Source organism: Granulicella sp. L60 (assembly GCF_009765825.1).
GTDB lineage: Bacteria > Acidobacteriota > Terriglobia > Terriglobales > Acidobacteriaceae > Edaphobacter.
The window spans coordinates 372,135-573,793 of record NZ_LMUR01000018.1 but is presented as its reverse complement, the minus strand read 5'-3'; the positions used below and the strand labels follow the sequence as shown (position 1 = coordinate 573,793).

Here is a 201,659-nt window from a genome sequence, read left to right as displayed (position 1 = left end):
CCTCTTCCTCGACACCGGCTACCACTTCGCCGAGACCTACACCTACCGCGACCGCATCGCCACCGACTGGCACCTCAACCTCATCAACCTCCTCCCCACGCACACCGTCGCCGAGCAGGAAGCCGAACACGGCCTCCTCCACCAGTCCGCCCCCGATCGCTGTTGCGCCCTCCGCAAGGTCGAACCCCTCTTCGCCGCCGTCGCCAACTACAAGCTCTGGCTCACCGGCCTCCGCCGCGAGCAAGCCCGCAGCCGCGCCACCCTCGAAGAGGTCGCCGACTTCACCCTCCCCAGCGGCATCACCGTACGCAAGCTCAGCCCCTTCGCCGACTGGACCACACGCGACATCTGGCAGTCCTGCGCCGCCTACGCAATCCCGCTGCTCCCCCTCTACGACCTCGGCTACTCCAGCATCGGCTGCGAGCCCTGCACCTCCATCCCCACCGACCCCAACGATCCCCGCTCCGGACGCTGGGCCGGTCGCAAGGTCGAGTGCGGCATCCACATCCAGACCGCCCCCACCACCTAGCTCCGCGAATCGAGACCCATGGAATACGCCATCGGATTCATCATCGCCGTCTTCATCGCCCTCACCGGCGTCGGCGCGGGCACCATCACCACACCGCTGCTCATCCTCTTCCTCGGCATCCCCGCGCCCATGGCCGTCGCCACCGGCCTCATGTTCTCCGCCGCCGTCAAACTCGTCCTCGTCCCCTCGCAGATCGCACGCAAACAAGTCTCCTGGCGCGTCCTCGGCTTCATGCTCCTCGGCGGACTCCCCGGCGTCCTTATCGGATCACTCCTCCTGCGCCGCCTCGACATCCACGGCCCCCAGCTCCTGCTCAACGGCCTCCTCGGCGCCGTCCTCGTCTTCACTGCGCTCTGGCAGATCACCTTCTCCTTCCGCCCCGCACGCTCCGAGACCCCGCAGAAAGACCGCAGCCACCTGCTCCCGTACCTCATGCTTCCCGTCGGTGCCGAAGTCGGCTTCTCCTCCGCCGGTGCCGGAGCACTCGGCTCTGCTGCCCTCCTAAGCCTCACCCCCCTCACCCCCGCTCAGGTCGTTGGCACCGACATCGTCTTCGGCTTCATCATCTCGCTCATCGGCAGTGGAGCCCACGGCTTCTTCCACGGCACCAGCTCTCTCCTCCTGCAACACCTCATCATCGGCGGCTTAGGCGGTGTTGTCCTCGGCACAGTCACAGCCAAATGGATCCCCAAGCGCCCCCTGCGCTTCGCCCTCTGGATCTGGCTCCTCATCATCGGCTCTCAGTTCATCTACACCAACGCCTTCGCCGCCTCGCATCGCTACGGCAACCACCCGGAAGTCAACGCTGCGGCAAAGAACTAGAGAAAGATATGTCCTGCCGGACAGGCCTCCTGCACGGAGGGTGGGCGTTCACACGCCTCTTTAAACCTTCGGGCGGCCCTCCCGTTGGTCGGCACAATCATGATTCCGACCAACGGGAGGACCAACCGAAGGGGTATACAAGTCACGAAGTGACCTCCCGCCGAGCAGGCGGCCCGTCCGGCAGGACATGCCTCTACGCCATCACCGGCGCAGCCGGATAAGTCTTCCCCTGCGGAATATACTGCGCCGCCATCCCCCGAAACGCCGTCACCTGCGCCGCCTCCCAGCCTGCATCCCGCCCAAGCTCCTTCGCCAACAGCGCAGCCACAGCGGGAGCAATCTCCACGGCCGCCCGCGCATTCAACAACAACGCCCTTGTCCGTCTCGCCAGCGCATCATCCAGCGTCCGCGACATCTCATGCCGCACCGCCCACACCACCTCCGCCCCAATCACCGGCAACTCCGGATGCAACAACTTCCCCAACTCCGGATGTTCCCCCGCAATCGCCATCACCCCTCCCGCATCCGACCCATACACCCCCAGCGCCCCCAGCTCCTTCGGGTGCTCATAGTACCCATGGATATGCGAGCTCGCCGTCACACAAGCCCGCTCCTCCAACCCACCCAGCGTCGTCGCATGATCCACGCAGTCCTGCGCCATATGCCGATACGTCGTCCACTTCCCTCCCACAATCGTCAGCAGCCCAGAGTGATCGATATGAATCGTATAGTCCCTTGAGATCGTCGACGTCTTCCCCTCCGCCGCACCCGCTGCCTTCACCAGCGGACGAATCCCCACATACACACTCAAAATATCCTCCCGCGTCGGCTTCCTGCTCAGATACCGCCCCGCCGTCTCCAGTACAAACTCAATCTCCTCCTCAAACGGCAACGGCTCATACGACACATCCTTGATCGGCGTATCCGTCGTTCCCACCAGCGTCCTGTCATGCCACGGCACCGCAAACAACACCCGCCCATCATCCGTATGCGGCACCAGCAACGCCGTCTCTCCCACCAGAAACGACCGCTCCAATACCAGATGGATTCCCTGGCTCGGCACCATCATGCCCTCCACCTTCGGGTCCGCCATCCGCCGCGTCTCATCCGTAAAGATCCCCGTAGCATTCACCACCGAACGCGCCGCAATCGTAAACCGCTCCCCACTCTCCCCATCGACGGCCTCTACACCCTTCACAAACCCGTCGTCATCCTTCATCAGCCCCACCACCCCCGCATAGTTCAACACCGTCGCCCCATGCTCCGCCGCCGTCGTCATCAGATTGATCAGCAGCCGCGCATCATCGAACTGTCCATCGTGGTAAGAAACCCCGCCACGCAGCCCATCCTGCCGAATCGTCGGCAGCAGATCCAGCGTCTCCTCCGTCGAGAGCACCTTCGACTTCCCGAAGCTGTACTTCCCCGCCAGAAAGTCATACACCTTCATCCCCACGCCATAGAACGGAGCCTCCCACCACGAGTAGTTCGGCACAATGAACCGCAGGTCATGCACAATATGCGGCGCATTCCTCCGCAGAATCCCCCGCTCCTTCAGCGCCTCCATCACCAGCGAAACATTCCCCTGCTCCAGGTACCGCACACCCCCATGCACCAGCTTCGTCGCCCTGCTCGAAGTGCCCTTCCCAAAGTCCTCCCGCTCCAGCAGCAGCACATCATACCCACGCGTCGCCGCATCCACCGCAATCCCCGCGCCCGTAGCCCCGCCGCCAATCACAACGATGTCCCATGGCTCCGTCCTCGTCTTCACCCGCGCCAACATCTCATCACGATTCATCTGCTCTCCTTATTCCATCCACGCGACCGCTCCACAGCCTCGCGCCAGTTCACCTGCAACTTTTCCATCTGCCCTTGATCAGCCTTCGGCGTAAACACCGTATCCTCCGCCCGATGCTTCTCCAACTCGTCCACCCCACTCCAAAATCCGACCGCCAAACCCGCCAGATAAGCCGCTCCCAGAGCCGTCGTCTCCAGCACCGCCGGACGATGCACCGGCACCCCCAGCAGATCCGCCTGAAACTGCATCAACCCATCGTTAGCCGCCGCGCCGCCATCTACCCGCAGCTCGCGAAACGGATTCTTCGTCTCCGCATCCATCGCCCGCAAAACATCCGCCACCTGAAACGCGATACTCTCAATCGCCGCCCGCGCAATATGCCCAATCTGCGTCCCACGCTGCAGCCCGATTATCAATCCTCTCGCCTCCGCATCCCAATAAGGCGCTCCCAATCCACTAAACGCCGGCACAAACACCACCCCATCCGAGTCCACTACCGACGCCGCAATCCCCTCCACCTCGCTCGACCGCCGAAAGAACTTCATATTATCCCGCAGCCACTGCACCACCGCTCCACCAATAAAGATGCTCCCCTCCAGCGCATACGTCTTCTTCCGCTCCACACTGCAAGCCAGCGTCGTAATCAGCCTCTTCTCCGACAGCGCAAACTCCCCGCCGATGTTCTGCAGCAAAAAACATCCCGTCCCATACGTATTCTTCGCATCCCCCGGCGACACGCAAAGCTGCCCAAACAGCGCCGCCTGCTGATCCCCCGCGATCCCCGCAATCTCCACCTCACCCAGCCCCAGCGAAGTCGTCACCTGCCCCATCTTCTCGCTCGACCACACCACCTCCGGCAACATACTCGCCGGAATATTAAACAACTTCAACAGCTCCCCATCCCAGTTATCGTCCACAATGTTGTACAGCAGCGTCCGCGAAGCATTCGTCCGATCCGTAATATGCCTTCGCCCGCTCGTCAGATTCCACACCAGCCAGCTATCCACCGTGCCAAACGCCAGCTTCCCCGCCTCCGCACGCGTCCTCGCTCCATCCACGTTATCCAGAATCCACGCAACCTTACCCGCCGAAAAATAAGGACTCAGCAGCAGCCCCGTCTTCCTCCGAACCATCTCCTCCGCACCCTCATCCACCAGCGCCTTCATCCGCGCCGCAGTCCGGCTGTCCTGCCACACAATCGCGTTATGTACCGGCCGTCCTGTCTCGCGGTCCCACACAATCGTCGTCTCTCGCTGATTCGTGATCCCCAGCCCCACCAGGTCCCTCGGCCGCGCCCCCGCCTTGCCCATCACCTCCACCGCCGCACTCAGTTGCGACGTCAGTATGTCGAACGCGTCATGCTCCACCCATCCGCTATTCGGAAAGATCTGCCGAAACTCATTCGCCGCCGTCCCCACAATCTTCCCATCATGGTCGAACAGAATCGCACGCGAACTCGTCGTCCCCTGGTCCAGCGAAAGCACATACTTCATATCGTCTCCTCGTTCGATGCACCAACGCTCATCCTTGATCTTCCAAACCAGCCCTACCGAATCCAATCACCCTTCCCCATCAGCGCCCGCTCCCGCGCCGGCAGAAACGGCAGTATCAACATCTGGTAAGCCCCTCCCCCAATCACCCCACCCACCAGCGGCGCCGCAATCGGAATCCACCAATAGCTATCCGGCGAAGGCAGCGCCGACCCACCCCATCCCGCAAAAAAACAAAACAACCTCGGCCCAAAGTCCCTCGCCGGATTCAGCGCCCAAGCCTCCAGATAACCCATCGACGCTCCAATCAGCGCCACCAGCAGCCCAATCATCAACGCCCCGCCATTGGCCCCCGGAGCCATCTCGTTGTACTGCTCCGTAATCGCAAAGATCCCGAAGATTAGAAACGCCGTCAGAATCACCTCATCCCCAAACGCATGCATCGGCGTAATCGCCATCCCCGCATGCGTAAAGAACACTCCCGCCGCCCCACCGGCCTCCCGCGTCAGATGATTCACCGCATTAAAGTGATCGATCACCGGCCCGAACAAAAAATACACGCACCCCGCACCCAGAAACGCCCCCACCACCTGCGCCACACAGTACGGCACCACCTTCTTCCATGCAAATCCCCGATACACCGCCAGCGCCAGCGTCACCGCCGGATTCCCATGGCACCCACTCACCGACCCCGTCGTATAGATCGCCAGCGTCACCGCCAGCCCCCACGCAATACAAACTCCCCAGTACGTCTGCTGATACGGACTCGGGCTATACAGCGTATACATCGCCGCCACCGAGTCGCCAAACGCGATGATCATAAACATCGCCACCACTTCCGATATCAACTGGCCTGCAAACAACCTGCTCATCAATCGCATCTCCTGCCGTCCAGAGATAACATCTCACGCTCTGAAGCTGACCCTATTCCTCCCTGCTCTGTCCAGTCGATTTGTATAAATATCTTCGAAGATAGGTCCTGCCGGACGGGCCGCTTCCTCAGCGGGAGGTCACTTCGTGACGCGTATACCTGGCCGTGGCGCCCCACGCACCATACTCTCCCTCTGGTCGGCACAAAGATCATCCCGACCAACGGGAGGACCAACCGAAGGGATACACATGTCACGAAGTGACCTCCCCACGAGCAGTGGGGCCGTCCGGCAGGACATCCCGCATAATAAGGAGATGGGTCTACTCCGCAGCGAGCCGAAACAACACCACTCCGAGCTCCGCCCCCAATCCCCTCTCACACTCTTCCTCGCCGGCTTCCTCCTCCGCGTCCTCTACATCACCCTCGCCCACACCTACCGCATCCGCCTCGGCGAAGACCACCTCCAGTTCGGTTGGGAGATGGGACGCATCGCCCGAGCCCTCGCCACCGGCTACGGATACGCCGACCCCTTCACCGGCCACTCCGGCCCCACCGCCTGGGTCCCACCCCTCTACCCTCTGCTCCTCGCCGCCGTCTTCAAGATCTTCGGCGTCTACACCGCAGCCTCCGCCTGGGTCATCCTCACCATCAACAGCGTCTTCTCCGCCGCCACCGCGCTCGTCATCTACGAGATCGCCGCCCGCTGCTTCCAGTCCACCGGCCGCGCCCGCAGCATCGCCCTCTGGTCCGCCTGGATCTGGGCGCTCTACCCCGCAGCCCTCCAGTACGCCGTCCACTGGATCTGGGACATGGCCCTCACGGCCCTCGTCTTCTCCACCATCCTCCTCATCGCCCTCCGCGTGCGAGCCATCGGCGAGCAAGAGTCAGAGCAAGACTCCAACTACAATCCCCAAACCACCCGCCGCTGGGCTCTCTTCGGCATCCTCTGGGGCATGATCGCCCTCCTCAACTCCACCATCCTTCTCTTCCTGCCCGTCTGCGGCATCTGGATGTTGCTGGGCGCAAAGAAACGCAAAGCCCTCACTCCAGGCATCGGCAAAGCTGTCCTCGCCGGCCTCATCTTCTTCGCCTGCCTCGCCCCCTGGATGTACCGCAACTGGACCGTCTTCCATGCCTTCATCCCCATCCGCGGCAACCTCGGCGCCGAGCTGCACGACTCCATCCTCGACTCCTACAACGGCTTCACCGTCGGCACCCGCGTCCCCGTCTGCGACGTCTGCCCTACGTACATCCAGTACAAGCAGATGGGCGAGTACGCCTTCGTCCAACGCGAGGGCAAGATCGCCCGCGAACTCATCCGCACCCACAAGACCCGCTTCTTCCAACTCGCCCTCAAACGCTTCTACTTCTACTGGGTCAGCGTCCCCAAACCCATCGAACACGGCTACCTCAATGAGGCCTTCCGCGTCCTCAACTACAGCTTCGTCAGCCTCGCCGGACTCCTTGGCCTCGCCCTCGCGCTCAAACAACGCATCCCCGGAGCCGTCCTCTTCGCCTGGGCATTTCTCCTCCTGCCGATGACCTACTACTTCGTCACCGTTCAGGCCCGCTTCCGCCACCCGCTCGAACCCATCATGACCATCCTCGCGGTCTTCCTCTTCCAGTCCGCCACCCGCCCCGGAAGCCGCTCAACACCCAAACCCACAACCTAGAACCGTACCACTACTCTGTAGCGCACCGAGTCGACTGGTTAAAGCTAAAGCGTCGTCATTAGAACTAAAGAACTAAAGAAGTGTCATTAAAGCTAAAGGATTGACATTCTGAGCAAAGCGAACAACCCCCGTATTTTGCTCTTGCCTTTACCTTTACCTTCGCTCTACCAAAAACGAACTACCAAGCCACACCCAATCACCCCACCCGCAGCGGATCCCTCTTGCGCGTCATCTGCCAGGCCTTGCCATACTTCCAGCTGATATAGGCCGAGTGGTACAGATGCAGCAGCAGCCCCTCGCGCCCATCCATCCAGCCCAGCCGAAAGCCGTAGTTCCACAGAAACGTCAGCACCGGAACCAGCACCACATTCCAGCAGAACGCTACCACCGACCGGCTCCCCTTACCCTTCCCCGCAATAATCTGCGCCCCCAGCGTGCTGTACCGGTTCATGTGCTCCAGGTAGATATCCAAATCCGGATACCCATGATGCAGAAAGTCATGCTGCATCGTCTCCACCCGACCCGCCACCGTCACCGACTCATGCACCACCCGCTCGCTGAAGCGCTGCTCCACCCCAGCCGCTGTCATCCGTCGAAACAGCCGCAGCTTGAAGTCCGGATAGTACCCTCCCCGCCGCATCCATCGCCCCAGAAACACATGCCTTAGCCGCAGCCGATACCCATCCACCGGTGACCCGCTCCCATCCTCCGCCGCCAGCATTGCGCTGATCTCCCGCTGCAGCTCCGCCGTCAACTCCTCGTCCCCATCCAGCGACAGCACCCACGTCCCCGTGCATCGGTCGATCGCCGAGTTCTTCTGCCCCGCAAACCCCTTCCACGGCTCAACGAAGACCTTTGCTCCAAACGACTTAGCAATCGCCACCGTCCCATCAGACGATCCCGAGTCCACCACCACAATCTCATCGGCAAACAGTACACTAGCCAGCGTCCGCGACAGGTTCTCCGCCTCGTTCAGCGTAATGATGGCAACAGAAAGGGTTGATCGCGGCATGCCTCACTTATTCTATGGCCCCCGCCAGATCCCATCCAGATCCACACCCCGCAAAACCACCTCAACACCCTCAGCCGCATCCAATTCCCACATCCGGTTTAGACCTTGCAAAATATTGCACATATAACCCTAAAAGCCACCCCTGTAGCACTTAGGTGGTATAGGATACATCCAATCGGCCACCTAAAGTTAAGAGATGGCCGGCTTCTACCGGATCATCAGCACCAGTTGATGACCGCTCTGACTTGCGGTTGCACGAGGCATCCAATGTCGGAATCGATCCAACGCTACCGGCCCATCGGCCAGTCCATCATCGCAAAATCGGCGGTAGGCGCCGCCCTGATCGGCTGCTTCGTCCTACTCGCAGACTCCGGCCTGCCAATCGCCAGCCTGCACGTCATGGCGCCCTCCGCCATCCTCGCCTTCGAGACACTCGCCGAGGCCGCCCGCCTCGCCCTCGCCTTCTCAGCCGCCATCCTCGTCTACCACTGCCGCAAAGATGCCTCCATCAGCTGGGTCGCCGGCTCCTTCCTCGTGCTCGTCGTCACCCATCTCATCCACCAGGAGTTCACCTTCCACTTTCAGACCGCCTATCCCGCGGTCGACAACCTCCTCAACGCCACAGGAGCCATCGGCGCCCTTAGCTTCATCGCCGGCCTGCCCTTCCTCATTCGCCGCGTCGCCGCCATCCTGAAGGAGGCCGAACTCGCCCGAAAAAATGAGATGCGCCTCCTCGCCGCCGCAGAGTCCAGCACCGACGCCGTCTTCATGTACGACTCCGTCCGCGACGCCAACGGCGAGATCCAGGACTTCAAGTTCACCTTCCTCAACCGCAACGCAGAGCGGATGATCGGCATGAGCCGCCTCCAGGCCATCGGAGAGAATCTCTTCAACATCTTCCCCTCCATGCGCCACGCCGGCCACTTCGAGAAGCACAAACAGGTCGTCGAGACCGGCGAGCCCGCCTGCATCGAGTTCACCAGCGCCAACTTCCCCTCCGAAGGCGGTCCCGGCCGCTACCGCATTCAGGTCGTCAAGCTCGACGACGGCCTCACCACCACCATCACCGACATCACCCTCTTCACCCGCCGCAAGGAAGAGCTCGAACGCGCCCTCAGCTTCAACAAATCCGTCATCGCCAGCTCTCCCTTCAGCATCATCGTCACCGACAAAGAAGGCCGCATCACCTCGATCAACCCCGCCGCCGAGAGAATGCTCTGGTATCCGGAGCGCGAGCTCCTCGGCCGCAACAGCACCGACCTCCACGACCCCAAAGAGATCGCAGCACGAGCCGAAGAGCTCTCCACCCGCTTCGACGTCGTCGTCACCCCTGACCATCAGGTCTTTCGCCTCTCCCCGGAGAGAGGCATCATCGACGAAAAAGAGTGGAGCTACATCCGCAAAGACGGCTCCCGCGTCCCCGTCCAGATCGTCGTCAACGCCCTCAGAGACAGCGAAGACAACATCACCGGCTTCCTCAGCATCTCCTACGACCTCACCGAGCGCAAACGCGCCGACGAGTACATCTACCACATCGCACACCACGATCCCCTCACCGGCCTCCCCACCCGCACTCTCCTTCGCGACCGCCTCGGCGTCGCCATCGAACACGCCATCCGCTCCAGCGACCAGCTCGCCGTCCTCATGGTCGATCTCGACAACTTCAAGCGCGTCAACGACTCCCTCGGACACCACGCCGGCGACACCGTCCTCTGCGAGATCTCCCGCCGCCTCAAAGCCTGCGTCCGCCGATCCGACACCGTAGCCCGCATGGGTGGCGACGAGTTCATCGTCCTCCTCTCCAACCTCCGCTCCAGCTCCGATGCACGCGACGTCTGCGCCAAGCTCCTCCAATCCATCGCCCAGCCCATCCACATCGGACGCCACGAGATCATCGTCACCGCAAGCATCGGCATCGGCCTCTACCCCGACGCCGACGACGTCGACTCCCTCTTCAAAGACGCCGACGTCGCCATGTACCGCGTCAAGGCAAGCGGCCGCAACGGCTTCCAGGTCTACGCCCAAGGAATCGAGATGGAGGGCCTCAAGCAGCTCGAGATGGAGTCAGCACTTCGCAACGCCCTCGACTCCAACCAGTTCGAGATCCTCTATCAGCCCCAGATCTCCTTCCTCGACGGCCGCATGCTCGGCGTCGAAGCCCTCCTCCGCTGGCACAGCCCCGACTTCGGCATCGTCCCCCCCACCGTCTTCATTCCCCTCGCGGAGGAGACCAGCCTCATCGTCCCCATCGGCGAATGGGTTCTCGTTCAAGCCTGCAAAGAGATCGCCGACCTCCAGCAACGCCTCGGCTTCGAGTGCTCCGTCGCCGTCAACATCTCCCCCCGCCAGTTCCAGCAGCACAACTTCCCCTCCACCGTCGCCCACGCCCTGCGCACCAGCGGCCTCAAGCCTCACCAGCTCGAGCTCGAGATCACCGAAAATCTCCTCATGGTCGACTCCGAAGAGTCCCTCGAGATCATGGAGCGCGTCCGCAAACTCGGCGTCCGCTTCGCCATCGACGACTTCGGCACCGGCTTCTCCAACATGGGCTACATCACCCGCTTCGCCGTCGACCGCATCAAGATCGACCGCTCCTTCATCTCACGCTGCGACGTCGACGAGACCAGCCAGGCCGTCACCGCCGCCATCATCGCCCTCGCCCACAGTCTCAAGATCGAAGTCGTCGCCGAAGGCGTCGAGACCGCGCAGCACGTCAACATCCTCCACCAGATGGCCTGCGACCAGGCTCAGGGCTACTTCTACTCCCGCCCCGTCAAACTCGAGAACCTCCCCGACTTCGTCCTCCGCCCCAGCTCCCGCATCGCGAACGACACCAACAACCTCTATCAGATCCCATCCGCCAACCTCCCTAGCGCCCCCTCCAGCATCCGCTCCATGGCCGAGGTCTAGCGAGTGTCCGACGATCCGCACATCAGCTTCCGGACACCCCAAAGCCTTGGCATCTGGGTACCCCAAGGCTTTAGCCTTGGGTCTCTCAGTCCCGCCAAAAATCGGGGCTTTAGCCCCTGGGGTATGCCTTCTTATCCACTGCCAACGAACCCAAAGCATGGCAAACTGCTTCGTCAGATACTACTTAGTCCGCGAGATCCAGAGCTCCCTAACGAAATATCCTTAAAGCCAGCATCATGAAGGAAGAGTCCATGCATCCGCACACCGCAGAACCCGGCACATGCGTCGTACTTCTTCCCTCCAGCCCCCACTTCGCCCGCCTCTTCGAAGAAGTCCTCTCCCCCGCCATCGCCGGCTCCGGCCTGACGCCCCTTCGCATCTCCCAGGAGAACCCATCCCCGCTGCCCACCGGCCTTCTCGTTCACTACATCCAAAGCGCAACCGCCCTCTTCGCCGATCTATCCGATAACCACCCCGAGCTCTGGTTCGCCGTAGGCTGCGCCATCGCCCTCGAAAAACCCCTCTGCCTCATCTCCTCCACCCCCCGCTCCTTCGCCTCGCTCACCTTCGAGCAGCCTCACATCATCCACTACCCCACCCCCGCCTTCCCCAGCGACTTCGCCCAGCTCCAGCACCACATCGCCAGCCGCTTCGCCGCCATCGTCCCCGAACCCGCCGCCTTCAACCCCATCCCCCCGCCCGCACCCCGCGCAATCAGCGACTCCACGCCCATCACCATCCCAATCTCCGAAGACCTGGCCTCGTACGAGATCCTCGCCCTCAGCATCATCGACCAGCAAGCCTCCGAAGACGGCCTCAGCCCACGCAACCTCGGCCTCGAGATGCGAGAGCGCGACAGCGCCCACCTCACCAGTCACGCCATCAACGCCCTCAAGCGCAGAGGACTCATCGCAAGAAGATCCATCCAACCCGACGACGACGGCCCCGAGTCCCCGCTCTCCGAAAACCTCTTCCTCACCCGCGAGGGCAAAGACTGGCTGCACCGCCATCACCGGAGAAGCAGCTCCCGCCCCCACTCTTCCACCAGCAACACATTCCTCACCCGGCGCTAGTCGTAGCGACGTATAGCCTGAGCGTCTGCGATGGATTGGTATAGAAAGTGTCATCCTGAGCGGAGCCTCTCGCAGTTTTATCGCGAGGGGCGCAGTCGAAGGACCTGCGTCACGCTCAACGAGCCAATACTTTCTCCCGATCTCGCACCACATCCGGGACAGTTCCTTACGTGCTACAGGTCCATACCACCTAGCCGCCACACCCACACCTACCAGGGCGGCTGGCCCACCGACACATGCCGATACCGCGGCTCATATCCAAGCTCCCGCGCATAGTCCAAAATCTTCTCAAAGTCCAAACTAATCGTCGCCCCCGCCTTCTGCGTCACCTCATCTTCAATCGGCAGATCAAAATCGTCCGCCCCATAGTTCAACCCCTCCAGCGCCTGCTGATTCTGCGTCAGCACCGATGTCCGAATCCGCGGAACATTATCCAGATAGATCCTGCACAGCGCCAGATGCCGCAGATACTCCGCCGTCGTTATCTCGATCCCGCCGATCTGCGTGAAGTAAGGCTTATACGTCCAGCACAAAAAGCTAGCCAGCCCACCCGTCTCGTCCTGAAAGTGCCGCGTCCGCTCCAGATGCTCCAGCCGCTCCTCCAGGCTCTCGTCAAACCCGATCACCATCGTAGCCGTCGTCTTCAGCCCTGCCTCCACAATCGCCCGCTGCGCCTCAAAGTACTCCGCCACCGTGTACTTGAACTTCGAGTGCCGCGCCCGGAACTCCTCCGTCAAAATCTCCGAGCCACCCCCGGTGATCCACCGGACACCCGCCTCTTTGAACCGCTCCGCCGCCTCCGCATAGCTCAACTTCGCATGGTCCGCCAGATACATGAACTCCGCAATCGTCAGCGCATAAAACTCAATCTTGTCTCCATACCGAGCCCGGATCGCCGCAAACAACTCGCAGTAATAACTCAACGGAAGATGCGGATTGAAACCACCATTAAAAGCCGCCAGATCACCACCAAGCACCAGCAACTCGTCCAGCTTGGCGAACACCTCATCCTGGCTCATCACGTACCCGCCGTCCTGGCTCGGCAGCTTGTAGAACGCGCAGTAGTCGCACTGTGCCACGCAAACGTTCGTATAGTTGATGATCCGCATCACCATATAAGAACAAGTCCAAGCAGCGTGGAACCGGCCACGCACACCTGCCGCCAGCGCCCGCATCTCTTCGTCGGAGACGTTGTTCCAAAGCCAGCGCGCCTCATCCCGTCCAATGCGCAGACCCTGGCGGACCTTCTCGGCGATCTCGGTGTACGTCATGTCGAGCGAAGCAGCAGACTGGCTCATCTACTTAGTGTAGAGGCGTAGTAACAATATGTCCTGCCGGACGGGCCGCCTACTCGGCGGGAGGTCACTTCGTGACGCGTATACCTTGCCGTGGCGCCACAGGCACCCTACTCCTCCCGCTGGTCGGAATCCAAAGCCGACCAACGGGAGGCCCACCCGAAGGGGTATACAAGTCACGAAGTGACCTCCCCACGAGCAGTGGGCCCGGCCGGCAGGCCGAGCATTTGTCTGTCAAGCCCCCAAGCAACGAAAACCCGCGCCAGTCGCGGAGATTCGCGTTGCGTACTAGTTACACTCCACCCGTTAGAATAGAACTAGAGAACAAAAAGAGAGGCCCGGCGCACAAGCCGGGCCTTATCTCCTTTAGAAACAAATTTTTACCCGTAACCCATCTCGAATGAATATTTTACAAGGAATCAAATTCGCAAATACATGCAAATAAACAACTTAGCAAGGGGTACCCCCCAGGGGGTGGGGTACCCATCATCCCCGCGAAGGGCTACGCCCTAGCAGCTCCCGCGCAATCACCATCCGTTGGATCTCGCTCGTCCCCTCACCGATCGGGCACAGCCGAACATCCCGGTAGAACTTCTCCGCCGGATAGTCTTTGATAAATCCATAGCCCCCATGAATCTGCACGCCCTCATCGCAGATCCTGCAAGCCGCCTCGCTCGCATACAGCTTCGCCATCGCAGACTCCAGCGTCACCTTCTGCCCCGCATCCTTCATCTGCGCCGCCCGCATCGTCAGCAGCCACGCCGCATCCAGCTCCGTCGCCATATCCGCCAGCTTGAACTGGATCGCCTGGAACTCGCTGATCGCCTTCCCAAACTGCCTCCGCTCCTGCGCATACTTCATCGCCGCATCCAGCGCCCCACGCGCCATCCCCAGGCTCAGCGCGGCAATCGAGATCCTGCCGCCATCCAGCACACGCATCGCGTCCTTGAACCCATCGCCCTCCTTCCCCACCAGGTTCTCCTCAGGAACCTCGCAGTCCTCGAAGATCAGCTCAGCCGTATCGCTCGCCCGCAGCCCCAGCTTGTTCTCCTTCCGACCCGAACGAAAACCCTTCGTCCCGCGCTCCACCACAAACGCCGAGATCCCGCCACGCGTCCCCTTCTCCTTATCCGTCACCGCCAGCACAACCGCGCAGCTCGCATAGCTTCCGTTGGTGATGAACGTCTTGCTCCCGTTCAACACCCACTTGTCACCCTGCTTCACCGCCGTCGTCCGCGCACCACCCGCATCCGAACCCGAACCCGGCTCCGTCAAACCCCACGCGCCCAGCCACTCGCCGCTCGCCAGCTTCGGAATCCACCGCTTCCTCTGCGCATCGTTACCGCCCAGCATAATGTGGTTCGTACACAGCGAGTTATGCGCCGCCACAATGATCCCCACGCTGCCATCCACCCGCGACAGCTCCTCGATCGCCAGCACATACTCCACATACCCCATGCCCGCGCCGCCCAGCTCCTCGGGGAAGATCACCCCCAGCAGCCCCATCTCACCCAGCTTCTTCACCACCTCATGCGGAAACTCGCTCTTCTCGTCCCACTCGCTCACATGCGGAGCGATCTCACCCTGCGCAAACGCCCGTACGGCACTCTGCAACTGCCTCTGCTCCTCGGTCAATCCAAACATGTCCGCCTCCGCACATCATAACCAGCGCTTATACATGTATCACAACCAAGCATACTCTGGCACGTGCGAACCCCGAGCAACGCGAGGACCCAAAAAGATCACATCACCAAAGCAAGGTATACGAGTCACGAAGTGACCTCCCGCCGAGCAGGCGGCCCGTCCGACAGGACCAGTCTTTAGATCCGATCCAAAGCCTGATCCAGATCCGCTACAATATCCTCGACATCCTCGATCCCCACGCTCACCCGAATCAGCCCATCCGTGATCCCCAGCCTCGCCCGTCCCTCCGCTCCCACCGCAGCATGCGTCATGCTCGCCGGATGACAAATCAGCGTCTCCACTCCACCAAGCGACTCCGCCAGCAACCCCAGCCTAAGAGACTTCGCAAACGCATTCGCATTCGCAAGCGATCCCGTCTCCAACGAGATCATCGACCCAAACCCCGACTGCTGCCTCGCCGCCAGCGCATGATGCGGATGCTCCGCCAGCCCCGGATAAAACACCTTCTTCACCTTCGCATGACCACGCAGAAAATCGGCAACGACGCGTCCATTCGCATCGTGCTGCTTCATCCGCACCGCCAGCGTCTTCACCCCGCGCAGCAGTAGATAGCTCTCAAACGGCGACAGTATCCCGCCCGTACACTTCTGCACATACTTGAACGTCGCATCATGCTCCGGCTTAGTACAGATCAGAACGCCACCCAGCCCGTCGCTATGCCCATTCAAAAACTTCGTCGTCGAATGCATCACAATATCCGCACCAAGCGCAATCGGCTGCTGCAGATAAGGCGACAGAAACGTGTTATCGACGCTCAACTCCACTCCGCGCGCATGGCAGATATCCGCAACCGCACGAATATCCGTCACCGACATCATAGGATTCGTAGGCGTCTCGACATGCACCAGCTTCGTCGCCGACGTAATCGCCGCAGCCACATTCGCCGCCACGCTCGTATCGACATACGTAAAGCTCAGCCCAAACTTCGCCATCACGTTGTCGAACATCCGCGCAGTTCCGCCATACACATTATCCGAACAGACCACATGGTCGCCCGACTTCATCATCGTGCACAACGCCGTAATCGCCGCCATTCCGCTGCCAAACACATGCGCGCTCGTCCCACCCTCCAGCGAGCACAGACTCTCCTCCAGCGCATCCCGCGTCGGGTTCGTCAGCCGAGCGTACTCATGCCCCTTGTTCTTCCCAATCTCCTCCTGCTGATACGTCGACGTCAGATAGATCGGCACATTCACCGCGCCCGTCAGCTCATCCGGAGCCTGACCATCATGAATCGCCCGCGTCGCAAACCCAAGTCTCTTCTTCGCTTCCATATTTGTAACCTCAACCATCGCAATCTCTAACGTGCCGAACCTAACCCAACAAACCCTTGCTCAAATACCGCTCTGCCGAATCCGGAATCACCGTAACCACTCTCTTCCCCGCGCCCAGCTCCTTCGCCACATCCACCGCCGCGCACAACATCGCCCCTGCGCTCGACCCGGCAAACACACCCTCCTCCGCCGCCAACCGCTTCACCATCGCAAACGCCGGCTCATCCATCACCTTCATTACGCGGTCGCACACGCTGCGGTCAAACGTAGCCGGAATAAACGACACCCCAATCCCCTCCACCTTGTGCGGCCCCGACTCTCCACCCTCCAGCACACTACCCTGCGGCTCCACCGCCACCGTCAAAATCCCTTCAGACTTCTTCTTCAAAAATCGCGAGACCCCAGAGAACGTCCCCGCCGAACCAACGCCCGACAGCCACGCATCCACCCTTCCCTCCATTTGCTCCCATATCTCCACCGCCGTCGTCTCTTCATGAAAGTCCGGATTCGCCGGATTCTCAAACTGCAGCGCCGCAAACGCGCCCGGCGTCTCCCGCTCAAACTGCAACGCCCGCCGAATCGCCCCAGCCATTCCCTCCGCCTCGGGAGTTCTGACCACCGTCGCACCCAGCCCGCGCATCAACTTGCACTTCTCTTCGGCAAACTGCTCCGGCACATACAGCATCACTTTGTACCCGCGATTCGCCCCAATCAGCGCCAACCCCACGCCCGTGTTTCCCGCCGTCGCCTCTACAATCGTGCCGCCCGACCGCAACACCCCGCGACGCTCCGCATCCAGCACAATTCCCAACGCAGCCCGATCTTTGATACTCCCGCCCGGATTCAGATACTCCAGCTTGACCCAGATCTCCGCGCAGGCTACCCCACTCGCCTGCTCCAACCGCCGCAGACGCACCAGAGGCGTCTGCCCCACCAGGTCCAATATGTTCTCCACCACCCGCATCACAACTTCACCCTCTGCCTCGCCGTCATCAGGGCTTCTTCCCGGACTTGTTGAATCCAGGATCGCCGTTCTGATCGCTCGCACTATTGACCTTCGGATAGTACCCCGTCCGCGTCCGCACCGAAAGTTTGCTGCCAAAGGTCTTCGACTTCGCCTCCACATGCACCTCGCGATATCCGCCCAGCGCAGGCGACTTCGTCGAGCGGTACGCGATCGTATACTGCGTCCGGATATCCTGCGCCACCTCCGCCGCAATCGAGTCCACATCCTTCAGCGACTTCGGAAAATAAGCCGCCCCGCCCGTCTGTTCAGCCAGCGTCTCCAACACCCGCCGCGCATGTCGCGACTCCCGCTTATCCGTATCATCTCCAAACAACAATCCAACGCAGTAGATCACCGGGCCATCCAGATCCTGAATCCTGCGGATCGTCTGCTCCAACGTCGCGCTCGAAGCATTATCCTCGCCGTCCGTAATCACCAGCAGCACCTGCTTGGGATGCTTCGCGTTCTTGGTCAGATAGTCCGCCGAAGCCACCAGCGCATCGTACAACGCCGTTCCGCCACTCGACTTGATATACCCCAGCCCCTGCTGCAGCTTATCGATATTGTTCGTAAAGTCCTGATCGATGAACGCCTCCCACGAGAAGTCCACCAGAAACGCCTCATCCTCCTGGTTCGAGAGCTTCACAAAGTCCAGCGAAGCCTTATCCACCGCCGCGCGCTTGTCATACATCGACCCCGAGCTATCGATCAAGATCCCCAGCGACACCGGCAGATCCTCATGCCGGAACGAAGCAATCGTCTGCGGCACCCCGTCCTCATAGACGTGGAAGGCATCTTTATCCAGCGTCTGCACCGACCGGCCACTGCTATCGAGCACCGTCGCATTCAGCCGCACCTCATATGCATCTTCGCGCAGCGTGTACTTCCCGTTCTCGCGCGCGATATCCGACTGTCCAACACCCTGCGGCGCACCCGTCTGGCTCTGTGCCGGCGGGTCCACATCCGGCGACGCCACCGGGTCGCGATCCACTGTCAACGGCGGCTGCGTCACCGGCTGTTGCTTCCCGGCAGACTGCTGCGGCGCCGGCTGCTGAGCACGCCCGCCCAGCGCGCCAGTCATCATCACCAACCATCCCACCGCGGCTACCCGCAAACAAAAACGTTTACTGCGAAGGTGCATAATACCCCTGGCGATTGTGTACCGTCAGCGTCGGCAATCCCGGCGGCGGAACCAGTCGTATCTTCAATTTACGCCAGTTCCCATCCTGCTTCACCTCCGAAGGCCGGTAACCAATCACATACTCGTTCCGAAGCTCCGCGCTGATCCGTTCCGCGATATCCCCAAGATCCCCAACATCCGCCACCCGGAACATCCTGCCGCCCGTCATATCGCATATATCCGTCAAAAGAATAGGCCCCAGCTGCTCCTCGGTCGTCGGCGCATACTGGTCGAAGATCCCGATCGAATAGATCTGCACATCGCTCTCCCGCACCACCCGCCGCAGCTCCCCCTCCGTATACCGGCTCCGATTATCCCCGCCATCCGACACGATCAGCAACGCCTTCCGCTCATACTTCGCCTGCTTCAGCTTATCCACGCCCAGATAGATCGCATCGATCAGCGCCGTCCGATTCTCCGGCTTCAACATCACCATTCGCGCCTCGACATCATCCACATCCGACGTGTAGTCCACAATCACAGCAGGCCGGTCATTGAAGCCCACCACAAAAAACTCATCCTGAGGATTGGACGTCCTCAAAAACTCACTCAACGCCTTCCGCGCCCGCATGAACTTCGACGACATACTCCCGCTCAGATCGAAGATGATCCCAATCGTCACCGGCGCATCCTGCGTCGAAAAACTCTTGATCACCTGCCCGATGTTGTTGTCGTAGACCTCGAAGTTCTCCTTCTCCAGTCCCGTCACCAGCCGATTCATCGGATCGGTCACCGTCGCGGGCACAAGCACAAGGTTCACATCCACGCGGATCCGTGCATCCCGCCTCGACGTCGCCAGCCTCGCCGCATTATCCGCCCCCTCGATCACCGGCTTCCCCGCTTCCGGATTCTTCGGCGGCGGCGGTGGTGGCTGCGTATGCACCTCACCCAGCGGATTCTCCTGCGCCTCCGAGACTCCCACCCCCAAACCACCCCAAATCACCACGCAGACCATCAGCATCGTAAGACGCGAGATCACCCCTCGCATAGCCTTACGACGCCCCCGACCAAAGTCCCCGCTTTGCCCGCCGCTCTCCATCATGGCACCTATGCAACATCTGCGATCCGCCATCATCGCATACTCGGCGAATCTCTCCTGCAACAATCGTCGGGTCCGTTGTTACGTTCGCAAACTACGCAGGCGCATCTCTTCAGATGTTTTGCCCATCAGGATAATAGACCTGTCGCCGACGTTATTTGTCATCGATTTGTCACATCGAAAACACTACGTCTGCCTTTCTTTTACGTATACAAAATCCATTCAGATTCACCACACCGGTCGGACCACCATCGCTACCAGACAACCCGTCATCCAGCCGCAGCTACGAACCGCAGTACGAATTGCAGATACGAATGTAGACAGCGTACGGTTCACTTCGCCCGCGGATGCGTCTCGTCGTACACCCTCTGCACCTGCCCCACCGTCAACTGCGTATACCGCTGCGTCGTCGACAGCCGCTCATGCCCCAGCATCTCCTGGATCGCCCGCAGATCCGCCCCCTCCTCCAGCATGTGCGTCCCAAACGCATGCCGCAGCGTATGCGGATGGACATCCGCCGCCAACCCCCGGCTCAACGCAATCGCCTTCACAATCCTTCCCACACTCCTCGTCGTCAGCCTGCAATCCCCGCGCATCCGCAGATTCATCATCAGCGGCCCCTCATGCACCAGAACCCCCTTACCTGCAGCCATAAGCTTCGCCTCCCGCAGCGGCAGATAAGCCCTCAGCGCAGCCGCAGCCTCATCCCCCAGCGGCACCAGCCGCTCCTTCCTGCCTTTGCCCCGCACCAGCACCGCGTCATCCCGCCACTTCACACTACCCATATCCAGCCCCACCAGCTCCGAGTTGCGAATCCCGCACCCGTACAACATCTCGAAGATCACCCGATCCCTCTCCGGCCACGCCGAAGCATCTCCCTCATCCGCGCCGCCACTCCCATCCGGCTTGCTCATCCCCCGTGCACCATGCGAAGGACGGGAGACCGTGCCATCTACCTCACCGACCCTCTTCCCAGTCGAACCGTCCAGCGAATCCAGCACCCGATTCACCTCTTCCATACTCGGCACCCTCGGCAGATGCAGTGGCCGCTTCGGCGTACTCACCAGCAGCGCCGGATTCTGCACCACCTTCCCCTCCTTCGCCAGCCACTTGAACCAGCTCCGAATCGCCGCCAACGCCCTCGCCGTACTCGCCTTCGTCAGCCCGCGCTCATACAGCAGACCCATATACGCGCGAATATGCAGATGCTCCACCGCCACCACACTCGCACCCTTCCCCAAAGTCTCAATCAAATACCCCGCAAAGCTCCGTACCTCCCGCGCATACGCCCGCACCGTATGCTCCGACGAACCACGCTCATTCGCGAGCATCGCCAGAAACCCCTCCGCCAATCCCTCGACCTCGCCGACCTTATCCCGCATCCCGTTCACGCACTAACCCGCCGTCTACCCCGTGGATGATGCTCCCGATGCACCTTCTTCAAATGTCCCAGCGCCACATGCGTATAAACCTGCGTAGTGGCTATATCGGCGTGCCCAAGCAAAGTCTGCACACTCCTCAAGTCCGCCCCATGCTCCACCATGTGCGTCGCACAACTATGCCGCAGCATATGCGGACTAGCCTTCCCCCCCGCCACCGAAGCCGACCGCACCATCTCCCAAATCCACTGCCGCGTCAGCGGCCTCCCGCGCACACTCAAAAACAGCGCCCGCTGCACGGTTGAAGTCCGCTGCACCATCGCCCCGCCCCGCGCCCCAGCCAACACCAGCCCCGGCCGTCCCACCGCCAGATACCGCTCCACCGCCTCCAGCGCCGACCGCCCCAGCGGCACAATCCGCTCCTTATCTCCTTTACCCCTCACCTGCGCCCGCCCCTGATCGAGATGCACATCCTCCACCCGCAGCGCCACAATCTCCCCCACCCTCAGCCCGCCCGCATACAACATCTCCAGAATCGCGTGGTCCCGCAGCGCCAACCCATCCGCATCCGCACTCCTCGCCGCCGACCCCGTCTTCTCCAACATCTCCGCCACCTCGCCCTCCGCCAGCGACTTCGGCAGCACCTTCCAACTCGACGGCGTCTCCACATTCACCGTCGGATCATGCGCAATCCGCTTATCCATCAACAGCCAGCGGTAAAAACCGCGCAAACAACTCAGCTTCCGCGCAATCGACCGCGACTCCACCCCATGCCCCCGCAGCCCCTCCATAAATCCCCGCACATCCTCCTGCACCGCCGTTACCAGCAGCCCATCCCGCCCCTCCACCTGTTCGGCAAACTGCTCCAGATCCCGCTGATACGCCTCGCACGTCGCCGGCCGCATCCCCTTCTCCACCCGCAGGTACGCCACAAACTCCCGCACCACCCGCACGTTACCCGAACCCTGGCCCAGTTCTTGCATAGACCTCGATTATCCGCGCCCTCACCGCCCAAATTCACCCCATCTAACCCACGGTATCCATCTAGCCAGCACCATCCTCGTCACTTGCAAACCGCCCCGCCAACCCTCACGCGCGAGCTTTTCCCCAATCCACCCCATCCCTCCCACCCACGCCCGCGCTGATAAACTACCTACAGTCATGTTTGAAAACCTAAGCGACAAGCTCCAGCGATCCTTCAAGAACCTCCGCGGCCAGGGCACCATCTCCGAGGAAAACGTCTCCGACGCCCTCCGCGAGATCCGCCTCGCCCTCCTCGAGTCCGACGTCAACCTCAACGTCGTCACCGAACTCATGGAGCACATCCGCGCCCGCGCCATCGGCGAAAAGGTCGCCACCGCCCTCAGCCCCTCCGAGCAGATCGTCAAGATCGTCCACGACGAACTCGCCAATCTCCTCGGCCGCGACACCGCCCGCTTCCAGAAGTCCTCCCAGCCCCCGTCGGTCATCCTCATGGCCGGCCTGCAAGGCTCCGGTAAAACCACCACCAGCGGCAAATTAGCCCAGTGGCTCAAAAAAGCCGGCCACCGCCCCATGCTCGTCTCCGTCGACGTCTACCGTCCCGCCGCCCGCGAACAGCTAGCCGTCGTAGCTCGCTCCATCAACGCCCAGCTCTACGAGGGCAAGATCACCGAAGAAAAACCCGGCACCGAAGCCGTCCTCCGCCTCGCCAAAGAGGCCAAGCGCGAAGCCGCCAACTTCGGCTGCGACATGCTCATCGTCGACACCGCCGGACGCAACCAGATCGACGCCGCGCTGATGGACGAGATGGCGCAGCTCAAAAAGCTCCTCAACCCATCCGAGATCCTCTTCGTCGCCGACGCCATGACCGGCCAGGACGCCGTCAACTCCGCCAAGGCATTCAACGATCTCCTCTCCATCACCGGCGCCATCCTCACCAAGATGGACGGCGACGCCCGCGGCGGCGCAGCTCTCTCCATCCGCCACGTCACCGGCGCACCCATCAAGTTCCTCGGCACCGGCGAAAAGCCCGACGCCTTCGAACCCTTCCACCCCGACCGCATCGTCTCCCGCATCATGGGCCACGGCGACATCGCCACCCTCCTCGAACGCGCCGAATCCACCCTCGACCGCGGCAAAGCCGAACAGTTCGCCAAGAAAGCCCTCTCCGGCGACGGCTTCACCCTCGAAGACTTCCGCGACCAACTCCGTCAGATCAAAAAGATGGGCAGCATGAAGTCGATCCTCAAGATGCTCCCCTCCGTCGGCCCCTTCGCCGGCATGCAGCAGGCCGTCGAAAACGTAGACGAGGGCCAGTTCAACCGCGTCGAATCCATCATCAACTCGATGACCAACAAAGAGCGCCTCGACCACGAGATCATCAACGGCAACCGCCGCAAACGCATCGCCAAAGGCTCAGGCACATCCGTTCAGGACGTCAACAACCTCCTCCGCCAATACGCCCAGATGCGCAAGATGTTCAAGACCATGGGCGGCGGCGGCATCAAAGCCCAGCAACGCATGATGAGCCAAATGCAAGGCAAACAAAAATTCGGCAGATAGCGAATCGAACTCTCGATCAGCTAGGAACGTCAGCAGCCTGCTTGCATCGGAGCGACTCGAGCCTGTGGGCCAGCGTCTCCCATTCAACTGGAGACGCCACCGGGTCCAGCTGCCGTTTGCTCCATCCCGCAAGGCAAGCCCTCCGATAGGCGACCCCAAATGTGCTCAACACCCATCGCTCATAGTTCGCGATAGCGCGGATCGCCTCCCCCAGCAAAACAGTGTCGGCCGCCAAGGCAAGCTCCGTGAACTCGCCCACGCCATGCCATCGCTCACCATCGCAGATAGCAACTCGCGGCAAGAATTCAAACCGATTCAGATAGATCCCACTCCCCTGAATCTCTCCAAAATACAACCCATATCCCCAGAGCCGCAAACACATCCCTGCTCTTACTTCCAGCGTATATTGGCTCGAAGCCAGACTTCCATCCTCAGCCCTTCGCCGCACAAAGCCGGACTCCAGCAGAAGATTTCCCTCCGCCCGCCGAACATCCTGGCCCCACACCCAGCACTGCTGATTCAGATGCAGACTTCCCTGCCGCCTCAGCCGTGCCGGAATGTAGACGGCCACTCTCCCCGGCTCCCCCACTAAGCCTTCGCCTCGCGATACAACACATGCTTACGCGCCACCGGATCGTACTTCCGCAACTGCAGCTTCTCACTCTTCAACTTCGGATTCTTGGTCGTCGTATAAAAGTGCCCGGTCCCCGCAGTCGATTGCAGCTTAATAATCGTTCGCATCCTTAAACTCCCCTCTTCTTCGCCGACTTCGCAACCGCCGCCTCATACCCAATCTTGCCAATCGTTCGCAGCGACCGCATGCTGATCCGCATCCGCACAAATCGCCCCTCCGAAGCCACCCAGATCTTCTTCCGCTGCAAGTTCACCTCCCACTTTCGACGACTCTTGTTATTCGCATGAGACCTCTTATTTCCACTCATCGAGCCTCTGCCTGACAACTCACACACTTTCGCCATGAAATCTCCTCTCGTAAAAATCCAACAACCTCTAAACTCCGACCGCCTGCTCCCGCTCCGTAAACATCGCCGCAAACGGATTGTCGAACAGCCTCCACGCCTCCGCTCCGCCCACCATCTCGTCCTCGGTCAGCAGCGCCGCATCCAGCCGAGCCTCCAGGACCTCCCTGTCCATCTCCACCCCAATAAACACCAGCTCCTGCCGCCGATCCCCCGTCACTGGATCCCACACCTTGCCCACATACTCCGCCAGCTCCGGATCATCCACATCCTCACCCGACCCCGCCGCCGCCAGCCACAACCCCGAAGGCTCCACCGTCAACGTGCTTCCCGCCACCGAAAACATAATCGTCTCATCGCTGTTCGACGCCAGCCACATGAAGCCCTTCGCCCGCAGCACCGAAGGAAATCCCTCATCCGTCAACGTCTCCAACCTGCCCGGATGAAACGGACGCCGCGCCCTGTACACAAAGCTGCTGATCCCGTACTCCTCCGTCTCCGGAATGTGCTCGCCGTTCAACTCCTTCACCCAGCCCGGCGCCGTCTCCGCAAGCTCCATATCAAACAGACCAGTGTTGAGCACCTCCTCCAACGCCACCCGCCCACGCACGCTCGTTAGAATTCGCGCATCGCCGTTCAAGCGTCCAAGAATGCCCTTCAGCCGAGCCAACTGCTCCGCGCTCACCAGGTCCGCCTTATTCAGCACAATCACATTCGCAAACTCCACCTGATCGATCAACAAGTCACCGATCGTCCGTTCATCCTCTTCGTTCAATGCGATCCTGCGCTCACGCAGATCCTCTAACGAACGGCAGTCCTCCAGAAACTTCACCGCATCCACCACCGTCACCATCGTGTCCAGATCCGCAACCTCCGACAGTGAGCTGCCCGTCTCATCGATAAACGTAAACGTCGCCGCTACCGGCATCGGTTCGGAGATCCCGGTGGACTCGATCAACAGGTAATCGAACCTGTTCTCTCGCGCCAGCCGCGACACCTCCTGCAGCAGGTCCGCGCGCAGCGTGCAGCAGATGCACCCATTGGTCATCTCGACCAGCTTCTCCTCCGTCCGGCTCAGCCCAGCCCCACTCTGCTCCACCAGACGCGAGTCGATATTAATCTCACTCATGTCATTCACAATGACGGCCACCCTCAGGCCCTCACGGTTATTCAAAACATGGTTGAGCAGCGTAGTCTTCCCCGCTCCCAGAAATCCGGAGAGCACAGTCGTTGGAAGTTTCTTGTTCATGGAAATCCCTCTCGCACTATCTAACACTAATGCGAAATTGAAATCAATAACTAAATGATATTCAACTCTCATTAGTCAGTCGGCACAAAATTATCCCCGGCACACACAATACCCGAGCCCGGCTGGCCCATGCATCAGGGGTCCCGGTCAGGACATCAATACACATTCAAGTCGCAGATTCCACCTATCCGGCTACCTGACTCACGACCTAAACCGCGAGCCTCCTTCACTTGAATCATTTTCACAAAATCCATCTCTCCAGCTCCTGCGTAACAGTCTCAAGTCTCTTTCGACGAAGGAGGCACGATATGTCAATCCTCTCCTGTCCGGAGGGTGCGCGGCTCCTGAACAACCTCGCGGAAGCGATGCGCCTCCAGTGTGAGCTCCCCGCCCAAACCAAGTCATCCTACGAAATCGCCCTCGAGATGGATACCGCCGAGGCCGTCCAGTACGCAACCCGGTACGCAACTGACCACCTCATGCGCTGTCCCATCTGTCGCACCCACTGAAGCGGAAGCTGATCGTGAAACTAATATTCAAAAAGGGGAAAAACTTGACACAGAACCACAAAAATTAAGTCCCCTGCAGGCACCGCAGCACGTTCAGAGATGAACCTCGAAAGTCCAAAGCTAAACATTTTCTTTCGAATACTTTAGCCCAAATAGAGGAGATGGGGGATACCACCTTTCTTCAGCGTCAACGACCGCACTTACGGCGCTACGAAAAGTGCAACCCGATTTGTTTCATGACGCTGAGATGAAAATCTGCATCACACCTCCATCTGGCGAAATTTCGCCGAACGGAGAAAGATAAATGCTTATCCTTTTGCTCATCCTGATTCTGGTGTTCGGCTTTGGCGGCTATCGTATGGGACCTGGTATGGGCTACTACGGCGGCGGCGGCATCAGCCTTATTCTTCTTATCGTCCTCATCCTGCTTCTAATGAAGGTCATCTAGCTGCCAATGGCCCACTCCTCGCCTCGAAGAGTGGGCCTGCTCAGCCCAGCAACGCGACTGAGCCCAGATTGCATTTGAGAGTCCTCTCGCAATACGCTACGATAGGCCTGTCCATGACCACTTCTATCCAGACCCGCAACACCCGGCAGAAGGACGCCATTCGCGCCGCCTTCCTCGAAGCTAATCGGCCCCTGTCTCCAGACGAAGCCCTCACCCTCGCCCAGAAAGAGGTCGACGCGCTCAGCATCGCCACCGTATACCGCAACATCGGCAGCCTCGTCGAGGACAAGTGGCTCACCCCAGTCGACGTCCCCGGCAACTCCACCCGCTACGAGATCTCCGGCAAAGCCCATCACCATCACTTCCAGTGCAATAGCTGTGGCACCGTCCACGAGCTCGAAGGCTGCGAGATTCAGGCCAAGCCCAAGCTTCCCCGAGGCTTCAAGTACACCAGCCACGAGTTCTTCGTCTACGGCACCTGCTCCTCCTGCGCGAAGTAACTCCGAACCGCGCAGGAGGAGCTACCTCTTCGATCCACCCAGCAAAGATCCCAACACTCCCCGAATCAACTGCCGCCCCACCGTACTTCCCATCGTCCGCGCCGCGCTCTTCACCATCGCCTGCACCACCGTATCTCCACGCCGCGAACTCCCCTGCCCCAGCACTCCACCAAGCGCAGTCCCCGCCGCCTCCAGCCCACCCAGCCAACCTGATCCCGCACCCACAGTCGCGCCTCCAGCATCCGGTGCCGCATCCGAAGCCGCTACCTTCCCCTTCAGCCGTTCATAAGCCGACTCACGATCCACCACCGTCTCATACACCCCCGCTACCACCGAGCCTTTGATAATCTCCGTCCTCTGCTCCGGCGTAATCGGTCCAATCTGACTATGCGGCGGACAGATCATCGCCCTCTCCACCATCCCCGGAATCCCCTTCTCATCCAGAAACGACACCAGCGCCTCTCCCACACCCACCTCCGTAATTACCGCCTCCACATTCACCTTCGGATTCGCCCGGAACGTCTGCGCCGCCGCCTTCACCGCCTTCTGGTCGCGCGGCGAAAACGCTCGCAGAGCATGTTGCACCCGATTTCCCAACTGACTCAGCACCGTATCCGGCACATCGATCGGATTCTGCGTGACAAAGAACGCCCCCACCCCCTTCGACCGTATCAACCTCACCACCTGCTCAATCCTGTTCTGCAACACCGAAGGAAGATCCTTGAACAAAAGATGAGCCTCATCAAAAAAGAACACCAGCTTCGGCTTCTCGAGATCGCCCACCTCCGGCAGCTTCTCAAACAACTCGCTCATCAGCCAAAGCAGAAACGTCGCATACAACTGCGGCGACTGCAGCAGCTGGTCCGCCGCCAGAATATTCACCACTCCCTGCCCCTTCGCATCCACCTGAAGCAGGTCTTCAATATTCAGCGCCGGCTCGCCAAAAAACAGATCCCCACCCTGCTGCTCCAGCGCCACCAACCCACGTTGAATCGCTCCTATACTCGCAGCCGAGATATTTCCGTACTGCGTCTGATACTCCTTCGCATTCGCGCCCACATGCTGCAGCATCGCCTGCATATCTTTCATATCCAACAGCAGCAGCCCGTTGTCATCGGCGATCTTGAACACCAGCGTCAGCACGCCCGACTGCGTATCGTTCAAGTTCAAAATCCTGCTCAGCAACAGCGGACCCATCTCGCTTATCGTCGCCCGCACCGGATGGCCCTGCTTTCCAAACACATCCCAGAACACCACCGGACACGCTGCAAAACTCCACTCCCCCAGCCCCAGCGCCTTCACCCGCGCATCGAGCTTCGGCGAACTCTTCCCCGCCTGCGAGATCCCCGAAAGATCTCCCTTCACATCGGCCGCAAACACCGGCACGCCGATCGAGCTCAGCGCCTCCGCCATCACCTGCAGCGTAACCGTCTTCCCTGTGCCTGTCGCGCCTGCCACCAGCCCATGCCGATTCGTCATGCCCGCCAGCAAATACAGCTCATCCGCACCCTTCGCGATCATCGGCATCTCAACCATCATTCCCGCCCTCCGTTCTCAGAAGACTACACGCACAACGTCCATCAAATCTTTGCAACTTGCATCTCACCCCTTCACCCACTACATTGGCTTCGATCACTATCTCCTGTGGAGAACGCATCTCAACCATGAAAATCACTCGACGCCAGGCCATCGCCCTCCTCGCATCCGCAGCCCCCGCGCTCAGGTCAGCGTACTCCCAGCAGACTCCGCTCCCAATCACATCTGGCCCCTTCACCGGCACGCCCGCCTCGCTCCAGGCCTATCGCTTCCCCGCCTGGTTTGCCGACGCCAAGTTCGGCATCTGGGCTCACTGGGGTCCGCAGTCCAGCATCGAGTACGGCGACTGGTACGCGCGCAACATGTACGTCCAGGGCACCGCCCAGTACAACTACCACGTCGAAACCTACGGCCATCCCTCCAAAGTCGGCTACAAAGATCTCGTGCCCCAGTTCAAAGCCGCAGCCTGGGATCCAGAGCACCTCATGGATCTCTACGCCAAAGCCGGCGCAAAGTACTTCTTCTCCATGGGCGTCCACCACGACAACTTCGACATGTGGAACTCCAAGTACCAGCCCCGCTGGAACGCCGTCGCCTCCGGCCCGCACCGCGACATCGTCGGCACCTGGGCCACCGCCGCCCGCAAACGTGGCCTCCGCTTCGGCGTCAGCGAACACCTCTCCAACTCCTACGACTGGTTCGCGCCCTCACACCTCAGCGATACCACCGGCCCACTCGCCGGCGTTCCCTACGACGGCACCAACCCCGCCTTCGCCGACCTCTACCACGACTACACCGGCCAACCCGCGAACTTCGCAAGCACCGCCAAAGACATGGGCCGCGTCGCCCCCGACCGATGGAAGCAGGAGTACTTCCGTCGCATCAAAGACCTCATCGACAACTACCAGCCCGACCTCCTCTACACCGACGGCGGCATCCCCTTCGACCAGTACGGCTACTCCACCGTCGCCGAGCTATATAACGTAAGCGCCGCCCACCACAACGACAAAGTCGAAGCCGTCTACTTCAGCAAGCAAGCCGACCAGTGCACCATCGGCACCTGCGCCCTCGACCGCGAACGCGGCGTCCTCGACGCCATCTCCCCCACTCCGTGGCAGACAGACACCTGCATCGGCGACTGGCACTACAAACGCGGCGTCGCCTACAAATCACCAAAAAAAGTCATCGACCTTCTCGTCGATATCGTAAGCAAAAACGGCAACCTGCTCTTGAACTTCCCACTGCCCAACAGCGGCGAACTCGACTTCGCGGAGCGCGAGATCCTCGCCGGCATCACCGCCTGGATGGCCGTCAACAGCGAAGGCATCTACGCCACCCGCCCTTGGAAGATCTTCGGCGAAGGCCCCTCCACCAAGGTCGTCATCGCTCACAACGGCAAAGAGTTCGATCCCAACGAAGGCAAGAAGCCCGACCTCAACTCTTCGGACATTCGCTTCACCACCAAAGGCCCCGTGATCTACGCCTTCGTCCAGGGCTGGCCCGAAGGCGCCGCCGTCATCCCATCCCTCGGCACCACCAGCCCACAAAATCCCGCTAAGATCACCAGCGTCATGATGCTCGGCCACAACGAGCCACTCAAATTCACCCAGGACGCCACCGCCCTCAACGTCACCCTCCCCAGTAACCGCCCACCCACCGCCGACATCGGCATCACCCTCAAACTCACCACCACCTAGCCGCAAAAACTCATCGAGGATGGTGTTCCTTCACCATCCTCACCACCCCTATCGTCTCTCCACCGCCCACCGGCACCTCAATCCGCGCCACCTCCCGATATCCCTTCAACATATATAGCGCCACCCCGGTCAACGTACTCCCCATCTCAAATCGCGTAAATCCCTGCTCCACCGCGGCACTCTCCGCAGCCTCCAGAATCAAGCTCCCCAGGCCCTGCCGCGCAAACTGCGGATGCACAAAGATCGCCCTCACCTTCGCCGCATCCACCTTCGGGTCCAGCCTCTCCGGCGCAATCTTCTCCACTTGGTGGTCCCCACCATAAAGCGTCTTCCGATAGCTCCACCCGCCACATCCCGCCAGTTCTCCACCCTCAGCCACCGCCACAAAGTAGGTCCCATCCGCAATCAACTGACTATCCACCGTAAACACAGTAGCCAGCGCTCCCTCCCTCTGCGCCGCCGAATAGTCTCCCGCCTGCAACTCAAGCACCGACGCCCGAATGAGCGCACGAATCCCAGCCACATCCTCACCCGTCGCTACTCGCAACTGAAAGCCTGCCATAAGCCAAGTATAAAATTCCGCGCCGACGCGTTCCAAACATCTCACCCGCTCTCTCCGCATCGATCCACCATCAATACCATCGCGCATGCTTGCAGCATCTTCCCTCATCCAACTAAACTCACCGCATGACGATCACCACTCCCCGAGCTCTCAAGCTCTTCGCTGCAGCCCTGCTCCTGCCCTTCGCCACCCTCTCACTGCACGCGCAGGACTGGGCCAAAGCCCGCCTCGACGCCTCCCCTCGCCACCACGAGTACGTTCCCCTCAAGCACGGCGACCGCACCGTCCAGGCCTTCGTCGTCTATCCCGAAGTCAAAACCAAAGCCCCCGTCGTCGTCCTCATCCACGAGATCTTCGGCCTCAGCGACTGGGCTAAAGAGATGGCCGACGAACTCGCCGCACAAGGCTTCATCGTCATCGCCCCCGACCTCCTCACCGGCTTCGGCCCCAACGGCGGCGGCTCCAGCGCCTTCCCCGATCAGGACGCAACCGTCAAAGCCGTCTCCGCCCTCGATCCCGCCGTCGTCACCGCAGACCTCGACGCCGCCGCCGACTACGCCAAGACCATCCCCTCCTCCAATGGAAAGATCGCCGTTGCAGGCTTCTGCTGGGGCGGCGGAAAGTCCTTCGCCTTCGCGACCCACCGCCACGACCTCTCGGCCGCCTTCGTCTTCTACGGCCCCGGCCCATCCGACGTCACCAACATCACCGCCCCCGTCTTCGGTTTCTACGCCGGCAACGACGCCCGCATCGGCGCCACCGTGCCCGCCACCATCGCTGCCATGAAGGCCGCCGGCAAAAAATATGAGCCCGTCACCTACGACAACGCAGGCCACGGCTTCATGCGCGCCGGCGAAGACCCAACCAACAACGTCCCCGGCAACAAGACCGCACGCGAACAAGCCTTCACTCGCCTCGTCACGCTCCTCAAAGAGATGAAGAGCGCCTCGATAGCCAGCAACGCGACCCACAACAAAACTGTAGCCTCCAAAAAACTCACCGGCCCTGCGATCCAGTGCCACGATCCAGCCATGCAAACGGCCGCCTCCATGTAGCGAGCGAAAAGTAAGCCCCAAGAACCTTGGCTTCACCCACAGCTTGCCCTGATCGGACGGGGTCAAAACCTTGACACGTCCGATATAATTGAATCAGCCACAACAGTCCGGCGTAAGCCGGACTGCAACGTTTAACCCAGCAGTTTTTTAGCCGAAGTCCAAAGCTAAAGTCTCTACTTCGAAGACTTTGACACACTTTAGGGGGGAGGGGGGACATGTCTGCCGCAGCGAAAGAACCACTCCAGGACCAGCTCGACCGCATCACCCAGAACACCCGCGCCCTCGTCCAGCCCGAGCGTCTCGCCGTCTCCGAAAAAGCGACCGAAGATCTCTTCAACACCGGCATCGAACACCGGACTCTAAAGGTTGGCGCGCAAGCTCCGTCCTTCACCCTCGAAGACGCCCTGACCCACAAGCCCGTTAGCTCCGCCGATCTCCTCGCCCTGGGCACACTCGTCGTCAGCTTCTTCCGCGGCCGCTGGGACCCCTACTGCGTCACCGAGCTCGAAGCCTGGCGCGATCTCCACGCCGACCTCCGCAGACGCGGCGCCCTCTTCGTCGCCATCGCCCCCCAGACCACCCGCCAGAACAACTTCACTCTCGAGCAGCACAGGCTTCCCTACCCACTCTTGTCGGATCCCGCCGCCGCCGTCGCCGAAATGTTCGGCATCGCTCACACCATTCCTGAAGAGCTCCGCCGCTACTACCAGTCCATCCTCATCAACATCCCCTTCAACAACGCAGGCCTCAGCTACCACAACGCCACCGAAGCAAGCTGGCGCCTCCCCCTCCCCGCCGTCTTCGTCATCGACGGCACCAACACCATCCTCTTCGCCGAAGCCCACGCAGACTTCCGCGTCCGCCCCGAGCCAGCCGACGTCCTCCACGCCCTGGACCGGGCCCGCCAAGCTTGACAAACTCCTCGCCCAGAATCGAATAAACCCCGCCAAGCACCTCAAGGCACCCTCCGCAACCGAGCCACATGCCGTCCGAACCAACGTCGACAGCCGAAACCTTGCGGCGACACCGTATGTGCGTTTATCGTATCTGTAGTCCGTCTATCGAACATCCTCCTTCGATGACGCCACGGAAAGGGTCCCGTATGAGCATCACTCCCCGCCAACCCCTCCCCCCCCCACCCCCACTCACCCCCGTCACACCCAAGCCCACTCCCGCCTCCTCGCTCGACATTTATACTGGCGATCCGAATTTCATGACCTCCCTCGCCCGCGGTCTCATCGTCATTCAGGCCTTCACCCAGCAGTCCCCGCAGATGACCATCTCTCAACTCAGCGTCAAGACTGGCCTGTCACGCGCCGCCGTCCGCCGCTGCCTCTACACCCTGACCAAGCTTGGCTTTGCCGGCGCAGAGGACGGTTCCCGGTACTCTCTCCGCCCACGCATGCTTACCCTCTCCCACACGTACACCACATCCAACACCCTCTCCACCGCTGCCCAGCCTATCCTTGAACGGATGTCTGCCACCCTACGCGAGTCCTTCTCCGTCGCTACCCTCGACGGCGAAGACATCGTCTACATCGCCCGCACACAGGTCAGCCGCGTCATGGCCGTCGATCTCCACATCGGCAGCCGTCTCCCTGCCTACTGCACCAGTATGGGCCGCGTCCTACTCGCCTACCTGCCTACTGAACAGCTGGAAAACTACCTCGCGAAGGTCGTCCTCACTCCCCACACCACTCGCACCATCACCTCGATCGAAAAGCTTCGTCTCGCCCTGCGAAACGTCCGCCGCAGCGGCTATGCTCTCGTCGATCAGGAGTACGAGGTCGGGTTACGATCGCTCGCCGTCCCTGTCTATGCCGCATCGGGCCGCGTCGTCGCCACGCTGAACCTCAGCGGAAACGCCCCACGCCTCTCCGTCATCGAGATGCAGAGCCGCTATCTCACCCATCTCCGCAACGCCGCCAATGAGCTAGGCGTCTTTCTCAACTAGGAAACTCTCAGGCTATTAATCGCGCACGTTCAAGGTTTGTCTTGGCGAAACTCCTGCACGATGTCGAGATACTTTCGGGCGACCTCAGTTACGAGCCTAGGGTGTTCGGATAGCGCCTTGATGTTCACAAGATCGGAGCCTACTCCAAGGGCAAACGCTCCGGCATCCAAAAACTCTTTCGCAGTCGCGAGCGAGACGCCACCGGTGGGAATCATCTTGATATGCGGGAGCGGCCCTTTCAGCGCTGTGAGATACTTCGCTCCGCCCATAGCACTGGCTGGAAAGACCTTCACGACGTCGGCGCCGGCCTGCCAAGCGTTAACGATCTCGGTAGGGGTAAGGGCACCGGGCAGCACAGCGATCGAGTAACGGTGGCACATCTCGATCGTCTTGAAGTTAAGGGCAGGGCTAACGACGAACTTTGCGCCCTCGAGAATGCAGATGCGGGCCGTCTCGGGATCGAGGACGGTGCCTGCGCCGATGAGAATATCCGGCCGCTGCTCCGCCAGTATGCGCATGACTTGAAGAGCGCCGGGAACAGTCATTGTTACTTCAAAGACAGTCACGCCACCGCTGGCGATCACGTCCGCAAACTCCAGCGCCTGCTGGACGGAGTCTGCGCGCAACACGGGAACAAGCCCGACCCTCTGTAGCTCTGCCAGTACCGCGGCCTTTTCCATGGCTTTCTTCTCCCTGTCGTAACCCTTATGCTTCCAGTATCAGATCAAATCTGCTTCGACATTTTTATTACCGTATCTTCTTATCTCTGAACAGCAGCGGATCCGCCCGTCATCAAGCGTTCTACTTCGCTTAGCGAAGCCATAGAACTATCTCCGGGAGTTGTCATGGCGAGTGCTCCGTGGGCGACGCCGCAGTCGAGCGCCCACTGCATTCCTTTAGCTTCCATAAGGCCGTAGATGAGACCTGCGGCGAAGGAGTCGCCACCGCCTACGCGGTCAAGGATCTCGAGGTCTTCGAACAAGATGCTCTGAAAGGTTTCACCTCCTGCATAGCCGAAGGCTGCCCAGTCGTTGCGATTGGCGGTCTTCGGACGACGAGTAGTGGTGGCGATGACCTTAATGTTGGCAAACTCCCGGCAGACTCGCGCTGCCATATCGTTATAGCTCTGGTAGCTATGCCAGGGCGGACCGTGTGAGGCGTCACAGAGTACGGCGGAGAGATCGCCCTCGTGTCCGAAGATCACATCGACGAACGGGGCCAGCATCCGGTTGACATCGCACGCCCCCTGACGGCCACCTGCGTTCTTCCAGAGCGAGGGCCGATAGTTGCAGTCGTAGGAAACGGTCACACCGTTTCGCTTCGCCGAGATCATGGCCTCACGAGCCACGGCAGGTGCGTCTTGTGAGAGCGCGCACATGACCCCGCCGGTGTGGAACCAGCGCACCCCTTCGTCAGCAAAGATGGCATCCCAGTCCACCTGACCGATTTCGATCTGCGAGATCGCGGTGTGTCCCCGATCCATCATGCCCATCGCGCCGCGAACGCCGAAGCCGCGCTCGAGGAAGTAAATTCCGTTGCGCGCCTCTCGTCCGATGCCGTCGTAGTCGACCCAGCGCAGGTGCGAAAGATCGACACCACCTTGAAGCATCAGGTCTTCGATTAGGCGCCCCACAGGGTTGTCGGCGAGTGCGGTTACGATAGAGGTGCGCTGCTGAAAGCATCGTCGCAGGCCACGGGCTACGTTGTACTCTCCGCCGCCCTCCCAGACGCGAAAAGTGCGAGTAAAAGCGATTCGTTGTTCGCCGGGGTCGAAGCGGAGCATGACCTCGCCGAGACTTATCAGGTCCCAGCGGCATTCGTCCTTGGGTCGAATCTTGAGGCCCGCCGAACCTTCACTCATCGCAGATCCGCAATCGTTACGGGGTCCATGTCGTCGTAAGCCTGATTCTCGCCGCCCATGCCCCAGCAGAAGGCATAGTTCTTGGTGCCGACGCCCGCGTGGATCGACCAGCCAGGAGAGACGACGATCTCCTTGTCTGCAACAACAAGGTGACTTGTCGCGTCGGGTGGTCCCATGAGATGGAGGACCCGATGAGCGGGATCGACATCGAAGTAGAAATAGACCTCGCTGCGACGCATATGGGTATGGGGTGGCATCGTGTTCCAGTTACTGCCGGATTCAAGGAGCGTAAATCCCATGACGAGCTGGCAGCTCCTGATTCCGTCTTTGTAGATTGCCTTATAGATGGTGCGTTTGTTGCAGGTCTCTGCTGCGCCGAGTTGCAGCCCTTGAAGGTCCGAGAACTTCACCATCGCAGTGGGATGCTCCGCGTGAGCGGGATAGCTGAGCAGATAGAAGAAGGCAGGGTTGTTTCGATCTTCGCTGGAGAATGTAACGGAGCGGTTGCCTCGGCCTACATAGAGGCAGTCGAGTTTGTCGAGCTCAAAGCTCTTTCCATCGACGAGGACAAAACCAGCCCCGCCGACGTTGAGGACGCCTAGCTCACGCCGTTCGAGGAAGTAGTCTGCTCGGAGCTCTGGCTCGGCCTCGAGGGCTAATTCTTCATCTACGGGCACCGCAGATCCGATGACTGTACGGTCTAGATCGACGTACGCGAACTCGATCTCGCCTGGTTCAAACATACCCTCGAGAAGAAAAGTCTCTCGCAGCTCTTCGGTGTTCATCAGTCCGTAGCGTATTGCATCAGCCATCTGGTAAAGCCGCATCCTACCCCCTCAATCTATTGATACAAGTATAGCTGCGTAGAAGCTAGACATCGCAGAGCTGCTCTCCACCAGTTTCAAATGGCTTTTCGTTGCTTATCCAATCATTACTGCTTCGGAGCGGCGACTTTGATGACGTAGTAGGAGAAGGTTTTGCCAGGTGCGAGGATGATCTGGTGCGGCGTGTTGGGGGAGATGTGGATGACGTCGCCTTTACGCATTGGAGTGGATGTGCCGCCTTCTACACGAGTACCGCGCGTCTCTCCGGCTGCGGACTGGGTGGGGTCAACGATGGTGCCTCCGGTAATCTCGGTGGCCTCGCCGTCAAGGACGTAGAAGATGTCACTCCATTCTGCATGCATCTCTGCGCCTCCGCTTTTCGTGCGCACGGTCAGCATAGTGTAGTGGCCGGGATATTTTTCTAGTGTTGCAGAGGCAATTCCGCCGGAGCTGGTGCGGGCGTCGCCCAGCATGCTCTTTACCTGGGCTGCGATTGACTCTGCAGAGCGGCGATCGATGCCTAAGCCTGCTTTCTCGGGGGTTGGTTCGGCCGTCGTTTGGGTAAGTGCTACTGTTGTCATCACTGCCATCATAATCATCGCCGCACCGCACATCGTTATCCGCCGCATTTCATGTCTCCTCACAAGATATCCAACCATACAAAACGCACAACGTAGCGTCAATTGAACTTGGACATCAGACAGTTGCTCCAACGATAACGAACGACGTACATTGACCTGACAATGCTAGATACGCAAGGCACTATCTTCGACAGCTTTCGACTCGACAACAAGGTAGCGCTGGTGACTGGCTCGGCGAGCGGTCTGGGAGCTGCAATCGCGATTGCGCTCTCACAGGCAGGGGCTAAGGTTGCATGCCACGGGAACCGCAGGGCCGCAAACGAGACGGCGGCCGAGATTGGAGAGCATGCGGCGGCATTCCGTGCTGATCTCTCCTCGACCTCAGGCGCTGAGGATCTGTTTGCGCAGGTGAAGCAGAGGTTTGGCCGGGTCGATATCCTGATAAACAATGCGGGAACGATTCTGCGTGCGGCTGCCGAAGAGGTAACGCTTGAAGATTGGCAGCAGGTGTTACAGGTAAACCTGACGAGCGTCTTTCAGCTCTCCCAACTGGCGGCTCGCGACATGATGAGCCGCAGCGGTGGTGCTAGTTTGAGCGTGGGAAAGATCGTGAATATTGCTTCGTTGCTTAGCTTTCAAGGCGGCATACGTGTGCCGGCATATGCCGCGAGCAAGGGCGGCGTGGCGCAGCTAACCAAAGCGCTGGCGAATGAGTGGGCGGCTAAGGGTATCCAGGTAAATGCGATTGCGCCGGGATACTTTGCCACGGCGAACACAGAGGCGCTACGGGCTGACGAGACGCGGAGCCGACAGATTCTTGAACGCATTCCGGCTGGGCGATGGGGAAAGTCGCAGGATCTTGCTGGGGCGGCGCTTTATCTGAGTTCGCCTGCCAGCGACTATGTGACGGGGACGATTTTGACGGTGGACGGAGGATGGATGGGCCGATAGGTCGGATCTTGCATCTAACTTTTTGTCCTAATAACTGTTGATTGAGGAGAACGAGATGCCACAGAGTCCACACGACCGCGCCGCCGAGTATCACAATAAAGCAGCTCATGCCCATGAGGCTGCAGCTACTGCTCACGGTAAGGGCGACCACCTGACCGCTCATGAGTTGTCAAAGCAGGCGCATGAGCACTCCACTACGGCGTTTGAACATGCGAAGCGTGCGCTCGCAGAGGGTGGAGTCGCAAAGCAGTAAGTGTTCTGAATTAGCAGCTGTGAGGAATATTCAGATCGCGCCGCCGTGCGGTTGGCGTTGCCCTACAATCTAATCCATGGAGCTGAATCTCAAATCCGAGAAGCTGCAGATCGAGCTGCGAACGCTTGGGAGTGCTTTGGTAGCGTATTCTGGCGGAACTGACTCTGCTTATCTTGCTTACGCTGCGTATCATGCGCTAAAGGATCGGATGCTTGCAATAATTGCAGATTCTCCGTCGCTTCCAAGGGCAGAGTTGGCGGCGGCGCTGGCGTTTGCTGCGGCACATAATATTCCTACGCAGATTCTTCAGACAAATGAGTTAGAGAGCCTTTCATATCAGCGCAACGACGCGCAACGATGCTTTCACTGTAAGGATGAGCTTTTCACACGAATGGAGAAGGCGCGGGCGGAGCGCGGGTTTAAGCACATCGCGTACGGGATGAACCTGGATGATCGTGGTGAGTTTCGCCCCGGGCAACTGGCAGCGCAGCAGCATCACGCAGTAGCTCCGCTGGTTTCGGCTGGACTGAATAAGGCTGAGATTCGCGCGCTCGCACGGAGGGCGGGGTTAGAGCTTTGGGACAAGCCTGCAAGTGCTTGCCTGGCTTCACGCATCGAATATGGCAGAACGGTGACACGGGAAAACCTTTCGCAGGTGGAGCAAGCGGAGGTGGCTTTACATAATCTTGGCTTTCGGCAGGTTCGAGTTAGACATCATGGAGAACTGGCGCGGATTGAGGTCTCTCGGGTTGAACTTCCTCTCGCACTAAACTTGGATACCTTGGATCGCATAACGGCAGCGTTGCGTCCGCTTGGCTTTCTCTATGTGACGCTGGATACAGCGGGGTATCGCTCCGGTAGCATGAATGACGTACTTCCGGCCAGCGCAATAGCGGCTGCGCCTGATGACGTGAAAGTTAAGGATTAGTTGATGCGCATTGCTTATATTGACTGCTTCGCCGGCATTAGTGGCGATATGTTTCTTGGCGCCTTGGTCGATGCCGGAGTGGATCCACAAGTGCTGCATGACGCGGTTGCAAGCTTGAAACTAGATGCCTCTTTGCGTATTGAAAAGGTCGATCGCAGTGGGGTCTCCTCGACGAAAGTTCATGTCTTCGAGGGACCGACTCTGGCAGAAGACAAAAAGGAAAAGACAGGTGGGCACGATCACCCTCATGTTGATGACCGTAATGAGAATGAGCAGCAGGAGCATGTTCATCAGCATCATCCGAAGACACAGCATCAGCACAAGGTTGGCCATTCACATACGCATGACGATGATCATGGCCACACACTCTCTCACGGGCGCTCGCTGAACGTGATTCGTGCATTGATCGCATCGGCGAATCTTTCGTCAGCAGTAAAGCAGACTGCGATCCAGGCATTTGAGCTGCTTGGCATGTCGGAGGCGAAGATTCACAATGTGCCAGTGGAAAAGATTCACTTCCACGAGGTGGGGGCGGTGGATGCGATTGTAGACATTGTGGCGACGTCCGCAGCGATTCATGCGCTGGGCGTGAACAGATGGTTCTGCTCCCCACTGAATGTGGGCGGCGGCATGGTGGATTGTGCTCATGGACGGTTCCCTGTTCCGGCGCCGGCAACGGCTGATTTGCTGCGCGGCCTACCAACGTACTCTGCACACGTCGAAGAAGAGCTGGTAACGCCGACTGGGGCCGCACTACTTTGCGCGCTTGCGCCTACTTTCGGCAAACAGCCTGCCATGCGGGTGCAACAGATTGGGTACGGTGCAGGAACAAGGAACCCGAAGGACTTTCCTAACGTGCTTCGCCTGCGTATCGGCGAGGAGGAAGATCAGGCAGTTTTTCTCGGGTCTCCGGCGGTCCGCTCCCAAGATAAAGAAAGTCATGGACACCACGGCGCCGATACGGTGACTGTGCTGGAGACGGCGCTCGATGACCTCTCGCCGCAGGTGCTGGCCTATGTTGCGGAGAGAGCTTTGACCGCTGGCGCGCTGGACGTAATGCTGACGCCGGTATTGATGAAGAAGGGTCGCCCGGGAACACTGCTTACTGTGCTTTGCAATCCATCCGAACAGCGTGCGCTGGAGGAGCTTATACTGAGAGAGACCAGCACCCTTGGTATCCGGGTTCGTCATGATAGCCGTGTGTGCATGGAGCGCCATCATTCCAGCGTGGAGACGCCTTACGGTACGATTCGCGTGAAGATTGGCACGGTGGGTGGAGAAGAGCGGAATATAGCCCCAGAGTTTGAAGACTGTCGGGCGGCGGCACTTCAATATGATGTGCCGTTGAAGCAGGTACAGCAGGCAGCCATCGCTGCATATCTTCGCTAATCTTCTAGATTTTCTCTTGGACTGCGAACTGCATCCAACAAATACGGCAAGTAGGATTTTCATAAACAGTCATCTTGGGGACCAACATGGAGCGAAGAGACTTTTTAAAGAGTGCGACAGCGGTGGGAGTGAGCGCGGCAATTTCGGCATCAGCATCTGCACAGGCAGGTACGGTCTCTGGTAATGTGATCAAGCGTCCTGAGTCCCCTGAGATGGTCTATCGCGAGCTTGGGACCACGGGCGAGCGCGTGTCGGCGATCGGCATGGGCGGATATCATCTTGGAAAACAGAAGGACCCAAACGAGAGCATCCAACTATTGCATGCGGGTGTAGATCACGGCATTACTTTTCTGGATAATTGCTGGGACTACAACGATGGAATCTCCGAGGTCCGCATGGGGCAGGCGTTGCGGAACGGCTATCGGCAGAAGGTCTTTTTAATGACCAAGATCGATGGCCGTACGTCTGAGGAATACAACAAACAACTTGAGCAGTCGCTTGGACGTCTGCAGACCGATGTAATTGACCTCGTACAGTTTCACGAGGTGATCCGCATGGAAGACCCTGACCGTATCTTTGCCGTCGGCGGAGCTATCGAAGCGGCGGTGGCAGCGCGACAGGCGGGGAAGATCCGTTACATCGGATTTACTGGCCATAAAGATCCTGCGGTCCATCTACGCATGTTGGAGACGGCGCAGAAGCATAACTTCCACTTCGACACGGTTCAGATGCCGATCAATGTGATGGATGCGCACTTCCGGTCGTTTACGCGCGAGGTGATGCCCGTCGCAATCAAGCAAGGCATCGGTGTACTTGCGATGAAGACATTCGGAGACCACTTCATTTTGACCAGCAATACAGTGAAGCCGATTGAGGCTCTTCACTATGGGCTTACTCAGCCGGTATCGGTAGTTATCACTGGAATCGACAGCACGCAGATTCTGGATCAGGCACTTGAGGCAGCGCGCACATTTAAACCGATGAACGACGCTCAGGTAAAGGCGCTGCTTGATCGTACTGCGGTCGCTGCGAGCGAGGGCAAGTACGAACTGTTCAAAACGACGTCGCACTTCGACGGTACCGCGGCAAATCCCAAGTGGCTGGGATAACATCCACAGAGAGTACTTGTCCTTGCCATGAATAAAGTTTCACTTCTTGAACTCCTTGCCTCCGTCGAGTCCGGCGCTGTCTCCCCTGCTGCTGCCGTCGATCGCCTTGCGAACCTTCCCTTTGAAGATATCGGCCATGCGCGGATCGATCATCACCGCAGCCTGCGTACCGGTCTGCCGGAGGTGATCTACGCTCAGGGGAAAGTGCCGGCGCAGACTGCCGAGATCTTTGCCCGTATGGCGGCTTCAGGCATCGACGTTCTTGCTACCAGGGCGGATGACGCCACCGTCATTGCGGTTCTGGCTTCCACGCCAGCAGCTGTCCACCATCCGAAGGCACGCGCCATTACCCTGCGGCAGTCTGCAGGGACCGAGGCGAAGGGACATATCGCGGTTCTCTCCGCAGGCACAAGCGACCAGCCTGTCGCCGAAGAAGCTGCGGTTACCGCTGAGCTATTTAATACAAAGGTGACGCGGCTGTACGATGTCGGTGTGGCAGGATTGCATCGACTGCTTGCCGTGAGGGAGCAACTGGCCGATGCCGACGCTGTGATCGTCTGTGCGGGAATGGAGGGGGCGCTGCCGAGCGTGGTCGGCGGGTTAGTGGGCGTTCCGGTTATAGCAGTTCCGACCTCAGTTGGATATGGAGCCAGTTTTTCCGGCGCTACCGCCCTTTTGGGAATGCTTAACTCATGTTCGCCCAACGTCAGCGTGGTTAATATAGACAACGGCTTCGGCGCGGCCTACACTGCCGTACTGATAACGCACGCGTCCCAACGCCGCATCTAACCAGGTGTCGTTGACTACGCGGTTTTCAAAGCGCGCGCGACGAAAGGCGGTCCAAGATGCTTCCGAACGATGACAAGCCCTGGGCAAAATCTCTTGCACGCATCGTCATCTGTCTTACCCTGATAGCCCTGGCCGGTCTGGCCTACTATCTGGAAGCCCATAAGTCACTGCACATCCCGGAGATGGTAGGGATCTTCCTGCTCTTTCTTACGATCGTCCCGCCTAATCTTGCCGTGCTCTATCCATCGTTGCTACCACCTAAGCACACACCCGCAGGTGGGCGGGTGACCAAGTCTACGATTCGCTGATGCGCTGTAGGTCCATTAGTGGCCGCTGGTTGTTTCAGAGTTTTGAGATCTATTGTTTGAGCACGAAGAAGCCCCAGTCATGGCTGGGGCTTTTCATTTTGGGTGAGCACTTAGATAAGTGCAATGCTCAAACGATTATTGATTTACGCCGCTGGCCAGGAATCCACCGTCAACGACTAAGATCTCGCCCGTGATGAAGGCAGAGGCGTCGCTGGCCAGGAAGATCGCGGATCCGACGAGTTCTTCGGTCTTTCCGAAGCGGCCCATTGGAGTTCGCATCCGCAGTTCCTTGCCGCGCTCGCTCTCGTCGAGCAGCTTCTGATTCAAAGCCGTACGAAAGACTCCGGGAGCGATTGCGTTTACAGTCACGCCTTGAGCGCTCCACTCGACGGCGAGCGATTTGGTGAGTGCGCCGACCGCGGCTTTGCTGGCAGCGTAGGCGGCGACCTCGCGCAGGCTGACAAAGGTGTTCAGCGAGGCGATGTTAATGATTCGACCATAGCCACGCTCGAGCATATGTCGACCGAAGATCTGGCAGGCCCGCAGCGTGCCGGTAACGTTGGTATCCATGATGTCGTTCCAAGTGTCTTCAGTGACAGTCAGGGTGGGCTCGCGTTTGATCTTCCCGGCTGAGTTGATAAGGATATCGACCTTACCAAACTCCTTCACGGTAGTACTGAGGAGAGCCTGGAGGGTGGCGCGATCGGCTACATCGGAGGTAAGACGCAGGGAGCGGCGTCCGCGAGCCTCGATCGCGGTTGCGGCCTCGTCAACCTGCTCGGGGCGGCGTGAGCTTGCAACCACATCTGCACCCGCTTCGGCGAGGCCGATGGCCATGGCCAGACCGATACCGGAGGTTCCACCAACGACGACGGCTGATTTGCCAATTAGATCAAACAACGGATGCCCCATGGAAAACGCCCTCTTTCTTACTTCTTGATCTGATTCTCGGTCAGGTTCTGCTCTGGGAAGATCTTTGCAAGAATTTCACGCACGACCTCTTCTGGCTCACGATCGTTCAATATACGCAGCGCGTCAGCGGGTGGCTCAAGGGTCTTCAACTGGCTATCGAGAAGATCCGGGTTCATGAACTCGTGGTGTCGCTCAGACAGGCGCTCGGCGAGAATCTGCTTCGGCAGATCGAGCCAGATGAACTTCAACGCCTCAGAGGTAATGCCGGTGGAGAGCGTGTTTCGGTACTTCGCCTTCAGGGCGGAGCAGGCCAGAACGCCTCCTTTACCTGCCTTAAACCAGGTCAACATGAGTTGGTTTAGAGTCTCGAGCCACGGTTCACGGTCTTCGTCGTTCAGCGGATGTCCGGCTGCCATCTTCTGCTTGTTCGCCAGGGGATGATAATCGTCCGCGTCAGCGAAGGTAGTGCCCGTCTGCTCGGCAAGCAGTTTGCCGATGGTGGTCTTTCCTGAGCCGGAGACTCCCATGAGAACGAAGATCATGCTGGTTTATCGCCTCTCCTGAAGACCGAGAAAGACTGGTTTGATATGTCGTTCGAAGAGGTTGACGGTCACGTTGCGGGCCACGATGTCTTCGTTCGCCTCGAGCGCATTAATATATCGGTCTCCCATCTTTGCCGCTACCTTGAAGCCTACATGGAGGAGCTGACGGAGGCCAGGGTCGTAGGTCGGATTGCTCTGATCGTGGCGTAGCGCTGAAGTGTATTGCTTGCTGGTCCAGCGGTTGACGACTTCTGGTAGAGGAAGTCTGCTGGGGTCTATGTCGATTACGGTGGCGTAGGGAGCACAGAGTTCTTCCCGGTGAGCGTAGGCTTCGGCATAGATCTCTTTGGCGAGTTCCAGAGGTGGGCCTCCTGCTTCTGCGAGGCCTATGAGCTCCTCGAGCCAGGTGGTGCCGGCGGTCTTCAGATGTACGCCAGCGTCGAACTTTTTCACTGCTTCATGGATTGACTTGTAGATGGAGAACTTGTCGGAGCCGGAGTGCACGCTGAGTTTGAGGTTCTTCGGCAGTCCGTAGGTGTCGATGGCGAAGGCAATTGCGGCTAGGTCCTCGTTGAACTCCTTCGTGAATTGGGTGATATCGCCTACGTAATCAACACCTTTATTGAATCGGCCGGTGAACTTCGGGGCTATGGTCTGGATCGCGATCTTCTCGTCGGCTATGGCGGCCAGGATGATGAGGAGTTCGACTGGCGTCTGGGGAGAGTCGGTCTCGTCCATCGAGATCTCAGCGATGAACCTTCCGGCACCTTTATTTTCAAGCAGGTAGCGATAGATCGAGCCTGCATGCTGGACTGCGGCCAGAAACTTGTTGGCCACGGCCTCGACGAACGCCTGATCTGTTTGGAATGGCTTTGCAATGTGTGGGATGGTGACGGAGCCGATGAGTTCTGGATGCCGCTGGACGAATGCGGCGACGTTCCCTGGATCTGCCGGCTGGCCTATGAGATCCGCGACATCAAGGGTGAAAAAGTCGCAAGGGGCCAGAAATCTGGGGACGGTCTTCAGATTGATGTGGTCTGCGTCGAGAAAGTACGGCTTGGCCCACGCCAGCTCGCGGACGGCTGCATCGGCTGCGACGCGGGTCTGGTCCGGTTCGGAGCCAATGATGGCGTGTTCGCGGTTGGATTTGTTCCAGACCGGCACGACCTCGACTCCTGCATCGGCGGCGAGCACGCAGGCGGCGAGCTGAGCCTTTGCCTGATGTGCGAAGCGGTCTCCCACGCCAATGGAAAACTTCGGGAGCTTGAGATCCTGCATGGAAACCCTTCCTATTCTGCAACTTGAGTCGGCGCGATTGGTCTAACCAGTTTTCGGCTCGTTCCAGAGTACTGAGGAATGGGGTCGGGGAGCAAGTTGGCTGAAGGAACTAGTCTTTGAATCTGCCTTCGTAGGCCCAGAGGCCGAGGCCGGGGTTGGAGATGTAGAAGATTTCTTCGCCGTCTACGGTGTTCCAGCCGTCTGCGAGCTTGTCCGGGTTGTATTTGGTGGTCATCTGGGCGAGATCGCCGTACTCGAAGTGGACTCCTTCGATTTCCTGTCGGGTGAGGTGGCCGGGGCAGTAGCGGATGGTGAAGCGGCCTTCGCTGGAGCCGTGGATGAGGTGGGCGGCGGCGCTGAGGTTTCCGGCTAGCTGTGGGTCCTCCTTGACGGCCTCGAGGGTCCTGGGGGTACCGCAGTAGCCGTACTTGCGGATGAGGACGTCGATGGCAGCGTCTTCGCCGAACTCGTGGACGCCGGGGGCGAGGACGATAAGTTCAGCGTTATCAGCGAGGGCCATGCGGGTGCGATAGATGCTTTTGTTGCCGAGCCAGGTGCTTTTGAACTCGTGGGGATCGAGGAAGACGACGGCTTTTTTGATCTCGCGGTCCATCATCTTGAAGTTGACCTTGAGGCTTAGGGCGGCGGCGAGCTCGAAGCACTCTGCATCGTCGCCGATGTAGAGGCCTCGAATCACCAACTTACCTACGGCGTTTTTGCCGACTACGGTCTGGACGTAGACGATGGGAAGGTTCTGGGCGAAGTGCTCGCTGGCGTAGTTGAGGACGCGGCGGACGGGGGTGTCGGCGCGGCCCATCATGCGTTCCATGCCGTAGACGGCGCCGAGAAAGTGGCTGCGGTGGATGCCGATGGAGCCACCGGTGCCGACGAAGATGTTCTTGTTGTAGTTGGCCATGCCAACTACTTCATGGGGAACGACTTGGCCGATGGAGAGGATGAGGTCGTGGCCGCCGTCGCGGAGGAGTTTGTTGACCTGGGCGGGCCAGGCGTAGTCGAGCTTGCCTTCGCTGACCTCGTGCATGAAGCTGCCGGGTACTTCTCCGAGGGTGACGACGTCGTTGCGCCAGTCGTGGTTGCGGAAGAGAGCACGCGGGGTGCGTCCGTACATGGTTGCTATCTCTTTGTCGGACATGGGCTTGTGAGTACCCAGGGCGGGCAGGACGTCGGTGAGGCGGTCGCCGTAGTACTCCCAGGCCATCTCGGTGAGGAGGCCGCTTTGGGAGTGCATTCGGGTGAAGTCGGGGGGGACGGCGAGGACTTTGTTGCGGGGGCCGAGGCGGTCGAGGGCTTGGAAGAGGTTGGAGCGGGCTTCGCTGGGGGTGATCTCAGTGGTGGGGCTGCCGGCGGCGAAAAAAAGGCTCATGTTTTTCGATCTTACTCCGGTGGTTTTGCGCAAAAAAGTTGGGCGTGGTGGAGGTGGGATTTTTGGTGGATTTGTTGGGCTTTTTGATGGGGGTCTTGGGAGATGTGTGTTTTTTGCGTGGTAGTTTGCTGGTGAGTTAGCGGTGGTTGTGTGGTGGATGCTGGTGGGAGACTGCGTATAAAAGCGGGATGGAAAGTACGACAGGTATTTTGACTTTATTTTTGGATGGGTCACTTGGGCTTGTTGAGGAGTTGACTCTCTCGTGGCACCAGACGAGAAGGCATACCCCAGGCGCTAAAGCCCCGCTCTTTTGCGGGGCGGGGAGGCCCAAGGCTAAAGCCTGGGGTTACCTCAGAAGCAAAGCGCTGGGTATTTGGAAACTGAGGCATTGGTGCTTAGAGCTAGGGCGTGGGTGCTTGGAGGCTGAGGCGTAGATGCCGAGGTGAAGCGGGATGGCTTCGTATTTATCGTATCTATCGTGAGGCGTGGCTCGTAAGAGTGATTGGTTGGGGTCAAGTATTCTTCTATAAAGGGACAGGCAGTGGGTTGTGGTCTTCGATGGCTCGGCTCATGGTGTCTGGCTTTTGTCAGAGGCGTCTTTGGGCCTCTTCTCTCACTGGTGATGGAGCACGGGGCTATGCGGTTGGGACAGATCAGGAAGTTCGGGGTCGTCGCACTTTTTACGGTTGCAACCGCTTCGCTGCAGGCGCTCTCTGCGAATGATTCTCCGTTGCCATCTTCCGCGATGGCTGACAGGGTCGTTGTGCTGAAGGGTGAGAGAAAGCTTCTGTTGATCAAGGGCGACGTGGTGCTGAAGACGTACACGGTGTCGCTGGGGGCCAATCCGGTGGGGTTGAAGAGGATGCAAGGTGATCGCAAGACGCCTGAAGGCAACTACATTCTCGATCGGCATAATGCGCATAGCCAGTATCACAAGTCGATTCACATCTCCTACCCGAACGCTGATGATGTGGCGCGCGTTAGTCGGCTGGGTTTTCCGACTGGTGGGGATGTGTTTATTCATGGGCTGCCGAATGACTATGCGGGGCCGGGTAAGGATTTGGGCGATTGGACTAATGGGTGCATCGCGGTGACGAATGCGGAGATTGATGAGATTTGGCGGGCGGTTGCGGATGGTACGCCGATTGAGATTCGGCCTTAGCGTTTTTATCTTGGCGTAGAGCGGGAACAACAGCAAAGACAAATACAGGGGTTCTTCGCTGCGCTCAGAATGACGACCTTAAATTAGAGTGGCTACCCTTTTAAGATCTGAGTGGCGACTAGCCTGATGAAGAATAGGCAAAGGCAGAAGCAGATCCCTGCGGGATGACAACAAAGGGACAAGCAACAACAACAGCAACTGCAAGAGCAAACGCAGATCCACTACGGGGATGACAAACGAAAAGACCGACAAGGGACCGGTTTATTTGGGGTAGGGGTAGCCCTGGGCTAGCTCCAGGCGGAGGGTTCGGTCGTGGTCGTAGATGTCGTGGAAGAAGTGGACGTCACCGTTCTCTTCGGCGACGACGGTCATGTAGAAGATCACCACGGGGACGGGTGGGACTAGGTTGACCTGGGAGTTGTCGCGGCCGTCATGCATGGCCTTTGTGACGCGGTCGAGGTCCCAACCGGAGGTGTTGCGGAGGAGCCAGGCGGCGAACTTGTCAGGATACTGGAGATGGATGCAGCCGTGGCTTGCGACGCGTTTGAGTTCGCCCTCTTCGCCTTCGGTTGCCTCGGAGAACATGTCGAGGCTGGCCGGCGTGTCGTGGATGTAGACGTCGTGCTGGTTGGGGAAGATGAACTTGACCAGACCCATTCCGTTCTCGGGGCCGGGTGGCTGTCTGACAGTCAGCCTTCCTGAACGCACCTGCTGCAGCATCGCGGGAGTGATGTCTCCGGAGCTGATGACCTTTCCGTTTGAGCTGACGAGTTCCAGATTGAGGTCGGCGAGGGAGGGATCCTTCTCCATGTCGGGGATGATCTCTTTGCGCAGGATGTTTGGCGTGGGGTTCCAGTAGGGGCGAAAGACGAGGTACTGGATGTTGCCTTCGAACATGGGGGTTTGGTGGTTGTAGTCTTCGCCAACGTTGACGCGCATCGTGAGACCGACCTGGCCGTCATCCTTGAAGGCGTAGAGGCGGAACTCCGGAACGTTGATGACGACGGGTGGCTGCTTGAAGTGGTAGGGCAGCCAGCGATATCGCTCTAGGCCTAGCTGCATCTGTTCGATTCGATTGCTGAGGGGCACGTTTAGTTCGACGACGGTTTTGTAGTCGAGTGTGCCGGTGGGTTGCATACCGACGCGCTCCTGGAAGTGTTTGACTGCGTCGACGAGGGGGCCTTCGTAGACGGTGGAGTCGGGCGCGATGGTGGCGCTGTCGGGCAGATCGCCTAAGAGGCGCAGGCGGTTTGCGAGTCCGGTTACACCGGTGTACTGGCCACCGGGAGAGACGCCGCCGACGTCGAGTACTTTTTCGCCGTCGCCCTTCTTCTCAAGGTCCATGTAGTGGAGCAGGGCAGTGCTGAGGCGCTGGTAGCTGGGGAAGGGCGGCTCGATGCCGACGAGTTGAGCGCGTAGGTCGGTCCCGGCGACGAGTTGCTGGCGGACGAAGTGGGGCAGGTCGAGCTTCTTGTTGGAGACGTCGAACTCGAAGCCGAGGTTCTGCGGGTTGACTCGGCCGATGTGCACGTCGGAGACGTAACGCATGATGCAGACGGTGAGGGCGGCGTCGAAGCGGGCTTCGTGAGGGTTCTTGAGGAGGGCGAGGCGGTCGGGCCAACGCGAGGCGTCGTAGTCTTCGGCGTGAAGGCCTTCTCGGTCGGCGTCCTGGAGGATGTTGATTAGTTCGATGGCTTGCGGGGTGGGCTGGCCGTTGCTGGGCGCGCCGCTGATCCAGGCGAGCTTGTATCCGGTGGGGCGGTAGAAGTTGGTGAGGTGCGTTTTGTAGTCGGAGAAGTCGGGCCAGCGAAGGTCGGCTAGATTGCCGGAGGCGACGATTGCGCTTAGCTGGGCGGATGCACCGTCGAGTTTTTGTGTGGCGGCGGCTGCGGGTGGAGTTGTTTTTTTCTGTCCGCTTAATTGTAGAGGGGCGACGAGAAGCAGAGTGATGATTGCAAGACGTCGTGAGTGCACTGGATGCTCCTCCGGACACCGCGATTTTTCCTTTGTTAATGAGGGATTAACAGGTCTTCGCGCGTGTGCAGGGTCATCATAGCAAGTGCCTTGGCGACGCAGGATTATGTGGTTCGGTTTTCGATCCGTGCGAGTGTTTGCGTTGGGGTTAGAGCTTGTAGGCCTTTCTGACGAGGTTCACGGTGAGGTCTTCGGCGACCTGGAAGGCTTCGTCTTCGTCGAGGCGGTGCTGGGCTACGAGACGGCCGAGGAAGGCGCAGTCGATGCGGCGGGCGACGTCGTGGCGCGCGGGGATGGAGAGGAAGGCGCGGGTGTCGTCGTTGAAGCCGGCGGTGTTGTAGAAGCCTGCGGTCTCGGTGGCCTGCTCGCGGAAGCGCATCATGCCTTCGGGAGAGTCCTGGAACCACCAGGGCGGGCCGAGCTTGAGCGCGGGATAGTGTCCGGCGAGGGGGGCGAGTTCGCGGGAGTAGGAGGTCTCGTCGAGGGTGAAGAGGATGAAGGTGAGGCGGGGGTCGTTGCCGAAGCGGTTGAGCAGGGGGCGGAGGGCGCGAACGTACTCGGTGGGGGATGGGATGTCGGCTCCCATGTCGCGACCGAAGCGCTGGTAGAGCTGGGTGTTGTGGTTGCGGATGGAGCCGGGGTGGAGCTGCATGATGAGGCCGTCTTCGACGGACATGCCGGCCATCTCGGTGAGCATCTGGGCGCGGAAGATCTCCTGCTCTTCGGGAACGGAGCGGCCGGAGAGGATGCGTGCGTAGAGCGAGGCGGCGGTGCTGGGGTCGAGGTCGGCGGTGGCGGCGGTGAGGTGGCCGTGGTCGGTGGCGGTGGCGCCCATGGATTTGAAGAAGGCGCGGCGGCTGCGGAGGGCGTTGAGGTAGCCGGGCCAGGTGCTGATGTCTTCGCCGGTGATGTGGCCGAGCTTTTCGATGTTGGCGAGGAAGCCGGTGTGGTCGGCGTCGATGACGGCGTCGGGACGGAAGGTGGGGATGACTCTTCCCTTCCATCCGGATTCGCGGATGGCTTTATGGTGTTCGAGGGTGTCGAGGGGTGAGTCGGTGGTGGCGAGGACTTCGATGTGGAAGGCTTCGAAGAGGGTGCGGGGGAGGAACTCGGGGGTTTGGAGTTTCTTGTCGATGAGGTCGTAGTACTCGTCGGCGTTGTCGGGGGTGAGGCGCTGCTTGAGGCCGAACTGGTTTTGGAGGGCGTAGTCGAACCAGAGACGGGTGGGGGTGCCGCGGAAGAGGAAGTAGTGCTTCGCGAAGATGCGCCAGATCTCGCGGGGGTCGGCGTTCGAGGTGCCGCCGAGGGGTGCGATGCCGAGGGATTCGAGTGGGACGCCCTGCGAGTAGAGCATGCGGAAGATGTAGTGGTCGGGCTGGATGAAGAGTGCGGAGGGGTTGGGGAAGGGCTGGTTCTGGGCGAACCATCGCGGATCGGTGTGTCCGTGGGGAGAGATGATCGGGAGGTTGCGCACGGCTTCGTAGAGCTTGGCGGCTACGGAGCGGGCCTCGGGATCCGCGGGGAAGAGCCTGTTCTCGTCCAGCATTGTGTTCGTTACCTTTCGCAGCGCGTGAGAGTTGAAGACTTCGGCACTTTGAAGCGTATCAAAGATTTCTCCGTACCACGAACAAATGGTTAGGAGGCGAAGGGGATGGGGTCGGTCATGTTGCAGTTGGGAATGGGTTTCGGCGGGTAGGTTTGCGGCGAAGTAATTAGCGCAGGTTTCTTGAATGCGCTATTTTGCTGGTGATTGGGACGTTTTACCAGATTGGAGGGGTTTGGGTGTATTGTCATTGAAATTATGCGAATTCACACTTCTCTTCCCTACTCTCTTCGCTACTCTAAGACGCTCTCGTTTGCCATTTTGATTGGCGTGGCCTCTACTCTCTCTGCACAGCAGGCGGCTAAGCCGAAGCCTGAGGAGACGGAGGTGTGGGAGCCTGTGCCTCCGATCGTGACACCGGGTGCCAGTTACGGAGTGCCTTCTTCGGACGCTATCGTTCTGTTCGATGGTAAGGGGCTCGATCAGTGGGTGACGGTGAAGGACAAGTCGCCGGCGCAGTGGACGGTGGCCGATGGAATGATGACGGTCAACAAGGCTGCGAACGCAGGAAGCATCGAGACGAAGCGAATGTTCAAGAACTACCAGCTCCATGTTGAGTGGAGGATTCCTGAGAACATTACCGGTAGCGGCCAGGCGCGTGGGAACAGCGGCGTGTTTCTGGCATCGACGGGACTGGGCGATGCTGGGTATGAGTTGCAGGTTCTCGACTCGTACAACAACAAGACGTATGTGAACGGGCAGGTCGGGGCGATCTATAAGCAGGGTATTCCGCTGGCGAATCCGGCGCGCAAGCCTGGGGAGTGGCAGAGCTATGACGTGGTGTGGACCGCGCCGACGTTCAACGACGACGGCTCGCTGAAGAGTCCGGCGTATGTCACGGCTTTACTGAACGGCGTGCTGGTGCAGAATCACTTTGAGTTGAAGGGTGAGACTTTGTATATCGGCAAGCCGTTCTATAAGAAGTTCGACGGCGCGCCGATCAAGCTGCAGGCGCATGGGGATCATAGCGAGCCGATCAGCTTCAGGAATATCTGGGTTCGGGAGATTGAGTAGCTAATCTACGAAGCTTGTATGGAACAACAAAAAGGACACCCCGAGGGGTGTCCTTTTTTGCACAGCGGTTAGTTACGGGAGGTAGTAACGGAGGCTGGTGAAGACCATGTTGTTGGTGGCCTTCGGTCCGCCGTAGGTGGTGGTTGCAGCGCCGGCAGCGCTGGTTACACCGTCCCACGCCTCACGCGAGATATAGCTGTACTGCATGGCGTACTGAAAACGGCCATACTTGGGGTTGTTGTAGAAGCGGTAGACGAACTCTGCGGTTGCTTCCGATACCATCCTGGTTGCGCCGAGGCAGTTTGCCGGCGTACCTGGGTTGTAGGGAGCAGCGCCAGCCAGACCGTTTCCAGTGGAGGTTGGGAGCGTCTCTGTGTTGCAACCAGCGTTGGAGCTGGTGATGGGAGCGTAGCCGATCAGCTTGCCAGCGGAGGAGCCGAGCGTGCTGAGGTAGGTGGTGCGCTGCGCGTACTCATCACCGTAGTACAGATCGAGATCAAGCTTCTTGATCGGGTGGAGTTCGACGGAGGCCAAGCCCTGGTAGTTCTTGATGGGGGCGAGGGTTCCGTCGGGGTGCACGGTGACGTCAGGTAGCTGTGAGGTGCCGTAACGGCCTACACCGGTACCACCGAGGAAGTGAACGCCGATGTCAGCATACTTGGTGGCAGAGAAGCGTGCGTTGCCGTAGACACCGCCGCCGACCTTGGTGTTGTTGGTGCCGCCCGCAGCAGACGGGGTGGCGAGAGTTTCGTTGGGGTAGTAGCGGTCGCGGAACCAGCGTCCGAGTCCGCCGACTTCGAAGTGAGCGATGTGCGGCATATCGTAGGCAACCTTGACGATGACGTCAGGCGCTACGTTGTTGGAGTAGTTGGTGGAGACGTTGTAGAGTCCGCCGCCGGTTCCAAGGTTGCCGATGAAGAAGTTGGCGTTGGCGTTGGTTGCGGAGTAGACGATCTCAGCCTGTTCCACAGCAACTGCTCCGGTGAAGTTTCCAAGCTTCTGCTGGAAACGAACGCCGGGCTGGCGCTCCCAGCTGAAGCCGACCTGGTATTGAGCGTCGATCGTAGCTGGAAGATTCTCTGTGCGGTTGTCTGTACCGACTTTGGTCTCGGTAACGAGCGACCACATCTGACCGCCGGTGACAGTGAAGCCGCTGTTGGTGGCTGCCTGACCGAAGATCTGGCGCTGACGGAGGACGTAGCTGTTGCTCTGGTTGTCGTTGCTGGTGATGCCGGTGCCGAGGAAGTCAGCTTCGACGTAGGCTGCGAAGTGGAACGGCCCGGGGTTGCTCTGGAAGAGCGCGCCGATTCTGCTCTGACGGCCGGAGAGGTTGAACTCGCTGGTGTTAGCCTGGGCTGCACCCGGGTACGGGGTGGAGTTGAAGGGGGTGTTGACGTCGGAGTTGAGCGAGCGCTGACGGTAGACGGATTCACCCGCGAAGAAGCCAACCGGCGTGATCTCTACACCCTTGTAGTGCAGGGTGAGGGGAGACTCGAGCTGATCGGTGATGGTCTTCTTGGTGTCGCTGATGGTCTGGGCCATACCGACGGTGGTGGAGCGGAGGTCGGTGACGGAGCTGTTGAGATTCGAGACGGCTTCGGTGTTCGCGGAGAGGCCAGAGCTGAGGCTGTCAGCCTTGGCGGAGGCGCTGGCTGCTGCGGCCTCTGCACCCTGGGCAGACTGCTGAGCGGCCGCGAGTCTCGCGTCCTTGTCAGCGTTCTGCTGCTTGAGAGCATCGATCTGGGCCTGTTGGTTCAACATCTGCTCGCGCAGCTCCCGGATCTCGCGCTCTGTCGCACTCTCGACCGGCGCCTTTTTCCGAACGACTTTCTTCGTCGTCGTTTTCGGTGTCGTGGTGGTCGTCTGCGCTTGTAGCGATATTGAACTGATGACCAATATCGCTGCCATAGTCGCTCGTAGTTGCTTCGTCATGGAACCTCGCAAGAATTGAAAAGGCATAAGGACAACAAGAAACCGGGCGAGGTTTGAGCCTGCCAACTTTCTCCTTTGCTCTTTGTTCCATGGTCTGGAAGTTGTGTGAATAGAAGAATAATTTTCCGAGTATTCATAGTGAAAACATGTGATTTGACCGTGTTACGACAAGGTGTTTCGAATTTTGCGCGAGGCGGATGGAAGGCTGCTTGAGGTTCATCACTGGACATTGGGGCGGAGTCGTTTACCGTTGTGGCATGCACACTTACCGTATTGGCGCGCTTCTGCTGGCCGTGACGACGACGCTTGCTTCCGCGCAGACCTCCCTGAAGCTGATACCGATTCCACGCGAGGTGCGGGTGGTGGGCGAGACGGCGCTGACGCATGGCGTTCGTGTGGTGTGTGCGGCACCGTGCGCTGCGGAGGACCAGTTTGCCACGGATGACCTGACGGCTGCGCTGGAGGCTCGCGGAGTTGCGGCGGAGGCGGCGGGCGGATTTCGGATTGAGCTGGTGCGGCTGGCGGCGCATGCGGAGCCGAGGTTCACCGAGGAGATGCGGGCGGAGGGATATGTTGTAACCGCGAACGCGGATGGGCTGACGGTGGTGGGGGCTACGGCGGAGGGGATCTTCTACGGCGCGCAGACGGTGAAGCAGATGGTGGACGGGAATGGGGCGCGGGCGGTGGTGCATCGGGCGGAGATTCGGGACTGGCCGGCGATGCGGTATCGGGGGTTGGACGATGACCTGTCGCGTGGGCCGATTACGACGCTGGAGTTTCAGAAGAAGCTGATACGGACGCTGGCGGCTTATAAGGTGAACATTTATTCGCCCTACTTCGAACATACGCAGCAGTATGGGTCGAATCCGCTGATGGCTCCGCCGGGGAGCGTGACGGCTGCGGAGGCGTCGGAGCTGGTGGCGTATGCGGGGCAGTATCACATCACGGTGATTCCAGAGCAGGAGGCGTTTGGGCATCTGCACCACAACCTGACGTGGGAGATGTATCAGCCGCTGGCGGAGACGCCGCATGGAGCGGTGCTGGCGCCGGGGCAGGCGGGTTCGGTGGCGCTGATCACGCAGATGTTTACGGAGTTGGCGGCGATCTATCCGGGGCCGTTTCTGCATATCGGCGCGGATGAGACGGTGGACCTGGGGCTGGGGCAGACGAAGGCGGATGTGGATGCGCGCGGGCTGGCTCCGGTGTATTTGGATTTTCTGCAGAAGATTACAACGGCTTTGAAGCCGCTTAACCGGAAGCTGCTGTGGTGGGGCGATGTGGCGCAGGACTCGCCGGATTTGTTGAAGACGCTGCCGCAGTCGTTCAAGGACGCGACGATTGCGGTGGCGTGGGAGTACAACCCGCAGGCGCGCGGGTATGACAAGTTTTTGACTCCGTTTACGAAGGCGGGATTCGAGACGTGGGTGGCGCCGAGTGTGAATAACTTTCGCAAGGTGTATCCGAACAACAATCTTGCGCTGAGTAATATTCAGCACTTCACGGCGGATGGGCAGAGGTTGGGATCGACCGGGCAGTTGAATACGATTTGGAATGACGATGGCGAGGGGCTGATCAATCAGGACTGGTATGGGATCTTGTTTGGGGCGGCGGCGGCCTGGCAGAAGGGTGAGTCATCGGTGCCGGCGTTCGAGGATTCGTATGGGCAGGTGTTTCATGGGGATGCCACGGGGGCTTTGGACGAGGCGCAGAAGGAGATGATGCTGGCGCACTCGGTGCTGAAGGACCAGGCGAAGGAGGGAGATGGAACGAACAGCATCTTCTGGCTGGATCCGATGTCGGCGGATGGGTTGAAGATTGGGGCGCAGGTGATTCCGTATGCGCGTGATCTTCGAGTGCATGCGGAGCGGGCGCTGGTGCTGATTGCGCAGGCCAGGGCGGCGGCGCCTGCTGCGGCTCCGGCACGCTTGGGTGCTGCGGTGTACGATCCGGCGGAGTCGTATCCTAGTGCTCCGACGACGCTGAGGGAGACGGCGGCGATCGATGCGCTGGAGCTGGGGGCGAGGCGAATGGACTTCATCGGGCTGAAGTTTCAGCTGGCGAAGGAGATCTCTGAGGGATACCAGCGCGCGTACAACATGCAGCACACGACGGATAAGAAGCAGCGGATGGATGTGGCGAGGGAGCTTTCGGACATCAACGGGGTGAACGGGCGGCTGCATGACATCATCGACACCTACTCCCTGCTGCGCGATCTGTATGAGCAGGCGTGGTATCGGTCGAATCGGGCGTACGCGCTGCGGCCTGTGCTGGAGCACTACGACTACACGGTGGGGTTGTGGCTGGCACGGAGCGACAAGCTGAGGAGTGCGCAGAGGCAGTGGTCGGATAGTCATACGCTGCCTGCGGCGAGCGATCTGGGACTGCCGCTTCCGTCGGCTTATACGCAGCCTTAGGTTTCTGGTGTGTGATGCTGAAGTTTTTTGCGTATGAGGCTCCACGGAGCGCTCGAAATCTGGCAATCTAAAAGACCATGCTTTCGACACGCTCCATCGGCCCCTATCTCGGAATTGACTTCGGTACGACGAATAGTTCTATTGCGCTTGCCCATGCGGATGGCAGGGTGGAGATGGTCGCGTTCCCTTCGGCGGCGGGCGCTACGGAGTCGTTTCGGTCGGTGCTGTATCTGGAGCAGCATAGGCAGGTGGGGCGCAACCAGATCAAAGGGTTTACGGGACCGGCGGCGATTGAGCACTATCTGGACGCGGAGCATAAGGGGCGGCTGATTCAGTCGTTGAAGTCGTACCTGACGAGCCGCACGCTGACTGGGACGGAGGTGTTTGGGCGGCGGTACACGATTGAAGATCTGATCTCGCGCATACTGACGGATCTGCGGCTGGCGGCGGAGCGGCAGTTTGGGCAGCCGGTTCGACGGGCGACGGTGGGGCGGCCGGTTCGGTTTGTGGGCGCTGAGAGCGCGGAGGACGATGCGTTTGCGGTGGAGCGTCTGACGAAGGCGTTTGTGCATGCGGGGTTCGAGTCGGTTGAGTTTGAGATGGAGCCGATTGGGGCGGCGTATGCGTATGAGTCGACGCTGGATCGGGATGAGCTGATTCTGATTGGGGACTTTGGCGGAGGAACGAGCGATTTTTCGCTGCTGCATGTGGGGCCTGGGGTTCGTGCGCGTGGACGGACGGCGAAGGATCTGCTGGGAAATAGTGGGCTGGGACTGGCGGGCGATAGCTTCGATGCGCGGATTGTGCGGAAGCTGGTGTCACCTGCGCTGGGATCGGATAGCTTTGAGCGGTCGTATGCGCAGGCGGTGGATCGTCCGGCGAGTATCATTCCGGCGGTGCCTGCGTGGATCTATGCGAATCTGGAGCGTTGGCACTATCTATCGTTTTTGAAGACGCGGAATGTGGCGGAGATTCTGAAGAGTGCGCGGGCGAGGGCGCAGGAGCCGGAGAAGATTGAGGGGCTGATCAATCTGGTTGAGGAGGATCTTGGGTATCAGCTGCACCAGGCGGTACAGCGGTTGAAGATCGATCTTTCGCGGCATGAGCTGGCGGAGTTCCGGTTTCGCGATGGCAGTATGGATATCGTCGCCGAGGTGAGGCGGGCGGATTTTGAGACTTGGATTGCGGACGATCTGAGATCGATTGAGATGTGCGTGGATGGGCTGCTGGATACGAGTGGGGTTGCGGCGGCTAAAGTGGATCGTGTGTTTTTGACGGGTGGGACGAGCTTTGTTCCGGCAGTGCGGAGGATCTTTGAGGCGCGGTTTGGGGCGAAGCGGGTGCGTACGGGGAATGAGTTTACTTCGGTGGCGCGGGGGTTGGCGCTTCGGGCTTTGGAGACGACACTCTAGTGCTTTTCGAGATGAGGGATGTGGCCTGACGGCCGGTCGCCCTGCGCGGGCGGCGGTCACTTCGTGACTTGCGTACCCCTTCGGGTGCTGCTCCCGTTGGTCGCTTTGAGAGATTTGCTGCTTTACTTAATCCGAGTTCACGTACTTGATGAGCAGGACTTCGTTGCCGATCTCGCTGTAGATCAACTCGTCTACGGTGCCGCCTGCCATAAGGAGGCCGTATCCGCCGGCGCGTATTCCTTCTTCTTCGCGCTGAATAATGTGGTTTGCGGGATCGTCGGAGAGATCGGCTATGGCTGCGTGACTGAGGGATTCGCGGCGGAAGCCTGAGCCGGGGTCGCGGACGTAAAAGACCATTGCTCTTGCGGTGCGAACTGCGGTCACTTCGATGACTTGTTCGGCGTTGAACGCTGCGCCGTGCTCCATCGCGTTCAGAAGAATCTCTCGCAAGGCCTGCATCGTCTCCTGGCGCGTGTCTTCAGGGAGTCGCGTGCTGAGCTCTTTGGCAAAGGTCAAGAGACGTTCGGCGGTGATAAGGCGGCAGTTTACGCGGACCGAGACCCAGCCGGCCCGGGCTGAGAGGATTTGTATGTCGTCTCGCCATTGACTGTCGGAGGCGGCTTTGCTGGCGAGGTTCGCTACGTCGTAGGCCTCGAATGGAGGGGTGAAACAGGCGAAGACACGGGCGCGCATGGCGGCGATGACGTCGTCTGGAGTGCTGCTGTGCGCGAGGACGATGCACTTGACTCCGGGGCGGATGACGCGGATCTCTTCGAGTAGAGCAAGGTCTTCGTCGATGGCGCTGTCTGGGCTGGTGATGACGACGCCGAAGGAACGTATGCGCAGCCGCTGTAGGGCGTCAGCGTTTCCGGCGGCGTACTCCATCGGGAGAGACGCGGCGGAGAGTGCGCCGCCGATCTCCCGGCTCATTTGGGAATGACTTCCAATAACCAGGACGCGGCTCATGTTGTGCTCCCGAGGAGATGAACTGAATCATTCTAGATGATCGCTTACGGGGCCCAGTGATTCTTATGGAGTTGCGGCGGGGACGTTTCGTGCGCGCCAGAGTGCACCTTCGAGGGCATCGACTGCGCCTATCCGGACTGTGACGTTGGGGGCGGAGACTTTCAAAGCGGCGATCATGGACGAGCGGGTTTGGGTGATGTGTTCGAGAACGCCGCCGATGTAGGCGACGTCGATGGCGGATTGTGGGCCGGACTCTTCCATCTTGAGAGCGACGAGGGCGATGAGTTCGGAGAGTTCGGCGCCGGCGCGCTCGAGGACGGCGGCGGCGATCTCGTCGCCAGCTTCGGCGCATTGGACGACTACGGGTGTGAGGGCGGGAAAGTCGGGGCCGGGGCGGGCGTTGGCCATCTCGACGATCTCGCCGATGGTGTTGAGCTTCCAGAAGGCGCCGATGGCGGTGAGGAGCGTGGTGGGGATGCCACGGTCGCGGGCCCAGAAGCCGGCGCGGAGGGCCTCCTGCGCGATCCAGAAGCCGGAGCCTTCGTCGCCGAGGACGGGGCCCCAGCCGCCGGCGGTGTAGATGGCTCCGTCGGAGGCGCGACCCATGATGTTGTTGCCGGTGCCGGCGACGACGAGAATACCGGGGCCTCCGCGGAAGGCGCCGTCGAAGGCGATCTCTTCGTCGCCGGAGAGGAGGATGGAGCCGCCGACGGATTTGGCGATCTGGCTGGTGGCCCATTCGCGGACGGCTTCGATGGTGTAGCCGGCGAGGCCGATGCAGGTGTGGGTGACGTCGGCGAGGTTGACGCTGGCACTGCGGGCGACTTCGACGAGCATGGCCTGAAGGCGGGCGGAGGCTTCGGGTTCGCCGACGCGCATGATCTTGACGCTGCCGGTGATGGCGCGGCCTAAAATTCGTTCGTCATCGGCGAGTACACAACGTGTCTTTGTGCCACCGGCATCGATTGCAAGAAACAGACCCATAAGCTGACATGATATGTCACGGTCGCGAGGCCGCACCATCTTTGGTGAGGCGTAATTACAGTGTGCTGGATGGGGTACGCGCGGCTGCGAGACGGGTGGGTATCGCTATACACTTGCACGAATGCTAGCCGCCGCTGTGCCAACACGCCTTCACCCTTTCGATCTTGCGCTGATCGTGGTCTACCTGATCGGCATTACGCTATTTGGGCTGCGCTTTCGAGGGAAGAAAGACGGCGATTCGCGTTCGCTGCGGAGCTACTTTCTTGCGGACAAGACGATTCCCTGGTGGGCGATCTCGCTGTCGATTGTTTCGGCGGAGACGAGCACGCTGACGATTATCAGCATTCCGGGCGTGGCGTTCGCGGGGGACTTTGGATTTTTGCAGATTGTGATTGGGTACATGATTGGCCGGGTGATGGTGGCGCTGATCTTTCTGCCGAAGTACTTTCGCGGCGAGATGCTGACGGCGTATCAACTGATCGATCAGAGGTTTGGACATACGCTGCACAAGGTGACAGCGGGGCTGTTTCTACTGACGCGGGCTGCGGCTGAGGGCGTAAGGGTGTTTGCGGTGAGCATTGTGGTGGGGATTGCGATTGGGACGAAGGATGTGTTGTCGATTGGAATCATCTCGGCGCTGACGCTGCTGTACACGTTTGAGGGCGGGATGGCGGCGGTGATATGGACGGATGTGGTGCAGATGGCGATCTACATCGGCGGGACGATGGTGGCGATTGCGACGCTGGGCACGCATGTTCCGGGGGGTTGGGGGCACATTCATGAGGTGGCCGCGAGAGCGGGGAAGTTTAAGCTGTTTCACTTTGCATTCAACCTGACGCAGAGTTATACGTTCTGGGCGGGTGTGCTGGGCGGGACGTTTTTGACGATGGCCTCGCATGGGACGGATCAGTTGATGGTGCAGCGGATGCTGGCGGCGAGGAATCTGCGAGAGTCGAGACTGGCGCTGCTGTCGAGTGGTGTGGTGATCTTTGTGCAGTTCACGTTGTTTCTGTTTATCGGTGCGGGGCTTTATGTTTTTTATGGACTGCATCCGATGGCGTTTGCTTCGGCGGATCGGATCTTTCCGACGTTCATTGTGCGGGAGATGCCGATTGGGATTGCGGGGCTGCTGGTGGCGGCGATTCTGGCGGCGGCGATGTCGAACTTGAGCGCGGCGTTGAATTCGCTTTCTTCGACGACGGTAGTGGATTTCTATATGCACTGGAGGCCGGAGGCGGATGGCCGGGAGCGAATGATGATCTCGCGTGCGAGCACGGTGATGTGGGCACTGGTGCTGTTTGCGGTGGCGGTGTACAGCATCTTTGCGGGCGGGAAGGGGCATGTAGTGGAGGTGGGTCTGTCGATCGCTTCGGTGGCGTATGGGGCGTTGCTTGGAGTGTTTCTGCTGGGAACGCTGACGCGGTATGCGACGCAGGCGGGGGCGATTGTGGGGATGGTGTGCGGGTTTGCGTTGAACCTCTTCATGTGGCTTAGTCCTGGAGTGATTCGGGTGGGGCCGGTGACGGTGCCGCATATCGCATTCACCTGGTATGTGCTGATTGGGGCGGTGGTGACGTTCGCGATTGGGACGTTGGCGAGCTTTGTGCTGCCGGGTGATCGAAGCGGAAGGAAGGTTGCGGCGGGAGTGGTTGCGGTGGTTGCGCTTGCGGTTCCGTTGCTGGCGCCAGCGCGGTGTGAGGCGGCTTCGCCTGCTGCGGGTGCGAGGGTGCAGGCTGAGGGTCAAAGGGAGGGGGATTTTAGTGGGGTTGCGACGCTGGTGAACCAGGCGATTGCGACGAAGAAGCTGCCGGGTGCGGTGGTGCTGGTTGGGCATGGTGGGAAGACGGTGTTTGAGCAGGCGTTTGGTAGCCGCGCGCTCGAGCCGGTGGTCGAACCGATGACCGAGGATACGGTGTTCGATATGGCTTCGCTGTCGAAGTGCCTGGTGACGGCGGTGGCGGTGATGCAGTTGTATGAGCAGCACAAGATTGGGTTCGATGATCCGGTGGCGAAGTATCTGCCTGAGTTTGGTGTGAATGGTAAGGGGAGCGTGACGATTCGGGAGCTGCTGACGCATTACTCGGGGTTGCCGCCGGATGTGGATCTGAAGGATGCGTGGGGGCTGGCTGCTCCGGATAGGGACGAGGGGATTCGGCGGGCGATGAGTGCGGGTCTGGATTCGACGCCGGGGACGCACTTTGTCTATTCGGACATCAACTTCATCACGCTGGGGGCTCTGGTGGAGAAGGTCAGCGGATTCCGGCTTGAGGAGTATGCGCAGCGGTTTATCTTTCAGCCTCTTGGCATGAACTCGACTCGCTATCTGAAGTTGTATGACTGCCGGAACAAGGATGGTGTGGACTCGCATGATCGGAACCGGCTGTGTGACGGAGGGTTCACCACGTGGACTGATTGGGTCGAAAACATTGCGCCGACGGAGTACGACGATCAGGGAACAAAGGAGACGAATCCGGACTTCGGGCGAATGCTGCGGGGGACGGTGCATGATCCTACGACGCGGCGGATGGGTGGAGTGGCGGGGCATGCGGGGGTGTTTTCTACGGCGGCCGATGTTGCTTTGTTTGCTCAGGCGCTGCTGGATCGGTTGGCGGGTCGGCCTAGTGACTTTCCGCTGACGCAGGCTACCTTGAAGCTGATGACGGAACCGCAGCAGCCTACTACGGCGGTGACGGATGCGACGGTGTTGACGCCGGACGGCAAGGTAACGAAGGGCGTTGCGACGCGGGGTTTTGGGTGGGATATCAACACGGCGTACTCGCGGCCTCGGGGCGAGGTGTTTCCGATTGGAAGCTTTGGGCATACGGGCTTTACGGGGACTTCTCTGTGGATGGATCCGGGGAGCGATACGTTTGTGGTGTTGCTGGCGAATGCGGTTCATCCGCGCGGTGGGGCTCCGATCTCGATGCTGCGTGGGCAGGTGGCTACGGCTGCGGCGCGAGCGCTTCATCTGGAACAGCAGGGTTCGGTGGCTGCCGGGGGCTCTGCGACGACTTTGACGGGGATTGATGTGCTGGAGGCGACGCACTTCGACGCTCTAGCGCTGGCGGCGAAGCGGCATGATGGACGGCTGCGGGTGGGTGTGCTGACGAATCAGAACGGGGTGGATCGCGAGGGACACCGCACGATCGACGTACTGATGCATAGTCTTCCTGAGGTGCAGGTGAAGACGCTGTTTACGCCGGAGCACGGCCTGTATGGGACGAAGGATACGACGAAGATCGGGAGTGAGGTGGATACGGCGACGCATCTGCCGGTCGTGAGTTTGTATGGGACGAAGGAGGAGCAGCGGCATCCGAGTGTTGAGTCGCTGAAAGATCTGGATGCGGTGGTGATCGATCTGCAGGATGCTGGGGTTCGGTTCTATACGTATGAGGCGGTGGTGGGGTATTTTCTGGAGACTGCTGCGAAGGCGCGCATCGAGATTATTGTGCTGGATCGTCCGAATCCGATTGGAGGAGTGACGGTGCAGGGGCCAGTGTCGGATGTTGGGGTAGAGTCGTACACGGACTATATGCCGCTGCCGGTGCGGCAGGGGATGACGTTGGGGGAGCTTGCGCGCTACTTCAACAAGGAGCGGCTGGTGCAGGCGGGTAGTTCGCCGAATGCGCGGGCGCCGATTCAGGCGCAGCTTACGGTGGTGCCGATGCAGGGCTGGGAGCGGAGTCAGTACTTCGGCGAGACGGGGCTGACGTGGATCAATCCGAGTCCGAATCTGCGCAGTGCAAGGGCGGCGGTTCTCTATCCGGGAATTGGGTTGGCGGAGATGACGAATATCTCGGTGGGGCGCGGGACGGAGACGCCGTTTGAGCAGATTGGGGCCGCTTATATCAATGGGCCTGAGTTGGCGGCGTACCTGACGGCGAGGAAGATTCCGGGGGTGACGGTTGCAGCTACGAGTTTTTTGGTCGCGGACGACGCGAATCATTATCCGTTTCATGGGAAGACGATTCCGGGGGTAACGTTTACGGTGACGGATCGGAGTGTGCTGGACGCGCCGGAGATGGGGATTGAGTTGATCAGCGCGTTGCACCATCTGTATCCGGAGTTTCAGTTGGCGAAGGCGAGCCTTCTGGTTGCGAATGTGGATACGATGCAGGCGCTGGCGAACGCCGACGATCCGCGAAAGATTGCGAAGGCATGGGAGGCGGATCTGACGAGCTTTAAGGCGCGGAGGGAGCGTTATCTGCTTTACCGATAGCGGATGTTGATACCACGAAGGATGTACTCCTCTCGCACCCTGGGGCGAAGATATTTATAGTTCGTTTACCTTCTTTACGTCACAATAGTGCATTGGTCTTTACGAGGGACCCGCCCCATGCCACGCATTAATTTTCAACAACAACTGGTTGCGCTCAAGGACAAGCTGCTTGCGATGGCGGCGTTGTCGCAGCAGGCGCTCTCGCTTTCGCTGGAGGCGTACCTGACGGGCGACCTGGGGCTATGCGATCACGTGAAAGAGATTGAAGCGGCGATCAATACGGCCGAACGTGATGTGGACGAGATGGCGTACGACCTGCTGGCGAAAGAGCAGCCGATGGCGATCGACCTGCGTTTTATTCTCTCGGTGATTAAGATCAACGGGGACCTGGAGAGGATTGGCGACCAGGCGACCAATATCGCCTCGCGGACGCAGTTTTTGTATGACTCGCCGAAGATCTCTCTGCCGATCGACATTCCCGATATGGGAGAGAAGGTGGGCGTGATGATCCGGCGGGCGATCCAGTCTCTGCTGGAGGCGGATGCGAAGCTGGCGGAGTCGGTGCTGGCGATGGACGACGAGATCGACGATATGAACCGCGATGTGCAGGCGGAGCTGGTGGAGGTGATGCAGCAGCATCCTGTGGTGAGCGGGCAGGCGCTGAATGCGATCATCATCTCGCGAAACCTGGAGCGTGCGGCAGACCACGCCACGAATATCGCGGAGGACGTGATCTTTTGGGTGCGGGGCTCGGATGTGCGGCACAAGCTTTCGCTAGTTGAGGCGGAGTAGCGTCTCGCTTAATGGGTTTGCGTGGCTGACGTCATGGAGTACGGACGGGCGGATGGCTCTGTTCCCCAGGTGACGTTGGGTTTTGATCCCATGATGAAGTGGAGTTCTCCTCCCTGCATGATCTCTTCGTGCCGCAGATAGCTGCGGTCGAGCGGCTTGCCGTTGAGAGTGATGCTGGAGACATAGGGGTTTTGTGGGGTCATGTGCTCGGCGGTGATGCGGAAGTGTCTGCCGTTGGGGAGGTTCAGCGTTGCCTCTTCTACGAATGGGCGGCCGATGACGTACTCGTTTGAGGCTGGAGCTACGGGGTAGAAACCGAGTGAGGTGAAGAGGAGCCATGCGGACATCTGGCCGAGGTCGTCGTTGCCTACGAGGCCGTCTGGGGCGGGACGGTACTGGGAGTCGACGATCTGCTGGAGCCGCTTCTGGGTGCGCCAGGGCTGGCCGGCGTAGTTGTAGAGATAGGCGAGATGGTGGCTGGGCTCGTTGCCGTGGATGTACTGGCCGATGAGGCCTCCGATGTCTTCGACGTCGGCGTATTGTCTGGGATCGACTTTGGCGTCGAACATAGCGTCGAGTTTTGCGACAAGTTGCTGGTCGCCTCTGAGGAGATGGATGAGGCCGGCTTCGTCCTGCGGCTGGTACCAGGAGTACTGCCAGGAGTTGCCTTCGGTGAAGCCGCTGTCGGCTCCTGCGCGGGCGGGATCGAAGGGTTCGCGGAAGGTACCGTCGGCTAGTTTGGGCTGGACGAAGCCGGTCTGCGGATTGAAGACGTTGCGCCAGTTTTCGGCTCGTTTGGCGAAGGTGGCGGCGATGTCTTTTTGGCCCATGCTGGCGGCCATTCGGGAGATGGTCCAGTCGTCGAAGGCGTACTCCATGGTCTTGGAGGCGGCTTCGCCGTCGTGATCTACGGGGACGTAGCCGAGCTTCATGTACTCGCCGAGATTGCCGTAGGGGGCGTAGGTGGCGCTGGCGACCATGGCGTCGAGAGCTTGTTTGGCGTCGAAACCGTGGATGCCCTTCATGTAGGCGTCGGCGATCTCGGGGACGGCGTGGTAGCCGATCATGCACCAGGTTTCGATGCCCTGGAACTGCCAGATGGGGAGGATGCCGAAGGGGCTTTCTTTTTGCGATTCGATGAGGGAGCGGACTACGTCGACGGTGCGGCTCTCGGGTTCGATAAGGGTCATGAGGGGCTGCTCGGCGCGGTAGGTGTCCCAGAGGGAGAAGCTGGAGACGAAGTGGAAGCCGTCGGCTTTGTGGACCTGGTTGTCGGGACCGCGATAGCTGCCGTCCACGTCCATAGAGATGCTGGGGGCGAGGAGGGTGTGGTAGAGCGCGGTGTAGAGGTTCTTCCGCATGTCGGGTGTGGCGTGGATGTCGATAGCGGCGAGGGCGCGTTCCCAGGAGGCGCGGGCAGCGGCGTGGATCTGGTCGAAGTCGAAGGTGGGGGCTTCGGCGTCCATGTTGGCGATGGCGTTGTCTTCGCTGGTGGGCGAGAGGGCTACTTTGACGATGAGAGGCTGGCTGGTGGTTGCGAAGTCGAAGACGGCGACGAGGCCTCGGCCTTCGATGGACTGTTTGTCCTGCGAGCCGGTGCCGGGCGTGGCGAAGCCGTGATATTCGACGGGAGGCTCGCGGTCGTAGAGGGAGTGGCTGGCGAGCGGCTGGGAGAAGCGCATGGCGAAGTAAAGCTGACGTCCGGGTGCCCAGCCTCGGGTTTCGCGCATGCCGGTGATGGTGCCGTCGGGACGGATGCGGATGCGCGACCAGAGGACTTTGCCCTCGTAGTTGTAGATGGAGGAGCGGAGGTCCATGAGGACGTGTTCGAGCTGGCCGGTGGGGAAGGTGTAGCGGTGGACGCCGACGCGTGGGGTGGCAGTGAGTTCGGCACGGATGTTGTAGTCGTCGAGAGTCACGGCATAGTAGCCGGGATGGGCTGTTTCAGTCTTGTGGGTGAAGCGCGAGCGGTAGCCGGAGTTGGGGTGATCGATGTCGCCGGGGTCGAGACGGACCTCTCCGGAGATGGGCTGGAGGAGCATGTCGCCGAGGTCGGAGTGGCCTGCGCCGGAGAAGTGGGTGTGGGAGAAGCCGAGGATGGTGGTGTCTTCGTAGCGGTAGCCTGCGGCCCACTTGTAGCTCTGCTTGAAGTGGCGGATCTGGGTGTCGGGACTGAGCTGGACCATTCCGAAGGGAACGGTTGCGCCGGGGAAGGTGTGGCCGTCGGGACCGGTCCCGATGAGTGGGTCGACAGCTTCGTAGGGGGTGGAGGCTTTGTCGGTCTGGCTATTTGTCTGGTTATTCGCTTGGGCGTAGGTTGGCGAGCAGATGGAGAGTGCTGTGGTGAGCAGAGTGGCCGCGATGCAGAGGGGCAGGGGTAGTTGTTTCCGGTTGTTTGGGAGATGCTTCGACAAGATACTTTCCATCTGCGGGCGTTATCCTCTATCACTCTCGATTCGCTATAGCGACGATAAATCAGATTCGATGAGTTGAGAGCACGCTCTTCCGAGGGTCACAGGCAAGTGGAGGCGTGAGGCCACCTTGACGGCTGTGGCCAGCGGAACTAACCTTGAGGTATGGCGTTTGGGATTACGGACTTTGCCGCTTGTTGTACGTGTCGTCGTGACTGTGCGCGCCGTTGTCTTTGCCTGGGTAACAGACCCATTGAGTAAGTTGTAAGTCTCAAGCAAAGCAATCAGCGCCCACTTACCGAGTGGGCTTTTCTGTCTCCGCCGTAATCAGATCGGTTACCTCACCATCGAAGGACAATCAGCATGAGCACTCCCGCCGTACCTGTAGTGAAAGAGACCAAAGCACAGAAGGCCGAGCGCTTGAAGCTGGCGAAGAATCCGTGGGAGGCTTGGGATGAGGTCCGCCAGTTCGCCAAAGAGGGCCGGGAGTCGGTGCTGCCGGAGTGGGCGGGGATGTACTTCAAGTGGTGGGGCGTCTACACGCAGGGCGATGGGATTGGCGCGACCGGCGGAGTGGGCGGCGAGGGTAAGGCCACAGAGTACTTCATGATGCGTATCGGGCTGCCGAACGGCATTCTGACGAGCGCCCAGCTTCGCGTGATCGGAGAGCTGACGAAGAAGTATGCGCGGAATCTTGCAGACATTACGACGCGGCAGAACATCCAGCTGCACTGGCTGACGATCCAGGCTCTGCCGGAGGTGGTGGATGCGCTGACCGCAGTGGGCTTGAGCCCGAAGGGAGCCTGCGGCGATGTGGTTCGCAATGTGACGGGATGCCCGCTGGCGGGACTCGATGGACATGAGCTTATCGACGCGTCGCCACTGGCGGTGGAGATCGCTCACAAGCTGACCGCGAATCCTGAGTTTTATAATCTGCCGCGAAAGTTCAAGATTTCAGTAACGGGATGCCCGTTGTGGTGCTCGTACCCGGAGATCAACGATGTGGCGCTCACTGCGATCAAGCGTACAGTCGCCGGAGGAGAAGAGATTGGTTATACGCTGCGGGTTGGGGGCGGGCTTTCGACGGAGCCTCATCTGGCAGTGCGGATTCCTGCGTTCATCAAGCAGGATGAGGCGTATGCGGTCGTCCATGCGACGGCGGAGATATTCCGTGAGCAGCAGGAGCTTCGCGAGAACCGCACGCGGGCGCGCATCAAGTACTTGTTTATGAGGCATGGCTGGACGGCGGAGTCGTTCCTGGAAGCATTAGAGGTCAAGCTTGGTTACAAATTGGATCCTAGCCCGAGTTCGGAAGATGTTGTTCCCGATGACGTCTATCGCGATCACATTGGAGTGACGCCGCAGCGTCAGCCTGGGCTGTCTTCGGTGGGTGCGAGTGTGCTTCGCGGGAGGCTCTCCGGCGATCAGCTTGTGCAACTGGCGGAGCTTGCCGAGAAGTATGGCAATGGCGAGTTGCGCACGACGATCATGCAGAACATCATTATCGTCAATGTGCCGAATCGAGAGACGGCGGCGCTTGAGCTTGAGTTGAATAGCATGGAGCTGAGGGTTGAGGTTTCGACGTTCTGGCGTGGCGCTATCGCATGCACGGGAACCGAGTTCTGCAAGCTGGCGATCGCCGAGACGAAGGCCTTCTCGAAGTGGCTGGTGAGTGAGATGGAGGAGCGTCTGCCTGGCTTCGATCAGCAGATCAAGCTGCATGTGACGGGATGCACGAATAGCTGCGGACAACACTGGATCGCCGATATCGGACTTGAGGGCAAGAAGATCAAGAAGGACGGGCAGTCGGTGGATGCGTTTTATTTTTGCGTTGGCGGAGCGGTGGGCAAGTTTGCCCGGACGGCACGACCGTTAGGCTTTCGTGCGGCTGCGGATGAGGTTCCAGATGCAATTGAACGCTTGCTGCGCGGCTATATTGCGGTGCGGCAGCCTGATGAGGATCTTCGTGCGTACTTTGCGCGTACGGACGACGACAGCCTGCGGGCTCAGCTTGCGGGTACGGTTGTGGACCCGGTGGAACGCGATGCTCCGCCGGTCGGCGCGGGCCGGCATGCGCCGGGAGAGTAGTTTTATCTGATGGATCTGTTTCCTATTTTTTTGAAGATCGCTGCACGGCCATGCGTAGTGATTGGTGGCGGCAATCTTGCCGAGTCGAAGATCGAAGCGCTGCAGGCGGCTCACGCACGGGTGACGGTAATTGCGCCCGAGGCGCGGCCTCGTATTGTCGAGCTGGTTGAGGCTGGCGAGATTGAGTGGAAGCGACGCGTGTACGCCGAGGGTGATCTGACGGGAAACTTTCTGGTCGTCGCCGCAACGGATGATCCCACTGTAAACCGTGCGGTGTTTCAGGAGGCGGCGGAGAAGAACATCATCTGCAATGCTGTCGACGATCCACCGTTCTGCGACTTCTACTTCCCTTCCGTGGTGAGGCGTGGCGATCTGCAGATTGCGATCTCGACCTCCGGGGCAAGTCCGGCACTGGCACAGAGGCTGCGCAAGGAGATCAACGCTCAGCTTCCGCTCGATCTGGGAGACTGGTTGACGGACCTGGGGAATCTTCGACGCGAGGTGACGCAGATGGAGCCGTTGAACGAGGAGCGGAAGTGGCTGCTCCACGAGCTTGCACAGCGTGAGGTCTGCGGATATGACGGCTGTCCTTCGCGCGTGCTAGCGCGGCAGCACGCCCTGACGAATCCTCTGCCTGTGAAGATAAGTCCTTTGCGCGAGGAGACAGATCCAGCGCGTGGGAAGAAGTCATGAGGGCCGGGGCACAACCTGGCGTGGTGTATCTGGCGGGAGCAGGACCGGGCGATCCCGAGCTGCTTACGCTTCGCGTGCTGCGTCTGCTTGAGACCGCGGACGTGATTCTGCCGGACGATCTGGTTTCGGAAGAGATTCTTGCGATGGCGAATGCGAAGGCGGAGATTACGCCAGTGGGCAAACGCTGCGGGCAGCCGCGTATTACGCAGGCTGAGATTCATGTGTTGATGATCGAAGCAGCACACGCGGGCAAGTCGGTGCTTCGATTAAAGTCGGGCGATCCGCTTATCTTCGGCAGGGCCGGGGAGGAGATCGCTGCGCTGCGGGCGGAGAGTATTCCATTTGAGATTGTTCCTGGGATCACGACGGCGTTCGCTGCGGCTGCTCTGCTGAAGACACCGCTGACGGATCGTGCTTCGGCTTCGAAGCTGGTTCTGGCTACTGCGCATCATGCGGCGGGAAAGCTGGAGATGACTCCGAAGTGGGCTGGAGCACTGCCTGAGGACGCGACCCTTGTGATTTATATGCCGGGTCGCAATTTTCGCGCGCTGGCGAACGATCTGATCGCCTCTGGTGTCTCGTCGACTACGCCGTGCGTGGCGGTGAGTAAGGCTACGACACGAGAGGAGCACGTGCATGCCAGCACGCTGGGAGAGCTCGACGATACTGCGATTGGACCGGCTCCGGTGATCCTTCTGATCGGCCACGCGATTCAGGTAGCGAGTTAGATCGATAGGGCCGAGGGCGGCTATGCCTTGAAGGCGTACCTTCCCCTGGCTGCTATTCCTGCAAGACCGGTCAACATGAAGACGAAGCTGCTGGGCTCTGGAACCACGGGTGGTGGCGGAGGAGGCGGGGGTGGTGGCGGAAAGGCGCCGCCGCCGATGTTGCCGAAGCCTGGGGCGTAGACGGGAGCTCCGATGTTGGACGAGCCGGTGTTGCCGGTGAAGGGCATGGGAGGAGGAGTGTCCTCGGCGATGAGGTCTCCGATGGGCGCGGGCAGAAGATCCACGCCGTCGTTCGGATGATCGCCTGGAGCCTCTTCGGCGATGACTGGTGCATCCGCTACGCTCTCGGGCAGAACGCCACAGGCGAGTTCGACGCGACGCAAGGTTTCATGGCGTGTCATAGCGGGACCGCGCTTGACAGGGACGAGTCTGGGCTGTGCGGGCTTGGTGTAGGCGATGAGCCTTTGCTTGGCGCGACGCTTTGCGGCTGCGATGCGCTGGAGGCTGCGCGTGTGAGCGAGCTCGCTTCGATAGGCTACGAACCATCGTTCGCAGTCGGTGGAGGCGCTGACGCACGTAACCGATGCACTAACAAAGATCGTGAGTATGAGTAGATACATCAAGCGACGCATTCGTTCCCCTTCGTAAAACTCGTCTGCACGGACGAATGCAACTGACAATGCAATTACGGAGCCAAACGGAAATCACAACAGACTGCGAAATATTGCAGTATTTGGCAGAATGGTTTCACAGTTGGTACTAATTTATCCCTCAGTAGGAAAAAATTTCGTACTTTTCAAGCTGGTGTCTCTGGATCATAAAGCCTCCTGAGCGCGTTTTACCAGCGTTTCTTATGAATTTTGCTTTTCGAATGTGCAAGGTAGGATGGAAAACCCATCACCGAAAGATCTTGCGACGTCGCAAGATTTGGCATATTTGCGGTGTCCGGGCTGCGCCCCTGATCTACGACACGTCTGATGAGTGCAGGCGACCACAACATTTCCGTGAAGATCGCGTTGAATAGATCAGGGTTCGGTTGCATCCAATGGATAGGAACCCGGCACAGCCACTGACGCCAGACGGCGTACTGGGCTTCTGCACAGGAGACGGAAATGCGCTTTCTACGATATCTCGCACTGCTAAGTATTCTGATTCTTCCAGCCGCTGCCTACTCCCATGCCCAGGTATCGGTTGGGATCGGGGTTGGTGGTCCGGGCTATGACGGCTATGCCTATGGTCCTCCAGCTTGCTCTTACGGCTACTACAACTACTATCCTTACGCCTGCGCTCCTTATGGGTACTACGGACCTTCCTGGTTCAATGGCGGCTTCTTCATCGGAGCTGGCCCGTGGTTCCGTGGCGGCTATGGCTACGGCTACCGCGGAGTCTATGGATACCGGGGCGGCTACGGCTATCGTGGCGGCTACGGCGGTGGATATAGAGGCGGCTACGGTGGCGGATATCGTGGTGGCTACGGTGGTCGCGCGGTTGGTGGTGGAGGATACCGCGGTGGTGGCGGCGGCGGCGGATTCCACGGCGGCGGCGGTGGTGGTGGCTTCCACGGCGGTGGCGGCGGTCACGGCGGCGGCGGTGGCGGACACCGGTAATACTTCCGGCGTTTGATTCAAAGAGCGGCTGTGGGCATGGTGCCCGCAGCCGCTCTTTTTTGTGTAACGAAGTAACTTGTTTGCCTGCTTTTTTGTCTTCCTTGTCTTTCTTGTCTTCTAGGATAAGCGGCTCTCGGCTTCCTTGGTGGCCTCGTAGATCTGGTCGAAAGATTCGACGGCGTAGAGGACGGACTGCATCTCGCTGGTCTGGAACTCCTGGTCGAGGACGGCATCGAGGTTGAAGTCTTTGATCTCGCAGCCTCCGGCGAGGACGCGGGTACACTCTCCGTGGGAGGAGACGAGGCCGCTGCCGTAGACCTTGATGCCGCCGTCCTGACGGATGAGGCCGAACTCGACGGTGAACCAGAAGAGGCGGCCCATGCGCTCGAGGGCTTCGGGGTCGGTGAGGCGGGCGCAGATCTTGCCGTAGTTTTCGAGGAAGTCGGCGAAGACGGGGTGGGCGTGCATGGGAACGTGGCCGAAGACGTCGTGGAAGATGTCAGGTTCGGGGGTGTATTCCATGGAGTCGCGGGAGCGGAGCCAGGTGGTGGTGGGGAACATGCGGGCGGCGAGCATCTCGAAGAAGGCGTCGGCGGGGAGGAAGCCGCTGACCGGAGTGGACTGCCAGCCGGTGCGGGGCTGGAGGAGTGCGCTGACTTCGATGAGGTTCGGGAGCTTGTCTTCGCGGAGGCCGATCTGGTGGAAGCCGTCGAGGTAGGCCTGGCAGGCGTGTTCGCGGAGCTGGGGCATGCGGCGGCTGACGAGTTCAGCCCAGATGGCGTGCTGTTCGGGGGTGTAGTTGGCCCAGGTTTGTTCGATCAAATATGGTGCGGCGACTTGCAGTTTACCCTGTGCCAAATTCAGCGTTGATGCTGCGATTCCCATTGTTCCCCCGCTGGCTTGTGAGCCTGCAAAAGCATACATCCTTGACGGTACCGTTGTGTACGAGTTCGGGGTACCCCCCTCACCCCGCTGCACTTCTTATGTTGGTTATTTTGTTGCACTTACGAAGACCAATCTTTGTAAAATCGTCATTCTGCGTGGGTTAGAAGCAAATTCGTCTTATCAAAGGGTATATGGGTCGTGGTCGTTTTTGATGTTGTGAAAGTCCTCCTATTTAAAGCATAGCGGCTGGGTGGGGGTGGTACGTCACGGGTATGTTGTTGTTGAGTATGGGTTTAGATGGGTTGGGGCTTGACATACTTTGCTTGGGTTTGACAGATGGCAACAGCAGATTCCTCCGCTGCGCTGCGGAATGACAAATGAGAGGGTAACGGCTGGACAACGACTGGTGAGTGACAGCCAGCCGGAACAATGACAACAGCAAGGACAACGGCTGGCGGGGAAGAGGTGTACTTTCCCACCTTAGCGACGATGAGGCCGTCGCGAAGATGGGGCACCCTTTGATTTGTGGTGGGGATGGGAGAACGATTTACGGTCGGAATGGAAGACGATTTGTGGCGGGGATGGAAGGACGATTTTGTGGTGCGGATGGGGGCGATTTTATGGTGGATGGAGGTTGATTAGGCGGGCTGGGCGGATTACATCTTGGCGCGGAGGGGTTGGGAGGGTTCGGTGGGCGGGGTCTGAGGCGTCGGGGGGGCGGTGGGATCGTCTACGAGGTACTTCTTCAGTAGCTCATGGTGGAGGCAGTAGAGCGCGAGTTCGAGACGGTCGGAGACGCCGAGTTTGTCGTAGACCTTGCGGAGGTAGTTCTTGATGACCTGTTCGGTGGTGCCGATCTGGTAGGCGATCTCTTTGTTGCGCATGCCGCGGGTGATGCAGCTGATGATGGCCAGCTCTTTTTTTGAGAGCTTGGGCTGGACCTTGGGGTCAGTGAGGCTGGTGGCCTGGGAGCGGTAGGCGTCGATGACCCAGCTGATGGACTGGTTGTCGATCCAGGTCTCGCCTTCGGCGATCTTGCGGACGCACTTGACCAGAAGGTCGGGCGAGATGGAACGGGGCACAACGCCGCGAACGCCACGGCGGTATAGCTCGACGGTGTTGGACTCGTCGGTCTCGGTGACCTGAACGATGAGTTTGGCGTTGGGGGCCTGGCGGACGAGCTCGGGGATGGCGTCGATGGTGCCGGAGATGAGCTGGCCTTCGAGGAGGACGACGTCGGTGGGGTAGCGCTGGAGTGCGGCGTAGAGGTTGGTAAGGGTCTCGACCTGGGCGATGACGCGAATGTCGTCTTCGAGGGCGAAGACCTTCTTCATGCCTACGCGATAGATGGCTTGCGAGTCGGCGAGGATGACACGAATGCCTGGCCCTGCCTGTTCTTCTGGAGCGTCTTCGTTCACCCGGGTTGGATCAATATTTACAACCGTCATAAATCATGCCTTTAGAAAATATTCGTCGATCACGGCAGCGGCTTTCTTTTCGCCATTTACCAGATAGTGGCGGACAACACGGCCGATACAGTGGATGGTCACGTCGGAGGGAGCTCCCATCACCGCTGCCGGCATAGCGATGGTGAATTCGATCCTTGCATCCACATCGGGGAGACTATCACTGATGAAGAGGAGCCCGTTGGCTGATATGTTTTCTGTAACTGCCTGAATTTCACCGTCTTCCGTTTGAACCTTAATAGCAAGTCTCATAGGAAAACGTACGGCAGTACGAACTGGATTCTCTCCAGTCGGCTTTTGCCACTGACCCACAAGTCCTTCTTTGGATTGCTGTTTTTCAAACATAGTCGGCGACGCTCCGTAACATACAGGAGTCTACCGCACTGTGAGGAGTTGCGAATATTTTTCTGGAGGGGATGTCAGGCAGGTGACATAAGGGCTGCGGAGCTTCCAACCCACTGCTGGTCGCGGTTATGATCGACACCCATCATAAGGCCTCGGCCAAGGCGGACGAGGGCGATGGCGGGTTGGAGGGTGCCGCCGTCGGGCCAGAGATACATGATGCGGATCTCGGCCTGGGTGGGGCCGTGGGGAGTTTCGATGACGGGGGCGAAGGAGACGCGCTGCTGGAGGAGGTAGAGGTGGCGGTCGGCGGCGGGGATGGCGGCGAGGTCGGCGTCGGTGGGGGCGAAGTGGATGCCCTTGCCGGCGAAGGAGTAGAGGGGTTTGAGCAGGAGCTGGCTGCGGTCTTCGGGGAGGCCGGCGAGGTTTCGTTTGGCGAACCAGTCGTCGAGGAAGACGGCTTTGGGGACGGAGGGGTGATTGAGATAGGGGAGGGAGAACTTGCTGATGCGGAAGTACCAGTTGGGATGGCCGGCCCACTCGACTTCGAGCGGATCGCGGTAGTCGAAGGGGAACTGGATGTTTTTGCGCTGGAGCTCGTCGACGATGGTGCGGTTGTAGATGCGATAGATAGGGACTTCGCGACCGTTACGGAGGTAGAAGAGGCGGTTGCCGCGTTTGATGAGCTGGGTGATGTCAACGGTGGCGATGCCGAGCTTGTCTTCGTAGATGTGGAAGTCGGGGAGGGTCTTCTGGTGGGTGGGGTCGATCTCGAGGAGAACTACGTTTTCGGGAGCGTGGTGGTTGAGGACGACTTTGGCGAGGAGCTGCCAGTAGGTTTCTTCCGTGAGGCCGCCGAGATGCCAGGTGAGCGCGGGATCGAGGTTGAAGGAGGCGATGTACTGGCGGGCGAGGATGTCCTGGTAGCCGAAGACGGTGGGGAAGGCCTGGAGTTCGACGAGCTTTGGGCTGAGCGAGCCGTCGGGGTTGCGGACGAGGCCGAAGTCTACGGTCATGAAGTTGGGCTGGGGATTTTCGTTGGCGGCGTTGAACTGCGGAGGGAGGGTTCGGTTGGAGTCTTCGAGGTAGGCGGGGTTGTCGAGGAGTTGGTGGGTGAGGGCGGTGCCGGTGTCGCTGAGTTCTTTGAGGAGGGATGGGGGGAAGAAGCAGGGGGTTTCGGCTACGCGGATGTCCACGGTGGTGCGGGTGAGGGTGTTGAGGCGGGCGAGGAGGTCGGCGTAAGCGGCGGGGGTGAAGCGGGCGTTGAAGTCGCTGCGGAAGGGTTGGAGCATGCGAGCTAGTTTAGCTGGTGGTGTCTCCGGGCGTGCTGGGATTTCTGCGCTTATATTTGTTGGTTGCCCATGCCCCTTGGCGGGGCATGGGTGTGGGTTGGGTTATGGGGCTGGGTGGGCTTCGAGGAAAACGTTGATCTCGGCGTACTCGGCGTCGGTGAGGCGGAAGGTGATGGCTGGGATGACGCCTTCGACCTGCTTGGCGTTGCGTCCGCCTACGATGGCTGCGGTGATGGCTGGGTTGTGGAGCGTCCAGGCGATGGCTACCACTCCGGCGTTGACGTTGTGGCGGGTGCCGATCTCTTTGAGGTGGTCGGCTATGGCGAGGTTGCGGGAGAGGTAAGGCTCTTGATAGTTCTTGGCGCGGCTGCGGAAGTCGTTCGCGGGGAAGGCGGCGACGCGCTCTTTGGACATGGCTCCGGTGAGCAGGCCGGAGTGCATGGGGGCGTAGTTGATGGTGCCGATGTTGTGCTTGAGGGTGAAGGGGAGGATCTCGGCTTCGACGGCGCGGTTGAGCATGGAGTAGGGCGGCTGGTTGGAGGTGATGGGAGCGATCTTGATGGCGCGCTCCATCTGTGCGGGGCTGAAGTTGGAGACGCCGATGTAGCGGACCTTGCCCTGCTTCTGCAGGTCGGCCATGACGGTCCAGGCCTCTTCGAGCTCTTCGTCGGGCTTGGGCCAGTGGACTTGATAGAGGTCGATGGTTTCGACCTGGAGGCGGCGGAGGCTGTCTTCGACTTCGCGGCGAATCTGCTTGAGGGAGTTGGTGATATCGCGCTTGCCTTCGGCGTCTCTTTCGCCCCAGACCATGCCGCACTTGGTGAAGATGTAGGGTTTGTGCGAGGTGGTTTTGAGGGCACGGGCTACGACCTCTTCGGAGTGGCCGAGGCCGTAGACAGCAGCAGTGTCGATCCAGTTGATGCCGAGGTCGAGGGCTTTGTGGATGGCGGCGATGGAGTCGTTGTCGTCCTGGTCGCCCCAGGCGAAGGCCCAGTCGCCGCCGCCGATGGCCCATGCGCCGAAGCCGATGGGGGATAGATGTAAGTCTGAGTTGCCTAACTGTTTCTTATTCATAGTTTGATTAGACGTTGGATGTTGGGTTGAGGCCGCAATGGGAGATTAAAGTTGCGGCGGTGCTTGGGGAAGGCGAACAGCGGATTCCCTTCGCTGCGCTGCGGAATGACAAACAAAAGAGCGGGCAACAACAGAGGCAAGAACGGACAACGACGAGAGCAAGAACAGGCAACAACAAAGGCAAAGACGAAATACGGGGGTTCTTCGCTGCGCTCAGAATGACGACTTTTTCTGCTCAACTTCTTTGCTCAACTTCTGTGCTCAACCTTGGTGCTCAACTTCTGCACTCAGCCTCGGCACTCAACCTCAGCAATCATTTTCGGCGCTCATCTCTGCGGCGCATATTCTGCGGTAGGGGCGTCGAAAACGCTCTCGGCTAGGCGTCGATGAGGAAGTCGCCGTCCTGCATGATCTGTTCTTCGTGGCCTTCGGCGTTGCCGAGCCAGATGCTGAACTCGAGGCCGACGACGTCGATGTGGGTGGAGGACTTCCAGGGGGCTCCGGTGTGGGCGCCGTAGGGGTCTCCGAAGGCGATGTGGATGCCGGGGAACTTTTCGTCTTGAAGGATGTTGCCGATGACGTGATCGACGCCGATGTTGGTGCCGATGGCGAACTCGCCGACGCGGTCGGAGTTTTCGTCGGTGTGGGTGTAGGCCCAGAAGTCTTTTTCGAGTTCCTTGTTTGAAGACGACACGCGGGTGATGCGATTGGCTTCGATGTTGATGGTGAGGGGGGTGTCGCGGAGGATGCCGTAGCGGGCGCAGAGGTAATCGCCGACGACGCCGTCGACGACGAAGACGCCGTTGACTTCGCCGGGCGCGGTGAAGCACTCGCCGCCGGGGAGGTTGCCCCACTTTTCGGTGGAGATGATGCCGGAGGTTTTGAACCAGCGGTAGTCGGGGTTGAGCTGGGCGTAGATGTCGGTGCCGGCGGGGGTGGTGGCGCGGACGTAGGTGGCGGCGCGGACCTTGTCGAGGACGGCCTGGGAGAGGCGGTCGATGGCGAGGAAGTCGGCGCGCATTCCCTGGGTCATGATCTCGGGGGTGATGTTGACCATGTGGGCGTGGCGCATGCGACGGCGGTTGACGACGTCGGTCATCTGCATGCGGGAGTGCAGTTCGTTGGGCTGGACTTCTACGGCGAAGATGCTGACCTGCGAGGACTCCATGTCGGCGAGGATGGCGGCGGGAAGATCGACGAGCGGGCGCGGGGCGAGGGACTCCAAGACGAAGGCGTTCCAGGTGCAGCCGATCTGCTGGAGCTGGGCGGCGAGCGAGGCGGCGATGGTGAGGCAGCGCTCGTCGGTGATGAGGGTGACTTTTTCGTCGGGCTGGATGCGCAGGCAGGTGGTGACGGCGTTGCGTGCGCCGGGGATGAACTCGGCGGGGAACGTGACCGTTGCGAGGTCGACTGATGCGGGTGTTATCTGATCGAGCATGTATTCCAGCCTTCCGGGTGTTGCCTGAAACCTAGGATAGCGTGTTACGGGTAAGTTACAGAGAGGGATTTGAAGGTGCCTCCCCTTCCCTATCTATTTTTGCTAAAGTCTTCCATCGATGTGGCTTAAGTCTGGACTTCGAGATTTTCGCAGGTGCAACGTATTCAAAACACAGGAGGAACCTGAGAGTATGCGAGATAAAGGCAATAAAACCTTGGCTAACTCAAGGCTTTAGCCTGGGTCATGGGGCATTCGTATGCTCTTCCTTATAGCTTGCCTAGGCTCGGCGCCAGCTTGGTTTCGTGAGTCTTCTCTAATAGCTTTGCGAAATCTCAATATCGATCGATATCCCTTATTGGAGAACTTGCGGAGCGCTCCATACTTGATACTTTGTTTGGCGATTGTGCTCTGAAGTCGCTCTAGTAGCGCATCCCTCGGCTCACCCCGCTCGTTATAGTCCGCAGTAGACTCGGCCAGCTTCTCCATATCAGGATTGCTGATCATTAAATACACGCTATTAGCGGATAGAAACTGATCTAAAGCGAGTACCGCCGTCCGCTTGTTTCCATTCTGGAAGATGTGGGATGTGGCGATATGAAAGAAGAGATAAGCGGCTTTGGCCTCAAGAGTAGGGTAATACTCGATCCCAAAGCCGCCCTCATATGGTGAACTCGCTGCAGAAGCAAGCAAATTCAGGTCTCTGCACGTTAATCTTTAATCTTTCGACTGGTTCAAGTCCGGGCCATGTCTGTGAAAGCCCTATATCGTGTAGAGCTTCGATGTACGCGGCAGAGAGCCTGAAAACCCTTTTACTTGCTGGCAAGCTTCTTCAGCGCAGGATGATATTTCGCCGCAGAACCAGCAAACGGCTCTTTCTTGCTGTCCTTATCCTTTGGGGTATACCTGTCTGTGATCCGAGACAGTTGCTCGAATTTCTTTATGGTCGCCTGAGTCATTTTCTTCTCTCTCGTTGGGCTGGTGCAGTTACTTCAGCAACATCATCGGCACCATTACGATCATGTTGAATTATGCCATCAGATGTACCCTCTACGTACACGCCGATATATATATTTTAGATTATGACTGATCGGATAAGTTGCATTATCCAATCAGGGAATGAGTTTTTGGCCCTTTGGGTTAGCCAAGCTATTTATTGTCGAGGTAAAGTCATCATTCTGTTGGTGTTTCTCCTTTGAAACAGGAAAGCCCCGGCTGTTGGGCCGAGGCTTTCTTCTGTCTCTATAACTATTATACCGCGTGGGATGGGGGTTCTACGCCACGCGATTCCCCTTTGTTGATGCGGGTTTTGTGGTGGATGGGGCTTGACAGGATTTGTGCGTGATATGTCCTGCCGGACGGGCCCACTCCTCGTGGAGAGGTCACTTCGTGACTTTTGTACCTTGTTGGGGGGCGATGAGTCTCTTTGGTCCTCCCGTTGGTCGGAATCGGCGATCTTTTTGTTTATCTGCGCTCGGTGTATTTGGGTTAGAGGCCGGAGCGGGTTTCGGCGGCCATGTAGTCGACGACGGCTTTGAGGCTGCCGGTCTCGCGGAAGACTTTGAGCTGGCGGTCGGCGCCGGAGCCTTCGCGGAGCATGGTGTGGATGTAAGCTATCTCGCTGCGGCTGCCGAGTTCGTCGAGGACGTCGTCGATGAAGGCGAGGTACTCGAGGATGAGTTCGCGGACGGGGACTTCGGTCTGTTTGCCGAAGTCGATCATCTTGCCGTCGATGCCGTAGCGGACGGCGCGAAATTTGTTCTCCATCAAAAGGGCGCGTGAGTACTGGCGATAGTCGACGTTGCGGGAGTGGAGGTGCCAGAGCTTGCAGGCGGTGGCCTGGATGAGGGCGGCGATGGCGATGGACTCCTGGGCGCGGAGGGGGATGTCGCAGATGCGGACTTCGACGGTGTCGAAGAAGGGATGGGGGCGGACGTCCCACCAGATTTTTTTGGCGTTGTCGATGGAGTTGGTCTTGATGAGGAGATTGACGTAGCTCTCGAACTCGGAGTAGCTGGCGAAGCTGTCGGGGAGGTTGGTGCGGGGGAAGTTTTCGAAGACCTTGGCGCGGTAGGATTTGTAGCCGGTCTCCATGCCTAGCCAGAAGGGGGAGTTGGTGGAGAGGGCGAGAATGTGGGGGAGGAAGTAGCGGATGGAGTTCATGATCCGAATGGCGGCTTCGCGGTCTTCGATGCCGACGTGGACGTGGAGGCCGAAGATGAGGTTGGCGCGGGCGACGAGCTGGAGGTCTTCGACGACCTGGGCGTAGCGGGGGTCGGGGTAGATCTCCTGGACGCGCCAGTCGGCGAAGGGATGGGTGGCGCCGGCGACGAGGAGGAGGTTGTGCTCTTCGGCGAGGGAGATCATGTTGCGGCGGAGGTCGAAGAGGTCCTGCTGGGCGACCTGGATGTTGCTGCAGATGCGGGTGCCGACCTCGATGACGGATTGATGCATCTCGGCTTTGACGCGCTCTTCGAGGCGGAGCTTGCCTTTGGCGAGCATCTCGGTCGCGATGTGCGAGCGGAGATCGCGGGTTTCGGGGTCGACGGTCTGGTACTCCTCTTCGATGCCTAGCGTGAAGGATGGCCGCATGTTCTCTCCGCAGATTGCGCCGTGCGAGATCAGCGTACCACCGGCGGCAGAATAGGCTTGCTTGGTTTTTAGCGCCTGTGGCATGGGAGTGCACCTGTGGCCGGTTTCTTGCTAGACTTGCGGGACACTGGGCCAAGTGCAAGCTATCCCAAGAAGGCTGGCAAACTATGCCCGATACAAAACTGACTACTTATATCTTCCAGTGTTATGTGACTTATCCGTATGAGAACACCGTGCCGAGGCTTGTCGTTTATCCAAATGGCGAGCCGAACGATGATCGTGCAGTGAGAGCGATTCCAGCGACGCTGACGATTACCCAAACCGAGCCTTCCGAGAAGCGTAAGGCTTATAACTACTCCGTAAAAGAGTTTGTCGCGAGAACGGCCTTCCTTTACCTTGATCAGGCAAAGGGGCAGGCGTTGAAACAGTTCATCATTGACTGCTGGCGAGCACGGGCGGACGGGAGTACGAAGCCGGTGATCCTGGAGGGTCAGGAAGAAGCTCCTTCGGGCGTTGAGGATTCGTCGGGCAAAGCGGTCAAAGGATCGAGTGTCTGCTAGGAAGGCTTAGGCTTGGGAGCTTTTTTCTTCGGGGCGGATGGGGTCTTCTTTGCGGCTTTCTTCGCTGGAGTCTTCTGCGCGGCCTTTTTGGGAGCTGCCTTCTTTGCAGGCGCTGGGGCGGATGAGAGAAAGCCTGCCCAGTTCATCTGGGGGGCTACTTTGTCAGACGATTGGGCTTTCTTTACGGCTAGATTTGCGACGGCGTTGACGATCCAGTCGAAGCTGTCTTTGCCGACGGAGTGGAGGTCGGCGTCGGGGGCGGGGTTCATGAAGTCGATGGCGTAGGGGATGCCGTCTTCTACGGCGAACTCGACGGTGTTGAGATCGTAGCCGAGGGCCTTGCAGAGGGTAAAGGCGTCCTTCTCTACGCGGGCGAGGAGCTTCTTATCGTAGGCGGGTGGGTCGAGAACGTAGCGGTGCTCGTGGGGGCGGCGCGGGTCGTAGGGCATGATGCGGACTTCAGACTGGCCGACGACGTAGCAGCGGAAGTACTCCTGGAAGTTGACGGCGGCCTGGAGGGTCATGCAGAGGTCGCGGGTCTGGTCGTAGGCGTGGAAGAACTCGTGGGGGTTGTGGACGTGGAAGACGTCGCGCCATCCGCCGCCGTCGTGGGGCTTGAGGAATGCGGGGAAGCCGACGTAGTGGAAGATGGCATCCCAGTCGAGCGGGTACTGGAGGTTGCGGAGGGAGCGGGCGTTGATCTGGGGTGGGTAGCACTTGTGCGGGAGGAGGACGGTTTTGGGTACGGCTACGCCGAGTTTGGTGGCGAGGGCGTAGTTGAAGAACTTGTCGTCAGCGGACCACCAGAAGGGATTGTTGATGACCTGGGTTCCGGTGAGGGTCGCATTTTTGAGAAACGCGCGGTAGAAGGGCATGTCGTGCGAGATGCGATCGACGATGACGGAGTAGCCGGAGGGTTCGGCCATGGTGACGCCGCCGAGGTGAACGAACTCCGCGGTGATGCCTTCAAGGTCCATGGCGTTGATCTTGTCGACAAGTGCGCCGGGGAAGGTATTTTCCATTCCGAACAGAACGCCAATCTTCTTCACTGATTCCTCCATGCGGGTTTGGGTTTGGTTGTTCCTGCGGTGTGTCCTGCCGGACGGGCTCCCTACGCGGGAGGCGGTCACTTCGTGACTTGTGTACCGGTCTTGGTTGGTGGAGTGCCTGGGTCCTCCCGTTGGTCGGGTAAGGGGTTGGTTTTAGATATAGGTTTGAAGCATTCTCTGCCAGTAGGGCCAGTCGTGTCCGGTGTCGTCGCCCCAGACGTCGAGGCGGCAGGGGATGTCTTTGGCGCGGAAGATCTGGGCCATGCGCTCGTTGTCGTTCCAGCACTGGTCGTGGGTGCCGGTGGCGAGGACGTAGGTGTTGCGGCGGTAGTGGTCGAGGTACCAGGGGTCGCCGATGTTGGCGAGGTAGTGTGGGGGGATGTTGAAGTAACAGTCGTCGTCGTAGTAGCCGGAGAGAAAGCCGGCGGTGTCGAAGCATCCGCTCATGGAGAGGACGGCGGAGAAGACGTCGGGATGGCGGAGGGCGATGTTGAACGCGTGAAAGCCTCCGAAACTGCAGCCGGTGGCGGCGAGATGGCAGGGGCGGTTGTCGTAGCGCATGAGGGGAAGGACTTCCTGCATGAGGTACTGCTCGTACTGCATGTGTCGGGCGATGCGCCAGCGGGGTGGAACGGAGCGGTTGTACCAGCTCTCTTGATCGACGGAGTCTACGCAGAAGAGCTGGACGTGGCCGTGTTCGAGCTTGTCGTGAACGGAGGCGACCATGCCGCGATCTTCAAACTCAAAGAAGCGTCCGCAGGAGGTGGGAAAGACGAGGGTGGGCAGACCGGCGTGGCCGAAGGTGAGCATCTCCATGTCGCGGCCGAGGGATGGGGAGAACCACTTTTTGTACTCGCGCTTCATCGGATGCCACCTCTGCTAGTCTGATGCAATCGTAGTTTACTGGAGCCGCAACCATCGCATTGGAACTGTTTCCGCCATCTTCTTCGGATGCCGCGTTCGAGTCGTTCGAGCGTGAGTCGGAGTCTGCGACTCCGGGGGATGGGGATGCGGATGGGCTGAGGTCGAATCCGCGGTACCGGGTACATGCGTTTCACTCGGAGATACTGCCGGACGACCGTGCGGTTTCGGTCTATCTGCCGCCGCAGTATGAGGAGCAGGAGGAGCGACGCTTCCCTGTCTTCTATCTACATGATGGGCAGAATCTTTTTGATGGGCACACCTCGTATATTGCTGGTCGGACGTGGAATGCGCATACGACCGCGGACCGGCTGACGCTTGAGGGGGAGATGGAGCCGGTGATTCTGGTGGGCGTGGCCAATACAGGGCTGCGGAGGATGGCCGAGTACACGCCGACGCGTGACTTCAAGATGGGTGGAGGCGAGGGTGCGAAGTATGGGCGGCTGCTGATCGAGGAGTTGAAGCCGATGATTGACGGTCTATACAGGACGATGCCGGGTGCGGGTGGGACGGCGCTGGGAGGGTCTTCGCTGGGTGGGCTGATCTCGCTTTATCTGGGATTTGAGCGTCCGGATGTGTTTGGGCGGCTGGCGGTGATGTCTCCTTCGCTGTGGTGGGATCATCGGAGCATCTTCGGTTTGGTTGAGCGGAGGGAGCCGAGGCCGGAGCTGAAGATCTGGCTGGATATTGGGACGGCGGAGGGCGGGCGGCACGTGCGGGATGCGGAGACGCTGGAGAAGATGCTGATTCGACGGGGCTGGCGGAGCGAGGTGGATCTGGCGTTCGTGGAGGCGGAGGGTGCGGTGCACGATGAGAGCGCCTGGTCGGCACGGTTTGGGGATGTGCTGCGGTTTCTGTTTCCGGCGAATTGACGTGGGCGAAACATTTGTTGTTGTCCGGTTTTGTGGCTCGGGGTGAGGCCTTTTTGACCCACGAAAACAGCTTTTTGAGCTAATTTGATTGCAGAAACGGCGATTTTCCGCCATACTTAGTTGTTGGGTTCTGTATCTCGCCCTCTGTCCGGATTGGAACCTGCCGGCGGTGCCGTTGATAGCCCACTAAAAAACATGTTTTGAAAGGTATTGCCCGTGTTGATGATTCGTTTGGCGCGCGTTGGAGCGCGTAAGCAGCCCCACTATCGCATCGTTGTTATTGAGAAGGATCGCGCCCGTAATGGTCGTTCGATCGAAGTGGTGGGAACCTACAATCCGCGCACGAACCCGGCGACCTTCGATCTGAAGCGCGACCGGATCGACTACTGGACCAGCAATGGCGCCCAGTTGTCGGAACGAGTTGGGAAGTTGATGGCACAGAAGCCGGCTGAGATCGAAGCGGCCGCCTAAGAAGTTACCTCCTCTCGCACTTTGGGAACGTCTTTTTCGGTTCCCAAAGATAGCTGGCATTGTTGGTTCTTCCTGGATGGCCCGGGCAAAGTTTCACGTAGACTTCTTGGTATTGCATCTCGTCTTGCATCGAACTGCAAAGTGGAAGACCGGGTTTCGATCCGGAGCCCTACGACCGGCGTGTCGCTCGTTTCAGCACTACCTAGAAGATCCCGCATCGACGGGACGAAGGGGAGAGGCTTGAGCGGCGCATCGCGATTTCAAACCGAGAAGGTGTGTGATGACTCAGGCCATTCAGTCGCAAACAGGGAACAGCCCTGTGCAGAACATGACAGACCTTATTACTGAGATTGCCCGTGCCCTGGTGGATTATCCGGACCAGGTTTCTGTCGAGGCCATTGAAGACCGAGACGGAACCGTGATCCGGCTACGCGTATCACATGGCGATGTCGGCAAGGTGATTGGGAAACAGGGGCGCACAGCACGGTCGGTGCGAACCATTCTCAGCGCAGCCAGCATGAAGCTGAAGCATCGCTTCTCGCTTGATATTGTGGAAGAGCCGGAAACGTCGACGCAACAACCGGATGTAGCGCAGTCGGATCTGTAGATTTTATCGATCTGTAGACTGCGTATAGGTTGGCTAACGGCGGACTGACCGGTTGTCGCATGGTTCTTTCGCCGGTCGCCTCCCTTCCGTCGTCCGCTTCTCTCTCTTCCTTATGACACAAAGTGCTCCCGCATGGATCGTATTGGCACATCTGCTTCGGCCCCAGGGCCGGAAGGGTGAGGTGCTTGCAGAGCTGTTTACTGACTTCCCGGAACGCTTCGACGAACAGAAGCGAGTGTTTCTGGCTAAGCCCGGCTTCGATGGGGAGGAAGCCGCGGCGCGCTCGGCGGAGGTGATTGCGTTCTGGCTGCCGGTGGGAAAGAACGATGGGCGGATCGTGCTGCAGTTTGCTGGCGTGGAGACGATCTCGGATGCGGAGACACTGGCGGGGCTGGAGGTGATCGTGCCTCGCGAGGAGCGGCTGCCACTGGACGAAGAGGCGGTCTACATCAGCGAGCTGGTGGGTTGCACGGTGTATGACGGCGGCGTGTTGGTGGGGGTGGTGGACGATGTGCAGTTTGCGATGACGCCGGATGGGGGGAGGCGGCTGGAAGATGCGGCTCCTCTGCTGGAGGTAATCTCGCCGAACGGGGATGAGATTTTGATTCCGTTTGTGAAGACGTTTCTGGTGCAGATGGACACGGAGGCGAAGCGGATCGACATGGCGCTGCCGGAGGGCCTGGTGGAGGTCAATCGTGCGGGTGGGGACGAGAGAAACGGAAGCGGGAAGAGTTAGAAGCGGTAGGCGAAGCCCAACGAGGCGATGGGGTAGACGGGAAAACTTTTGAGATCGTTGTTGAGGCTGGTGATCTCGGCCTTGAGGCTGGACTGTGCTTCGGAGTTGGATGCGAAGCTGACACAGCCCTGATCGGTGCAGGCGGTTCCGGTAAGGTTGACGACGATCTGGGGAGCGCCTGTGAAGGCGAGGCCAAAGTCGAGCGGCAACGAGATATGCCTGCCGAGAAAAGGGACGATGTTTCTGAAGCCGAAGGTCAACATGGGTGCGAACTCGTGATGATAGACGGTGGACATGGTGCCGTTGACGGGGTCGTCGACGCTGTTGATGAAGGGCTGGCTGCCTAGCTCAAAGTTCTGACCGAGGCCGACGGAGGCGACGGCATTGGCGGAGTTTTTGAAGTACAGGATGCCGGGGCTGACGCGAAATCCACCGTGTTTTGGATACCAGTCGAGAGTGGTGGCGTCGGATTTGAAGTGGAAGTCGGAGGCATAGTTGACGCCGTGGATGGTGAATGGCAGGGCGAAGGTGAGGACGTTGACGCTGGAGCGGAGTTTGAAGTTGAACGCGACGGGTGTCGCGAATTCGATGCCGGCTCCGAGGGTGCTGGCCGCAAGACCGATGGTGATGGAGTGGAAGGGGATGCTCTCTTCCTGCTCCAGCGCTGCGAGTGGCCCTGGGACGCTGCGTACATAGTGATGGCCGCTGGAGGAGTTGGGCGCGGGTTCGTCGAGGGTGAAGGGCGATGCGGGGTCGAGCTTTGCGTAGAGGGTGGGCTGTGGCTGGGGCGATGCGGGAAGATTTGATGATGATGCGATCTGCTGCGCGGGAGCGATGCCGCAGAGCAGAATCAACGCAAGAAGATGGGCCGCTGCGAGTTTTACCGGAAGCATTCTGTTTACCTTTTCACTCGCGTTGCGGGGTCGGAACATCGTGATTTAAGGGTAGAGCATCGCACTGATCTTTTTTGTGGAATATAGGTGCAGTGCTCTACAACTTCTAAGTGATATCGTGCAGTCTGCGGCGTTGAAAGAGCTGACTGACCTTACCTATGCACTTCGATATTCTTACGATCTTTCCTGATTTTTTCGCTGGACCTTTTGACTACGGCATTCTGAAACGCGCGCGCGTTGCGGGGCTGGTGGAGATTGCGACGCACGATCTGCGCAGCTTCACGCACGACCGCCATCGCACGGTGGACGATCGGCCGTTTGGCGGCGGCGAGGGGATGGTGCTGAAGGCGCAGCCGATCTACGATGCGGTGCAGACGCTGAACATCGCTGCGAAGGGTGACCGGCAACGGACGAAGGAGACGGTGATTCTGCTGTCGGCGCAGGGGCAGCCGTTCAGTCAGGCGGTGGCGCAGGAGCTGGCGGAGACAGAGCGGGTGGTGATTATCTGCGGGCGTTATGAGGGTGTGGATGAGCGCGTGAACGAGTTGATGTGCGACCGCGAGATTTCGATTGGAGACTATGTGCTCTCGGGTGGGGAGCTGGCGGCTGCGGTGATTGTGGATGCGGTGGTGCGTCTGCTGCCGGGAGCGCTAGGGAATCCGGACTCATCGCGGTTTGAGAGCTTTGGTGCGGAGGACGGCGGCGCGGAGGATGGCGTGGGGGATGGGCCGCCGCGTTCGACGTATGGATCGGGAGGGCTGCTGGACTATCCGCACTACACGCGGCCTGCGGATTTTATGGGGGTGATGATTCCGGAGGCCCTGGCGGGGGGAAATCATGAGGTGATTCGGCGATGGCGGAGGAGGATGGCGTTGAAGAAGACGCTGGAGAATCGTCCGGACTTGCTGGAGAAGATGGAGATCAGTGAGGAGGATCGGGAGATTCTGGCGGAGCTGCGTGGGTATCAGGAGTAGTTTCGCGCAGGGACGAATGGTTCGCTGAGCTAGAGGGGTTTTTCGAGGACGACGAAGTGGAGGTCGTCGCGTAGAGGTTTGCCGAAGCGCTCGTCTCCGTAGGGAAAGGGGGCGGTCTCGCCGGTTAGAGCGTATCCGCGCCGTTGGTACCAGGCGATGAGTGTGTCACGAACGTTGACGACGGTCATGCGGATGCGCTGGGCACCCGCTTGCTTTGCGAAAGACTCTGCGTCGGCGAGAAGGGTGCGGCCGAGTTGCCGGTTCTGCTGATCGGGACGGATGGTGAGGAGGCCGAGGTACCAAGTGTGGTCGTCCCTGGGTTCGAGCCAGACGGATCCGAGGAGGGGTTGGCCGGGGGCGTCACGTTGGAGGAGGAGTTGGGCGTGGGGCTTTGCGGTGAGGTCTTCTCTGAGCAGAGGCTCGGTGAGGCGTTGGCCGGTGATGAAGTCTGCTTCGGTGTTCCAGCTTGCGGACGGGCCTGTGCCGCGAAAGGCGATGTTGGCGAGTTCCACGACTTCGGGATAGTCGGCTTCGACGGCGGGTTTGAGGAGCATTGGCAGTAGTTTATGGGAAGATGATAGCTGGTGTCGTCTGCGTGGGCTGGCGGTTGGCCGTTGGCGTCTGGAGATGGTGCGGCATCGATTTACGTGCTCTGAAATGGTGTTTTGGTGTACACTGAAAGACGAGTCCAACATAGGAAAGTTGTGTCATGTCCATTCATCCGATTATGCAGAAGCTGGCCGCGAAGTTCGAGCGGACCGATTTACCCGCGTTCGCCCCTGGCGATACAGTTCGTGTGCAAGTAAAGATTCGTGAAGGCGAGAAAGAGCGTCTGCAGGCGTTTGAGGGTATGGTTATCGCATGCCGCAAGGGCGCACAGGGCTCGTTCACGGTTCGCAAGATGAGCTTCGGCCAGGGCGTCGAGCGCATCTTCCCTTACAACTCCAAGGTCGTCGATAAGGTCGAGAAGGTTCGCTCGTACCAGGTTCGCCGTTCGAAGCTGTTTTACCTGCGCGGTCTGCGCGGTAAGGCCGCTCGTCTGCGCGAGGTTGAGCGCGCCACCAAGTAAGCCTTCGCTTCCCTGCTTTCATTCTTTTATTCGTTCCACGTTTTCCACGAAGCCACGACTCCGGTCGTGGCTTCGTTCTGCGCGCCGGGTTTACACTCGACTGGAAGAGCAATGGCTTCGACTCCCTACCCACGCGCTGCGCGAACCGTGACCGCAAACACCGCCAAGCAGCGCATGCTGAGGCAGCTTGTGTGCAGCGATGCGCCGGAGCAGGCGTTGCGGTACTACGGATTTCAGCGTATTGCTGGTGTGGATGAGGTGGGGCGTGGGGCGCTGTTTGGGCCGGTGGTGGCGGCAGCGGTGATTCTGCCGGAGTACATGGACGAACTTGCGGGCGCGGGGTTGAAGGACTCCAAACAACTGACGCGCGAGGAGCGGGAGTCGCTTGACCTGCAGATACGCGGGATGGCGATTGCGATCTGCGTGGCAGAGGTGGATGCGGAGACGATCGATCGGGTGAATATCTACCAGGCGACGCGCATTGCGATGCTGCAGGCGGTGTGTGGGCTGCTGGTGGAGCCGGACCATCTGCTGATCGATGCGATGAGGTTGGATCATCCTTGCAAACAGACGAAGCTGATCTATGGGGATTCGCTTAGCCTTTCGATTGCAGCGGCTTCGGTGGTGGCGAAGGTACATCGGGACGCGTTGATGCGGGAGCTGGATGAGGTGCATCCGGGGTACGGACTGGCATCGCACAAGGGATATGGCACGCCGGAACATCGCAGGGCGCTGGCGGAGATGGGGCCGTGTGCGCTGCATCGCAGGAGCTTCGCGCCGGTGCGCGGGGTCGATCCGGATGCGGTGATGGAAGAGGTGGTCTCGGCTGAGCTGCTGTTTGATGAGGCTGATCTTGAGGGGGCAGAGTGGGCTTGAGGTTGATGTGTGTGGTCGCTCATCCGGATGATGAGTGTTTTGGGTTTGGCGGAGCGCTGGCGCTGGCTGCGGATCGTGGGATCGAGACGTATGTGGTCTGCCTGACAGATGGGCAAGCGGCGACCAATCGTGGGGATGCGGCTTCGGGCGAGGCGCTGGGGGCGATGCGCCGCGAGGAGTTTCGCGCGTCGTGCGAGGTGCTGGGCGTGACCGAGTATGAGCTGTTGGACTATCAGGATGCTCAGCTAGAGTTTGCCGAGTTCTCGGTTGCGGTGGGCAGGCTGGTGGAGCGGATGCAGCGGTTTCGTCCGGATGTGGTGATTACGTTTGGCGGCGATGGCGGACAGAACTCGCATCCTGACCACATGATGGCTTCGATGCTGACGACGGCGGCGTTTCACTGGGCGGGACAGGCGAAGCGCTATCCGGATGCGACGAAGCTGCACAAGGCTAAGCGGCTTTATTACCTGAGTGCTGATTTTTCGATTCCGGGCAGGCCACCGGCGATGAGGATTCCGTGGACGGTCGTTTTAGATATTCGATCGGCGAAGGAGCGCAAGCTGAAGGCGTTTCTGATGCATGTCTCACAGGCTCCGCTGATGGAGAAGGTGAAGATGGTCTTCGAAGAACATGGAGACGACGAGCGCTATGCGTTGGTGGCGGCGATGGAGCCGCAGGCGGCGCGGATGGGTACGGATCTGTTTGAAGGACTGGACGGGTAGTTCTCGACAGACATTTCGCTGTTCTTCCTTTGAATTAGCCCTTCGAAGAGGAACGGTTCTATCTTTTCGTTCGTTCCTCTTCAAGAGTCTCAGAGAAGATCAGGAGCTTTTTCGGGGAAGATGCAGGCGGCGTCTGGCTCCGCGCTTGTCTTCCAGACCGGGTTGGTGAGGAAGTCCGAGGGAAGATTTTTTGGGCGGTAGTTGAGGTCGGTAGAGATCTTCTTCCAGACGCTCTCGTGAAAGACTGAGTCGGGCGGGATGGTTCTTGGGGCTCCCCTCGGGATGCGCCATCGCTTCCTCTTCTCGACCGAGTCGAAGTACGAGTGGGGAAAGATTTCGAGGATCCACCAAGCGCCCTTGAGGGAGTTGTGCTCGGGCTGCGCGGGATTGGGAGCGACGATGGCGGGGGAGGGACCTCTGCCGAGAACCTGATTGGCGCGTTGGGGGTCGACGAGGAGACCGAGCGAGACGGCTTCGCACAGCATCCATTGCAGGGCGATCTGCGAGAGGCCGGCTTCGGTGGCGGCGTAGGAGCCTCCGATGTCGGAGTGGACCCCGGTGAACCACACCTGCTTGATGTCCTGGCCGGGGAATGGCGCGCCCCAGAGGTTGTTGCGGAAGGAGCAGCGGCGCTCGTCGATGGAGATGGCGTGGCGGCCGTGGGCCATGTCGGGGTTGCGTGCGGTGTAGGGGAGTTTGAGTGGATCCCAGATCCATCCGACGGAGCTGACGGTGTCCCACACTCCGACGAGGTGGAGCGGGCAGGGGCGGCAGAATGTGCTCTTGAATCCCGAGGCGACCTCGAATGTTTTGGTCATGCCGTCGGCTTCGCGGGACCGCTTGGCGTACATCCTGACGATGTAGGAGATGAGGCCGTCGTTGCCGGGGCAGAGCAGCCCGAACATCTGCAGGACTCCGGCGAGGGCGCGGACGGTGTAGGCTCCCCTGCTGAAGCCGAAGAGGTAGACCTTATCGCCCTCTTCGTAGACGTTCATCAGATAGCGGTAGGCGTCGGAGATGTAGAGCAGGATGCCTTCTCCAAAGGCGAGGCCGGCGACGACGGAGAGGACTTCGCTGAGCTTGTTGGAGGCGGTGGGAGAGCCTTCTGTGCCGAGGCCCGGATGGTAGTAGGCGACCTGTCGTTTGCCGTCGACGATGATGGCTTTGTAGAGCTGCACGACGTTGGAGTTGTGATCGCAGTACTCGTTGCCGGTGCCGTCACAGCAGATGACGATGTTCTTCGCCATGAAGATCTCCCTTTAGCTCTCGGTCGTCGAATCATAGATGGTGATGAGACGGGAAGGAAGGGATTTCTTTTTCAGCCGGGCTTCGCGCCTGTTGGCTGTTTTGCGTCTATAGACTTAGACGAATCAGACGAATGGGAGATGTTGGTTATGGATGGGACCGAAGCTGAGGCTGCCGTTGAACCGATGGCGTTGTTCGATACGTGGATGAAAGAGGCTGTAGTAAGTGAGGTGAACGATCCGAATGCGGTGGCGCTGGCGACTGCTACGGCGGATGGTATGCCGAGTGTGCGTATGGTACTGATGAAGCGGGCAGACGCGCGGGGGTTCGCGTTCTATACGAATGCCGAGAGCCAGAAGGGGTTGGAGCTGGCTGAAAATCCGAGAGCGGCGATGTGCTTTCATTGGAAGTCGCTGCGTCGGCAGGTACGGATCTCCGGGCTCGTGAGGGAGCTGCCGGGGGAAGACGCGGAGGCTTACTTTCACAGCCGGTCGAGAGCGAGCCAGCTTGGAGCGGTGGCATCGCAACAGAGCCGCGTGCTGGCTGGGCGCGAGGTGCTGGAGGCTCGCGTGAGGAAGTTGGAGGAGGAGTTTCCCTGTGAGATTCCGCGGCCTGCGTACTGGCGGGGTTATGTGCTGTTGCCGGAGCGGATCGAGTTCTGGATGGATGGAGATGCGCGGTTGCACGACAGATTTGTGTTTGAGCGACGGGGAGATGCGTGGAGCAAGGAGCGACTCTACCCGTGATGCGGGGATCTGTGTCCACCAACGTTTGCAATGAGCGGCTGTCGTGAATAGCATTTAAGTGAAGTGTAGGCTTCGATAATCTTCGAGGCTCAAACCGTGAAGAAACGGGCGCTGAGGTGCTAGTAGATTTAGCACGGACTTGCAAAGAGTTATACGAAGGAAGTATTTTGTTTGGACCAAGAATGAAATGGATTTCGGCGCTGCGAAGCACAGGAGATGACAATGAGTGAAGATACGATTGGACGGCGGGCGTTTCTTAAGAGCGCGGCGGGCGGAGTGCTTGGTTCAGCCGGTATGCTGACGGGACTCTCCAGCGCGGCGCTGGGGATGGAGCCGGGAGACCCACGCGTGACGTATGAGTCAGCGCAGCCGAATCAAGATGCGGAGACGGCGCCTAAGTATACGGTGAAGTTTGCGGTGTGCGGCATGGCGCACGACCATATCTACGGGATGATCGGAGCGATGCAGCGCGGCGGCGGCGTGATGGTCGCGGCGTATGGAGCGGAGCCGGACAAGATTGCCGCGTTCAAGAAGCGGTATCCGGATGTGAAGATGGTGGGGAGTGAGGATGAGATTCTCAACGATGCTTCGATCCAGTTGGTGCTGAGTTCGGCGATTGCGAATCAGCGGGCGCCGCTGGGTGTGCGCGTGATGAAGCATGGCAAGGATTATCTGAGCGACAAGCCGGGGATTACGACGCTGGAACAGCTGGCGGCGGTGCGCAAGACGATTGCAGAGACGCATAGAATCTACGGCATTATGTACAGCGAGCGGCTGGAGGTGAAGGCTGCAGTGAAGGCTGGGGAGCTTGTGCATGCGGGTGCGATTGGAAGGGTGATTCAGACGATCAACATCGCGCCGCACCAGATTACGCAAGGGCATGGCGATGCGGGCGGAGGAACCGGGCGGCCGGAGTGGTTCTGGGATCCGGAGCTTTATGGGGGGATTCTGTGCGACATCGGATCGCATCAGGTGGACCAGTTTCTGTATTACACGAACTCGACCGAGGCGCAGGTGGTGGCTTCGCAGATTGCAAATGTGGCGCATCCGCAGCGGCCGAAGTTTCAAGACTTCGGCGACATGATGCTGCGCGGAGATCGCGGGTTCGGTTATGTTCGGCTGGACTGGTTTACTCCGGATGGCCTGGGGACGTGGGGTGACGGGCGGTTGTTCATTCTTGGGACTGAGGGTTACATCGAGGTCAGGAAGTACACGGACGTCGCGGTGAAGAAGCAGGGGAACAATCTGTTTATTGTGGACGGCAAGCAGGCTCGGTATATCGACTGCAATAACCTAACGCTTCCGTTTGGGCAGCAGTTCATTGCGGATATCGTGAACAGGACGCACGTTGCGCAGGACCAGGCGCAGTGTCTACTGGCGGCGGAGCTGGTGATCAAGGCTCAGATGCACGCTACGCATGTGACGCTGAAGGCTTAGTTTGCTGACGGCGTTGTAGCTTTTGCGAACGATACTTTTGTGAACGCTGCTTACGCTTAGTCGCGCGTGAGCAGCGTAACCTTTTCGGCGAACTCTGGCCATGCAGAGCATAACTCCGTGCGCTGGCCGGACTCGTAGTCTTCAAACTCGAAGCCTGGGTTAACCGTGCAGCCGAGGAGAGCCCATTGGCCGCCATCGGCCAGTCTGGAGCCTTGCCAGATGTTGCGCGGCACCACGATCTGCGGCCTTTGACCACGCAGCAGGTTGTTGCCGATGATCACGGTTGCTCCTTTTCCATCTGGAAACAGTTGCAGCATCTCTACTGCGTCGCCTGCGTAGAAGTGGAAGACCTCGTCGCTTTTTAGGCGATGCATCTCACTGAAGGTTCCGGGTTCGAGCAGGTAGTAGATTGCGGTTCCGGTGCGTCGCGGGCCTTCGTACCGGCTATCGCTGAAGGCCTTGGGTGATACTGTTTCCGCAGACTCGTAGGTTCGCACGTACCATCCGCCTTCGCGCGGGTGCGGCTGCAGCCCTAATAATTTCTTCACATCCTCGGCAGTCATTCCGTTCCTCTCAGGCTATGCTGTAGCTACTCCACCCATTTTAGTTTCCGCGCTGAACAGGAGCCCGACCTGACACCCATTCGCATACGCCTGGAACAGTACTTCGGCTTCTCCGCACACGACACGAACTGGCGTACCGAGATCCTTGCCGGCCTCACTACGTTTATCACGATGGCGTACATCATCTTCGTGAATCCGGCGATTCTGTCGGAGACGGGTATGCCGCTTGCGGCGGTGACCGCTGCTACGTGCCTGTGCGCAGCGTTCGGCAGCATCCTGATGGGAGCGGCTGCGAACTATCCGCTGGCGCTGGCTCCCGGCATGGGGCTCAACGCGTACTTCACCTATACCGTCGTGAAGGGGATGGGTGTGCCGTGGCAGACTGCGCTGGGCGCTGTCTTTCTGTCTGGAGTTATTTTTCTTGCGCTCACCTTTTCGGGGATTCGGCAGCGGCTAGTGGCTGCGATTCCGCATCAGCTTCATGCTGCGGTTGGAGGAGGCATTGGACTATTCATCGCCTTTATCGGTTTCCGAAATGCTGGCATCATCGTACCTAGTGTCGCGACCACGGTAACGCTGGGAAACCTTCGTGCTCCGCAGACTGCGCTTGCGATCTTTGGGCTGCTGCTCATCGCGGTGCTGCAGGTATTGCGTATCCGGGCTTCGATGTTGATCGGAGTGCTGGCGACTACTTTTCTTGGGGTGCTGTGCCACCAGGTTCACTGGCAGCCTGAGCCGTACCATCTTTCTGCAATCAAGGCGACGGCCTTTCATCTTGATATACCCGGAGCGCTGCGCATTGGCGGGTTCGAGATTATCTTCGTCTTTCTGTTTGTCGATCTCTTCGACAATATCGGCACGCTGGTTGCTGTTACGCAGCGCGCTGGTTTGATTGCGCCGGATCATACGATCCCCCGGCTCAACCGCATCTTCTTTGCGGATGCTACTGCGACTATCCTGGGCTCGCTGACCGGAACGAGTACGGTGACCAGCTATATCGAATCATCCGCGGGTGTGGCTGCGGGAGGGCGCACGGGCGTGACTGCAATCGTCACAGGCCTTCTTTTTTTCTGCGCTCTCTTTGTAGCTCCACTGGTGGGACCTATCCCTACATTCGCCACTGCGCCCGCGCTGATTCTGGTTGGCGGACTTATGCTCACTGGACTTGGCACGATCGAGTGGGATGACCCGCAGATCGGCATTCCGGCGTTTCTGACGGTTGCAACGATTCCGCTTACGTGGTCGATCGCCGACGGTCTCAGCTTTGGGCTCACCAGCTATGCACTGTTGCAGGTGATTACGGGGAGGGCGCAACGCAAGGACTGGATGCTCTATCTTCTTGCTACGCTCTTTCTGTTGCGCTTCATCTACATCGCTAAGCACTAAGCGTTATTGTCTGATTCCGCTTTGAGCGACAGGCGATGCAGCATGATCCTGCGGGATTCGACGAAGCCCATCCTGCTGTAGAGCCTGATGGCGCGTTCGTTGGGTGAGGCTACATGCAGCCAGGAGACGAGGTCGTTGCGTCGATGGGCACGCGCGATGTGCCAGATGATTGCTTCTGCGTATCCTTTTCCGCGATGTTCAGGATGGGTGCAGATGCCGCTGATCTCCGGGTAGCCATCGAGCATGAGACGCTCGCCCCCCATTGCGATCAGCTCTCCGCCGGATCGGATTCCGTAGTAGGAACCCATCTCGCAGGTGCGGATGCGGAAGAAACCGGGGAATGCGGCGTCGGTGAGGGCGACCATCGCCGGGGCGTCACTGTTGGACAGGGGAACGATGTCGATGGATGGTGCTGGAAGATTCATGTCCTCGGGTAAGACCATCTGCAGGCATTCGAGTTTTGTCTTGAAGCGAAGGCTCGGTACTTCGGGAAGGCTTTCAGCGACGACCCAGACCGACTCTTCCGGCACGAGGAGCGAGGCAAGCTGCTCGAGCGCGGCGGCGCCTGGCGTGGCGACTGCGGCGAAGGGTGAAACATCGGCGGGATAGCGAGAGGCTTCTCCGGACGAGATGGCAAAGCGGCGGTGCACGCTGTGAAGGGCGCTCCAAACCGGATTTGCGAAGAGACTCTCGGGCAGGTCTGTCATCTTTAAAACCATATCCCAGCGAGAGCTCTTATCTACGAATGAGCTACCTGGGTTGTTGTGGCTTGAGCCTGATTCTTTGTTGCTTAAGATTGCGGATTTGAGGGTGATTCAGGGGGAATGGTGTGAGAGATTAGAGGTTAATGACGATTATGCGGAGTTTTACGGGCCTGGGTGCGGTTACGGCAGTGGCGCTTGCAATGTCGGGCGGGGCTGTGGGTGGGCAGAAGCTGCAGGATCCGGCGAACCTGGCCGGAGAGCAGGTTCGGGCTGCGGTTGGGGTGCGGGAGATCGCGGCGAACGAGGGAGCTACGGCGCTCTGGCAGAGTTTGGTGAAGTTGCGGACGCGCGCGAGTCTGATGATGATTGTGGCGCATCCTGACGATGAGGACGGCGGCATGTTGACGTATGAAGCGCGAGGCCAGGGCGCGCATGTTGCGATGATGACGCTGACCCGGGGCGAGGGTGGGCAGAATCTGATGTCGGGAGACTTCGACGACGCGCTGGGGCTGGTGAGGACGCAGGAGCTGTTGGCCGCTGGGCGGTATATGGGGATCGACCAGATGTGGGGGACGCAGCTGGACTTCGGGTTTTCGAAGACGAAGGAGGAGAGCTTCGATAGCTGGGGTCACGATCGCGTGTTGTACGACGCGGTGCGGGCGGTGAGGCTGTATCGGCCGCTGGTGGTGACGGCAGTGTTTATCGGTGGGATTACAGACGGGCATGGGCAGCACCAGGTCTCGGGTGAGATGGCGCAGGAGGTGTTTGAGGCGGCGGGTGATCCGAAGGTCTTTCCGGATCAGATTGCGCAGGGGCTGATGCCGTGGAGTCCGCTGAAGGTGTATGGGCGCGTGCCGTTCTTCTCTGTATCGGAGAAGGGCATGTACGACTATGCGACGGGGAAGTATGCGCCGGCACGGTTTTATAACTACGTGACGAAGGTGTGGACGACGGAGTCTCCGAAGGCGAATGTGACGGTGCCGGAGGGTGACTATAGCCCGGTGCTGGGGATGAGCTATCTGCAGTTTGGGCGGCTGGGGCTGGGGCAGCAGAAGACGCAGAATGGTGGGATGGGGATTCCGGCGGCGGGGGAGTTCGATGTGCCGTATCACCGGTATGGGTCTAGAGTTTCTTCGGGTGAGCAGGAGAAGAGTTTCTTCGATGGCGTGGATGTTTCGCTGACGGGAGTTGCTTCGCTTGCTCCGGATGAGACGAGATTTTTGAAGCAAGACCTGGCGAAGATCGATGGGTTGGTGCAGCAGGCGATGGCGAGTTACAAGATTGCTGCGCCGGAGAAGACTGCTCCGTTTCTGAGTGATGGGTTGAAGGCTACGGATGCGTTGATTGCGAAGGTAGAGGCGAGCGGACTGGCAGCTCAAGAGAAGTTCGACGTGCTGCATGAGCTTAGGGTGAAGCGGGTGCAGTTCAATGATGCGCTGGTGGAGGCGTTGGGATTGAGTCTGCGGGCGCAGGTGGCGGGGAAGGCGGAGACGGGGCCATTTGCTCGGATCGGCGACGGCAACGATACCTTTGTGACTGCCGTGCCGGGGCAGACGTTCGCGGTACAGGTGCGTGTTGTAAATGGAAGCAATGTGCCGGTAAAGGTGACGGCTTCGGGGCTGGAGTCGAGCGCGGGTGCGACCTCTGCTAGAGCCGACGCAAGAGCTGGAGACGTCACGATAGCGGGTGATAAGGCTGATGATGTGCGTTTCACGGTGAAGCTGCCTGTGGATGCGAAGGCGACACGGCCTCCTTTTTCGCGGCCGGGGATCGAGCAGGCTTACTATGATGTGGCTGATCCGGCGATGCGGAATGCCTCGCTTCCCTTGCCTCCTTTGACGGCGTGGGTGACGGTTGATTATGACGGCGTAGGGGTGCGGCTGGGGCAGGTGGTGCAGACGCTGCATCGCGTGACGGGACAGGGTACGGTGTATGAGCCGCTGGTGGTTGCTCCGGCGATCTCGGTGCAGGTGTCGCCGGCGGCTGGGGTGGTTCCGCTTACCGAGAAGACGCTGATGATGACGGCGCAGGTGAAGAGCAATGTGAAGGGACCGGCAGCTGGAACGGTAAAGCTGGAACTGCCACCGGGTTGGACGGCTTCACCGGAGCGGGGAGAGTTCTCGCTGGCGAAGGACGGAGATTCGGTTGAGGTGCCGTTTGTGGTGACACCGGAGAAGATCTCGGAGACTGCTTATACGATGACGGCGGTGGCTACCTATGCGGGTAAGGACTATCGCGAGGGGTACGAGACGGTTGGGTACGCGGGGGTGTTGCCGGCGAATCTTTACAGACCGGCCACCTATAAGGCGCGAGGCGTGGATGTGAAAGTCGCGCCGGGATTGAAGGTGGGATATCTGCCAGGGACGGGGGACGAGGTGCAGGCCTCGCTTGAAAACCTTGGGGTGCATGCGACGACGCTGACGATGGATGATGTGGCCGGTGGCAAGCTGTCGGGATATGACGTGGTGGTGCTTGGAGTGCGGGCGTATGCGGCGCATCCTGGACTGGCGGCGGCGAATGGGCAGTTGCTGAAGTATGCGAGAAACGGCGGCGTGGTGATTGTTCAGTACAACCGCGGGACGTTCGACTATGGACCTTATCCGTACTCGCTGGGGGAAGAAGAGAAGGTGGTGAACGAGGCCGCGCCGGTGAAACTGCTGATGCCGGAGAGTCCGGCGCTGAGCTGGCCGAACAGGATTACGGAGCGGGACTTTGATGGGTGGGTGGAAGAACGTGGACACAGCTTCATGGAGAGTTGGGATCCGCAGTATCAGGCGCTGCTGGAGACGCATGATCCGGGACAGGACCCGCAAAAGGGCGGCCTGCTGGTGGCGAAGACGGGCAAGGGTGTTTATGTGTATGTGGCCTTTGCTCTCTATCGTGAGCTGCCGGAGGGTGTGCCGGGAGCCTATCGGTTGTTTGCGAATCTGTTGAGTTTGGGAAAGAGCAGGGACTTGAAGTAGCGCTCGACTGGGAGACAGAAGCGGTCGGGTTGAGAGACACTGGAAACATGATGACTGGAGCCAGAGAACAACAGCTAACGGACGCGGCGGACCTGCTGCTCGATGCACGGCGGACAGGGACACCGATTGCAGATCTACCTGCGGAGTTGCGGCCGGAGAGTTTAGAGGAAGCCTATTTCCTGCAGGATCGTATCGCCGCGGCCTATGGCGATATCGGCGGATGGAAGGTGGGTGCTCCCACAGCTGAGGCGACACCGATGTTTGCGCCGATGCCACTGGCGTGGATCGCGGCGAGTGAGGTGACGATGGAAGGCGTTCGGCGGCTGCGTGGTCTGGAGTCGGAGATTGCGTTTCGGATGGGGGAGGATCTGCCGCCACGAGCTACTCCTTACACGATGGAGGAAGTCGTGAAGGCGATTGCAAGTTGTCATCCAGCGATCGAGGTGCTTGAGAGTGGCTTCGAAACGCCTCTTACGATAGAACGGCTATCCATGATCGGCGATCTGCAGATGCATGGTGGATTTGTCTATGGTCCGGCGGTCGATGACTGGAAGAAGATCGACTTCAAAACCGAACATGTCGTGATCGCCGTGGATGGTGTGGTTAGGGTGGAGCGGACGGGGTCGAATACGTCAGGCGACCTGATGCGGCTGCTGCCGTGGCTCGCCAATGAGGGGGCTGCACGAACTGGGGGACTGCAGGCTGGGCAGTGGGTGACAACAGGGAGCTGGACCGGTGCGACGATGGCAAATTCGGGATCTACCGCGAAGGTTACGTTTTCGACTGCAGGTAATGTTTATCTGAGATTTCAGTAGACGATTTCAGTAGACGGATGAGCGGAACGTTTCTATGCGCGGCGGAGTTGGTACGCGCACTGGCCCGATGTTCGATTCTGCGTGAACATCGGGCCAGTGTGTTTTAGGCGCTGAGCGTGCTGGGTGGTGGGCTCAGCTTCATGACGAGGCACTTGGCTGCGCCGCCGGCCTTGAGGAACTCGCTGAGGGCGACCTGGACGACATGGAAGCCTTTGGACTCGAGCTGGGCGCTTAGTTCCCTGCTGACCTGGTTGAGGATGATCGTGCGGTCGACGTTGATTGCATTGCAGGCGAAACATACGGCATCGGCTTCGCTGACGATAATTCGTTTTTCTGCTGGGTAGAAGTCTTCGATCTTCTCGAGCGAGGCTTGGTCGAAGGCCTTTGGAAAGTACATGGCATAGCCGCCTTCGAGCGGGGCGAAGCAGGTGTCGAGGTGGTAGAAGCGGGGATCGATGAGGTGGAGCGAGGCGACCTCGATGTTCCAGATCTTTCGTAGGGGCTGATGGCTGGAGGGTGTGGTACGGGGGCCGTAGCCGACCCAGAGACGGGTGCCGTCGGTGCTGAAGAGGGCGTCGCCTTCGCCCTCGAAGGGCGTTGAGCGCGGGGTGTCGATGACGAGGTAGCCGGCGTTGTGGAACCACTGGCGGAAGTGTGGCTCTTCGCCCTGGCGCTCGGGGTGGAAGAAGCTGCTGATGGCGACGATGCCGCTGCGTTCGAGACCGGCGTTGGCGGTGAAGACCATGTCGGGCGAGCCGGGTTGTGGGTCGATGAGTTGGACTTCGGCTACTTCGCTGACGGCCTGGTAGAGGTGCTCCCACTGCTCGGCTGCGCGTTCGCGCGAGGAGGCGTGGACGTTGCCGGCCATCCAGGGGTTGATGACGTAGTTGACGTCGTAGAGCCGGGGAGGACACATCAGGAAGCTTGCGGGAGTGGAAGATGCGGTGGAGAGGATCGCCGGGTTAGTGATCTCGATTGGCTGCGTGCTCATATGGAGAGCATGGATGAGCGCAAAAGCCGCGTCAACACTAATGATTATTCATTTGTAACGGATATTTATACATTTAGAAGATCGGTCCTGCCGGACGGGTCCACTGCTCGTGGGGAGGTCACTTCGTGACTTTTTTACCGGTCGTGGGGATGCCAGATTCTTGGGGCCTCCCGCTGGTCGGCTTGGGTTTCGGCCAGCGGGAGATGGTTAGAGGTTGCCGCGGAGCTCTTGTTCGCGCTCGATGGCTTCGAAGAGGGCTTTGAAGTTTCCTTTGCCGAAGCTGCGGCTGCCTTTGCGCTGGATGATCTCGTAGAAGACGGTGGGGCGGTCTTCGACGGGCTTGGTGAAGATCTGGAGCATGTAGCCTTCGTTGTCTCGGTCGACGAGAATACCGAGTTTTTCCAGCTCGTGGATGGGCTCGTCGATCTTGCCGATGCGATCCTGCAGCTCGGTGTAGTAGGAGTGGGGGACGGTGAGGAAGTCGACGCCCTGGTGCTTCATGGCGGCTACGGTGGCGAGGATGTCGTTGGTGGCAAGGGCCATGTGCTGGACTCCGGGACCGCCGTAGAAGTCGAGGTACTCCTCGATCTGGGACTTGCGGCGGCCTTCGGCGGGCTCGTTGATGGGGAACTTGACGTATCCGTTGCCGTTGGCCATGACCTTGGACATGAGGGCGGAGTACTCGGTGGAGATGTCGTTGTCGTCGAAGTGCTGGTAGAGGCCGAAGCCCATGACGTCGCGGTAGAAGTCGACCCACTGGTTCATGGAGTTCCAGCCGACGTTGCCTACGATGTGATCGATGTGAAGCAGGCCGACGGGGCGGGCGATGGGGTCGTGGGGGATGGCTTTGTAGTTGGGGAAGAAGGCGCCTTTGTAGTCGGTGCGTTCGACGAAGGTGTGGATGGTGTCGCCGTAGGCGGCGATGCTGGAGGTGGTGACGCGGCCGTGGGTGTCGGAGACTTCGGTGGGTGGCTGAACGCTGGTGGCACCGCGGCTGGTGGTCTCTTTCCAGGCTTGGGTGGCGTCGTCGACCCAGAGGGCGATGGCGTGGACGCCGTCACCGTGCTTTTCGACGTGGCGGGAGATTTCAGAGTCGGAGCGGAGGGCGGTGGTGAGGACGAAGCGCACCTTGCCCTGCTGGAGGACGTAGCTGGCACGGTCGCGCTGACCGGTCTCGGGGCCGGCGTAGGCGACGAGGGACATGCCGAAGGCTGCGCGATAGAAGTAGGCGGACTGGCGGGCGTTGCCGACGTAGAACTCGACGTGGTCGGTTCCCTTGAGCGGGAGGAAGTCTTCGGTCGTCGTTGGTGCGTTGTGAGCGAGAGTCGATGTAGCCATGGCAAGTTTCTCCAGTTCAGTTCGATGCAGGGATGAGGATATGCCGATGGCATGGAGTTGGCTAGGCCCACCCCTCCCCCACTCCCCCTGATTTGGCGCAAAGTCTTCGATTCAGATACTTTAGGTCTGGACTTCTACTTGCACGTTGACTGTTACGGCGAACAACTTTCGACTGCTATGGGTCCCTCGAGTTCCTGAACTATTTGATCTCTATAACCAGTTTAACGGTTTGGGCATAACTGATCGGCAACGTGGATGCGGTTTAGTTTGATGGACTTAGGTGAGTTTGCCGCTTGACATGCTGATTTTGCCCGGTTTCTGAGGCATGCTCGATACTTTATTTGAAGATTTAGCCGACGCCGTTCGGCGATGTCGTGAATTTACGACGCGTGCTTTGATTCAATTTTGATCTATATGGCTTAGAGAGATGAGCGGGCGGGGAGGATGGTGGCGCGGCATTCGCCGAGGCCGATGCGGGGGTGGCCGGGGGCGTCGCAGTGGGCGCGGAGGATGATCTCGTCACCGTCGAGGAGGAAGGTTCGGGATTCGCCGGTGGGGAGGGTGATGGGGACGGAGCCGTTGCGGGTGAGTTCGAGGAGGCAGCCGGCTGAGGCGTCAGAGGGGCCGGAGATGGTTCCGGTGGCGAGGATGTCTCCGATCTGGAGGTTACAGCCGTTGCTTGTGTGATGGGTGACCAGTTGGGCTGGGGTCCAGTAGAGATCTTTGGGGTTGGACTGGCTGAGCTGGAATGGTGGCAGCTTGTTGTCGCGCATGGTTTGGGTTGAAAGAAATACTTCAAGTTTTAAATTCAAGGCGCCGTGGGTCTGGTCGGCTTTGGAGTGGAGGTATGGGAGGAGTTTTGGGTCGTCGGATGGGCGGGGTGTGGCGGAGGCACGGAAGGGTTCGAGGGCGGCGAGGGGGGTGATCCAGGGGGAGATAGTGGTGGCGAAGTTTTTGGCGAGGAAGGGGCCGAGGGGTTGGTACTCCCAGGACTGAAGGTCGCGGGCTGACCAGTCGTTGAGGAGGCTGATGCCGAAGATGTAGTGGGGGGCCTGTTCGATGGGGATGGGTGTGCCCTGGGGATTGGATTGGCCGATGTAGAGTGCTAGTTCGAGTTCGTAGTCCAGGGCGTTGGTGGGTATGAAGGATGGTTGGTCCGATGGAGTTGACGGGCGGGTCTGGCCGGTGGGGCGAATGACTGGGGTTCCGCTGACGGCGATGGAGGAGGCGCGGCCGTGATAGCCGATGGGGATGTGTTTGTAGTTGGGGAGCAGGGGCTGGTCGGGGCGGAAGAGAAGGCCGACGCGGGTGGCGTGGTGGATGGAGGCGTAGAAGTCGGTGTAGTTGGGGATGTCGATGGGTTTGAGGAGGGTGGCTCCGGCGATGGAGTGAAGGGCGGCTTCGGTGAGGGTGCGGTGGGGTGCATCGGCTGCGAGGAGGGTGGTGAGGGTCTGGCGGAGGTGGGTCCAGGCTTGATGGCCCTGGGTGAGGAGGGCGTTGAGGGTTGGGGATTGGCAGGCGGGATGGAGATGGGTGGGGAGGAGATTGGCTTCGGCGAGGGCGTAGAGGTCGAGGAGGTGGGTGCCGATGGCTACGCAGAGATGCTGCTGGCCGTGGACTTCGACGGCTCCGTAGGGGAGGTGGGTCAGGGGGAAGTCTGCGGTGGGGAGGTTGGCTTCGGGAAGCCAGCTTTGGGGTGCCATGGGGAATGATAGCTTGGCGGCGGATTAGCGTAAGTGGGATTCGAGGACAGCAGATTCCTCCGCTTCGCTGCGGAGTGACAAACAAAGGGGCAGGCAACGGTAGAGGATTGAGGGATGACGGACGAGAAAAACCGGCGATAGCGGTGAACTGCTATCGCCGGTTGGTTGAATGAGGTTTAGTGTGCGGCCTCGGGCGGGAGGGTCTTCTCGATCGGACGGGACGGGGCTGCGACTCCTCCGGAGAAGCGTACGAGGATGGTCTTCAGGATCACGTAGAGGACAGGGATGAAGAAGAGGTTGAGGGCGGTGGAGAGAACCATGCCGCCGATGATGGCGGTTCCGACGGAGTGGCGTCCGTAGGCTCCGGCGCCGGTGGCGAAGTAGAGAGGCCCGACGCCGAGGATGAAGGCGATCGAGGTCATGAGGATGGGACGGAGACGAAGCTCGGCAGCCTCGATGGCGGAGTCGATGATGGACTTGCCCTGGCCGATGAGCTGCTCGGCGAACTCAACGATAAGGATGGAGTTTTTGGCGGAGAGGCCGATGAGCATGACCAGACCGATTTGAACGTAGACGTCGTCGTCGAGGCCGCGGAGGGCGACGAGCGAGAGGGCTCCGAGGACGGCGGTGGGGACGGCGAGCAGGATGATGAACGGAAGCGCGAAGCTTTCGTACTGGGCCGAGAGGGTGAGATACACGACGAGAAGGCCGAGGCCGAAGATGATGATGGCTTTGCCGGCGGACTCGACTTCTTCGAGTGCGAGACCGGTCCAGGAGTAGGTCATGCCCTGGAGCTTGTTCTTCTCGAAGAGCTTGACCATGGCGTCGAGGCCCTGACCGGAGCTGAGGCCGGGTGCGGGCGAGCCGTCGATCTCAGCCGAGCGGAAGAGGTTGTAGTGGTTGATGACCTGGGGGCCGGAGGTCTCGGTGATGCTGACGAGGTTGTCGAGCGGGATCATCTGGCCGGTGGTGGAGGCGACGTAGTACTGACGCAGGTCCTGCGCGTTGCGGCGGAAGGGTGCGTCGGCCTGGACGTAGACGCGGTAGGAGCGATTGTTGAAGTCGAAGTCGTTGACGTAACTGGAACCCATGAAGGTGCCGAGGGCGGCAGAGATCTGGGTGAAGGGGACGCCCATGGTCTTTGCCTTCTCGCGGTTGATGGTGACGAGAAGCTGAGGATCGTTGGCGGTGAAGGTGGTGTTCATGCCGGTGAGTCCGGAGCCGGGGGCGCGGGACTGGCCGACGATGGTGTGGGCGATGCGGTCGATGTCGGAGAAGGTGTTGCGTCCGCCGTCCTGGAGGATGAACTGGAAGCCGCCGACGGTGCCGATGCCGGCGATGGCGGGGGGCTCGGCGGCGAAGGCGATGCCTCCGGGGATGCCGAAGAGCTTGGGACCGACGTCGGCGACGATGGCCTTGGCGCTGAAGTTGGCGCCCATCTTGGTGCGCTCATCGATGGGTTTGAGCGGGGCGAAGATGAGGCCGGAGTTTGGCGAGCTACCGCCGGAGAGCGAGAAGCCCATGACGGAGAAGGTGCCGAAGACGCCGTCATTTTTTCGGACGAAGGCGGAGACCTTGTCGGCGAAGTCGGAGGTGTAGCTGAGCGAGGCGCCGGGCGGGGTCTGAATGATGATGAGGAAGTAAGACTGGTCTTCCTGCGGGATGAAGGCCGTGGGGACGTGGTTGTACATGTACGCCGTGGCGGCGAGAGAGCCGGCGAAGAACAGCAGGACGACGTAGCGAATGCGGACGACGAAGGTGACCATGCGGGCGTAGATGCGGATGATCCATTGGATGAAGGTCTCAATGGGGTTGAGGATCATGCCGAGCAGGCCGGTGTGTTTGGTCTCGGTGCGAAGGAGGATGGCGGCGAGAGCGGGAGACAGGGTGAGGGCGTTGAAGGCGGAGATCGCGATGGAGAAGGCGATGGTGAGCGAGAACTGTTTGTAGAGGATGCCGGTGGTGCCGGGGAAGAAGCTGACCGGGATAAATACGGAGATGAGAACGAGCGAGGTCGCGATGACGGCGGAGGTGACCTCGGCCATGGCGACGCTGGTGGCGGTGTGGGGGTCGGAGGTGACGGCCTCCATCTCGGTGCCCGCGCCTTTGGTGGTGGAGACGGCGTGGTCGCTCTTGGAGGAGCTGCCTTCCGGCAGGAGTGCATGGCCGGAGAGGTGGCGCTGGACGTTTTCGATGACGACGATGGCGTCGTCCACGACGAGTCCTGTGGCGAGGGTGATGCCGAAGAGGGTGAGCGAGTTAATGGAGAAGCCGAAGATCTTGATGAAGGCGAAGGTTCCGATGAGGGAGACCGGGATGGTTACGGCGGGGATGATGGTGGCGCGCCAGTCCTGCAGGAAGAGGAAGATGACGATGATGACGATGATGATGGCTTCGCCGATGGTCTGAACGACCTCTTTGACGGACTCGCCGATGACGAGGGTGGTGTCGACGGCGATGATGCCTTTGAGTCCGGGCGGGTAATTCTTTTCGAGCTCGGCGAGGACGGCGCGGCAGCGTTTGTCGACGTCGAGGGCGTTGGCGTTGGAGAGCTGCTGGACACCAACGCCGACGGCCTCTCCACCGGCGAAGTCGGTTCCCTGGAACTTCAGGTCGGTGTCGTAGCTTTCGGCACCGAGTTCGGCGCGGCCGATATCTTTGAGGAGAACGAGTCCGCCAGCGGTACTGCTGTTTTTGATGACGATGTTTTCAAACTGCTTGGGGTCGTTGAAGCGGCCAACGACGCGCACGGCCATCTGGAAGGTCTGGCTGCGATCGGCGGGCTGCTGACCGAGCTGTCCGGCGGGGACTTCGACGTTCTGTTCGGCGAGGGCGTTGGTGACGTCGAGGGCGGTGAGGCCGCGGGCGGCGAGGCGGTTGGGATCGAGCCAGAGACGCATGGCGTACTTGCGTTCGCCGAAGATGACGACGGCACCGACGCCGGGTACGCGTTTGAGCGCGTCGCTGATGTAGACGTCGATGTAGTTGGAGATGAAGTCCTGCGAGAGGGATTTGTCGGGAGAGATAAAGCCGGCGGCGAGGACGAAGTTGGAGTTGGCCTTGGTGATGCTGATGCCGGTGTTGTTGACGGTGGCGGGGAGACGGCCCTGGACGGAGGCGACGCGGTTCTGCACGTCGACGGCGGCGATGTTGAGGTCGTAGCCGGTGTCAAAGGTGACGGTGATGGCCGAGGTGCCGTCGTTGGAGCTGGTCGAGCTCATGTAACGCATACCCTCGACGCCGTTGATGGACTGTTCGAGGATGATGGTGACGGCGGACTCAACGTCCTTGGAGTTGGCGCCGATGTAGTTGCTGGTGACGACGACCTGCGGAGGGGCGAGCTGCGGATAGAGCGAGATGGGCAGCGTGGGAATGCAGACGGCACCGGCAAGCACGATAAGCAGGGCGCATACGGTTGCGAAGATCGGGCGACGGATAAAAAAATCTACAAACAAGGGCTACCTCTGGCCGGACCGTAGGCCCGGGGGTGGAGCGAATAAGAGTGCGAACCTGAGGCCGGCTTCGCAGTAAGACGAACATCTGTTGCTTAGCCGAGTGGCTTGACGGGCGCACCTTCCTGCAGAAACTGCAGGCCGGAGAGGATGACTTTGTCGCCGGGCTTGAGACCGCCAAGGACCGGGTAGTTGTTGCCTACGGTCTCGCCGAGATTGACCGCGACCTGATGGGCGACGTATCCGTCTCCCTTGGGTGTGGCGACGTAGACGAAGGACTGGCCGCCGATGAGGCTGACGGCAAGGACCGGAACGGTGGGCGCAGGTGAGGTGCTCCAGGTGATGCGAGCCTTGACGAGCTGCTGGTTACGCAGGCGTTCGGTGGCGTGTGGAATATCCGCCTTGGCGAGGATGCTCTGCAGACCGTTGTCTACCTGCGGGGAGAGGAAGTTGACGGTGGACTTGGCGAGGACGTTTCCTGCGGTGTCGACGATCTCCACGGGAAGGCCGGTGCGGATCTGGGAGGCGCGCTCGGTGGGGACGTAGATGTAGGCCTGGAGGTCGGCGTTTTCGTCGACGGTGGTGAGGACGGTGGTGGGAGAGACGTAGTCGCCGAGGTGAACGGGGATATCGCCGACGACGCCGGCGAAGGGAGCGCGGATGTCGTAGTAGGCGAGCTGCTGCTTCTGGGTGTCGGTGAGGGCGACGTTGGACTCGTAGTCGCCCTTGGCGTTCTGGTAGGCCTGGGTGGCCTGATCGTAGGCATCACGCGAGACGACACCGGCCTCAAAGAGCTTGCGCTGGCGCTCCTCTTCGATCCTGGAGTAGTCGTAGACAGCCTTCTTCTGTGCCTGAGTTCCCTGCTGGGAGACGACCGTGGCGACCTGCTTGAGCGGATCGATGCGCATGAGCACCTCTCCTGCTTTGACCGCCTGACCGGCGTGGGCGTAGATCTTGACGATATTTCCGTCGACCTGCGGCTGCATGGTGGAGGAGCGGCGGCTCTTGATGGTGGCGACGTAGGTGTCGGCGTTGGCGACGGGCGAGAGCGTGATGGAGGAGACCTGCACAGGCATCGCCTGCGGGGGAGGCTGCGGAGGAGGGGCGGATTTGCAACCTGAGACAGCGCAGGCGACCGCGACGACAAGTGAGGAGAGAGTGCGGCGTGTTTTTACGATCTCGGACAAAGTGCTTCTCCTTCAAAACTACAGATAGTGCTTCAACGCTTCTGCCGGGTGAAAACTGACAGTCGCGGACGAGCACAAGACTCTCCGCAGGAATGTGTTACGAGGATACGGCTTAGATTTCCATTTTAGATGAAGCAGTTAGACGTAAGGGTTCGTAAATTCAGGTGAAAGAAAACCAGATCGGTCATCCGGTTCATTAATGTACGCCCTGCCGGGGACGCTGGTTCCGATTTTCTGGCCGGATCAGGCGTCGAGGCTGTTTTTTGAGGCAAAGGAGAAGGGGTTGAAGCTCTCGTGGCGGTCGAAGGCGTCGGCGTTCTCGGCTTGTTTGAGCCAGTGGATAACCAGATAGGTGAGGGGGGTGGCGAGGACCTCGTAGCCGACCTTGAGGGCGTATCCGGTGAGGATGATGTTGACCAGGGTACGGACGGGGTAGATGCCGCCGAAGGTGAGGGTGATGACCAGGACGGTGTCGACGGCCTGACCGACGACGGTGGAGCCGATGGTTCGCGTCCAGAGCTTGCGGCCGTTGGTGAGGAGCTTGAGGCGAGCCATGGTGTAGGAGTTGGCGAACTCGCCTGCCCAGAAGGCGATGAGACTGGCGGTGAGGATGCGGGGGATGAAGCCGAAGACGGTGGCGAAGGCCTGCTGGTTGCGCCAGCCGGGGGCGGATGGGAGCGCGATGACGATGGATGCGATGACATAGAGGAGCGACGTGCCGAAGAAGCCGAGCCAGATGGCTCGACGGGAGGCGGCGAAGCCATAGACCTCGGTGAAGACGTCTCCAAAGATGTAGGTGACGGGAAAGAGCAGTACGGCTCCACTGACCGCGAAGGGGCCGAGGGACCAGCGACCGGTGCCGAAGGGGCCGATGAGGCAGACCTTCTGGGCGATGAGGTTGGAGACGAGAAGGATGACGACGAAGGCAGTGGTGAGTGCGTCGAGATATTTGAAGCTGCGGTTGGTTGCGGTCATGGGCGGGTGCGGGGTGGGACTCGGTTGTTACCAGTATGCCGTGAGCGGAGGTGGTGTGGCGACTGGACCGGCGACTTTTGGCGGGGTGGGCCTCTATGGTAGCGTTGGAATGGGTGAGGGCGCCGTCGTTGGTAGCCGTCATCGCTGGAGCGTCCCTGTCGTCTAGCCAGGCCCAGGACACCGCCGTCTCATGGCGAAGACACAAGTTCGAATCTTGTCGGGGACGCCAATCCATACAGACAGTCGTTGCGATTACTGAGACCGTGTGGATGTCAGGGGTTGACGGCTTGGATCGCTTTATCGGTACCAGTGAAGGACGACGCCGGCTCCGAACAATAGATTGTTCTGGCGGTTGTCTGCGGAGTTGGCGAAGGTGGTCATATAGTAGTCGCCCTGGATGAGTCGGATGGCGAGGCCTTCGTTGATTGGCAGATCGATGCCGCCACCGATGCGACCGGCGAAGGCGGATGTTCCGTCGGCGACTCCGGCCATTCCGCCGCCAGCGTGTGCGCCGCCGACGATGATCTGGGCAAAGGGGCGGAGGGCGTGTTCGCCGTGCATCCAGGGCCGTGGGAGGCGATAGCGCGCTCCGGCCATGTACGAGGTTAGTGTCAGGGATTTGGTGGAGGAGAGTGCGTTGCCGGTGTGGTCGACACTGATCTCCGCGACTGCGGTGAGCTGGGAGTCGAAGCTCCAGGAGGCGGAGAGGCCTACGCCGTTCAGGGGAAAGCAGCCGCAGCCGCCGTCCGGAGGAGCGTTGGTGTGGACCCAGTGGTAGGCCAACGCTGCGTCTCCGCTATGTGAGATACCGGAGGTGGCTTGAGCCTTAGCGACGGTGGCCACTCCGAGTAGCAGAACACATGTCAGTACGACTGATCGCATTACTCTATGTCTCCTCATGCGCGGTGGACTAGTTGGATGGTGCAGAGACGGTGGCTGAGAGGTTGCTGATGATGGCAAGCTCGTACTCCGATCCGGTAGAGGCGGTGAAGTAGAGGTAGGCCACGGGAGGAACGGAGACGCTGCCGGAGAAGACCTGGGTGCCGTCCATGGTTACGGTCATCATTCCCTGCACGATGGATACGACGTAGTCGTGCGAGACGGTAGAGCCTGTCGTCGCAAGGGCGGGGATGTTGGTGTTGACGTTGGAGTATGGATTCTTCCAGAGAGGAATTTCTCCTCTGGTGACGCCGAGGTATGGAATCGGTGGATCGCCTGGATTTTCGAAGTCGTCGAATGCGAGGACGAATCCGGGGATTCCTTCGGCACCGAGCCCCTCACCGGTGAGGCCGGTGCTGGTGGGGGTTGCTCCGAGCGATGGATCGCCGAGCACGAGAGCGAAGCCGTCGGCTGGGGGAACGCTTGCTTCGCTGGTGGTAATGGTGAAGCTGAGCTGGATGTCGCCGGTGGAGATGAGGGTCGGCCAGATGATGCTGCCTTCCTGATTTTTTGTGGCGGCGGAGAGTTGCACGGAACAGGTGGGGTCTGGGGCGAGAGCGTCTCCGAGCGATGTCCAACCTTCGCAGAGGTTGCCGATGCCCGATAGAGCTCCGACGAAGAGGGCTGCCGAAGTGCTGGTGACCGGAGATGTCGTTCCGTTGGTGACGACGACGTAGTAGACCGAGCCCGACTCTGCTGTGGTCGTGGAGGGTTGTGTGTAGGTTGCGGAGGTGGCTCCTGGGACGACCTCGAAGCTGGAGCTGCCGGGGGCGGCTACGAACCACTGGTACGTCAAGGTAAGAGCGGAGACTGCGGTTACGGAGAATGTCGCTGGAGATCCCGCGTTGACGTACTGATTTGTCGGCTGCTGCGTGATCAGGATTCCGCTGCCTACGGCCAGAGTGGCTTTGATGGAGGTGGCCTGGCCGTAGCTGTTGGTGACGATGACGTAGTAGGCGTCTTGATCGTTAGTGATGGTGGTTGCGGTGTCCGGCACGGTGTAGCTAGCCGAGGTGGCGCCGGTGATTGCATTACTCGTCGTCGTTCCGGCGGGGACTTGATACCACTGATAGAGGAGCGTGGGAGTTCCTGCCGCTACCACAGTAAAGGTTGCTGTGCCGCCTACCGCGACGGTCTGGCTGATCGGTTGGGTGATGATCGTTGGCGGGTCCTGGCCATCGTTGACGATCAGGGTCGCAGAGTCGCTGGTGATGGCGCTGCCTCCGCATGCGTCGGTCACCTTGGCAAAGTACTGGGCGCCGTTCGAGTTCGTTGTTGCGACCTGGGTGGTGTAGGTGCTCGACGTTGCTCCGGCGATGGCGACTGCTGCCGGAGCGCCGGGAGCGATGACGTACCACTGATAGCTGAAGGGGGCTTCGCCGGTGGCTGCGACGGAGAAGGTGGCTGTCTGATTGATGAGGATGGAAAGACTGACAGGGTTCGAGGTGATGGTCGATCCTACGACGACCTTGGCAACGTTTGATGTGACGCTACCTGCTCCGTTGGTTACGGTGACGGTGTAGTTTCCGCTGTCCATGGAAGCGGCGCTGGGGATGTAGTAGCTGGAGCTTGTGGCGCCTTGAATGGGTGTTCCGTTGAGGTTCCACTGAAAGCTGGTGGCGTATCTGGCGACGACGGAGAGTTTGATCGTGGAGTTGGTGCAGACGTTCTCGCTGGATGGCTGGGTAGTGATCACCGGAAGGCTAATGGTCATGGTGGTGCTGGCGGAGACGGAGGGTTCGTCTACGCTGGTGGCCGTGATGGTGTAGGTGCCGACGGTGTTTGGCGAGGTCCATACATTGCCGGCGAAGGTTCCACCGGATGCCGTCCAGGTGAGGGCGTCGGTTGCGCCGCCGGAGACGGTTGCGGTGAAGTTCTGGGTTACGGGAGCTACTGTCTCGTCGCCGGGAACGATTTTGGAGATGGTGACGCCCAGCGGTACGACAGTGCATGTGGTGAAGGCGACTGCGCCTCCTGTACCTGTGACGGAGAGTGTGTAGGTTTTGGCTGCGGTTATCAGCAGTGTTGCGTAGGAGCCGCCGCTGACGGCTGAGGCGGTGATGTCGAGAGTTCCGACTCCCGTGGACCCGATGACGGCGGTGCCACCGGAGAAGGTGGGGATCAGGGTTGCGGAGGAGTTATAGGGCGGCGTGATTGGACTGCAGGCCAGGAACGAGGCCACGGGGATCGAGTTCTTTACCGTCAACGTGGCTGGGCCGCCGTTGGCTGATCCGGCGACGTTGGTGACCGTGACGGTGTACTGCGAGCCGTTGTCGCTGCTTACGGTTGCGGGTGTTGTGTAGGTGCTGGACGTGGCTCCGGCGATCAAGGTTCCGTCTTTGTACCACTGGTACGTGAGAGGCGCGGTGCCGGTGGCGGCGACGTTGAAGGTTGCTGTCTGGCCCGCAGTTACGGTCTGGTTTGCGGGTGGCGTGGTGATGACGGGAGCGGTGTTCACCGTGAGTGTTGCAGGGCCACTGGTGGCTGAACCAGCGATGTTTGTCACGGTGACGGTGAAGATGGTGCCGATGTCGCTACTTACTGTTGCTGGGGTTGTGTAACTGCTCGATGTTGCTCCGCCTATCGCAACTCCGCCTCGGTACCACTGGTAGCTTAAGGGGCCTGTTCCGCTGGCAGTTACGTTGAAGGTCGCGGTTTGGCCTGCCGTTACGGTCTGGTTTGCGGGTGAGGTGACGACGATCGGAACGGTGTTCACGGTCAACGTGGCGGGTGTGCTGGTGACGGTGCCACCTGGGCTCGTCACAACGACGGTGTAGATAGAGCCGCTGTTGGTGCCCGTGGTTGCCGGAGTGGTGTAGGTACTGGAGGTGGCTCCGCCGATTGCTACTCCGCCCTGGTACCACTGGTACGTAAGAGGACCGGTGCCGGTGGCGGTGACGCTGAAGGTCGCCGTCTGTCCAGCCGTTACTGCCTGGTTTATCGGTTCACCGGTGATTGAGGGAGGCGTGGGGGCTGGGGTGATGACCGTCAATGTAGCCGGGTTGCTGGTGACGGTTCCCAGAGAGTTTGCCACGGTTACGGTGAAGGTTGAGCCGCTATCGGCGCTTGTTGTGGCAGGAGTGGTGTAGGTGTTCGAATTTGCGCCCGCGATTGCGACGCCGCCTTTGTACCACTGATAGGTAAAGGGTGCGGCTCCGGTGGCCGTGACGGTGAAGGTGGCGATTTGGCCGGCCTGCACGGTCTGGTTTGCCGGTTGCGTGATGATGAGCGGTGCGTTGGGATCGACCGTTGCAGAGCCGATAGCTACGGTAAGGGTGGCGGGTGTGCTGGTGACGCTGCCTGCGACGTTGGTCACAGTGACGGTGAAGACGGCACCGTTATCGGCGCTGGTGGTTGCCGGAGTGGTGTAGGTGCTGGAGGTGGCTCCGCTGATGGCCGTTCCATTCAGAGACCACTGGTAGGTCATCGGGGTTGCACTGGTGGCAGTCACGGCGAAGGTTGCGGTCTGGCCTACGGGTACAGCCTGGTTCGCGGGTTGACCGGTGATGACTGGCGGCTGGCCGCCGTTGCTGCTCCATCCTCCGCCGCATCCGATGACCGTCAGTAAGACGGCGATCGCGGCCAAGGCTCGAATGAAACCCATCCGAGTTCTCATGGCGGGAAGCACACTTCTGCTTGCGCTGAGGCCAGGCGATGGTGAAGAGGAACGCGGTGAGACACCGTCGAGAAGGAGGTCTCGAAGATCGCCGCGTATGAGAAATAAGGCGGCGGCTGAAAGACTCAGGAACTCGGCTACTTCCATCATCAAAAGGCTCCGTGTACAGAGACGCGAGGTGGAATCAGCTGGTGCCTAATCTTTCGTATCTTGTCCTAACGGACGCGGACAGAGGTACGGCTAGAGCTTGGTTTGCAACGACCGCTAAGTGATAGTCTCCGAACCATAACCCAAAGGTAACCGCACTTCTGTACCCCTTTTGGGGTACGTTTTATGATTCTTTCTTCTCATAACATTTTTGGATCACGGACTTGGCATGCGAAGTAGGTTTGATACCTAAGGCTTCAGTTCGAGTCGCAGGGATGAGAAGGATTTGCGAGTAGAGGTGGAATCTTAGGGGACAACAGGCATAGATAAAACACTGCCTCAATGTCGTCAGAAGTCACGACGACGCGGTCTGAGGAAGGAATCGCATCGGGTGCAGTCGATTATCTTGAGGGCGCCATCCACCGGCAGATTGTTGGTCCGCACAGGTAGAAACAGCGGCAGACGCAAATAAGGGCACCCCTGGTTGGGTGCCCTGCCCTTCCGCTCGATTACCAGAGGGGTACTGGAGCTATCTTAGGGCTAGCGTGGAGTTAGGGGAACCCTTTGAACTTGAATAGTCGGTAAAAAATATAAGACATTCGATCTGGAGTAGATCCGAGATTTCGCTTAGTGCGTGTTCCGTGACAGCCACCGAAGCCAGCGTGGCGCGCTCTGGTACTGCACTCTGTAAGAGGCTATGGTGGCTGTTGGGTGTCGAGGATCGATTGAGCATCTACGAGTGTGCGCTCTCCATTTCTTTTGAACGAGAGCGGGGACTTTACAGGATCGGTACAGCTTAAATCCATACGGTAGAACGCTGGAGAGTCCACGCTACTATAGCTGCATGTTGGTAGACGCGACTCTTCTGATCCAGGACATACAGCTGCTTTGCTTCGCCATCATCTTTGGCGTGCTGGCGCTGCAGCGCTGGAGCGACGCGACCCGACGCTGGCTTTGGTACAGCTTTCTGGCGAATGCGACAGGCGCTATCTTCGATCTTCTTGCAAACTATCTGCCGAGCTGGATCAGTCATGGGATCAACCTCGAGATGATTCCGCTCTCCTACGCATTCACTACTGTAGCCATCGTGTACTTTGAGGGCCGTTATAAAAAGGCGGTGTGGATCTCCGGCGCGATTCTGCTGGCGACGCTGCCTTTGTTTCTGGCATGGCGCAACGATCCCGCGCAGGTTCGCAGCTTTGCCCTGGCGGACCTGGCGATCGCTCTGGAGGTTCTCGTCGCGGCGGTGATTCTGTGCACCGGGACGGAACGGTCGACACGAGCGCCTCGCTTGCTGATGGGAGGATTTCTTTTCGTGTTCGCCATGGTTGAGCTTGCTCGCGTGGGTGTCGCCTTTCTGCTTCATGCGGATCCGGATGCCTTTTCGAGGAAGCTTGAGGTTACGAGCGCAGTAGCGTACATCGTGAACACCTCCGTGCTTCCGTTGGCTTTTATCTGGATGATGAATGCGCGGCTGGAGGCGAACCTGATACAGCAGAGCATCCTGGACCCTCTGACACAGGTGCTCAATCGTCGCGGCCTGGAGCAGGCGCTCGAACGAGAACTTGCACGCTATACCCGCTATAAATACAGTCTTACGGTTGCCATGGTGGATCTCGATCATTTCAAGCGGCTCAACGACACGCATGGCCATGCCACAGGCGATGCTGTACTTGTCGGAGTCGCTGCGCTGCTGAAGCAGACGTTGCGAGAGACCGATGTGTTGGGTCGCGTGGGTGGAGAAGAGTTCGTATTGCTTCTGCCGCATACGAATGCGGAAGAGTCATACGCGATTCTGGAGCGTCTTCGCATGGCTGTGGAGCAGGACGGCGGCACAGTGCCACTTGCGACGATCCACACGACTGCAAGTTTTGGCGCGACTTCCACGCATGGGCGCGAATCGATTACAGGCGCGGAGCTACTGCAAGAAGCAGATGTCGCGCTCTACACTGCGAAGAAGAGCGGACGCAATCAGGTTCGTTTTATTAGCCCTTCCAGTGAAGATGCTGGACCTTTGCATCTCTCCTCCAATCCTGCGAAGAGCTGACGACAAAGGCTCTCGTGAAGCTCATACTGAGATCGCGCAGGTTCGCTGCTGGGGATCGTTTACGTAAACGTGACAAAAGAGTGACAAAGCACCGACAACTTCACTTTGCGCTCAGCCTAGGATCGTCATCAGTAAGAACGCTCTTAGCGAGCTTGAGTTGCCGATGCCCATCCAGAAAACCCGCTCTAAGAAAATCGTCTTCTTTTTTCCTTCCTTCGCGAGTTCGGAGGCTACTGCTCCGCTAGGTATTCTCGCGGTGGCGACGCCCTTGATTCGAGCCGGCTACGAAGTGGTGCTGATCGATTCGACCATAACTCCGGACTTCAAGAAACGTGTTCTGCTGGAGGTCCAGGATGCACTTTGTCTTGGCGTCTCGCTGGTCACGGGGCCGATGATTCGCGAGACCGTGGAGATGGCGCAGAGCATCAAGGATTGGAATCCTGACTTTCCTATCATCCTTGGAGGCTGGCACCCATCACTGCTTCCGGATCAGACGCTGAAGGCGACCTGCCTGGACTACATCGTGCGCGGCCAAGGCGAAGATGCGATGCTGGAGTTGATTCAGCATCTTGAAAGCGGCTCGGCACCGGACCTCATTCCTGGGATCGGATTCAAACGCGACGGCAAGCTGATTCTGACTCCTGAACGTGCGCTGAGGCCGCTGGTGGATATGCCGCCCAAGGCGTATCAGATCGCGGATTTCGATGCGTATGAGCGTGGCTGCGGACGACGCTGGGCGATGTATACCTCGAGCCTGGCCTGTCCGTTCGACTGCGCGTACTGCACCAATGGCGGCGTCTACGGACGCAAGTGGAATGCGCTAGGTGCTGAACAGTTTGCAGAAGAGACGGTCGATCTTACCCGCCGGTACAAGCTTGAACTGCTATGGGTCGTCGACGACAACTTCCTGGTGGACCTGGACCGGGCACGTGAGATCGCCGAGAGATTGGTTCGCGCAAACTCGCAGTACAGGTGGAGCATACAGGCGACCACAAACTTGACCTCGCGGTTAACGACTGAAGATCTGAAACTACTGCGCCGCGCAGGACTGCAGCAGATATGCCAGGGTGTGGATTCTGGCTCACCGAAGATTCTGCAGCTGATGAACAAGACCTTCCAGGACTTTGACCAGATCTACGAGAGTGCGGCGCGGTGCATTGCAGCCGATATTCGCCCCTCGTTCAACATCATCTTCGCGTACCCCGGGGAGGGCCGCAAGGAGCGCAGGGAGACCATCGACTTCATGATGGACGTCTGCCGCCGCTTCCCCGGAGCTGAGTTCTGGACCAACATCTTTACTCCCTATCCTGGCTCGCCGATTATGAAACGCGCCGCCGAGATTGGTATCGAACCACCGGATTCGCTTGAAGGATGGGCTGACTTCTTTCCGCGTTATACCAAGCTTCCGTGGCTGAAGGGCAAGGATCACCAGCGTCTGCAGAATACGCGTGACTATCTACGAATCGCATTCGACCGCATCCCTATCGGCTCGGACACCAGGGACCCGATTACGAGGCTGGCGCAGAAGTCGATCTCGATTCCGGCACGCTGGCGGCTCGATCATGACGTCTACGGCATGCCTGTCGAGCTATGGCTCAATAGCAAGCTGAAGAAGCGGACGGCAACATTGAAGCCCGCGGTGGATGCGAAGCGGCTCTCCCGCACACGGGCGGAGGCTGCGTGCTAAGCGGGAAGACGGACGGCTCTTTTAGGCTGTCCCGCCGCGAGGCTTCTCTTGAATCGTCACTGTGTGGGCTGAAAGCTGCGGGGGTATCGGAACGATCCGTGAGGTTTACGGGATCCATGAAAGGAGGGCTTGCGTGAGCACTGTATTACTGACACATTCGAATCACCTTCGGTTCGACGCAAAGCAGATGCGCAAGATGCAGCCCTATCCTCCGCTGGGCACCCTGTATGCAGCATCCGCTCTGCGCTCAGCGGGGATCTCGGTTGCGGTATTCGACGTCATGCTTGCTGAGGATCCCTTTGGCGGCTTTGCGCGTGCGCTTGAACAGCATCGGCCGGAGATTGTGGTGATCTATGAGGACGACTTCAATTTCGTCACCAAGATGTGTCTGGACCACATGCGAACGACTGCGCATCGGCTTGCGGAACTGGCACATGCGCAGGGAGCGACGGTCGTCGCTCACGGGTCCGACGCTACCGATCATGCTTCAGAGTATCTACGTAACAACGTCGATTACGTTCTCAATGGCGAGGCGGAACGGGCGTTGATTGATGTCTGCGCGGAGCTTCTTCAATCGAAGAAGCCACTCAACGTTGCCGGTGTTGTCTCGTTCGACTGTGACGGAAAGCTGAGGCAAAGCGCAGAGTCCACTGCGAAGAATCCAAGCTGGACAGAGCTGCCGCCACCGGCGCGTGATCTGATCGACATGGAGCCCTACCGTGCGGCGTGGACTGAGGCGCATGGTTACTTCTCCACGAACGTCGTCTCCAGCCGTGGGTGCCCCTATCAATGCAACTGGTGTGCAAAACCTATCTCCGGCAACAAATTTCGGGTTCGTCAACCGGCTGCCGTGGCAGCGGAGATTCACACCCTCAAGGTAGTCCATCAAGTCGATCACATCTGGTTTGGAGACGATATCTTTGCGCTCGATCATCGGTGGATCGAAGAGTTTGCCAAAGAGATGGAGCTACAGGGCGCGGTGTTGCCCTTCAAGATTCAGTCCCGCGCGGACCTGATGTCCGAGTCGACGGTGGCTGCACTGAAACGAGCTGGTTGCGCTGAGATATGGATGGGTGTGGAGTCCGGATCGCAGAAGATATTGGACGCCATGGACAAGAACCTATCACTCACCGATGTCTATATCGCGCGTGAGCGTCTGCGCAAAGCTAATATTCGCGCATGCTATTTTATTCAGTTCGGCTATCCCGGCGAAGGATGGGCGGAGATCGTCGAAACAGCCGAGGTGATACGCCAGACACGTCCGGATGACATCGGTGTCTCGCTAAGCTATCCGCTGCCGGGCACCCGCTTTTACGAACGTGTGCAGGCGCAGCTTGGAAGCAAACGAAACTGGATGAACAGCGATGACCTCTGCATCATGTTCACCGCGCCGTACACGGATGAGTTCTATCGGGTGCTGCGCGACGCCATGCATGCGGAGGTTGCAACGTGGAGCAGTGCTACCGCGCCGACCTCTCATGAATCAGCACAACAGCTCTGGCAACGCCTCGTTGAGATGGAACGCTACGGCCGGAATCCAGATGCGCTAACGCTTTCGGACGATATGGGCGAGCAACCTCGGTTCTCCTCAACCGGTGCGCCGCTCGTGCAGCTCCTCGCGGGGACAACGGAGTCCTAATGCCCGATCTATTGCTTACGCATGGATATTTTCTTTACGAAGATCCTAAAGAGCTGAAGGTCATGAAGCCCTATGCGCCGCTGGGCATTCTTTACCTTTGTTCTCATCTGCGTTCCAAAGGATTTTCTGTCGATGTGTTCGACACGACCTTCTCCAGTCGTGATGCGTTGATTCAGCACCTGCAGTCCGAGAAGCCATCCGTACTTGGTATCTATGCGAACCTGATGACAAGAAGCAATGTCGTCGAGATTGCTGGCATTGCACGTAGCGCGGGCTGGACGGTTGTTGTAGGTGGGCCGGAGCCGGGTGCATACGCTCTTGAATATCTACAGGAGGGCGCGGATTTTGTAGTGTCGGGTGAAGGCGAGCATTCGCTGGAAGAGCTACTTACTGCGTTACGAGTGGCCAAGACCCCTACAGATGCAAAGCGGTCCGACATCTCAGGCATCGCTTATCTGGATGCAGAAGGCCACTTCCACCAGAATCCGGCACGAACACAGATAGCGGATCTCGACGCGCAACCATGGCCGGCGCGCAAAGCAATAGACATTCAACGCTATGTCGAAACGTGGCGCACACACCATGGCAAGGGCTCTGTAAATTTCATTACGGCACGCGGCTGTCCGTTCCGCTGCCAGTGGTGCAGCCATCAGGTGTATGGGCAGACGCACCGGCGCCGCAATCCGATCAAAGTTGTCGATGAGGTGGAGTGGCTGGTGAAGGAGTACTCGCCCGATATGCTGTGGGTCTCCGATGACGTCTTTACGATCAACCACACGTGGCTGCGTGAGTATGCGAAAGAGATGCGGCAGCGCGGTCTCCGTATGCCATTTGAGTGCATTTCGCGTGCTGATCGTCTGAACGATGAGATGTTCGACCTGCTGCAGGAGCTTGGGTGCTTCCGCATATGGATCGGTTCGGAGAGCGGCTCGCAGCGGCTGCTGGATTCCATGGATCGCGGCGTGAAGATTGAACAGGTGCAGCGTGCGATCGAGATGAGCCGCCAGCGAAAAATTCAGAGTGGCATGTTCTTGATGTGGGGGTACGAGGGTGAAGAGATGCAGGATATCGAAGCTACGATCCAGCATGTCAGCAAATCGAAGCCTGACATCTTCTTCACCACGGTCTCCTATCCAATCAAGGGCACACCTTACTATCGTCAGATAGAAGATAAACTGGTACAGCTCAAGCCCTGGGGACAGAGCTCCGACCGCGAGATTAAGATCAAGGGACGCCACTCACTGCGCTACTACGCCTATGCGGATAAGCTGCTGCGGGATGAGGTCGAACTCTCTCGTCTAAAGGACAATGCGGCCTCAGATATTGCACTGCTCAACCAGCTACAAACAGACATCCAAGTCTCACGTGCAGGGCTGCTTGCAACCCAGGCCGAGGTGGATGCATAAATGTCAGCATCCTCGTTTAGCACAAACACGCCACCGGCAGGGCTTGCATTCGACCTTGCTGCGTCGAGTTACGACGAAACATTTACGTCTTCCCTGATCGGACGCACACAGCGGAACTCCGTGTGGAGCGTTCTGCAAAATACGTTTCGGGCTGGCGATACGGTGCTTGAACTGAACTGCGGCACGGGAGAAGATGCTCTTCAACTTGCCCGCATGGGAGTTACGGTACTCGCATGCGATGCGTCTTCAGAGATGGTCGATATCGCTCGCAGACGAGCAGGTTTTCTGCAGCCGCAGTCGTCGATCGGCGTTATCCATCTGCCTACAGAGCGTGTTCACGAGTTGGAAGCGGGCATGTTCGATGGAGTCTTCTCTAACTTTTCCGGACTCAACTGCATCGAGGATCTGCCCGCTACGGCGGCCGCTCTTTCACGACTGGTAAAGCCGGAGTCTCAACTCTTACTCTGCTTCTCCACTCGTTTCTGCATCACCGAGATACTTTACTTCCTATCGATCGGACGGTGGCGCAAGGCGTTCCGACGCTGCTCTGGCCGTACGGTTGCGATTATTAATCAGCATACTTTTGCTGTCTACTATCCAACGCTTCGCCAACTCAAGGCTGCGTTTCATCCTTATTTCAAGCTGCGTTTATGTGTCGGAATAGGTGTAACGGTTCCACCGTCTTATTTGGAAGGCTGGGCTCGCAGACATCCTCGTGTCTTCGAGGTGTTGTGCCGATTAGAGAGCTTCGTGGCTTCTCTGCCGGGAGTTCGTAACTTCGGAGACCACATTCTGCTGCGCTTCGAGAGGGTGAGCCATGTCGAAGCCTGACCTTGAGGGGTCCGTGCGAACTTCGTCAGTATCAGAGATGGCGATCTTGCTACGCTGTCCTCGATGCGTCGTCCCGCTGCAAGTCTCGCATGAAGATGCAGACGGAGATATCTCTGCGACCTGCCCTATCTGTAAGAGCGTCTTCCCGTGCGTGGATGGAATCTGGCGCTGCCTGACGTCGGATCGCATTGAGCACTTCGCTCTTTTTATCGCAGACTATGAGACGATACGCGCCGCCGAAGGCCGTGGAAGCAGCGATGCGGCTTATTATCTTGCCCTGCCGTGGAAGGATCGGTCAGGTGCAAATCAACAGCAATGGTCGATTCGTGCAAAGACTTACCAATATATAGAACGCAACATACTTTCCACGATGGCTGCACGTCAGGGCGAACCTCTTCGAGTGCTGGACCTTGGCGCTGGCAACGGCTGGCTTAGCTATCGGCTGGCCAGGATGGGACACGCTCCGGTGGCTGTTGACCTTCTGACGAATGATCGCGATGGTCTGGGTGCGGCGAGTCACTATGCAGGCAGCATCTCACCGCTCTTCCACCGTGTACAGGCTGAAGTGGATCACCTACCCTTTGCAGATGCCAGCTTCAACCTAGTCATCTTCAACTCGTCCTTCCACTACTCTACGGACTACATCCGAACACTCCGTGAAGCGTTGCGCTGCACCGCGCCTGGAGGGGCTGTGCTGATCGCAGATACGCCGTGGTATCTCCACGAGAGCAGCGGTCGCGAGATGGTGGAAGAGCGGAAGACCTACTTCAAGCGGCGTTTTGGATTTGCCTCAGACTCCGTTCCAAGTCTCGAGTTTCTTACTGATGAACGCATTAATAATCTGAGATCGGCTCTCAAGCTTGACCTTACGGTGCATCGTCCTTTTTATGGTGTCCGTTGGGCTCTGCGTCCATTCCTCGCAAAGCTACGGCGACGAAGGTCTCCCTCACGTTTTTATATTTATAAGGCACAGGTGGCACGATGATCGTACTCTTCCATCCAAGAGCCACTCGACCGCGCAATCGCCGTCTACCTCTTGCAGTTTTGGCGCTTGCGGCAGTGCTGGAAGGCCGCGAGGAATATGAGATTGTCGACGGCAATCTGGAAGATGATCCCACTGCCGTTATTCTCGGCCTGATCGATCGGCATAACGTGGAGCTTCTTGGCGTATCGACCATGCCAGGGCCACAGATGGTTGCAGCTATGGAAACCTCTCGCGAGATTCGCCGACTGCGCCCTGACGTCAAGATCTGCTGGGGCGGCTACTTCCCTTCTATCTATCCTGAATCTGCACTGAATGCGCGTTATGTCGACTTCATCGTGCGCGGACAGGGAGAAGATACACTGCTGGAACTGATGGACGCGCTGCGCGGAAGACGCAGCTTCGAGTCGATCCTTGGACTTTCGTACAAGGATCAGTTTGGCTTGCAGCGCAGTAATGCAGAACGTCCGATGAAAGGTCCGGATGAGTTTCCCTGGTCTCCTTTTCATCGTCTGCCGACCGAGACATATCTGCGTCCTTCATTCTTTGGTAAACGGACAGCGGTCCACCATGCGAGTATAGGCTGCCCTTTCAACTGCTCCTTTTGCGGCGTTCATGCGGCCTATGGAAATAAGGAAAAGATGGAGTCGCCGGAGCGCACGGTCGCGATTCTTACGCACCTTGTGGAACGGTATGGCGCGGACTCGGTGCAGTTCTACGACATGAATTTTTTTCTTCGCGAGGACCACGCGCGGGAGCTTTGCGACAGGATGGCTCACCTCAACCTTCGCTGGTGGTGCGAGGCGCGTGTGGATATTATGTCTCGCTACTCGGATGAGACCTTCGCCGCGATCAAGCGAGCCGGCTGCACCATGATCTTCTTCGGCGCGGAGTCCGGCTCGGATTGGGTGCTTGACGAGATGCAGAAAGGAATTACGACCGCGCAGACGCTTGAGATCGCTAAAAGAACGTATCAGTTTGGCATCATCCCAGAGTTTTCCTTCGTCATCGGCAACCCGAATGATCCTGAGCGAGACACGCGGGAGACTCTTCGCTTTATCCGCAAGATCAAGCGGATCAATCCTGACTCCGAAATCATTATTCAGCACTACACGCCTACGCCCCAGACTCATAAGGCCGGTGGCGAGATGTATGGCAACATCGACGCGAAGATCAATTTTCCGGACACGCCCGCAGAGTGGGCCACTAAAGAGTGGATGGACTTCACACTTCGCATCGACACGCATGCACCGTGGCTCAAGATGAAGACCAAACGTCTCATCGATAACTTTGAGATCGTTGTCGGCTCGCGGTGGCCTACGGTTCAGGATATTCGTGCTCCACAGTGGAGTCGCAGGCTGTTGAAGATGCTGAGCGCGTGGCGATATGCACTTCACATCTATAGTTTTCCTGTGGAGCTCCATCTGGCCAACCATTTGATTGCGCTTCGTAAACCTAAGCGCGAAAGCTTATGAGTGTCACCGCAAACTCGAGTCCTTCGCCGCTGACGGAATTCGATATCTGGGCGTCTATCTACGACGAACAGAATAATCCTATGTTTACGCTGGAGGAACGTCATCTCGAAGCGCTGTTGCCGACGCTCGGAGGGAAATGCGTCTTCGAAGCAGGCTGCGGTACCGGACGCTGGCTTGGCAAACTCGCTGCGCTTGGGCCAGCATCGTTGAGCGGTATCGACGCTTCTTCAGCCATGCTTGATCATGCTAAGAGCAAGCTTGACGATACGGCGCAGCTTCATCTCGGGGACTGCTCCTCGCTGCCTGTAAGCGACGGCTCCGTGGATGTACTTCTTTCCTCTTTTGTCCTCAGCTATCTCCCGGATCTGGATAATTTCGCGCGCGAGTGCAGCCGAGTGCTGCGTCCCGGCGGAACACTGCTCCTCTCTGATTTGAATCCCGACACAGCATCTTCTCGCGGGTGGAGTCGAAGCTTTCGGTGTGGCGGTGAGTATTTTGAAGTTCCGTGGTTTGACCGTTCTCTGGCGCTGGTTGTAGCCGCATTCCAAAAGTCGGGATTCAGCCTGCAACATGCGATAACGCCCGCTTTCGACGAACCGGAACGTTTCATCTTTGAACGATCCGGAAAACTAGAGGAGTACGACAGACTTACGGATGTGCCGGCAATCTACATCCTCAAGCTACAGAAGAACCGCACATCTTCTGATCTTCAGGCGCCTCACGAGCTACTGCTGACGAATGCGTCGATTTCGTCCGGGCCGGCCACAGTCAACGGAACTACGGTGAATATAGCGAAGGGGCGCATCGCGTCGGCTATCGTTGCCGCAACTGTTGCTTCGAGATCTGTTCTTGACCTCTCTGGTCTTCTGGTTCTCCCCGGCCTTATCAACGCGCACGACCATTTAGAGTTTGCTCTCTTCCCAAACCTTGGACGGAACTCTGAAGAGGATCCGTACCTAAATGCAACGGAGTGGTCCAGGGAGATTCACTCGCGTCATGCAGAGACCATCGCTCGACATCGACAGGTTCCTAAATCGACTCGTCTATGGTGGGGAACTATACGCAACCTGCTGTGCGGTGTGACGACCGTTTGCCACCATAATCCCGCACATCCTGACTTTGCGCATACAGAGTTTCCGGTGCGGGTCGTCTCACATCTTCGATGGTCTCACTCTCTTGCCCTCGCCCCGGAGATCACACATACGTTTTGCGATACTCCACACGATGCTCCGTTCATTGTTCACGCAGCGGAAGGAGTGGACGTAGAGGCCTGCGGTGAGATTACGCGGCTTGAAGAGATGTCTCTTCTAGATGATCGGACAGTACTTGTTCATGGACTTGGTCTCTCTAAAGAAGATGTCGAGCTGATCAATAGTCGCAATGCAGCGGTAATCGCATGCCCTAGCTCCAATCAGTTTCTGTTCCATCAATCGCCGTCACTTGAGAGGCTCAACTCGGTTCGCAGGATCGCTTTAGGGAGCGACTCTCCTCTTACCGGTGCAGGTGACCTTCTCGACGAGATTCATTACGCGCATGAGCAGACAGGAATCTCATCCACCATGGCGTATGAGATGGTGACACGCGGAGCTGCCGCCATTCTTCGTCTGCGCGATGGCGAAGGCGAGATTATCGACGGGGGAGTTGCGGACTTGATCGCTGTTCGTACGCCTCATGTCGAACCAGCTCTGGCGGTCGCGCATTTGAGATTCGATCAGATCGAACTCGTCATGATCTCCGGCAACGTTCAGATGGCTTCCGCTGAAATCTACGAATGCACGCCGCAACAAGCACGGGTGGGGATGCAACTACTCGAGGTGGAAGGACACATGCGATGGGTGCGTGCTCCCCTAGATTTTCTTTTTGCCTCTGCAGAAGAGGTTCTCGGTAAAGGCGAATTACGTCTGGGCGGTAAGGCGGTGCGCCATGTCGCAGCTCTATAGTATCCATCCTATTGAGGCGCCACCAGATGAGATGTCTCGCGTACAACAGCTCCCTATCCTTCTTCTGAACGTGCATAGCAACTGCAACTGCCGCTGCGTGATGTGCGACATCTGGAGACGAAAAGAACACGACGAATTACAGCATGAGGATCTCGAGCGTCATCGCGATTCCCTGAAGAGGCTCGGCGTGCAACACGTTGTTCTTACCGGGGGCGAGCCTCTTCTGCACACTCGACTCGAAAGCCTGTGCGATTTCTTCCGTCAACTCGATATCCGGCTTACTTTACTAACCACTGGCCTGCTGCTCTACAAACACGCCGCAGTCGTCGCGGAATATTTTACGGATGTCATCATATCCATCGATGGGCCAGCTCCCGTTCACGACCATATTCGTCGTGTGCGGAACGCACTTGCGCTCATCGAGCGAGGCATGGCAGAGGTGCGCCGCCTGCGCCCTACGATCGTGATCAACTGCCGAACGACGATTCAGAAGTTTAACCATACTCATCTGCGCGAGACGGTTGCCGCAGTAAAACGCATGAACTTCGACAGCATCTCGTTTCTCGCGGCGGATCTGTCGTCCCAGGCTTTCAATCGCGATCGCCCGTGGGAGCCTGAGCGTCAGAGCGAGGTGGCACTTACCGCCTTAGAACTCGCAGCGCTTGATCGCGAGATGATTTCAATGATCGAAGAGCGCGCGGATGATATTGATAGTGGATTTATCGTCGAGAGCCCGGCGAAGCTGAGGCTGATTGTGGAACGGTTCCGCGCGCACCTTGGCTTGTCGCGCCCTGCTGCTCCGCTGTGTAACGCACCGTGGGTCTCCGCGGTGGTAGAGATCGACGGCAGCGTGCGGCCGTGCTTCTTTCATGGATCAGTGGGAAATATCAAACACCAGACGCTCTATCAGGCCATCAACAGTCCGGCAGCACTGTCATTTCGCAGCTCACTGGATATCGCGACGAATCCTACATGCCAGCGCTGCGTCTGTTCTCTGAACTATCGGCCCGCGTAAGAGCATGTGGCTATTTTCACGCTCGACGACGGCGACCTATCTCTTAGATGAGATCTGGGTGAGACCGCCGGGATAGCGGTCACCCAAACCTTAGAGATCAGGACTTGATAAATGCAAGCAGATCAGCGTTGATTTCATCAGCGTGTATCTGGCACATGCCGTGGGGGTAGCCGGGGTAGACCTTGAGTTTGGCGTTCTTCACAATCTTGGCAGACATGCGGCCAGCCGCGTCGATGGGCACAATCTGGTCGTCGTCACCGTGCAGGACGAGCACGGGAATGTCGATCTTCTTGAGATCCTCGGTGAAGTCGGTCTCGGAGAAGGCCTTGATACAGTCGTACTCTCCCTTGTGCCCACCCTGCATACCCTGGAACCAGAAGTTGTCGCGGACGCCCTGGGAGATTTTGGCTCCGGCCCGGTTGTATCCATAAAAGGGCAGGCTGAGGTCGATGAAGAACTGCGAACGGTCGGCAGCAGTGCCGGCGCGGATGCCGTCGAATACCTCGATGGGCAGGCCACCGGGGTTCTTCTCCGTCTTGAGCATAAGCGGTGGAACCGCGCTGATGAGGACGGCTTTAGCAACACGTTTGCTGCCGTGACGACCAAGATAACGAGCGACCTCGCCGCCTCCAGTAGAGTGGCCAACCATGACGACGTCCTTCAGATCGAGCGTTTCGAAGAGGGTGGCAAGATCGTCGGCGTAGGTATCCATCTCGTTGCCGTCCCAGGTCTGGCCGGAGCGACCGTGGCTGCGGCGGTCGTGCGCAATAACGCGATAACCGTGATCGCCGAGGAAGAGCATCTGGGCATCCCAAGCGTCCGCATTCAGCGGCCAGCCATGAGAGAACACGATGGGCTGTCCTTTGCCCCAATCTTTGTAATAGATCGATGTGCCGTCTTTCGTCGTGATGGTCTTCATTTTATCGTCTCCTTGTTCGTTCGGCAGTGATTGGTTCGGATGATCTCGCGGTACTTGCAGATTGGTTTTAGTGCTTTGATTCTGCGCTTCGAAGGCAATCGGTGAAACCCCTTATCGCGTTAGCTCCGACCACCACTATCGTGTAGTTTATTCGACAAAGCACTGGATCGTTCACCATGCGCTATGTGAATGGGATTAAGAGGCTGGTTGCTGGTCGTACTTTCCACGTCTGGCACGAAAGGGTTACAGTGCTGGTATGAATTTTCCTTCAATTAGAAGACTCCTGCGCATGGTAGTGATGATCGGAATCAGTGGGATATCCTTTAGCGCTTTTGCCGCACCTCATTATCCACTTCAGATTTACTTCATCGATGTGGAAGGCGGACAATCGTCCCTCTTCGTCACTCCGTACGGGCACTCTTTGCTGATCGATACCGGCTGGCCAGAAAATGAAGGGCGCGATGCGAACCGGATCGCTGCCGCGGCCAAAGCGGCAGGAATCAGCCGCATCGACTATGTATTGCTTACTCACTATCACGTGGACCATACGGGTGGGGTGCCGCAGTTGGTGGAGAAGATCCCTGTAGGCACCTTTATCGACCATGGGCCGAACCGCGAGACCAGCGACGCTACGACCTCTCAGGTATATGCGGCCTACCAGAAGGTCCTGGCGGATGGTCACTATGGACATATCGTGGCAAAGCCCGGCGACATGCTGCCTATCCCTGAACTGAAGACAGAGGTGATCAGCGCGGATGGCAACTTTCTGCCACGATCGCTTCCTGGCGCTGGAGACGCCAACTCCTTCTGTGCCGTTTCGGCGAAACGTCCGACCGATCAGACGGAGAATGCACGCTCCTTGGGCGTGATTCTGACCTTCGGTAAGCTAAGGATTTTGGACCTCGGCGATCTGACCTGGGACAAGGAGATGGAATTTATGTGCCCAACCAATAAACTTGGGCATATCGATCTGCTCGTCGTCTCGCATCATGGATGGTCGCAGAGCAGCAGTCCGGCGTTGGTGGATGCGATCAGTCCGCGGGTTGCGATTATGGATAACGGCGCTACGAAAGGTGGATCGCCGCCGGTATGGGATGTCGTCACCAAGGCGCCAGGACTAGAAGACCTGTGGCAGTTGCACTACTCCGAAGAGGGCGGGTCGGCACACAATGTGGTTGAGCGCCGTATCGCCAATCTGCACGGGACGGATTCGGGGCATTATCTGAAAGTGACGGCGCTTGAAGACGGACGCTTCGAAGTTTACAACTCAAGAAATGGCGCGACGAAAGCCTATCCTGCGAAGTAATGTTCCCAAGCTCAATTCATGCTAAACAGGCAATATTGTAAGGAAAACCAATAGTCTTCCACCTTCATTCGATAAACACCGGGGCATAGGCCGCGGCTCAGCGCCGGTGCGACCGATCTTAGCCTTTATCATCCAATGAGTTGTGCGCGATGTGACGTGCCGCGTTGAAAGGCTAAGATGAATGCAATATCGATCGATCCGGTCTGTGGAATGAAGGTGTCCATTGACACAGCGAAGTGGTCGAGTGAACACGGCGGCAAGAGATGGTATTTCTGCTCACAGTCCTGCCTGAAGAAGTTTGAAGCAAACCCCGCTGCCTATGACGGCTCTCGGCGTACGGTTTCAACTGTCGTGACTGGTCCTATCGTTGCGACTTCTTCCGCGTTGGCTGCGCCAAAAGATGGGTTCACCTGCCCAATGCATCCTGAGGTGCACGAGAGCACACAAAAGCCCTGCCCGAAGTGCGGGATGGCTCTTGATGCGATCAATCCATTCGCAGCGTCCGTGCGCACGGAATATACCTGCCCTATGCACCCCGAGATCGTGCGGGATGGTCCGGGTAGCTGTCCCATCTGCGGCATGGCTCTTGAGCCTCGGACCATATCATTAGAGGATGCTCCGAACCCGGAGCTGGTCAGCATGACGCGGCGCCTATGGATAGGCACAGCTCTTACGCTTCCTCTGCTCGCGATCATGGTCTCCGATCTGCTGCCGGGGCATCCTGTGCAGCATGTCCTCGCCGGCGCGATGCTCGGCTGGTTTGAGTTTGCACTGGCTACTGTGGTCGTTCTGTGGGCAGGCTGGCCTTTTTTTGAGCGCGGCTGGTCTTCCATCATTCACCGCAGCCTGAATATGTTCACCCTGATTGCGATTGGCTCCGGAGCTGCTTATCTCTATAGCGTGGTGGCGGTGGTTGCGCCTGGCATCTTTCCTCCCTCTTTTCGAGATGCCTCCGGAGGCGCCGGTCTTTATTTTGAGGCTGCGTCGGTCATCATTGTTCTCGTGCTGTTGGGACAGGTGCTGGAGCTGCGCGCACGCAGTCAAACCGGAAGTGCTATCAAGGCTTTGCTCGGCTTTGCACCGAAGACTGCGAGGCGTATCTCGAGCACCGGAACAGAGGCTGACGTGCCGCTCGCTGATGTGCAGGTTGGCGACCGCCTCCGAGTACGTCCTGGCGAGAAGATTCCTACCGACGGTTCGGTTGTAGAGGGCCGCAGTGCTGTGGACGAATCCATGGTCACGGGCGAGTCGATTCCCGTCGAGAAATCGGTTGGTGAAAAGCTGGTAGGTGGCACACTGAACGGTACGGGCAGCCTGATCATGCTGGCTGAGCGCGTCGGCGCCGATACGCTGCTCTCGCAGATCGTCAAAATGGTCAGCGAAGCTCAGCGCACGCGCGCTCCCATTCAACGCCTCGCCGACAAGATCGCCTCGTGGTTCGTCCCTGCCGTGCTTGCGGCTGCGGCAGTTACTGCAATCCTTTGGGCGGTTCTGGGACCTGAACCGCGTTATGCTCACGCCCTTGTTAACGCAGTTGCGGTACTGATCATTGCATGCCCGTGTGCACTTGGACTTGCCACTCCGATGTCTATTATGGTCGGCACCGGCCGCGGCGCAACCGAAGGAGTTCTGATTCGCGACGCGGAGACTCTTGAGACCTTCGAAAAAGTTGACGTCTTGGTCGTCGACAAGACCGGCACGCTTACCGAAGGCAAGCCTCGACTTACTTCGATCGTCACAATCGACGGCTTCGAGGAGACGCAGCTTCTTCAGTCTGTCGCAAGCCTCGAACGCGGCAGTGAACATCCTCTCGCTGCGGCCATTCTTGCTTCCGCGAGAGAAAAGGAAATCGAACTACAGTCAGCTACGGAGTTCCGTTCCATCACTGGAAGAGGTGTAACCGGCACTGTCAATAGCCGGCATATCGCCGTAGGCAATGAGTCGCTCATGCGGGAGCTGCGCATCGTTCCTGATCCATTACAAGGGCAAGCCAAAGAGATGCGACAGGATGGCCAGACGGTCATGTTTCTTGCCAGCGGCGGAAGGCTCGCTGGACTTGTGGCTGTTACAGATCCGATTAAGCCATCCTCTGTCGAAGCAATCAAAGAGTTGAAAGACGCCGGTCTCAGAGTCATCATGGTCACGGGTGACAATCGCACTACCGCCGCGGCTGTTGCCTCCAGACTGGGAATTGAATTCGAGGCGGATGTTCTGCCCGGAAGAAAGGCAGATGTCATCAAAGCGCTGCAGTCTCAAGGCAAGATCGTTGCGATGGTAGGCGATGGCGTCAACGATGCGCCTGCTCTGGCACAGGCGAACGTGGGGATTGCGATGGGCACTGGAACAGATGTGGCGATTGCCGCGGGAGGCATCACGCTGATCAGCGGCGATCTCCGCGGCATCCTCAAGGCTCGACGGCTTAGCCAACGCACCATGGGCAATATTCGGCAGAATCTCTTCTTTGCGTTCATCTACAACGCCATGGGTGTGCCGGTTGCAGCTGGCCTCTTGTACCCGATCTTCGGTCTGCTATTGAGCCCGATGATCGCAGCAGCGGCTATGAGCTTCAGCTCTGTATCGGTTATCGCTAACTCGTTGCGCTTACGCAGCGCAAAGCTCTAACCTATGTCTCGTTCAACCAGTCGTTCGAGTGGCGCTCCACAGCGATCCTTACCAGCTGGCTTCTGGTGCGCACGCCCGTTCGCGCAAAGAGCTGTTGCAGGGCTGCTTTCACGGAGCCTTCGGAGATGCTGAGCTGTTGCCCAATCTCCTTGTTGCTCAAGCCTTCAAAGACACAGCGGAGAACACTTCGTTCACGTGCACTCAGCATCCCCTGGCTGGTCTCGACGCTGCGCTGACGAGAGCTTGCGACCAGCCCCTTCACGAGGCCGGAGTCGATCCACATCTCACCTTGAAAAACGCGGCGAATCGCCTGGATCAGTTCCGCCAATGGACTGCTCTTCAAAAAAACTCCGGACGCGCCCTGATCGAGCGCACGCAGCATGAACGCCTCGCTCATTCCGCCAGTTACCATCAGCACCTGTCCCACGAAGCCCCGCGACCTGCTCTCCGGCAGAAACTGCAATCCCTGTTCGAAGCCGAGATCGTAGTCCAGCAGCACTAGATCGATCGTCTCCCTTGCAATCACCTTCAGCGCTTCTTCTACAGACGCACATGTCCCGCGTATCTCGCAGTCCATATCGGCCTCAAGCAACCTGCTCAGGCTCTCGCGAAAGAGCGTGTGGTCATCGACGATCAGAACGCGTATATGCTGATCCATCAATCATGCCCTCCTTCGTCCCAAGCAGAGAGCTCAACGACAAAGCATGCGCCTTGAGATGTCGGCTCAAAACGCAGGTCGCCCTGAAACGAACGCATGAACGCTCGCGACAGGTAAAGTCCGAGTCCAGTAGACTCTGCCCGTTGTTGAAATGGTTTGAACAAGTCCTCAGGATTTTTCACTCCGCAGCCGCTATCGACGAAGCTCGCCAACACACGCGTTCCAGATATCTCTACTCTGATGTCTAACATCTTCACCGGCTGCCGCTGCAGCGCTCTTTCGCTGTTCTTGATCAGGTTGAGAAACACCTGCATTAAGCTGGGTCTGTCGGCCAGTACCTCGAGCATCTCCGGCGCGCTCGCAATATGGAATTGGATTCCATCTTCCTCCAGCGTTGGCCCAACAACGATCCGCAGTTCATCGAAGAGCGCCTGAAGATTCACGCTCGTTGCGCGGTTCGATTTATCTTGCAGATCCATTGCCGCGATCTTCTCCAGCGACTGAATCAATGTTCCGAACGCCTCGAAGTCCTTATCATTCTCGAGCGAACGACTGCGTCTCATGTTTTGATGAACCACCGCAATCGCCGCGCAGACGTTTCGAATCTCATGCGAGACAGCCGCTACCAGAATGCGTGAGCCGCTTAGAAGCTGATGCAGACTGGACTCTTCGTGCGTCCTCAGGTCTTCGGATATGTCAACGACCATTGCGGCCAGACGCGCGCCTACGCTTGTCTGGTAGGTCGAGAACCAGATATCCGCAAGAAAGACCTCGCCGTTCTGACGCGTGCCATGGCACTGCATGACAGTGCGGAAGGTGCGTCCCTCTTGGCGCGCGAACGGCAGATTGAGTAGTGACGGTAGATAGCGATGAATCGACGTGCCCGCCAGACTCGCAGGTGCAACGGCGAACAGTTTGTGCGCGGCCTCGTTCGCCAGCAGAAAATGTCCGGACGCATCGGTGGTAAAGATCGCCGCCGGGCTGCTCTCGATCAGCACCTTCATCTGCTCCTCGGCGTCCTGCCGCGCTGTGATCTCGCTTTCTATCTGGAGCGTGTATTCGCTTGCCGTCTGTCGATTGCGGACCACGCTATACACAAACAGGCCAATCCCCGCGAATGCCGCAAAGGTAAGGATGTCGCGTGGCAGCCCCACGGCAGGCGTCCACGACAATCCGTTGAAGGCCTCGGTCAGACAGGTGCATGCGATCGCGGTTGCGCAGATCTGCCATCGGTTCAGCACTCTTCCCACAAGCAGCATCGGCAGCAGATAGAGAAACCCGAGCGGAATCTCGGCGTCAATACGCCAGTCGGCAATCGCGATCAGCGCCACCAGCAAGCCGGCGCGCAGTAGAAGCGATTTCCTGGTCTCTCGGAATAGACGGAAGGTCATAGATTTTATACGGCGCTACAGGAGATCGTCACATGCCTGAGGCAGATCTCTCGAGTTGGTGCGCACGCATGGAAGCGATACATCAAATGTAAAAGAATTTATGCGTCTTCCAGCGTGGCCCATCCGTCATGACAGTCTACGCGGTTAGCCGAAACATCACCGCAGCTAGCCAAAAGATAGGCGCACGGATGGTTTGCAAACGGTAGAATTTACCTATGGCACTTTCTTCGAACAAAGGGCTAAGTCTTTCGAATTGCGCTTTTACGGCGGGTCTCTCAACGACCCACCTTGGATCGCGTAGGTCGGATAATCTCTAAGATGGAAGCAGTACTGGCTTGATCCTATGGGAGATAACGAGTTTACGCGATGAGTGCACTGAGTCTTCGGCAACCTGCCACGATCCTGTTTTGTTTCGGCGCCTGGTTTTTTACAGGTTGCAACGGTAAGCCCGCTGATCCTAAAAGCGAAGCTCCTCCTCCGGCGGTCGTCCAACCCGATGCAGATGTGAATCTAGTTCACGTCGATCATCCCGATCAGTTCACCGTCGTCCCAGCGACAAGCTATCAGGCGACCTCGACTCTGCAGGTCACCGGCACGGTCAACCCCGACATCTCCCGCACGATTCCCGTCATCTCGATTGCCTCTGGCCGTGTTCTCGAGGTGCATGCTCGCATTGGGGACTACGTTAAAAAGGGTCAGCTTCTGATGGATGTCCAGAGCACCGACGTCTCCGGAGCCTTCAGTCAGTACCTCAAGGCTGTCAACGACGAACGCCTCACCCAGGTGCAGTTGGACCGCGCAAAACTCCTCAATGAAAAAGGAGCGATTCCCAACAGCCAGGTCGAGATCGCGCAGAACGCCGAAGATGATGCAAAGGCAGCACTAGCCGCGTCCGAGGAGCAGCTTCGCGTTCTCGGCGTAGACAAGAACCACCCAGCCGCGATCGTAAAGGTCTACGCCCCCGCCTCCGGCTACATCATTGCGCAAAACGTTACGAACGCAGGCGCCGCGGGCGTCACTTACTCCGGTTCGTCCAATGCTTTCACGATCGCCGATCTATCGCACGTGTGGATCATCTGCGATGTCTACGAGAACGATCTTCCTGACGTTCATCTCGGACAGAAGGCTGACATCCGCCTTACCGCCTATCCTGACCGCGTCCTCACCGGTGTCATCAGCGATATCGGCGCGGTGCTCGACCCACAGATACGCACTGCCAAGGTACGCATCCAGGTCGAAAACCCGAACACCCTGATGCGTGTCGGCATGTTCGCCACAGCAACGATTCACGGCAAGACTCTGCAGACGCGCGCGCAGGTTCCGGCATCCGCAGTCCTGCATCTGCACGATCGCGACTGGGTCTATGTGCCTGCCGGAGACGGCAAGTTCCGTCGCATTCCTGTGCAAGGGGGAAGCATGTTGCCGGGCAATATGCAGGAGATTCTCTCTGGCATCAACGCGGGCCAGCAGGTCGTATCCAACGCCCTCGCCCTGCAGAATACGGCGGATCAGTAATGATTCGTAAGCTCGTCGATTTTTCACTGAACAATCGCTGGATGGTGCTCGGCCTTGCGGTTATGCTCTTCGCCTGGGGCATCGTCTCCTTCCACAATCTCCCCGTGGAAGCCTATCCGGACGTCGCGAATAACTACGTTCAGGTCATCACCCAGTGGCCGGGCCGCGCCGCCGAAGAGATCGAGCAGCAGGTTACAATTCCGCTCGAGATTCAGATGGCCGGCATTCCGCACATGACCCACCTGCGGTCCACCTCGCTCGCCGGCATCTCGAGCCTCAGCATCATCTTCGACGACGACTCGGTGAACGACTGGAACCGCGAAAAGGTTCTGGAGCGCCTCTCGCAGGTCACGCTGCCTGCGGGGCTGCAGCCGCAGATCGGCACCGACTGGAGCCCCGTCGGCCAGATCTACTGGTACACGCTGCGCAGTACCAACCCCCTCTACGACAACATGGACCTCAAGTCGCTTGAGGACTGGACGATCGAGAAGCAGTTGAAGTCCGTTCCCGGAGTGGTCGACGTCTCCAGCTTCGGCGGCATGACGCGCGAGTACCAGGTCCGCGTCGATCCCGACAAGCTTGTCGCCTACGGTCTCAGCATCGGACAGGTCGAGCAGCAGCTCGCCAACAACAACACCAACGCCGGCGGCAGCTTTATCGAGCAGGGCCAGCAGCAGATCAACATCCGCGAGGTCGGGCTCTACCGGACCGTCAAGGATATCGAAGAGACTGTCCTCAAGACACAGTCCGGCACCGCGCTCCGCGTCAGGGATATCGCCACCGTCGTTCAAGGTCCAAAGATTCGCCTCGGCCAGATCGGCAAGGCCTGCCGATTCGGAGGCACTTCAGCGCCCGAGCCACCGAACTCCTCCAGTGCAAGCGACCCCTGCATCGACCGTTCGGGAAAAAAGGCGAACTCGGATGTTATCCACCGCGAAGACGGCAAGATCATCGACGACGGTGATGTAGTAGAAGGCATCGTCGCTCTGCAGAAAGGAGACGATTCAGAGTTTGCTCTGGCGGGCATTCATCAGAAGGTGGACGAGCTCAACGATCACGTCCTGCCGCCCGGAGTAAAGATCGTCCCCTTCCTTGACCGCAGCGACCTGCTTCACTATACGACCCATACGGTGCTGCACAACCTCACCGAAGGCATCATCCTCGTTGTCATCATCCTCTTCCTCTTCCTGGGTAACGTTCGCGGCGCTCTCATCGTCTCGCTCACCATTCCCTTCGCACTCCTCTTCGCCTCCATCTGTCTCGATCTCCGGCACATTCCTGCGAATCTTCTCTCCCTTGGCGCACTCGACTTCGGCATGGTCGTCGACGGTGCCGTCGTCATGGTGGAGAACATCGTTCGCCATCTCAGCCATCAGCGCAAAGATTCGCTCTCGCCCGCAGAACAGATTCGCGAAGCTGCACACGAAGTACAACGTCCTGTCTTCTACGCCATCGGCATCATCATCACCGCTTACCTACCTATCTTTACTCTGCAGGCAGTGGAAGGCCGTCTCTTCCGTCCTATGGCCTGGACCGTCGCCTTCGCTCTCCTTGGCGCGCTGGTCTTCTCTATCGTCATCGCACCTGTTCTCGCGAGCCTGCTCTTCCCCAAGGGCACAACGGAGTGGCAGAACCCTGTCATGGCATGGCTCACGGATCGCTATCGCCATGCTGTGCGTTGGGCCATCGAGCATCGCTGGGCCACCATAGGCGGAGCAGGATTCGCGCTTGCTCTCGCTCTGTTTCTTGGACTCAGCGGCGTCATCGGCTCTGAGTTTCTTCCACACCTTGATGAGGGCGCCATCTGGGTGCGTGGCACGCTTGCGCCTAGCACCGGCCCCACGGAGAGCCTGCGCATCATGAACCAGGCGCGTATCGTGCTCTCCTCTTTTCCGGAGGTAACAAAGGTCGTCAGTCAGACCGGACGTCCCGACGACGGCACCGACGTCACAGGCTTCTTCAACACGGAGTACTTCGTCGATCTCAAGCCAAAATCCGAGTGGCGTCATGTCTTCCGTCAGAACAAAGACGAGCTTATCGGTGCCATGGACCGCGAGCTTGAAAAAACGCCCGGCGTCATCTGGAACTTTTCGCAGCCGATCTCTGACAACGTCGAAGAGGCTGTGAGCGGCGTGAAGGGTGAACTGGCTGTAAAAATCTACGGCGACGATCTTAAGACGCTCGAACAAAAGGGCGATGAGATCATATCTATCATGAGCAGGATCAGGGGGGTCAGCGATCTTGGTCTCTTCCGCGTGATCGGCCAGCCGAATCTCAACTACACCGTCGATCGCCAGGCGGCGGCTCGCTTCGGCATCAATGTAGCGGACGTCCAGGACGCCATCCAGACTGCGGTTGGCGGGAATGCCGTCAGCCAGGTGCTCCAGGGTGAAGCGCGTTACGACCTCGTCGTACGATACCTGCCGCAGTACCGCAGCACCCAGGAGGCAATCGACAACATTCGCCTGCTCTCGCCATCCGGAGAACGTGTCTCGTTGGCGCAGCTCACCACCGTCAAGATGGAGGACGGCGCCGAGACGATCTCACGTGAGGGCGGCCAGCGCTTTGTCGCCATCAAGTACAGCGTGCGAGATCGCGACCTCGGCAGCACCGTTGAAGAGGCGATCAGCAAGGTCAACAGCCAGGTAAAGCTGCCTTCCGGCTATAAGATCGATTGGGCAGGTGAGTACGAGAGCCAGAAGCGCTCCTCCCGCAGGCTCATGCTCGTCCTTCCCGTTACCATCCTCATCATCTTCATCATCCTTTACTCGATGTTCCACTCTGGCAAGTGGGCTGGCCTCATCCTGATCAATGTATCGATGGCGCCCGTCGGCGGCCTGCTCGCTCTCCTCCTCACTCACACCAACTTCAGCGTCTCCTCCGGCGTTGGTTTTCTCGCGCTCTTTGGCGTCTCCGTGCAGACCGGCGTCATCATGCTGGAGTACATCAACCAGATGCGCGTTCGCGGTCACTCTATCGAAGAGTCCGCCATCGAAGGCGCCGTCCTCCGCCTCCGTCCCATCATGATGACGATGCTCGTCGCAACTCTTGGTCTACTTCCGGCTGCGACCTCGCACGGCATCGGCTCGGATTCGCAACGGCCCTTCGCCATGGTCATCGTCGGAGGCCTTATTGGCGCACTCTGTATCAGCGTCTTCCTCCTGCCCACCTTGTACGTCTGGATCGCAAGACCAGACGATGTCCTTCCCACACCGGAGACGGAGTTCGAGAACTAATGCTGTTCAACCGCGCAGGCCAATCAACGACTCTTATGCAAACCCCAGAAGGTTCCATGACTCATAAAAAATACCGGAGCCTTCTGGCTGCAGCCTGCATTTTGCTTCTGCCCTGCGCCGCACTCTCTCAGACGCCGCAGCCCACCGCACCGCCCGGCGCTCTCAGCATGCAGCAGGCAGTCGATCTCGCCATGCTCAAAAATCCTGCACTGCTCTCCGCGCAGCAGAATCTGCTCTCGGTCAAAGCGCAGGAGGTTCAGGCTGGCGTCCGCGCAAATCCTTATCTCACTGTCACCGGCTCCAACGTCACACTCGGCGCCGACAGCAACAATCCCTACCAGTACGGCGTAGGCGTAGGACGACTCTTTGAACGGGGAGAAAAGCGCCGCTGGCGTCTCGATATCGCCACCTCCACCACCGCCCAGACCGACGCTCAGTACCACCTGCAGCAGCAGCAGACCATCCTCGCCGTCCGCACCGCCTTTACAAACTTCGTCCTGGCCAAGGCCGCAAAAAAACTGGCCGACGATAACCTGGCCGACTTCAAACATGAGCTCGACATCAGCCGCGAGCGTTACAAGGCCGGCGACATCGCCAAGCTCGACTTCGAGCGCCTCGACCTCCAGCTTGCCCAGTTCGAATCCGACGAGTCCAACGCCATCACCAGCGCTCAACAGGCCAGCATCCAGCTTCAGACTCTCCTCGGCTACGACAAGCCGCACCCGGACTTCGATGTCCTCGGCGACATTGTTCCCCCGCCCGTCGCCGACACCATGGAGAGTCTCGAGCAGAAGGCTCTCGCCGCGCGACCCGACTATCACGCAGCCCACCTCGGCGTAGCCGTCGCCGACGCCAACGTCAAGCTCGCCTACGCCAACGGAACTGCCGATCCTACCCTCGAGGCCGACTACGATCGCGCCGGCACTGACAACTCCGTAAACTTCTCCATCAACGTTCCCTTGCGTATCTTCGACCGCAACCAGGGCAACAAGGAGACCGCGAAGTATACCGCCCAGGCCAGCCGTTTCACCGAACTGGCAACCCGCAATCAGGTCGTCTCCGACGTCGACCAAGCCTGGTCCGGCTACGCCAACGCCAAAATTCTCTCCGACCGCTACAACGGCCACTACCTCGACGAAGCGAAAGATGTTCTCGACATATCAAAGTTCAGCTATGAGCACGGCGGCCTGGCCCTCATCGACTATCTCGACGCCCTGCGGGAATCTCGCTCCGTGACTTCGGACGCCCTCAACGCCTATGCCCAGACCTGGCTCGCCATCCACCAACTGAGCTTTGCGACTGCCACTGACATCGTTCCGTAAGCTTTATATAGCCAATGAACAGCTACAAGGCATCCCCTTTGAATCCACCGTCAGCGTCTTCGAACTTTTAGGATTCGCCGTGAAACGACTGCAATCGATTTGCTTACTCATCGTTGCTGCATTCTTATTCCTCGCATTCGCCCCCTCGCTGATAGCGCAGACCCCATCGCACCCTTTTAGGGTCATAGCTATCGCGGAACATGGTGGAATCCATAAGCCGTTCGTCGATGCAGCAAAGGTCTGGCTCGCTCATGAAGCAAAAATGGGTAACTTCACCGTCGATTACATCGAGGACACCAAGCCGATCGACGATGCATTTCTAGCTCATTATCAACTCTTCATCCAGCTAAACTATCCACCCTACAACTGGACACCAGCCGCCGCTGCAGCCTTCACCAAGGCGATCGAGCAAGGCTCCATCGGCTGGATCGGACTCCATCACGCGACCCTGCTCGGCGAGTTCGACGGCTTCCCCATGTGGCCGTGGTTCTCCCGTTTCATGGGAGATATCCGCTTCACCCAGTACATCCCCACCTTCGTCACGGGCACGGTCAACGTAGAGGCTCCTTCGCATCCGGTCATGAAGAACGTCCCCAGCAGCTTCACCATCGAAGACGAAGAGTGGTACACCTACAACAGATCGCCGCGGCCAAACGTGCGCGTTCTCGCGAGTGTGAATGAAAACACTTACACTCCGAATACGCCTATCAAGATGGGTGATCATCCGGTCGTTTGGACCAACGAACACGTCAAGGCAAAGAACATCTACATCTTCATGGGTCATCATCCAGAATTGTTTCAAAACACCGCCTTCACCACCCTGCTTCACAACTCAATCGTATGGGCGGCCCATCCATAGTCAATCAAGGATGAGGAAGACTGACGGCATAGAGGTACCAGGCTGCATGGGGCAACCACTCCTCGGTCCAACGCCAGTCTTCGTCCTTACCGGTAACGGCAAAGCCCTCATTGAACGCGATGCCATCCTCGTTATCCGAGGCCGCCGTCACACCGTTGATGATCGCCCCGGGAGCAGTCGTGTATTTGTAGGAGTGGAAGAACATGTACGGCGCCTGCCCATGTCCGCTGCCGCCCAGCATGCTCGCGTCGAAGGGATTCCGCCCTAAGATCCAGTGAAGCTGATTCCATGCGTATGTCTCCAGCCGGTTTTGAAATGCAGCATCCTCGCTGAAGAACGGAGCCGCAAGCCGCGCAGCCGCAGCGAGAGAGGCGAGCCGCGCATCTTCTCCCTGCCACCATGGAGCAGCTTCCGTATCGTGAGGAAAGAAGAAGGCCGTTCGCATCTGTCCATTGCCCATCCTCACCAGCTGTCTGGCGTAGCCGAAGGGATTGTTGACCTCGGCGGTAACATCCAGTTCAAAACTCAGCGACCGCTTCACACCCTCCAACACTTTTGCACGATCCTCCGGCGCTGCGATCTCCGCATAATGCAACAGGCTGACGACCGGTAGACCAGCGTCAGATGGATGGAAGAAGGGACGCATCAAGTCATCCGCTCGCCAGTAGTCACGCTGGCCCTGCGCCGTCGTCAGGCGAGCAAGCAGACTACTTGCCCCGTGCGCCGCTGCACTGCGATACGCATCATCTTTGGTCGCGCGATAGAGCTCCGTCGCAGCAAGCAGCGCACAATAGTCGTCAAGAATGTTTTCCTTACCATCGTTGAGCAGTTCGCGATTGTGAGCCTCGAGAAACGCAAATGCCTCCCTCGCCGTTTTGCGGTAGGTCTCACGCGTAAAGTCCCCATCCACAGGCATCGTACTGGCCAACGCAAGTGCCGCGATTGCCACTCCTCCGCCTGCACGAAAGCTGGCCTCATAAGCATGGGGGCTGTCTGCAGCACCAATCTGCTCTGTCGAATCGGACGCATTCTTCTTTATCTGCGTGCGCCAGTTCGGGTTGCCGATCTGGCGATCCTGAGGGAGCTTCTCGCGCCCGGGGGAGTTGATGCTCTCATAGAACGAGCCATCGCGCCGTTTGATGCGCACCAGAAAATCCGCTCCGAAAAGACCTTCATCGAGCATGCGGCGCTCATACTCTGAGAAATTATCGTCGTTGCGTGCGACCAATGTCTTATAGCTCTGAAGCATGGTCCAGACAACCAGAGGCACCTGTTGCGGATTGAAGTACGAGGTAGGATTCTGATGCGACAGATGAATGCCGTAATCCCCGGTTGCGTCGTACCATCCGCCACGTGCATCCAGAAATCCCTTCTGCCCAGGAGGCAAAGGGAGATGACTATCGGCTCGATCGATGAGCCCGCTCGAACGCTGTCCCTTGAAATAAAAGATAACGTCAGAGAGCGTGCTTCGCTCCAGCAGATCGTCCGCGATAGCGAAAGGACACGAGGTCACCTCTCCCGCTTCGGTGCTTGTCCGAATCAGGTAGCGCCCTGGCTTGTTCCAGGAAGAGAACTCCGCGTTCCAGAACATCCGGTCGCCCCAGTTATTCACCTGTCCCGCCGGTGTAAGGTTCGCTGTGAGTACGGTCTTGTTCGTCTCAGAGTCAACCAATGCGAACTGCGTGGGATGGTCGTGCGCCGATCCAAGCACCAGTGCCTGCTTCGGAGCGCGTGTGTCGTATCCAACATGATCGACGAGCACCGTTACCTGCCCCATGCCCTGTGCGGAGAGATATAGTCCACATCCAACTACTAAAACTTGCTTCCATTTACTTGTAATCTTTATATCCTCGCGCAGCAGCATTTTGAGACAGGGTTGCTATTTGTGATCGCACAATCCGATCGCTTCGGTATCTCGCCTGTCCTTAAGATCCTTGAGCAGTCCCTCGTCACTTAGATCGAGCGGGCACGAGTTCTCCCAATCGTGATGCACGATCTTCTGCAGACGCTCAATCACATGCGGATCGCTAACCTCGATGGCCAGTTCGCGCCTGCTGTCGAAGCTGCCCGGAGTCAGGTTGATCGAACCGATGATGGCCCTTGCGCCATCCGCAAGCAACATCTTAGCGTGCAGCTTCAGATGTTTGAGCCTGTGAATCTTGATCCCAACGTCGTCCATAATCCGCAGACCGCCGACACCCTCCACCAGCTTCTCTTCCTTCAGCGTATGCGGCGGCTTGGCCATCACATGGATCTTCACCCCACGCATCTTCGCTCGCACCAGATGTTCAATGATGATCGGGTCCTGAAAACGCTCATTCTGTACAAACAGCGTATGCTTCGCTCCGTCGATAAGCTGCGCAATCCGATTGCGCGCATTCCCCTTGCACCACACCAGATGTGCTTGATCTCCAAGATCAATGTGCTTCCGATTCCAGTCCGCATCGAAACAGGCTTTGATCTCGTCTACCTCATGCGCATGATCGGTCACGATCGCATAGTCCCGCGACTCTTGCAGATTCTTCGTCTCCCAATTCAGCGAATAGACAAACGCAGTCTTGTCATCGACGATCATCGATTTTTCGTGGGTGAGATCGAACTCTGGATTACTGTCCATCACCTCAACATTGCCCGCGCTCAGAATCTTTCGCGACTCTTCGTTCTCCGTCTCGCCACTACGGCGTGCAGGATTCAACATCACCCGCACCTTGACGCCACGGTGTTGCGCCGCAACCACAGCCTTCAGCAGCTCTGGGTCCGAGAAGACGAACATCTTGATGTGAAGCGACTTCACCGCTGCATGGATGGCGTCGAGAATGGGTTGAGCTGAATCATCGGGAAGAATCAGCAAGGAACGGGACATAAGGCCTCCGAATCATAACTACCTCTTAACATCTGACGACGCTTCGAGGTAACAAATGCACTAAAACAAAATTCTGACTACTTCGTAAGCAACAGAGCAGAGACGATTACCGAATGAGCCAGCCGGCTTAGTCTAATACAGGGCAGCCTCCGCCTTATTCAGGTTCGTGATAACAGGATCGGTGCGTGTCGAGATTCCCGCTGCCGGAGCAAGCTGGATCATATAAAGATCGGAGTAGATCCCCTTGCGATTCAGCAGTTCCTGGTGCGTCCCCTGCTCGGCGACCACTCCACCCTTCAGCACGATGATACTGTCCGCATCCCGAATCGTGCTTAGACGATGCGCAATCGTAATAACGGTTCGGCCCTTCATCAATCGCTCCAGTGCCTCGATCACAAGCCTCTCCGACTCAGTATCTAGAGCCGCCGTAGGCTCGTCAAGGATCAGGATCGGGCTATTGCGTACGATCGCGCGAGCGATGCCGATCCGCTGCCTCTGACCTCCTGAAAGCGCAAGTCCGCGCTCTCCCACAAGGGTCTCGTAACCGTTCGGCATGCGTTCAATAAACTCGTTCGCATTGGCCATCTTCGCCGCGTCTTCAATCTCCTGCTGCGTCGCATGTGGCCTCCCGTAGGCGATGTTCTCCCGGATCGTCCCCTGGAAGAGCACCGTATCCTGCAGGACGAATCCAATCTGATCGCGCAGGCTGCGCAGCTTGTATCGCCGAATATCCACACCATCCAGAGTGACCGCTCCCGAGGTCGGATCGTAGAAGCGCGCGATCAGACTCACCACCGTGGACTTGCCGCCTCCGGTTGGACCGACAATTCCAATCAGTTGACCCGGCTCGATCCTGAAGTTGACGTCGCGGAGTATGAGATCTTCTTTATCGTATCCAAAGGCAACGTGCTCGAAGACGATCTCGCCGCGAATCGGCAGAGGCTCCTGCGCCTCCGAATGCTCGGGAATGATCATATCCGCGTCGAGAATCGCCTGAACTCGTTCCACTCCGACAGCAGCCTGCGCCATCGTATTCGTCATCTTCGCCAGATCCTGTAGCGGCTTGAAGAACTTCGTCAGGTAAGCAAGAAAGACGACGAGCGCGCCGGCCGTCATCGTTCCTCTAAGAATAAGAGAGGCGCCTCGCCAGAGTACAACCGCGGTGCACAGCGCTACCGTCACATTGACGATAGGGGCAAGCAGAGCCTTCACCTGCCGTGCCTTAAGCGCCGCATTGACTGTGGCCAGACTTACTTGACCCAGCTTCTCCTGTTCCAGATTTTCCTGGCCGAAGGCCTTCACGACCCTCACCGACTCCAGCCCCTCCTGGACCACTGTAACGATGTCGGCCTGACGCAGGCGAACGCTGCGCGTGGCCGTTTTAACCGCGCCCCTGAAGCGCGACATGAAATAAAGAAGAAAGGGAGTGATACCCATCGCGATAAGGGCGAAGTCCCAATTCAGCCAGAACATCAGTCCGAGCATCTCGATAATGGTCACGAGATCGACGACGATACCGAGCGTGGAAGAGGAGGCGAAGCTCTCAATCGTCTGAATGTCGCTTGTGATCGTGCTGAGAAGAGCGCCCGTCCGATGAACGTCGTAATAGGAAAGAGACAGACGCTGGAGGTGTTCGTAGGTCCTCATGCGCAGATCGTGCGCGACCCGCTGCCCCACACTCTCCGTAAAGTAGTTATCGATATAAGAGGCGAATGAACCGATAACAGCGATCAAAACCACGGCCACACCCGCCAACGCGGCGATCTCCAGCTTTCCATGACCAAGCGATAGAGCTGCATGCGAGGCAAGCAATTTATCGAGAAACTTCGGCAGATGATGGTTTGCGACGACGTTGTCCAGGATCACCTTGACCGGCCATGGCGCCGCGAGGCCCATCAGGCTCTCCACCAGCATGGCGAACAGAATGACGATCAACGTCCCGCGATATGGGCGGATGAGCTCTCGTATCAGCCGCAACATGTGTCACTATCTCCCATTTGACATCCCGAAGATGTCAAATTTATTACGAGCGTGTCCTTTGAACGGCGTGAACGCCAGCCTCAAAAGGCTAAGCAGGAACGCTGGAAACACAATACTATTTTCAGTGATTCCAAGGGTAACTAAATCCAGTGCGTCTTAGCAATCGTTCGGGAGTGGAACTCCGGGCCTACTCGAATACTTCCGTCGAATCACGGCTCCCGCTCGCACTGCGCAAGGCACATCCGCTGCTGCGAACCGTCCACAGACGTCCGTTGAAGCGCAGATCGGTCAAAGACAAAGGCGGTATATCGATGCGCCAGAACGCCTGAGTCGGAGAACCGAGCGCGTAGACAAGAGCGCCGCGAATTACAGCAGGATGAGTCACCGCGATCGTATGCCCCGCACCCCGCTGCTCCTCCATCCAGCTCCCAATGCGACCGATCAGCCTCACAATGGACTCCCCCCCGTGGGGAGCGGCCTCGGTCTCGGTAAGCCACGTACCCAACCCCGCCGGATCGCGAGCCTGAATCGCATCAAGTTCTAGTCCGCTCCAACTCCCGTAGTCGCACTCCCGCAGCGACGGAGACACCTTCGCCTCCAGCCCCAGTGCCTGCGCAGTCTCGAGAGCACGCAACTCCGGTCCAACTAGGATCTGCTGGGCCCGCGGAGACATCCATCCCAGCGCCTCGATCCTCCCACATTCGGACGGCTCCAGGGGCTCGTCAAGCGGGAACGCCGCTCTTCGCTGTGCTTTCGTAACACCGTGGCACACCAGGGTCAATCGAGTTGCAGGCAGATAGGAATCCATAGGCGACCGGCTCCTGTTCATGGTAACCGGTCTACGAACTGGCCCCGGCACCTTCGGAATCCCGAACCGACCCTGTTCCAGCGCAGATTTCGGGACGCAGAGGACATCCATTCTGGCCGGCATCCCCCAAATCCAACATCTGACCGTATTAGCGCATCAATAGAGATACAGTATCTACTGTACGCACCTCCATTATCTCTCTTAGCCGTCTCGTCATAGGAGTACTTTGAAAGACCATGTAGATGCCGAGAGTCCGTGGCGCGACAGGCTACGTGCACTTCGAAATATGCCGCCGGTTCTCCGCATCCTCTGGGACTCCGGCCCCGCCGTCGTCTCCTGGGGACTCGCGCTGCGCATCTTCGTCGCCGCACTCCCCTTTGGCGTCGTCAAAGTTGCAGCGGCCATCATCAACGACATCTCGATCGTGCTGCGACACCAACCGCTCCCCACCAACTTCTGGATATTGGTGGCAGTAGAAGTTGGCCTCAACGTCCTGTTAGGGCTTTTGACCCGCGCCGTCGACTACTCCGACTCGCTGCTCGCCAACCGATATACCCAGCACGTCAGCGTCCGCGTCATGGAAAAGGCCGCGCAGCTCGACCTCACCACGTACGAGAATCCTGTCTTCTATGACCGCCTCGAACGCGCTCGCGTCCAGGCAACCGACCGTCTGGCCATGATCCAGCTCATGGGTCGTCTCTTCCAGCAGGTCATCACCACACTCATATTTTCAGTGGCGCTCGTCGCGGCCTCCCCGTGGCTCCTGCTGCTCATGGCACTCGGTGTGCTTCCCTCCTTCATTGGAGAGACCCACTACGCCTTCCTCGGCTACGCCAAAAACTTCCGTCAAACGCCGGCCAAGCGCCAGATGGACTATCTGCGGCAGGTCGCGGGCAGCCGCGAAGGTGCGAAAGAGGTCAAGCTCTTCGGCCTCCACCACTTCTTCACTAATCGCTTCCAGGCCCTGGCAAACCAGATCTATAAGGAAGACGTCACTCTCTCGCGGTCGAAGCTCATCGTTGGCGGCCTGCTCGGCGTTCTCGGCACGCTCGGCTACTACGGAGCCTATGTTTACGTCATCTGGCGTACGCTCGGAGGCGCCTACGATCTAGGCCAGTTCTCTTTCCTCACCGCTTCCATCCAGCAGGCCAGCTCCAACCTCCAGCAGGTCTTCTCGACGGCCTCGGGCATCGCCGACCAGGCCCTCTTCCTCACCGACCTCATTGCCTTCTTCGACATGGAGTCGACCGTCGACGCCAATCCCAACGGCCTTCCCGCTCCTCGGCCTATCCAGCGTGGCTTCGAGTTTCGCAACGTCTCCTTCACCTACCCCGGTACCGACCGCACGGTGCTCAAAAACTTCAGCCTCACCCTCTCACCGGGCGAACGCATCGCGCTCATCGGCGAAAACGGCCAGGGCAAGACCACCATCGTCAAACTAATTACCCGCCTGTACGACCCCACCGAGGGTCAGATCTTGCTCGACGGCGTCGACCTCCGCGAGTACTCCCTCGAAGACATCCACCGCCAGATCGGCGTCATCTTTCAGGACTTCATGCGTTACGAGATGACCGCCCGTGAGAACATCGCTGTAGGCCGCATCGACCATCTCGAACAGCAGTCCGACATAGAATCGGCCGCACACAAGAGTCTCGCGGACGATGTCGTCGCCAAGCTGGGCGAGGGCTACGACCAGATCCTAGGCCGCCGCTTCGAGGGAGGAGTCGAACTCTCCGGCGGCGAATGGCAGAAGATCGCACTCGCCCGTGCTTATCTTCGAGACGCCCAGCTGCTCATCCTCGACGAGCCGACCGCCGCCCTCGACGCCCGCAGTGAGCTTGAAGTCTTCGAACGCTTCGCAGAACTGACCCAGGGCAAGATGGCTCTCCTCATCTCGCATCGCTTCTCGACTGTACGCATGGCGGACCGCATCGTCGTCCTCTCCGGTGGCCGCCTCATCGAGGAGGGAAATCATAAACAGCTGATGGCCACCGGCGGCGTCTATGCGAGCATGTTTGAGATGCAGGCCGCAAGCTACAGGTAGGCTTGACTTAGCATCTTACTCATCGACGAAGGCAGTCTTAGGCTAAGACTTCACTCCCCAGCGCAACGGGCGAACCGCATCGGGAAAGGCACCATGGCATCATTTTCAGAGGATCCAATCACGACAGAACACGCACTACCCCCAACCGCGCCCGCGTTGGAGATGCCCACTGCTGGCCTGCCGGAAAAGCCTGCCGTGTCCGACGCGGAGTTGAAGGAGCGCGCCACCGCCCTAAGCAGCCAGTGGGAGATGGTCGAGGAGAATACAAAGGCCACGGGATTCTCGGCCCGCCTCACCAGCCTCAAAGACCGGCTCGACGAAGTACTGCGCACCAGCAAAAAAACAGCATCGACCAAAGAGCTGACGCCGGAGCTTGAGCTTCTGGAGAGCACGCGCATGTTGGAGTCCGCGCTGATTGCGGGAGACAACACCAGTGCAACATTCGCTGGCCTGCCCCACGTCCGCGTCAATCAGGACGACGAACTGCCACGAGCGATCAATCTGGCGGAAGGATATCTCTTCGCAGCCCACGGCATCTGGTCGCCCGAGTCGCTCACAATCTACGTCCAGCAGGCGCAGCAACGCGACGCACTCCTGCTCGAAGAGATCACCGTTCTGCCGCAGGCGCTCAAGCTCGCACAGCTGGAGTTCATTCTGGACCGCGCCGAAGAGGCCTTTGCCGCCGGCCCGCTTCCTCCCATCGAGCAGTCGCCGTTCTCTGCGATCCTCCACAGCATGAGACGCCTGAACCAATTTGAATGGCGCACCGTACTCGAGCCCATGATCGCGTTCGACCACATACTCCGCGAAGACCCTGCCGGCGTCTTCGGAGAGATGGAAGACGAGACCCGCCATGCCTATCACATGCGCATCGCTGACCTCGCTCGCGACGCGGATGCCAGCGAAGTCCAGACCGCGCAGGCAGCCCTCAACCTCGCACGTGAAGCCGCCCAGGTCACCGACCCCGATCCCAGGCATGCATGGCGCATCACTCACATCGGCTACTACCTCTTCGCCGAAGGACTTCCCACGCTCTGCCAGCGCATCGGATATCACGCTCCTCCCATCGAGCGTCTGCGAACCTTCCTGCGCAAGTGGAAAGAGGACTTCTACATCCTCGGCATCTTCACGCTCTCCGTCCTGCTGATCGTCGCCATCATCGCGCCCCTGGTCCCTCACCACGCCTTCTGGCCCGTCATAGGAGCGCTTCTTCTCGCTCTGCTCCCAGCCACGCAGGGCGGCGTGGATCTGGTAAACAACACCGTCACCGCGTTGATGCAGGCCCAGTCGCTTCCCAAGCTCGACTTCTCCAAAGGCGTTCCTGCAAATGCCTCCACCTTCGTCGTCGTCCCAACGCTCCTGCTCAACGCAGCACAGGTTCAAGAGCTATTTGACGAGCTCGAGGCTCGCTATCTCTCCAACCAGGACCCTCACATTCACTTCGGCCTTCTCACCGATCTGCCCGACACTAAGGCCCGCCCCCTCGACGAAGATTCGAACGCCCTGGCAACTCTGGCCGCAAAGTGCGTGAATGATTTAAACGAAAAATACCCACGCGAAAAAGGCGGATCCTTTTTCCTCCTCCATCGTCATCGCGTCTTCAACTCACGCCAGGGAGTATGGATGGGATGGGAGCGCAAGCGTGGCAAGCTGCTCGACCTCAACAAATTTCTGCTTCACGAATATGACAGCTTTCCATTGAAGGTCGGTCCCCTCGAAGCGCTGGACCATATCCGCTACGTGATCACATTGGACTCCGACACCCAGCTGCCACGCGGGACCGCAGCCCGCATGGTCGGCACCATGGCACACCCACTGAATCAGGCGATCGTCAACCCACGCCTCCGAATCGTCACCGAAGGATACGGCATCCTCCAGCCCCGCGTTGGCGTCAGCGTCTCATCGGCATCGCGTTCACGGATGGCCGCGCTCTACTCCGGCGAGACCGGCTTCGACATCTACACCCGTGCCGTCTCCGACGTCTATCAGGACCTCTTCGGCGAAGGCATCTTCGCTGGCAAGGGCATCTACGAAGTCAGCATCCTGCACCAGGTCTTAGACCGCCGCTTTCCACGCAACGCCCTGCTCTCCCACGACCTCATCGAAGGCTCCTACGCACGCGCCGGTCTCGTCACCGACATCGAGATCATCGACGACTATCCCTCGCATTACTCCGCCCACACTCGCCGCAAACATCGTTGGGTACGCGGCGACTGGCAGATCGTCCAATGGCTCTTCGCCAAAGTACCCGACGAGGCCGGCCGCTCCGTCGCAAATCCCATCAGCACCATCTCGCAGTGGAAGATCCTCGACAATCTGCGGCGCAGCCTCGTAGAGCCCGTCACCTTCCTCTTATTCCTCCTTGGGTGGTTCGCCCTTCCCGGCGGCGCACTCTACTGGACCATCGCCGGTCTCGTCCTCCTCCTTCTACCCGTCCTCGTTCAACTTGCCTTCAACCTCGGCCGCGCTTTGGTCAAGCTCAGCTTCGTCGGAGCACGCGAAGGCATCAAGACCTTCTCGGCCTCGTTTGGCTTCACGCTGCTGAACCTCACCTTCCTCCCCCATCACACCCTGCTCGCTCTCGACGCCATCGGGCGATCTCTCAACCGAAGCTACTTCTCAGGCAAGCATCTGCTCGAATGGGAGACCGCAGCGCAGGCCGAAGCGGGACCATCCAGAACGTCGCTCGACGTTTACCTGCAGCTATCGCCTGTTCTAGCAATCGTCATCGCCGCGGCACTTGCCTTCACCAATCTCAAGTCGCTCTTCGCCGCCGCTCCCATCCTGCTGCTTTGGGTCATCGCCCCTGCCGTCGTGGTCTGGCTCAACTCGCCATCCCTCAAAGAGCCTGGCCCGCTCACACAGGAAGACAGTCTCTTTTTGCAAGAGCAGGCGCTTCAGATCTGGCGATACTTCCTTGAGTTCGGCGACGAGAAAAATCATTGGCTCATTCCAGACAACGTCGAAGAGAAAGACACGCTCCAGGTGCGGAAGCTATCTCCCACAAACCTGGGAATGCTATTCAACGCACGTCAGGCCGCGCACGAGTTTGGCTTTTTGACTCTGCCGGAGTTCGTCAAAGCCACGCTTGGAACTCTGAAGACCTACGACGGCCTCGAGAAGCATCGCGGCCACATCTACAACTGGTACGACATCGAAACACTCAAAGCGATCCTTCCCCTCACAGTCTCAGCCGTAGACAGCGGCAATCTGGCAGCCTCTCTCTACACCTTGCACACAGGAGCATCCGATCTATTGAAGCGTCCGCTCCTCGACGCTCGTTCCTTCTCGACCCTGCATCAGAGTCTGCAGAACTCATCGAAGGCCCCCTCCAGTCCATACGACCTCAACGCAGAAGCATGCGACCTATCCTCACTACGGCAACGTATCAACCTTCTCTTCGAGGACATCGACACCGCACCCGTCAACGCATCTCCCGATTCGAGCAACAACGATTGGGCATCGACCGAACGCGCACGCCGTCGCATAGCCCTGTCAAACTTTGTCGAGTCTTACACCCCCTGGCTGCTACCTCAGTTCGAGCCCCTCTTCGCCCTTCCACAATTCTGCACAGCCGAAGATCAAAAGACACCAACCCTCGCCACAGCCGCTGAGTATCTCGAAACCCTCATCGCAAAGCTTGCATCCGTAGTTCCATCTCTTCCCAGTGCTTCAGCAACTTCCATTGCCGCGAAGTCCCTCCAGTCGATGCTGCCCGCAGCCGCACAACAACTTGCCCAACTGAAGGCCGACGTCATCACCATCGCCCTTGAAGCCGAGCGTCACGCCGATGCCATGGAGTACGGCTTCCTACTGGTGGAGTCACGCCAGCTCCTCTCCATCGGCTACGACGGCACCACCCACGAACTACACTCTGCATGCTACGACCTGCTCGCCTCCGAAGCCCGCATCGCATCCTTCATCGCCGTCGCCAAAGGCGATATTCCACAGCAGTCCTGGTTCCGGCTCGACCGCTCCCACGTCCTCGTCGATGGAAACGCCGCTCTCCTCTCGTGGACAGGAACCATGTTCGAGTACATGATGCCCGCCCTCTGGATGCGCAACTTTCCCAACACCCTCATCACCCGCTCACTCGAGTCCGCCGTTCGCATCCAGCAGAATCACGTCCGCGACATCCCATGGGGAATCTCGGAGTCCGGCTTCGCCAAGATCGACTCCTCTGGAAGATATGGCTACCAGGCCTGGGGCATCCCCTCACTCGCGCTTAAGTACGGCGCCGAAGATGGACCTGTCATCTCGCCCTACTCCACCTTCCTCACTCTCTCCGTCGTGCGTAAAGAGGCCATCGCAAACCTTCGACGCATGGCGCGCATGGACTGGACCGGCGCATACGGATTCTACGAAGCCGCCGACTACACCCAGGGAAAACAACCGCAGCTGGTAAGGTCTTGGATGGCTCACCATCAGGGAATGTGCCTGCTCGCAATCACGAACCTGCTGCGAAACAACATCATTCAGGACTGGTTCCACCGCACCCCTCGCGTGCGCGCAGCAGAACTTCTCCTGCACGAAAAGGCACTGAGCAAAGAGACGTTGAAGCAGCTCTCAAAGCAGCCCAAGCTACAGCCTGAGTAACCATCTATTTCGATAGCTCATCAAAAAAAGGAAGGCGACAGGAGCTCCTGTCGCCTTCCTTTTTCCTGCAATGTAGCGCAGTACTAAAAGTGAAATCCAACCTCAGCCGTCAGAGCGCGCGGTGTAACGTAGTGCGTTCCACTGAAGGTAGAAAGAAAGTTATACAGCGCATATTTGTTGGTGATGTTTACGCCAGTGAGCCGCAGACTCCATTTGTACTTGTCACCGTTGAAGAGATTATCCTCACCGAGCGATGCGTCAAATAGGCTTCGTTCCTGGATACGAGGCGGGTTCTTGTCGTCGTTCTCCGTACCCGGAGCAGGAATCGACACCAGCTTCGAGGTGAGTTGCGAGGCAAGACACTGTCCTCCCGGAATACCGACGAACGGAGTCGCCTTGATACCGTTACAGCTAAGGCCAGCTTCGAACTGCTCATCCGGAGTCAATCCACTCAGATTGATTCCCGGCTGACCGTTGATGGTGATCGACGGGCCGCCGTTGATTGGATTGCATACGCTGTTCGGGTCCGTCACGTTGAAGCACGGTACGGAATCCGCAGTCAGACCGCTGTCAAAGCGCCAGTTGAAACCTACCCATGGAGCATGCTTCAGAGGAACCTGGTACTGCAGATGTGTCGTCTGGTTGTACCGTTCGTCATGATCGATGCGGAATGGGAATCCACTTCCACCAACCGTAGCGCCTGCGCCCGCGCTCTGCGGCGGAAAGAAGCGTGCCGCAACCGAAGACATGACCACGAAGGCCGAGAGGTTGTGGAAGTTAGGAACATCCGCACGAAGCGCGAAGCCCGGAATCTTCGAGTTGTGCCAGTCGATCGGAAACGTAATCGGAGTATTGCCGAGCACGCTGAAGTCGAAGGCATTGTGAGTGTACTTCCAGATATAGTCGCCGCTGATCACAAGATTCTTGCCAAAGGCCTGCTGTAGTCCGGCATGAAACTCATTGCGGAAACCCGGCTGCAGGTTCCCCGATACGCCGGGGGTGCAAAGCAGCAGCGGAGCAAGTACATCATTCCCGCATCCCTGGCTCGACAGCACAAGGTTTTCATTGAAAGGCGACTCCAGCGTCCGCGCATACGAGATGCGAAGAACAGTGTTTGTAGGTTTGATGCTGTAAGCAACGCCCAACCGCGGCTCCGCCTGACGAGCAACCGTCAAACCGTTGTACAGATCACCACGAATGCCGAGATTGAAGAGCCAGTTCCCTGCCTTGATTTGGTCTTCCGCATACAGAGCAAGTTCCTTCACGTCGGTATGTCCGATGAAGTTGAACTGTCCTCCACCACGAGTCAAATCGAAAGGCAGCAGAACAGGGTTGAAAGGAGTAGTGCCCGAGCCCAGAGCAGTCGCCAGTACACCATCATTCGGAAAGAGTCCTGCAGCCGCGCACTGCGATGGATCGTTGAATCCTGCCACAGGAGTCGCAGTGCCATCGGTGCAAGGTGAGTTGAAGACATTCGAGACGAGGCCAAGAGTATCGCTCTCTCGAAGAAACGTCTGCGAGTAGTTCGCGCCAACCTTGATGTTGTTGTGCCCCTTCACATACGAGAGATCGGTGTGAAGACCGGCATTCGTAAGCGAACGAATCTGCGAGATGGTCTGGTTCTGCAGATTCGGAGCCCCAAGATCAGCCAGCGGATTGCCGCTCGGATAGTAGTTATACGCATCTTTCCGAATGTAGACCCCGAAGTTGAACAGTGAGTTCTCCCCAAGCGTCCGTGTATAGCTCGGAGAGATATCGAACGTTCCGATCTTCGAACGCTGATCGGCATTGCCAACATTACCGAAAATCGGATTCAACCCTGCGCCACCGCTAACGACATTCGACACGTTCAAGTTGTCATACGAGTTCGGCGTCTGGAACCACGAGCGGCTGTAGTTCAAATTCAGGTGGACCGAATCGACAGCCGTAATCTGGCGATCGATGCGATCGAAGACGTTGAACTCATTTCCCTTGTCATGAAATACAACGAACTCCGGAGGATCGAGAAAACGTCCCGTATTCAGGCCGTCAATCTCGATAAAATTTCCCCAGTTCTTGCCGCCATAGCTAAGATCCACAGCGCCTGTCGCAGACCCGAAGGTTCCATAAGAGGTCGAAATGCTTCCAGTCGGCTTCGTAACACCCTGCCCCGACCTCGTCGTCACCTGGATCACAAGGCTCGTCTTACCGCCAAACTCAGCCGGTGGCGCACCCGAGATTACCTCAATCGACTGAATCGAGTTCGAAGGAATCTGGTTCGAAAAAACCTTGCTCTGCTGATCGGTAATGGGCTGGCCATCGATCGAAAAAGAGTTCGACGCGTGATCGCCAAGACCATGGAAAAGTCCATTCGAGTCTGCCGCAACGCCCGGCGAAGACAACGTCACCAGCGAACTCAGCGAAGAAGACTGACTCTCCAGCGGAAGCTTGTTGAACAGGCCGCGATCGACGTCCGTGTGAAACGTCGAATCGTTCTCCACAAGATCGCTGCCCGTAACATTGACGACGGTCGAAGCAGTACCCACCGCCAGGCTGCTCTTTACCGTCATCGGCACAAACGAACGCACCTGAACATCCTCGTTCAAGGATGCAAATCCCGTCACCGAAATATGAAGATGGTACGGATTGAGCGGCAGGTTCGTGAACTGATAGTGCCCCTCTCCATCCGACGTCGTAATCCTGTTATAGCCGCTCACCGGATTCTCGATCGACACAGTCGCGCCCGGCACAATAGCGCCCGTCGCATCCGTAACTACACCGTTGATTGTTCCTGAATTGCCAGCCGTCTGGGCCCACACGCCTGGAGTTCCAAGCGAAAAGAAAATGACAAATATTGCGAATGCAAAGATGACGCGTCGTGTTGACGTGTGCATGCACTACCCCCTTGATTTTAAGCCTGAATTTTGACGAAAGTTCTAGCGAAGAACAGGGTCAGCAGGCGGCGGTCGGGTGAAGAGTGCAAACGTACTGAAAGTTCCGGCCCTCGTGCAGGGACGGTACGTCTCGACGGCAGCTATGATCGGCGCGACAAACAACATCACCGTCGGCACAGCCACCTGTGCTGCTAAGTGCGCAGTAACGCAAAGCGAGCAGTCAGCGTGGGAGATATCCCCATCGGGGTGAACGTGAACAGCCTGGATCGTTCCGCAGGCAACCACCAGAATCAAGCACAGAAAGGCGAGTAAGAGTCTCCACTGACTCGTCTGACTCGGCTTGGCTCCTGGATTGAACACGATAAATCTAATATATCTCAGGAAATTAATAGACGTGCGCGGAGAATACGAATCACCGCCAATAAAATGACTTCGTCAAGGGCGCAACCGTCAACCATCTCAAAATAAAAAAATCAGCGTAACGAGACTCCCGTTCATTCCAGGAGCCTTGGCTCGATAACTCTTTACACCAACTGCACTTCGATCTTCCTCGCATCAGCATCGAGCACCGTAATACGAAAGCTCCGAATCTGCCCTGCGCGCAAAGCCTCGACCTTCGACTCCGTGGCCGCGGCACCGTTCTTCCACCGCGCCGCCAGCATCGAGCCCAGCGACGAAAAATCCATCGCTCCCGTCTGCGTCTGTACCGGCTCAACCGCCTCCACCACCAGCCTTGCCTTCGCGCGAATCCCCTCGCCCAACTCCACCGTCCCCTGCTCACCGGCAACGTCGATCAGCCGTCCCGTCACCACATCGCCCTCTTTGTGCTCAGCAAGGTACTCATCCAGACCAGTCGGCACTAACTGCTTCATACTCAGCCGCATCTGCCTCTTGTCTTTATCGATCTCGATCACCTTCGCCTTGATCGTCTCGCCTGCGCGCAGCAGATCCTGGGGCCGTTCCACCCGCTTCTCCGCGCTGATCTCGCTCACGTGAACCATCCCCTCCACGCCCTCAACGATCTGCACAAACGCGCCGAACTTCGTAAAGCTCGTCACCGTCCCCTCCACCTGCGACCCCACCGGAAACCGCTCCGCAACCTCAACCCACGGATCCCCAAGCGTCTGCTTAAGCCCCAGCGACATCCGCCGCTCCGAAACACTCACGCCAAGGATCATCACCTCAACAACATCCCCAACCTTCAACATATCGCCGGGCTTCCTCACCTTCTTCACCCACGACATCTCCGAGACGTGAATCATCCCCTCCACACCCGGCTCCAGCTCGACGAACGCCCCGAAGTCAGTCACCCGCGTCACCGTCCCACGCACCCGCTCCCCAGCAACATGTTTTCCTTCCACAGCGTCCCACGGGTGCGGCTGCAACTGCTTCAGCCCCAGCGAAATCCTCTTACCCGAAGCATCGACCTTCAGCACCTTCGCTTCGATCTCCTGCCCCACCGTCAAAATATCCGCCGGCTTCTCTACCCGTCCCCAGGCAATATCGCTGATGTGCAGCAGCCCATCCACTCCGCCGATATCCACAAACGCGCCATAGTCCGCCAAACTGCGCACCGTACCGGAGACCACATCGCCCTCCTGGATCTCGGCATACCGTCGCTCCTTCGACGAACGATCCTCTTCCTCCGCAACCGCACGCCGATCGACGACCACATCCTCCTCGGCCGCATCCAGCTTGATGACCCGGCAGCGAATCTCCTGCCCCACCAGCTTCTCCATCTCGGCGGCATCACGCGCTCCACTGCGAGAGCCCGGCATAAACGCACGCACCCCCACATCCACCGTCAGGCCGCCCTTCACCACCGCCGTCACCGTGCCCGAGACGATCGCCTTATCCTCAAACGCCTTCTCCAGCGCCGTCCAGTCCTTCGGCTGCTCCACCCGCAGACGCGAAAGCTCGTAGTAGCCCTCCTCGTTCCTGCCCTTCACCGACACCAGCAGCTTGCTTCCCGGCTCAACCTTCTCGCCTGCGCTCTCAAACACGCTCAGCGGCAGCACGCCCTCAGTCTTGTAGCCGATATCGACATACACCGAGTCCACCGAAACCGTAACCACCGTACCGGAGATCTGCCTGCGATCCTCACTCGACCTTCGCTGGTTGCTCTGCTCAAACTGCGCAAGAATTTGGTCGAAGGACTCGATTGTCTCGATGGTCTCGGATGGCTGATCGTTCTCTGGCGTGTTGGGGATAGACATGAAGAGTGGAAGCCTCGTTATTCCTTTTATTTCGCCTAGAATATCACCGCGCCGCACCCACCCGCATCTGCGCAGCACAGCTCAAAAAATCAGCAAGCGATTTACTTCATCGCGAATCTTCTTTCTGCCATACACTTCTATCTCCATGCCTCTCACCCCGCTCAGAACATTCCTGCTCCTCTCCACCCTCGCTGCAACAGTCACCCTCCCCATACCAAGCGCACATTGCAGTCAAACAGCAGACACCGCAGAAACCGCCACGCTCGTCACCACTCCCTCACGCCTATCCAACGGATCGCCCTGCCTCCTCACCATCCACCTTCGATCCGCGGCCACCACAGTCACAGCCAAATGGCAGAGCCATCCCGTCCTCTTCTTCGCATCGCCAGACCGCAGCACCTGGTACGCCATCGCCGGCGTCGACGTCGCCGCAACCCCCGGCAACTATCCAATCACCATCGAAGCCCATTTGCAGGACGGAACCCACCAGACCCTGCACCGCGACATCGCCGTAACCGCCGCGCCCTACGCCAAAGTCACCCTCACCGTTCCCGATAAGTTCGTTCAACCCGACGCCGAATCCCAAAAGATCATCGCCGCAGATCAGCTCATCAAAGACAAAGCCTTCGCCAGCTCCGCGCCCAAGCCCGAGTGGACCGGAGACTTCCTCCCACCCCTCAAGCAAGCGCCCCGTTCAGATTCCTTCGGCACCCAGCGCATCTTCAACGGAACCCTCGCCAGCGTCCACCGCGGCCTCGACTACCGTGCAGCCCCCGGCACCCCAGTCGCCGCCATCAACTCCGGCCGCGTCATCCTCGCTCAGCCTCTCTTCTTCGAAGGCGGTTGCGTCGTCATCGACCACGGACTAGGTCTCATGAGCGTCTACATGCATCTGTCGAAGATCGACGTCACCGTCGGCGAAACCGTCTCCCGAGGCCACATCATCGCACGCAGCGGAGCCACCGGACGCGCCACCGGCCCGCATCTTCACCTCGGCGTACGCTGGCAGGGCAGCTATCTCGATCCCGCAAAACTCTTCGAGCTCTCCCTGCCTCAACCCCGCTAGACCCGCTGCAATCGCACTCTCACCCAAGCGACGAAAACTCTAAGCAAGAGGCTCGACCGAAGCCCGTTTCTCTTTCTCATCCGTGCCGAAGAATCGCCTTAGCGGCTTCTGTATCGCACGCAGCAGCGCCCGAGCCGCAATCGCCGCTCCACCCAGCAGAATCAGCGCAAACGAAGCCGCGATCACCGGATGGTGCGTCGCAAACCACGTCAGTCCAACCGCCGCCACATCCTCCGTAGAACTCAACGCAATATTTGAGATCGGCTCCGGGCTCGGAGTCACCGCAGCGCGCAAAGCCGTCTTCGATCCATGAGCCGCCAGCGCAACCGCAGCCCCAATCGCCGTCGCCAGCACCTGCATCTGCGGCGTCAGTTGCGAGCTCGCATGATAGGCCACCAGCGCCGCAATCGGCACACGCACGATCGTATGCAGCGCATTCCAGATCATGTCGAACCCGGGAATCTTATCCGCCACAAACTCAATCGCAAACATGATGCCGCACACCACCAGCACCCACGTATGGCCAAGCGAATCCAGCCCCGGAGGCAGACTCACCCACTGCGTCCGCGCAAGAATTCCAAGCGTAAACACCGTCGCATAGATATTCAGACCAGCCGCAAAGCTGGCAGCAATCACAAGCGCCGTAATGTTTGCTGGGCTAAAGCTCATTTGGCTGGAATTCTACAGCGTTTCCAGCATCACCGTGATCTTTATTTCCTGCTCGCCCGCTTGCTCTGCGCCTAACGCACAGCCCGTTTGATCTGAGCATATTGCAGCAAAATAAAACTATCGGTCATCCCCGCAATGTAGTCTGCCACCACCCGCGCCAGCCCCTCATCTTCAACCTCGTCGAAGTAGCTCTGCGGCAGCTCCTCCGGATCGTTGATCCAGTAATCGAAAAGCGCCGTCACTACCTCCTCGGCCTTGTCATGCTCATTCTCCAGCGCCTCGCACGTGTACAGCGTGTCGTACAGATACCGCTTCTCCTGCAGGCGCTGCGCCTCCACCTCCGGCGAAAACAACGCCAGCCGCGTAGGATATCGCCGGACATCGGCAAGACTCTCCGCGCCGATCGCCCTCGCATTGCGCCCCGTCGTCTCAATCAGATCGTCGATCAACGTATTCTGCATCAACTGCAGCGCCTCATTGAACAGATACTTCTCATCCACTCCCGCGTGCTGTTGCTCCACCGTCTTGTAGCACTGCGCCACCACGTCGACATACTCGCACACATGCCCGATCTCAAGCAGCCCCGACTCCACACCGTCATCCAGATCCGCCGTAAGATAAGCAATCTCATCCGCGAGATCGATCAACTGCGCCTCAAGCGGCGGCCGCTCATCCAGCAGATACTCCTTCAGCTCAAGGTGCTCCGCCGCACTATAGTCCTTCGAGTGTTTGATGATGCCCTCGCGAACCCCAAGCGTAAGATTCAACCCACGATGAGCCGCATACCGCTGTTCAAAGTGCTCCACAATCCGCAGCGCATGCAAATTGTGGTCGAAGCTCCGTCCATGACGCCGAAGACAGCGATCCAAGGCCCGCTCCCCCGCATGGCCAAAGGGAGGATGCCCAATATCATGCACCAGCGCCAGCGTCTCCGATAGATCCTCATTCAAACCAAGCGCAGCCGCAGCCGCCCTTGCAATCTGCGCGACCTCAATCGTATGCGTCAGCCGGCTGCGAAAGTGGTCCGAAGCGCGGCTCGTAAACACCTGCGTCTTCCCCGCCAGCCGTCGAAAGGCACGCGCCTGCACGATGCGCTCACGATCCCGCTCGAACGGACTCCGAGAAGGACGAAAGGGTGCAGGATAAACGCGCGTCAGCAGAAGATCCTCGGGATCTCCGGCGACCGCACATCGATGAAGGTCGATTGCCATACTCAACTTCAAGTGTAACGGGAAAGACCTTCGTCGTTATTGTTTCCCTGGAGTCGGAGCCGCCTTGGCCAGCTTCACCCGGGCATTCTCCAGCTTGTGCTGCACCTTCGACACATCCGCCGGATCGGCATCCGCAGGCAGAGAGCGCGAATACTCCGTCATCGACCGCTCCCACTGCGCCACCGCCATCTTCAGGTTGCCCGTCTTCTCATACACCTCGCCGAGATGATCGTGAACCGTCGGATCCGTATTAATGCGCTCATTCGCCTTGCGCAGATTCTCCTCTGCCAGTGTGTACTGACCGGACTTGAAGTAAGCCCACCCCAGCGAGTCCAGAAACGCGCCATTCTGCGGATCCAACTCAACCGCCTTACGGATCATCGTCAGCGCCTCAGGCAGCCGAACGCCACGATCTGCCAGCATATAGCCAAGGTAGTTCAATATCGTTGCGTTCTGCGGATCGATGGCGAGAGCCTTATGAAACTCAGCCTCTGCCTCGTCGTATCGCTTCTGCCGGTCGTACATCGTCCCGCGAAGAAAATACTGATACAGCTTCTCGTCCGGCTTGCTTGCAAGCGCATCCGCGCTGTTCAACTCCGCCGAAGCATCATCCCACCGCTTCAGTCGGATATAAATCTGCGCCAGCGCCATCCGTGCATCGCGCTCATCCGGAGTGCCCTTCGTCGTGGCAACCACCTGCTTCGCCAGCGCCACACCCTGATCCACCTGGCCGGTATCCGCAAGCTGCCCTGCATACATCGACTGAATCCCATGGTCGTTCGGCATCGCCTTCGCAATCTCTGCGGCAGCGGCAGTCGCCTCCTTCCACTGATGCGCGTCGCGATACGCATCGATCTCGCCCTGGTATCCGGTCTTTACATACTCACCGCCAAGCGCAATCTGCTGCTTGTACGTCGCCACGGCCTCGGCAAACTTGTCCTCTTCCCGATAGATAATCGCCAGGCGATCCAGGAAGATCGAACGGTTCGCCTTCTCCCCGTCCGTATACTTTCCGTCCGCATGCGCCGAGTCCGCCACCAGCTTGTTCAGCACTCCGATCGCATCGTCATAGCGGCCCAGCGAGTCATAGATCAGCGCCTCGTTGTACGTCAGCTCCAGCGAGTCCGGTGCCAGCGGCTTCGCCTTCTCCAGCGTCTTCAACGCCGCATCGTAGTTACCCTGCCGCCGCTCAATCTCCGAGATGTGAATCTGCGACTGCGCATCCTGAGGCTCCGCCGCCACAATCACGTTCAACACCTTCAGCGCCTCATCCAGCTGCCCATCCCCCAGCAGCGCATTGGCCAGCCCGCGCTCCGTGTCCAGGTTGTCCGGCTCCATATCGAGCGCGCGATGATACGCAGCAATCGCATCCTTATTCTTCTTCAACTGCTCATAGCTCGCGCCCAGCGCAAACTCGATCCGTGGCGAACGATCCTCCACCGGAATCGCATTCAACACCTCGGCCGCCCGCTTCGGATCGCCCTGCTCGCTGTAAAGCCGCGCCATGTTCAGCGCAACCTCCTCCGAGTTCGCATCGATCTTCTGGGCCGCCTTGAACTCCGCCTCCGCCTTGGCCGAATCATGGTTCAACCCATACAACTGGCCCAGCAAAAGGTGTGTCTCCACATCCTTCGGCTTCAACTGCGCAAGCTTCTCGTACTCCGCAATCGCCAACTGCAGCATCTGTCCCGACTGCGGCGTCTGCATATCTCCCAGCGAACGCAGATACACCTTACCCAGCAGCGTATGCGCCTCCACATCGTCAGGATTCTTCGTCACCTGATCCTGCGCCGCCGTCACCGCCTCGCGGATCCGCCCAATCTTGAAGTACAGATCCGCCAGCCCATCCTGCAACAATCGCGAACTCGGATCCGCATCCAGCGCCAGCTTGTACTGCTCCACCGCCTGCGTCGCATAGTCCGACCGCCCCGCATTCACCGCCATATCCTCATACAGCCTCGCCAGGCCGTAGTGATAGTACGAAGAGGCGCGATCCACCGCAGCCGCTGGCATTGGAGTCGCCGAAGCAGCCGGAGCCTGCGCAACCATCGTGTGCGCCGCAAAGATCAACCCGGCAATCGGAATCAGACGGAGACGGCGAAAAGAGGAGGCACGTAAAAGAAGAGTCATATATTTAATTTCCTGTGCCGAAGGAATCGAAGCCAGAAGTCCAGTACAGACAGTCATTCGTTAGACGGTGCCATCCGCGGATTGGATGCAGTCGTCTCAGACAGGCCATTTGCACGGCTGGCGGTGATTATATCCGTCATTCGCACAAAAACAGAGCCTTATCCATGACGAAAGTGCCTGACCCCGGTAAATGCCATCGCCACGCCCAGCCGGTCAGCCGCCTCAATCACCTCAGCGTCCCGAACCGACCCGCCCGGCTGAATCACCGCCGTCGCGCCCGCATTCGCCACCGTCTCCAGCCCGTCGGGGAACGGGAAAAATGCGTCCGAAGCCGCCACCGTACCCGCCAGCGGCAGCACCGCCTTCATCGCCCCAAACCGCGCCGCATCCACCCGGCTCATCTGCCCCGCACCAACCCCAACCGTCTGCCCATGCCCATCCATAAAGCGCGCATACACAATCGCGTTCGACTTCACATGCTTGCACACCGTCCACGCAAACAGCAGCGCACGCATCTCCTCCGCCGTCGGCCCGCGCTTGGTCACAATCTTCAGCTCCGCCTCGCTCACCCGTAGCCGGTCGGCATCCTGCACCAGCAGCCCACCCGACACCTGCTTCAGCACCCGCCGCGTCTCCGCTGGCACAATCTCAATCAGCCGCAGATTCTTCTTCGCCGCAAACCGCTCCAGTGCCTCCGCCGTAAACGACGGCGCAACAATCGCCTCCACAAACAGCTTCGCAATCTCCTCCGCCGCCGCAGCATCCACCACGCGATTGATCCCGATCACCCCACCAAACGCCGACACCGGATCAGCCTCCAGCGCCCGCCGGTACGCCTCCACCACCGTCGCGCCCGTCGAAGCCCCGCAAGGATTCGTGTGCTTGATAATCACCACCGCAGGCTCTTCAAACTCGCTCACCAACTCCCAGCAAGCATCCAGATCCACCAGGTTGTTGTAGCTCAGCTCCTTGCCCTGCAACTGCTTCGCATTCGCCACGCCCTTGCCGCTGCCATCCGTGTACAGCGCCGCCTTCTGGTGCGGATTCTCCCCATACCGCAGCGCCTTCTCCAGCGGATCGATCACCCGTATCGTCCCCGGCAGCTCCTCCTGCAAGAACACCGCCTTGCCGCTCGGAGCCTCAATACTCTCCAGCGCCGTCGCAATCCCGGCATCATACGCAGCCGTCACCGCAAACGCCTCCTTCGCCAGCCGCCAGCGCGTCGCCCGGCTCAAAGCTCCCGCATTAGCCGCCATCTCCTCCGCCAGCGCCGCATAGTCCGCCACCGACGTCACCACCGCTACATCGGAAAAATTCTTCGCCGCCGAACGCACCATCGACGGCCCACCGATATCGATATTCTCAATCACATCTGCAAACGCAACCCCAGGCTTCTGCGACGTCTTTTCAAACGCATACAGATTCACCACCACCATATCGATCGGCTCAATCGCATGCTCGCCCACCGAAGCCATATGCTCCGCGTTATCGCGAATATGCAGGATCCCGCCATGAACCTTTGGATGCAGCGTCTTCACTCGTCCATCCAGCATCTCCGGAAACCCCGTCAGATCGCTGATATCCCGCACCGGCAAACCTGCCTCGCGCAGCGCTTTTGCCGTGCCACCGGTCGAAACCAGGTCAACATGAAACGAAGCCAGCGCACGGGCAAACTCAACCAGGCCAGTCTTATCGGTAACGGAGAGAAGTGCGCGGCGGACAGGACGAAGATCGGTCATAGGAGTAGCGGAAGCAGTACTGTTTTCAATCATCACCCATTCATTCTAAGCGGTCTGGAAGATCATGTCCTGCCGGACGGGCCGCTTACTCAGCGGGAGGTCACTTCGTGACGCGTATACCTTGCCGTGGCGCCACCAGCACCCTGGTCCTCCCGCTGGTCGGAATCTAAAGCCGACCAACGGGAGGACCACCCGAAGGGGTATACAAGTCACGAAGTGACCTCCCCACGAGCAGTGGGCCCGGCCGGCAGGCCAAGCATTCAAAGCAGCGCCGCCCCCGTAAGAGCTCTCACCTCAGCCACTTCATGCGCCGCACACCAGCGCTTCAGCCCATTCGCAATATTCTCCACCGCCCGCGGATCCGCATAACTCGCCGTCCCCACCTGCACCGCCGTCGCCCCCGCCATCATGAACTCCACCGCATCCTCCGCCCGCACCACCCCGCCCATCCCCACTACCGGTATCTTCACCGCCTTCGACACCTCATGCACCATCCGCATCGCAATCGGCTTGATCGCCGGTCCCGACAACCCCCCGGTAATATTCGCAATCCTCGGCCTTCGCGTCTCCACGTCAATCGCCAGCGAAACAAACGTATTCACCAGCGAAACCGCATCCGCCCCACCATCCGCCGCCACCTGCGCCATCAACCCGATATTGGTCACATTCGGCGAAAGCTTCACCATCAACGGCCTCTTCGAAGCCCCCTTGCACCGCGCTACCAGCTCCCACAACTGCGGCGGATCCGTCCCAAAGACCATCCCCCCATGGCTCGTATTCGGGCAGCTCGCATTCAACTCATACATCGCAATGCCCGGCGCATCGTTCAGCGCCTGAATCACCTCCAGGCAATCCTCAATCGTGAACCCAAACACATTCGCAATCACTACCGTATCGCTGATTTGTTTTAGCTTCGGCAGCTTCTCCGCAATAAACGCCTTCACCCCCATATTCTGCAGCCCAATCGCGTTCATCATGCCCGCCGCCGTCTCGATAATCCGCGGCGCCGGATTCCCCGCCATCGGCTCTCGCGACAGCCCCTTCGTCACGAACCCGCCAATCTTATCCAGCGAGATAATCTCCTCGAACTCCACCCCATAGCCGAACGTCCCGCTCGCCGCAATCACCGGCGAACGAAACTCCACCCCCGCGACCGTAACCCGCATATCCGGCCCCTTACTCTTGGGCGTCGTGCCCTTCGACGCCGTGCTGTCCTGCGGAGTCGCGCTCACTGCCCCACCTTCTTCCGGGCAATCGGGGCAACGCGAGCCGCACCCGCACCAGCCTCTGGCTTTATCGCCTGCGTCAAAACATGCCCCACACTCGCCGAAGGCTGATTCACCCGCAGCAGCGAAGCGAACGTCGCCGCAATATCCACCGGAGCCACCCGGTCATAGTACGTCCCCGGCACAAACGCCGACCCATAGAACCCCAGCGGCACATGCCTGTCATACGAGTACGGCGTAAAGTGATTCGTCCCCTTCACCATCCCCAGCTCATACATCCCCGGCGCAAACATCACATACCATCCGCCGTTGGCAGAGTAGCTATGCAACACCAGCCTGCCCTCCTCCGTATTCGGAACCTGCCCCGCCGCCATCTGCACCCGCGTATAGCTCCGTCGAACCGTAGGCCTCGGCGGCAGCCTCGTCTGGCTCACACCCTCCGGAACAGGCGGCAGCGTAGCCTCCAGCGCCTCCGGCAGCATCTCCGCCACAGCACCCTCCGCATCCGCCTCGCTCACCTTCTCCTTCACAAACGGCCTCGGGTCCAGCGTCAGATACGGCAACTCGCTCTTCAGCATGTAATCCGTCTTCTTACCCGGCGAAAACCGCTCGTTCAACCGAGCATTCAACTCACCCACCAGCTTCTTCACATCGAAGCTAGCCGCCGGCATCCCCAGCTTCTCCGCCACCGCCGACACCGGAGCGATCCCATGATCCCCCGTCAGCGACACCCACACATTCGCCATTCCCCCATCGACATGCTTATCCAGCCACGTAAAGAACCCATCCAGATCCACATCCACCGCATCGATCATCGCCCTCTGCTCCGGCGCATCCGGCCCCACCACATGCCCCAGAATATCCGTCGAAGAGATGCTGATCGTCAGCACATCCGTCACATCGTGCCTGCCCATCTGCTCCCCCACCACCAGCGACTTCGCAAAGTCCAGCAGGTACGACACCGACGCCGGCGACTTGCCCACGTCCTCATAAAAACTCCCCGGCTTCGCTCCAGCCTCCCGCAGCGCCTCATCCGCCCGCCCACTCGCGTTGAACGCCTGCGCCCACGCCGGCAGCTGCGTCTCCCAGTACGTCGAAGTCACAAACTTGCCGCTCGCATGATCCAGCCAGAACGCCCCATTCGACGCATGGCCCGACGTCAAAATCGCCGCCCGGTCCTTCAGCGAAATCCCAAACAGCTTCGCCCTCCCCTGCGTCGCCAACACCACCTCGTCCCCCAGCGTCGAAGCCAGCTCATTCCGCGGCGAAGCCCCCACCTCCGTCGACCCCGGATCGCCCACAATCGCATACCGCTCGTCCTCTACCGACGTCACCGTATGCGTCGTCGACCGCTTGAAGTCCCACCAGTCGTTCAGCGCGATCCCGTGCCCATCGCTGTACGCCCCCGTCCCAATCGTCGAGTGCCCCGGCGCGGTCATCGTATTCGCATAATCGTAGTAGCAGTCCGTAAAGTAAGCGCCGCGCTTCAAAAACAGGTTGAACCCGTTCGCCGTCTTGAAGTCATCCCGATACCGCTCCAAATAGTCCCCGCGAAACTGATCGATCACCAGCACCACCACCAGCTTCGGCCTCGCGTGATAAGCGTCCGCCCGCCCCGGCACCACCCCGCACACAGAGAACCAGACACACAACAAAACCGCAGCGCCACACTTTCGCATGCCCCTAGGATAACTCCAGGCAGTATCGACATCTAGCTTGAGCGGATGCGATGGGTTGAGCGGATGCGATGGGTTGAGCGTGAGGGACAGCCTGAGCGTAAGTGCTGGATGGAGCATTTGTGATGGATGAATATAGAAATTGTCATCCTGAGCGGAGCCTCTCGCAGTTTCATCGCGAGAGGCGCAGTCGAAGGACCTGCCACACCCTCAATGTGCCAATACTCTCTCCATATCTCGCACCGCATCCGGCACAGTTCCGCATCGTTCTATGCCGAACTAGGAAAATCTAGCCCCATCCCAATCCGCGAACATTTCCCCGCTCGCTCCCCTTTTCAAATGAAGCAGCTAAAATGTTTGTTGATGATAGATCTTGCATTTGTCCGGGCCAACCTCGCCCTTGTCGAAGAAAAACTCCGCACCCGTGGCATGGACCCCGCCGCCGCCCTTGGCAACTTCGCCGCCGTCGACCGCGAGCGCCGCGACGCCATCACCCAGCTCGAAACCCTCAAAGCCCAGCGCAACAAACTCACCGAAGAGATCGCAACCCTCCGCCGCGCCAAGGCCGACGCCACTGCCCAGACCGAACAAACCCGCATCCTCAAGACCGAAGTCGAAACCCTCGAAGCCGCCGCCGCCACCACCGACGAACGCCTCCGCGAGATCATGCAGACCCTGCCCAATCTCCCCGGCGACACCGTCCCCATCGGCAAATCCGAACACGACAATCGCGAAGAAAAACTCTGGGGCGACATCCCCAAATTCGACTTCCCCGCCAAGCCCCACTGGGAGCTCGGCGAAGCCCTCGGCATCCTAGACTTTAACCGCGCCGCCAAGATCTCCGGCTCCCGCTTCGTCGTCCATTTCGGCCAGGGAGCCCGCCTCGAGCGCGCCCTCGCCAACTTCATGCTCGACCTCCACATCGCCGAGCACGGCTACACCGAAGTCCTCCCCCCCTACATGGTCAACTCGAAGTCCCTCTTCGGCACCGGCCAGCTTCCCAAGTTCGCCGAAGACCTCTTCCACTGCGACGACAAAGGCCCCTACGAGCCCGGCAAGCTCCAGGACTCCGACCACTGGCTCATCCCCACCGCCGAAGTCCCCGTCACCAACCTCTTCCGCGACGAGACCCTCGACGAGTCCGAACTCCCCATCTCCTTCTGCGCCTACACCCCCTGCTTCCGCTCCGAGGCCGGCTCCTACGGCAAAGACGTTCGCGGCATGATCCGCCAGCACCAGTTCCAGAAGGTCGAGCTGGTCAAGTTCGTCCGCCCCGAAGACTCCGAAGCCCAGCACGAGCTCCTCACCCGCCACGCCGAGACCGTCCTCGAGCGCCTCGGCCTTCCCTACCGCCGCATGCTCCTCTGCACCGGCGACATGGGCTTCGCCTCCGCCAAGACCTACGACCTCGAAGTCTGGCTCCCCGGACAGAATCTCTATCGCGAGATCTCCTCCTGCTCCAACTTCGAATCCTTCCAGGCCCGCCGCGCCAATGTCCGCTATCGCCCCGCCGGCGCCAAAAAGTCCGAGTTCCTACACACCCTCAACGGCAGCGGCCTCGCCGTCGGCCGCACCTACCTCGCCATCCTCGAAAACTACCAGCAGGCCGACGGCACCATTCGCATCCCCGAAGTCCTCATCCCCTACATGAACGGCGAAACCGTCATCCGCAAACACCCAGGCAGGAGCTAACCCCTTGTTCAAACTCATCCGCAACTACATCTTCTGGGCCTACGAGCGTGGCAGCTTCCACTACGACGTCATGGTCACCGCCATCCTCATCTTCATGTTCGCCTCCCCCCACTTCATCGACTTCAAAGACCGCCCCGTCGAAACCGTCGCCCTCCACGCCAGCGAGGTCCTCGTCAAAGAAGCCGGCACCTCCGGCAGCAGCAGCCGCTTCCTCTACCAGATCCGCTCCGACGACATGAACGGCGCCTCCACCGACGCCGAGCGCCGCGCCGCCATCCTCCGCGTCATCGAACCCATCTCCGGCGAGGTCTCCCTCCAGCACTACGAAGCCGTCCACGACGCCCAGGGCAAGACCATCGCCTACAACGCCTGGGTCCTCCGCTAGCGCCAGCCCCACACCCGGCATCTAACTCCCCTGAAGCACCGGCAGCACCCGTACCACCGAAATCCGGAGCACCCGATCTATGACTTCCATCCGCCGCATCGCCGCATCGCTCCTCTTCTCCACCAGCGTTCTCTGCCTCACCGTCCCCGCCATCGCCCAGCAGAAACCCGGCCACCTCGACGAGGTCCTCCGCCAGATGGACGCCGCCAGCGCCAAATTCCAATCCGTCGAAGCTAACTTCGAGTGGGACCTCTACGAAAAGGTCGTCAAACAGGTCACCACCCAGCAGTCCGGCACCATCTACTTCCGCAAAGAGTCCGGCAAGACCGTCATGGGCGCAAAGATGGTCTCCCCCTCAGTCAAACTCATCGAGTACCGCTCCGGCCTCCTGCGCCTCTACGACGTCCCCACCAACCACCTCACCACCGTCCGCTCCAAAGGCGACCAGATCGAAAGCTTCCTCACCCTCGGCTTCGGCGGAAGCGGCTCCGAACTCATGAAGGCATGGACCATCTCCGACCTCGGCCCCGAGACCATCAACGGCGTCGAAACCGCCAAGATGGACCTCGTCCCCAAAGACCCCGAGATCCGCAAAAACTGCACCCACATCACCATCTGGGTCGATCCCGTCCGCGGCGTCTCCCTCAAGCAGGTCTTCTACATGCCCTCCGACGACTACCGCACCGCCACCTACACCAACATCCGCTACAACCAGCGAGTCGACGAGAAGCCCTACCAGATCAACACCAACAACAAAACCACCAAAGACGAACACTAGAGAGTATCGACATCTAGCCTAAGCGGAAGTGATGGATGGCTATAGAAAGCGTCATCCTGAGCGAAGCCTCTCGCAGTTTCATCGCGAGAGGCGCAGTCGAAGGACCTGCCATACGCTCAACGTGCCAATACTTTCACCTCATCTCGCACCACACCCGAACGGTTCCGCATCGTGCTATAGGTCGATACCACCCGGACACGAGTGAATGGATGCCAACATAAGATCCCTTGTGGGACCCATGAGTTAGCCGGTGTGCGAGTCTTCTGAATGCGCACTGGCACCACCGCAACCGCCCCCAAAAGCTAAGCAGGAACGTACGTCAACCGAATCACGTCGTCGGCAATGTGATCGCTGGCAACAAAGCGGAGCCGCGGCCGAGGGCCGGTGAAGTATGGCTTGCCGCGGCCAAGCACGACAGGGTGGAGGTAGAGTCGATACTCATCAATAAGACCAAGGTTGGTCAGGCTTCCTGCCAGGTCTGGTCCGGCAACTTCGATCTCCCCGACTTGCTGCGCCTTCAGCCCACGTATCGCCGCCTCGTGGTCATCCTCAACAAGTGTGGCGTTGGGTCCGACCGACTTCAACGTGTGCGACACGACCCACTTCGGCTTGCTTCGCCACGCCGCCGCAAATTCGTGGTCCTCCGTGTCCCATTCCGGAAGGTCGTCGTCCCAATAACGCATGATCTCGTACATGCGGCGACCGTACACCATGCCCGTCAGGTCGCGCACATGCTCTATAAAGTGACTAAAGACTGCCGGGCCGGGCCTACCAATTGCCAGATGGTCGACGTAGCCATCCAGGGACTGGTTCAATTCGTAAACGATCTTTGCCATGATCCAAAACCTCCGCCCCAGGCTCTTCAAAATAGATGGAAGAGACAATACGCGACAGTGAGATTAGGTGTAAACCGCCCTCCGCTTCGTCCCTTTTGCTTATCATCCCGCAGGGATCTGCCCTTGCCCTTGCTTTTGCCCTTGCTTTTGCTTTTGCTTTTGCCCTTGCTTTTGCTTTTGCCCTTGCTTTTGCTTTTGCCCTTGCTTTTGCTTTTGCTTTTGCCCTTGCCGTTGTTTGCCTTTTTGTTTGTCATCCCGTAGGGATCTGCTGTTGTCGTTGCCTTTGTAGTCGCTATTGTAGTTGCTGTTGAGGTAGAGCGAGGCTTTAGCCTCGCGTCTAAGACCCGCCGCGAAGCGGCCTCCACTCTGCCGAAGGCCGGAGCGAAAGGCGAAGCCGAAGCGACAAAATATTGCCTTTGCCGTTGCCTGTCCTCCCCAACCCGCCCCAAACCCTGTCAACCCCAAAACCCACCAAAACCCGCGCCAGACAAGGGAAATCACGTGGCGTAGTAGTTTCCCTCCAACCTCTATACTGGATATAGAGACTTAAACGAGCCCTCAAAAGCGCCTCCGCAGCCTAACCCCTTTAGAAACAAATTTTTACCTCTAACCCATCTGTAATGAATATTTTGCAGCCTGTGGAAATCGCAAAATGCAGAAAAGGAACAACTTAGCCACCCCTACCCCCCAGGGGGAGGGGTACCCCACGACCGAAGCCCAAGCAAGCAGAACCCAACCAGACATGGACCCGGCGGGTGCCAAAACGAAACTCTCCGCACCGAAGCAATCTCAGTGCGGAGAGCAGATAAAAAGTAAATTCAGGAACGAGAGACTACTTCTTCAAAGCAGGAGGATTCGCAATACCGACCGCCGGCCCTGTCGCACCCGTGCTCACGCCGTCCAGAGTCGCCTGGAACGAGATCACGTTCTTCAGCGTCTCGTAAGGAATGCCAGCCAGAGGCAGCACATGCCCGTTCACCGCGATCATCGGAGTCTGGTCCACGCCCACATCCTTGGCCAGCTTGATCGACGCATTCACCTGGTCCTTGATCGCCGGTGTCGCCGCACAAGCATCGATCGCCGCGGGATCCAGACCGGCCTTGGTCACGGCATCCTTCAGCGTCTGGTCTCCGGTCTCCGGAGTCAGAGCAGCCTGGTTATCGAACACCGCCGCCGCGTAGACGAAGTACGCGTCGTTCTTCTGCTTCTGCACGCAGTAGCCGTAGGCCGAAGCCTTGAACGCAAGCGGATGCAGATCCACCAGCGGAAAGCTCTGGTAGACCACGCGCGCGTTCGGGAAGTCCTTCACCAGCTGCTCCATCGTGCTCTGCGCATCCTTGCAGTGCGGGCACTGGAGGTCGGCGAACTCAACCAGCATGAAGTCCTTGCTGGTCGCACCGCGCGTCGCGCCATCGGCATGATCCTGCAGCGTCTTGCGGATCTCCGCAAACGGCGTAGCGCCAAACGGAATTACCGCATCGCCCGCAATCGCATGCTTCCCGTCCGGCGTCACGAAGAACGCAGTCGGCTGCACCTTGGCGTTCGGCGAACGGTCGGAGACGAACACCACCACCTTGCTCACGCTCGGAGCCGGGGTCGTCTGGATCGCCTCGACCCGCCAGATGCGGTTCGAGTCATAGCCCCAGAGCGACTTCAGGAACGCGTTGACCGTATCCACCGAAGGCGAAGTCGCCGTAAAGTACTTCTGATTCACCGGAGGAAACGGATCGGCCTTGGTCGTCTGTCCAAGGTTCTGGAGCTGCAGGGCCTGAGGCTGCTGCTGTGCCCCGCCAGCCGGAGCCTGCTGAGCCGCTCCCGTACCCGCGGCACCTGCCGCCGTTCCCGCACCCGCCTGCGCTCCCGCCACGGCGGTAACACTCAGAGCAGCCGCCAATCCCGTCAACATCAAAAGTGAACTCTTCAAAGAAACCATCCCTCCGCCGCCGCTATCCGCGCACAGCACCTCTATTACACCTGAACCTTGACCGCAATGGGAAATCGCCGGCCCATGCCAAATGATTTTTTGGTAACTTTCAACACCGGAGCAGCTTGCTGACGCTTATATTCGCTCCGCTCCACCAGCTTCAGCACCGATCGCACCAACCCAACATCAACACCTTGTTCCTCGGCAATCTCCTCCGCCGAGCAGTACCGCTCCACATACGCCTCAAGGATCGGATCCAGCACCTCATACGGCGGCAGCGAGTCCGTATCCAACTGCTCCGGCCGCAACTCCGCCGAAGGAGGCTTCTCGATCGTCGCCCACGGAATCGTCTCCTTCACCCGATTCACATACCGGCTCAGCGCATACACCTTCAGCTTCATCACATCGCCGATCACCGCCAGCGCCCCGACCATATCGCCATACAGAGTGCAGTACCCGGTCGACATCTCGCTCTTGTTGCCAGTCGTCAGCACCAACGCTCCAAACTTGTTCGACAACGCCATCAGCAGCGTTCCACGAATCCTCGGCTGCAGATTCTCCTCCGCCAGTCCAAACGACGTCCCCGCGAACAAAGGCTTCAAGACCTGCTGAAACTGTGCGAACACATCGTGGATCGGCAGCAACTCGAACCGAATTCCAAGGTTCTTCGCCAGCTTTCGCGCATCGTCGATCGACCCCAGCGACGAGTACTCCGTCGGCATTCCCACGCCAACGACGTTCTCCGCCCCTAAAGCCTCCACCGCAATCGCCGCCACCAGAGCCGAGTCGATCCCGCCGCTCAGCCCCACCAACGCCTTACTGAACCCGCACTTCCGCACATAATCCCGAGTCCCCAGCACGAGCGCGCCCCACATCTCTGCGACCTCGTCCTTCGCCTCAGCGTCGTTCTGACTCTCGCCCTTCGCGCCGCCACCATCCGTATCAAAGACCACCAGATCCTCGGCGAACGAAGCCGCCCGCACCTTCACCTCGCCATCCGGTCCAATCCCCAGCGAAGATCCATCAAACACCAGACTGTCATTTCCCCCCACCTGGTTCACCATCGCGACATACGCCCCATGCCGCTTCGCCAGCGCCGCCAGCATCTTCTGCCGTACCTGCGGCTTTCCCTGCCAGTAAGGTGATGCCGAGATGTTCAGGATAATCCGAGGTTTTCCCGCAAGCTCCTGCGGCTGCTTCTCCCACTCTTCCATCAGCCGTTCCACCGGGTCGACCGTATACATCTGGCGTGGCCAGAAGCCCTTATCGTTCCACGCGTCTTCGCAGATCGTGATCGCCAGCGGCTCTCCATCGACACATGTCAGCGTCTGCTCCGCAGCCGGCTCAAAGTACCTCTGTTCATCGAACACATCGTAGAAAGGAAGCAGCATCTTCTGCTGCACAAAGCTAATCTTGCCCCCGCTCAGCAACACGGCGACGTTCTTCACCTGCTTACCCTCATCTGCGCTTCTCGGCATCACCGTCCCACATAGAATCGCCGGTCTACCCGCACCAATGGTCCACTCCGCGATCTCATCGGCGACCTGCCCAGCACGTTCAACAAACGCCGCCTTCTCCAGCAGATCAGCCGGCGGATACCCACACACGGCAAGCTCTGGAAAGACTACCAGCGCCACACCCAGCTCCTGTGCACGGGACGCATATTCAAGAATCTTCCTGGCATTCCCGGCAAAGTCCCCTACCGTCGGGTTGATCTGGGCAAGTGCTATCTTCACCATTCAAGTCTAACGCTTACGAACCCGTCCCGCTCAACACAACACCCACGGTACGAGCCAGAATCCTCAGATCCATCATCAAATTCCAGTTCTCCACATAGGCTGTATCCAGAGAGATATAGCTATCAAATGAAGGATCCTGCCTGGCCTCCACCTGCCACAGGCCCGTAATGCCAGGCAGTACATCTAGCCGCCGCAGATGAGCCAGATCATACTGCTCCACCTCGGACGCCATTGGGGGCCGTGGACCCACCAGACTCATGTCCCCTTTCAGAACGTTATAGAACTGCGGCAACTCGTCCAGCGAGTACTTCCGCAACACTCTTCCCACGCGTGTAATACGCGGGTCTTTGGCGATCTTGAAGAGCACGCTGTCGCGCTCATTCATATGTTCCAGGTCCGCCTTTAGCTTGTCCGCGTTCTCAACCATGGTGCGGAACTTGAAGCAGGAGAAGGTCCGCCCCTTGCGTCCGATCCGCTGCGCCCGATAAAAGATCGCACCCTTTGAGTCCATCCGGATCGCAAGCGCGATTGCAAGCATCATCGGTGCAGCCACCAGCAGCCCGATCGACGCAATCGTGGTATCCAGCGTTCGCTTCACCAGAAACGCGCCAATAGGAAAGTCCCGTCGATGCAGCGGAATCGTCGGAAACTGTCCGACATACTCGACCCTAGCGTTCCAGGCTAGACCGTCGTACATATCCGGCACCACACGGACATCGATCCCTGCTACGCGCGCCTCTTCCACCATCCCGATCACGAGCTTCCTCTCCGCTGGCACCGAAAAGAAGATCTCGTCCACAAACAGCGAACGTGCCAGCGATAGACAGTTCCGCACGTCGCCGATCACATCCGCATCGCCAGACTCGGCCTCGCGCTCCGTCAAGGCAACAAATCCCTTGAACCGAAATCCCAGATGCTGCAGGGTATCGATATGATTTCGCAGCGCATGGCCGACACGTCCCGCACCTATAATCAGCACGTTACGCGTCTCGATCCCAGCCCGAAACTTTCGATAGACCATCCGTCGCCAGAGTGCGCGCCGGAGGCAGAGCAGCGTCATCGTAAACACAACCATCAGGGCGATCACGATGCGGGAGATGGCCTCCCCATTCGACAGATACAGCGTGCCGCACAGAAGAAGCCCGGAGGTCAGTGTCGCCTGCATCGTCATTCTCTGCTCGTGCAGCCCGCTGAAGAGTTGGATCGATCCATACAGTCCATACGAGCGTGTGAAAAATATTAAGCACACGCCAAACCAGACGACATAAAAGATTAGAAGCTTTGGAGACGAATGGATGAGATGGGGAACAATATGCAACGTAGAGACCGTAGATGGCGTATCCACACGGAAGCGTAAGGCTAGTATTGCCGCTACCGCCACAGTCAGCATATCCAGCGTAGCCCAGACTGTACTGGTCACCGAGGGACGGCGGAACAAACCAGTGTTCGCTCTCGAGCCCCGCTTGCCTCTCCCTACGTGTTTTCTACCCGAAACGATTACCTGCTGCAGGTAGTCCGGTGTCGCCATGGCGAACGCCTTTCAACTGGATCACTCTTTAATTCACAGTAATCGGTAAGATGCCCGATAAAGCTCACGAAACGCCACCGATTGAAATTAAACTAATACAGTGGAAACACGATCAAAACAATGTTTTCGCAAACCTTCATCTCTGGTTGAACAAGGCCCCACGAATCAGAAATACACCCGCACCATATGAAGCATACGTCGCCAACTCCACCTTGGCAATATGGTGCAAAGGTTTGCAGTCCAGGCTCACAACACCCCAACGCCAGACACAACAGTCTTTGGACACCTCACGCATCGCCGCCTAAACCGGCGTCACAAGCTCATCGAGACTGAGAAATTCCTGCAACACGGGATCCTGGCTCTTCTCCATCTCCTCCATCGTTCCAAAGAAGATTGCCTTGCCGGCGCTTAGAAACACCACCCGGTCAGCCAGCTTCTTCGCCAACCGCATATCATGCGTCACCACGATGCTGGTCAGATGCAACTGCTGCTTCAGACGCTGGATCAGGTCTCCAAGCAGATGCGCCATCAGCGGGTCCACCATCGTCGTCGGCTCGTCGTACAGCACCGCCTCCGGCTGCGACGCCAACGCCCTCGCAATTGCCACCGAGCGTTTCATTCCCGTCGAAAGGTCCGATGGCAACAACCCCTCCATCCCGGCGACCCCCACCATCTCCAACAGCCCCTTCACTACTTGGAGAATTTGGTCCTCCGCCATCTCGCCACGCTCGCGCATTGGAAACGCGACGTTCTCGCCCACCGAGATCGAATCGAATAGCGCGCCATTCTGGAAGACCATCGTCACCTTCCGCCGAATCGCCTGCAACTCGCTCTCGCTGAAGCCACAGATATTCTCTCCAGCCACCTGGATCGTTCCCTTGTCAGGCTTCAAAAATCCCATCAACATTTGCAGGGAGACCGACTTGCCCACGCCGCTTCGTCCCAGGATGCAAAGTGTTTCCCCGGGCAAGACCCAGAAACTTACGTCTTCCAGCACAACGAAGTCGCCGAAGGCCTTATATACATGCTCGAACGCGATATAGGGCCCGGGCTTGTTCTTGACATCCAGCACAGCATCGGCCGCAGCCTCATTCTGCTGGGCTGCCTGCTCCATAAACTCGCCAACCATCGGAGACACGTCTTCCGATATCCCCTCGATCAAGGGAGTGTCGGCGTCGGTAGCAGTCGTTTGTTCCTCTGTCTTGTTATCCGGCTCAGCCATAGCAGCAACTCCCGCAATCAACGAATGATCATCTGACAATGCACCTTAAGCGTACCCCATCGACCTTTCTAAGTATCCAATGCATCCAGATGCAGCCCCGCATCGGCAAACTCCTCCGGCGTATTCAGGTTAGAAAACCACCGATGCACCGCTGCTCGTTGTGCCTCTGAGATTGCTCTCCACGGCTCAATCCCGTTGGCTCCAACACTACCCAACTCTTCGACGCTCTCCTCCCAAATCGTATTGAGAAAAGCCTTATCGGGAGCCACTCCTTGGCGCGCTGCTAGATCCAACGCCGCTCCCTGCAGTACAGGAAACACCTTATATTGCCCGCCGTGCATCGCACCAAGTACAGACGGCCCGACCTGCCGGTGCAAGAGACAAAACAGAGGCTGTGCCACCCCTCCTACCGTAAACAGCGCCACACGTGTCCCCCGCTCCTTACTTCCGACCACGCCTCGCACCCACCGCTCCAGAAATGCAGATGGCAGAAATGGCGCATCCACGGGCATAAATAAATTCCACTCATGCTGCGAATGCGCGAACGCCGCCTCCAGCCCCCCCATCGGCCCACAGCCCTCATGCAGATCGCGCACAATCGGAGCATATTCTGTCAGCTCCTCCCGGCTGCTCAGGATATTCACCTCCGCACAGATCCTTCGCAGCTTTGTGACTGCGTGCGCCACCAGCGGCCTGCCGCCGAGCTCCAACAGAGCCTTATCGCGTCCCATGCGCGTGCTCTTTCCGCCAGCCAGCACATATCCGCCAACGTCCAGCGTAGCCATCAGGCACCTACGCCGCTCAGAAACCGCACAATCGACTCGATCCCACGATGAAAGTTCACCAGATGAAACTTCTCATTCGGGGCATGTAGGTTGTCGTCCGGTAGTCCGAACCCCATCAGCACAGTAGGAATCTTCAGCTCGCGCACAAAGTCCCCCACAATCGGAATCGAGCCACCTCCACGCACAAATACGGTCTCCTTCCCAAAGACCTCGCGCATCGCCTCCGTCGCGGCCTTCACATACTCGTTATCCGTGCTCACGATGATCGGGTCACCGGAATGAATCAACCGCACCTCCAGAGAGACTCCCTTCGGCGTCAGCGACTCCACGTAGCTCTTGTACTTGGCAAAACTCTCCGCCGGCGTCATATCCGGCACCAGGCGCATGCTCACCTTCGCCACCGCCTTCGCTGGAATTACCGTCTTCGCACCAGCACCAATAAATCCACCCGGCATCCCATGCACCTCAAGCGTAGGCCGCGCCCACGTACGCTCCTGTACACTCAGCCCCGGCTCACCTGTCAACGCAATCGACCCCACCTCGCTCTCGCGATAGTGATCTTCATCAAACGGCAGCGCCCTCCAGGCCTTCAACTCATCCGCGCTCGGCTTTTGCACGTCATCATAGAACCCCGGAATGAGAATCCGTCCATCTTCATCCTTCAGCTTCGCGATCACCTGCGCCAGCGCGACAAACGGATTCGGAGCCGACCCGCCATAGATCCCAGAGTGCAGATCCGTCCGCGCACCGTGAACCTCGATCTCCGTATAAATCATCCCCCGAAGTCCTACGCACAACGTCGGCAGCTCCGGAGCAAACATCTCAGTGTCGGAGACTAGCGCAACATCGGCCTTTAGCTGTTCGCCGTGCTCGCGCACAAACGCAGCGATACCCTCACCTCCAACCTCTTCCTCGCCCTCGACGATCACACGCACATTCACGGGCAGCGTCCCTGCACCCGCCGCCATCAGCGACTCCAGCGCCTTCACATGCATCCACATCTGCCCCTTATCATCCACAGCTCCGCGCGCGTAAAGATTCCCATCTCGCTCCGTAGGCTCGAACGGCGGCGACTTCCACTCGTCCAAAGGCTCTGCCGGCTGCACATCATAGTGTCCGTAACAAAGCACCGTCGGCTTCCCTGCCGCGTGCAGCCAATCCGCGTATACCAGCGGATGCCCTCTGCGCGCAGGCACCATCCGCGCCTGGCCGGCGTCATCCACAATCACCTCTTCCGGCGTACTCGTCTCGATCAGCCGAACATTCTCCATCCCAATCCGTGTCAGCTCTGCCGCAACAAACTCCGCCGCTCGCCGCACATCTCCTGCATGCTCAGGCGTCGTTGACACAGAAGGTATCCGCAATAGAGCCTTCAACTCTCCTACAAAACGCCCCTGATTCTCTTGCGCAAATGCAACCGCCGCCGTCGTCGTCACTGTTCCACTCCTTCACCATCTTTCGTCCCGCGGCCACAACGCCAGGCGGTCGAAGCATAAGTATAAGTAAAAGCCTCCATCCCCGCCGCGACACAAGGAGCATCTAGCCTCCGCACCACTCTCCTCGTCCCAAACTTCCGGCTTATCCTCTCTTTACAATTTCTTATCTTCCTCGCGGACCTCGCTCTCACAGGCGACAATCGATTCATGGATACGATTCCCCCACGCGACACCACAACTGGCCAGACCTGGAACACCGAAGCCTACGCCGCAAATGGACGCTTCGTCGCTACCCTTGCCTCCAGCGTCGTCGCTCTGCTCGCGCCACAGCCCGGCGAACATATCCTTGATCTCGGCTGCGGTGACGGCGCGCTCACCGAGCAACTCGCCGCAACCGGAGCCGTCCTCCTCGGTGTCGACGCGTCATCTACCATGATCTCCGCCGCTCGCCAGCGCAACCTCAACGTTGAGCAGCACGACGCTACCGCGCTTCCTTTCCATCAACAGTTTGATGCTGTCTTCTCCAACGCCGCCCTCCACTGGATCACCAACCAGCAGGCCGTCCTCACCGGTGTCCATCGTGCCTTGCGTTCCGGCGGCCGTTTCGTCGCAGAGATGGGCGGCCAGGGCAACATCGCTGCCATTCGCACCGCGCTTCAGGCGGTCCTCGCCCCATACCATGTCGATGCGGAAGCAACCGCCGCCAGCTTCTTTCCATCTCCCGCCACCTACCGCCACCTCCTCGAATCCGTCGGCTTCACCGTCCAGTCCATCGACCTCATCCCGCGTCCCACCCCGCTGCCAAACGGCATGGACTCCTGGCTAAATACCTTCCGCAACGGCGTCCTTGACCACCTCAACCCAGCCGCCCGTGCCACAGCTCTTGCCGCTACTATTGCTCTTCTCAAACCTGTCCTCTGCGACGCCGACGGCAACTGGACTGCAGACTATGTTCGCCTCCGCTTCCACGCAACCCGGTCGTAGCCGCGCCAGCAGAAACCTCTCTTCGCGCCGATAATCTGGCAATACACGCAAAACACTGACGAATGAATCATCGTTAGCTATCCGGGCATCTCATTTCTGAGTCAAACTAAGACAATGAGATATTCCATGACACCAAAGACAGTGCCCTACCCCGGCCCCGCCAATATGCTCCTTTTGCTGTTTCTTTTTTGCGCCGGTGCACACGCCCAAAACACATTGATTGCGAATGCCTCCACCGTATCCGGGACGAGCACAGAGACCAGCTCAGCCTCTTTGGAAAGCTCCTCGTCCATCGACAACCCAAATCTTCCCGATGCTCCCCAGACAACGACGCCCGCATCTAGCAGTTCAGATCAAGGACAGCAGACAAAGCGCATCCTCGGCATCTTCCCCAACTTTCGAGCCGTCAGCGCCAACGTTCATCTTCCCCCACAGACCGTCAAAGAGAAGTTCATCACCGCATCGCAGGATAGCTTCGACTACTCCTCGATCCTGCTTCCGGCGGCAGTCGCAGGCTACGACCAAGCCACCAACGACACGCCCGAGTTTCGCCAGGGAGCAGCCGGATACGGCCGTTACTTCTGGCACACCTACGTCGACCAGACCAGCGAAAATTATTTTGTAGAGTTCATCGTTCCCGTTATCACCCACGAAGACACGCGTTACTACACCTTGGGAAGCGGAGGCTTCTTCAAACGCGCAGGCTACTCACTTAGCCGTGCCGTCATCACCCGCAACGACGACGGCCACGACACCTTCAATATCAGCGAAGTCGTCGGCGCAGGCGCTGCCGCAGGCATCTCCAATCTCTACTACCCAAGCCGCGAGCGAACCTTCAGTAACACGGCAGACAAATGGGGGGAGAACGTCGGCATCGATGCCGCGACCTTCCTCTTCCATGAGTTCTGGCCCGACGTCAATCACGCTCTCTTCCACGGCAAAAAATCAAACTAATCGCACGCTGGCGTCACATCCACTGACGCCGGCGCTCCCTTTATTTACAGAGATGCAGCCCCGAACAAGCATCCAGCCTAGCGACTTCAGACTAAGGCTCCAGATTTGCCAGACACTGCTCCAGTACCGCATTTAAAGCGTCGACTGAACTATCCGGGACTCCCCGCCACAGCCGTGCCTCGATCACCCTCGCCGCCTTCTCTGCAGTCAGCAACAGACTCTCCCCCTCAGCCGTCAAAATCACCGTAAGGATCCTGTCATTCGCACGGTCCTTGCTGCGGACGATCCACCCTCCTTTTTCCAGTCCCTTAAGCAGTGCCTGCGCTGACTGCGGCGTAACGTGGCAAGACCGCGCCAGTTGTGCACCCGACATGCCAGGCCCCTGATGAATCGCCTTCATCAGAAGAAGCTGCGCCGTCGTTACCCCCTGGGGACGTAGCTTCTCATCCATCCGACCCCGCAGATGGATCAGGATCCGCTTCATCCTCTGCGCGGCGAGCCTTCTATCGGCGTGTGCCTCTTTCGTGTTTTTTATATCTACACCCATATCAGTCTCCTGATATCATATCAGGAGACTGATATGGCTACTATGACCGCAAACCCGCCAGCGATCGCCCGTCCCCAAGCGACGGTGTCCGCGCCCGAGGCATGGAAGCCGCACCACAACCCCTGGGTCGTCGCGCTTACCGTCACCCTTGCGACCTTCATGGAGGTTCTCGACACCTCCATCGCCAACGTAGCCCTGCCTCACATCGCCGGCTCGCTCGGTGCCAGCTCCGAAGAAGCCACCTGGGTTCTCACCAGCTATCTCGTATCCTCTGCAGTCGTGCTGCCCATCTCCGGCTGGCTCTCCAACCGAATCGGACGCAAGCGCTTTTACATGATCTGCGTCGCCGTCTTCACCGTCTGCTCGCTCCTCTGCGGTCTTGCTCCAACGCTTCCCCTGCTTATCCTCGCGCGCATCCTCCAGGGCGCGGGCGGCGGAGGCCTCGCACCCAGCGAGCAGGCCATCCTCGCCGACACCTTTCCTGTTGAAAAACGAGGCCAGGCCTTCGCCGTCTACGGCATGGCCGTCGTCGTCGCGCCCGCCATCGGCCCCACTCTGGGCGGCTGGATCACCGACAACTTCAACTGGCACTGGATCTTCTTCATCAATCTTCCCATCGGCCTCATCTCGCTCTGGCTCAGTAACCGCATGGTCGAAGATCCACCGCACCTCAAAATCCGTAAAGAGCAGGCGAAGCACCTCAAGATCGACTTCATGGGCCTCGGCCTCGTCGCCCTCGGCGTAGGCTGCCTCGAGTTCACTCTCGACAAGGGCCAGGAGAAAGACTGGTTCGGATCGCCGATGATCGTCTTCTTCGCCCTACTCGCCGCCGTCACGCTCCTTATCTTCGTCTTTTGGGAGTGGAACCACCCCGACCCCATCGTCGACCTCAAGCTGCTGAAAAATCGCAACTTCGGCACCGCCGTCTTCCTTCAGCTCATCCTCGGCATGGTTCTCTTCGGCTCGACCGTCCTCATTCCTCAATACCTCCAGGGTCTCCTCGGATATACCGCCGAACGCGCCGGGATGGTCCTCTCCCCAGCCGGCTTTGTCATGATGCTTATGATGTTCGTCGCCGGACGCAGCCTGGGCAAGTTCGATCCCCGCATCATGGTCTGCCTCGGCTACCTCGTCACCGCCGTCGGCCTCTACAACCTCACCCGTCTCGACCTCAATACAGCCTACGGAACCGTCACCCTCTGGCGCATGTTCCAGGTCGTCGGCCTCGCCTTCATCTTCATCCCCATCAGCACGCTCAACTACGTCGGCGTTCCACCGAGCAAGACAAACCAGATCTCCAGCCTCTCCAACTTTGCCCGCAACCTCGGCGGCAGCGCCGGCACAGCGCTTCTCACCACCTTCCTCGCGCGCAACGCCCAGGTCAACCAGGTCACCCTCTCCGCAAACGTCGTCCCAGGCGGCATCTCCTACCGGCTATACACCGACCGCATCAAAGAGATGATGATGGCCAAAGGAATGTCCGCTGCCTCCGCCTCCCAAATGGCCGTCGGGCAGGCGTACCAGGAGATGCTCCGCCAGGCCTCCATGCTCAGCTACAGAAACGCCTTTGCCATCCTCGCTGGCACCATCTTCCTTCTCTCGCCCCTCCCCTTCATCATGCGTCTCCCCACCAAGGCCGCCAAACCCGATCCTGAAGCCCTAGGCGGCCACTAGCCAACTTTTATCCCTCGTATCACCGTTATGCCTTTGTCTTTAGTCCGTAACATCCGCGCTAATCCATGGTTGACCGCCGCCTTTAAACCACTAAATGGCACGGACATAGAGCCCGACCTGCGATAAACTCACAGTCAGGAGCCCGTCATGCCTTATCGCCGTCACACGATCACAGTCGCGACTTCGGCCCTGTTCTTCGTGTGCCTCATGCTCCACGCACAGGCGAACCCCAACTCTCAGACGCTGCTCCCGTACAACGACGCCGAGGCCTACAAAGTCTATGAGGCGCTTCTCCCCACCGATTGGACCGTAACCGTAGCGCACGCGCGACGCCTCCTCATCCAGGCCCAAACCGGCAGCGGTCCAAACTTCTGCCTCAAGCCAGACCCCGAGTCAGCCGCACTTCTCCAGCCCGTCTTCGACTCCTTAGTCGCGCTAAGCAAAACCGCCTGGCTTCTCCAGCCAAACTTTGGACTCAGCACGCCCTACGAGTTCGCCTCCAGCGAAGACCTGCAAGCCTTCTTCAAACCCAACTTCGGAGACTGGAAAGGCTTTGCCGAGCGCTACCCCGACTCCGCCCACAGCTACGTCACACTCTCTCCTATAGCCTTCAACGCCGACAAAACCATCGCCGTGGTCTACATGGGTCACAGTTGCGGCAGCCTGTGCGGTGGAGGCACCTTCTACGTTCTGGAAAACAAGGAAGGCGTCTGGAAGAATCTCCGCTGGAAGGGCACCTCCTGCGGCTGGGCCTCCTGATCCTCCTGCCCGCTGCAAACCGCTGACCATAGCCGAGCGGAATACCTCGATTCCAACCCGATTCGGCATTCGAGTCTGAGGTACGGACACACTCCGCCACCATCTTCCAGACCATTTACACTAATCAGTGGGCTGATTCCGCGCCCAGCAATCAAGAAGGATACAGTTTTGCTCAACTCAGTCATAGCTAAAGTCTTTGGCACCAGCAACGAGCGCGCCATCAAGCGTCTGATGCCCATAGTCGGACAGATTAACGCCCTCGAGCCCACCATCCAGGCTCTCTCCGACGACCAGTTGCGCGGCAAAACTGCAGAGTTCCGCCAGCGCATCGCTGACGCCATCAAGGGTATCGCCGACACTCCCGAAAACGCCGACGAGCGCTACGTCGCCGAAAAAGCCGCCCTCGACGCCCTCCTGCCTGAAGCCTTCGCTGTCGTCCGCGAAGCCGGCAAGCGCGCCGTAGGCATGCGCCACTTCGATGTCCAACTCATCGGCGGAACCATCCTGCATCAGGGCAAGATCGCCGAAATGAAGACCGGCGAAGGTAAAACACTCGTCGCCACCCTCCCTTGCTACCTCAACGCCCTCGCTGGCCGCGGCGTCCACGTCGTCACCGTCAACGATTACCTAGCCAAACGCGACGCTGAGTGGATGGGCAAGATCTACGGCTTCCTCGGCCTCACCGTCGGCGTTATCGTCCATGATCTCGACGACCAGCAGCGCCGCGACGCCTACGCCTCCGACATCACCTACGGCACCAACAACGAGTTCGGCTTCGACTACCTCCGCGACAACATGAAGTTCGAACTCAAGGATCAGGTCCAGCGCGGCAACTACTACTGCATCGTCGACGAAGTCGATTCCATCCTCATCGACGAGGCCCGCACCCCGCTCATCATCAGCGGTCCCACCGACCAGACCACCGACAAATACGCCCGCGTCAACCTCATCATTCCCAAGCTCGAACTCGGCGAACTCATCGAATCCCTCGAGACCAAAACCTGGTCCGGCGACTTCGTCATCGACGAAAAAGCCCGCGCCATCACCGTCACCGACGAGGGCTGGGAGAAGATCGAAGGGTTGCTTGGGATTGGAAACATCGCGGACCCGGAAAACTGGGATCTCAAGCATCACGTCGAGGTCGCCATCAAGGCCCACAACCTCTACAAGCGCGACGTCGAATACGTCGTCAAAGAGGGCGAGGTCATCATCGTCGACGAGTTCACCGGTCGTCTCATGCCCGGGCGCCGCTGGTCCGACGGACTCCATCAGGCAGTAGAAGCGAAGGAGGGGGTAGCCATCCGCAAGGAAGATCAGACGCTTGCCACCATCACCTTCCAGAACTACTTCCGCATGTACAAAAAGCTCAGCGGCATGACCGGAACCGCCGAGACCGAAGCTGCCGAGTTCGATAAGATCTATAAGCTCGAGATCGTCGTCACTCCCACCAACCGCAAGATGCTTCGCATTGAAAATGCCGACGTCGTGTATCGCACCGCACAGGAAAAATACTTTGCTGTCGCTGACGAGATCGCCCGCCTCCACGCGGAAAAGCAGCCCGTCCTTGTTGGCACCACAAGTATTGAAAAGTCCGAGCTCCTCAGCGAGATCCTCAAACGCAAGTCCGTCCGTCACGTCGTCCTGAACGCGAAGTTCCACGAGAAGGAAGCCGAGATCGTAGCCCAGGCAGGCCGCCTCGGCATGGTCACCATCGCCACCAACATGGCTGGCCGCGGCACCGACATCCTCCTCGGCGGCAATGCTGAGTTCATGGCCCGCCAGGACCTCGTCCGCAAGCAGCAGGCCCGTGCCGTCTCTGCAGCCGAAGGCACTATCAACCCCATCGCCGGCCCCGGCATGGTCCGCTTCTACTACAGTGGCCAGGAGTTCGAAACCACCCAGGCGAACTGGGATGCAGCCACCGCCGCCCACGAGGGCGCAGCCAAAGCCGAGCACGCAGCCGTCATCGCGGCCGGCGGCCTTCACATCCTCGGCACCGAGCGCCACGAGTCGCGCCGCGTCGATAACCAGCTCCGCGGCCGCGCAGGCCGGCAGGGCGACCCTGGCTCCTCCCGCTTCTTCCTCTCTCTTGAAGATGACCTCATGCGCATCTTCGCCCGCGAGTGGGTCTCCACCCTCCTCCAGCGCCTCGGCATGGAAGAGGGCGTACCCATCGAGTCCGGTATGATCTCCCGCCGCATCGAAGCCGCCCAGAAGGCTGTCGAGACCCAGAACTTTGAGTCGCGCAAACACGTCCTCGAGTACGACGACGTCATGAACAAGCAGCGCGAAGCCGTCTACGGTCTCCGCCGCCAGCTCATGGAGGGTGTAGACCAGAAGCAGCTCATCACCGAGGACTACACCTCTACCATCCTTTCCAACATCATCGACGAAAATGCCCCCGAAAAGGTTCATGCCGACGAGTGGAAGCTCGAGCCCCTCTTCTCCCAGCTCTACGACGTCTTCGGCGCTCACCTCGAGACCGAAATCGACGCCACCCAGCTGAACCGCCACGAATTAGGCGAAGCAATCTTCGCGAGCCTCCGCGCCCGCTACGACGTCAAGGAGCAGATCCTCGGGGCTCCCGCCATGCGTTATCACGAACGCATCGTCATGCTCTCCGTTCTCGACGGTCTCTGGAAGGATCACCTCCTCGCCATGGATCATCTCAAGGAGGGTATCGGCCTCCGCGGTTATGCCCAGCAGGACCCGCTCGTTGCCTACAAGAAGGAGTCCTTCGAGATGTTCGAAGGCATGATGATGCGCTTCCAGGAAGACACGGCACGCCACCTCTTCCGCATGCAGATCATCGGTCCCGACGGCACCCCCATCGAGTCGGCCGAGCAACTCGCGCAAGCACAGGCACACTCCCAGGCTCTAGCCGCTGCGCAACAGGCCCAGCAGGAGCTCGCCGCAGCCAACCCGGCAGCCGCACTGCCTTCCGGAGCTCCGCCGCAGCACACCAACATGCCTGCAGCACGTCAGCCCGCACCCAACCGCGCACCATCCACCACCATCGACGCCCTCGAACGCGAGTTCCAGAAGAAGAAGCAGCGTGAACTGGAGCAGGCCCGCTCAGCCGGTGCTCCTTCCTCAGGCACCAACGGCACAGCGCCCCGCCGCTCCGGCGAAAAAGTGGGCCGCAACGACGACTGCCCATGCGGCTCTGGCAAAAAATACAAAAAATGCCACGGCGCTGAAGCCTAGGAGTCAATCTCCAACACAACTGAACCGACTTTAAAAAGGCATTGGGCGTCAGTCGCACTAAAAACCCAATAGGCTCACACGGCAGCGGAGCATAGCATCAACCTGCTAGTCTCCGCTCCGCCTGAGAGTCTACTTCTCCAGATCATCCAGCAACAATTTAGCCTTAGTCGCCAGTGTCTTTGCCCCCTCTGCATCTCCGGACGTCAACGCACTTTGTGCATCCCGCCAGAAGTTCCTCACCTTATTTATCTGTGTCTTCTCCTCGTCGGTCATCTGCGTCGGCAGCGCGTTCAACCTCTTCTCGATTGAAGAAATCAGGTCCGCAGCCTCCTGCCTCGCCTGCGGATTGGTCTCTCCGCCGCCCGTCAGTGCGCCCACCGCAGCATCCTTTGCTGCGGCTTCGCTCTCTACCGGTGTCGCATCCGGTGCCTGTACAACCATTGGCACAGTCGGAGTCTTTGTCGTCCTCTTTTTTTCCCGCTTAGGCCTCGCAGCCGCTGATGCGATAGGCTCAGGCGGCAGTTTAATCTGCGGCACCTCTATCATCGGCAGTTTGTCGTCCGGCGGAGGAGGGACGTCCTCTAGCGCCACCGGCGTCAACACCGGTGGCAACGGAGCAATCTGCACCTTATGCCTACATCCGCCCAGGGCCATCGCCAGTCCGGAGCAAAGTACCAGTCCAACCAGTCGTCGCGTGATATCGTTCGTCCGATTCAAGCTCGTTCTCCCATTCCTTTGTGACTGGCCCCTGCCGCTACTATCTTTCGCCCCTCACCCACTGGCCCCACTGCCATCGGCAACCGAAGTGTAAACGTCGTTCCACGCTCCGGGGAACTCGCATCCGCGCTTGAGCGCACATCCATCGCTCCGCCATGCAGTTGCAGAATCCTGTACGTCATCGCAAGGCCGATCCCGCTCCCCTTCGCCTTGGTCGTGAAGTACAGCTCGAAGATACGCGGTAACAGCTCTGCCGGTATACCCTCTCCTTCGTCGATCACCTCCACCACCGCAAACTGATGCTCCCGATGCACCCTTACTAGTACTTCTCCGCCGCCGGGCATCGCCTGCATGGCGTTCAACAGCAGGTTTAGCAGCGCCTGCTGCATCAGCTGCGTATCTACGCGCACCATCACAGCCTCCACAGGAGCAGCTACCATCACCTGCACGCCGTTCTCCTCCATCTCGGCTGCTGCCAAATCCATGACCAACCCCACCACCTGCTTCAGATCCTGCTCCCGCAGATGCAGCTCCATCGGGCGAGAAAAATCTGCCAGCGTCTGCACCACGCGATCCAGCCGCTGCATCTCGCCAGCCAGTATCTCTACATGACGCGATGCACCGCCGAACGCCTCCGTTCCGCCCACCATCAGCTTTCCACGTAGAAGCTCCAGATGCACCACCATCGCGTTGATCGGATTCTTCACCTCGTGCCCCACACCCGCCGTCAGCCTCCCAATCGCCGCCAGCCGACGCGCCACCTCCAGCTCCTGCCCCAGTTGCGCCGCCGACTCCGCATCCCGCAGTGTAAGCAGCGTACCCATATTGCCTCCGCCTCCCAACCCATCGTCGATCCGGTCCAGCGAGATCTGTACCTGCCGCCCGTCCTCGAGCACTACGCTCTGCGCGCTCACCTGCGCACCCTCGGCAAACGCCTCCAGCACCGCCGCGCCCAACGCAGTGTCCGGCGCAAAGATCTCATCCAGCCGCTTGCCTACCATCTCCTCGTGACCCCGGCCCTCAGGCGCCGGGAGAAAAAAAGCCACTGCATCCGACACCATCGCCGCGCGCCCATCCGCCGTGAACAGTAGCACCCCATCGCGCAGCGTATCCAGCATCTGGTTCAGGTTTGCCTGCAATGCCGTATATCCGGCCTCTTTCGTACGCATCTGCTCACCCAGCCGATCAATCGTCCTGGTCACCCGCACCACCGCATCATTTCTCTCCGCACCCGCCTCCAACGTGCGTGGTGAAGCCTCACCGTTAGCCAGCGTCAGACTCTCCAGCCGCGCGCTGATCGCCTCCAACGGGCGCAACGCAAGATTGGCCAGCAGTCCAGCCGCGACCATCGCCGCCACCGCAGCGAGCAGTGCAAAGATCAGCGCCGCGCGCAGCCACGGCTCATACGAGTTCTTCAAAAAGGTCGACCGTACCCCAACATGCACCACAAGAAACGGTGCCCCGTTTCGATCCAGCGACTGCGATATATCCAGCACCCGTGGCTTGCCAAAGACCACGTTCATCTGGTGCGGCACGCTGCTGCTCTCTAACCCGGACAGGCTGAAACGAAATACTGCCGGCTGGTTCACCGCATCAGGATCCGTGCTCACGAGCGTCAGTCCATGTGCATCCGTCACACTCACGTCCTGCACCGTAGGCGAGTAACGCACCACCGTATTCATCACATCTGCCAGCGCCGCCTGGCTTCGCAGAGCATCTACTACCGCCTCATGTAGAGCCTCTTCGCTCCTGTCGATCGGTGGATTAGCCCGCAGACCCATCTCCACCGCCTGTCGCGTCATCAACCAGACCTCGTGCGCCAGCACATCGTTCGCCGCCGCCGTCTGCTCAATCCTCTGCCGTAGCAGTTCGCTCACAAACAAGGCCGACAGGATAAGAACAATCGCAAACGTCAGCCCCGTCGCCGACACCACGAGCTTGGTCTTGAGCCGCATCCTTACTCCGTCACAGCAGAAGCGTTCGAGTATTCCTTCAATTTGTTCTGCAGTGTCTTCGAGCTGATTCCAAGTATCTCCGCGGCCTTCGTCTTGTTGTTATGCGTCGCCACCAGTGTCTTCAAGATCAACTGGCGCTCCGCCTCGTCCACCGTCGTCCCCACCTCGACGCGCACCGAGTTCGACTCATCCAGATGACGCGGCATACCCTCCCCGTGCGACGCAGGCTGCGCAGTTGCTCTCGCACCGGAGTCCATCGCCATTCCTCCCGGCCTCGTTGGAGGTGGCGCAAACCCCGGCTCCGCAAAGTGCGGCGGCAGGTGCTCCACGCCCAGCATTCCAGATCCCGCCAGAATCACGGCACGCTCAATCGTATTGCGCAGCTCCCGCACATTGCCCGGCCACTTATACTCTTCCAGCCGCGTCAGTAGGGCGTCCTTGATGCCGGCAACCGTGCAGTGGTGTCGCTCGTTCATGTCGTCGATCATCTTCTCCGCAATCGCCGACACATCCATCAAATGATCCCGCAGCGGAGGCATCTGAATATTGAAAACATTCAACCGATAGTACAGATCGCCGCGCAGCTCTCCATTCGCCACCGCATGCTCTGGATCCTTATTCGTCGCCGCAACCACGCGCACATCCACCGGCGTCTCGATCTTGCTTCCCAGCCTGCGCAGCTTCCTGTCTTCGAGCACACGCAGCAGCTTCGCCTGCGTCGCCATCGGCATCTCGCCGATCTCATCCAGCAGCAGCGTTCCCTCTTCCGCCAGTTCGAAACATCCCGCACGACGCTCCAACGCCCCCGTAAATGCGCCCTTCTCGTGTCCGAATATCTCGCTCTCGATCAATGTCTCCGGGATCGCCGCGCAGTTTACTGCCACGAATGGCTTCAGCCTCCGCGCACTCAGATCATGCAGCGACCGGGCCACCAGCTCCTTGCCCGTCCCGCTCTCTCCCGTCACCAGCACCGACACATTCGACGGCGCAATCCGCTCAATCATCGTAAAGATATCCAGCATCTGCGGCGACGCTCCCACCAGCGACCCCAGCACTCCCGTATCCCGCAACTGTCTCCGCGTCGCCTCCAGCTCGACATCGGCCTCACGCTGCCTGCTCGCGTTATGCAGAATCGTCCGCAGCCGCACCGGATCCACCGGCTTCGGAATATAGTCATACGCACCCATCCGCATGGCATCCACGGCCGACTCGATCGAACCCTGCGCCGTCAGCATCACCACCGCGATCCTTTGCGGCAGTTCGCCGATCCGGCTCAGCAACTCCATCCCATCCATCCGCGGCATCTTCAGGTCGGTCACCACAATTGCGGGAGCCCACGCAATCGCCTTCTCCAACCCCTCCATGCCATCGTTCGCGCTCTCCGCCCTGTAGCCCCAGCTTTCGATCAGCTCCGTCAGGCCGCTTCGCGCATGAATCTCATCTTCAACAATCAAAACCTTTTCCAAGGCAGTCACCATCCTCTATCAACGAATAAGCGTGTTATCTGAGATGCAAAATCCCACAGTTGCGGGCCGTTCGGCATACACCGAACCCGCGGGTTCCTTCGACTCCATACAGCATCACAAATAAGCCAGGCCAACTGCGTGCGGGTCCGCCAGGTTTCCCGCATGTTCTCTCTAAGGATATCCTTGATTACATGTTAGAACCCGAAATCACCGTGGAAGCCTTCTCCCAACTCCGCCAGCAGCCAAATACCCCCGTTCTCTTGGACGTTCGAGAGCCCTGGGAGTACCAGACCGCCAGCCTGCCCAGCTCGCTTCTTATGCCAATGGGGGAGGTCTCCTCCCGCGCCCACACCGAACTCGACCCCGACGCTCCCATCGTCGTCCTCTGCCACCACGGCGCACGTTCGCTCTCCGTCACCATGTGGCTCCGCGACCAGGGCTTCGAGCACGCCCAATCCCTCTCCGGAGGCATCGACGCCTGGTCCCGCTCCATAGACCCCACCGTCCCCCGCTACTAGAAAATCTTGCCACCAGACCCCTTACGAGCCCATACCCAGCGCAACCCGGTAGGAGACTGAAACACATGAACCGAAGATTCGCCCTTTTCCTTCTGCTCCTCTGCGCCATCCCGTCCTGTCAGGCGCAGCCTGCCCCACTACCGCACAACTATAAGACCATCCTCACCAACCGGGCCTTTCGCGTCATCTCCGTCCACTACGGACCCCATGAAAAGGTACCGGTGCACAGCCACTCCGACAGCCCGACCGTCTATGTGTATCTCAATAACTCCGGCCCCGTCCGTTTCATTCACGAAGCACCCGAGCCCGTCTCCATCGTCCGCCCCCCGTCCCAGGAGGGGGCGTTCCGCATCAGCGCGGGCCGCATCGAGCGCCACTCCGTCGAAAACCTCAGCGACCTCGACTCCAGGTTCCTCCGCGTCGAACTCCTCAACCTCCAACTCGACGACAAGACCCTCGAGTTCCGGGGCAAGGCTCCTGCCGACGACTCCCGCAACCTCTCGAAGACCGAGTTCTCCTCTCCTCAGCTCGCCGTCACCCGCACCATCTGTCTCAACCCCACCCCCTGTACCATCGCGCCCTCCGACATGACCGCGATTCTGGTCGCCATCTCCGACACCATCATCAGCAACAATGGCCACCCAACCACGCTCAAAGCCGGAAGCGTGATCGCGGTCGCTCCACACAACGGCCTGCTCATCTCGCCATCAAGCTCAGAGCCCGCCCACATCCTCCAGATATTGGTTCCTTTCCAAAAGGCAACCAAACCATAACTTCGAAGATGCCTATGCCCATAGGCCATCCACAACCGATCAGATCAATCGAGATTCTTTAGGATCTTCGCCACCCATCGTTCGCAAACCATAAAAGCGGCTGGCGAACAGGATAGTTTCGAATGATCTCCGGATCGGTCGGATCCGGATTCAGCGTCTTCCACAACTGCACGTAGTCGGATCGATCGCAGTGCACGCCGCAGAATAGAAGGCCGGGCGTACGTACCGGCAACGAATCGAAGTGCTCCACATCATGAGCGTAGGGCCAGGACGACTTATCTTTAAGATAGGGATAAAGAAAGGAAGCTGCTTTACAAATGCCGCGCCCGTCTGGAAGAGTGAAGCTGAAAAGATCGTCCGCAGCAACCTTACTCGATCCCTCTTTGAGGGACTGGCAAAGCGCCGCCATAACATCAAAGTTGAAGATGGAATAACTATAAGGCTTAGTGCGCGCGAGTTCTTTTGGAAAGCTTCCGTCCGCGCCTAGCTGATCGGGAAGAAAGACTGTTCGATACTGTGCCCGAATCTCGTTACGGGTCTGTGAGTCACCGATCAAACGAGCGAACTCCGAAGCTTGAAGCGCCCAGCAAACTGCATGGTTATTGAGAGCGTCGCGCTCCTTGATGCCTTTTTCGCTTGTCTTCATCCAGCGCATATACTCCTGAAACCACGCAAGCAGGGCTGACTGCTCCACCTCGCTCAGCTCCGTACGTGCGATAAGAGATGCGGCTCGGGCGACTTCTACCAGGTGAAGAGTGTCGATGATTCCATAGCTTCGACCGGTAGAGACGCCATGCACCCCCTGCGCAAACTCAAGATTGGGATTCATACGCGTCTCTGGATGGATAAACCATGCACGCAGATGATCACCAGCGTGCTGCCTATACCGTTTCGTCAATGCTGTCTGCCCATGCTCCGGAAGAAGTAGAAACCAGGCAGCGGTCAGAGCTGGCATCTCAACTGAAAGGCGAATCATCGCCTTCCTATGATCGTTGAAGTTTGCGGGATTGCTCTGGCCGTCGCGATTTACGTACGGACCGTCCGGATCTTTCGGATTCGGCCAGAAATAGTCGGCTTGCGAGAAGAAGTCATGGGGACCTCCTGGACTGAGCTCGCTCACAAATGCCGTTACCGTCTCGATTGGTCGCGCGACATATTCCTGCGCCGCGGCCAGAATGCGTTTGCGGTCGACCGCAGCAACCATGGAATAAGTCGCTTCGGAGCTTGAATTCGCTACAGAAGGTCCGGCCTGTTGTCCGAAGAGTCTCCATGCCCCGGAGAAAGCTGCAGCGGATCCAGTAAGACAGAAGCCGCGACGGTCCAGTTTCAGAATCGATGTTCTCAAATAATCCTCGTTCTGGATCACAGTCGTCGTAGTGATTGAAACAATGTGGCAGTGATGCGGAACTCCATACGGCGATATCGCTACTGTTCCAAGCCTGCCAAGGGCCGTCTAACGAACCTTGAAAATAGAGACCGACGACGGGAAACTTCAACCATAGTCACACGGTTCAATTCGATATAGTTCGAAGATGATACAGATGGGTCACTACTGATATATTCGCAGACGCGGACAATTGTCAAAGGGAGCCGTTCGCTGGCTTTGTCTGCTCAGTTTAGTAGCACTTTAGTCTATGGAGTTCACTTGAATCTTACACATCGTCACTCCTATCTCTTCGTCTTGCCGTGTGCTCTCTCCCTCCTTATCACCCTCCCAACCACACGCGCTCAAACCGGAACTGCAGCCGCAAGCTCTGTTGATCGGCAAGCGAGCGGCGACGAACCCACAGATCCAGGTCCGCTCGCAACCGGTCTCTCAGCGAAGTTGCATCGTAAGGATATCGAATCTGCCATGCGGAAAGTCGCCGACTGGCAACTGATAGATGCTCAGGAGAAGTTCAACCAGCAGTGGACATACGCTGCACTCTATGACGGCTTGCTTGCAGCCTCCCGCGCGACCGGCTATCCTAAGTATGCCGATGCCGTCGCGAAGATCAGCGAAGGATTTGATTGGAAGCTGCTGGACACACGCTTCCCGCACGCCGACGATCAGGCGCTTGGCCAGGCATATCTCGATCTGTACCGAATTAAAGCAGACCCGCGTCGTATAGCTTCGACCAAAGAGGTGATGACTCGGCTGGTTGGAGAGCCATCTGATCCTAAGAAGCCCATTTGGTGGTGGTGCGATGCGCTCTTTATGGCGCCTCCAGTACTGGTGAGACTCTATGCGATTACAGACGACCGCAGCTATCTTGATGCACTGGATCGCAACTGGTGGATTACTTCGGATCTACTCTACAGCCCGACTGAGAATCTTTATTTTCGCGATGCGCACTACCTGGACAAGAAGGAGAAAAACGGGAAACCGTTGTTTTGGGCGCGTGGAAATGGCTGGGTGCTTGCAGGGCTCGCGAATGTATTGCAGTACATGCCGAAAGACTACCCAACACGTAATAAATATCTAGCCCAGTTTCGAGAGATGGCAACTCGCATCGCTCAGCTTCAAACGTCAGACGGTCTCTGGAAGACAGGACTCCTCGACCAAGAGGCATACCCTATGTCTGAGGTCTCGGGTTCCGCTTTCTACACCTTTGCTATGGCCTGGGGCATCAATGAAGGCATCCTTGACCCCAAGGTCTTTCGACCCATTGTTGCTCGATCGTGGGCTGGGATGATTAGCCATGTGTACGCGAACGGACGCCTCGGTTCGATCCAACCCATCGGTGCAGCACCGGATGCCTTTACAGCCTCCTCCAGCTATGTCTATGGGGTAGGGGGCTTTCTGTTGGCTGGCAGCGAGCTGGATCGCATGGAACGACACGAAAAGCATAGCTTCAAACCGTGATGTCCCTCCGACCTTCCCTCAGTTAGGAACCTTCAAATACGAGCGCTCTATATCTCCTTACGGCCGAAGCTGTTTATCACTGTCATTCCGCAGACGTTTTCTGGTAGTTGTAACTACAAATTCATCAGGAGCTACTTAAATTAATACCTGCTTACTTTTTGAACGTCGCAAGATGTTCATCGAAGAAATGTGCAATCATCTCATCTGCTTCCCTGCTCTCCGGCAGCTCGGCTTCATACCAGAATCCATGATTAAGGGCCTCAAACACTACGAGTTGAGCATCAACCCCGGCATGAAGAAATGCCCTGTGCAGGATAGTCGTACCGCTTAGCATCACATCGCGCGTGCTACTAAGAAAGAGCGTAGGCGGCATCCCATGCAGATCGGAGTACACGGGTGAAAGCACTGGGTCTTTGGGATCGGTAGAACCAACATAATCAGTAATCCATTGCGCCCCTTCTTTTGGTGGATTCATGCGTCCTGCAAGGCCAGTCACCGAATACGTAGCCTGCGTATCGCCAAGCCTGCTTAAATCACCAGTGCCAGTAAAGATGCCCAACGCGCCAGGCATCGGAAGACCAAGCTGCTTGATTCTCACTGCAACCTCCGCCGTGAGAATACCTCCAGCCGAGGCGCCATAGATAGCTATGTGCTGCGGCTTATATGTCTTAAGCAACTCCTTATAGACGGCAACAGAGTCGTCCACAGCAGCGGGAAACTGGTGTTCGGGGGCAAGGCGATAAAGAACCGCGACAACTTTGGTTTGCGCCAGATGGGCGATGGGGATCGACTCGGTCAGCGAACCTGAATCTGTTGTGAACCCTCCGCCGTGGAGATTAATGAGCACACGGTCAGCCTTGTCAGCCGGAATGGAGCCGATTGGAGTAACGATACGAACTGGTACTCCGGCGATCACGGACGATACGATACTTACTGGATAGAGAGCGCGGTTCTCTGCTGAGTCATGAGCCTGCATTGCGTCGGTCCGCGCACGTCTTTCGGCAACGCTCTCATGATCCCCCGCATCGACTACCGGCTTGGAAAGATACTTCTGCGCCTGCGGACTGATGGTCTTCGGTAGTGGAATGACACGAGTAATATGCGCCGTGCCCTGAGTATCGATATAGCTCGAATCCTCCTTCGGTATTGCGGTCGCGGACTGCTGAGCGAATCCCACATGCATATATGCGACGAACACAGCGAGGAAAAGCACAAGAGCGGAATATCGAAGTTTCATTATGCCTGCCAGACAGAACGGGATCTGATATGCGAGCGGTCCGACACGGTACTCGCAACATCTCTATTCAGTAAATTAGTCAAATTCATTTAGCTGAATGGATATTTATAGTTGCATAATACGCAATAACAATTGCGCAGTGATGAAGGCTAATATCACATGCCAATGGTTGTCAAGAGCGGACAAAACTGTTACGCGTAGCAACCAGCCTTCTGGATGAAATTTCAGATCTCTCTTAATCAGCGATACTGTTACGGCAGTGCATACACATATAAGAGAGGAGGCACAGGCTCTTTGCCGCCCGTACCGTTGGAAATGACCGCCACAAACTGCTTGCCGTTTTTACCCCGATACGAAATCGGTACCGTGAAACCGTTCGAGTTCAGATTCGTCTCCCAAAGAATCTTGCCCGTTCTTGAATTGAATGCCCGAAACTTGTGGTCCTCGGATGCGGCAATAAACAACAGTCCTCCCGCTGTAGAGATTGGACCGCCAACATTCGTTCTACCTGTCGTGGGAATGCCTAGAGCATCGAGTTCGGGAAAGGAGCCCAGCGGAACCCGCCATGCAATATCTCCTGTGTTCACATTGACAGCGCTGAGTTCGCCCCACGGTGGCGTCTGGCACGGCCACTGTCCTACCTGAAAAGTGTCATTTACGCCTGCCGGCGGATTGTCCGCGCCAACGCGACTATATGTTCCATCAGGCTGCTTCACCAGCTTGCTCAAAAGACCTTCGCTCTTAGTATTGACGAAGACATAGCCCAGCTTAGGATCATAGGAACTCCCTCCCCAATTGCCACCACCCGTCCAACCAGGGAAGACGATTCGCAGTTTGGGACCGTACTCCGCGTATGGACCGCCTGTCATTACGCCGCCTTCCAGTGAAAGTATGTCCTTGCAGGCTTTATCGTGCTCCGGCGTCAACTTTGCAAGCTCGTCTGGTGCAAAAGTATTACGCGTCAGTGGAGCCGGCTTTACCGGAAACGGCTGCGTTGGCCAAGGTTCATCACCCGGAGGAATATTGTCTGAGACTACCGGACGCTCTTCAACATCGTAGACAGGCTTTCCAGTAAACCGGTCGAAGATGAACATCAAGCCCTGCTTCGTAGTCTGCGCCACGGCTGGAATCACTTCGCCGTTGCGCTTCACATCGATCAATACCGGCGCAGCAGTAACATCGTAATCCCAATTGTCGTGATGAGTGGTCTGAAAATACCACTTCAACTTTCCGGTTGCGGCATCCACGGCAACCAGCGACGATCCATAAAGATTTGTTCCCTTACGATCTCCACCATAAAAGTCCGTGGTCGGAGTTCCGACCGGCAGAAAAGCTATCCCGCTCTTCACATCGACAGTCATGATTCCCCAGACATTGAGGCCAGATCGATCCTGCCACGAATCGTCCTGCCAGACCTCATGGTTCGGTTCACCTGGCTGAGGCATCGTATGGAACGTCCAGACCAATTTCCCGCTGCGAACATCCCAGGCCCGCACATCTCCACTAGGGCCTTTACT

161 protein-coding genes and 1 tRNA gene are annotated in these 201,659 nt (G+C 59.0%); 74 read left to right on the top strand and 88 right to left on the bottom strand.

Going from position 1 to position 201,659, the window contains the following annotated elements:
- On the top strand, positions 1 to 529 hold a 529-nt coding region (locus GSQ82_RS12765; protein WP_158792647.1), incomplete at its 5' end, for a phosphoadenylyl-sulfate reductase.
- Between the two features lie 18 nt (positions 530 to 547).
- Positions 548 to 1,351, top strand: coding sequence for a sulfite exporter TauE/SafE family protein (locus GSQ82_RS12760; protein ID WP_158792646.1), 804 nt, complete (start codon positions 548 to 550; stop codon positions 1,349 to 1,351).
- 193 nt (positions 1,352 to 1,544) lie between these two features.
- Here the strand turns inward: GSQ82_RS12760 and GSQ82_RS12755 are convergent, their stop codons facing one another.
- The 3 genes from GSQ82_RS12755 to GSQ82_RS12745 are packed head-to-tail and all read right to left on the bottom strand — an operon-like array spanning position 1,545 to position 5,508.
- Positions 1,545 to 3,146, bottom strand: coding sequence for a glycerol-3-phosphate dehydrogenase/oxidase (locus GSQ82_RS12755; protein WP_158792645.1), 1,602 nt, complete (start codon positions 3,144 to 3,146; stop codon positions 1,545 to 1,547).
- A complete protein-coding gene (glpK, locus tag GSQ82_RS12750) occupies positions 3,143 to 4,639 on the bottom strand; it encodes a glycerol kinase GlpK (RefSeq protein WP_158792644.1) in 1,497 nt (498 codons plus the stop codon). Before glpK ends, GSQ82_RS12755 begins: the two co-directional genes overlap by 4 nt.
- A gap of 53 nt (positions 4,640 to 4,692) precedes the next feature.
- The gene (locus tag GSQ82_RS12745) at positions 4,693 to 5,508 is read right to left on the bottom strand and encodes an MIP/aquaporin family protein (protein ID WP_158792643.1); all 816 of its coding nucleotides are present in this window, start codon (positions 5,506 to 5,508) and stop codon (positions 4,693 to 4,695) included.
- 247 nt (positions 5,509 to 5,755) lie between these two features.
- On the opposite strand from GSQ82_RS12745, the gene GSQ82_RS12740 reads away from it, so the two are divergent.
- Complete coding sequence (locus GSQ82_RS12740; protein ID WP_254061619.1) at positions 5,756 to 7,180, top strand: glycosyltransferase family 39 protein; 1,425 nt, start codon at positions 5,756 to 5,758, stop codon at positions 7,178 to 7,180.
- Positions 7,181 to 7,376: 196 nt separating this feature from the next.
- On the opposite strand, the gene GSQ82_RS12735 is transcribed toward GSQ82_RS12740, so the two are convergent.
- A complete protein-coding gene (locus GSQ82_RS12735) occupies positions 7,377 to 8,192 on the bottom strand; it encodes a glycosyltransferase family 2 protein (RefSeq protein WP_158792642.1) in 816 nt (271 codons plus the stop codon).
- A gap of 267 nt (positions 8,193 to 8,459) precedes the next feature.
- Between GSQ82_RS12735 and GSQ82_RS12730 the strand changes: the two genes are divergently transcribed.
- Together GSQ82_RS12730 and GSQ82_RS12725 are read left to right on the top strand one after the other, a co-directional pair.
- Complete coding sequence (locus tag GSQ82_RS12730; RefSeq protein ID WP_158792641.1) at positions 8,460 to 11,102, top strand: bifunctional diguanylate cyclase/phosphodiesterase; 2,643 nt, start codon at positions 8,460 to 8,462, stop codon at positions 11,100 to 11,102.
- A gap of 251 nt (positions 11,103 to 11,353) precedes the next feature.
- The gene (locus GSQ82_RS12725) at positions 11,354 to 12,175 is read left to right on the top strand and encodes a hypothetical protein (RefSeq protein WP_158792640.1); all 822 of its coding nucleotides are present in this window, start codon (positions 11,354 to 11,356) and stop codon (positions 12,173 to 12,175) included.
- 209 nt (positions 12,176 to 12,384) lie between these two features.
- On the opposite strand, the gene GSQ82_RS12720 is transcribed toward GSQ82_RS12725, so the two are convergent.
- The 8 genes from GSQ82_RS12720 to GSQ82_RS12685 form a co-directional block, all read right to left on the bottom strand.
- The gene (locus GSQ82_RS12720) at positions 12,385 to 13,473 is read right to left on the bottom strand and encodes a radical SAM protein (protein WP_158792639.1); all 1,089 of its coding nucleotides are present in this window, start codon (positions 13,471 to 13,473) and stop codon (positions 12,385 to 12,387) included.
- Positions 13,474 to 13,956: 483 nt separating this feature from the next.
- Positions 13,957 to 15,114: an acyl-CoA dehydrogenase gene (locus GSQ82_RS12715; protein ID WP_158792638.1), complete on the bottom strand. Its 1,158-nt coding sequence runs from the start codon at positions 15,112 to 15,114 to the stop codon at positions 13,957 to 13,959.
- 176 nt (positions 15,115 to 15,290) lie between these two features.
- Positions 15,291 to 16,466 (bottom strand): PLP-dependent aspartate aminotransferase family protein, encoded by a 1,176-nt coding sequence (locus tag GSQ82_RS12710; RefSeq protein WP_254061618.1) that lies wholly within the window; start codon positions 16,464 to 16,466, stop codon positions 15,291 to 15,293.
- A 22-nt stretch (positions 16,467 to 16,488) separates the two neighbouring features.
- Positions 16,489 to 17,496 (bottom strand): cysteine synthase A, encoded by a 1,008-nt coding sequence (gene cysK, locus GSQ82_RS12705; protein WP_254061617.1) that lies wholly within the window; start codon positions 17,494 to 17,496, stop codon positions 16,489 to 16,491.
- The gene (locus GSQ82_RS12700) at positions 17,441 to 18,538 is read right to left on the bottom strand and encodes a VWA domain-containing protein (RefSeq protein WP_254061616.1); all 1,098 of its coding nucleotides are present in this window, start codon (positions 18,536 to 18,538) and stop codon (positions 17,441 to 17,443) included. Before GSQ82_RS12700 ends, cysK begins: the two co-directional genes overlap by 56 nt.
- Positions 18,539 to 18,578: 40 nt before the next feature.
- The gene (locus GSQ82_RS12695; protein ID WP_371417202.1) at positions 18,579 to 19,622 is read right to left on the bottom strand and encodes a VWA domain-containing protein; all 1,044 of its coding nucleotides are present in this window, start codon (positions 19,620 to 19,622) and stop codon (positions 18,579 to 18,581) included.
- Positions 19,623 to 20,005: 383 nt separating this feature from the next.
- Positions 20,006 to 21,055 carry a tyrosine-type recombinase/integrase gene (locus tag GSQ82_RS12690; protein WP_158793662.1) on the bottom strand — a complete coding sequence of 350 codons (1,050 nt, stop codon included), beginning with the start codon at positions 21,053 to 21,055 and terminating at the stop codon, positions 20,006 to 20,008.
- 5 nt (positions 21,056 to 21,060) lie between these two features.
- On the bottom strand, positions 21,061 to 22,035 hold the full coding sequence (locus tag GSQ82_RS12685) for a site-specific tyrosine recombinase (protein ID WP_158792636.1): 975 nt from the start codon (positions 22,033 to 22,035) through the stop codon (positions 21,061 to 21,063).
- Positions 22,036 to 22,213: 178 nt separating this feature from the next.
- Here GSQ82_RS12685 and ffh point away from each other — a divergent pair, with 178 nt between their 5' ends.
- Positions 22,214 to 23,596, top strand: a complete 1,383-nt coding sequence (ffh, locus tag GSQ82_RS12680) for a signal recognition particle protein (RefSeq protein WP_158792635.1) — start codon at positions 22,214 to 22,216, stop codon at positions 23,594 to 23,596.
- Positions 23,597 to 23,612: 16 nt separating this feature from the next.
- On the opposite strand, the gene GSQ82_RS12675 is transcribed toward ffh, so the two are convergent.
- From GSQ82_RS12675 to GSQ82_RS12660, 4 genes are read right to left on the bottom strand one after another with little or no spacing between them, the layout of a single operon-like run.
- On the bottom strand, positions 23,613 to 24,167 hold the full coding sequence (locus GSQ82_RS12675; RefSeq protein ID WP_158792634.1) for a hypothetical protein: 555 nt from the start codon (positions 24,165 to 24,167) through the stop codon (positions 23,613 to 23,615).
- Between the two features lie 17 nt (positions 24,168 to 24,184).
- Entirely contained in the window at positions 24,185 to 24,337 is a 153-nt protein-coding gene (rpmG, locus tag GSQ82_RS12670) for a 50S ribosomal protein L33 (protein ID WP_158792633.1), read from the bottom strand.
- Between the two features lie 2 nt (positions 24,338 to 24,339).
- Positions 24,340 to 24,573 (bottom strand): 50S ribosomal protein L28, encoded by a 234-nt coding sequence (rpmB, locus tag GSQ82_RS12665; RefSeq protein ID WP_158792632.1) that lies wholly within the window; start codon positions 24,571 to 24,573, stop codon positions 24,340 to 24,342.
- A 31-nt stretch (positions 24,574 to 24,604) separates the two neighbouring features.
- The gene (locus GSQ82_RS12660; RefSeq protein ID WP_158792631.1) at positions 24,605 to 25,822 is read right to left on the bottom strand and encodes a GTP-binding protein; all 1,218 of its coding nucleotides are present in this window, start codon (positions 25,820 to 25,822) and stop codon (positions 24,605 to 24,607) included.
- A gap of 308 nt (positions 25,823 to 26,130) precedes the next feature.
- Here GSQ82_RS12660 and GSQ82_RS12655 point away from each other — a divergent pair, with 308 nt between their 5' ends.
- From GSQ82_RS12655 to GSQ82_RS12645, 3 genes are all read left to right on the top strand, one after another.
- On the top strand, positions 26,131 to 26,331 hold the full coding sequence (locus GSQ82_RS12655) for a hypothetical protein (protein WP_158792630.1): 201 nt from the start codon (positions 26,131 to 26,133) through the stop codon (positions 26,329 to 26,331).
- A gap of 304 nt (positions 26,332 to 26,635) precedes the next feature.
- Positions 26,636 to 26,779 (top strand): DUF3309 family protein, encoded by a 144-nt coding sequence (locus tag GSQ82_RS12650; RefSeq protein ID WP_158792629.1) that lies wholly within the window; start codon positions 26,636 to 26,638, stop codon positions 26,777 to 26,779.
- A gap of 113 nt (positions 26,780 to 26,892) precedes the next feature.
- On the top strand, positions 26,893 to 27,279 hold the full coding sequence (locus GSQ82_RS12645) for a Fur family transcriptional regulator (protein ID WP_158792628.1): 387 nt from the start codon (positions 26,893 to 26,895) through the stop codon (positions 27,277 to 27,279).
- 21 nt (positions 27,280 to 27,300) lie between these two features.
- Here GSQ82_RS12645 and GSQ82_RS12640 read toward each other — a convergent pair whose 3' ends face one another.
- Positions 27,301 to 28,818, bottom strand: coding sequence for a helicase HerA-like C-terminal domain-containing protein (locus GSQ82_RS12640; RefSeq protein WP_254061614.1), 1,518 nt, complete (start codon positions 28,816 to 28,818; stop codon positions 27,301 to 27,303).
- A 125-nt stretch (positions 28,819 to 28,943) separates the two neighbouring features.
- On the opposite strand from GSQ82_RS12640, the gene GSQ82_RS12635 reads away from it, so the two are divergent.
- Positions 28,944 to 30,512 carry an alpha-L-fucosidase gene (locus GSQ82_RS12635; RefSeq protein ID WP_158792627.1) on the top strand — a complete coding sequence of 523 codons (1,569 nt, stop codon included), beginning with the start codon at positions 28,944 to 28,946 and terminating at the stop codon, positions 30,510 to 30,512.
- 10 nt (positions 30,513 to 30,522) lie between these two features.
- Here GSQ82_RS12635 and GSQ82_RS12630 read toward each other — a convergent pair whose 3' ends face one another.
- Positions 30,523 to 31,119 (bottom strand): GNAT family N-acetyltransferase, encoded by a 597-nt coding sequence (locus GSQ82_RS12630; RefSeq protein ID WP_254061613.1) that lies wholly within the window; start codon positions 31,117 to 31,119, stop codon positions 30,523 to 30,525.
- Positions 31,120 to 31,199: 80 nt separating this feature from the next.
- Between GSQ82_RS12630 and GSQ82_RS12625 the strand changes: the two genes are divergently transcribed.
- From GSQ82_RS12625 to GSQ82_RS12615, 3 genes are all read left to right on the top strand, one after another.
- Positions 31,200 to 32,129 (top strand): dienelactone hydrolase family protein, encoded by a 930-nt coding sequence (locus GSQ82_RS12625; protein ID WP_158792626.1) that lies wholly within the window; start codon positions 31,200 to 31,202, stop codon positions 32,127 to 32,129.
- 215 nt (positions 32,130 to 32,344) lie between these two features.
- Positions 32,345 to 33,043, top strand: a complete 699-nt coding sequence (locus tag GSQ82_RS12620) for a peroxiredoxin-like family protein (RefSeq protein ID WP_158792625.1) — start codon at positions 32,345 to 32,347, stop codon at positions 33,041 to 33,043.
- A gap of 188 nt (positions 33,044 to 33,231) precedes the next feature.
- Positions 33,232 to 34,083, top strand: coding sequence for an IclR family transcriptional regulator C-terminal domain-containing protein (locus tag GSQ82_RS12615; RefSeq protein WP_158792624.1), 852 nt, complete (start codon positions 33,232 to 33,234; stop codon positions 34,081 to 34,083).
- 29 nt (positions 34,084 to 34,112) lie between these two features.
- On the opposite strand, the gene eda is transcribed toward GSQ82_RS12615, so the two are convergent.
- From eda to GSQ82_RS12595, 4 genes are all read right to left on the bottom strand, one after another.
- Positions 34,113 to 34,763 carry a bifunctional 4-hydroxy-2-oxoglutarate aldolase/2-dehydro-3-deoxy-phosphogluconate aldolase gene (gene eda / locus GSQ82_RS12610; protein WP_158792623.1) on the bottom strand — a complete coding sequence of 217 codons (651 nt, stop codon included), beginning with the start codon at positions 34,761 to 34,763 and terminating at the stop codon, positions 34,113 to 34,115.
- An 80-nt stretch (positions 34,764 to 34,843) separates the two neighbouring features.
- The gene (locus GSQ82_RS12605) at positions 34,844 to 35,944 is read right to left on the bottom strand and encodes a sugar kinase (protein WP_158792622.1); all 1,101 of its coding nucleotides are present in this window, start codon (positions 35,942 to 35,944) and stop codon (positions 34,844 to 34,846) included.
- On the bottom strand, positions 35,941 to 36,756 hold the full coding sequence (kduI, locus tag GSQ82_RS12600) for a 5-dehydro-4-deoxy-D-glucuronate isomerase (protein ID WP_254061612.1): 816 nt from the start codon (positions 36,754 to 36,756) through the stop codon (positions 35,941 to 35,943). Before kduI ends, GSQ82_RS12605 begins: the two co-directional genes overlap by 4 nt.
- A gap of 119 nt (positions 36,757 to 36,875) precedes the next feature.
- Positions 36,876 to 37,397 carry a hypothetical protein gene (locus GSQ82_RS12595; protein ID WP_158792620.1) on the bottom strand — a complete coding sequence of 174 codons (522 nt, stop codon included), beginning with the start codon at positions 37,395 to 37,397 and terminating at the stop codon, positions 36,876 to 36,878.
- A 114-nt stretch (positions 37,398 to 37,511) separates the two neighbouring features.
- Here GSQ82_RS12595 and GSQ82_RS12590 point away from each other — a divergent pair, with 114 nt between their 5' ends.
- The 7 genes from GSQ82_RS12590 to GSQ82_RS12560 all read left to right on the top strand — a co-directional run bounded on the left by GSQ82_RS12590 (position 37,512) and on the right by GSQ82_RS12560 (position 43,076).
- Positions 37,512 to 38,300, top strand: a complete 789-nt coding sequence (locus GSQ82_RS12590) for a glucose 1-dehydrogenase (protein WP_158792619.1) — start codon at positions 37,512 to 37,514, stop codon at positions 38,298 to 38,300.
- Positions 38,301 to 38,355: 55 nt separating this feature from the next.
- The gene (locus GSQ82_RS12585; RefSeq protein ID WP_158792618.1) at positions 38,356 to 38,553 is read left to right on the top strand and encodes a hypothetical protein; all 198 of its coding nucleotides are present in this window, start codon (positions 38,356 to 38,358) and stop codon (positions 38,551 to 38,553) included.
- Positions 38,554 to 38,629: 76 nt separating this feature from the next.
- On the top strand, positions 38,630 to 39,481 hold the full coding sequence (gene larE / locus GSQ82_RS12580) for an ATP-dependent sacrificial sulfur transferase LarE (protein ID WP_158792617.1): 852 nt from the start codon (positions 38,630 to 38,632) through the stop codon (positions 39,479 to 39,481).
- Positions 39,482 to 39,484: 3 nt separating this feature from the next.
- Positions 39,485 to 40,870, top strand: a complete 1,386-nt coding sequence (larC, locus tag GSQ82_RS12575; protein ID WP_158792616.1) for a nickel pincer cofactor biosynthesis protein LarC — start codon at positions 39,485 to 39,487, stop codon at positions 40,868 to 40,870.
- Between the two features lie 86 nt (positions 40,871 to 40,956).
- A complete protein-coding gene (locus tag GSQ82_RS12570; RefSeq protein ID WP_158792615.1) occupies positions 40,957 to 41,979 on the top strand; it encodes an aldo/keto reductase in 1,023 nt (340 codons plus the stop codon).
- 27 nt (positions 41,980 to 42,006) lie between these two features.
- Positions 42,007 to 42,768, top strand: a complete 762-nt coding sequence (larB, locus tag GSQ82_RS12565) for a nickel pincer cofactor biosynthesis protein LarB (RefSeq protein ID WP_158792614.1) — start codon at positions 42,007 to 42,009, stop codon at positions 42,766 to 42,768.
- Between the two features lie 56 nt (positions 42,769 to 42,824).
- Positions 42,825 to 43,076, top strand: coding sequence for a hypothetical protein (locus tag GSQ82_RS12560; RefSeq protein WP_158792613.1), 252 nt, complete (start codon positions 42,825 to 42,827; stop codon positions 43,074 to 43,076).
- 135 nt (positions 43,077 to 43,211) lie between these two features.
- Here GSQ82_RS12560 and GSQ82_RS12555 read toward each other — a convergent pair whose 3' ends face one another.
- The 4 genes from GSQ82_RS12555 to GSQ82_RS12540 all read right to left on the bottom strand — a co-directional run bounded on the left by GSQ82_RS12555 (position 43,212) and on the right by GSQ82_RS12540 (position 47,192).
- The gene (locus GSQ82_RS12555; protein WP_158792612.1) at positions 43,212 to 43,988 is read right to left on the bottom strand and encodes a glucose 1-dehydrogenase; all 777 of its coding nucleotides are present in this window, start codon (positions 43,986 to 43,988) and stop codon (positions 43,212 to 43,214) included.
- Positions 43,989 to 44,005: 17 nt separating this feature from the next.
- The gene (locus GSQ82_RS12550; protein WP_158792611.1) at positions 44,006 to 44,530 is read right to left on the bottom strand and encodes a gluconokinase; all 525 of its coding nucleotides are present in this window, start codon (positions 44,528 to 44,530) and stop codon (positions 44,006 to 44,008) included.
- A gap of 6 nt (positions 44,531 to 44,536) precedes the next feature.
- Positions 44,537 to 45,808: a tagaturonate epimerase family protein gene (locus GSQ82_RS12545; RefSeq protein ID WP_158792610.1), complete on the bottom strand. Its 1,272-nt coding sequence runs from the start codon at positions 45,806 to 45,808 to the stop codon at positions 44,537 to 44,539.
- A gap of 109 nt (positions 45,809 to 45,917) precedes the next feature.
- Positions 45,918 to 47,192, bottom strand: coding sequence for a lactate racemase domain-containing protein (locus GSQ82_RS12540; RefSeq protein ID WP_158792609.1), 1,275 nt, complete (start codon positions 47,190 to 47,192; stop codon positions 45,918 to 45,920).
- Between the two features lie 637 nt (positions 47,193 to 47,829).
- Between GSQ82_RS12540 and GSQ82_RS12535 the strand changes: the two genes are divergently transcribed.
- On the top strand, positions 47,830 to 48,354 hold the full coding sequence (locus tag GSQ82_RS12535) for a murein L,D-transpeptidase family protein (protein ID WP_158792608.1): 525 nt from the start codon (positions 47,830 to 47,832) through the stop codon (positions 48,352 to 48,354).
- Between the two features lie 261 nt (positions 48,355 to 48,615).
- On the opposite strand, the gene GSQ82_RS12530 is transcribed toward GSQ82_RS12535, so the two are convergent.
- Together GSQ82_RS12530 and uxaC are read right to left on the bottom strand one after the other, a co-directional pair.
- Positions 48,616 to 50,328 carry a murein L,D-transpeptidase gene (locus GSQ82_RS12530; RefSeq protein WP_158792607.1) on the bottom strand — a complete coding sequence of 571 codons (1,713 nt, stop codon included), beginning with the start codon at positions 50,326 to 50,328 and terminating at the stop codon, positions 48,616 to 48,618.
- A 148-nt stretch (positions 50,329 to 50,476) separates the two neighbouring features.
- Entirely contained in the window at positions 50,477 to 51,874 is a 1,398-nt protein-coding gene (gene uxaC / locus GSQ82_RS12525; protein ID WP_158792606.1) for a glucuronate isomerase, read from the bottom strand.
- 255 nt (positions 51,875 to 52,129) lie between these two features.
- Between uxaC and GSQ82_RS12520 the strand changes: the two genes are divergently transcribed.
- On the top strand, positions 52,130 to 52,945 hold the full coding sequence (locus tag GSQ82_RS12520) for a DUF1080 domain-containing protein (protein WP_158792605.1): 816 nt from the start codon (positions 52,130 to 52,132) through the stop codon (positions 52,943 to 52,945).
- A gap of 72 nt (positions 52,946 to 53,017) precedes the next feature.
- Here GSQ82_RS12520 and GSQ82_RS12515 read toward each other — a convergent pair whose 3' ends face one another.
- Positions 53,018 to 54,853, bottom strand: a complete 1,836-nt coding sequence (locus tag GSQ82_RS12515) for a hypothetical protein (protein WP_158792604.1) — start codon at positions 54,851 to 54,853, stop codon at positions 53,018 to 53,020.
- Positions 54,854 to 55,134: 281 nt separating this feature from the next.
- Between GSQ82_RS12515 and GSQ82_RS12510 the strand changes: the two genes are divergently transcribed.
- Together GSQ82_RS12510 and GSQ82_RS12505 are read left to right on the top strand one after the other, a co-directional pair.
- Complete coding sequence (locus GSQ82_RS12510; protein WP_158792603.1) at positions 55,135 to 57,291, top strand: beta-N-acetylhexosaminidase; 2,157 nt, start codon at positions 55,135 to 55,137, stop codon at positions 57,289 to 57,291.
- 77 nt (positions 57,292 to 57,368) lie between these two features.
- Positions 57,369 to 58,703, top strand: coding sequence for an Hsp70 family protein (locus tag GSQ82_RS12505; protein WP_158792602.1), 1,335 nt, complete (start codon positions 57,369 to 57,371; stop codon positions 58,701 to 58,703).
- A 126-nt stretch (positions 58,704 to 58,829) separates the two neighbouring features.
- Here the strand turns inward: GSQ82_RS12505 and GSQ82_RS12500 are convergent, their stop codons facing one another.
- Positions 58,830 to 59,669, bottom strand: coding sequence for an ATP-binding protein (locus GSQ82_RS12500; protein WP_158792601.1), 840 nt, complete (start codon positions 59,667 to 59,669; stop codon positions 58,830 to 58,832).
- 63 nt (positions 59,670 to 59,732) lie between these two features.
- Positions 59,733 to 60,653 carry an N-acetylglucosamine kinase gene (locus GSQ82_RS12495; protein WP_158792600.1) on the bottom strand — a complete coding sequence of 307 codons (921 nt, stop codon included), beginning with the start codon at positions 60,651 to 60,653 and terminating at the stop codon, positions 59,733 to 59,735.
- Between the two features lie 136 nt (positions 60,654 to 60,789).
- Here GSQ82_RS12495 and GSQ82_RS12490 point away from each other — a divergent pair, with 136 nt between their 5' ends.
- On the top strand, positions 60,790 to 64,872 hold the full coding sequence (locus GSQ82_RS12490) for a sodium/solute symporter (protein ID WP_371417201.1): 4,083 nt from the start codon (positions 60,790 to 60,792) through the stop codon (positions 64,870 to 64,872).
- Positions 64,873 to 64,989: 117 nt separating this feature from the next.
- On the top strand, positions 64,990 to 65,664 hold the full coding sequence (phoU, locus tag GSQ82_RS12485; protein ID WP_158792598.1) for a phosphate signaling complex protein PhoU: 675 nt from the start codon (positions 64,990 to 64,992) through the stop codon (positions 65,662 to 65,664).
- A gap of 8 nt (positions 65,665 to 65,672) precedes the next feature.
- On the opposite strand, the gene GSQ82_RS12480 is transcribed toward phoU, so the two are convergent.
- Positions 65,673 to 68,078 (bottom strand): GH92 family glycosyl hydrolase, encoded by a 2,406-nt coding sequence (locus GSQ82_RS12480; RefSeq protein WP_254061611.1) that lies wholly within the window; start codon positions 68,076 to 68,078, stop codon positions 65,673 to 65,675.
- Between the two features lie 360 nt (positions 68,079 to 68,438).
- On the opposite strand from GSQ82_RS12480, the gene GSQ82_RS12475 reads away from it, so the two are divergent.
- Genes GSQ82_RS12475 through cobA form a run of 3 tightly spaced genes read left to right on the top strand, consistent with a single transcriptional unit; the run spans position 68,439 to position 71,584 of the window.
- The gene (locus GSQ82_RS12475; protein WP_158792596.1) at positions 68,439 to 70,163 is read left to right on the top strand and encodes a nitrite/sulfite reductase; all 1,725 of its coding nucleotides are present in this window, start codon (positions 68,439 to 68,441) and stop codon (positions 70,161 to 70,163) included.
- A 9-nt stretch (positions 70,164 to 70,172) separates the two neighbouring features.
- Positions 70,173 to 70,856 carry a bifunctional precorrin-2 dehydrogenase/sirohydrochlorin ferrochelatase gene (locus GSQ82_RS12470; RefSeq protein WP_158792595.1) on the top strand — a complete coding sequence of 228 codons (684 nt, stop codon included), beginning with the start codon at positions 70,173 to 70,175 and terminating at the stop codon, positions 70,854 to 70,856.
- Positions 70,853 to 71,584: a uroporphyrinogen-III C-methyltransferase gene (gene cobA, locus GSQ82_RS12465; protein WP_158792594.1), complete on the top strand. Its 732-nt coding sequence runs from the start codon at positions 70,853 to 70,855 to the stop codon at positions 71,582 to 71,584. The genes GSQ82_RS12470 and cobA overlap by 4 nt, the downstream gene beginning before the upstream one ends.
- A 20-nt stretch (positions 71,585 to 71,604) precedes the next feature.
- Here the strand turns inward: cobA and GSQ82_RS12460 are convergent, their stop codons facing one another.
- A complete protein-coding gene (locus GSQ82_RS12460; protein WP_158792593.1) occupies positions 71,605 to 72,216 on the bottom strand; it encodes a hypothetical protein in 612 nt (203 codons plus the stop codon).
- A 586-nt stretch (positions 72,217 to 72,802) separates the two neighbouring features.
- Between GSQ82_RS12460 and GSQ82_RS24545 the strand changes: the two genes are divergently transcribed.
- Positions 72,803 to 73,207 (top strand): hypothetical protein, encoded by a 405-nt coding sequence (locus GSQ82_RS24545; protein WP_216847078.1) that lies wholly within the window; start codon positions 72,803 to 72,805, stop codon positions 73,205 to 73,207.
- 101 nt (positions 73,208 to 73,308) lie between these two features.
- Here the strand turns inward: GSQ82_RS24545 and GSQ82_RS12455 are convergent, their stop codons facing one another.
- From GSQ82_RS12455 to GSQ82_RS12415, 9 genes are all read right to left on the bottom strand, one after another.
- The gene (locus tag GSQ82_RS12455) at positions 73,309 to 74,076 is read right to left on the bottom strand and encodes a phenylalanine 4-monooxygenase (RefSeq protein ID WP_158792592.1); all 768 of its coding nucleotides are present in this window, start codon (positions 74,074 to 74,076) and stop codon (positions 73,309 to 73,311) included.
- Positions 74,077 to 74,732: 656 nt separating this feature from the next.
- Positions 74,733 to 75,524, bottom strand: a complete 792-nt coding sequence (locus tag GSQ82_RS12450) for a response regulator transcription factor (RefSeq protein WP_158792591.1) — start codon at positions 75,522 to 75,524, stop codon at positions 74,733 to 74,735.
- A 3-nt stretch (positions 75,525 to 75,527) separates the two neighbouring features.
- Positions 75,528 to 75,887: a PilZ domain-containing protein gene (locus GSQ82_RS12445; RefSeq protein ID WP_158792590.1), complete on the bottom strand. Its 360-nt coding sequence runs from the start codon at positions 75,885 to 75,887 to the stop codon at positions 75,528 to 75,530.
- A 74-nt stretch (positions 75,888 to 75,961) separates the two neighbouring features.
- On the bottom strand, positions 75,962 to 77,176 hold the full coding sequence (locus GSQ82_RS12440; protein ID WP_158792589.1) for a hypothetical protein: 1,215 nt from the start codon (positions 77,174 to 77,176) through the stop codon (positions 75,962 to 75,964).
- 102 nt (positions 77,177 to 77,278) lie between these two features.
- Positions 77,279 to 78,250, bottom strand: a complete 972-nt coding sequence (locus tag GSQ82_RS12435; RefSeq protein WP_158792588.1) for an aldo/keto reductase — start codon at positions 78,248 to 78,250, stop codon at positions 77,279 to 77,281.
- A gap of 376 nt (positions 78,251 to 78,626) precedes the next feature.
- The gene (locus GSQ82_RS12430; protein ID WP_158792587.1) at positions 78,627 to 79,688 is read right to left on the bottom strand and encodes an aminopeptidase; all 1,062 of its coding nucleotides are present in this window, start codon (positions 79,686 to 79,688) and stop codon (positions 78,627 to 78,629) included.
- 231 nt (positions 79,689 to 79,919) lie between these two features.
- Positions 79,920 to 80,378: a type II toxin-antitoxin system death-on-curing family toxin gene (locus tag GSQ82_RS25725; RefSeq protein WP_158792586.1), complete on the bottom strand. Its 459-nt coding sequence runs from the start codon at positions 80,376 to 80,378 to the stop codon at positions 79,920 to 79,922.
- Between the two features lie 119 nt (positions 80,379 to 80,497).
- A complete protein-coding gene (locus GSQ82_RS12420; RefSeq protein ID WP_158792585.1) occupies positions 80,498 to 80,644 on the bottom strand; it encodes a hypothetical protein in 147 nt (48 codons plus the stop codon).
- Positions 80,645 to 81,173: 529 nt separating this feature from the next.
- Positions 81,174 to 82,361 (bottom strand): carboxylate-amine ligase, encoded by a 1,188-nt coding sequence (locus GSQ82_RS12415; protein WP_254061610.1) that lies wholly within the window; start codon positions 82,359 to 82,361, stop codon positions 81,174 to 81,176.
- Positions 82,362 to 82,444: 83 nt separating this feature from the next.
- On the opposite strand from GSQ82_RS12415, the gene GSQ82_RS12410 reads away from it, so the two are divergent.
- Positions 82,445 to 82,837: a hypothetical protein gene (locus GSQ82_RS12410; RefSeq protein ID WP_158792584.1), complete on the top strand. Its 393-nt coding sequence runs from the start codon at positions 82,445 to 82,447 to the stop codon at positions 82,835 to 82,837.
- Here the strand turns inward: GSQ82_RS12410 and GSQ82_RS12405 are convergent.
- Positions 82,834 to 83,886, bottom strand: a complete 1,053-nt coding sequence (locus tag GSQ82_RS12405; RefSeq protein ID WP_158792583.1) for a RimK family alpha-L-glutamate ligase — start codon at positions 83,884 to 83,886, stop codon at positions 82,834 to 82,836. The two genes, GSQ82_RS12410 and GSQ82_RS12405, sit on opposite strands and share 4 nt — an antisense overlap.
- 153 nt (positions 83,887 to 84,039) lie before the next feature.
- Complete coding sequence (locus GSQ82_RS12400; protein WP_158792582.1) at positions 84,040 to 84,750, bottom strand: esterase family protein; 711 nt, start codon at positions 84,748 to 84,750, stop codon at positions 84,040 to 84,042.
- A gap of 59 nt (positions 84,751 to 84,809) precedes the next feature.
- On the opposite strand from GSQ82_RS12400, the gene GSQ82_RS12395 reads away from it, so the two are divergent.
- The 4 genes from GSQ82_RS12395 (at position 84,810) to rimM (ending at position 87,493) form a co-directional block, all read left to right on the top strand.
- Positions 84,810 to 85,679: an alpha/beta hydrolase gene (locus GSQ82_RS12395; protein ID WP_254061609.1), complete on the top strand. Its 870-nt coding sequence runs from the start codon at positions 84,810 to 84,812 to the stop codon at positions 85,677 to 85,679.
- Positions 85,680 to 85,901: 222 nt separating this feature from the next.
- On the top strand, positions 85,902 to 86,150 hold the full coding sequence (gene rpsP, locus GSQ82_RS12390; protein ID WP_158792581.1) for a 30S ribosomal protein S16: 249 nt from the start codon (positions 85,902 to 85,904) through the stop codon (positions 86,148 to 86,150).
- A gap of 280 nt (positions 86,151 to 86,430) precedes the next feature.
- The gene (locus GSQ82_RS12385) at positions 86,431 to 86,757 is read left to right on the top strand and encodes a KH domain-containing protein (RefSeq protein ID WP_158792580.1); all 327 of its coding nucleotides are present in this window, start codon (positions 86,431 to 86,433) and stop codon (positions 86,755 to 86,757) included.
- Between the two features lie 52 nt (positions 86,758 to 86,809).
- The gene (rimM, locus tag GSQ82_RS12380; RefSeq protein WP_254061608.1) at positions 86,810 to 87,493 is read left to right on the top strand and encodes a ribosome maturation factor RimM; all 684 of its coding nucleotides are present in this window, start codon (positions 86,810 to 86,812) and stop codon (positions 87,491 to 87,493) included.
- Here rimM and GSQ82_RS12375 read toward each other — a convergent pair.
- A complete protein-coding gene (locus GSQ82_RS12375; RefSeq protein WP_158792579.1) occupies positions 87,490 to 88,386 on the bottom strand; it encodes a hypothetical protein in 897 nt (298 codons plus the stop codon). The two genes, rimM and GSQ82_RS12375, sit on opposite strands and share 4 nt — an antisense overlap.
- A 158-nt stretch (positions 88,387 to 88,544) precedes the next feature.
- On the opposite strand from GSQ82_RS12375, the gene trmD reads away from it, so the two are divergent.
- On the top strand, positions 88,545 to 89,360 hold the full coding sequence (trmD, locus tag GSQ82_RS12370) for a tRNA (guanosine(37)-N1)-methyltransferase TrmD (protein WP_158792578.1): 816 nt from the start codon (positions 88,545 to 88,547) through the stop codon (positions 89,358 to 89,360).
- 29 nt (positions 89,361 to 89,389) lie between these two features.
- Here the strand turns inward: trmD and GSQ82_RS12365 are convergent, their stop codons facing one another.
- Positions 89,390 to 89,914 (bottom strand): GNAT family N-acetyltransferase, encoded by a 525-nt coding sequence (locus GSQ82_RS12365; protein ID WP_158792577.1) that lies wholly within the window; start codon positions 89,912 to 89,914, stop codon positions 89,390 to 89,392.
- Positions 89,915 to 90,069: 155 nt separating this feature from the next.
- Between GSQ82_RS12365 and rplS the strand changes: the two genes are divergently transcribed.
- The 3 genes from rplS to GSQ82_RS12350 all read left to right on the top strand — a co-directional run bounded on the left by rplS (position 90,070) and on the right by GSQ82_RS12350 (position 92,027).
- Positions 90,070 to 90,429 (top strand): 50S ribosomal protein L19, encoded by a 360-nt coding sequence (gene rplS / locus GSQ82_RS12360; protein ID WP_158792576.1) that lies wholly within the window; start codon positions 90,070 to 90,072, stop codon positions 90,427 to 90,429.
- Between the two features lie 111 nt (positions 90,430 to 90,540).
- The gene (locus GSQ82_RS12355) at positions 90,541 to 91,305 is read left to right on the top strand and encodes a ribonuclease HII (RefSeq protein WP_158792575.1); all 765 of its coding nucleotides are present in this window, start codon (positions 90,541 to 90,543) and stop codon (positions 91,303 to 91,305) included.
- A 5-nt stretch (positions 91,306 to 91,310) separates the two neighbouring features.
- Positions 91,311 to 92,027, top strand: coding sequence for a PIG-L deacetylase family protein (locus GSQ82_RS12350; protein ID WP_174243072.1), 717 nt, complete (start codon positions 91,311 to 91,313; stop codon positions 92,025 to 92,027).
- Between the two features lie 89 nt (positions 92,028 to 92,116).
- Here GSQ82_RS12350 and GSQ82_RS12345 read toward each other — a convergent pair whose 3' ends face one another.
- Positions 92,117 to 93,274 (bottom strand): DUF2235 domain-containing protein, encoded by a 1,158-nt coding sequence (locus GSQ82_RS12345; RefSeq protein WP_158792573.1) that lies wholly within the window; start codon positions 93,272 to 93,274, stop codon positions 92,117 to 92,119.
- Positions 93,275 to 93,421: 147 nt separating this feature from the next.
- Between GSQ82_RS12345 and pdxH the strand changes: the two genes are divergently transcribed.
- Entirely contained in the window at positions 93,422 to 94,018 is a 597-nt protein-coding gene (pdxH, locus tag GSQ82_RS12340; protein ID WP_158792572.1) for a pyridoxamine 5'-phosphate oxidase, read from the top strand.
- 222 nt (positions 94,019 to 94,240) lie between these two features.
- On the top strand, positions 94,241 to 95,455 hold the full coding sequence (locus GSQ82_RS12335) for a Gfo/Idh/MocA family protein (RefSeq protein WP_158792571.1): 1,215 nt from the start codon (positions 94,241 to 94,243) through the stop codon (positions 95,453 to 95,455).
- Between the two features lie 56 nt (positions 95,456 to 95,511).
- Here GSQ82_RS12335 and GSQ82_RS12330 read toward each other — a convergent pair whose 3' ends face one another.
- On the bottom strand, positions 95,512 to 96,018 hold the full coding sequence (locus tag GSQ82_RS12330; RefSeq protein ID WP_158792570.1) for a cupin domain-containing protein: 507 nt from the start codon (positions 96,016 to 96,018) through the stop codon (positions 95,512 to 95,514).
- Between the two features lie 69 nt (positions 96,019 to 96,087).
- Between GSQ82_RS12330 and GSQ82_RS12325 the strand changes: the two genes are divergently transcribed.
- The gene (locus tag GSQ82_RS12325; protein ID WP_256370097.1) at positions 96,088 to 97,404 is read left to right on the top strand and encodes an NCS2 family permease; all 1,317 of its coding nucleotides are present in this window, start codon (positions 96,088 to 96,090) and stop codon (positions 97,402 to 97,404) included.
- On the opposite strand, the gene GSQ82_RS12320 is transcribed toward GSQ82_RS12325, so the two are convergent.
- Positions 97,401 to 98,111, bottom strand: coding sequence for a GNAT family N-acetyltransferase (locus GSQ82_RS12320; protein ID WP_158792569.1), 711 nt, complete (start codon positions 98,109 to 98,111; stop codon positions 97,401 to 97,403). The genes GSQ82_RS12325 and GSQ82_RS12320 overlap by 4 nt on opposite strands.
- A gap of 140 nt (positions 98,112 to 98,251) precedes the next feature.
- Between GSQ82_RS12320 and GSQ82_RS12315 the strand changes: the two genes are divergently transcribed.
- Complete coding sequence (locus GSQ82_RS12315; RefSeq protein ID WP_158792568.1) at positions 98,252 to 101,071, top strand: PIG-L family deacetylase; 2,820 nt, start codon at positions 98,252 to 98,254, stop codon at positions 101,069 to 101,071.
- Between the two features lie 47 nt (positions 101,072 to 101,118).
- Positions 101,119 to 101,886 (top strand): 2-keto-4-pentenoate hydratase, encoded by a 768-nt coding sequence (locus tag GSQ82_RS12310; RefSeq protein ID WP_371417200.1) that lies wholly within the window; start codon positions 101,119 to 101,121, stop codon positions 101,884 to 101,886.
- A gap of 103 nt (positions 101,887 to 101,989) precedes the next feature.
- Here the strand turns inward: GSQ82_RS12310 and GSQ82_RS12305 are convergent, their stop codons facing one another.
- From GSQ82_RS12305 to GSQ82_RS12280, 6 genes are all read right to left on the bottom strand, one after another.
- Positions 101,990 to 102,877 carry a dimethylarginine dimethylaminohydrolase family protein gene (locus GSQ82_RS12305; RefSeq protein WP_158792567.1) on the bottom strand — a complete coding sequence of 296 codons (888 nt, stop codon included), beginning with the start codon at positions 102,875 to 102,877 and terminating at the stop codon, positions 101,990 to 101,992.
- A 207-nt stretch (positions 102,878 to 103,084) separates the two neighbouring features.
- A complete protein-coding gene (gene hppD / locus GSQ82_RS12300; RefSeq protein WP_158792566.1) occupies positions 103,085 to 104,215 on the bottom strand; it encodes a 4-hydroxyphenylpyruvate dioxygenase in 1,131 nt (376 codons plus the stop codon).
- A gap of 419 nt (positions 104,216 to 104,634) precedes the next feature.
- Positions 104,635 to 105,918, bottom strand: coding sequence for a fumarylacetoacetase (fahA, locus tag GSQ82_RS12295; RefSeq protein WP_158792565.1), 1,284 nt, complete (start codon positions 105,916 to 105,918; stop codon positions 104,635 to 104,637).
- 176 nt (positions 105,919 to 106,094) lie between these two features.
- Positions 106,095 to 109,373, bottom strand: a complete 3,279-nt coding sequence (locus tag GSQ82_RS12290) for an efflux RND transporter permease subunit (RefSeq protein WP_158792564.1) — start codon at positions 109,371 to 109,373, stop codon at positions 106,095 to 106,097.
- Positions 109,374 to 109,465: 92 nt separating this feature from the next.
- Positions 109,466 to 110,557 (bottom strand): efflux RND transporter periplasmic adaptor subunit, encoded by a 1,092-nt coding sequence (locus GSQ82_RS12285; protein WP_158792563.1) that lies wholly within the window; start codon positions 110,555 to 110,557, stop codon positions 109,466 to 109,468.
- Between the two features lie 243 nt (positions 110,558 to 110,800).
- Positions 110,801 to 111,532: a queuosine precursor transporter gene (locus GSQ82_RS12280; RefSeq protein ID WP_158792562.1), complete on the bottom strand. Its 732-nt coding sequence runs from the start codon at positions 111,530 to 111,532 to the stop codon at positions 110,801 to 110,803.
- 151 nt (positions 111,533 to 111,683) lie between these two features.
- Here GSQ82_RS12280 and GSQ82_RS12275 point away from each other — a divergent pair.
- Positions 111,684 to 111,761 (top strand) — tRNA-Glu (locus GSQ82_RS12275).
- 68 nt (positions 111,762 to 111,829) lie between these two features.
- On the opposite strand, the gene GSQ82_RS12270 is transcribed toward GSQ82_RS12275, so the two are convergent.
- Complete coding sequence (locus tag GSQ82_RS12270) at positions 111,830 to 112,414, bottom strand: hypothetical protein (RefSeq protein WP_158792561.1); 585 nt, start codon at positions 112,412 to 112,414, stop codon at positions 111,830 to 111,832.
- Positions 112,415 to 112,442: 28 nt separating this feature from the next.
- Entirely contained in the window at positions 112,443 to 116,075 is a 3,633-nt protein-coding gene (locus tag GSQ82_RS12265) for an immunoglobulin domain-containing protein (protein WP_158792560.1), read from the bottom strand.
- Positions 116,076 to 117,078: 1,003 nt separating this feature from the next.
- On the opposite strand from GSQ82_RS12265, the gene GSQ82_RS12260 reads away from it, so the two are divergent.
- The 9 genes from GSQ82_RS12260 (at position 117,079) to GSQ82_RS12220 (ending at position 129,256) form a co-directional block, all read left to right on the top strand.
- Complete coding sequence (locus tag GSQ82_RS12260) at positions 117,079 to 118,281, top strand: GGDEF domain-containing protein (RefSeq protein WP_158792559.1); 1,203 nt, start codon at positions 117,079 to 117,081, stop codon at positions 118,279 to 118,281.
- 163 nt (positions 118,282 to 118,444) lie between these two features.
- Positions 118,445 to 119,968: a B12-binding domain-containing radical SAM protein gene (locus GSQ82_RS12255; RefSeq protein ID WP_158792558.1), complete on the top strand. Its 1,524-nt coding sequence runs from the start codon at positions 118,445 to 118,447 to the stop codon at positions 119,966 to 119,968.
- Positions 119,969 to 120,101: 133 nt separating this feature from the next.
- Complete coding sequence (locus GSQ82_RS12250) at positions 120,102 to 121,607, top strand: radical SAM protein (RefSeq protein WP_254061606.1); 1,506 nt, start codon at positions 120,102 to 120,104, stop codon at positions 121,605 to 121,607.
- A complete protein-coding gene (locus GSQ82_RS12245; RefSeq protein WP_158792557.1) occupies positions 121,607 to 123,013 on the top strand; it encodes a B12-binding domain-containing radical SAM protein in 1,407 nt (468 codons plus the stop codon). Before GSQ82_RS12250 ends, GSQ82_RS12245 begins: the two co-directional genes overlap by 1 nt.
- Positions 123,014 to 123,844: a bifunctional 2-polyprenyl-6-hydroxyphenol methylase/3-demethylubiquinol 3-O-methyltransferase UbiG gene (locus GSQ82_RS12240; protein ID WP_158792556.1), complete on the top strand. Its 831-nt coding sequence runs from the start codon at positions 123,014 to 123,016 to the stop codon at positions 123,842 to 123,844.
- Positions 123,845 to 123,995: 151 nt separating this feature from the next.
- Positions 123,996 to 124,829 carry a class I SAM-dependent methyltransferase gene (locus GSQ82_RS12235; RefSeq protein WP_254061605.1) on the top strand — a complete coding sequence of 278 codons (834 nt, stop codon included), beginning with the start codon at positions 123,996 to 123,998 and terminating at the stop codon, positions 124,827 to 124,829.
- Positions 124,826 to 126,301 (top strand): B12-binding domain-containing radical SAM protein, encoded by a 1,476-nt coding sequence (locus GSQ82_RS12230; RefSeq protein ID WP_158792554.1) that lies wholly within the window; start codon positions 124,826 to 124,828, stop codon positions 126,299 to 126,301. The genes GSQ82_RS12235 and GSQ82_RS12230 overlap by 4 nt, the downstream gene beginning before the upstream one ends.
- Entirely contained in the window at positions 126,298 to 128,241 is a 1,944-nt protein-coding gene (locus GSQ82_RS12225; protein WP_158792553.1) for a methyltransferase domain-containing protein, read from the top strand. The genes GSQ82_RS12230 and GSQ82_RS12225 overlap by 4 nt, the downstream gene beginning before the upstream one ends.
- Positions 128,225 to 129,256 (top strand): radical SAM protein, encoded by a 1,032-nt coding sequence (locus tag GSQ82_RS12220; protein ID WP_158792552.1) that lies wholly within the window; start codon positions 128,225 to 128,227, stop codon positions 129,254 to 129,256. Before GSQ82_RS12225 ends, GSQ82_RS12220 begins: the two co-directional genes overlap by 17 nt.
- A gap of 97 nt (positions 129,257 to 129,353) precedes the next feature.
- On the opposite strand, the gene GSQ82_RS12215 is transcribed toward GSQ82_RS12220, so the two are convergent.
- Positions 129,354 to 130,175 (bottom strand): alpha/beta fold hydrolase, encoded by an 822-nt coding sequence (locus GSQ82_RS12215; protein WP_158792551.1) that lies wholly within the window; start codon positions 130,173 to 130,175, stop codon positions 129,354 to 129,356.
- Positions 130,176 to 130,464: 289 nt separating this feature from the next.
- Here GSQ82_RS12215 and GSQ82_RS12210 point away from each other — a divergent pair, with 289 nt between their 5' ends.
- Positions 130,465 to 131,481, top strand: coding sequence for a ComEC/Rec2 family competence protein (locus GSQ82_RS12210; protein ID WP_158792550.1), 1,017 nt, complete (start codon positions 130,465 to 130,467; stop codon positions 131,479 to 131,481).
- Positions 131,482 to 131,658: 177 nt separating this feature from the next.
- Positions 131,659 to 134,103, top strand: coding sequence for a heavy metal translocating P-type ATPase (locus GSQ82_RS12205; RefSeq protein WP_158792549.1), 2,445 nt, complete (start codon positions 131,659 to 131,661; stop codon positions 134,101 to 134,103).
- 1 nt (position 134,104) lies between these two features.
- Here the strand turns inward: GSQ82_RS12205 and GSQ82_RS12200 are convergent, their stop codons facing one another.
- Complete coding sequence (locus GSQ82_RS12200; protein WP_158792548.1) at positions 134,105 to 134,761, bottom strand: response regulator transcription factor; 657 nt, start codon at positions 134,759 to 134,761, stop codon at positions 134,105 to 134,107.
- Positions 134,761 to 136,152: an ATP-binding protein gene (locus GSQ82_RS12195; protein ID WP_158792547.1), complete on the bottom strand. Its 1,392-nt coding sequence runs from the start codon at positions 136,150 to 136,152 to the stop codon at positions 134,761 to 134,763. The genes GSQ82_RS12200 and GSQ82_RS12195 overlap by 1 nt, the downstream gene beginning before the upstream one ends.
- Before the next feature lie 366 nt (positions 136,153 to 136,518).
- Here GSQ82_RS12195 and GSQ82_RS12190 point away from each other — a divergent pair, with 366 nt between their 5' ends.
- The 4 genes from GSQ82_RS12190 (at position 136,519) to GSQ82_RS12175 (ending at position 143,084) form a co-directional block, all read left to right on the top strand.
- Positions 136,519 to 137,667 (top strand): efflux RND transporter periplasmic adaptor subunit, encoded by a 1,149-nt coding sequence (locus GSQ82_RS12190; RefSeq protein ID WP_254061604.1) that lies wholly within the window; start codon positions 136,519 to 136,521, stop codon positions 137,665 to 137,667.
- Positions 137,667 to 140,903 carry an efflux RND transporter permease subunit gene (locus tag GSQ82_RS12185; RefSeq protein WP_158792546.1) on the top strand — a complete coding sequence of 1,079 codons (3,237 nt, stop codon included), beginning with the start codon at positions 137,667 to 137,669 and terminating at the stop codon, positions 140,901 to 140,903. The genes GSQ82_RS12190 and GSQ82_RS12185 overlap by 1 nt, the downstream gene beginning before the upstream one ends.
- Positions 140,904 to 140,959: 56 nt before the next feature.
- Positions 140,960 to 142,225, top strand: a complete 1,266-nt coding sequence (locus GSQ82_RS12180; protein ID WP_254061603.1) for a TolC family protein — start codon at positions 140,960 to 140,962, stop codon at positions 142,223 to 142,225.
- Between the two features lie 148 nt (positions 142,226 to 142,373).
- The gene (locus GSQ82_RS12175) at positions 142,374 to 143,084 is read left to right on the top strand and encodes a ThuA domain-containing protein (RefSeq protein WP_371417231.1); all 711 of its coding nucleotides are present in this window, start codon (positions 142,374 to 142,376) and stop codon (positions 143,082 to 143,084) included.
- A 4-nt stretch (positions 143,085 to 143,088) separates the two neighbouring features.
- Here GSQ82_RS12175 and GSQ82_RS12170 read toward each other — a convergent pair whose 3' ends face one another.
- The 4 genes from GSQ82_RS12170 to GSQ82_RS12155 form a co-directional block, all read right to left on the bottom strand.
- A complete protein-coding gene (locus tag GSQ82_RS12170) occupies positions 143,089 to 144,861 on the bottom strand; it encodes a glycoside hydrolase family 9 protein (RefSeq protein ID WP_174243070.1) in 1,773 nt (590 codons plus the stop codon).
- A gap of 102 nt (positions 144,862 to 144,963) precedes the next feature.
- The gene (locus GSQ82_RS12165; protein ID WP_158792543.1) at positions 144,964 to 145,947 is read right to left on the bottom strand and encodes a phospholipase D-like domain-containing protein; all 984 of its coding nucleotides are present in this window, start codon (positions 145,945 to 145,947) and stop codon (positions 144,964 to 144,966) included.
- Between the two features lie 132 nt (positions 145,948 to 146,079).
- Positions 146,080 to 147,927 carry an ABC transporter ATP-binding protein gene (locus GSQ82_RS12160; RefSeq protein ID WP_158792542.1) on the bottom strand — a complete coding sequence of 616 codons (1,848 nt, stop codon included), beginning with the start codon at positions 147,925 to 147,927 and terminating at the stop codon, positions 146,080 to 146,082.
- Between the two features lie 187 nt (positions 147,928 to 148,114).
- Complete coding sequence (locus GSQ82_RS12155; protein WP_158792541.1) at positions 148,115 to 148,735, bottom strand: histidine phosphatase family protein; 621 nt, start codon at positions 148,733 to 148,735, stop codon at positions 148,115 to 148,117.
- A 226-nt stretch (positions 148,736 to 148,961) separates the two neighbouring features.
- Here GSQ82_RS12155 and GSQ82_RS12150 point away from each other — a divergent pair, with 226 nt between their 5' ends.
- The gene (locus GSQ82_RS12150) at positions 148,962 to 150,779 is read left to right on the top strand and encodes an ABC transporter ATP-binding protein (RefSeq protein WP_254061602.1); all 1,818 of its coding nucleotides are present in this window, start codon (positions 148,962 to 148,964) and stop codon (positions 150,777 to 150,779) included.
- A 93-nt stretch (positions 150,780 to 150,872) separates the two neighbouring features.
- Positions 150,873 to 155,375 carry a glucoamylase family protein gene (locus tag GSQ82_RS12145; protein WP_158792540.1) on the top strand — a complete coding sequence of 1,501 codons (4,503 nt, stop codon included), beginning with the start codon at positions 150,873 to 150,875 and terminating at the stop codon, positions 155,373 to 155,375.
- Positions 155,376 to 155,458: 83 nt separating this feature from the next.
- Here GSQ82_RS12145 and GSQ82_RS12140 read toward each other — a convergent pair whose 3' ends face one another.
- From GSQ82_RS12140 to GSQ82_RS12130, 3 genes are all read right to left on the bottom strand, one after another.
- Entirely contained in the window at positions 155,459 to 158,248 is a 2,790-nt protein-coding gene (locus GSQ82_RS12140; protein WP_158792539.1) for a TonB-dependent receptor, read from the bottom strand.
- A 42-nt stretch (positions 158,249 to 158,290) separates the two neighbouring features.
- The gene (locus GSQ82_RS12135; RefSeq protein ID WP_158792538.1) at positions 158,291 to 158,608 is read right to left on the bottom strand and encodes a hypothetical protein; all 318 of its coding nucleotides are present in this window, start codon (positions 158,606 to 158,608) and stop codon (positions 158,291 to 158,293) included.
- A gap of 164 nt (positions 158,609 to 158,772) precedes the next feature.
- Positions 158,773 to 160,464 carry a 30S ribosomal protein S1 gene (locus GSQ82_RS12130; RefSeq protein ID WP_158792537.1) on the bottom strand — a complete coding sequence of 564 codons (1,692 nt, stop codon included), beginning with the start codon at positions 160,462 to 160,464 and terminating at the stop codon, positions 158,773 to 158,775.
- Here GSQ82_RS12130 and GSQ82_RS12125 point away from each other — a divergent pair.
- Positions 160,463 to 161,530 (top strand): M23 family metallopeptidase, encoded by a 1,068-nt coding sequence (locus GSQ82_RS12125; RefSeq protein ID WP_158792536.1) that lies wholly within the window; start codon positions 160,463 to 160,465, stop codon positions 161,528 to 161,530. The genes GSQ82_RS12130 and GSQ82_RS12125 overlap by 2 nt on opposite strands.
- A gap of 39 nt (positions 161,531 to 161,569) precedes the next feature.
- Here the strand turns inward: GSQ82_RS12125 and GSQ82_RS12120 are convergent, their stop codons facing one another.
- The 6 genes from GSQ82_RS12120 to GSQ82_RS12095 all read right to left on the bottom strand — a co-directional run bounded on the left by GSQ82_RS12120 (position 161,570) and on the right by GSQ82_RS12095 (position 170,184).
- Positions 161,570 to 162,199, bottom strand: coding sequence for a DUF4126 domain-containing protein (locus GSQ82_RS12120; RefSeq protein ID WP_158792535.1), 630 nt, complete (start codon positions 162,197 to 162,199; stop codon positions 161,570 to 161,572).
- A gap of 71 nt (positions 162,200 to 162,270) precedes the next feature.
- Positions 162,271 to 163,410: a dGTP triphosphohydrolase gene (dgt, locus tag GSQ82_RS12115; RefSeq protein ID WP_158792534.1), complete on the bottom strand. Its 1,140-nt coding sequence runs from the start codon at positions 163,408 to 163,410 to the stop codon at positions 162,271 to 162,273.
- A gap of 36 nt (positions 163,411 to 163,446) precedes the next feature.
- Positions 163,447 to 165,540 (bottom strand): tetratricopeptide repeat protein, encoded by a 2,094-nt coding sequence (locus tag GSQ82_RS12110; protein WP_158792533.1) that lies wholly within the window; start codon positions 165,538 to 165,540, stop codon positions 163,447 to 163,449.
- A 158-nt stretch (positions 165,541 to 165,698) separates the two neighbouring features.
- Positions 165,699 to 167,312, bottom strand: coding sequence for a bifunctional phosphoribosylaminoimidazolecarboxamide formyltransferase/IMP cyclohydrolase (purH, locus tag GSQ82_RS12105; protein ID WP_158792532.1), 1,614 nt, complete (start codon positions 167,310 to 167,312; stop codon positions 165,699 to 165,701).
- Positions 167,313 to 167,539: 227 nt separating this feature from the next.
- Positions 167,540 to 168,445, bottom strand: a complete 906-nt coding sequence (locus GSQ82_RS12100) for a dihydroorotate dehydrogenase (protein WP_158793650.1) — start codon at positions 168,443 to 168,445, stop codon at positions 167,540 to 167,542.
- A 62-nt stretch (positions 168,446 to 168,507) separates the two neighbouring features.
- Positions 168,508 to 170,184, bottom strand: coding sequence for an alkaline phosphatase family protein (locus GSQ82_RS12095; protein ID WP_158792531.1), 1,677 nt, complete (start codon positions 170,182 to 170,184; stop codon positions 168,508 to 168,510).
- Positions 170,185 to 170,544: 360 nt separating this feature from the next.
- Between GSQ82_RS12095 and serS the strand changes: the two genes are divergently transcribed.
- From serS to GSQ82_RS12080, 3 genes are all read left to right on the top strand, one after another.
- Entirely contained in the window at positions 170,545 to 171,873 is a 1,329-nt protein-coding gene (serS, locus tag GSQ82_RS12090) for a serine--tRNA ligase (protein ID WP_158793649.1), read from the top strand.
- A gap of 4 nt (positions 171,874 to 171,877) precedes the next feature.
- Positions 171,878 to 172,258, top strand: coding sequence for a hypothetical protein (locus tag GSQ82_RS12085; protein WP_158792530.1), 381 nt, complete (start codon positions 171,878 to 171,880; stop codon positions 172,256 to 172,258).
- Between the two features lie 79 nt (positions 172,259 to 172,337).
- Positions 172,338 to 173,036: an outer membrane lipoprotein-sorting protein gene (locus GSQ82_RS12080; RefSeq protein ID WP_158792529.1), complete on the top strand. Its 699-nt coding sequence runs from the start codon at positions 172,338 to 172,340 to the stop codon at positions 173,034 to 173,036.
- A gap of 302 nt (positions 173,037 to 173,338) precedes the next feature.
- On the opposite strand, the gene GSQ82_RS12075 is transcribed toward GSQ82_RS12080, so the two are convergent.
- The 8 genes from GSQ82_RS12075 to GSQ82_RS12040 form a co-directional block, all read right to left on the bottom strand.
- A complete protein-coding gene (locus tag GSQ82_RS12075) occupies positions 173,339 to 173,872 on the bottom strand; it encodes a dihydrofolate reductase family protein (RefSeq protein WP_158792528.1) in 534 nt (177 codons plus the stop codon).
- A gap of 102 nt (positions 173,873 to 173,974) precedes the next feature.
- A complete protein-coding gene (locus tag GSQ82_RS12070; RefSeq protein WP_158792527.1) occupies positions 173,975 to 174,373 on the bottom strand; it encodes a hypothetical protein in 399 nt (132 codons plus the stop codon).
- 331 nt (positions 174,374 to 174,704) lie between these two features.
- On the bottom strand, positions 174,705 to 175,796 hold the full coding sequence (locus GSQ82_RS12065) for a DsbA family protein (RefSeq protein WP_254061601.1): 1,092 nt from the start codon (positions 175,794 to 175,796) through the stop codon (positions 174,705 to 174,707).
- A gap of 44 nt (positions 175,797 to 175,840) precedes the next feature.
- A complete protein-coding gene (locus tag GSQ82_RS12060) occupies positions 175,841 to 177,535 on the bottom strand; it encodes an NAD+ synthase (RefSeq protein ID WP_254061600.1) in 1,695 nt (564 codons plus the stop codon).
- A 13-nt stretch (positions 177,536 to 177,548) separates the two neighbouring features.
- Positions 177,549 to 178,925: a sugar transferase gene (locus GSQ82_RS12055; protein WP_254061747.1), complete on the bottom strand. Its 1,377-nt coding sequence runs from the start codon at positions 178,923 to 178,925 to the stop codon at positions 177,549 to 177,551.
- A 439-nt stretch (positions 178,926 to 179,364) separates the two neighbouring features.
- Positions 179,365 to 180,285 (bottom strand): ABC transporter ATP-binding protein, encoded by a 921-nt coding sequence (locus tag GSQ82_RS12050; RefSeq protein ID WP_158792525.1) that lies wholly within the window; start codon positions 180,283 to 180,285, stop codon positions 179,365 to 179,367.
- 68 nt (positions 180,286 to 180,353) lie between these two features.
- The gene (locus GSQ82_RS12045; protein WP_158792524.1) at positions 180,354 to 181,070 is read right to left on the bottom strand and encodes a molybdenum cofactor guanylyltransferase; all 717 of its coding nucleotides are present in this window, start codon (positions 181,068 to 181,070) and stop codon (positions 180,354 to 180,356) included.
- Entirely contained in the window at positions 181,070 to 182,506 is a 1,437-nt protein-coding gene (locus GSQ82_RS12040) for a dipeptidase (protein ID WP_158792523.1), read from the bottom strand. Before GSQ82_RS12040 ends, GSQ82_RS12045 begins: the two co-directional genes overlap by 1 nt.
- A 207-nt stretch (positions 182,507 to 182,713) precedes the next feature.
- Here GSQ82_RS12040 and GSQ82_RS12035 point away from each other — a divergent pair, with 207 nt between their 5' ends.
- Together GSQ82_RS12035 and GSQ82_RS12030 are read left to right on the top strand one after the other, a co-directional pair.
- Positions 182,714 to 183,490: a trans-aconitate 2-methyltransferase gene (locus GSQ82_RS12035; protein ID WP_158792522.1), complete on the top strand. Its 777-nt coding sequence runs from the start codon at positions 182,714 to 182,716 to the stop codon at positions 183,488 to 183,490.
- A 126-nt stretch (positions 183,491 to 183,616) separates the two neighbouring features.
- Positions 183,617 to 184,444, top strand: coding sequence for a hypothetical protein (locus tag GSQ82_RS12030; RefSeq protein ID WP_254061599.1), 828 nt, complete (start codon positions 183,617 to 183,619; stop codon positions 184,442 to 184,444).
- 91 nt (positions 184,445 to 184,535) lie between these two features.
- Here GSQ82_RS12030 and GSQ82_RS12025 read toward each other — a convergent pair whose 3' ends face one another.
- A complete protein-coding gene (locus tag GSQ82_RS12025; protein ID WP_158792521.1) occupies positions 184,536 to 184,991 on the bottom strand; it encodes a MarR family winged helix-turn-helix transcriptional regulator in 456 nt (151 codons plus the stop codon).
- 42 nt (positions 184,992 to 185,033) lie between these two features.
- Between GSQ82_RS12025 and GSQ82_RS12020 the strand changes: the two genes are divergently transcribed.
- The 3 genes from GSQ82_RS12020 to secA all read left to right on the top strand — a co-directional run bounded on the left by GSQ82_RS12020 (position 185,034) and on the right by secA (position 190,631).
- Positions 185,034 to 186,665, top strand: coding sequence for a DHA2 family efflux MFS transporter permease subunit (locus GSQ82_RS12020; RefSeq protein WP_254061746.1), 1,632 nt, complete (start codon positions 185,034 to 185,036; stop codon positions 186,663 to 186,665).
- A gap of 147 nt (positions 186,666 to 186,812) precedes the next feature.
- On the top strand, positions 186,813 to 187,424 hold the full coding sequence (locus GSQ82_RS12015; RefSeq protein ID WP_158792519.1) for a hypothetical protein: 612 nt from the start codon (positions 186,813 to 186,815) through the stop codon (positions 187,422 to 187,424).
- Between the two features lie 168 nt (positions 187,425 to 187,592).
- Positions 187,593 to 190,631: a preprotein translocase subunit SecA gene (gene secA / locus GSQ82_RS12010; RefSeq protein ID WP_158792518.1), complete on the top strand. Its 3,039-nt coding sequence runs from the start codon at positions 187,593 to 187,595 to the stop codon at positions 190,629 to 190,631.
- A 129-nt stretch (positions 190,632 to 190,760) separates the two neighbouring features.
- Here the strand turns inward: secA and GSQ82_RS12005 are convergent, their stop codons facing one another.
- Genes GSQ82_RS12005 through GSQ82_RS11995 form a run of 3 tightly spaced genes read right to left on the bottom strand, consistent with a single transcriptional unit; the run spans position 190,761 to position 194,781 of the window.
- Positions 190,761 to 191,348 carry a hypothetical protein gene (locus tag GSQ82_RS12005; protein WP_158792517.1) on the bottom strand — a complete coding sequence of 196 codons (588 nt, stop codon included), beginning with the start codon at positions 191,346 to 191,348 and terminating at the stop codon, positions 190,761 to 190,763.
- On the bottom strand, positions 191,345 to 193,303 hold the full coding sequence (locus GSQ82_RS12000) for a PAS domain-containing sensor histidine kinase (protein WP_158792516.1): 1,959 nt from the start codon (positions 193,301 to 193,303) through the stop codon (positions 191,345 to 191,347). Before GSQ82_RS12000 ends, GSQ82_RS12005 begins: the two co-directional genes overlap by 4 nt.
- A gap of 2 nt (positions 193,304 to 193,305) precedes the next feature.
- On the bottom strand, positions 193,306 to 194,781 hold the full coding sequence (locus tag GSQ82_RS11995) for a sigma-54 dependent transcriptional regulator (RefSeq protein WP_158792515.1): 1,476 nt from the start codon (positions 194,779 to 194,781) through the stop codon (positions 193,306 to 193,308).
- A 179-nt stretch (positions 194,782 to 194,960) separates the two neighbouring features.
- On the opposite strand from GSQ82_RS11995, the gene GSQ82_RS11990 reads away from it, so the two are divergent.
- Complete coding sequence (locus GSQ82_RS11990) at positions 194,961 to 195,287, top strand: rhodanese-like domain-containing protein (RefSeq protein WP_158792514.1); 327 nt, start codon at positions 194,961 to 194,963, stop codon at positions 195,285 to 195,287.
- 65 nt (positions 195,288 to 195,352) lie between these two features.
- Complete coding sequence (locus GSQ82_RS11985; protein WP_158792513.1) at positions 195,353 to 196,060, top strand: cupin domain-containing protein; 708 nt, start codon at positions 195,353 to 195,355, stop codon at positions 196,058 to 196,060.
- Between the two features lie 58 nt (positions 196,061 to 196,118).
- Here the strand turns inward: GSQ82_RS11985 and GSQ82_RS11980 are convergent, their stop codons facing one another.
- A complete protein-coding gene (locus GSQ82_RS11980) occupies positions 196,119 to 197,405 on the bottom strand; it encodes an alginate lyase family protein (RefSeq protein ID WP_254061598.1) in 1,287 nt (428 codons plus the stop codon).
- Between the two features lie 300 nt (positions 197,406 to 197,705).
- On the opposite strand from GSQ82_RS11980, the gene GSQ82_RS11975 reads away from it, so the two are divergent.
- Positions 197,706 to 198,905 carry a glycoside hydrolase family 105 protein gene (locus GSQ82_RS11975; RefSeq protein WP_254061597.1) on the top strand — a complete coding sequence of 400 codons (1,200 nt, stop codon included), beginning with the start codon at positions 197,706 to 197,708 and terminating at the stop codon, positions 198,903 to 198,905.
- Positions 198,906 to 199,056: 151 nt separating this feature from the next.
- Here the strand turns inward: GSQ82_RS11975 and GSQ82_RS11970 are convergent, their stop codons facing one another.
- Both GSQ82_RS11970 and GSQ82_RS11965 read right to left on the bottom strand, forming a co-directional pair.
- Positions 199,057 to 200,142 (bottom strand): alpha/beta hydrolase fold domain-containing protein, encoded by a 1,086-nt coding sequence (locus GSQ82_RS11970; protein ID WP_158792512.1) that lies wholly within the window; start codon positions 200,140 to 200,142, stop codon positions 199,057 to 199,059.
- A gap of 251 nt (positions 200,143 to 200,393) precedes the next feature.
- The coding region (locus tag GSQ82_RS11965; protein WP_216847077.1) for a PQQ-binding-like beta-propeller repeat protein at positions 200,394 to 201,659 on the bottom strand (1,266 nt) is incomplete at its 5' end.

Excerpts from the sequence above, each read along its gene's own strand:
- eda (WP_158792623.1), bottom strand. The coding sequence starts at position 34,763 with ATGGAAAAGGCCGCGGTACTGGCAGAGCTACAGAGGGTCGGGCTTGTT.
- GSQ82_RS12590 (WP_158792619.1), top strand. The coding sequence starts at position 37,512 with ATGCTAGATACGCAAGGCACTATCTTCGACAGCTTTCGACTCGACAAC.
- GSQ82_RS12165 (WP_158792543.1), bottom strand. The coding sequence starts at position 145,947 with ATGTCCCGTTCCTTGCTGATTCTTCCCGATGATTCAGCTCAACCCATT.
- GSQ82_RS12000 (WP_158792516.1), bottom strand. The coding sequence starts at position 193,303 with ATGCGGCTCAAGACCAAGCTCGTGGTGTCGGCGACGGGGCTGACGTTT.
- larC (WP_158792616.1), top strand. The coding sequence starts at position 39,485 with ATGCGCATTGCTTATATTGACTGCTTCGCCGGCATTAGTGGCGATATG.
- glpK (WP_158792644.1), bottom strand. The coding sequence starts at position 4,639 with ATGAAGTATGTGCTTTCGCTGGACCAGGGGACGACGAGTTCGCGTGCG.
- GSQ82_RS12640 (WP_254061614.1), bottom strand. The coding sequence starts at position 28,818 with ATGATGGTTGAGATGCCGATGATCGCGAAGGGTGCGGATGAGCTGTAT.
- GSQ82_RS12140 (WP_158792539.1), bottom strand. The coding sequence starts at position 158,248 with ATGCACACGTCAACACGACGCGTCATCTTTGCATTCGCAATATTTGTC.
- GSQ82_RS12200 (WP_158792548.1), bottom strand. The coding sequence starts at position 134,761 with ATGGATCAGCATATACGCGTTCTGATCGTCGATGACCACACGCTCTTT.
- kduI (WP_254061612.1), bottom strand. The coding sequence starts at position 36,756 with ATGGCTGATGCAATACGCTACGGACTGATGAACACCGAAGAGCTGCGA.
- GSQ82_RS12060 (WP_254061600.1), bottom strand. The coding sequence starts at position 177,535 with ATGGTGAAGATAGCACTTGCCCAGATCAACCCGACGGTAGGGGACTTT.
- GSQ82_RS24545 (WP_216847078.1), top strand. The coding sequence starts at position 72,803 with ATGACGGCTATGCCTATGGTCCTCCAGCTTGCTCTTACGGCTACTACA.
- GSQ82_RS12450 (WP_158792591.1), bottom strand. The coding sequence starts at position 75,524 with ATGACGGTTGTAAATATTGATCCAACCCGGGTGAACGAAGACGCTCCA.
- GSQ82_RS12355 (WP_158792575.1), top strand. The coding sequence starts at position 90,541 with ATGGCTTCGACTCCCTACCCACGCGCTGCGCGAACCGTGACCGCAAAC.
- GSQ82_RS12215 (WP_158792551.1), bottom strand. The coding sequence starts at position 130,175 with ATGAAGACCATCACGACGAAAGACGGCACATCGATCTATTACAAAGAT.
- GSQ82_RS12420 (WP_158792585.1), bottom strand. The coding sequence starts at position 80,644 with ATGACTCAGGCGACCATAAAGAAATTCGAGCAACTGTCTCGGATCACA.
- GSQ82_RS12710 (WP_254061618.1), bottom strand. The coding sequence starts at position 16,466 with ATGGTTGAGGTTACAAATATGGAAGCGAAGAAGAGACTTGGGTTTGCG.
- GSQ82_RS11985 (WP_158792513.1), top strand. The coding sequence starts at position 195,353 with ATGAACCGAAGATTCGCCCTTTTCCTTCTGCTCCTCTGCGCCATCCCG.
- GSQ82_RS12155 (WP_158792541.1), bottom strand. The coding sequence starts at position 148,735 with ATGGATTCCTATCTGCCTGCAACTCGATTGACCCTGGTGTGCCACGGT.
- GSQ82_RS12310 (WP_371417200.1), top strand. The coding sequence starts at position 101,119 with ATGATGACTGGAGCCAGAGAACAACAGCTAACGGACGCGGCGGACCTG.
- rpmB (WP_158792632.1), bottom strand. The coding sequence starts at position 24,573 with ATGGCGAAAGTGTGTGAGTTGTCAGGCAGAGGCTCGATGAGTGGAAAT.
- hppD (WP_158792566.1), bottom strand. The coding sequence starts at position 104,215 with ATGGCTACATCGACTCTCGCTCACAACGCACCAACGACGACCGAAGAC.
- GSQ82_RS12585 (WP_158792618.1), top strand. The coding sequence starts at position 38,356 with ATGCCACAGAGTCCACACGACCGCGCCGCCGAGTATCACAATAAAGCA.
- GSQ82_RS12730 (WP_158792641.1), top strand. The coding sequence starts at position 8,460 with ATGTCGGAATCGATCCAACGCTACCGGCCCATCGGCCAGTCCATCATC.
- GSQ82_RS12515 (WP_158792604.1), bottom strand. The coding sequence starts at position 54,853 with ATGGCAGCGATATTGGTCATCAGTTCAATATCGCTACAAGCGCAGACG.
- trmD (WP_158792578.1), top strand. The coding sequence starts at position 88,545 with ATGCACTTCGATATTCTTACGATCTTTCCTGATTTTTTCGCTGGACCT.
- GSQ82_RS12410 (WP_158792584.1), top strand. The coding sequence starts at position 82,445 with ATGCCCGATACAAAACTGACTACTTATATCTTCCAGTGTTATGTGACT.
- GSQ82_RS12255 (WP_158792558.1), top strand. The coding sequence starts at position 118,445 with ATGCCCATCCAGAAAACCCGCTCTAAGAAAATCGTCTTCTTTTTTCCT.
- uxaC (WP_158792606.1), bottom strand. The coding sequence starts at position 51,874 with ATGCTGGACGAGAACAGGCTCTTCCCCGCGGATCCCGAGGCCCGCTCC.
- GSQ82_RS12500 (WP_158792601.1), bottom strand. The coding sequence starts at position 59,669 with ATGAGCCGCGTCCTGGTTATTGGAAGTCATTCCCAAATGAGCCGGGAG.
- GSQ82_RS12755 (WP_158792645.1), bottom strand. The coding sequence starts at position 3,146 with ATGAATCGTGATGAGATGTTGGCGCGGGTGAAGACGAGGACGGAGCCA.
- GSQ82_RS12645 (WP_158792628.1), top strand. The coding sequence starts at position 26,893 with ATGACCACTTCTATCCAGACCCGCAACACCCGGCAGAAGGACGCCATT.
- GSQ82_RS12520 (WP_158792605.1), top strand. The coding sequence starts at position 52,130 with ATGCGAATTCACACTTCTCTTCCCTACTCTCTTCGCTACTCTAAGACG.
- GSQ82_RS12720 (WP_158792639.1), bottom strand. The coding sequence starts at position 13,473 with ATGAGCCAGTCTGCTGCTTCGCTCGACATGACGTACACCGAGATCGCC.
- GSQ82_RS12225 (WP_158792553.1), top strand. The coding sequence starts at position 126,298 with ATGAGTGTCACCGCAAACTCGAGTCCTTCGCCGCTGACGGAATTCGAT.
- GSQ82_RS12650 (WP_158792629.1), top strand. The coding sequence starts at position 26,636 with ATGCTTATCCTTTTGCTCATCCTGATTCTGGTGTTCGGCTTTGGCGGC.
- rpsP (WP_158792581.1), top strand. The coding sequence starts at position 85,902 with ATGATTCGTTTGGCGCGCGTTGGAGCGCGTAAGCAGCCCCACTATCGC.
- GSQ82_RS12685 (WP_158792636.1), bottom strand. The coding sequence starts at position 22,035 with ATGCAAGAACTGGGCCAGGGTTCGGGTAACGTGCGGGTGGTGCGGGAG.
- GSQ82_RS12660 (WP_158792631.1), bottom strand. The coding sequence starts at position 25,822 with ATGAACAAGAAACTTCCAACGACTGTGCTCTCCGGATTTCTGGGAGCG.
- GSQ82_RS12700 (WP_254061616.1), bottom strand. The coding sequence starts at position 18,538 with ATGATGACTGGCGCGCTGGGCGGGCGTGCTCAGCAGCCGGCGCCGCAG.
- GSQ82_RS11995 (WP_158792515.1), bottom strand. The coding sequence starts at position 194,781 with ATGGTGACTGCCTTGGAAAAGGTTTTGATTGTTGAAGATGAGATTCAT.
- GSQ82_RS12655 (WP_158792630.1), top strand. The coding sequence starts at position 26,131 with ATGTCAATCCTCTCCTGTCCGGAGGGTGCGCGGCTCCTGAACAACCTC.
- GSQ82_RS12320 (WP_158792569.1), bottom strand. The coding sequence starts at position 98,111 with ATGACAGACCTGCCCGAGAGTCTCTTCGCAAATCCGGTTTGGAGCGCC.
- GSQ82_RS12345 (WP_158792573.1), bottom strand. The coding sequence starts at position 93,274 with ATGGCGAAGAACATCGTCATCTGCTGTGACGGCACCGGCAACGAGTAC.
- GSQ82_RS12760 (WP_158792646.1), top strand. The coding sequence starts at position 548 with ATGGAATACGCCATCGGATTCATCATCGCCGTCTTCATCGCCCTCACC.
- GSQ82_RS12740 (WP_254061619.1), top strand. The coding sequence starts at position 5,756 with ATGTCACGAAGTGACCTCCCCACGAGCAGTGGGGCCGTCCGGCAGGAC.
- GSQ82_RS12615 (WP_158792624.1), top strand. The coding sequence starts at position 33,232 with ATGAGCATCACTCCCCGCCAACCCCTCCCCCCCCCACCCCCACTCACC.
- larE (WP_158792617.1), top strand. The coding sequence starts at position 38,630 with ATGGAGCTGAATCTCAAATCCGAGAAGCTGCAGATCGAGCTGCGAACG.
- GSQ82_RS12445 (WP_158792590.1), bottom strand. The coding sequence starts at position 75,887 with ATGTTTGAAAAACAGCAATCCAAAGAAGGACTTGTGGGTCAGTGGCAA.
- GSQ82_RS12690 (WP_158793662.1), bottom strand. The coding sequence starts at position 21,055 with ATGCGGGATAAGGTCGGCGAGGTCGAGGGATTGGCGGAGGGGTTTCTG.
- GSQ82_RS11990 (WP_158792514.1), top strand. The coding sequence starts at position 194,961 with ATGTTAGAACCCGAAATCACCGTGGAAGCCTTCTCCCAACTCCGCCAG.
- GSQ82_RS12495 (WP_158792600.1), bottom strand. The coding sequence starts at position 60,653 with ATGGGTCTGTTTCTTGCAATCGATGCCGGTGGCACAAAGACACGTTGT.
- GSQ82_RS12110 (WP_158792533.1), bottom strand. The coding sequence starts at position 165,540 with ATGACTCTTCTTTTACGTGCCTCCTCTTTTCGCCGTCTCCGTCTGATT.
- GSQ82_RS12125 (WP_158792536.1), top strand. The coding sequence starts at position 160,463 with ATGAAGAGTGGAAGCCTCGTTATTCCTTTTATTTCGCCTAGAATATCA.
- GSQ82_RS12170 (WP_174243070.1), bottom strand. The coding sequence starts at position 144,861 with ATGGGGCAGGTAACGGTGCTCGTCGATCATGTTGGATACGACACACGC.
- larB (WP_158792614.1), top strand. The coding sequence starts at position 42,007 with ATGAATAAAGTTTCACTTCTTGAACTCCTTGCCTCCGTCGAGTCCGGC.
- GSQ82_RS12335 (WP_158792571.1), top strand. The coding sequence starts at position 94,241 with ATGAGTGAAGATACGATTGGACGGCGGGCGTTTCTTAAGAGCGCGGCG.
- GSQ82_RS12080 (WP_158792529.1), top strand. The coding sequence starts at position 172,338 with ATGACTTCCATCCGCCGCATCGCCGCATCGCTCCTCTTCTCCACCAGC.
- GSQ82_RS12100 (WP_158793650.1), bottom strand. The coding sequence starts at position 168,445 with ATGCGGGTTACGGTCGCGGGGGTGGAGTTTCGTTCGCCGGTGATTGCG.
- GSQ82_RS12455 (WP_158792592.1), bottom strand. The coding sequence starts at position 74,076 with ATGGGAATCGCAGCATCAACGCTGAATTTGGCACAGGGTAAACTGCAA.
- GSQ82_RS12190 (WP_254061604.1), top strand. The coding sequence starts at position 136,519 with ATGAGTGCACTGAGTCTTCGGCAACCTGCCACGATCCTGTTTTGTTTC.
- dgt (WP_158792534.1), bottom strand. The coding sequence starts at position 163,410 with ATGGCAATCGACCTTCATCGATGTGCGGTCGCCGGAGATCCCGAGGAT.
- GSQ82_RS12430 (WP_158792587.1), bottom strand. The coding sequence starts at position 79,688 with ATGCTCGATCAGATAACACCCGCATCAGTCGACCTCGCAACGGTCACG.
- GSQ82_RS12715 (WP_158792638.1), bottom strand. The coding sequence starts at position 15,114 with ATGTTTGGATTGACCGAGGAGCAGAGGCAGTTGCAGAGTGCCGTACGG.
- GSQ82_RS12025 (WP_158792521.1), bottom strand. The coding sequence starts at position 184,991 with ATGGGTGTAGATATAAAAAACACGAAAGAGGCACACGCCGATAGAAGG.
- GSQ82_RS12305 (WP_158792567.1), bottom strand. The coding sequence starts at position 102,877 with ATGAGCACGCAGCCAATCGAGATCACTAACCCGGCGATCCTCTCCACC.
- rpmG (WP_158792633.1), bottom strand. The coding sequence starts at position 24,337 with ATGCGAACGATTATTAAGCTGCAATCGACTGCGGGGACCGGGCACTTT.
- GSQ82_RS12545 (WP_158792610.1), bottom strand. The coding sequence starts at position 45,808 with ATGCAGGATCTCAAGCTCCCGAAGTTTTCCATTGGCGTGGGAGACCGC.
- GSQ82_RS12160 (WP_158792542.1), bottom strand. The coding sequence starts at position 147,927 with ATGTTGCGGCTGATACGAGAGCTCATCCGCCCATATCGCGGGACGTTG.
- pdxH (WP_158792572.1), top strand. The coding sequence starts at position 93,422 with ATGGATGGGACCGAAGCTGAGGCTGCCGTTGAACCGATGGCGTTGTTC.
- GSQ82_RS12550 (WP_158792611.1), bottom strand. The coding sequence starts at position 44,530 with ATGATCTTCGTTCTCATGGGAGTCTCCGGCTCAGGAAAGACCACCATC.
- GSQ82_RS12210 (WP_158792550.1), top strand. The coding sequence starts at position 130,465 with ATGGTAGTGATGATCGGAATCAGTGGGATATCCTTTAGCGCTTTTGCC.
- GSQ82_RS12460 (WP_158792593.1), bottom strand. The coding sequence starts at position 72,216 with ATGCGTCGCTTGATGTATCTACTCATACTCACGATCTTTGTTAGTGCA.
- GSQ82_RS12050 (WP_158792525.1), bottom strand. The coding sequence starts at position 180,285 with ATGGCTGAGCCGGATAACAAGACAGAGGAACAAACGACTGCTACCGAC.
- GSQ82_RS12230 (WP_158792554.1), top strand. The coding sequence starts at position 124,826 with ATGATCGTACTCTTCCATCCAAGAGCCACTCGACCGCGCAATCGCCGT.
- GSQ82_RS12130 (WP_158792537.1), bottom strand. The coding sequence starts at position 160,464 with ATGTCTATCCCCAACACGCCAGAGAACGATCAGCCATCCGAGACCATC.
- GSQ82_RS12195 (WP_158792547.1), bottom strand. The coding sequence starts at position 136,152 with ATGACCTTCCGTCTATTCCGAGAGACCAGGAAATCGCTTCTACTGCGC.
- GSQ82_RS12180 (WP_254061603.1), top strand. The coding sequence starts at position 140,960 with ATGACTCATAAAAAATACCGGAGCCTTCTGGCTGCAGCCTGCATTTTG.
- GSQ82_RS12560 (WP_158792613.1), top strand. The coding sequence starts at position 42,825 with ATGCTTCCGAACGATGACAAGCCCTGGGCAAAATCTCTTGCACGCATC.
- GSQ82_RS12595 (WP_158792620.1), bottom strand. The coding sequence starts at position 37,397 with ATGCGGCGGATAACGATGTGCGGTGCGGCGATGATTATGATGGCAGTG.
- GSQ82_RS12570 (WP_158792615.1), top strand. The coding sequence starts at position 40,957 with ATGGAGCGAAGAGACTTTTTAAAGAGTGCGACAGCGGTGGGAGTGAGC.
- GSQ82_RS12625 (WP_158792626.1), top strand. The coding sequence starts at position 31,200 with ATGACGATCACCACTCCCCGAGCTCTCAAGCTCTTCGCTGCAGCCCTG.
- GSQ82_RS12220 (WP_158792552.1), top strand. The coding sequence starts at position 128,225 with ATGTCGCAGCTCTATAGTATCCATCCTATTGAGGCGCCACCAGATGAG.
- GSQ82_RS12030 (WP_254061599.1), top strand. The coding sequence starts at position 183,617 with ATGACACCAAAGACAGTGCCCTACCCCGGCCCCGCCAATATGCTCCTT.
- GSQ82_RS12470 (WP_158792595.1), top strand. The coding sequence starts at position 70,173 with ATGGATCTGTTTCCTATTTTTTTGAAGATCGCTGCACGGCCATGCGTA.
- GSQ82_RS12350 (WP_174243072.1), top strand. The coding sequence starts at position 91,311 with ATGTGTGTGGTCGCTCATCCGGATGATGAGTGTTTTGGGTTTGGCGGA.
- GSQ82_RS11970 (WP_158792512.1), bottom strand. The coding sequence starts at position 200,142 with ATGAAACTTCGATATTCCGCTCTTGTGCTTTTCCTCGCTGTGTTCGTC.
- GSQ82_RS12535 (WP_158792608.1), top strand. The coding sequence starts at position 47,830 with ATGCGGTTGGGACAGATCAGGAAGTTCGGGGTCGTCGCACTTTTTACG.
- GSQ82_RS12555 (WP_158792612.1), bottom strand. The coding sequence starts at position 43,988 with ATGGGGCATCCGTTGTTTGATCTAATTGGCAAATCAGCCGTCGTCGTT.
- GSQ82_RS12270 (WP_158792561.1), bottom strand. The coding sequence starts at position 112,414 with ATGCGATCAGTCGTACTGACATGTGTTCTGCTACTCGGAGTGGCCACC.
- GSQ82_RS12265 (WP_158792560.1), bottom strand. The coding sequence starts at position 116,075 with ATGGGTTTCATTCGAGCCTTGGCCGCGATCGCCGTCTTACTGACGGTC.
- GSQ82_RS12095 (WP_158792531.1), bottom strand. The coding sequence starts at position 170,184 with ATGCGAAAGTGTGGCGCTGCGGTTTTGTTGTGTGTCTGGTTCTCTGTG.
- GSQ82_RS12260 (WP_158792559.1), top strand. The coding sequence starts at position 117,079 with ATGTTGGTAGACGCGACTCTTCTGATCCAGGACATACAGCTGCTTTGC.
- GSQ82_RS12440 (WP_158792589.1), bottom strand. The coding sequence starts at position 77,176 with ATGCTCCAACCCTTCCGCAGCGACTTCAACGCCCGCTTCACCCCCGCC.
- GSQ82_RS12035 (WP_158792522.1), top strand. The coding sequence starts at position 182,714 with ATGGATACGATTCCCCCACGCGACACCACAACTGGCCAGACCTGGAAC.
- GSQ82_RS12415 (WP_254061610.1), bottom strand. The coding sequence starts at position 82,361 with ATGCCACAGGCGCTAAAAACCAAGCAAGCCTATTCTGCCGCCGGTGGT.
- fahA (WP_158792565.1), bottom strand. The coding sequence starts at position 105,918 with ATGGCACCCCAAAGCTGGCTTCCCGAAGCCAACCTCCCCACCGCAGAC.
- GSQ82_RS12075 (WP_158792528.1), bottom strand. The coding sequence starts at position 173,872 with ATGGCAAAGATCGTTTACGAATTGAACCAGTCCCTGGATGGCTACGTC.
- GSQ82_RS12365 (WP_158792577.1), bottom strand. The coding sequence starts at position 89,914 with ATGCTCCTCAAACCCGCCGTCGAAGCCGACTATCCCGAAGTCGTGGAA.
- GSQ82_RS12280 (WP_158792562.1), bottom strand. The coding sequence starts at position 111,532 with ATGACCGCAACCAACCGCAGCTTCAAATATCTCGACGCACTCACCACT.
- GSQ82_RS12695 (WP_371417202.1), bottom strand. The coding sequence starts at position 19,622 with ATGCGAGGGGTGATCTCGCGTCTTACGATGCTGATGGTCTGCGTGGTG.
- GSQ82_RS12540 (WP_158792609.1), bottom strand. The coding sequence starts at position 47,192 with ATGAGCCTTTTTTTCGCCGCCGGCAGCCCCACCACTGAGATCACCCCC.
- GSQ82_RS12475 (WP_158792596.1), top strand. The coding sequence starts at position 68,439 with ATGAGCACTCCCGCCGTACCTGTAGTGAAAGAGACCAAAGCACAGAAG.
- GSQ82_RS12375 (WP_158792579.1), bottom strand. The coding sequence starts at position 88,386 with ATGCTTCCGGTAAAACTCGCAGCGGCCCATCTTCTTGCGTTGATTCTG.
- rplS (WP_158792576.1), top strand. The coding sequence starts at position 90,070 with ATGTCCATTCATCCGATTATGCAGAAGCTGGCCGCGAAGTTCGAGCGG.
- GSQ82_RS12020 (WP_254061746.1), top strand. The coding sequence starts at position 185,034 with ATGACCGCAAACCCGCCAGCGATCGCCCGTCCCCAAGCGACGGTGTCC.
- GSQ82_RS12315 (WP_158792568.1), top strand. The coding sequence starts at position 98,252 with ATGACGATTATGCGGAGTTTTACGGGCCTGGGTGCGGTTACGGCAGTG.
- GSQ82_RS12185 (WP_158792546.1), top strand. The coding sequence starts at position 137,667 with ATGATTCGTAAGCTCGTCGATTTTTCACTGAACAATCGCTGGATGGTG.
- GSQ82_RS12605 (WP_158792622.1), bottom strand. The coding sequence starts at position 35,944 with ATGAGTGAAGGTTCGGCGGGCCTCAAGATTCGACCCAAGGACGAATGC.
- GSQ82_RS12510 (WP_158792603.1), top strand. The coding sequence starts at position 55,135 with ATGCACACTTACCGTATTGGCGCGCTTCTGCTGGCCGTGACGACGACG.
- serS (WP_158793649.1), top strand. The coding sequence starts at position 170,545 with ATGATAGATCTTGCATTTGTCCGGGCCAACCTCGCCCTTGTCGAAGAA.
- ffh (WP_158792635.1), top strand. The coding sequence starts at position 22,214 with ATGTTTGAAAACCTAAGCGACAAGCTCCAGCGATCCTTCAAGAACCTC.
- GSQ82_RS12400 (WP_158792582.1), bottom strand. The coding sequence starts at position 84,750 with ATGAAGCGCGAGTACAAAAAGTGGTTCTCCCCATCCCTCGGCCGCGAC.
- GSQ82_RS12635 (WP_158792627.1), top strand. The coding sequence starts at position 28,944 with ATGAAAATCACTCGACGCCAGGCCATCGCCCTCCTCGCATCCGCAGCC.
- GSQ82_RS12620 (WP_158792625.1), top strand. The coding sequence starts at position 32,345 with ATGTCTGCCGCAGCGAAAGAACCACTCCAGGACCAGCTCGACCGCATC.
- GSQ82_RS12245 (WP_158792557.1), top strand. The coding sequence starts at position 121,607 with ATGCCCGATCTATTGCTTACGCATGGATATTTTCTTTACGAAGATCCT.
- GSQ82_RS12015 (WP_158792519.1), top strand. The coding sequence starts at position 186,813 with ATGCCTTATCGCCGTCACACGATCACAGTCGCGACTTCGGCCCTGTTC.
- GSQ82_RS12205 (WP_158792549.1), top strand. The coding sequence starts at position 131,659 with ATGAATGCAATATCGATCGATCCGGTCTGTGGAATGAAGGTGTCCATT.
- GSQ82_RS12120 (WP_158792535.1), bottom strand. The coding sequence starts at position 162,199 with ATGAGCTTTAGCCCAGCAAACATTACGGCGCTTGTGATTGCTGCCAGC.
- cobA (WP_158792594.1), top strand. The coding sequence starts at position 70,853 with ATGAGGGCCGGGGCACAACCTGGCGTGGTGTATCTGGCGGGAGCAGGA.
- GSQ82_RS12505 (WP_158792602.1), top strand. The coding sequence starts at position 57,369 with ATGCTTTCGACACGCTCCATCGGCCCCTATCTCGGAATTGACTTCGGT.
- purH (WP_158792532.1), bottom strand. The coding sequence starts at position 167,312 with ATGATTGAAAACAGTACTGCTTCCGCTACTCCTATGACCGATCTTCGT.
- GSQ82_RS12055 (WP_254061747.1), bottom strand. The coding sequence starts at position 178,925 with ATGCTGACTGTGGCGGTAGCGGCAATACTAGCCTTACGCTTCCGTGTG.
- GSQ82_RS12725 (WP_158792640.1), top strand. The coding sequence starts at position 11,354 with ATGCATCCGCACACCGCAGAACCCGGCACATGCGTCGTACTTCTTCCC.
- GSQ82_RS12145 (WP_158792540.1), top strand. The coding sequence starts at position 150,873 with ATGGCATCATTTTCAGAGGATCCAATCACGACAGAACACGCACTACCC.
- GSQ82_RS12435 (WP_158792588.1), bottom strand. The coding sequence starts at position 78,250 with ATGAATAAGAAACAGTTAGGCAACTCAGACTTACATCTATCCCCCATC.
- GSQ82_RS12330 (WP_158792570.1), bottom strand. The coding sequence starts at position 96,018 with ATGACTGCCGAGGATGTGAAGAAATTATTAGGGCTGCAGCCGCACCCG.
- GSQ82_RS12045 (WP_158792524.1), bottom strand. The coding sequence starts at position 181,070 with ATGGCTACGCTGGACGTTGGCGGATATGTGCTGGCTGGCGGAAAGAGC.
- phoU (WP_158792598.1), top strand. The coding sequence starts at position 64,990 with ATGCCACGCATTAATTTTCAACAACAACTGGTTGCGCTCAAGGACAAG.
- GSQ82_RS12240 (WP_158792556.1), top strand. The coding sequence starts at position 123,014 with ATGTCAGCATCCTCGTTTAGCACAAACACGCCACCGGCAGGGCTTGCA.
- GSQ82_RS12735 (WP_158792642.1), bottom strand. The coding sequence starts at position 8,192 with ATGCCGCGATCAACCCTTTCTGTTGCCATCATTACGCTGAACGAGGCG.
- GSQ82_RS12745 (WP_158792643.1), bottom strand. The coding sequence starts at position 5,508 with ATGAGCAGGTTGTTTGCAGGCCAGTTGATATCGGAAGTGGTGGCGATG.
- GSQ82_RS12385 (WP_158792580.1), top strand. The coding sequence starts at position 86,431 with ATGACTCAGGCCATTCAGTCGCAAACAGGGAACAGCCCTGTGCAGAAC.